The sequence below is a fragment of the Corynebacterium sp. MSK004 genome, from assembly GCF_030232515.1.
In the GTDB taxonomy this organism is placed as follows: domain Bacteria; phylum Actinomycetota; class Actinomycetes; order Mycobacteriales; family Mycobacteriaceae; genus Corynebacterium; species Corynebacterium hesseae.
Window position 1 is genome coordinate 1 of sequence record NZ_JASPKB010000007.1, and the last position, 192,953, is coordinate 192,953.

Genomic DNA, 192,953 nt, shown 5'->3' on the forward strand with positions numbered 1-192,953 from the left:
TGGTCCTCGATGACTTCCTGACCACACCTGTGGATGCCGCGACCGCGCACCAACTTCTCAACATCCTCGCCGGGCGAGAAGGCAAAGTCTCAACGATAGTGACCTCACAATTCACCCCACTGGAGTGGTACAAGTCCATCCCCGACGCCGTGATCTCCGAGTCAATCCTCAACCGACTCGTCTCCGGCGCCGAGATCATCACACTCGAAGGACCAAACATGCGCCTGAACACCAACACATAACCACCAACAACGCCTGAGTAAGACACCGCTACCGGATACTCACTCAGGCGCTACCAGATACTCACCACACCGCTACCATTTCAGTCTTCTGAACAGCTAGCCCCTTCCAGAAGGAATCCTTTGCCTAGCTTTGACATAGCCACAGCTTTAGCCCTCTTACAGTCGAAGTAGCAGTTGGATCCAAGCGAACAAAACGCAAAAAGGGCCCTTCCTCTTTGATAAGAGGAAGGGCCCACAGCACTTTTGCAAGTGTGGATTAAGCAGTTGCTTCTGCAGCAGCCTCTTCGGCCGGAACAATGTTGACCAGACGACGTCCACGCTTGACGCCGAACTCAACAGAGCCTGCCGCGAGAGCGAACAGGGTATCGTCGCCGCCGCGACCAACGTTCTCACCCGGGTGGAACTTGGTGCCGCGCTGACGCACGATGATCTCGCCGGCCTTAACCTGCTGACCACCGAAGCGCTTGACGCCGAGGCGCTTGGACTCGGAATCGCGACCGTTGCTGGAGCTGGAAGCACCCTTCTTGTGTGCCATGTGGTTTCCCCTCCTTCAGGGATGAATTGGAGCCGGTTAAGGCTTACTTGATACCGGTAATCTTCAGCGTGGTCACCGGCTGACGGTGACCAAGGCGACGCTTGTAACCAGTCTTGTTCTTGTACTTGAGGATGTCGATCTTCGGGCCCTTGCCCTGCTCGACAATTTCAGCGGAGACGGAGACCTTCTCCAGGTCTGCAGCCTTCGACTTGACGGTTGCGCCATCGACGAGCAGAACCGGGGTGAGAGCAACGGAGGAACCCGGCTCACCCTCGATCTTCTCGACCTTGACGAGGTCACCTTCAGCAACCTTGTACTGCTTTCCGCCGGTCTTGACGATCGCGTACATAGAGGGCTACCCCTTATCTAAACTCGGCTCGCTAGCAGCTGGGTGGTGCAGCTAGCGAATGGACATTGGACATTGGCGTTTAGAACCACATCCGCGAGAGACGTGCGGGAACCGCAGCGCGTCCCATCGAGCGCATTCATGGTCTAAACAGCGACTGTCAAAGACTACCCCGTGAGGGGGCGAAAAGGCAAAACGCCTTTTCTAGCGCGACCTGCGCCGTGCTACTCGACGCCTCCCGCGCCCGCCCTTTCGCGCCTTCGACGCTGTGGTCTGTGCGGAAGACTCTCGCCGCTGCGCCTCGCTCCCCTGTCCGCGTTCATTCGGCCTCTGGGTGGCTTGGCTCTGCGCCATCTTGCGCACCACTCGGCGGCGGCCGCGGCTGCGGGTCGCGCGCACGCTCGTGTTCTCGCCCGGCTCCGCGCCCTTGCGCTCAGCCTTGACCTCCTTTTTAGAGGTGGCTAGCTGAGCGTCCTTGGCCGGGGCCTCGTCCTGCGCGAAGTCTTCACGCTTCGGGCGAATATCCGAGCGGGAGTTTCCGCGCGTGCGGCGCTTGCGGCGCGGTGACTTTTCAAAGGCTTCGACAGCCTCGTCATAGGTCTGCTCCGAGCGCTGCGTGGATGCCTTTTCCGCACCGGCGTGCTCATCGCGCTTGCCGTGCTTCGCGCGCGAGCCCTCACTCGTCTCCTCGCGTTGTGGCTCCCGGAAGGTACGCGTTGCCCGGCGCGGCTTGCGCGAGCGCTTCGCCTTCGCCTTCGAGCGCTTCGCGTCCAGGCTTTCCGCTACGGCATAGCCAATGGAGGCGCTATCCGGGGTATCCGGCTCGTCCTCGTCGACGACGACCACGTTGGCCACGAGCTCCTCCAAGGAGGACTCGTCGTCGCGCGAAGCTTCCTTTTCTGTGGCAGTTTCGTGCTCGGCGGCGGCTTCCTCGTCGTCGCGGTGCATGCGCACGGCAGCCGGGTGCTGCTTCGGATCGCGCTGCGGTGTGCGGCGCTCCTTGCGGCTACGGCGCTGCGGCTTCGAGTTCTCCTCCTCGGCATCCTCATCAACCGGGTACTCGTGAATGATGATGCCCCGGCCATGGCAGGCCTCGCACTCGGTGGAGAAAGTCTCGATGAGGCCTGTGCCCACGCGCTTTCGCGTCATCTGCACCAAGCCCAGTGAGGTGACCTCAGAAACCTGGTGGCGCGTCCGGTCACGTCCCAGCGCCTCCTTGAGGCGGCGCAGCACAAGGTCCTGGTTTTCCGGCAGCACCATATCGATGAAGTCCACGACGATCATGCCGCCGATATCGCGCAGGCGCATTTGACGCACGATCTCCTCGGCCGCCTCAAGGTTATTGCGGGTCACCGTCTCCTCGAGGTTGCCGCCGGAACCGGTGAACTTGCCCGTGTTGACGTCAATGACCGTCATGGCCTCAGTGCGGTCGATGACGAGGGTGCCGCCAGACGGCAGCCACACCTTGCGGCCCAAGGCCTTCTGCAGCTGCTCATCAATGCGGTAGGCGCTGAAGGCATCCTCGCCATCGTGGTCGCGGGCGTCGTAGCGCACAACGCGGTCCGCCAAGTCGTGCGCCATGGAGTCCACGTAGGCGCTGACCGTGTTGTAGGAACGCTTGCCGTCCACAACCAAGGTACTGAAGTCCTCGTTGAAAAGGTCGCGCACCACCTTGATGAGCAGGTCCGGCTCTTCGTACAGGGTGACCGGCTTGGCGCCCTTCGTTGCCTTCTCGTGCGCGGCGCGGGCGCTAATGTCCTCCCACAGGGAGTGCAGGCGGTTGACGTCGGACGCGATGTCCTCCTCCGACACGTTCTCCGCTGCGGTACGAATGATGGCGCCGCCATCCCCCGGGATGACGCGCTCCAAAATCCCCTTAAGGCGCTTGCGCTCCGGCGCCGGCAGCTTGCGAGAAATCCCCGCGCTGCGCCCGCCCGGCACATACACCAGGAAGCGGCCGGCCAAAGAAATCTGGGTGGTCAGGCGCGCGCCCTTGTGGCCGATGGGATCCTTGGCAACCTGAACCAGGACCTGATCACCGGACTTCAAGGCGTTTTCCACCTTGCGGCCGCGTCCGCCAATACCCAATGCGCGCCAGTCGATGTCGCCCGCGTACAGCACACCGTTTCGGCCCTGTCCAATATCGACGAAGGCTGCCTCCATCGAGGGCAGCACGTTTTGCACGCGGCCCAAGTAGATATTGCCAATTTGGGAGGGGCGCGTCTCCGTCGTGACGAAGTGCTCGACCAGGAGATCATCCTCCAGCACACCGACCTGGGTGATGATGCCCGCACCGTCGGTGCGCTGCTTATCGCGCACCACCATGGTGCGCTCTACAGATTCGCGGCGCGCAAGAAACTCCGCTTGGGAGACGATGTGCTGGCGCTCGCGGCCCTTCTCCCGCAGCTCCGCACGGCGGCGGCGCTGCGCCTCGATGCGGGTTGAGCCCTTGATGGCCTTCGGCTCTTCAATGTGCTCGACTTCCTCGCGGGCTGGCCCGCGGCTTTCCGCCCCGCGGCCACGGGAAGTTCCGCGGCTGCCGCGACGGCGACCACGCGGTTGGTTCGACGGCGCCGAATCTTCCTCGGTTTCTTCCACGCGCTTTTCTGGCTTCTGGCGCTTGGCCAGCGGAGTGATCTTCGGCGCCATGAAGACCGGCGCGAAGTCGTACACGTCCGGGTCTTCCTCAGCCATCGGGGTGATCAGCGGGGTGAGGTCCTCGTCCTCGTCGCTATCACCGGCCTCGGCGAGCGCCTCGTGCAGCATTTCGGCATCGACCTTGTCGACGATCTGCGAAATCTCGTTGTCAACGTTCTTGCGCACGCGCTCGCGCAGCTTTTCTTCTTCCTCGCTCAGTTGTTCCGGCTGCTCCAGTTGCGCAGCAGGCTCTTCCGGTACGGGTTCCTCTGCCTGCTCCTTCGGCTCAGCCTTCTTGCCTGCCTTGCTCACGCGCTTCGCCGCACGCTTGGCGCGCTTCTTCTTCACAGTCTTCTCCGGCTTTTCTTCAGCCGGGGCTTCAGTAGTTTCTTCGACAGGTTCTTCGGGGGTCTGCGCAGCATCGGCCGTGGCTGCAGCCTGGTCGGCGTCCTCGGTGGCGGCCTGGTCGGTGCCCTCGGGGGCGGGCACGAGGGCGTCGATAAGCTGGCCCACCTCTTCCGGCGTAAGCGTGGACTGTGCGGACTTCTTGATTCCCATCTCCGCGAACTGGACCACCAATTCCTTGGAAGCCACGCCCACCTGCTTGGCCAAGGCATAAAGGCGAGTCTTGGGGGCGAGTGCCTCGCAGTCAATCCCCGCTACAGCCGCGGCCAACGTCGATTCAATACGTTCTTCTTTTGTTTTCTTCTTGGATGCCATCAGTGGCTAATCTCCTGAGGTTGTGCTCACCCCGGGCGCAGGTTGCCGCCACACGGTGGTGAGTCTTTGAAAAATTCTCATCATCTTTATTAAGTTGTCAGCGCCTTCTATTCTGGCACAGAGCTCGATTAAGGCTCACATGTTAGTATCGCCGCTATGTCCGACGGCGCGCCCACAAACACACCTGCAGAGCGGAAAATACCTGTACACGCCCCACGCACTGTGGCGCAGGCGCGCGCCCGCAACGAGATCGCGCTGCGGGATATTGTGACCGTAGCCGCGCCCGCGGGCATCGCTTCAGGCCTTCGCGTCGTTGACTTCCCTTATCCCTACGCGGTCCCGGTCTATGCGGTGCTTTGGATCGCCATGGCCTACGGCGCCATCCGCATCATTCGCAGCAAGCCAAAGTTCGTCCAAGCTGCTCAAGAAGAGTACCGGGCGGGCGATTACCCTCTTCTCGCCTACTTTCTGCCGGTGCTTGCCATCTTCTCCCCTCTCATCACTGAGGGAATTCAGTCCACCGGGGTTCTCAGCGATATCTCACCCAACCCCATCCTTATCGCCGCTGGACTTACTGCCTTCTCCATCCCCGCGTTCATCTTCGGCGGCCGCGCTTTCGGTACCACCTCCTACCGAGTGGGCAAGCGACGCATCAAGGCCATCACCGAACAAGGAAGCCTCGAAGGCGTCACTCAAGAGAGCATCACCGCGGTAGAAGCTCACCCGGAAGTCCTCAGCGGGCTGGTCGCCGCCGGTGCAGTCACTGGCAATACCACCACCATCCCTGCACTGGGGCAGCTGCTCGGCTACGAGGAGGGACTCGAAGAAGAACTCCGTGAGCTCGAGAAGGCCGGCGTGGTGAAGCTACCTGGCCTCATCCAGTGGAATGGTGAGCGGACTTTCAACATCACGCTGACCGAAGCCGGGGTGCGCAGCATGGACGCTGCACGCACGCGCTAGTGCGGAAGAGTGTCATCTCCTGGGAAGAGTTTCGGGCCAATCCACAGCATGAAATAGACCAGACCAACGAGGACCGGAATCTCAACAAGGGGACCAATCGTTCCGGCAAGGGCTTGAGCAGACATCGCTCCGAAGGTGCCGATAGATACTGCAATAGCAAGCTCAAAGTTATTTCCTGCTGCAGTAAACGCCACGCTGGCAGACTGCGCGTAATTCATGCCAACGGCCTTTGCCACGCCCAGTGACAGCACGAACATGCCCACAAAGTAGATAACCAGCGGCACGGCCACGCGCACTACCGTTGCTGGCTGCTCCACAATGTGCTCGCCCTGCAGGGAAAAGAGCAACACAATTGTGTACAGCAGACCAATCATGGCCAGGGGCGATACGGCTGGGAGGAAGCGGTTCTCAAACCATTCCCGTCCTTTTGCCTTTTCGCCCCACACGCGAGACAGCGCACCCAACAGGAACGGTATGCCCAAGAAGACAAGTACGGACTTAACAATGGCCCAGAAGGAAAAGTCAGCGCTCGTCGTGTCCAGGCCCAGCCATCCGGGGAGGACGCGAAGGTAGAACCAGCCCAGAACACCAAACATAGCGACCTGGAAGATGGAGTTCAGGGCGACAAGCACAGCCGTTGCCTCGCGGTCAGCGCACGAGAGGTCCGACCACACAAGTACCATGGCAATACAGCGCGCAAGGCCCACAATGATGAGGCCGGTGCGCAGCTCCGGCTGGTCCGCCAAGAACAGCCACGCCAGGGTAAACATAAACGCCGGCCCCACCAGCCAGTTGAGGACGAGCGATACCGCCATGAGGCGGCCATCCGTGGCAATTTCCTTGGTCTTCTCGTAGCGAACCTTGGCCAAGGGTGGGTACATCATGACGAGGAGACCAATGGCGATCGGGATGGAAATCCCGCCGACTTCAACGGCGCCCAAGGCTTGGCCAATCCCGGGAATGAAGTGGCCAATAAGCAATCCGGCGGCCATCGCCAGAATGATCCACACGGGTAAAAATCGGTCAAGAAAAGACAACCTCGGGCGTTGCGGCACGGCCATGTCTCTCCCTCCTTCAACGTTGAATAGAGCACGATACGAACATGCAATGTACAGCACGTATTGATAAGCGTCAATATAACGTGGGGCGCAAGGATAACCCCTATACTGATCGCATGGCTTCCTCTTCCACGCCCGAGACCAGCGCACCCGGCACTGAGTGTTGCTCCTTAAGCACGGGCCCGCTTAGCGACGCCGAGGCGAGGCATTTTTCGCAGCAATTCAAAGTACTGGCAGACCCAGCCCGCCTGCGTCTTTTGTCCATCCTGTGCGATGAAGGCTGTGGGCCCATGAGCGTCACGGAACTCACCGAGCTCACTGCGCTGAGTCAGCCCACGGTCTCCCATCACCTAGCACGCTTGCGAGAGGCCGGCTTGCTATCCAGACAGCAACGCGGCCGCACCGTCACCCATCAGGTGCACAAAGACGCCTTTATGGCATTGCGCACATTGCTCTCGTTCGACTAAACCGCGCCCGGGCTACCTGCGCTCGAGCACACAGGACGGGTTCGGGTTAAGGGTCAGAAACGACAAAAGCCCGAGCGCTATGCTCGGGCCTTATTGCGCGCTAGGCGCGGTGAACTTCTTTAGAGGTTCGGGAACCAGATGGAGATCTCGCGCTCTGCGGACTCCGGGGAGTCGGAACCATGAACAACGTTCTCGCCAACGGTCAGGGCGAAGTCACCGCGGATGGTACCCGGGGTGGCCTTCTCCACCGGGTGGGTGCCACCGGCGAGCTGACGCCATGCGGCGATAGCGGACTCGCCCTCGATGATGCCAGCAACCAGCGGTGCGGAGGTGATGAAGTCAACGAGCTCGCCGAAGAAAGGCTTGTCCTCGTGCTCGGCGTAGTGCTTCTTTGCGGTCTCCTCGTCGGCGACGCGCAGATCCATGGCGACGAGCTTCAGGCCCTTGCGCTCGATGCGGGAGATGATCTCGCCCACGTGGCCGTTCTTCACGCCGTCCGGCTTGATGAGAATGAGTGTACGTTCAGTCATAGGGCACATAGTACAGAACAGGTGCTCCCGCGTCCCGACAGTGGGCCAATTATTAAGCGCTACGTGAGGCGGCGCACGATTTCCTCCGCGCGCTCATGGCTCGTGCCACGAAACCACATCTGTACTTGACGCACGGCCGTGCCGTATTGGCCGCTCTCCAGCAGGCCTTTCAGCTCCTCGCGGTGCCATTCTTCCAAATCCGCAAACTCCACCGGGCGCTCGTCGCGCTGCTGTTTGAGCACGCCGACGACGAGGAAGACGAAGGCCGGAATCAACAGCGCCAGTGGCAGCGCAAAACCGCCAAAATACAGCTTGGCCACGAGAGCAGCGATGCACAGCAGGGCGGACAGGCCGTAGAGAAGAAAGAGCATGCCGGCTAGTCTAGCGCGTTCAGCGTCGACTGCAGCCAGACGCGAGAGTTCATGAGCAGGCGCTTCGCCTCCGCGGTATGGGGAGCCCACAACTCGAAGGCGTGGACGCCGCCATCCACAACCTCGCACTGCGTGGGCACGCCTGCGGACTTCAGGCGCTCGGCGTAATCCACAATCTCGCCGTAGAAGAGCTCGCTGCTGCCCGCATACAGCCACGCCGGCGGTAGGCCAGACAGTTCCGCGCGGCGGCCGGGCACGGCATAGGGCGCGTCCGGCTTGCCGTTGGTGTAGTAGCGCCAGGCCTGCGCGTTGGAATCTGCATCCCAGATGGGGTTGCGGTCGGTGGACGCTGCGCGGTCATCCAGCATCGGACAAAATAGCCACTGCCCCGCCGGCTGGATTCCGCCTTCATCATAGAGGCGCTGGCACAAGGCGGCGGCGAGCCCTCCCCCGGCGCTTTGGCCGCCGATGACAATCCGATCCGGACTAATTCCCAGCTCCTCCGCGTGCGTGAGGAGCCAGTGGTGGGCCGAGTGGACGTCGTCAAGCGCGGCCGGATAGGGGTTTTCCGGGGCATAGCGATAGCGCGGCGCGATGACGGTGACGCCGACTTCCGCGGCGGTCTCTTTGAGGTGTTTGACGTCCTGGCGCGGATGGCCCATGAGCAGCCCTCCGCCGTGGATCCACAACACGGCGCCGCGTGGGTTCTCCGGGCTATAGATGGTCGCGCGGATTTCGGCGTTTCTCACCCGCCGCGTGCGCACGCCCTGGATATAGGGGGCGGGCCACAGCGCTGGAACTACACGCCCGGCGCGGCGGATCAGCGGGTTGGTCGGATCCCACAAAGACATGAATGCTGCGCCCGCGCGCAGCTCCGGCCGGATATACACCGCGGCGGTCTACTTCTCAGTCAGGTGCTGCGTAGTGAGGTAGCCGCGGTCCATGCGGGCAACGAGCACCGAGCGCATATACGCCGCCAGAGCCCAGAGAAGGGCGAAGATGATGAAGATCGTGGCCACGGACCAGTGGACCATGAAACCAAGAACAATGCCGATGACGTGGAACACGATCAATACCCCGACGACCCAGGACTTGTTCATGAACGGGAAGGACGCTAACAACAGCACCATAAATCCGATGACCACGCCATAGTTGAACGGGGTCCACAGGGCGCCGTCATACAGCTTGTACAGCATCGGCAGCGCCAAAACCAAGGTGATGAGTTCCAGCGTGAGGGAACTGGCCACCACCATGCCACCGAATTGCTTGAGGGGATCCTTGGCCGGCGCTTGGCCTAGTCCGAGCGGGCCGATCTCCTCCTCGGGGACGGGTTTGCGGGGGCTCATGCGGGCTCCTTTCCAAAGAGTGCGCGGGCGTCACCTGCCGTGACTACCGAGCCGGTGATCACGATGCCAGATCCGGACTGCACGTCGGCCTCCTCCGCCAATTCCACGGCTTGGGTATAGGCGCTGGGCAGCTCGGGTTCGACATACACGCGCTCCTCACCGAAGATGTCGCGGGCGAGCTCCGCTAGCTCGTAGGCATCGCGGGCGCGCGGCGAGGTGTTCTGCGTGATGACGACTTCCGTGAGAACGGATTCCAGGGCCGTGAGGATGCCGGCGGCGTCCTTGTCGGCGAAGATGGACACCACGCCGATGAGGCGGGCGAAGTCGAAGTCGCGGTCGAGCGCTGCGGCTAGGGCCTTAGCGCCGTGCGGGTTGTGGCAGGCGTCCAAGAAGGTCGTGGGGCTGGTGCGCACGCGCTCCAAGCGTCCGGGGGAAACGGCCTTGGCAAAGCCGGTGCGCACGGAGGCGATATCGAGCTGATTGCCTGACGACGCCCCGAAGAAAGCCTCCACCGCCGCCAAGGCGACGGCCGCGTTCTTGGCTTGGTGCTCGCCGTGCAGCGGCAGGAAGATGTCCTCATAGAGGCCGCCGAGACCTTGGATGGTGAGCTGCTGGCCGCCGACGGCAATGCGGGATTCCAGCGCGGCGAACTCGGAGCCCGCGCGCGCTACGCCGGCGCCGACGTCGACGGTGCGCTGCAGCAGCACACGCATGGCCTCCGGCTCCTGCTCGGCGATGATGGCGATGTTCTCCCCCGGCGTGAGCACGTCGTCGGCGTCGTGCTCACGGGCTTTGATGATGCCGGCCTTTTCACCGGCGATCTCGGTGATGGTGTCACCGAGGTAATCGGTGTGGTCGAGACCCACCGGCATGACCACGGCTACCTCCGCGTTGACCACGTTCGTGGCATCCCACGTGCCGCCGAGGCCGACCTCGACCACGGCGACGTCGATGGGTGCATCGGCGAAGGCCGCGTAGGAAATACCCACGAGCACCTCGAAGGTGGACATGGGGATGTCGGAGCGGGAATCCACCATTTCCACATAAGGCTTGATTTCACGCCAGATGCGCACGAAGTCGCGCGGATGGATGGGGTGGCCGTCGATGCCGATGCGCTCGGTCACCAGCTGTAGGTGGGGGCTGGTGACGAGGCCTACCCGCCGATGGAAGGAGCGCAGCAGCGAATCGATCATGCGCGCGGTCGAGGACTTGCCGTTGGTGCCTGCAACCTGGATGACGTGGAAGGAACGCTCCGGATTGCCCAAGAGATCCATGAGCATCTCGATGCGCTCGAGGCTGGGCTCAATGATGGTCTCCGGGGCACGCGCGTTGAGCTCCGCGGTCACCTGAGCCAGCTCCGCGAGCTCCTCCGGCGTGGCCTGCTCGGGCGCTGCCTCCTCGTAGTCATCCTCGCCGCCGAGGTTGAGTGTTAGGCCGGAGTCGGTGATTTCGACCGGCCCGCCATCGGTGCCCTCCGCGAGGGCATCAACGACCTCAAATTCCTCGCGGTTCTTCTCCTCCGCCACTACTTGAGCCCCTCCAGACGTGCGGTGATGCGCTCGACCTCCTCCTGGGCCACCTGCTGACGCACGCGGATCTTCTCCACGACTGCCTCCGGCGCCTTGGACAGGAAGGCCTCGTTCCCCAACTTCTTGCCGGTCTGGTCCAGTTCCTTCTGGGCCTTGGCCAGATCCTTCTCCAAGCGCTTGCGCTCAGCGACGACGTCGACGGCACCGGAGGTATCCAAGGTGACCTCAACGGTGGCCTGGGACAGACGCACCTCGATGGAAGCAGACGCGGTGAAGTCCTCGCCCGGCTCCGTGGTATTGGCCAGGTTGCGGATGAGTCCCTCCTGCTCCTGCAGGTCAGCCGCGGCGAAGTCGAGGCGTCCCGGGACCTTCTGGGAAGGCTTGACGCCCTGATCGGAGCGGAAGCGGCGCAGCTCGGTGATGAGCTTGTCGGCATCCTGAATGCGGCGGGCAGCCACCTCATCCTTCTCCGCGCCACCGTTGGTGTGCTCCTGGGTAGGCCACTGCGCTGTGACGATGGTCTCCCCGCCAGTCAGAGCCTTCCACAGGACCTCGGTGACGAAAGGCATGGTCGGGTGCAGCAAACGCAGAACCAGGTCAAGCACGCGGCCCAAAACGATCTGGGTCGTGCGTCCGGTGGCCTGCTCCTCGGCGCTCGCCGCATCGAAGTCGCGCGGGATCTGGGTCTTGGCAATCTCCAGGTACCAGTCACATAGCTCATCCCACACGAAGTGGTAGAGCAGCTCATTGGCCTTGGCGAACTGGTAGTCATCCAGGTAGGCGTCGACCTTGGCGCGGACCTCCTCGGAACGGTCGAGGATCCAGCGGTCGGCGTCGGTCAGCGCGTCGCGTGCCGGCAGCTCCGCCACGCCCGCGCCGTTCATGAGCGCGAACTTGGTGGCGTTAAAGAGCTTGGTGGCGAAGTTACGTCCGGCGGCGGCAGCGTCGACTGCCAGCGGCAGGTCCACGCCCGGGTTGGCACCGCGGGCCAGGGTGAAACGCAGCGCGTCCGCACCATAGTCGCGCACCCAATCCATCGGGTCGATGCCGTTGCCCAGGGACTTCGACATCTTGCGGCCCTGCTCATCGCGCACGAGACCATGGAGGTAAATATCCGTGAACGGCACCTGCGGGCGGCCATCCTTGCCTTCGCCGAGCAGCTCCGGGGTGTGCGCGCCGGCAAAGGTGCCGAACATCATCATGCGTGCGACCCAGAAGAAGAGGATGTCATAGGCGGTAACCAGCACGTTCGTGGGGAAGAACTTCTCCAGATCGGCGGTCTTTTCCGGCCAGCCCATCGTGGAGAAAGGCCACAGCGCAGAGGAGAACCAGGTGTCCAGAACGTCCGGGTCCTGGACGTAGCCTTCCGGCGCTTCCTCGTCGGGACCAAGGCAGATGATGTCGCGCTGGCCGTCCTCGCCCTCTGGCCCGTACCAAATGGGGATGCGGTGACCCCACCACAGCTGGCGGGAGATGCACCAATCGTGCATGTCATCGACCCACTCGAAGTAGCGCGGCTCCAGGGACTTCGGGTGGATGGTGGTATCGCCCTCGCGGACGGCGTCGCCGGACATCTTCGCCATCTTCTCCACGGCCACAAACCACTGCAGGCTCAGGCGCGGCTCAATCGGCTCGCCGGAGCGCTCCGAGTGGCCCACGGAGTGGACGTAGGGGCGGATCTCCTTGACAATGCGGCCCTGTTCGCGCAGCGCCTCACGGATCTCTACGCGGGCCTCTTCGCGGGTCAGGCCGTCAAACTTCGTGCCGGTATTCGCGATGTGTCCGGTGGTGTCCATGATGGTGGGCATGTCCAGGTCATGGCGCAGGCCCATGGCATAGTCATTCGGATCGTGTGCCGGCGTGATCTTCACTGCACCAGTACCGAATTCCATGTCCACGTAGTCATCGGCAATGATCTTCAGGCTCAGGTCATCGCGGAAGGGGTGTGGCAGTTCCTGGCCCACCAGGTGGGCGTAGCGCTCGTCCTCGGGGTGGACGGCAATGGCGACGTCGCCCAGCATCGTCTCCACACGGGTGGTGGCCACAATGAGGTGGGGTTCATCGTCGTTCAGCGAGCCATAGCGAATGGAGACAAGCTCACCCTCGACGTCCTTGTAGACAACCTCGATATCGGAGACGGCGGTCTCCAGCACCGGGGACCAGTTAACCAGACGGTTGGCCTGGTAGATCATGCCCTCGTCGTAGAGGGTCTTGAAGATGGTCTGCACGGCGCGGGAGAGGCCATCATCCAGGGTGAAGCGCTCGCGGGACCAGTCCACCGAGTCACCGATGGCGCGCATCTGGTTCTGGATGGTGCCGCCGAATTCTTCCTTCCACTCCCAGACCTTGTTGATGAATTCCTCGCGCTCATAGTCCCAGCGCTTCTTTCCCTCCTGCTCGCGCAGGCGGGCCTCCACCTTGGTCTGGGTAGCAATACCGGCGTGGTCAGCACCCGGCAGCCACAGGGTGGCATAACCCTGCATGCGCTTGCGGCGAATGATGGAGTCGATCAGAGTGTGGTCCAGGGCGTGGCCCATGTGCAGCTGGCCGGTGACGTTCGGCGGCGGCAGCACGATGGAATAAGGCTCCGCCTCCGAGGAAGCATCCGGGGTGAAGTAACCGGCGCTTACCCAGCCTTCGTAGAGGTCTTTCTCTACTGCCTGCGGCTCCCAGGACTTGGGAAGCTGGTCCGCGCGGTTGGTGCCAACGAGTTGCTCTTTATTCTGATCAGTCACCTGGCCAACTCTACCCTGTGCGTCAACTGGCACCAGCGCCGTGTCTAGAGTAAGGGCATGTCTCACAACCCTGGCCACCGCGCCCGTCTCCGCACCCGCCATTTCGCCCGCTCTAAAGAAAACTCTCAGGCCTTCGCGTGCCTGACGAGCTATGACTGCATGACCGCCGAAATCTTCGATGAAGCCGGGGTAGATCTCCTGCTCGTCGGCGATTCCCTGGCCAATGTGGTCCTGGGCCGCGAAACCACGCTCTCGCTCACCTTGGATGAGATGATCCCCCTTGCCCGCGCGGTGGTTGCATCGACCTCCCGTGCCTTCGTGGTGGTGGACCTTCCCTTTGGCTCCTATGAGGACGGCCCCTCCCAGGCACTCGAGACCGCGGTGCGCGTCATGAAGGAAACCGGCGCGCAGGCCGTGAAACTGGAGGGTGGTGCGGAGCGCGCACCGATAGTTGCCGCGCTTGTCGCCGCCGGCATCCCGGTCTGCGCCCACATTGGTTTCACACCCCAGCAGGTCCACGCCTTGGGCGGCTTCGTGATCCAAGGCCGGGGTGCCGGTGCGGAGAAGCTTCACGACGACGCCCGCGCCCTCGCCGAGGCCGGCGCCTTCGCCGTGGTGCTGGAGATGGTCCCGGCAGCCCTTGCTGAGCAGGTGACCAAGGAGCTGCCCATCCCCACCATCGGCATCGGCGCCGGCGCGCAGACCGACGGTCAGATTCTGGTGTGGACCGATGCTTTCGGCCTGGGTGGTCCCAAGGCGCCGCGTTTTGTGCGCCGCTACGCGAATCTGCGCGGCGCGCTGCTGGAGGGCGCGAAGGAATACGTGTCCGATGTGAACGAACGCTCCTTCCCCAACGCCGAGGAGTCCTTCGAGGACTAAGGTCTTAAGCCATGCAGATCCTCACAACTAAATCCGAACTCCGTGCCTTCCGCGCGGCAGCGTCCGGCTCCGTGGGCTTGGTGCCCACGATGGGCGCGCTTCACGACGGTCACGCTTCCCTCATTCGCCGCGCCCGCGAAGAGAACGACACCGTGGTGTGCTCGGTCTTTGTCAATCCCCTCCAGTTCACCGACCTCGGCGACTGCGAAGACTACCGCGCCTACCCGCGCACCCTCGACGCGGATGCCGCGCTGCTGGACTCATTGGGAGTCGATGCGGTCTTCGCCCCCAGCGTGGAGGAAATGTACCCGGGTGGTACCCCGCGGGTGTGGGTGCGCACGGGTGAGATGGGCTCGGTCTTGGAAGGCGCCTCGCGCCCCGGCCACTTCGACGGCGTGGCTACCGTGGTGAGCAAGCTGTTTCACCTTGTCGCGCCAGACCGCGCTTATTTTGGGCAAAAGGATGCGCAGCAAGTAGCCATCATCCGCCGCCTGGTGGCGGACCTCGATGTGCCGCTGGACATCATCAGCGTGCCCATCGTGCGCGCAACGGATGGCGTGGCCGAGTCCAGCCGCAATGCGCGCCTCAGTGCCGCCGAGCGTGAGCAGGCGGTCGCCCTATCCCAGGCGCTCTTCGCGCTGCAGGATGGCGCCTCGCTCGAAGAAGCCGAGTCCCAGCTCACCTCCTCCCCCGGCGTGACGGTGGATTACCTCACCGTGGTGGACCCCGCCACGCTCGAGCCCGTAGATGCACAACACCGGCCCGCCTTGGCGCTGGTTGCAGCGCAAGTGGGGCCGGTGCGGCTCATCGATAACTTGGTGCTGAAGGCTTAGCCCTTCAGCAGGTGGGCTACGGCCTCTCGCTCCTCACGCAGCTCCTGCACGGAGGCCTCGATGCGCTCCTTCTGGAAATCGCTGAGCTCCAGACCTTGGACGATTTCCCACTTGCCGTCGCGGGAGACGGTGGGGAAACCTGCGACGAGGCCCTCGTCCACGCCATAGGAGCCATCCGAAACGATGGCGGCGGTGCGCCAATCCTCGGTGCCATGGATCCAATCGTGCATGTGATCCACCGCGGCGGATGCTGCGGAGGCTGCCGAGGAGCGGCCGCGCACGGCGATGATCTCGGCGCCGCGCTTGGCCACCTTCGGAATCATCTCCTCCTTGTACCAGGTCTCATCTACCTCGGCGTTGGAGTAGGTCAGGTCCGGGAACTGGGAGGCGGAGTGGTTGCCCCAGACAGCGACCTTGGTCAGCTCCGCGGTGGGCACGCCCGTCTTGAGAGACACCTGGCTCAGGGTGCGGTTGTGGTCCAGGCGCATGAGCGCGCTGAACTGGCTCGGGTCCAGGTCCGGAGCGCTGTTCGCGGCGATGTAGGCGTTGGTGTTGGCCGGGTTGCCCACGACGAGGACGCGGACGTCGCGCGCAGCGACGTCATTCAGCGCCTTGCCCTGCACGGTGAAGATGGCGCCGTTGGCCTCCAGCAGGTCAGCGCGCTCCATACCCTTGGTGCGCGGGCGGGATCCCACGAGGAAAGCGGCCTTGGTGTCCTTGAAGGCCACCTCCGGATCATCGGTGACGGTAATGCCGCGAAGGAGCGGGAAGGCGGAGTCATTAAGTTCCATGGCCACGCCCTCAGCGGCGCCAACGGCGTCCGGGATTTCCAGCAATGCGAGTTCAACTGGAGTGTCCTTGCCATAGACATCGCCGGCAGCGATGCGCCACAGCAGGGAGTACGCGATGTTGCCGGCTGCGCCGGTCACGGTGATCTTGACGGGTTGAGAAGCAGTCATGTGTGAATCCTTTCGGCTGGGTACTCACTTCCCCACCCTAGTCCCGTTTTTCGCCCCCATGGGGTGTGATTTTACCCCCGAAAGATGCGAGTTCTTTGCACTTGAACTCCATGGCCGGCTTTTTTCGGCATAGTGGACAACTGTACGCATATTCATCGACTAGACGGGACTTTCCATGAGCACTGAGACTGCAACGGTCGACTCCGGCTCTGTTGAGCACGTGATCGATGTTGCGATAACGCAGTTTTCTGAGCACGGTTATGCCGATACCAAGCTCGAAACCGTGTCGAAGCTGTCTGGAATGTCCAAGCGCATGATCCATTACTACTTCGGGGATAAAAAGGGTCTCTACCAGCAAGCATTGGCTGCAGCTGCCCAACGGCTCAACCCTCCGGAGGGCAGCTTGGAAATCAATTCCGCGGTCCCGGTAGAGGGCGTGCGCACTTTGGTGGACTGGATGTTCCGCCAGCACGTGGACAACCCGGAGGCCATCCGGATGCTGACGATGGAGTCCTCCCACAGTGTGCTGGAGTCCTCGCACGCGCTTGTCGACGTTTCAGCGATCTCCCTCCACCTCGACAGGCTGCTTATGCTGGGCCAAGATTCCGGTGCCTTCCGCCCGGGCATTTCTGCGAACGATATCTTCACTCTGATTTCGGCGTTGACGATGTACCGGGTGACAAACCACGCGATGATGAGCAATCTGCTCGACATCGATATGCACACCCACAACAACACCGAGGGTCTGCACCGCATGGCCGTCGATGCCGTACTGGCCTTCCTCACGGCGAACATCCCCGACATTGGCTTTGAGTCCTATCTCAAGCAGAACGAGACCGAGCTCGAAGCCGAGTCCGCGCCCTTGGACGTCTACTCCGCCGAGGACGAAGGCGACGTATCCCGGGACCTCTACGAGTAGACCCCTCTTCCCAGCGCCGGACAACCAATGAAACCACAGTAAAGGAACCATCTACCCGCCGGCCCGTGCATAATCCCAGGTCACGATCTCGCGCCATAGCTAAATGGTCCCACTCATCTGGTTCCTTTGCCCCCAGCACAAAGATGGCATCTGACAGACGGCGTTTTTAGGCCTGAAAACGCCTTTTAGACAGCGCAAAAGGCATCTTCAGCCGTGAAGATGCCTTTTATAAGGTGCCGTTTAGGCGGATTCCTTCGCCTCATCCGAGTACACGAACTCCGGCTCGCCGCCGTCAGTCACGCAGTCCTGCGTGATGTGGACGCTGGCAATGTCCTCGCGGTCCGGAAGGTCATACATGATGGGAACGAGCAGCTCCTCCATGATGGCGCGCAGGCCGCGGGCACCGGTCTTGCGCTCGAGTGCTAGCTCGGCGATTGCCTCCAGCGCCGCATCCTCGAAGTGCAGCTCCGCACCATCCATGCTGAACAGGCGCTGGTACTGCTTGACCAGGGAGTTCTTCGGTTCCACCAATACCTTAACCAGCGATTCGCGGTCCAGGTTGTCCACCGTGGCAACAACCGGCAGGCGGCCAATGAATTCCGGGATGAGGCCGAACTTCACCAAGTCCTCTGGGCGCACCTGGGAGAAGAAGTCGACAGATTCCTTCTCGTCCTTGGTCTCCAGCTTGGCGCCGAAGCCCACGCCCTTCTTGCCCACGCGCTCCGAAATCACCTTGTCCAAGCCCGCGAAAGCACCGGCCACGATAAAGAGGATGTTCGTGGTATCCAGCTGGATGAACTCCTGGTTCGGATGCTTGCGCCCGCCCTGCGGCGGGATGGCTGCCACGGTTCCCTCGAGGATCTTCAGCAGCGCCTGCTGCACGCCCTCACCGGACACATCGCGGGTAATCGAGGGGTTCTCCGACTTGCGGGAGATCTTGTCCACCTCATCGACGTAAATGATGCCGTGCTGCGCGCGCTCCACATCAAAGTCCGCAGCCTGCAGCAGCTTGAGCAGGATGTTCTCAACATCCTCGCCCACGTAACCGGCCTCGGTCAGGCTCGTGGCATCCGCGATGGCAAAGGGCACATCGAGCAAACGCGCAAGCGTCTGCGCCAGGTAGGTCTTGCCGGAACCCGTCGGGCCCAGCATCAGGATGTTGGATTTGGCAATCTCCACTTCTTCATCCTGGGTCTTCTTCCGACGGCCCTCCAGGCCCGCGGCTTCCTCAGCCTTGATGCGCTTGTAGTGGTTGTACACAGCCACCGACAACACGCGCTTGGCCTGGTCTTGGCCGATGACATACTTATCCAGAAAAGCCGAAATCTCCGAAGGACGCGGAAGACGCATTTCCTTCTCTTCGTCCGCCTCAGCCTGAGCCGCGCCGAGCTCCTCCTCGATGATTTCGTTGCAGAGCTCGATGCACTCGTCACAGATGTAGACGCCGCCGCCGGCGATAAGCTTCTTCACCTGCTTCTGGCTCTTTCCGCAGAAGGAACACTTGAGCAGGTCAGCGCTTTCTTGCATACGTGCCATGAAGGCCTTTCAACTCTTTTCTCTGGGGTTGGGTGGAGCGATTTTACCGCAGTCTATTCCACTCTAGTAAACCACCCAGACCCGAGCGCTATTCCTCGCGCGGCGGCGCGCCACTGAATTTAAAACGGCAGTTAATGGACATAGACAGAGCGGTTCACTAACTTACATCGAAACCTCTCCATCAGCAGAAAGACTTTCATGGATATCCGCGAACTCATCGACCGCTCCCCCATGGGCGCGCGCCAGTGGCTCATCATCGCCATCCTCCTCTTCCTCAACGCTCTCGACGGCTACGACATGGTGGCCATGGCCTTCGGCGCCGGACCTGTCAGCGAAGAGTTCGCCTTGTCCGATTCCTCCCTAGGCTGGCTCCTCTCCGCCGCGCTCATCGGTATCGGCCTCGGCTCCTTCTTCCTCGCGCCGCTAGCTGACCGCCTCGGGCGCACCACGCTGATTACCGTCTCACTCATCATCGACCTCGTCGGCCTCGTTCTCACCGCCCTCGCGCCAACGTTCAGCCTTCTCCTCATCTTCCGCCTCATCACCGGCATTGGCGTCGGCGGCGTCCTCGTCTGCGTCACCGTCCTCGTCAGCGAGTATTCCAACCTGCGCTTCCGCGGACTGGCCGTCGCCATTTATGCCTCCGGCTACGGCCTTGGCGCCTCCTTCTGCGGTGTTATCGCATCAACCTTCGATAGCTGGCAACCCATCTTCTGGGTCGGCGCAACGCTCACCGTCGTGGCCCTCGCTCTCACGGTTGCTGTCGTCCCCGAGTCCGCCGACTTCCTCGCCGCCCGCGGGCGCATGGACGCCGTGCGCACCATCACCTCCAAGCTCGGCCTCAAGGGCGAGGTCAGCGTCCGCCCCCGCACCACCCACACGGCGTCCTACAAGGACCTCATCTCCCCACAGTTCCTGCGCACCTCCATCAAGCTATGGCTGGCATTCAGCTTCATCATGTTTGCCTACAACTTCACCTCACAGTGGACCCCGAAGCTACTTACCGCCGAGGGCCTGACTGCTCAACAAGGCATCATCGGCGGCATCATGCTCTCCTTCGGCGGGGCTATCGGCGCCATCCTCTTCGGCCTATTCACCACGCGCATCGACGCCCGCCCGCTGCTCATCGCCTTCTGTCTTGTCTCCTCCGTCGTCCTCGTCGGCTTCATCAACTCCACCGCCGTGCCCACCCTCATGTTCGCCCTCGGTGTCGGCGTAGGCCTTAGCCTCAACGCCTGTATTTCCGGCCTCTATACCGTCACCCCGGAGGCCTATCCTTCCGCACTGCGCACCACGGGCACGGGCGCCGCCATCGGCATTGCTCGCGTCGGCGCCACCCTCGCGCCCATCCTGGCCGGCTACCTCCTCGAAACAGGCTGGACCCCGACGGGCCTCTACCCCCTCGCTGGTGTTACCGCGGTGCTGGCCGCGCTCTCCCTCATCGGCGTGCGCGCCTACACGGCGACCACGAAGCACAGCACGCCACAACCGGTAGCGGCCTAGGCTGGGGCTCAGAGCCACCCTCAACCGCAAAGGAGCTTCACATGTTCGATCTTCAGGACCAGGTTGCCATCGTCACAGGAGGTGCCGCCGGCATCGGCCGCGGTATCGTCAGCGCCCTGCGCGAGGCCGGCGCAACCGTCGTCATCGCTGACCTCAACGAGGAGGCCGCACACAAAACCGCCGAAGAACTCGGCGCGGACGCCCTGCTTGTCGACGTCACCTCGCGCGACTCCGTCCGCACCCTTTATGGGGACGTCGTCAAGCGCTATGGCCGCATCGACATTGTCTGTTCCAACGCCGGCGTCTTCCCTAACTGCCCGCTCGAGGACATGAGCGACGAGCAGTGGGACGCCATGTTCGCCATCAACACGCACGGTACGTTCACCGTGGTGCAGGAAGCGCTGCCTTACATGAAGAAGGCGGGCTACGGGCGCATCGTCATCACGACGTCTATCACCGGCTCGCACACCGGTTACCCAGGCTGGGCGCACTACGGCGCTTCGAAGGCCGCGCAGCAGGGCTTCATGCGTTCTGCGGCACTGGAGGTGGCGCGCGATGGCATCACCATCAATGGAGTGCTGCCAGGCAATATCCTCACCGAAGGCCTTGAAGGCCAGGGCCAGGAGTACCTCGACCAGATGGCGCGCTCCGTCCCCATGCACCGCTTAGGTTCCCCGCGCGATATCGGCAACGCGGCGGCCTTCCTCGCTTCCCGCGAGGCAGGCTACATCACGGGACAGACCCTCATCATTGACGGCGGCCAGATCCTTCCCGAGTCCCCCGAAGCCATCCTGCCGCCCTACGAGGCCTAAGCGCGACTAAAGCCCCGCTTCCTTTCGGATAGCGGGGCTTTAATTCTGCTCAGTTAAGCGTTGAGCTTGCGGTAATCAAAGACGGTATCGATGAGACCGTATTCGACGGCTTCCTGCGCGGTAAGGATCTTGTCGCGGTCGGTATCGATGCGCACCTGCTCTGCGGTGCGGCCGGTGTGCTCGGCCAAGGTCTCCTCCATGAGGCGGCGCATGCGCTCGATCTCGTTGGCCTCGATCTCAAGGTCAGAGACCTGGCCCTGCGTGCCCTGCGTACGCGGCTGGTGAATCAGCACGCGAGAGTTCGGCAGAGCGGCGCGCTTGCCCGGGGCACCGGCGGCCAGCAGAACAGCCGCAGCGGAAGCAGCCTGGCCCAGGCAGACGGTCTGCACGTCCGGACGCACATAGCGCATGGTGTCGTAGATGGCCATCAGCGCGGTGAAGGAGCCACCCGGGGAGTTGATATACATCGTGATGTCGCGGTCCGGATCCTGGGACTCCAGGACCAGCAGCTGCGCCATGATGTCGTTGGCGGAGGTGTCATCGACCTGGGTGCCCAGGAAGATGATGCGCTCTTCGAAGAGCTTGGAATACGGGTTGGTGGTCTTGGATCCCTGTGCGTTCTGCTCAATGAACTCCGGCAGAACGTAGCGGGAAGAAGGCATCTGAAGGTTAGACATGGTGATAAAGCTCCTTGTTCCCTAGTTGGTGATAGGACCGTTAACGGACTCAATGACGTGGTCGACGATGCCGTATTCCTTGGCCTGCTGGGCGGTGAACCAGCGGTCGCGGTCCGAATCCTTGGTGATTTGCTCGAAGGTCTGGCCAGTGTGCTCAGCAATCAGCTCAGCCATCTCACGCTTGGTCTGCGCGAACTGCTCGGCCTGGATGGCGATGTCTGCGGCGGTACCGCCCACGCCAGCGGAAGGCTGGTGCATCATGATGCGTGCGTGCGGCAGGGCGTAGCGCTTGCCCTTGGTGCCACCAGAGAGGAGGAACTGGCCCATCGAGGCAGCCAGGCCCATGCCGTATGTGGCCACATCGCACGGCGAGTACTTCATCGTGTCGTAGATAGCCATGCCCGCGGTGACGGAGCCACCCGGGGAGTTGATGTAGAGCGAAATGTCGCGCGTGGGGTCCTCTGCGGACAGCAGGAGGATCTGGGCACACAGCTTGTTGGCAATCTCATCATCCACCTGGGTGCCCAGGAAGATGATGCGCTCACGAAGTAGGCGCTCATAGACGCTATCGCTCAGATTCATACCCGTAGACGACGAGTTCATTGAAATCTTCTCAGACATTAGTGGTTCTCCTTCAAGTGAAGAATGCTTTAACTGGCCCCACCTTACCGGCATTCCTCTCAAACTTGGCCTCTGTTCGCTATGAGCGTTGGGGCGCAGCGCCAAAGGCGCATACGGAAGCTGGGTTAACATTTACTCATGTCTGTTTCCGAGCTGTCCACCAGTACCCAGAACTATTTGAAAGCTATCTGGGGGCTAAAGGAATGGTCATCCGAGCCCGTTACCGCCACACTTATTGCGGCACAGCTGGGACTCAAGCTCTCCTCGGTTTCCGATGCAGTGCGCAAAATGTCGAAGCAAGGACTCGTGTCACACACGCCCTATGGCTCTGTGGAGTTAACCGAACTTGGCAGGCAGTACGCATTGGTCATGGTGCGCCGCCACCGATTGCTTGAGTCTTTTTTGGTTCAAGCGTTGGACTACACGTGGGACGAAGTCCATAATGAAGCCGAAAATCTCGAACACGCGGTGTCCGACATGCTCATAGAACGTGTAGATAAGTTCCTTGATTACCCCGCTAGGGATCCGCACGGCGATCCTATCCCTACGGTTGATGGACAGATCACAATCCCCAATGCGCACCGTCTCACCGACAGCGGTGCACAACCGCAAGTGACCGTGGAACGCATTTCTGATTCCGACCCACAACTGCTGAAGTTCCTTGAAGAGCGCGGCATTGTCACAGGGGCTGTTCTTAGCACGCGCGAGGGAGCGCCCTTTTCAGATTCTCTCGAAATACAGGTGGCCGACAGCACTCAGTGGGTAGTGCTTGGACGCCCAGCTACCGACGCAGTGTTTGTAGCACACCACAGCCGTTAGACCTTCCCCTTTGCATTAATCCTGCTCTCACCTGCCCTTTTCAAAACTACGTTAGGCCGTAGTTGCAACTACGACATTGCGTAGTTAGTCTTTTCGAATATCACCTATCCCACTTATGGCTAAGGCCAGGATGAGCAGGATTGCTATGTCAGACTCACCAGATTTGGTGTATTTTTCTAGCGTTTCAGAAAACACAAAAAGATTCGTCGAACGCTTAGATAGACCCGCGGTGCGCATTCCACTGCGCCCCAAGAAAACCGGGATGATCCAGGTATCACACCCGTACGTACTCATCGTTCCCACCTACGGCGGCGGCTCGCTCAAACGCGCAGTCCCCAAACAGGTCATCGACTTCCTCAATGACCCAATCAACCGCTCCTTTATCCGGGGCGTTATTACCTCAGGGAATACCAACTTCGGAAGTGCTTACTGCGTCGCCGGACGCATCATTTCCGCCAAGTGCCACGTACCGGAGCTGTATCACTTCGAACTTCTCGGCACCCAGAAAGACATTGCCGCCGTAAAGCAGGGCCTTCAGAAGTTTTGGGAGCAGCAAAAGCAGCTAACGATGACACCCCATTAATCCCCCACAAGATGAAGAACACATCCGCATCACACAGATTGGAAAACACAATGTGGCCTCTCGATGCCACCCCCACACAGACTAATGGCGCTACGCCCCGCACCGCTTCAGCAGACAATGCCGGCGGTGTCGGCAAGCGCAAGAGCTACCACGCACTCAACGCGCAGCTGAACTTGTTCGACGCTTCTGGAAAAATCCAGTTTGACAAGGACATTCAGGCAGCACAAGACTATGTCACGCACCATGTCGCTCCCCGCATGCATCAGTTCGATTCCACCAAGCAACGCTTGGAATGGTTGGTTGATAACGAGTACTACGAGCGGGATTTCCTTGAGCTTTATGATGACGCCTTTCTGTGCGCCATGTATGACAGAGCTCATCGAGCTAAGCACCAATTCCGCACCTTCCTCGGCGCATTTAAATTCTTTACTTCATATGCACTGAAAACCTTTGATGGCTCCCGATTCCTAGAAGGCTACGAAGAACGCGTCGCCACCACAGCTTTATACCTTGCACAGGGCGACGAAGAGCTCGCAGAAAAGCTGGTGGATGACATCATGACCGGACGATTCCAGCCCGCCACCCCTACTTTTCTCAACGCAGGCAAAGCCCAGCGCGGCGAAATGGTCTCCTGCTTCCTCCTGCGAATCGAAGACAATTTGGAGAGCATTGGCCGCAGCGTGAACTCTGCACTGCAACTATCAAAGCGCGGTGGTGGAGTGGCCTTGTTGCTGAGCAATCTGCGCGAATCCGGAGCCCCGATCAAAAAGATAGAGAACCAGGCTTCCGGCGTAGTCCCAGTCATGAAGATTCTCGAAGATAGCTTCAGCTATGCCAACCAATTGGGCGCCCGGCAGGGCGCTGGAGCCGTCTACCTGCATGCGCACCATCCAGATATTCTTCGCTTCCTGGATACCAAGCGGGAAAATGCCGATGAGAAAGTCCGCATCAAGACTCTTTCGCTGGGGGTTGTTATTCCAGATATAACCTTCCGGCTGGCCAAAGAGAACAAGGATATGCATCTTTTTAGCCCGTATGACATCGCTCGCGAGTACGGCGTAGCCATGTCTGACATGTCCATCACCGAGTACTACGACGAGTTGGTTGCCAATCCGCGAATTTCTCACACGACCATTAAAGCCCGCGAGTTTTTCACCACGCTGGCTGAGCTTCAGTTTGAATCCGGATACCCCTACATCCTCTTTGAGGATACGGTCAACCGCGCTAATCCCCTCAAAGGACATATCAATATGTCCAATCTGTGTAGTGAAATCCTCCAGGTCAACACGCCCTCGACCTACGGAGCTTCGGGTGACTACACCACCGTCGGCCAGGATATTTCCTGCAATCTAGGTTCCCTCAACATAGCGAAGGCTTTTGAATCACCGAACTTCGGGGAGACCGTCGAAACCGCGGTGCGTGCCCTCACGAAGGTTTCAGACCTGACGAATATCGAAGCTGTTCCTTCCATCGCTCACGGAAATGCTTCCATGCATGCCATTGGTCTGGGCCAAATGAATCTCCACGGCTTCCTTGCTTCACAGCGTATTCCTTATGGCTGCGCCGAGGCACTGGACTTTACAAATATCTATTTCCTCACGGTGACCTACCATGCGCTCCGCGCATCCCATGCACTCGCGGTTGAAAAAGGTCAACGATTCACAGGCTTCGAAGAATCCACCTATGCCACTGGCGCCTACTTTGACAAATACATCGACCAAGACTGGGCGCCAGCCACTGAACACGTAAAACAGCTCTTCCATGAAGCAGGCGTGCAGATTCCTCAACGCGAGGATTGGCTACGGCTCAAGAAACAAGTGATGCAAGACGGCATCTACAACGCCTACTTGCAGGCAGTTCCACCCACTGGATCAATTTCCTACATCAATGACTCCACCGCGTCCATCCACCCGATTGCCTCCAAAATTGAAATACGCAAGGAAGGCCGCTTGGGGCGCGTGTACTACCCCGCGCCGGAAATGACCAACGACAACCTGGAGTATTTCGATGACTCCTACGCCGTGGGATACAAAAAAATCATCGACACCTACGCCATGGCCACCCAACACGTGGACCAAGGACTTTCCCTGACCTTGTTCTTTACCGCTGATACGACCACGCGAGACATCAACAAGGCACAAATCTATGCCTGGAAAGCCGGAATCAAGACCCTCTACTACATCCGTTTACGCCAATCCGCGCTCCAAGGAACCGAGGTCGAAGGCTGCGTCTCCTGTGCTTTGTAGGAGCACGGTCCTCCCCTTGTCTACAACCATTCACTCAGAAAGAAGGAAGCTATGTCTTCAACATCGAACAGTGCTGAACTAACCAGCATTTCAGTTACCCCGCCGAGCTACCGGCATGATCCTTCAGCCCGCATCCGCGCCATCAATTGGAACCGGGTGAGCGATGACAAGGATCTTGAAGTGTGGAACCGTCTCACCGCCAATTTTTGGTTGCCAGAGAAGGTCCCGCTTTCTAATGATCTCCCGGCGTGGCAGAAGATGACGCCCGAGGAACGCAACCTCACCATGCGGGTGTTCACGGGACTCACCACCCTGGATACTGTCCAGGCCACTGTGGGAGAAATCTGTCAGATTCAAGATGCCCGCACCGAACACGAGGAGGCCGTGTATACCAACATCGCCTTCATGCAGTCAGTCCATGCCCGTTCTTACTCTTCAGTGTTTTCTACCCTGAGCAGTACAAAGGAAATTGATGAAGCATACCGCTGGGCGGTGAATAATGACCTTCTCCAGGCACGCGCCAAGAAAGTGCTCGCGCACTATTTTGGGCCGGATCCACTCAAACGCAAGGTGTCATCGACGCTGCTTTCCTCGCTGCTTCTCTACGCGGGTTTCTATCTTCCCTTGCACTTTTCTGTCCACGCCACCCTGACAAATACGGCAGACATGATTCGCCTCATTCTGCGTGACAAGGCAGTGCACGGCTACTACTCGGGTTACAAGTATCAGCGCGGTCTGGAATCCACGACCCCGCTACGGCAGAAGGAAATGCATGATTTCACCATTTCTTTGCTCGAAGAGCTTTATGCACTAGAGCTGGACTATTCCGGCGAGCTATATGAGCCTTTGGGACTCATGGATGACGTAGCCGTGTTCGTTCGCTATAACGCCAACAAGGCACTCATGAATTTGGGCTACCCGGATTATTTCCCGCCCGAAGAAACGGAAGTGAACCCAGAAATCCTCGCCGCCCTAGCCCCCGGAGCAGATGAGAACCATGACTTCTTCTCTGGATCTGGTTCCTCCTATGTCATTGGTACTGCTGAAGAAACGAGTGATGATGACTGGGATTTCTAAACCTTTTCCGCGACCGGACCAAGGAAGCTGGCTTGAGACCATCGCGCTGTTTGAAGCCATCCGCGAAGGAAACCAACCCGCAGCCATGCGGCTTTTGAATACATCCGCCGCACGAGAGGCCGTCCTCGGGGGTCTTCTAGGGCTCATCGAACTGTACTTCCGCCATGAAGAAGGAGACAAAGTAGATGGCTTCCTCACCGCCGCCCACGCTGCCGGCCCACCACCGGCCTTTGGCTGCAAGCCTTTTCTCCCTTGACCACGTCTCCCTACACCCAACTAAGAAAGAAGGTTTACCATGACCACCCCACGTATCAGCGTTATCGTCGGCAGCCTGCGCCGAGAGTCATTTGCACGCAAGATTGCACACGAGGTGCTCACGATGATCCCTGAAGACTACGAGGCAAACATCGTGGAAATCCGTGACTTGCCGCTCTATGACTTCGACTACGATGACCCCGCCGTCACGGACAAGCCCACTCCGGCTGAGTACACCACCTTTCGCGAGACCATCAAGAACTCGAGCGGGATCCTCTTCATTACGCCAGAGAACAACCGCACTATCCCTGCCTGCCTCAAGAACGCAGTGGACATCGGCTCTAAGCCCAACTCAGATGTGGCGTGGAAGAACCTTCCCGCAGGTATCATTAGCCACTCTGTAGGCCGCATGGGCGGCTACAGTTCACAGAAGAACCTTCGCCTCGCCCTGTCCTACTTCGATATGCCGCTCCCTGGTCAGCCCGAAGTATTTCTGGGCCAATCCCCCACCCTTTTCGAAGAGTCCGGACATCTCAATCAACGCACCGCAGACTTTGTCAAGGATTACGTTATGCGCTTCCTGCAGCTAACCGACAAGGCCTTTAGAGCCACGAACGGCTAGCGGTATCCCCAGCCAACACCCATCACGCCCTCTACGAAGTACTCAAAGACTCCTAGAGGGCGTTCACAATGACACAAACCCCGGATTCAGGCTCATCCTTGAGTTACCTGAATCCGGGGTTTCACGCGCGCTCGCCACCACACATGTGGCAGCGGCGTTTTACAAGCGGGAGATTACTTCTCCTCGGAAGCCTCAGCCTCGTCCTCATCGATCTCACCGAAGTACTGGTCAACATCAACCTTGTTGCCAGCCTCGTCGGTGACCTCGGCGCGGCAGATAGCCATAGCCAGGGCCTTGCCGCGGCGCACGTCAGAGAACAGGTTGCCCAGCTGGTTGCTGGACTGCAGCTGCTGGATGAACTGGTTCGGGTCCATGCCGTAGGACTGGGCGGTGAACAGGATGTGGTCGGTCAGCTCCTGCTGGGACACCTCCGGCTCCTCAACCTCAGCGAGTGCGTCCAAGAAGAGCTGGGTGCGCACGGATTCCTCAGCGGACTTGCGAGCGTCAGCGTCGAACTCCTCGCGGGTGGTGCCCTGCGCCTCAAGCAGCTGTGCCAGTGCCTTCTCGTCGTGAGCCAGCTGACCCATGACCTGGTGCAGCTGAGCGTGGACCTGCTCGTCCACCACGGAGGCGGGGAGCTCAAAGTCAACGTCGGCAAGCGCGGCCTTGAGGACCTCATCGCGGATGGCGGCAGCCTGCTCGGACTTCTTGGACTCCTCGACGCGGGTCTTGGTGTCCTCGCGCAGCTCGTCAATGGTGTCGAACTCGGAGGCCATCTGTGCGAACTCGTCGTCGAGATCCGGCAGCTTGCGCTCCTTGGTCTGCTGGACGTGGACCTTCACGGTGGCCTCGTCGCCCTCGTGCTCACCGGACTGGATGGTGGTGGTGAACTCGTTGTCCTCGTCGGTCTTCATGCCGCGCAGAGCGGTGTCGAGGCCCTTGATCAGGTTGTCGTCGCCGATGCGGTAGGTCATGCCCTCGTGGGAAGCCTCATCCAGCTTGGTGCCGTCAACCTCGGTGGTGATGTCGATGATGGCGTAGTCACCAGTCTTCATCTTGCGCTTGGTGTCCTTGAGCTCACCGAAGCGGGAAGCCAGGTCCTCGAGCGCCTTGTCGACGTCCTCCTCGGAGGTCTCCAGCGCCGGCACCTTAACGGAAATCTTGGAGAAGTCCGGCACCTCGAACTCGGGGCGGATATCTACCTCAGCGGTGAACTCGACGAAGTCGTTGTCCTCCAGCTTGGCAATGTCGATCTCCGGCTGACCAATAACCTTGAGATCGTTTTCGGTAACGGCCTGCTCGTAGCGGGACGGCAGCATGTCGTTGACTACCTGCTCGAGGATGGGGCCACGACCAAAGCGGGCGTCGATAAGCTGGCGCGGAGCCTTGCCCTTACGGAAGCCCGGGATGGAAACCTGCTGCGCGATCGCCGCGTAGGCCTGAGCGATTTCCTTGTCCAGCTCAGCGAACGGAACGTTGACGGTGAGCTTGACGCGGGTATCGCTCAGCTTGTCTACGGTGGTCTTCACGAGAAACTCTCCTGATTGTGATCGTCTAAAAATGTAATGAAGGGGCCTGGATGCGTGTCCAGGCCCCCATACGTCGGGGCGACAGGATTTGAACCTGCGACCCCCTGCTCCCAAAGCAGGTGCGCTACCAAGCTGCGCCACGCCCCGTATGGAAAGCCTCTGCGCCCGGAAGTTCCGCACGCAGCTGCGCTTCATACTGGGGCTAGTGTACCGATAGCTGCTTGACTATCCCAACACCGGCCCCAATTAAACTTTGTTTCCCCACGTCAGGGGCAGCTTTAGCGCTAGAAGTCGAAGTCGAAATCAAACATTCCGCCATCGCCCCCGTCGCCGCCAAAGAGGCCGTCGAAGAAGCCGCCTTCCTCGCCTCCCCCGGCATCGCCAGCACCCATGTCTCCGGCACCATCCATGGCACCGGGGTCCATGCCGTCGGCGCCGCCCATGTCTCCGCCCCAGTCACCGTTTTCTGCGGCTGCGGCGGAGTAGCCAACGCCGGACATACCCGCGAACATCGCATTGAACATCATGGAGTAGCCCACCATCCACACACCGGTGGTCAGCGCATCAGCCCACCACGGGCGTGAGTACCAACCGGCCGGGACCGGGCGCCCTGCCACGACACCACCCGGGTAGTAGTTCGGGGTTTGTGCCGATGCGCTTGGCGACGCCGTCAGCGTCTCCCCGTTTGCTTCTACCGTGCGGGTCTCCGTGACCTTGCCGGCCTGGCGCTGGCCTTCCAGCGGCGGCAGCTCTGGACCCGGATCCATGCCCATAATCTCGCGCGCGGCCGCCACATAATAGAGCCCCTCCAGAGCGGACTCGCGCGCTAGGTGCGCTTGCTTGACGGTTGTGGCGCGGGAAATCGCCGAATTGGCCGCGGTAAAACGCTCAGAGGCATCCGCCATAGCCTGCTGGGAGGCGGTATCCGTACCGCTCAAGTTCATCACCTGGCCACCCAAACGCTCAGTCCAGCGGCGCGCATCCGCCATCGCGTCCTCAAAACGCTGGGATTCTCGCAGCTCTTGCTGCTTCTTCCCGTTGCGCGAAGAAAGGAACCAAGCGCCGCCACCGACGACGAGGATAAGGAGCAATAACGAGCTCACGAAAGCACCACTTTCACTAAAGAGTCGAATTGTGTGTTGTTGGGATTATGTACCTATCCAAAATAACGTCCTTTACCCCTTTCTAGTTCCCATTTTCCTTTCAGCGCCCGCGTGCGCTAAAGTAGTCGGCACGCCGATTCAACGGCTTTCAACGTTGAGACTTTCAAAGTCAAGACCTTGAAAGTTGAAGATTGCCGGTTGTGGGAATGTCGTATAGTGGCTAATACCTCAGCCTTCCAAGCTGAAGACGCGGGTTCGATTCCCGTCATTCCCTCCACACAAAATAGCCCCACCACCTGCACAAACAGGGAGTGGGGCTATTTTTGTACCGGCCTGTACCAATAGCCGTGGTAGCTGACAATGTAGCTAGCCGCTCACCTTACCCAGCGCTGCACCGTCGATGGGGTACGCCCGCACATTTTCGCTACTTGGTAGGCGCTCACATCGTATGACATGGCATCCTGCACCCACTCAGAGCGAGCATCTTTCAGCTCTGCGGTAATCGTCTCTAGCTCGCGGATTTGGTCATCTGCCCATTTGATTTGGGCCATGTACACGGCTTCGTTGTACCCATCTTTCCCGGCTCGCGCCATTTCAAGCGGCTTCGCAAACAGGGTTTCCACCCAGGCGCGCTGGTCAGGAGCAAGCTCTCCCATGGCCTTTTCGTAGTCATCTTCCGACGCGGCCAAGCCCTTACGGGCGGATTCGAGAGCAACCCGGTTCCCGGTCGTGCGCTCGGCTCTGACGGTCTTGGTGGCCATGCCGATGAGGATGATTTTCATACCGATGTGGTTGAGGGTGTCGGGGCTAATGATTTGCATGATTCGGGGTCCTTTCTAGTTGTCGCCTTTGAGGGCGGAGATGTAGGTGGATGCGTCACGGCGGGTCATGCGGGCAACTTCTTCGAGGGTGGTCGGGCCTTGGCTGAACCAGGTTGTGTTCTGGCCACCGTGCTGGGAGAGAAGGCTCATGATGTAGTCAACCTGACGGTCGGTGGCAAGTGGGCCGCGTGCTTCAGCTTCGTTGCGCTCTGCCGTCTCTTTTACTTCTTGCTTGGCTTCGGTTTCGCGCTTGGTGGCGAGTTCGGCGCGCAGCTTTTCGAGTTCGACCTGTCGCTTGTCGCAGAGCGTGATGGCTTTCTCGACGGATTCAACGTTGCGGAATTCTTCACGTCCGGTGTTGCGGCTGACCACTGCGATTTCGTAGACGCGCTTACCATTAACGAATCCGGTTTGGGTGACTACGCGGTAGTCGTTGGTGGTGTAGTGGACTTCGCGGGTGCGCATCTGGCGTGCCATGGTGGGTTCCTTTGTTTGTGGCGTTTCTTGCTTACATACCCATTATGACGCACCGCGTAATAATATGCAATGCGTACTAATATCGGGGGTAATAAACGGGGGTAGCACAGGCGACGGGGCGTCAGCAGTCTGCCGTTGCGCAGTGGAAGAAGATGCTTTAGGCTCAGTGGTGTTCCCCGCATTAGCGGGGGTGAGCCGTTGCTGATGCTCAAGCGTTATGCAGATTGCTCTTATTCCCCGCGTCAGCGGGGATTTTTTAATGCCTTAAAACGCAGAAAAGGACCCCCACCCCGCTGTGGGGTGAGGGTCAAACTTCAAAGGCTTTCACAAGGCTAGTCGGTGTCCGGGTAGGTCGATATTTTCCACTCGGGGTACGTCATCATCGGTGGCGGCGGCAATGTGATGTCTTTCTCCACCGCCCAAAATTGCAACTTTCTCCAGTATGCGGCCACATACAGCTGATACTCATGGTGGATCTTGTCCTTCTCGCGAAGCTCCCCCACCTCCCCGTCCAGGCGTTGAATCGTCTCCTCTAGCCGGTCAAGACGCCGAGCATCACTAGCCTCATCGGCGGCGATAGCTTCCCGCTTATGCCGCTCCAGGGCGCGGGATACGGTGCCGAAAATACCACCGTAGTCAGCAGCCGCCTTGGAGAAAAGGCCCGACACCATGGCGAGGACGAGGACGAGGGCTAGGGCGAAGCCCCATGGTGATTTCGTGGAGGCAAGGTAGTCCAGTATTTGCTCCTCACCCATCATTCTCCTTCCTGTTGGCGACCACCGCCATGCGCACCGTCAGGGAAAACGCGACGGTTGACCACACGCCACACAGGGCCAGGTAGCTGGTGAAAAACCTCCAGTCATCCAGCGGGTCGAGGTTAATGTCTCCTGCGACCATGAAGGCGAACACCAGGTAGATAGCTGAGGTAAGTACCGCACCGTCACGCGTGATGCGGTTCCGGCCCGTTGCAAGGCCAATAGCAATCATGAGGGAGGCGAAGATACAGACCGCGCCCCATACGATTGGCGGGTTCAGGGACTCGACCTGAAACACCCCGGTACCCCGACTGGGGTTTCCGGTCACATAGTCGAGGCCTCTAGCAAAAAGTTGGAAGGCCAGCAGCGCGGTGATGAGGCGTAGCGTGCGCGTCATCATGTCACTCCCCTGCTGTGGTTGGCCCGGTGTAGACCGGCAGGGTTGCGGGCGTGGACTCAGCTTCCGCTGCTTGGGCTTGCTCTGCCAAGCGGCCCGCCATGCTCGGGGTGACACCATCAATCGTGAGGCGGTTGACAAGAGTGGTGAGGACGAAGCCGATACCACCGGTCACGGCAATGAACCACGCCGGGGCGTCAGCCAGATAGACGGGCAGGATACCCGCCAGCCACGCTAGGGCCTGCAAGACGAGCATGATGGTGCCTTTGAAGCGTAGCCACCACGGCTGAGCCACCAGCTCAGCGGCAACGGCCTCCGCAACCTGCTCCCCCACCGTGGTGAGAATTGGATTCTTGTGGTGCTTTCCCATTTACTTCTTCCTCCGCTTCAATTCGTTTACGTCCGCTTGAATCTGTGTGAGCTGCTGGCGAATCGCGGCCACAGCATCAACGAGGGTGAGATTCTGGCCCTTGTCATTGATCCCTAATTGTTCCCAGCCCTTACCCTTCGGGCCGCGTAGCTGCGTCCAGACGTCCTGTAGGGCGTCAATCTGCGGGGACAGATACCCCGTGATGAAAGCCCGCGTGTGGGCGTTTACCTGGTCTACTGCCTTCATGGTGGCTCCCTTGCTCTCCTTCTTAACCGGCTTCGCCGGGACAGTCTTACCGGCCTTTAGTTCGTCGTAGAATCGCTGCGCCTCGTCCATCCACTGCTGGTGATACTTGCCAGCACGACCGCCGAACCCGTTACCGGTGCGAGGCCCAGAAAGATGCACAGGGCACCCCGTTGCTGTGAACTCGAAGTGGTCTCGAATGTTCTTTCCGTACACGGGCCTGCCCAGGTTGAAATACAGGCAGTATGCGGCGGCGACACGAGCGCCGCTAATGATTGTTTCTTCGCTGATATTCCACGAATCAGGGTGAAAATCGCTGCCGTGGGCACGCCCGGTGTTGTTGGAGTGCTCAATGGCGATAGTGCGCTGATTCGCCCACTGGGAGGCGTTAGCCCACGCGGTATCGCGGTCGTAGACGGTTTGCACCCACCTACCGGTGGGGCCGATGACGTGGTGGGCGGAGGCGGGCCGATGGTTCCAGATTCCGTCAACGACGGCTTCGCCTTCACCTATGTACATGAGGTGGTGCCGGGTTATGAATTGGATTTTTTGGCCCGCTCTTCCCGGCGTGTAGTGCTTGCCAACCCGGTATATTTTATCGGGCTGTAGCGTGTAATAATCGCGTGACATGATTACCCTCCTTTAGATATAAGAAAAGCCGCCCGAAGGCGGCGGTCAGCGGGGGTGTGGTTAGAGCTTTGTCCAGTAGTCGGTGGCGGTGTCCGGCCGTCGGTCGTCGCGTGTGGTGTGGAGGCGTTGGCAGACGTACAAGGCACCGTTGTAGAGGCGTGTGGTTCCCTTGGTGATGAGTTCGCCTTCCCGCCATTCTGGGACTGTGGGGGCTGGCTCAACCGGCTCGTCTGGGGTGTCCGGCTCAGCTGGGGTATCCGGTTCCGTAATCAACCCAGGCGCATCCTCACCCTCAGTATTAATCGGCTCGTCACGCAGGAAATCACGGGTCACATCCTGCCAGCCGGAGAAAATTTCGCCCGGCGTTTTCGCATTCTGCCCAAGGCGGCGGTTCCGCCACAGCTTCCCGTCGTGGGAGACGAGCGCTGCTGGCGGGTAGGCGGTGGCCCGGCTGGTGGGCTTGGCCCAGGCGGCGACCTTCGCAACGAGCTGGTCGATGCTGGTTTCCGGTTCTACCTCGGTAGCAAACTGGGGCTTCAGCTCAGGGTGGGTTTCCCAGAGTTCCTTAGCGTCCTCAGCGCGGGCCTTCTCCACAGCCGGGGCGGCCTTACGGCGGTCGTATTCGTCACCGCACACCCAGCCGAAAAGGTCGAAGAAGTCTTCTTCGTTGAGTGCTGTGATGGTTTGCTTGAGGTCTTGAATGGTCATAGTATTTCTCCTTTAGAGTGGTTTGAGGTATGTAGCGGAGTAGTGGATTGTGGTTTCTGGTTTCTCCCCATTGACCTGCATGAAGAACCTATCGCCAGTGTTGATGCGGAGGGTGGCGGTCAGCGTCGGGGCCTGCAGGGACGTCACGGGCGCGGATTCCAAGAAGAAGGCGTTGACAGAGGGGCTAGCGGCCCTGCGGTAGTACAGGCGTATCGCGTTGCAGTCCACACCAGTCACCGTCACCGTGTACACCCCGGGAGGGAGAGTCTGATACACATTCCCCTCAAACGTCACGGTCTGCCAACCGGCCGAGGTCACACCACCAACAGCCTTGTCGTACTCCCTGACAATGGGGCCTGGTTTGACGAGCTTCAGTGCCATTAGCGCCCACCCCCTACGGGGGTTAGACGGTGTAGGTGATAATTCCGTACCCTTTTCCGGTGTATCCCTGCGGGGTAAGGACTCCGCCTGGATTGATCCCTACGCGGGGTGTGTAGGAGGTGGTGGTCGATTGAGCGGACACTGGCGCGTAGGTCATGCTTGTAGGGGCGTACTGGGCGGGAAAGGTCTGCTGCGCATCCAATCCATCGATTCGTAGTTCCACCACATTCCCGGTCTTTTTCACCGACCAACCCGTACCCGAGGCGGTTTCTGTAACGGGGGCAATTTTCCTCAGCGCCATTTCGCCACCGCCTTAGCCACGCGGCGGCAGATTCTACGAAGAGAGAGAGAGAGAGAGAGAGGAATCCAGTTGATAACGATTTCCGCTTTATCGGTTGGGTTCAGCACACGCACCACAGCGGAACGCTGGCTTAAATCGAGCACACCCGAAACCGAATGCGCAGTACCCGGCAAGCCAGATTCCAGAAACCGATCCTTCCCCCACTCAATCACCCGCAGGCCCGCCACATTCCACGCCGTCACAGTCATAAGACAATAACCGGAATACCCAAACCAATACGGATTACTACTGTTGTTCGGGTCGGCACCCGTCACATTCACCCAACCCGACCCGGGCGACACCACACCCCGCCGTGTCACCGGGCCAGACCGTATAAGCTTCAAAGCCATTTGTTTCTCCTTCGTTATTCCCACCAGTTGCCGGTGGTTGGTACTACCACAACAGCCTGATATCCCTTGGCTCTGATTGCGGTGTCGGCCTGTTCTGCGGTTTTGTCGTCTGGTGCTGCGAGCACGAGCTTCAGCCCGGTGGGGGCCAGGGCGACAATGGCGGCGGCTATAGCCGCTTCCATCTGCGCGGTAGACACGTCACCCGGCTCGCCCTTCGGCCCGGTCAAGGGTGGGCTCAACTTTCCCGACACACCCAACCGGTCACCCACCCAGAGGATCCCGTTCTCCGTAAAGTCGTCCCTCCACCGCTCCAGAGCCTTGACCGTCTCGGCCCCAGCCTTCGTAGCCGACTTCGCTGCGGCAGACGCCGACGAGGACGCACTACTCGCAGACTTCCCGGCCTTACCCTCTGATACGGCCGCTGCCGAAGCGTACTTCTTAGCCGCCTCGGCCTGGTTAGTAGCTGAGCTAAAAAGGCCGTCTATCTGCTCCTTGTACCCATCCGGGATGGGCAGGTGCAGCATATTGAAGCCGTCCAGCTCCAGCATGGCCCGCCCCGTGCGGACAACGTCATCATCGTCTACGAATCGGCCGGTGAGTTTAGCTGTAAATTCTTCCTGCACACCGTCACCTCCCCTAGCTCCTTTGTGTCCATAGTGGGGAGTATGGGGGAAGGTGGGGCGCGGTCATCCGCGCAGCTCACGGCAGGTTTTCACCCGAACTCTGAGGGCGATTTTTAAGGCGGTCAGCGGACTTAAGCAGATAGACGGCGCACCGATAATTCGTGATACATCTCGCCATACCTGGTCTGCGACAGCAAAGCACTACCGCGCCCGGTCTGCGAGTACACCTTCACCACGAGCTGGCAGTTATCCACCGGCACATAGCTGGACATGGTGACCTGGTACGTCTGGTCCCAACCCTGATCCCGGTTGATGAAGATCGCCTCATCAATCACGTCTCCGCTCGGGTTACGAAGCTCCAGCTTAAGCTGCGCCTCGGAGGAGGTAATCAGCGTGTCAATAAACGTCGCGGGAGGCATATGGAATCGGCAGTGAAACTGCCAATCACCAGCACTATCGAGACGAATATAGCTATTGTCAGTGTTGGTGTAGTTTAGCTGCCTACAGCCCGAAATCTTGCCCTTATTGGTGGAAAACGGGAGAGTAATCCACTTGCCGCCCGGGATGCTCACCTTCGACGATAACGTCCACTGGCCATGATGCCCCAAGGCCTCCATAGCAATAGCCCGCTGGTTGGACTTGGCGATTTGCTCCGCTGCCTCGGCCTTCTCCTTGGCCGAGTATGCCGCCTCAGTAGCGGACATGGCCGCCTGGGTTGCCGACGTTGCTGCCTTCACCGCATTGGTGACAGCCTCGCGCCTGCTCCCCTCGGCATCGCTACGCGCATTCTCCGCCCGCTCGCGGGCCTTCTCCGCATTATTCCGCTCAAGCTCCGCCTTGCTGCGCTCCGACTCCGCCAAAGACCTAGCCTTCTCAGCCGACGATCTAGCGGTCTCGGCCTTGCTGCGCTCAGACTCGGCACCGGCACGCGCCGTTTCGGCACGGTTGCGCTCCGACTCGGCCTGCGCCCTTGCTGTCTCGGCGCCAGACCTGGCGTTCTCCGCCAACCGGCGCGCCTCCTCGGCCTGCGCCCGCCACTTCTCCGCGTCCTCAGCGGACGCCCCAGCCGCATCGGAGAACGACTTGGCTCTCAGCGAGAGCGCGTTAGCGTCACTGGAGTGACCCCGCGCCTGCCGGGAGAACTCCTGGGACTGCGTGGAGTACACCGAGGACTGCTGTGACGCCGCCAGCGCCGCATCAGAGTGCCGTTTAGCGTCCTGGCTGTGCCCCAAGGACTTCTTGGAATACTCCAGCGAGGCCTCGCTAAACTCCCGCGACTTATCCGAATAGCGGTAGGAAGCCTGAGAGTGCTCTGACGCCTGCGCGGAATACTTTTGCGACTGGATCGAGAACTGAGACGACTTGTTCATGTAGTTCCAAGACTTCTGGAGATCCGCCGCAATGTCCTTACGCCACTGGGATGAGGTGTCCCCAAAGCGGGCATCTGCCACCTTCTCCAGCGTCTCCTTCGGAACCTTCCTAGGTGGGGCTAGCAGCGCCTTGCGCCCGGTCTTCTCCGACGCCTCCACCATCGACTTGACGTTCGCCATGATGCCGTTGTCGCGCCTGCCGAGAATTGGCTCCACCGTCAGCTCCGCAGTCGCTGACGCCTTCAACGTGTAGCCCATAATCACCTCGGAGACACGGGTGGTGCCGTCCACAAAGCTGATACGGTCGCCCGGCTTCCAGCCCGGCACTACACGCCCATCAGGGCGCCGCACATCGTCACCAAACACCACGGTTTGGTGGTGCCCTGGGGTGAGGCTCATGCTGGTTGTGCCTTGGGAGGCGGCCCACTCGCGGGCAATCTCCGAGGTTGGGTTGGTGCCGCCCGTGGAGGAAAGGCTCATGTATTTTTCCCGCAGGAAGAAGGGGCCTGCCGCCTCGATATTCACCCGGCCCCCGGCCTTGCTGAAAGACACCTCAGTGCCGTCAATCGTGGCATGAGGCTGCACGTCAACATCCAGGCGCTCCACAGCCCCCGGCATCTTTGTGGAGGAGGGTAGAAGCGCCTCCGCCGACTCCGCACTAGCAGATGTGACAGTCCCCTTGGGCTTGAGTAGGCCGGACTCGAGGGCGGCAATGGTTTGGGCGTCCAGCTGGCCGCCACCAATGAGCATCGCCCCATCCGGCGCGGTCTCCGTAGTGGCCCAGCGCTTCAACCCGCCACCCGGTGCGGAGGAGAATACCACGCCACGCCTATCCCGGCCTGCGTGCTGCCACACCAGCACACCGGGGGTCTGCTTCTGTGCTGAGCCTGTAGCCGCGTAGCGCTTATTATCCACGAGGAACTCGGACGGGGTGGCGATAACCCACTCCACGCCCTCCTTCCAGGCGTACACCGCACCGTCCTCCACCCAGCTTTTAACCATTCCAATGCCAGACATGCGCAGCCCGTTGATGGTGCGCACCAACCCGGCGCCCAAAGCGCGCTGCAAGGCTGGGGTGACCGTGAACTTGCCTGCCTCCCAGTAGGTGACAAAGTGCGGGCGGCCTGCCTTGGCGCCAGGCCCGTCCTTAATTTTGGTGCGCTCAATGACATGCACCTTGGCGGGATCAATCTCCGTGTAGTAGCCCAGGGGGCGCTCCACCACCGTCTCGAACGGTATCCAGCAGATACCCTCCATAGGCTCAGCCAGAAGCGCACCGTCCTTTACCTGGCCCCTACCAGCCCATGAGTTATCCGGCATGGGCGGAGCATCAGTGAGCACCGTGGAGCCGTAGATACGGGGGCTGGTAGTGGCGTTAGGCCACACACCTTTAGCAAGCTGAGCGTTCTCCCATTGGCGTTCCATTGCCCCCTCGTAGTGCAGGGCGCGGCCCGTGCCGGGGATAGGCTGGCCCGGTAGTAGCTTCCTGACTTGCACAAACGAGCTTGATCCCGCCAGTGGCTCCTCCAACAGTCCCGCCACGTAGTCCTCGGTGCGTACTTCCACCTGTACCGGGTCGCCCTGGTGGTCAATCAGTACGTAGGTGGGTAGGCCGGTGCGAACCGCTCCACGGGCCACCAGCCGGTGCGTCACCGCTCCCAAGGAGCCTTCCTCAATTTCGGAGGAGCCATCCGCCGCCGACGCCACCGGGCCGCGCCCCAGCATGCGGTGAAAGTGCTTCGTCTCCGACTGGACAGTCACCCTCAAGTACCGTGTGCCGTCCGTCTCCTGCCCTGTCTCGGTGGACTCCACGTAGCCGTCCCAGCGCACCCCGTTCACCTCAAAGGTGACTGGTACTGGCACATGGCGGGCGGCACGAAGCCTAGACGCCCTCGGGTGGTCTTCCGCAAGACGAATCTCGCCGGTGTCCACACCCCAATCCTCACGCCACTGGAGGCTAATCTCCTCCCAAGGGGCAAGGCTCCACCACCGGGACATCGCTACATCCCACACGCGGGCATCAATGACTTCATGGCGGGGGGTGTGCTTGACTACCATGCTCGGCTAAACTCCGGTATCCACTCGACGGTGCACTTGAAGCCGCTGGTAGGGTTCGTCACATCTATCTGCACCTCCCCCCGCTCGTTCATCACGTGGACTGGCTCGGGCCAGAACGGGACGATGACGCTGAAATCGGGGTTGCCGTACAGGTCTGTGACGTGACGCCGCTCGGGATGCGAGTCGATTACCCAGCCTGCGGCACGATACGGCAATTCTTGCCACTCGTCTTTAGCGGTCAGCCGAACCTTCGCGCTGGTGTACTTGCCTTCGAATCGGAAGCGGGGCCAAATATCTGTGTCCCCATCCACCCTAAGCGTCACAGTGCCGAAAGTGTCTGTAGGGCCAAGTACCAATCTTTCGGTGAACCTTCGGGTTGTATCACCCGAAAACTCCAGGATCACACTCAGCTTCGCCACCTTCGACCCGCCCGGCGACTGGAACCACTCCACCTTTGACACGTCCTGAACCCGCGCCCGGTACCACCTGTAGCCCCACTCCGCCGACGTGATAGACACACCGACAGGCCGCCCCCCCATCACCAAGCTTGGCCAGTAGCGTGTTCACCTCACGCCGCACATCCCGCGACTTCACCACAAGGTCAAGACGGATAGTGTTCTGGGTGACGCTGGTACCCCGCCACGCACCGGAGGCCTCATCCCATAGATGCTTCTTAGCCATGCCGGAAAGCCCGTCTGGTACATCTTCCAGGAAGATGCCCTCGCGCTTCTTACGCGGACGGCTAAGCGCCATAGGCTCACCATCCACACCCCACAGGGTGATACGAAACTTTTTATCCCAAGGAATGCTCACAGCCTGTCTCCTACCTGTTCTTCACCATCGAGGACAGGCCGCTAAGCACCTTGTCCTCAAGCTTGGCGTTCACGGTCACCGCGCCCGTGAACTGCGTATCAATACGGGTCGTGTCGCCCGCCCCGCCAATCTGGGTGAGGACGGCCTGTGCCGCATCCTCATAGGCGCGACGGCGGGTTGCCTCCAGCCCGGCCCGGGCTGAGCGCTGGGCGGCCTGCTGCGCTCCCTCCACAACACTGTCCGCAAGCTGGCGGGCGTACCGCCCACCCACCACAGTCTCCGGCAGGCCCTCGATGAGACCATTGGCGGCGGCAGCATCAGCGGCAGTGTCCTTCGGCGCCAGGGTTGGCTCGACCAAGGCGCGCATCTTGTCCAGGTTGCGCCAGCCCTGCTCAACGTTGAGGGATGACCACTCGCCCACCTCGTCGCGGGTCACGCCACCAAACCCGCCTGCCGAGGCGGCGGCGCGCAGACCGGCCTCAAGGTCTTGGCCCCAGCCGGAGCCGCCCACCGTCATAAGCACAGAGCGGTTCTTGTCGTCCAAAAGGCTGTTGTTGGTGTCCAGTCTGGTGTTAACCCCGGAGAGCTGGGAGTTCTCCTGCTGGAGCTCCGCCAGTTGCTGCTTCAAGGTTTGTGTCATCTCCGCCAGCTCATTCTTGCGCGGATTGATAGTGTTCACCCTGTCGAGGTCGCGGCGGGCCTTGTCAAGCTCCAGCTTCTTCTGGCGGCGGTTGATATCTGCCTCCGCCTTCGCCGCCAGTAGTTCGGCGGCCTCGGCGCCATACTTGGCTTCCATCTGCTTCTTATACAAAGGCAAGTTGAAGATTCCGCTGGTGGCGTCAAACATTCCGGCCACATCATCACCGGAGCCACCGGCAGCGCCCACAAGGGCGCCGGTAAGCACACCGGCCACAAGGCCGCCACGGGCCGTATCAACCCGTCGTTTATCGTCCTTCGATAGGGAATCGTATTCCTTCTTGGCTTGCTCCTTGTAGGCCTTCTCCTGGGCGCGGCCCTCAGCAATGCTGGTTCCGCCCTCAACAGCGGACTTAAGGCCAGAAACACCCAACGCCAGGGCGGCAGGCAGTGCTGCGCCACCCGTGGCAATAGTCATCACGGCGGCGGCACCAATCTGGGCAATGCCGCCAAGGATGCCAGCCGCACCCTTCGCCTTCTTCTGTTTGCCTTCCTGCTCCTTAGCCAAAGCACTAGCAGAGTTGCCCATCACACCGGCGGCTTCCGCCGCCGACCGGGCGAGCTTCATCGTGGCGGCCTCCAGTCGCTCAGAAGTCAGCTTTGCTATCTCCTGCGCATAATTCAGGTCGGCGGTGGCATCTTCCACAGCAACCTTGCGGTTGAACTCGGCCTCCGCCGAAGAAGCGCGGATAGCATCAAGGTTCATCTCCGCAACCTCCACATTGGAGGCAGAGAGGATAGCCACCCGGTCAGCATCGGTAGCCTTCTGAACCGTGTCAAAGATGCCCTTTTGGCGAAGCTCCGCCAAATTAACCTCGGCACTCCCGGCGTTCTGGGCGTGCTCATTGCGGGCCATAGCAAGGTCGTACTCGGCCTGCTGCTGCGCCAGCACATCATCATGGCGGGCCTGCTGATTCTGCCGCTCCAGCTCACGCAACGCCTGCGCCGCATCCACAGAGCCACGCTTGGCCTGAACATCCGCCAGTTCGGCCTCAAGGCGCTCATCGGCCACCTTGTTAGCCCGATCCATGTTCTCAGCCATAAGGCCCATGGTTTCCGCCACGCGGCCCATGCCCTCAGCGAGGGTATCCGCCAGGGAGGCGGCGGCCTTAATCGGCGCCACAGTCAGGACAGCGTTGTACCGAATCTGGGCATCATTGACCTCCGCGATGGCTTCCTTCTCGGCCTCACGCGCCTCAACAAGATCCTGCTCGGCCTCGGCGATACGCTGCGCCGACTTCACATCATTCTCGTCGGCCTTCTCCTTGAGGTCACGGATCTTCTTCTCCGCCTTCTCAATATCGTCGGCGCGCTTGTCCGCCGTGTAGGACTTGGTAAGCTTCTTGCTCTTGGCCTTCTCCAGGTTCTTGTAGGCCTCCGCAAGCTTCTCGGTAGAGTCCTTATCCGACTTGGTGGCGTTCTTACGAAGCTCCGCCAGCTTCTCCTCCGCCTCGGTAATCTCCATGGAGGCGTTCTTACGGTTGGTCTGCGCCTCACCCAGCTCATTGAAGGCGGCCAGAGTGTCCTCATTCACCCTCAGCCACACATCCCAATTGGGGGTTGTGGCGTTCAGGGCGGCCTCAACCTGGGCGGCGATACCACCCTTGCCCAAAGCGCCCTCCAGCTGCTTGGCGACACTGAGAATCTGCTTGGTGGCAGGCTCACCAAGCTCCTCGCGGAACGTGTGGTTCCCCAGGAACGGGTTGGCGAAGGCGAAAGCATCATCCACCATGCCCTGTGGCACACCGTACTGGTCTGCGTACTGTCGGACCTGCGCCCTATTAGCAGCCCCCAGAGAGCCGCCAACGGTGCCGTTGACGCGGTTGGAAGCCAAGCCGGGGGCGTGGAAAGTCTTGCCAGCCGTGGGGGCCGAAACGTCCTTCCAGGAGGCCCGGGCGCGGGCACCGCCACCGGCAACATCGGGAATATCCCCAATGTCGGTGCCGAACCCGTCGGTCTCCCCAAGGTCACCAGCCAGCACACCGCCGCCCTTGTCCTCATCGGAGCCAGGCAGGTACATGAAGTTGGTGAAGCCGCGCCCATCCAGAGGCCCGGCAGCACCACCAATCGTCATACCCTGCCCCGTGTTGCCGCCGGACTCGATAAACGTTCCGTCTGGCAGCATCATGGCGGTGTGGCCGTTGGCGCCGCCGCCGTAGTCGTACCAGCCCACCACAAGCTCGTTGCCGTTGCCGCGACCGGACTTGAAGCCCTTGGCCGCCAGCCATGCGCCCTCGTTGACGGTGGACATGCGGGAATCAAACGGGTCAAGCCCAAGGTAGGTGTTCACGCCTGCGGACACAGCGCCCGAGCAGTCGAATGATGCAGGTGAGAATCCGCCCATGACGTACGGCCCGTTGTTGTATGGGGCGAGGGCTTCCTTCACATCATCCGATTTGGTGCGCCCACCCGTCTCAAGGGCGGGGAGTTCATGCGCCAGGTTGGCCATAATGCCACGGGGGTCGTTGGCGTTAATCGCCGCGAGGGTGCCGTTGAACTGTTCGCTGGACTTGTCGTTAATCACCCACTCGTTGCGGTTGACGCGGGCAATGGGGAACCCGTCATCGGTGACGCCCATGAAGCCATCCACAATGTTGGTACCGGGCCCAGTACCGGGCAGCCTGTAGCCCGAGTTGCCACCAATCGCCAGGGCGGGTATCTGCCCGCCCTCGTAGAAGTTGGGGATACGCCCACCGTGCTCACGGCTCAGCCACTGGCCAACCTTCCTACCCACAAACGTGACCGTGGTGGTCATCGGGCGGGTGAGCATACCAATCATGTCCATCATGGCGCGAGCCTTCGCCATGAATGAGGAGTTATTCATGTCGGCGATAGGGTTGGGGCGCTGCTGGTCAAGGTTTGCGGTCTTCACCAAAGCATCCGACACCCCAGCATCCAACAGGGACTTCTCCAGGTCGGCGGTAGGCACCGCCTTCTCATTGCTCAGGGTCTGCAGCTCACCAATAGAGATGTCTTTGCCCTGTAGGAGCTTCTCGATAATCAGGTCAGCCTCGGGCGACACGTCCAGCCCGTCCAGCTCCTCACCAATAGCGCGGGCCTGCTCAGCATTCAACCCAAACTCGGTGGTGTCCAGCTCGGCTGTAGCACTAGCCCTCAGACCGTCAATCACGTTAACGCGGGCCTGAAGCTCATCCAGCTCCTCAATGTTCACATCCGCCGTGGAAGTGATCTCAACATTGCCGTTCGGAAGGTGCTCAATCTTGTAGCCCATATCCTCGAGCGCGAGCACCACAGCCGGGTCCGGTGGGGCGATCTCCACAGAGTTGCCTTCCTTAAGACCAGCCAGACCGGTCTCCAGCTTGGCGATTTGCTGCTCAACCGTGTCCGCGCCCTTCATCTCCATCGGCAGGGCAAGCGCCTCGCGGGTGATGCCGTAGGCCTGCATCAGGTTCTGGAACTGGTCTTCCGTCAGGCCGAGGGCGTTGCGTAGCCCTTCCATGTTGTCGGCCTGCTGGTTGAAGATTTCATCCACATCAACACCAGCCACAGCGGCCTCGGCCATGCTATCCCGAAGTTCGGAAAGCATGGTCACTGCCTGGGCGCCGGAGCTTGTGGTGGCGTCAATAGTGCCGTCGGGGTCAAGCTCAATCGGCCCAACCTCGGCCACCGCCTGGGCAAGGGTTTCAATCTGCTCGGCCTGCTTCTCAACGTCCCCCACCAAAGCGGCCTCGGCCTGATCCTTGCTCATGGCGTTGCCGGACATTTCGTCCATGATGCGCTTAAGCGCGGAGAGTTTATCCTCGGCGGATGACGCCTCATCCGCCAGCACACCCATGGACTCACCAATCGCTTGGAAGGCGGGGTCTGCGCTGCGGGCAGCATCGATGGCCATTTCGTATTCGTGGCGGGCGGACTCGAGGTCATTGACGGCCTGCTTGGCGGCTTCGCCCTCGTCGTTCCACCAATGACCATCAATGCTGTTTAGCTGCGCGATAATGTCGTTGTATTCCTTGCCGCCCCTCGCGACAATCTCGCCCAGGTCTTCCCAATCCTTGCCCTGCGCCTTCAAAGCATCACCGGTGAGGAGGCTGGCCTCGCCCACAATTTCGGCGTGCTTCAAGCTCTCCTTCATGGCGTTGCTCTGGCTACCAGCCAGGAGTTCCGTTACATCCACAGCCTGCAGCACTTCGCCACGCCAGCCGGACAGGATCTCACCGTTAGCCTTAATGCTGGCGGTGTAGCCCTCGGCCACCAGCTTGGCGTCCTCGAACTGCTCCTTGGTGAATGGGGCGTGGGTGCCAGCAAGGGCACTATTGAGGCGTTCCTGAGCCTCAGCCGCATCCTTGGTGGCGGTCTTGTAGTCCTCCTGGGCCTGTGACGCCCGCTGATTGAATGCCACAAGGTCGGTGATGACTGCGGTGGCGGCTGCCAAGGCGATGCCCCACGGCCCTCCGAACATATCCATCACGCCCATGCCTGCGGCCTTGAGCTTGGACATGCCAGCGGCGGCTACACCGCCCTGCCCACCAAGCACGCGCATGGCGGCACCGGCGCGGCTCATCTCGGGGTTGGCTTGCCGCATGTAGCCGTAGGCCTCCGACATGGAGGAGCCAAACAGTTTGAGGCTGGTCTTAGTGTTAGCGAAGGACTCAGCCAGCTTGGTTACCGCGTTGGCGCCGCGCTCAGTGCGGAGCAGTTTCATCGCCACGTTGACGGCGCCAAGCGCCACGGCGGCTTCCTTTACCGGGCCGGGCAGCTTCCCCCACAGCTCCACCGCCTTGCCCAAGCCGTCCATCGACGTACCGGCAAGGCCCGCCATGCTGGAGGCGAAGGCCTCAATCTTGGGGGCGGCGGCATCAAGGGCATCCACGGCGCCGTTGCCCATGCGTACCAGCTGGTCATCAATCTTGTCGAACACGCCGAGGGAAAGATCCTCCATGGTGTTCTGAACTCGCTCCCACACACCCGGCAGGCCTTGTGTCTGCGCGGCAGCTACCTCAGCTGCCTGCCCCTGCCTAACAACGGCTTCCTTGAGGGTGTCGAAGCCCTCAGAGCCTTGCACCGCCGCTACACCGGCCAGGCGCATAGCGTCTGAGCCAAACAGCACGGCGGTTGCCGCCTGGTATTGCTCCTCGGTCATGGATGCGGAGGCGTCTTTGAGCTGGCCGAGGAGGGAGGACATGCCCACAAACTTGCCGTTGGCGTCGTACACCGTAAGGCCCAGCTCTTCAATCGCGGCCTGTGCCGGTTTGCCTTGGTCTGTCAGCGCCAGCATCGCGGACTTGAGGAGGGTACCGGCGTCGGAGCCTTGAATACCGGCGTTGGCCAGCATTGCCAGGGCGGTGGCGGTGTCATCAATCGACAGGCCGAACTGGTTGGCGACGGTACCGGCCTGCTGCATACCCTGCGCAATACCGGTCATCTCGGCGGAGGAGGCGTTAGCGGCACCAGCCAAAATATCGGCAACACGGCCCGCGTCCTCAGCCCCAAGGTTGAACGCCTGCAACGCCTGCGACTGGATAGTTGCCGCTTCAGCTGCCTCAACCTGCGCCGCCGCAGCAAGCTGCAACGTTCCCTTAGCCGCCGTCATCGACTGCTCAACCGAGAAGCCGCCCTTAGCCAGCTCAGTCATTGCACCTGCCGCATCAGAGGCGGAGGTAGCCGTCAGAGACGCGTCAGTACCAAGCTCGCGGGCCTTATTACCCACCGCCTCCAGCTGTGCACCAGTCGCCCCAGAAACAGCGGACAAGGTATTCATCTGGGACTGGAAGTCCATACCGGCAGCAGCCACAGCCTTCGCCGCCGTGGCAATAGAACCAAGGCTTACGGCTGCGCCTACAAACTTTGCGATACCGCCAGCCGCGCCGGAGAACACGGAGCCGGTTTCACCGGCGTGGGAGTTCAGCTCCCCCATGCTCCCAGCGGCCTCAGCCGCCGCTGTCTTGACCTGCCCCAGCCCGCCGGTCTCCACACTGGGGGCCACACGCTTGCTGCCTACCTGGTCGAGTGCACCGGCAGCGTCCCTAGCCGAGGACTGGAGCTTGTCTAGCTGCCCGCCGTCGGCCTTGACTGAAAGCTTCTTTTTACCGGTGTTGTCGAGCTGCTTGTCTACCTTCCTGGCGGCCTGCTCAACACGGCCCATAGCACGGTCAAACTCGCCGGTCTCAACCGTGATTTTGAAACCAAGATCGCCAAGGTCCAGGGCGGCCATACGCTACTCCTTCAAGCTGGGTGTTTTGCGTAATCCGAGACCACGGGCGATGGCTGTATCCTCGCCCAGTAGCCTGATTAGCCGTATTCTGAACCACCGCCAGCGGCGGTCAGCCAGTACGCCGCCACCAAGGTCTACCTGGTAGAAGTGATGAAAGTCGGTTTCTATGTCATCCCAGCGGGAGAGCATGGAGGGCCATGTCAGTTTAGACATATCCACGTCGGGCCGGTCTTGAATCTTCTCCGCCCACCACTCACGTACGTACTCGCCGTATGTCTCAAGTATGAAGAGGTCTGGCGGCCCACCTCCCGGATCGTTCTCCGAGTATGCCCCCGCGTAGGGGTCGTACCAGAGGTCACTGTCCGGGGCGTAGGCCCACCCATCGGGGTCACGTCTTAGTCGTCCCCACTGGTCTCGCCACTCGTCTGGCCCGTCTCCTGGTTCTCCTGGGAGTCGTTGTTCAACTTCTCGAGTGCTTTTTTTACCGACCCTGTTTCAAAGTACGCCTTAGCCAGGTCGTCGCCGCTCGTGTACTTGATGTGAATGGTTTCCACGATGTGGTTGAGTTGTGGGAAGGTGGCGCCGTCCTTCATCAGCTGGCCAAGAAGGCCCCCGGTAATCTTGCCGGTCTCGGTATCGAACTTTGACCCCACGAGGTGTGCGACGCGCTCGAAGGTGGCAATCCCCTGCCCCGATACTGTTTTCTCGGTGCTCGAGTTCAGGCGAACGTGAAACTTGAGTACGTCCTGCGCGGTGGGGTCCACCGTGTACTCCTTGCCGTTGAGCGTGAACTTTACGTCGTTGGAGTCGAGGTGCTCGTGTAGTTGCCCAAAGTTGGTCATCGCGTGTCCTTTCCTATGCGCTTGTGTTTCAACACCCCGGATTATGAACGGCCTGCATACGCGGTCAGCTAGAGCATGACGGAACCCCCGCGCAGGAAAGGACTAAAGCAACGCGGGGGTTCGCTCACCCGCCACTGGGGCGGGGAGAATTGGGGTTTAGGCTGCCGCTCTGGCTACTGGTCGGTAGCACCCGGGGTGCCGCCCGGGTTGCCAGCATCGGCTTCCCGTTCAGCCGCTGCGCCGCCCTTCGGGCGAATGATCTTCAGCAGCTCGTCTTCATCAATCGGGGTAGATTCCTTCTTCTCCTCGCCCTTCTTCACAGAGTGAATACGGGTCGGCTCACAAGAAGACTTGAGGTCTGCCGTGAAGGTACGAAGGTCATTCGCACCACCGGTGCCGGAGGAGAACGCGTTGGTTGCGGTGCCCTCCCAGCCCTCGTCAATGTCGGTGCGCCATACGCGGAAGTCAACCTTGCCGTTAGCACCCAGCTCCTCGCCGGTCACCTTCAGAAGCTGCTGGTCTTCGGTGAGGAGGTCAAGGTCACCCTTGCGGGCAAACTGGCCCTCGATGGACACGGACAGGCTGCGGGAGGTCTTCTCCTCGGAGGCCCAGCCGTTGGAGTCGATGTCGGAGGCGTCAACGGTGTTGGTCTCAATGTTGACGCCGAGGCTGGTGACGCCTCGAACGAACCTGTATTCTGCTGCGCCCGCGCCGGTTGGCTTAACCTGCACCGCCCAGTTGCGGTTGAGCTGCTTATTCAGCTCGCAGGAGTTAGGGGCGGTCGCAAACTTAGCGATTGCCATGATGGTCTCCTAGGGAGTCGATGGGACTGCCAGCACTGCCTCGTAGGTGTCGATGCTGTGCCAGCGAATGTTTGAATCCGGCACTTGTGGATCATTTAAGACCCGTCGGCAGACTAGGACGCCCTGCTGCGCGGTCAGCTGAATATCGGTGAGGTCATGCAGGGCATTCATGGCGCGGGCGGCGTCCCTAGCTGGGGTGAGTTGGTCCTCAGGTGCGCCACGGAACGCGAGACTGAACCGGGCTGTCGGGTTGCTGTCCGACCATGTGTTCTCGATGCTGACGTTGAAGATGCAGAGGGCGCGGTCCGGTTGGTCTAGCATCCTCCCAATGAACACAGCCGGGGTGTCCCCGCCGTCCTGATTGCCTGTAGGGTCCGCACACACGCCCTGGGCGTGGAGGTAGGCGGCGAGGTGGTCGACGAAGTCCTCATGAGTGGCGGGGCGTGGTTCGCTCTGCGTGTTGTACTCGGGCATCTACATCATCCCCTTAATGTGGTTTCGCACAATCTGCGCGACTCTCTCGGCGTTCTGGGCCCGCGCCGTCTCCAAGTATTTAGCTTGTCCTGCCCGTGGGTGATTCCAGGTGGTCTCCTCATGCTGGCGGCGGATGTAGGGCAGGCCGTCGTAGCGAACAACGCCCTCAACCTTGCCGCCTGTATCCGTGCCGGGTACTGCCTGGGCGGACTGGCGCAAGTTACCCGTTTCGCCCAGCGGGGTGAGGTCGACGGAGGTGGCCTCAACGACACGCGCCGCCTCCGACACGCCCTGTACCGCGCCCTGCTTCACCCGCTGCTTGACCTGCTCGGTGTTGAGTCGAAGGCTCATAGGATAGTCACCTCCACGTGGTCCGGTGTGAGCCCGGTGCCGGTGTAGGCTCTGCGGGCGGTGACGACCTTCCGCTGTGGTTTCGCCCCGAACTCCTCCGGTATCGTCACCGTGGAGCCGATAGCCGGTAGCGGCCCCTCCACACCCCAGTTCAGTGTTCCCGCCACGGTGACCTCCTCCCCGTGCCCTACGCCTGATTGCACCACGCGGGACTGCATGTTGATAGACGCCATGACAGTTCGCTCTGGGCCGTATGTCACGCCCCTAGCGGTTCGTATCTCCTCGCCCTGTAGCTTCACCTCATGCCTAAACCAAAGGCGCGCCAGGGTTTCGCTCGTGTTGCTACGCATCGCCACTACACCCGAATCCATGGCTGGACACCAACAAGCCCGGCGTCCTCCAGGATGAGGAGCGCCCCCTCGGACGGCTCACCGGCGAGAAGACGAGTACGGGCTGCGGTTGACACACTGTTATCGAAAGACACCGACGAGCCGTTGTTAGATGAGGAGGCCACGGATGCCTCCACATTGGCGCCGCCAGTCGACAACTCCCCCACAACCCCGGCCTCAACCCAGGCAAGAACCTGGGCGCTCGTAGCGTCACGGAATGCCGCCCGAATACGCTCACTTGTAGGCATCCCGTACTCGTCTACCGCGTAGACAGCGGATTTGGTGTAGCGGCGCATCAGCATCGACGCCCGGGTAATGAGACTGTCTAGCTGAGCATCGTCTAAACCGTCGTAGGTACCGGGAATAGCGTCTGAGATTAGCTCGGTCCGGTCAATGTAGTTCATTTCAAGATTCACTGATCCCCACCTCCAGAGGGGGAAACATCATCGTGCTGTGGGTATGAAAAAGGGCGGGCTACCCAACGACCCCCTAGCACCTATCTAGAGGATGGGTAGACCGCCCTATGTAGCGCCCGCCCTAGGCTGCCGTGCCGGTGGCAACCGTAGGTAGGGCACTAGCTGCTAGGCCGCCTCAGCGGGTGCAGCGGAGCCGAGGGTGCCCTGAGCCACGTCGGCCTCGACGTAGACCAAGCCCTTCGGGTTGACGACCTTCGCGCCGAAGACCTGAAGGCCACGGATAATATCGCCGAAGCGATCCGGGTCACGGAACGCCTCCAGCTCACGGAGCTGGGTAGCGAACGCAAGGGCACCAGGAACGCCCGCCACAATGCCCTCACGGCCTGCGGTGACCGGGGCATTGTTGGACTGGTACACGTTCAGCCCAAGCTGCGGGATAGACGAGATGAGGCCATTACGGGCCACAATGTCGGTACCCGCTGCATGAGCCTGGGTGACGCGACGGTCCGCGAGAAGGGCGGAGCCGAAGTTAGGACCGACCACGATCCAGCGCTGGGAGGTGGGCGCGGACACCTTGTTCAGCTCGGTGGCGAGCTTGCGAACAACATCCCACGCGGTGATCTGGCCAGACCCCGGGCGGTAGAAGTCGGAGCCGTCAAACACCGCCTGGTTCTTCAGCTTGTTACCCGCACCCTCCTTCAGGGCCTCCGCGACGGCCTTATCAATCTCGTCAGCCATCTCCGAGCCGTGCTGATTGGTAGCGGCGGAAGCGAAGTCACCGGCCGCCTGTACACGGTCAACGTCGGAGACGCGGAAACCGTAGTACTTCTCCTGGTCCATCACCAGCTTCACAGAGGTGGTGGTCAGGTCATCGTACTCAAGGTCCTTGGTACGGTCATGGTTCTTGATCGTGGCGTTACCAATGGAGTTGATCTCCACGGTGTCGCCACTGTTCTGAAGCATCGGCTGGTACTTGGTGTCAGCGATGCCCGGCTGGGTGTAGATGCTGGACTTCTTGAACGGAACAATCAGTTCCGGGGCCCACAGCTTAGGGATAAAGGATGCGACAGACATGCGCTATCTCCTTAGAATAGGTGGTTTAGCTTCCCGGCCTTACGCGCCTCGTAGATTTCCTCAGGCGTCATGCCGTCGAGGTCTTCTACGGTGAGCTTGCGGGAGCCACTGTTTTCGGATGGTGTCGGCGCGTTACCGGAAGATGCGGGCGCCACCTGGGCGCGCAGCTTCGGGGTTGCTGCCACCGTCTCCGCGACGAGTTCAGCCACCTGGGCTTCGTAGTCATCGGCGGACGGGTCAAGGGCGTTGAATGCTTCGCCGCCCTTAATGAAGGGGACAGTCAGATCCGGGTCGGCCTTGGCCTTCTGTACCGCTTCGGTGAGCGCTACCCGCTGCCTCAGCTGGTTGTAGCGCTCGTCTGCGGCCTTAGCCTGCTCCTGGTACTTCTTGCCAAGGTCCTCGACGTCTTCCTCCTCCGCGAGGCCCATGACCTTAGCCAGGTTCTGCTTGTAGGACTCGAACTGCTGCTCGATCTCCTGCTGGCGTTTCTCGAACTCGGCGGTCGCCTTTTCCTGCTCGCGGAACTTTGTACGCCACTTCGCGGCCTCAGCGTTGAGTTGGGAGATACGGTCATCCCCCTCCTCGTTGTGCTGCGGGCTGGTTGGCTCCTGGCCTTCCTCCTGCCCCGGCTGCTGGGTGGTGTTCTCAGTGTTCTGCTCGTCGGTGACGGAGGCGGTGGTGTCTGACATATGGGTGTCCCTTCATTGTCTTGCTTTGTGGTAACTCCTGGTCTGCCACTGCCACAGATGATGCGGGCATTGTGTGTGCGGTCAGCTGCGCGGTTGTTCGCGGTGTGACCACCGGGTGAGGTGCTCGTGGTTGTTGACGTGCTCCCGGATCCGCCGGTTCCACTCTTTTGTTTTTGCGCGGGCAGTGTCCCGGTCAATCGGGGAGAGAGCTACGGCCTCGCGGCGTTTCCAGCGGCGTAGTTGCCGCTCCATGTACCGCTGCTTCTGGGACGCCTTGTACTTGCGTTTGTTCTCAGCCGGGCTATCCATCGGCACTCGTGGTGTCGGGTCGCCGGGCGTGTAGGCGGTATCGCGGTGCCGACAGTTGACATGGTGGTACCCCTTGCTGATAGCGCCCCTCAGCGTGTCCTTGACGTGCACCGTCACCTGCTCCCCCGTTGACGGGTCTGTCATGGTGCGCGGGCCCGCCCCACCGCTAATGGCTAGTAGCTGGTTCTGAAATGGGTAGCACTGCGGCGCCGAGGCGGTGTGCCACGAGGCGCGCACCAGCTCCACACCGGCCTGCTCATAACCGGACAGGTGGCCCTCCTGAGTTGCCTGATTCCGCATCGTCCTCACGGACATGTCTACGTAGGAGTCAAGCGCCCATTTACGCCCGGCCCTATCAACAAATGCGGTGATGCCCCGGTCGGCGTACCGGTTGAGGGCGTGCCTCATGGCCGCCCGGTGGTCAACCCCGGCAACAATCGCGGATTGCACTGTCTGCGCGGTGATACTGCGGTACACGTCGGAGACCTCACGGACGACCCTGAGGTGTGTGGAGCCTATGGCCTGCGAAGCCCCGGTGGCCGCGACCTGTACGGCGGATAGGGCGGCCACGGTGGGTATCGCCTCGGCACTGTTTCCCACATCTTCCAGGACGCCGAGCATCGCGTCCTTAAACTCCTCCACAGCTAACTCCTCCACCATGCTGGTGGTCTTCGCCCCAGCGGCGGTGAGGATACGGCGGGAGCGCTCTAGGAGCTTCCGAACCTCAGCGTCGCGGTAGAGGAGCCGGTTAACATCCTCATAGGTGCCGTGCTTAATAGCTGCCGAGAGCTCTCGAAGGATCAGCACCTCTGCGTCCTCGTAGAGGCGCACGAGGCGGGCGGCCTGCCTATCTTTACCATCCGCCATGGGCTACTCACTATCGGATAGTGGGGCCATATCCTCACCTAGGCCAAGGAGCGGGTCTTGCGGCATGGCGGCGGCCTGGTCCTGCTTGATTCTTAACTCCTCGGCCTCGACCTCCTCCGGCGTCCACTCAGGGTGGAGCTTTGTGAGGGCGGCGCGGATAGACATGAGGCCGCTGGTGTACACGGTGGTGACACTGCCGGTTAGTTCCTGCTCGGAGACCTCTATCTGGTCGGGGAGGGACACCACCACGGGCTTGGTTGGCGGCGTGTAGCCGTTCAGTAGGGCATCCATGTGAAGGTAGGCGGTGAGGATGTGGGAGAGGTGTGCGCGCTCGTGGCGGCCCTTGGTGTCGGCGGTGGCGCGGGTGCGGCGGGTGCGGGCCCGGGTCTCCGTTGCCGTCATCTCGCCGGTTGCCTGCGCGTCCATATCAACCGTGAAGGGCGACAAGCCCAGCGCGGATACCGCCTTGCGGATACCGGAATCAATCAGGGTCAGGTATTGCTCGACACGCATGTCAAACTGGATCTGCTCGAAGGTTGGTTTCGCCTCGACACTCGGGGACATTGACGCCTTGTAGACGTCTCGGAACCAGTCGAGATACGAGCCCTGGCCGGGGCCGTCACTCTCTAAGAGCTCCTCGGAGACGAAGAGGCGGCCACGTGCTGCCTCCACCTCGTGTTGGAGCTGTGACCAGTTGTGGTCGATGTTCTCGAAGATTCCAGCGGCCCGCGCCACATCCGACGTGTGGTAGTAGCGCAGTAGTTTCTTCTGTCGCCAAGCATGACGGGGCCGGTAGTTGTCCAGCATGTCGGCTGTAATCAGCTCCGAGCCGGTTGGCAGGACGGTGCCGTCCTGTAGGCCCTCCAGCTCCATGAGGTAGGAGGCTTCCGGTATCTCGTCATAGGGAACCGGGTGGCCGAGGCTACTATCCGAGCCCTTGAATAGCTGGTATTCAATCTGGCCGGGTGTGTGGCGCTGGAGGAGGCGGAAATAGTCATCGTCGTGCTGGTACGTGTCCCAGAATAGGATTGCTGTCTGGCGACCGTTCTCGAACTCGGCCATGCCGTTATCCGCGTCAACCCACTCAATCCACGGGTGCGGGTCAACCGACTGATTCCACACCACGCGGCCGTACACCCAGCCGTGCGACCCGGCCCTGTATACCGCGCCCCACCAGTCGGCGGCGAAGCGGTCTGAGGATACGAGACGGTCTAGGGCCTCGGCAGCCTCCGTGTTGTCCTCATCCTCGGCGGAGAGTTTCGCCTGCGGGGGCTTACCGGCCATGTAGTCAGCCAGGGCGGTTGTGAGCTCGTCGGCAATGGGCAAATGATGAGTCACAAGGTGAGACGAGTCAGGGTTGTTGCGCTGCGGCTTGCCGAGGAAAGCCCGAGATGCCGCACCAACCACACCGCCGTTGAACTGGGTGCGGTGGGTGTATGGCCTGCCGTTCTGCCTAGCCCGACGCTCATTAATGACGTCTGTGTCGCCGGAGATGAGCGCATCGTCACGGCGGATTGCCTCAAGTGCCGGGGCGTATTCCTCGGGTGGCCACGGCGTGTTTGGGGCGGGCATTGGCATGGGTGTTCCTCCTTGGCTACGTCTGCCGGGGTGGTGCAAGGGCGCAGCCCCCGTCAACCGCCGAAGTTGGCGACGGAGCGCGCAGCCGGGCCGTTGGGGAACGAGTGCGGGTAGTGGCCTATCCGCCCCTATATCGGCCTGTGTGGTTGGCTGGCGCGGGGTGGCTTACGTGCCCGAGAATGCGAACGACACAACGCCCCTGCACGGCTATGACTATGCGGCGTTCGGGGTGGCGGTCAGCTGGGCCCTCAGCTTCTCAACGTGACGCCCCCACAAGTGGCGGGACGAGTACACGGCGTACCGCATGGCGTCACAATTGTGGGTGACCAAGCCCTCAGCGAGGTAAGTGTGTGCCCCGGCAACGGTGAGGTTATACACCGGCTCGGTTCTTTCTTCTGCGGTAACCTCCAGCACACGCACGGGAACAGCACGCAGCTCGGGAATACTTACTGGTTGTGAACTCTTCACCGCAGTACGCGCAGGTTCGTTGCTCATTATCGACACCGGATGCGCGTCGCCAAGCGGACTTGCAAGAGTTGCTACAGAATCGGGCGATTCTATTAGTCGCTGTGACCGTGAAGCGGGTACCGCATTGTTCACACGTGTATTGGCGCTCAACGAGACACTCGCCGAGTGATTTAGCCCAGTGTCGGGAGTGCCACTCGTGCCCTTCGCTGCTGGCGTGCCATTCCTTTGTAAGTTCACGGATACGGGCAAGATGCTGCTGGTTACTGCCCGCCCACCCCGGGTCAGACTGGTTGACGCCCATATGGTAGCGGGAGTGTTCCGAAGCGCTAACGAGTTGAAGATTCTCAGGCCGGTTGTCCAAGGTGTCATGGTTGATGTGGTGGACGTGATAGCCTTCTGGGATTTCTTCGCGGTTGTGGTGGTCGCGCCAGATTTCGCGGTGAAGGTAGTCAACTCCGCGTTGTTTGTCCCCAACGCCGGGCACGAAGTATTTGCGGTGTGCGGGTACCGGTGAATCTGGGTAGCGGCGGAATCGGATTCCTTTGTAAGTGATGGTTTCGGAGCGTGCCATGAGGTTAGTGTTTGTCCTTTCTGAATGTCCCCAAGTTGCATCCACTGGCCGTTAACGAGCAGGGGGTGGTTCGGGGTGCCGGTGATGCTTCTGCCGTCTGATAGGTGAAGCGTGATGGTGTGTGCGGCTGGGTTGGTCATCTCGTGCGCAACAATTGGGAACGCGCCCAGGGGCGTGGTCACGAGGTCACCGACGTTGAGGGCGTCTAAGCGCTGTAGGCCGGTTGGGGTGGCGATCATTGTGCTGCCGACCAGGCAGTGGTCGTCTAGCTCCTTTACCGGGGCGTCCTTGCCGCGTTCTGCCGCTGAGGCATCCCACCTGTAGCCGGGTATCTCCTCAATCAGTCTCTTGCAGTCCTGGGCGATGGTGAGCGCCCCGCTGGTGAGTAGCGAGTCAACCTGGCGGATACCGTCAACAACGCTGTTATCGGCTTTAGTAGTCCTGACTTTTCGGCGCCGTAGCTCCTCATGGAAGGAGGCGGCGGCTGGGTCAATGTATAGGCCCTTAGGCTGGTTCGGTAGGGTGGCTAGCCATTCCTGTAGGGAGTCCGCTAGTTCACTGTCTGTGAGGCGTGTACGGCCCCCTAGGCCCGTTGTTTGTGGCGACCATTCGTGTGTTATCTGTAGCCCGTCCTCGGTTACTGTGAGCGCGTACCCGGCCGAGGGGTGGTTGGTGCCGTAGTCAATCCCGACAGCCAGGACAGTCCCTACGGCCCGGCCCTTCACCATCATGTCCGGGTCCCAAGACTCGTACACCGCGCCCTCGGCGGCCGCCCACTCGCCCCGAATCATGCGGCGGTAGAAGATGCCCGTATAGGACGCCTTCATGCGTTCCTTGTAGTCCTCGGTGAGGCCGGGGTTATCGTCCATTGTGAACAGGCGGGCGTAGGTGTCGGTCTCGCCCGGCTTGTCGATAAAGTTCTGTTTGAGGTAGTGGGCTGGGGTGGCTGGGTTGGTGGTGGCAAACACCCGAGGGGGATTAGCGTTTCCGGTCGCACGCATACGGGACCACAGCATCTCCCAAACATTTTCCGGGCATAGTGTGAGCTCGTCGTAGAAGAGGAGTTGGTAGGTGCCGCCACGAATCCGGCCCTCAGCCCCCTGGTCGTTTACGCCGATGACCTGAACCTCGCGGCCGAAGATAGTGGCCGTCGGGTTACGCCTCACGTAGTGGATGAAGGGGGCGGCAGTCGCAAAGATAGGCTCCGTCAGTAGCGGCATGAACACGTTCTGGTAGATCGCGTCAAGTGATTTACCGCAGATGACGATACTTCCAGACTTACCGGCCTGCTTAATCTCCCCCAGCATCATGAATAGCCAGGCGAGTGTCTTACCGGATGACACGGAGCCATACCAGATATTGAGGGCGTGGGTTGAGCGTGCAATAGCGGTGACCTGCCCCCGCGAGAAGCGGAACCCTGGGTTACTCATCGTCTAGTGTCGCGCCCATAGCCTCGATACTGGCCCTGAAGTTTGTGATAGCCGAGGCGAACTCATCACCACCCGTCACCTCAATGTCGAGCTTCACCGCGCCCTCCAGCCCCCACAGTTGGGCGAGCTGCTTATTAATGTCGAGGACAAGCCGGGCCGCTTTAATATCCCCGTCCAGTGCCTTCTTCCAGTAGGCGGCGTGTAGACGGTTGAGGCGTCTGGTGAGTTTAGCGAAGACGTGCCGGGCATTGTCCGGGCGGGCGTCCTCCATGGCGCGCTCGTAGTCGTTCCGGGCCTGCGTGTAGCTAATTCCGAGCTGTTTTGCGATGGCCTCAAAGGTGGCTCCGCCGTCGTGGAGTGTGACTACTTTAGCGGCGCGTTCGGCGCGTTTGGGGGTCATGCCTCGTCTAGCCATTGGTGTCTCCTATTTAGCTCAATTATCAGTAGTTCATGGGGTCAGATGATGCTTGGGGCGCTAGTGGTTCTTGTGGGCTCCTTTCCAGACGCGTTGTATCCCGCCGTGTCGTGGCCCGTGGGCCGACTGCCTGTAGCCAATGGGGGTGATGGTCCCGTTAGCCCTCCAGGCGGAGAAGAGGCCGCCCCAAGCGTTGTTGTGTGCCGGGGTGAGCCCGTCGGGTATGAGGGCGCGTACATCGTCGGCGGTGAAGGGCTGGCCGGTGGCAGCTAGGTGTTTGATTGCTTTGTCGGCGTGGTGTGCCCAGTCTCCGAGGATGTGGCATTCCCGCATGTACGGGGCTTGTATGAGTTGCAGCTGTTCCATCATGGGCGAGTGTGCCGGGCGGGGTGGCGCGGTCGGTTTAGCCTTCCTTCTCCCCGCTGTAGTGCATGGCGGTGTAGGTGGTTTCGCGGCGGACGATGCGGACGTCTGGGGTGCCGCTCATCGCGTGGATGGGTGCGGTTCCTCTGGCCTGTCCGAGGGTTGGGTGTTCGGAGAGTATGACCATGTTCTTCGGGTTGAAGCGGTCGCCTATCTTGCTGACGCATAGCCAGGTGGTGTCGGTGTGGCTCATGGGGCGTCTCGGTAGTCGATGGTCTTCCACACGCCGGGGGCGTAGGTACGGCTGGTGTCACCGTCCCTCTCTAAGATGTTGAGCTCCCCCGTCTCCCCTACTGTGGCGGCGAGGGTGTCCTTGTGCTCCTCGTAGTGGATGACTCCGGCGATGACGTAGGTGACGATGATGTTCATTGGCCTGCCTCCTGCCCGTTGTGGTCGAGGAGGTACTCGAGTGCTTCCTCATCACTGTCGAAAGCCGTGGTGTGTGTGAGCCATTGCTGTGCGAGGTGCGGGGGGAGTTGTAGGCGTACGGTGATGAAGTCCTCGTAGGGGCTCGTCACGTCCTCCTGGGGTGGTTCCTCTGTGGGGTTGAGGGAATCCTCTAGGGCGGTGAGGTCGTCCTGTGTGTATCCGGTGGCGTCGAGGTCTGGTAGCCAGTCGAGGAGGTCGAGGAGGGCCTCGTCGTTGTAGGTGGCCTCGTCAGACGTTTTGTTGTCCACGAGGACGATCTCTGCTGCCTGGGTGGCGTCAACGTCGATGATGTAGCAGGGCACCATGAGGTGCGGCTGGTCTAGGCCCGCCTCCTGGGCTTCAGCGTTCAGCTCACGCATCGCGGCGAGCGTATGGTTCCCAGCGAGCACGGCCCACTCCTCCCCGGTTTGCGCTCCGGTGTTCACAAGGAGAGGTTTAAACTGGCCGTGGTTCTTGAGGCTGTTTTTAATCGCCGGGATGTTCCCCTTACGGGGGTTCCGGCTGTAGGTGCGGAGCTGCTCGATGGGGAGATGTTCGAGGTGCCCCGTGGTGTCCTTTGCTTCCATGGTGCTGAGTGTCGGACACTACAGGGAGCGGTCAGTCTTCCTGCACCTGCGCGCCCTCTGTAGGTACGTCCGCTACCTCAATATCGCGTAGGCGTTTCGCGGCGGTTTTCCTATCGCCTTTCACGAAGATCATAATGTCTTGATGCACGCGGCCTAAGGATCGTCCACCGGTAAAGATTCTGCCTGCCCGTGTCGCAGCTGCGCCGACGGCGTTGAGTAGCACAGCGTCGTTGGCTAGATGCCATCCGGCGGGCGCGGCGTTGACCATACAAGATTTCATGTCGCGAAGGTCGCCTCTCCGATCGCGTGCTGAGCCGACAACGAACGCTGCGAACCTGTCCGGTTTTAGGCACCGGTCTACTTCCTTTAGTGTGGCAGTCATTGCGTCGTTGAAATCTTCGGTTGAAAGGTTGGACATGTCCGCCTCGTCGCCGGAGTACGTCTCTAGGTCATAGTAGGGCGGGCATCCTAATACGAAGTCGAAGCGCTCCGGCTGGTTTTCCTGCATGGCGACTGCGGAGTCCCCCTCTATCCATACTGGGGGGGTGGTGCCAGCAGCTAGGGGCACTATCCCTGCGATTAGGTTTTGCTGTTTGCGGTTCTCTTCGCATTGTTCTGGCCTGAGTTCGTGGCCTTGGTAGCTGCGGCCGAGTATGCTGCCGACTATCCCTCGTACGCTTCCACCTGCCCAGGGGTCGAGGGTGCGGTCGCCGGGGTTACTGAACCACGTATAGAGGAGTTCGCATAGCACGGGGTCGAATACGCTGGTTCCGCTTCCTGTGCTGTAGGGTTTCAGCTCGTCGGCGTATTTTTCAACGATTTCGTTTGTGGTGATGTCGGGATTTTTGGCGCAGGCTTTGTTTTTCACCTCGTACCAGTTAATAAACACGTTTACTGGATCGTTGTAAATCAAGTTATGGTCGCGCCCTTCATTTGACGCAATACCCAAATCCAACCACGCCTTTTTACGCTCTCGCCAGTCCCCACGACGGGTATCAATGACCGTCAAGGGTGGTACAAGAAACCGCTCCGCCAACGTAGCCGCCGCCTCCTCACTACGGCGCGTATCATCACTACCCGGCGACTCACCGACTGTAGATAACTCCTCAAGGTCGTCGTAGTCGTAGCCTGTGCCGTCCAGGTCATAGTCCACGGTGTCAAGAAGGCCGAGCAGTTCTTCCTCGTCGTAGCTGCCGAGGTCACTGGTCCTGTTGTCGGAGAGGAGGATCTTTGTTGCCCTCTCCTCGTCCACATCGACTACCCACACATCAACTGTTTGCCAGCGCGGATCATCCGGGTGCTCCTCGGCCAGGCGGCGCATTGCCTTAAGCCTGTGGTTACCTGCCAAGACCTCATTAGGGCGGCCGGTGTAGGTTCCACGATTTACGGTAAGTGGGTTGTAGACGCCATTGGCCACCATGCTGCCCATGATGGCATCTACGTCGCCTCGTCTCGGGTTTTTGTGGTGGAGGTTGAGCTCGGTGAGCGGTACGCGCTCTGGTTTGCCTATGTTGGCGGTGTCCTTTGCCGTCATGAGTATGCAGGCTAGGGAGGCTCCCCCGGCGGTCAGCGGCACCCCGTTATAGCCTCTCGGCCCACACAGAATCCCCTTCGGACATAAGCCGCCAGCCGTAACTCTTAAACAGCCACCTCAGCTCCCACGTGCGTAAGGTATGCCAATCCCCCGGGCTAGACGGACTATCTACGAAACAACCAGCGGGGATATAGAACCAGTCCGCCGTCTTTATCGTGTCGCCTCTGAGTACTCTAATCTCGGCGACCGCTGGCTGATTGAAGTTGAACCAGACGTCGTACCTCACGCCGCATCGTCCTTAGCCTCGGCGTTGTTGAAGTACTCGACAATCATGTCCGCAGTCAGCTGAGAGATCGTTATCCCCCGGGCGTCGGCAAGCCAGCGCATGTGATCAATCGCCGGTGACGGTAAACGGAAGTTTGTTTGTACAGCGGTTCGCTTGTTCGCCACCATGCGGTTCCTCGGTATGTACTGAGTGTCGGAGGAGAGGTAGCTGAGGACAATTTCGACGAGCATCCCGTTTCGCGCTATCCCCCACTCGTCGGCCGCATCGCACACCCGACGCTTCAAGTGCGGGGGCAGATGAAGCGTGCAGATTTCCAACTTCATATGCTCAGCCGAGCGCAGGTAATTAAGCGTCTCATGGTCCGCGAGTAGTCCCCTGAACTCCTCACGTGAGTGCCAGAAGGGTGATTTTTTGATAGCCATTAGCAGCCCCCGAGTATGGCGTCGTACTGGTCGCCGTTGACCTTTAGGCATCCCCCGCCAATTGGGTTTCCCTCGTGGTAGAAGACGCCGATTAGTACGCCGGTCGGGTGTTTGCTGGTGGGAGTGAAGCTTAAACCGTCTCCGAGGCGGTACACCTGTACCTCTTCGTTGAGGCGCTGCCCGATGCTCATAGTGGTGGTTCCTTTCTGCGTGGTGGTGTGCGCCGCTTGCAGGTGGCGCTAGTGCCCGTCAAGGACTCGAACCTTGGTGTCTGCCAGTCGGGCTGTTGTGGTGGCCTATGCCGAGAGCTTCCGCACGATCTCCTTGACCTGGCCCGTAATCTTCAGGGCTACGTCCGCCGCGATGCTGATTTGGACGGCGTAGTCATTTGCTTCATCTACGGTCATGGTGGAGAGGAGCCTAGGGGTGACCTTGGCCTGGTCGTCTTCCCAGGTGATGTTCGCGGCAATGTCGTCGCGCTGCTCGATGTTGACGAAGTGCATGTTTTTGTTGCCGGTGACGGTGACGGTCCAACCGTTTACGGTGAAGGTGGTGGTCTGGGGGTTCATTGTGATTCCTTTCTGTGGGCTCTTGCAGGAGCTTTTCTTGCTTACATCCATAAGCTTACACCACGGTTTACACAATGTAAATTTAGCCCTCTATGCAGCACTATCGGTGGAACCAATACCGGCAGAACCACGCTCACTGACGGCAAGCTGCGGGACTTGGTTGAGTCGAACCTCTGGGATGGGGAGGACGACCAACTGAGCGATGTAGTGGCCTTCGGGGATGGTTTGCATGTGCCTGCCGGTGTTGTGCAGGGATAGCATGATTTCCCCCGTGTAGCCGCTATCGATGATGCCGGTGCCGTTGCTCAACACGAGGTGTTTCTTAATCCCCGTTGAGCTGCGTACAAACACCATGCCGACATGGCCGCGTGGGATTGTTACATGCACCCCTGTGTGGCAGAGGCGGTGCTGCCCTGCTGGAATAATCGCCGGATGATTCAGCGCCAGGTCAGTGCCAGCATCATCCGTATAAGCACGACGCGGCGGGTAAGCGTCATGGTCGAGTGAATAGTTAACGTTCATGGGTTCCTATCTGTGAGTTTTGCGGGCGCGGATTGCGCGTTGTGATTCCCTGTTGCAGGTTCCGCATCTACGGGTGAGGTTTCCTTTTCTGTCGCGCACCCATTGGGTATTGGAGTGGGTGTATTCGTGGCCTTTCGCGCAGTGCGTCTTTCGCCGCCTGCGGCCTCCGCTACGTGGTGGTGGGGTCTCAAAGTCGAACCACAAGCGGCGGGCTTTTTCGGCAGCACGGCGCGCAGCGACCCGCGTAGTTGATTCCGGCCACCCCAGCGCGGCTGCGGCAGCCCTCAGAGTTGGGTACTCGGACATGTGGAGGAGGATTTCCCTGTCAGCGTCCGGGAGCTTCGCCATGACCTGCACGAGAGCAATAGGTGTAAGCGCGTCGGGCTGGTATGCCCGCGCTTTGGGTTCCCAGTACATGGTGAAGCGTGGCCCATACCCGTGTGCTTGTACGTCTTTGTCGTATGCCTTGCCCAGGTAGCTAATGGCGGCGGTGTAGCAGTCTTTCTCCACGCTTTCGGGGTGCTCCGCGAGGTGGAGGGCTGCGCCTTCCCACGCCTCCATGAGGGCATCCTCTATGGGGAGGTTGCGGCGGTATTGGGTGCTTGCGGCGGCGCGTGCTACATCCCAGAGCCTTCGTGGGTTAAGCCCCATATTTCATCTCCTAGGGTGAAAGTGTCGAGGTTGTGGACGATGCTGTGGCGTGCTTCGCGCCCGGTTTCTTGTTGGTAGACGGCGCGTAGGTTTTTGTCCGCTATGGTGCAGGCTTCGGGGTCGATTTCCACCATGAGCATTCGATGGTGGTAAAGGTCATCCAGCTGGTCGGGGCTGAGCCCTGCAAGCTGCATGAGGCGGGCAAGGTAGATCCCTGTACCGCCGAATGGGTCAGTAATGCGTACCTCTGGGTCTGCGAGGGTGTAGCCCTGGGCTGCGAGCTGGTGGATGACTGCGCGTACTTGAAAGTCCACAATTTCGACTGGCGTGACCACTACCCCGTCGCGCTGGCCCCGCATAGTGTCGGTGTCCCGCTGGTAGTCGTTGGCTATGCGCTGCTGTACTGCGGCGCGGGGGTCGTCAGTCATCTCCTTGTGTCTCCTAGGATTCGGGGTCAAGGACGATGCGGCAAACCCTGAATCGGGGGAGGTCTGCCGCCGTCATCTCCTGGTAGGGCATCAGTACTCGCCTCGCCTAATGAGGGTGATGACGTGTGCGGCTGCTTTGGCTAGGTCTGCTGCCCCGAGGTCTTTCAATTCTGCGGGGGTTGGATCGGTGTTGCTGTAGTGCTTCATGTGGTCGATGTCGTAGACGTAGGCGAGGAGTCTGCCCTCTAGCTCCTTCAGCTTTTCTTGGTAGTAGGCGGCATCCATGCCCGTCATACCAGTACCTTCAGTACCCAGAGGAGCATGTACACGGGGTGATTAGGGTCAGCGATTCCACCATCCGGGGTGTAGGCGGTGGAGAGAATATCAATGATTTTGCTCACAAGATCTCCTTAGATACGGGTAATAGTTTTCAAACTTGGTTCTCGTCCCACTCGGTTCAGATCGCCTCCTCGAGCTCTGGAAGCTGACCGGTGGCAGCGATGTATTGAAGCTCTTTCACTAAAGCTCCTCGCTTGCCCCCGTGGTTCGCAGGGCCGCCACACATCCAGCCGGTGGTCCATAGCCCTGCGCGAACAAGACCAAAAGAATCACGTTTCAGGACGTCCTCGGCGCACTCTGCAATAACGGGGCAACCCTCGCAGAGTCTGCGCGCCATGGATCGTTTAGCCTCAAGGGGCCTTTTATCGCCCTGAAGGTCGAAGATGTCCGGGGGTAGGGATCTACACTTGGCGTCCTCGGCCCAGTGGTAGGCGTCGACCCGCATTAGTAGCTCACCTCGTCAAATAGGAGTCTCATTTCCGGTTTCGTCCACGCCTCAATACCGGCCTCGGAGAGGATGCGAACACGGAAGTTCGCGGCCCATTTAGACCGGTAGGAACCAACCTCCCGGACGTCGTCACCGACGGTGCAGAATACCGTTGTCTTACCCGTCGGCTGGCGGAACACGGTAGACCACCTCCTGTTCGTGATGTTCAACGACTCTGAACCACTCGTTAGGGAACAGTGCCCCCATCCGGTGCATTTCCTCTACGGCCTCGTCTGGGACGATGAACACAACGCCTAACCATGCCCAGACGTCGCACGCCCGGCTCCAGTGCTGCACCCTGTACGTGATTCTGTGGGTCACTTCCCCGCACCGCCCTTCGCCCCGGGGCGGTGCTCGGCGATGAGCTCTCGGGCGTGACGTGGGCTGGATACGTTATGCGGCCAGTGGCGGCCCCTGCGCTTGAACATTCTGTGATTCCTTTCTGCGGTGATTGTGACGCGCTTGCAGGCGCGGTTAGGGGGAGGATTACACGCCCTGGGCGCAGGCGTTGATGTACTTCTGGTATGACTTGGCGGCGCCCCCAGCGATCGTCTCGTTCATTTGGTCGATGATGCCGTAGCCGATAGCCCTCTCCATGAGTTCCGCGAGGCTGTGATCCGGATCTTCGCGGAGGGCTGCACGGATGTAGAGCCGCTTACTGCTCACGTTCTGAGTGTGGAACGCCGCTAGGCATAGGGCGTTAGCGGTGGCGTGTGGGGTCTTGGTGAATTCGGATGCCCTAACCCAGGCGAGTTCTTCCTCGGGGTTCGCGCCGCGATTGAAGTACGTGTCCCTAAGGAGTGGAGATTCGAGGCTATCGGCAAGCAGTTGGATGACGGTTTTCTCGTCGTCTTGGGTGGCCTCTCCGCGGATGATGCGGTCTAGGTAGGCGTCGCATTCCGGTTTAGCGGCTAGCAGATCTTTGAGCATTTTCGATTCCTTTCTTGGCACTCTTGCAGGAGTGTGAGCGTGATTCGTGGAATGCGCTCCCCTCCCTTTTGCTAGTTAGCGGACCCGTTCGATCATGTCGCCTGCGATAAAGAACTTGACGATGTTTCCCTGTCGCTTAATTGGGGTTCCCATGACGGTGGAGAACACGTAGGTTCCTGCGGCGGCATTGCCTGTGCTCGTGAGGTTGCGGCCCGCCCAGTACTTGGATTCATCTTTCGGGCTGCGAAGCGTGTAGCAGGGTCTCTGTTCGCCGTTGTCGTAGATGAAAACGTCCCGGTAGAGGTCATAGGTTCGGGTGGTAACGGTGACACTTGTGATGTATTCGTGGGTGACTTCAAGGAGGTCCATTGTGATTCCTTTCTGCTTGCCCTTGCAGGGGCTTTCTTGCTTACATGTCTAAGTATAGATCAGTGTTTACAAAAAGTAAAATTGAGTTCTCTAACCTGCCTTAACGTAAGGTTCAGGAGCACTCTCACACACCCACAAATCCATCCACATACGCCCGCGCAACCCCTTAACAGCAGGCCAAATAACCGGCTCCGGCTTACCCATAAACCTCGGCAAATCATCCGGCACCAACCCAAGCCCGGGAATCTGCTTCGACCCCCTAGAGAGCGCGTCATAAATCGGCTTCCCAGACGCCGCCACATTATCCGTATCCCGGCCCCTATTATCGCGAGGCCTGTAGTGCAGCTGCACAATCAGATAGCTCATACCCTCGGGCATCCGCACGTTGCGGGCGAGAAGGTGAACGGCCTGCTGGATCTCCTTCTTCTTTGCGGCCCGGCCCCACACGGCGCCCTTCGATGCCGGGGCGGAATCGTTCAGACTAAGGGGCGGCTTCTCCCACGGGAGCTCGATAGTCGCGAGGTGCTGCGGGCTGTCCGGGTAGGACATGAGGAATGGCTCTTTCATGCTGGAATCTCAAATAAGGTCGGTTGGATAGTTACGGCCCCTCGCTTGCGGGGCGGGGCGGAGTGACGCTTGCGGTCTATCGGCTTCCTCAACCCACGCTGCTCAGTCGGGTTCTCTTTCTTCCACTGGGCGTAGGCGGATCGGCAGGCCGTGCAGAAGCCTCGGGCATAGTGCATCTGGTAGCCTTCCGGCTGCTCCTCATGCCGGTTCCACTTGATCATTGGGCGGCTGCAGTTTCGGCACCTGTCGGGGCGGCGGGCGCCGATATTGTCGCGGCGCGTCGTCTCAATGAGGTAGGCGGGGACTTCAACCTGGGCGATGGCGGCGAGCTTATAGGCAGTGTCAAGGTCACCGTGACAGACAACGCCCGCCTGGATGACGTCGGCGGCGGGTGCCCTCAAGTCCTCGCTTAGGCTGGTGCCTGAGGTGAGGGCATCGGAGGCGCAGCGCTTGAGGAGTGGGCAGGCGTGGCACATTTTGAGCGCCGCCTCGATACTGTTGTGCGGTGCTCTGGCTGGGTTTATGAATGCTCGGTTCTTGGTGTTGGTGCAGGCTGGCTTCACGACGTTCCCTAGTGGTGCTGGTGGGATTCCTGTGTCGTGGGCTATTGTTCACCGTCCGATCTTGTGTGCCAATCCCCCGCATCTCGCGGGACGCAATAAGACACCATAAGACTAGACGGGGGCGGCGGAAAGATACCCCCGATGAGCCCACAAACCTCGCGCCAGCACCTCCGCCTGCTCGACACTCAAATCAACCTGAACACCCGCAACTTCCAGCGACACAGCGGAATACTCGTCACCTGGCGTCGTGTCAGTAAACGACTCCACACGGACAGTGCCACTAGCGGACTCAATAACGGTAGGCGGCATGGCGTCTCCTCACTCTCGGCGGCTAACGAAGGCAATGTTAGAACATAGGGGCGACACGCACCCCCGCTATGGATGTATTCGCAGGCCACCTATCAGAACGGCGGCTCTGAACCCCCACTGCTGAAGCCGCCCTGCGGGGCGCTATTCCACGGGTCCTGCTGCTGCGCCTGCTGCCCGCCTCCCTGCTGGGCCTTCGACATGCTGCCCACCATCCACATCAACGACGGGCCAAGTGCCCCCTTGCCCGGGTTGACAGTCACCTCCAGCGAGGTACGCTCCGCGCCCTCCCTCGTCGTGTAGTTGCGGGCCGTGAACTTGCCCTTGACGATAACCTCCATGCCCTTAGCGAGCGTTTCGGCGGCGTGCTCCCCTAGCTGCTTCCACGCGCTCACGCGGTAGAACGTGGCGTCCCCGTCCTCCCACTGGTTCGTCTCACGGTTGAACCGGCGCTCATTTACCGCGACACTGAACTGGGCCACTGGGGTGCCCTGAGGGGTGTATCGGAGCTCTACGTCGGTGCTGATATTTCCGACGATCGTGACGTCTTGAATGGTCATGGGTGTATCCTTTCTGATTTTTTGGGGCGGTCAGCCCCGCGACGGTTGCAGCCGCCGCTTTAGGAGAAGTTTCTAGAATCCTGCTTTTTCGTAGCCCGTGAGGGACGCCCCCGCCGAGGCACAAGCCGTCGGCGCTGATACCCCGGCGCAGGAGATGTACCAGTGATCGCCGTAGATTAAGGCCGTATTATCAACCTGCTCGGCGGCCCCAACCATTGCCTCCACAAGATTGCCGGTCGGGTCGGTGTTCACAATGTACGAGACGCCAGACGTCTCACAGGTCAACCCCTGCTCGATGCTGTCGGTATTCGCGCATGTCACATTCTGGCCCTGTAGGTAATTGAGCACCTGGATAGCCGATTCGAATGTCTCCGGGTCCGTCTTGCCCGGGGCTGCCTCGGTAGTCGTGGGCAGCTCACTGCTGGGCGTCGGGGTGTCCTCGGCCCCACCGCCGCATCCCGATAGGAGTAGCGGGGCGGCGCAGGCCGCGAGTAGAATTTTACGCATTGTTTTGTCCTTTCCTTTCATCGTTCGCCCTTAGCAATAAGGGACAGCATCGGCTTAGAAACACCGAGAAGTTCAGCCATCTTCCCCATTGGCACACCAGCGGCGCTTGCCCGGCGGACAGCGTTAGACCTCTCGGTCTTAGCGGCGCGCATGGCGTCCTTCAAGTCCTCGACCTCCCGGTGCGCTTTTTTCGCATTCTGTAGGTGCCGCTCTTGAAGTGCGGCGAGTTCATCATCGGTCAGCATGTCTCTATCGTATCTAGGGGCAGCTATGCCACACTCATCCTTCCTCTACTAAGTCGGCGACGTCGAATAGGAAGAGAGCTAGCGGTTTCCATTCGTGCGGCATGAGGTTAAAGGTGTCGTCACCTGCTTTGAGATAGATATACTCGCGGCGGGCGGTGGCGGTGAGGTCACAGACCGCGCCGCTAGGGTCTTGGATAGTGATTGTGTTCGGGGTTGGTTGGGTTTCGCGGTCTGCGTACTCCATGGCCTCAGCCCAGGCGATGAAGGCTTTATAGCGCTTCCATCCGTATTCGGCTGCGTACCATAGGCCGTACGCTTTAGTGACTCTCCAGCGTCTCATTCTTCCTCCCATCGCCAGCTAAAGCCGGTGGTTTTGTCTTGGTGGTAGCCCTGGTGCCCCTTCTTGCGGAGGCACAGGTGCGTGTCGTGCTCTGGGTGCGCGCCGGTGGTGATGAAATCACAGCATTTGGTGGCGCACATACGGGCTTCAAGACGTTGGTTCTCTTCCTCGAAGCGCTCCCGTGCGGTGGCCGCGTACCGCTTGGCCTGTAGTACGTAGGCCGGGATTACACGGCTCATGCCTCCTCCCATTCCCCTACCCAGCGGCGGTGTGTGGGGTCGCCGTCGAAGTAGTACACATCGGTCATGCCTTTGTGGTCTCCGAGGTATTCGGCGTGCTCCCACTGGCCTGTTGGTGGTGTTCCGTCGGGTGCCCAGGCGCGAGGCAAATCGGGGCGTGGGGTGACTTCACTCGTTCTTGCCCATTCGCGCACGGGTCGCCCGTCAATAAAGCGAATGACCTCCACATTTACGCCGCGAAATTGCACGCCGTCAGTGATTGAAATGAGCACTTGGCCCCAAAATGTATGGTTGCCCCACATACCGACACATTCGGCACGCTCTGTGGGGGTCATGTCTGCGAGGGGCTTAGTCATAGCGTGAAGGCTCCTGTCCATAGAATGGCCGCTAATGCGGTATAGGTGAGAGCGGGGATGAGGTCAGGCTTCTGCCGCCACTTTGCCCGCCTGGCGATTTGAATAGCTCCTAGGGTGGTGGCGCTAAATGTGGCCGCGCACGCCCCAGCGATAATGATCACTTTCATGCTGGCTCCCAGTCCCCTACCCAGCGGCGGGCTTTGCCCTCACCCTCACCAAACTTATCTAGCTTCACCTCAATACCGTTAGGCGGAGCATCGTAGTAGCTCATGCCACCCTCTGACAGTCCCTCGATGCTTACCGCGTTCTTGAGAATCCCGGGGTCTAGATCATCGTAGGAAACAACCACATGACCGTCCTCCCACTCTCCGGGAACCGGCTGGCCGTCTGGTGCCCAGGCGCGGGGCAGGTCGGGGCGTGGGGTGAGGTTCTCGGGAATGGTGAGAGTCCCCAGCTGACCTTCATGGATTAGCTCACAGAATCCCCGGTTTATGGGGCTGTCGCCTACGTAGATTGCGAGGTTGGTGCGCTCGTCGGGGTCGGGGAAGTCACACCACATTCCTCGGCAATGAGAGCGTTCCTGTGGGGTCATGTCTGCCAGTGTTCTCATGCTTGTTCCTTGATTTGGTCGTAGATGGGTGTGTCTTCTGGTGTGTGGTGATTGTCGCCGTCAAGTTGAATACTGTCGGCGTAGATGGTGAGGTGAACACGGTGAATACCGTGTCTAAGCACCTTGATAGTTATGTCTTCGTCACTGTGTAGGAGTGGGATACCGTCGAGGGCGATGCTGCGCGGTGTGATGTTTATTTTGTGAAGTCTCATGCTTCCTCCCATGGGCCGACTAGGCGCTTGGCGCGGGCCACGTGGTCACCTAGGTCTGGGCCTTTCTCAGTGGTTTCGTCCAGGGTGTAAAAGCGCGGCGGTTGATAGTCCGCCTCTTGGTAGTCCATGCGGGCGAGAACATGGAGAGCTTCAATCCCCGCGTAGTGCAGCGCCATGTCTACCTTCGCGTACTGGGGTCTAAGCTCGCGCAGTAGTTCCCTGTTGGCTTCTTCCGGGGTCATTCTTCCTCCTTGTGGTTAGCGGCTGAGTATTGGGCTGCTGCGAGTACGGCGAGGGCGAAGAAGCGGGCTTCCGCTGGGGTGAGGTCGCCGGGTTCGACGCGCTGCACCATGATTCTGCCGCCGGGTGCTGTCCATACGCTTGGGCCGGTGAGGCCGCAGGGTAGCCATCCTTTGCCGTCTGGTACGAAAATGCTTGGGTCGTTCGCCTCCGGCAGGTCTGGTGCGAGGAGTCCCGCCTCGGCGAGGGCGTTGGCGAGGCGCTCTGCTTCGCCCGCCGCTGTGAGGATTTCCCCGCGCTGCCACGTTTGGTAGACCTCGTCGTAAATGACCTGCCCGGCCTTGTCGATGTTGCTCATTCTTCCTCCCTGTGGTTGGCTGCTGCGAGTAGTGTGTGGGCAATGACTTCCGTCTCTTCTTCGGTGAGCACTAGGCGGAATGATTGCTCGTTGTAGTCATGCCCGAAGGCGACGATGTGCTCTCTCATGCGGCGAATATCGCCGATGTGGTAGGGCAGGTACCACGTTGCTCCGCGAGGTGTGCCCCAGTCAGGCTCCGGCAGGTCTGGTGCGATAAGCCCGTAGTCGGCTAGGTGCTTTGCGATGCGTGCGGGGCTGTCGCCGTTTTTCATGCCGTGGGCGATGATGTTCGCGGCTTGGGCCATTTTGTCGGCTCCAGCGGCGATGTGCGCTAGGGAGCGGTGAAGCTTGTCTTTATCCATCGTGGTCTCCTAGGATTTCCAAGATTCGGTTGTAGATGGTCTTGTGGGTGGTGATGATTCCTGCTCCGCCTGCTTCCGGTGCTTGCTTCACTAGGGCGTTGTGTGCTTGCGCTTCGTCGTTAGCCCAGTCGATAAGCTCTTCTCGTAGCCGGAGCGTTTCTTGGGCTATCTCAGGCGCGGCGGCTGCGAGGGCAGCGTGTGGTCTGTGGACTATGCCTAAATACTTTTCGTCAGCGCTGAATATCTGGCATGACGTGTCGGGGCGAGGTTCGCCGTCCATGTAGTATCCCCGCGCCTCCCACGGGCCGGGTGCGGCTTCAGCGAGTAGGCGTTTCAGGTTGGGGGTACTCAAGTCGTTCATTTGTGGTCTCCTAGGTATCGGTTGAGTTTGTCGCGGAGTGCGGTGGCCTCAGCGCGGCTCATGGTTAGGGTTTTCATCCGGTCGGGGTGCTCCTCAAATCGGATGGTCACCTCGTAATCACGCCATGCCCCGATGGTGTCCCCTACCTCTACGTAGCGCGGCTCAGTCATCGTGCACCTCTGTGAGGGTGTAGCGGCGACCAGTCGGGGTGAAATACTCGGGCCGTGCCACCGCCTTCATTAATGGCGTATAGGGCTTCTTGATGAATTCGATGAAGCCGCTGTCCATTTTCCGAAGCATCACGACTTTTCCCAGTTCAGGCGTATCCGCTTCTGCGAGGTAATGCACGCTGTCAAGCCATTCAATATCCGCCATGGTGGGGAACGGCTTAGGTGGGAGGGCTTCGAGGATTGCTCGCTCGTATTCGTCTGGGCGGTATCCGGCGCGTCTTTCTACAAGCTCGCACATGCCGGTAAGTGCCGTGTACGCCCGCAGGATTTGGTCACGAGTTGGGTTAGTCATCTTGTACCTCCGCGAGTTCGTAGCGGCGACCGGTAAGGGTGAGGCTTCCGGGATACGCCGCGTCATACCTAGATGCACACGCTTCAGGAATGAAAAATTCGATTAGTCCTTCCTCGTCCGGCCCCAGCATTATCACCTTCCCGCAGGACTTATGTTCTGCTTCCGCGAGGTAGTGCTCATCGTCGTCCCACTCAATTTCCGCCATGGTGGGTTGTGGTCGCGGAGGAAGGGCGGCGAGGATGAGGTTCCTGTACACGTTAGCGGAGAAGCCGCGTAGCTCGGTTACGAGGTCGCAGACGGCATCTAGTGCGTCATGCGCCCTGATGATGTCTTCTCGGGTTGGGTTGGTCATCTTTTGCTCTCCTTGATGTGGTTGAGTAGTCGGTTCCAGTCGGGGTCGTCGATTTGGGTGAGGGTTGTGCGCTGGGGGTAGGTGTCGCGCCTGTGGGCGCATTCTTCCCGCACGTCGCGGGCGATGACACGGCGAGTGTTGTCGCTGAGGTCATCCCAGTGAGCTATCACCCAGTCCACGGTTTCCTTGACGGTGTAGGTGGCGCGGCCCCTGGCGTAGCGCACCGCGCCGATGACCAGGAACTCGTCACGCGGGCCGAGGCTGATCCCGGGCATTGCCCTAGCCTGCCTTCCGCATAGCCAGGGTGAGGGCCGAGGGGCGGTAGATTCGGTCAAACTCGGGTGTGGTGCCGTCCCAAATATCGAGGTCTACAAGCTCCTCGGCGGTGCGCATTGCTTGGGCGAACTCTTTGAAGTTGACCGGCTCGTAGTCCTCGTTGTCCCACGCCTCAAGGAGGTCAGGGCGCTCGTCGTAGACGGGGGCGTTCATGATGAGGCCGTGGCGGGTAGTGGTGCCGTCGGGGTGGGAGAGGACGGCGACGGCTTCAACTTCGGTGTAGTCGTCGTGGGGCTCGCCGTAGCGCGGGTATGGGAGGCTCATTCTTCACACCCCCAGTCCTGCCCCGGCAGAGACGCCGGGGAGGTGGCAAAGCGGTACCAGAGTGCGACGGCGATAGTCGAAAGAAGGACGGCCACGGCGGTGCCGATAGACCAGTGGAAACTCCGCCCGGCTTGAACCCCGGCCACTACCGGGGCCCACACGATGGTGATGAATAAAGCAAGGTCAATGAAGATTAAATCTAGGGTGCGCGATGACATGCGCTGATTCCTTTCTGCGGGCCGCTTGCAGGCGGCATTATTTCCAATTAGGGGAGGTGGTCGGTGGCGTGAACGTCATCCCCATCACGCTCACGCCCCGGGCCTTACCCAGCGTTCAGGATTTCCCGGAACTCAGTAACCATCTCCACTCCGAGCTGAACATCCTCAACATATGAACGGAGGTTCAGAGAGTCATGGGCGATACGCGGACGAAACTCCACCTTCACATCCCAAACTTCCTTAACGCCGTTCCAGTAGGCGGATAGGCTGAACTGTGCGGCTTTATCATCCCCGAGGTACTCGATCTCGACGTCTTTATCTTGCGGGCGCTTTCCGGTCTCAGTGACTCGCATTTCGTAGGCAAGCCCGTTATGGCTATATACGGAGCTCGTTGTGACGCTCATTGTGATTCCTTTCTGCTTGCCCTTGCAGGGGCTTTCTTGCTTTCGTATCTAAGTATAGATCACAGTTTACACAAAGTAAAATTGAGCGCTATGAACTGCCCGTTCCACCTCGTAACCCGCGCTTTATACGCTCCACAATACCCGCCGTATCAACCTCCCCAGCGTGACCAACCTCCAACGGCTTATAGCCCCGAAGCTCACCGAAAGTCCCCGCCGCCAACTGCGCGTCACGCTCCTCGCGCAACCGCTCACGGTGAGCATCCAGCTGACGCTTCCGCACCGGATCGGACTCCCACCGGTCACGCACCGCGAACGCCGCCTGCTTAAGGTCACGCGGCGTCACCATACGTGGCCCGGCAAGCTCCAGCGCCCACAGCCTCACCGCATCCGGCCACACCTGCGGCGGTAGAGACACCGTAGCGAGTACATCGCCCCACGCGTCCACCACCTCAGCCGACGGCTGCGGAAACCGATCCGGGGCCAGGCGCTTCCCATACTCGAGGACGTAGGCAGCTAACTCGCGCTGCTGTGGTGTGCTCATTCTAGGTACTCCTCAAATAGTGCCTGCGGCCCCGTAGGCGGCTCAAGGCCGGGCGGCAGGGGGGAATGGGTAGAGCCGGGCAGTTCGCCGCTATACGGGGCGTCAAAGGACGGATTACGGGGTGTAGAGCTGGACGGGGCGAAGTCCAAAAAGCTCGGTGCCCGCTGACTCCCGCCCCTCGCCGGGAGCGGATCATCATCCCACCTCTCAGCATTCAGCCATGATGAGGGATGCGCGGTGAACTCATCCTCGCGGTTCGGGTCATCCCGGTACCGGCGCATCCCCTCAATGATGACCTGAGGGTCAGCCTTCTTCACCGCTTTCTTCCACGCCTTGCGTGCCGCCCCCTTGCCGACCTTTCTTGGAACCGTGTCCCAGAACTCGTCGAAGCGATCATCCGCAGGATGATCAAGTTCTTTGAGTTCAGGTTTGGGTTCAGGGTTTGGGTTCTCTTTGGGTTTGTGTAAACACGTCTTTACCCCGTCGGTTAACACGTCTTTACCCCGTGCGTTAAACACGTCTTTACCCCGTTGAGTTAATACGTCTTTACCCCGTTCATCATGCGGGGTAAACACGCCTTCATGCCGTTCAAGCACCTCGGCTACACCGTTATCGGTCTCACGGACGCCCTCCTCGGGCTTCACCAAATCAAGGTTCAAAGTCCACACAGTCGGCCTCCTATCCGGCCTCAAGTGAGACACCCAGTGCGGGTTACCACGGGCAATAAGACCAGCCTCCTCAAGGGAACGGATAGCCTTATGCACCGTCGGCACAGACACACCAATCTCCTCTGAGAGGGTCTTAATCGACGGCCAACACACGCCCGTATCATCGTTATATCGGTCCGCCAGAGCTATGAGCACCAGCCGGTTGCGGCACTGGGCCGCATCCCGCTTAATCGGCGCTTTAGACATAGCCCACTTCATTGCTTGCAAGCTCACCTTATAAGCCCACTTTCTTGTAGCCGCCGCCCTCAGTAAGGAGCACCCACTCGCGGCCTATCCGCATCGCCACCTCGCCGGGGTTGGGGTGATGCGAGTGCACAATCAGACCACGCTCACGCCCCACCTGAGGCGACACATGGGTGATGTGGTGGTGGCAGGCGTGGCACAAAGCGGCCCCATTACTCACGGTGTCGTTGTGGCGTTGGCGGCGCTGGCGGTGATGCCACTCCTCCGCCCTGCCGGTGCATACGCCAGGGAGTCGGGCCTCGCACCTGCCCCGGCTGCGCATCATCACCGCCTCGTACACCTCAGTCGGCATTGCCCCACCACGGCGGGGGCGGCGCTTCATTGGGGATCGCTTCATCCCAAAGATTCCTTTCTGCTACTCCCCCACACCGCTCACGGTTGCAGCCGTATACAGGCGGGGTACATGGATTATTTTAGGGCGGCCCTTGTATGGCCCGGGCCGCAGGGCACGAAAAGATAGCTAGGCCGGTGGCGCAGGCACCCGCCAGGGGTCTGCAATCCCACCGGCCTAGGGTCGTGAGGAATGTAGCTAGGCGGCGTCGGCGGTCGGCTCGACCACCTCACCATTCAGTACGTTCCCAACGGTCTCCTGAGCTTTCGCCATGCGCTGAGCTTTCTCTAGGCGGTCTAGTGTGTCGCGGGCCATGCCAACGAGCTCACGATCTGACCTTGATTCGTAGTAGCGCAGCGCCCGACGAAGGGTATCCACGTCCCCGGAGGACTCCGCCTGGAGTAGCCCCTGAGTCTGCTTAGAGACGTATGCCTTCCGCTCCTCCGCCCGCTCCTCGGCAGCCTTCGCGGCCTGCTTCTCCTCACTGAACTCCCCATCGGGGCGGGTCTCAACGAACGTAGACGGGGCGGCATCCGCACCAATTCCCATGCCGTCCAGCAGCTTCGCAACCGAGAAGTCATTGAACGTCATCTCGGTGCCGGGTTGGAGCTGAAGCTCGGGGACGGTGGTGGCGATCTTCGTCATCGTCCACTGGCGCGGAGCCCTCGCCTGAACCACGACCTGGCAGTGGAACGGCAGATTCTTCTCCGCCTGCACTTTCCAGAATTTATCCCGCGTCGGGTTTCCCTTCTCATCCATCGCCGTCACAAGTTCGAGCCGGGAGGTCATTAGTACCGGGCCGGGGAACTGGCGGCACTGCTGCAAGATGCCGTTCCATGTGGACTTAATCTGATTCCACAGGTCCATGCTGAGCCGCACGCCCTCCTCGGGGACCTTGCGGCCCTTGCTGCGGGCACGGCGGTTCGCCTCCTCCTGGCCGTTGTCCTGAAGGAGCTGCCAGATTTCGGTCATCGAGTCGATGATGAGAAGGTTGTGCTTGCCCTCGGCCGGGGCCTGCTGCGAGGCCCATTGAATGGCCCCACGAATCTGCCCGACGGTTCCGTCGTGCTCAACTATCAGAAAATCAGCACCAGGGACTGCGCCATAAGCATCCGCCTGAGACTCTCCAACTTCAATAAAAAATGCCTTGTCAACTGCGCTCATTGATGTGGACTCGACAGCTGCCCACGTCTTACCGGCGCCCTCGACACCGGCGAGAAGCACCAACGGGAATGAAGCCTTGCAAGATGGTCGGCGGGTTGTGAACTCCATGATTATTTCCTTTCCATGATTGTGTTGAAGTAGCTATCTGAAAGTTCTTGCGCTGTATCTGCAAGTCCCGGATGATTAATCAGATAAGCGCGAGTACGAGAGCACGCCAGGCAGTCCCTGTAGCCTTTCTTGGCTATTGACGGAACCAGGTTTGGCGCGGTAAGCAGATGCCCTCTTTTGCACGTTGTTTTCTTGCTCTGGAAGTGCGTGCCATGACGAATAATGTCGCGGATGTTTTCAGCGTGGGTGTCATAGCGTAGGTTCTCTACGCGGTTATTCGCTGGGTTGCCGTCGTTGTGGCATACCTCCATGCCTGCAGAACGTGGTCCTATAAATGCCTCGGCAACGATTACGTGAACGCGCTTAGTTCGGGGATGCGAGTCTTTTAGCAGATTCACATAAAGGTGCCCACTCTTACGCACGCCAGGCTTCAGAATGCGCTCGCGTACTGTGATGGTTCCGCTGGACTTATGCGGTACTTTGCGCCGCAGACTCTTTATTTTTCCGTGGCTAGAGACTTCATAAAGTCCCTCAAATCCGATTACTGGTTTCCAGATTTCCTCACCCATGATTTACTTCTCTCCTGCTTCGAGTGCGAGGACAGTGCCCGCCTCTTTTACAAGATGATCAATTGCTGCACGCGCCGCGTTAGAACGCTTGGAATTGATAGCGACCCGTGGCGATGAGGCTTCCTTGATTTCCCAACCGGTAGGAAGTTGTCCGCTGATTTGCCAGTCTTCGAGAACTTTCGCGGCGATTTCGTCCGCATCCTCCTTCACGACAGCGGACTCAAGTAGGTCTGTGCGCCCGAGCTCCATGAGGAGGCGAATAATTTCCTCATGGCGGGGATCGGATGGAGCGGGCAGGCCGTCAACAATTTCACGGCCCTGCTCCTCAGCCATAGCGAGAAGCACAGCACTGTCGGTACAGACCGCTTTCATTCCGGGCGCCGACTTCGACACGCTGCCCAGCTCAAGGCCCTGGGCGTTCTTCACAGTGCGCTTATCACCGGGCTCCATGTCACGGGTGATACTGTCCTTAAACTCTTTATGGATGCCGTTGAGCTTCCTTAGCACTACGGCCTGGAGTAGGACCTTCTCGTATGGGTCGCGCTCTGCGGTTTCGAGCGCCGGTGTCGTGGTGTTATCATGTGTGTGCATCGTGTTTAGATTCCTTTCTGCCGATGCGGCCCCTCACTTATGGAGTTGCAGCTCCGAGGGGTCTTTTTACGTTTTAGGCCGCGTTGAGTAGTTCCTGCATCTCAATGCAGCGGTCTAGGTCGGCCTTCTTGAAAAAGACTCGCCAGCCTAGTTTGGTCTCCGCGAGTAGGCCATCTCGCCGAAGTAGATAAAGCGTGTTCCGTGAGATGCCTCCCAGGTATTGGCAGGCCTCCTTCTGGTTGTATAGCCCATCGTTTTTGTAGGCCATATGGTGATTCCTTTCTGCCTTGCAGGGCTGTACCGTCCGGTACTAGGTGGGCCCTTTTTGAACCCATACCCAGTATTATAATGTACTAGACCGTACCGTGCAAGATTAGGATCGCCACCGCTGATAACCTCATAGCCATGACCACACCCCAGCAGTGGCCTGCTGGCCAACTACTCCAACACGCCCGCGAACGCGAGGGCCTATCCAAGGCCGAAGCCGCCCGACGATCCCGCCTATCAGAATCCTGGTGGCGCCGACTCGAGACCGGAATCAACATCCGAGACGGCAAGAAGATACCCATCACCCCCACCCCGGAAGCGCTGGCGAAAGCCGCCCAGGCCGTCAACCTCCCCGTGAACCAGGTACTCGAGGCGGCGGGTCTCGCCCCGGAACGGGAGAACCCGGAAGACCTACAAGACGAAGCGGCGCAGCTACTCAAGGCCCTACCCATTCCACTGCAGCGAGAAGCCGTCGCCTACCTGAGAGGGCTGACCGTAGGAAGTCGGCAGGGCTAGCCTCTCCGCGTACTGGGCTAGCGCGGCCTGCGCCTGCGCCCGCCCCACATGCACATATCCCAACGTTGTATCCACAGTGGACTGACCAAGGATGACCCCAATCACCTGAGGCGGTACCCCGCACTCGGCCAGTAGAGATGCCGCCGTATGTCTAGCGGTATGGAGGTCCACTATAGGAAGTCCCGCCGACTTTAAGGCGGCCTTCCACCTGGCAAGCGCAACTTTCGGGCGTAGCGGATACCCGCGCTCGGACACCCACATGAGCCCCCACCGGTTCGACGGCGTCACCTGAACGTGCTGCCAGAGCATCGCATCCAGCGGGGCGGGTACGTGCACTAGACGTACTGAGGATGAGGTTTTCGGAGGGGCTAAAATCAGGTTCCCCCACAGGGGCTCGTAGTCGTACCCAGGGGGTAGCGCAAAGCCACGCTCGGGGCACTTGCTCGGCCTCACATCCTCGTTACAACGGCACCCCTCGCCATGTGCCCAGGACACCTCGACCAGTGCCCTATCTAGCTCCGCCGTGCACCCGGCTGGCGAAAAGCCCACTTTGGAGCGTCGCAGCCCTAGCAGCTCGCCTTTACGGGGACCAAGGAATAGAAACGCCGCCCACAGGGTTGCGAACGGGTCCCCCACCTGAGCTGAGTGGACTATAAGATGCCGCGCTTCATCCGCCGTGAGCGACGTCCGCTTCTTCGATACCGCCCTTGGGCGCGGCACCTGAGCACACGGGTTCCGCTCGATGAGTCCGCGCTTCACCGCGTCCTCCATACAGACAGACAGTGACGACCTCACCATCTGCACCGTCCGGCTAGATACATGAGCATCTCGCACCGCCTTATCGAGCTCGCGCACCTCGTCAGCCCCAACGTCACTCAGCTTGTATTGGCCGAGCGTTGGGATGATGTACTTGCTCGCGTAGGACCTGTGATTACGCAAGTTGTTCGGGGAGAAGGTTTCGGCTGCTGTAGTTTCGAGCCACCGGGCGACGTGGGTTTCGACGGTGATTTCTTCGGGCGTGGAGCGTCCTTTTTTGAGCTTGATGAATAGCTCGTTCCTACGCCTGACGCATTCCGGTTTCGTCTTGGCGGAGACGGTGCGGCGCACCTGTCGTCCTTTGCCGTCATAGCCAACGGTGATAGCGGCTCGATACCGCCCGTCCTTGGTCTGGTATATGGAGCCCATGGTGAGGTCTCGTACTGGTCGCATTCGAACATCCTGAGTCGGTTGGTAGCTAGGTTTGGTAGCTAATTTTGTAGCTACTCTCCGATACAGGCTAGTACACGCTAGTACGAGTGCGGTAGATCGACGTAGCTGGAGCTAAACCAGAAACACGCCCTGTACTGGTACAGGAAAAACCCGACACTCAGACTTCCAAGCTGAAGACGCGGGTTCGATTCCCGTCATTCCCTCCAAGGAAAAGCCGCGCTAACCACCTAATTTAGGTCGTTGGTGCGGTTTTAATCGTTTTCTGCACGGATGAACAAGCTCTGCGTAGAGTGGGCCGCATGACTGTACCTAATATCAAATTGCACGATGGAAACTCCATCCCGCAGCTCGGCTTCGGCGTCTTCAAGGTTGACCCCGACAAGACCGAAGAGCTGGTCCTCGAGGCCCTCAAGGTGGGCTACCGCCACATCGATACCGCTGCCATCTACGGCAACGAGGAAGGCGTGGGCCGCGCGATCGCCAAGTCTGGCATCCCGCGCGAGGAGCTGTTCATCACCACGAAGCTGTGGAATGACCGCCAAACTGACGCAGCCGCAGCCCTCGATGAATCTTTGGAGAAACTGGGGCTCGACTACGTTGACCTCTACCTCATCCACTGGCCCTGTCCGGACAACGGCCACTACGTCGAGGCATGGAAGCAGCTCATCGAGCTGAAGAAGGCCGGCAAGGCAAAGTCCATCGGTGTCTCCAACTTCGAACTTGAGCACTTGGACCAGCTGGAAACCCAGACTGATGAAACCCCCGTGGTCAACCAGGTAGAGCTGCACCCCTACCTGCAGCGCTGGCGCGAGCTCGATGCCTTCCGCGCCCACCAGGTGCATATCGAAGCCTGGGGCCCACTAGGCCAGGGCAAGACGGATCTCTTCGAGCAGCCGGAAATCACCGAGCCCGCCGAGAAATACGGCGTCTCCCCCGCTCAGGTGATCATCCGCTGGCACCTACAAAATGGCGTCATCGTGTTCCCGAAGTCCGAAAACCCGGAGCGCATCGCGCAGAACTTCGATGTATTCGGCTTTGAGCTTGATGATTCCGAGATGGCCGCCATCACCGTTCTCGACCTTGGGGAAGAGGGCCGCGGCGGCACTCACCCCAAGGACATGAACTAAGCCTCCGGAAGCTCCGGCGGAATGTTGGTGCGCTCGTACTCGGCAAGAATGTCGATGCGGCGCTGGTGGCGCTCAGCACGGGACCATTCCTGATCAAGGAAAGCGTCCACGATGGCGAGTGCCTCCTCCTCAGAGTGCATGCGGCCACCGATGCCGATGAGCTGGGCATTGTTGTGCTCGCGGGCCAGGCGTGCGGTCTCCGGCGACCACGCCAGGGCGCAGCGCGCGCCCTTCACCTTGTTAGCGGCGATCTGCTCGCCGTTGCCGGAACCACCCAGCACGATGCCGAGCGAGCCCGGATCGTTGACGGTCCGCAGCGCGGCCTCAATGCAAAAAGCCGGGTAATCATCCTCGGCGTCGTACTCATGGGCACCGCAGTCAATGACGTCGTGGCCCTGTTTCTTCAGGTGTTCGGCGATGACGTTCTTCGTCTCGAACCCTGCGTGGTCTGCTCCTAAATAAACGCGCATGGCCCACATCTTAGCGGTCAGCGGGCACGCCCGCCGACCCGTTTTAGCAATAACTCAAAATTGATATGGTGGGGCACGTCTACTCCCCTAGGAAGGACCCCGCTATGCCCATGACCACACGCGTCTGCTTTCTTTACGTCGGCGCAATCCTTGTCGGCGCAGGTTTATTCGCCGCCGGTTTCTTCACCGACAACGTCTTCATCCTGCCACTTCTCTTGGCAGCAGTGATGACGCTGGCCCACCTCGGCGTGGGTCTGTGGTGGCTCCTGCATAAGCCACGCACCGCCGGCGGAATCACCGCCGGCGTCCTAGCGATACTTGCGGGCGCTTCGTGGGCCACGTGGCTAGCCGCCGAGTGGGAGGAATACCAGGCGCAGAGCTATCTGCCCATCATTAACATCGCGGGACTTCCCGCTTTCGTGCTCACCCCTATCGTCCTGGTCTGCGTCATCGTGGCGGCAATGCGCAACCGCACGCGTTAAACCTGGGGTTCTTCGGTGCGGGAGCGCTTGAGCTCGAAGAAGTACGGGAACTGGGCGAGGCGCACGGAGGCATCGAAAAGCTCGCCAGCTTCCTCGCCGGTGGGAACGCGGGTAATGACAGGGCCGAAGAAGGCGGTATCGCCGAACTTCACCACCGGGGTGCCGACCTCATCGCCGACCTCAGAAATGCCGCGGTTGTGGAACTCGGTGAGCTTGTCATCCATCTCTTCGGTGTTGGCCACGGAGGCGAAGGTGGCGGGGAGGGAGGCGTCGCCAAGCGCCTGCTTGATGATGTCGTCGTAGGCTCCGTAACCCTTCTTGCCGCCCTGCCCCTCCGTGTGGATGCGGGTGCCCATGGCGGTGTAGAAGGCGTCGACCTTGTCCGGGGCCTCCACGGCAATCTTGGCTGCTACGCGGGCAGGACCCCAGTTGGCCTCCATCATCTTCATGTACTCCGGGTCCAAATCGCGGCCCTTGTTGAGCACGGACAGGGACATCGGCTGGAAGGTCACCTCGATATCGCGGACCTTCTCCACTTCCTTAATCCAGCGCGAGGTCAACCACGCGAAGGGGCAGGAGCAGTCGAACCAGAACGTGACTTGTTGAGCCATAGCAAATCTCCTTTGCTTGTGTAGTCTGTGGCACCCCACCCTAGGCGTGTGACTACGCTGGTGCAGAGACTTAATCACCGACGAAGAGGAGTAACCTACATGACCTCGATTAACCTCACCCGCGAGGAAGCCCAGCAGCGCTCCGGCATGCTGGAGGTAAGCCACTACGACGTCGCCCTCGACCTCACCGGGGAGGAGTTCTTTACTTCCACGACCGTGGTGACATTCCGGGTGAAGGAAGCTGGCTCCACATTTATTGACTTGCGCGGTGACGAGCTTCTCGAGGTCCGCCTCAACGGCGCTCCCCTGCCCACCAGTGCTTATGACCCGACGTACGGTATCCCGCTGTCGGGTCTGCAGGTGGCGGAGTATGAGCTGAAGGTCGTGGCGAAAATCCGCTATTCACGCACGGGCGAGGGCCTGCACCGCTTCGTCGACCCGGTCGACGGCGAGGCCTACCTCTACACACAGTTCGAGACTGCCGACGCCAAGCGCGTCTTCGCCTGCTTTGACCAGCCGGATCTGAAGGCGACGTACTCGCTGGCTTTTGAGGTTCCGGAGCACTGGACCGTGATTACGAACTCCCCCATCACGCGTTCGGGCAATACCGTGCGCGCGGCGGTGGATTACCCGCTGTCGACCTACCTGGTTGCCTTGTGCGCGGGCCCGTATGTGGGCGTGACGGATACGTGGACAGGCACCTTGGCGGAGCACCCAGAGGGCTCACCGGCTAAGTCCGTTGAGGTCCCGCTGGGGATTTACTGCCGCCCCTCCCTGCTGGAATCGCTCGACGCCGAGCGCCTGTTCACGGAGACCAAGCAGGGCTTCGATTTCTACCACCGCAACTTCGGCTTTGCCTACCCCTTTGGCAAGTACGACCAGATTTTCGTGCCGGAGTTCAACGCCGGTGCAATGGAGAACGCCGGATGCGTGACCATTCGCGATGAGTACGTCTTTACGTCGCAAGCCTCGCACTACAAGTATGAGCGCCGAGCGGACACCGTCCTGCACGAGCTGGCACACATGTGGTTCGGTGACTTGGTGACCATGCAGTGGTGGGATGACCTGTGGCTCAACGAGTCCTTCGCCACCTGGTCGGCGGCGATTTCCCAGGCGGAGGAGACCCAGTACGACACCGCGTGGGTGACCTTTGCCAACGTGGAGAAGGCCTGGGCCTACCAGCAGGATCAGCTGCCCACGACGCACCCGATTTCCACGGATGCTTCTGATATTGAGACCGTGGAGCAGAACTTCGACGGCATCACCTACGCCAAGGGGGCGTCGGTGCTGAAGCAGCTGCAGGCCTACGTGGGCCGCGAGAACTTCTTCGCCGGGGTACGCCGCCACTTCCAGGAGCACCAGTGGTCGAACGCCACCTTCGGGGATCTGCTGCGCCACTTGGAGGAGGCCTCAGGGCGCGACCTATCCTTCTGGGCGCAGCAGTGGTTGAAGACTTCAGGAGTCAACACGCTGGGTGTGGCGCTGGAGACGGACGAGTCCGGCACCATCACCCAGGCCTTCCTCACCCAGCGCGGCGATACTTTGCGTACGCACCGCGTCGCCGTCGGCGTCTACGCCCTGCAAGGTGAGAAGGTAGTGCGCACCGAGCGCATCGAGATGGATATCGATGGCGCCTCCACCGAGATTCCGGAACTTATCGGCCGGAAGCAGACGGAAATCGACTTCGTGCTGCCTAACGACGATGACCTGACCTACTGCCTCATCGAGCTGGACGCGGGTTCCCTTGAGTTCCTGGTAGAGAATGTCGACAAGTTCGAAGACCCGATGGCCCGCACTTTGTGCTGGTCCACCGCGTGGGAGATGACCCGCGCGGGCTCGATGCGCGCCCGCGATTTCGTGGCGCTTGTCGCCCGCGGTGCGGCGGCGGAGACCGAGCTCGCCGTGCTGGAGCGCATCCTCTCCCAGGCTACAACGGCCCAGTCCACCTACGCCGACCCGGAGTGGGCAAAGGAGGATACGCAGCTTGCCGACGCCCTCCTTGAAGGCGCCCGCTCCGATGACACCGCGCGCTCCATCGTCTTCACCCAGGCGCTGGCCGGCATCAAGCTTCACGACGCCTCCCGCACCTTCTTCCAGGAGCTCCTCAAGACCTCCTCGGATGCGGGCCTGCGTTGGAAGGCGCTCACCGCGCTCATCGCCGATGGCTCGCTTGCCGACGTCACCGGCCCCGAGGCCGCCGGCGCCGCCATGACGGCGGTGGCTGAGGAACTCAAGCGCGATAACACCGCGACAGGCTACCAGGCCTCGCTTAAGGCGTTGGCCGCGGTTAATACCGAGGACAACAAGCGCGCGGTGTGGGACGAGATTGTCGCGGGTGAACTGGGCAACCGCGACTTGGAGTCGAAGCTCGCGGGCCTGACGTTCGTAGGCGCCGACGAGCTCCTGCCAAGTGCTGAGTTCTTCGACGTGGCGGAAAAGATTTGGTCCGCGCAGTCCAACGAGATTGCTCTGACCACGGTGACCGGGTTGTTCCCGCGCTGGGATGTCAGCCAGGAAACCCTCGACCGCGCCGACGAATTCCTCTCTCGCGACCTAGCCGGTGGCCTGCGCCGCACGGTGACCGAGCAGCGTGACCGCCTCGCCCGCGCCCTGCGCAACCGCGCCGTCGACCGCGGTTAACACCGCGTCTAGCCCCTCCTGTTGAGGGGCTTTTCTCATCCCAACTCCACGCCCACAGCCACCTTCCCCACCCATGGTGCTCATTCCTCCATTTTCGGGTTGGCCTTTCCCACACCACCTGAGCTGGGTGTTTCTTCGCTCCGGTTGCGGGGCCCACGGTGCTGTTTTAGTCTCTGTGCCCATGGGGGATATCGAAACCTACATCCGCCTACGCAACTCGGGGATTGCGCTGGTGGAAAACATTCCTGGCTCACCCGATGAGCTTCGCGCGCTCGGCGCTTCTGCTTCCGATGCTGCCGAACTAGCACGCCTTAACCAGGTTTATTTCGGGCCCACCCGATTTAGCGGCAAACAACGCAAAGCCCGCCAAGCAGCCCTCACCCAACGCCACAGCCTCGGCACCCTCACACTCATCGAGTCCTACACCGCAAAAGTCAAGAAAACCCTCGACGCCTGGAACCTGCGAGTCAAACTCGCAGGAACACCCGCACACCGCATCCCCACCGTCGCCGCCACACGACTGAAAGAACTACGCTCCAAACGCATAGCCAAACCAGGCGTACGTATCACCTACCGGGAACAAGGCCCCAACACACTCTCCATAACCGACGATGCCACCACGATTGCCAACATGCGCGGCGTCCTCGAATCAACCAACACCGACCTGCTTCAAGCCGCCAACGACATCTTCTTCAACAAAGAAACAGGCGGTTCCAAACCCGCGGTGCGCACCCAAGTCATCGTCACCCTCAACGAGCTCGACCAAATCATCAACGGCGACTGCGACGAAATAGAGCTCAACCTGACTAACGGTGGGCGCATGACCGGGGCAGAATTCCTCACCCACAAGTTTGCCGAAATAGGCTATGCCACCATCGTGCACCCCATTGAAGGACCCATCGACACCTGGCGACTAGAGCGTGGAGCAAACTTCAAACAGCGGCTTACCCTGCATGCTGAATTCCACACCTGTTCAAGACCAGGCTGTAACAAGCCGGCAGACTACTGCCAAGTCCATCACCTCATCCCCTGGCAGGCGGGAGGCTACACCAACATCAAGAACCTGACCTTCCTGTGCGCCTACCACAACGGGATTAACGACGATGACCCACAAAGGCCTACCGGGCGCGGCTACATGTACCGGCTCAACACCGGGGTGGCCTTCATCCCACCCTGGGGCACACCAATCACCGCAATGCCCGAATACCAAGAAGCACTAGCCAGACTCAACGCCGAACAAGCAGGACAGCCACCAGAGGAACCACCCGACAGTAGTTAACACCCACAGCCACCACACGCAGCAACGGCAGAAAGGAAACAGCTAACCACCAGTGACAACACTGCCACCCGCGGACCACATCAAGGCACGCGGGCATATCGGCGATCCTTGAGCACGATTCACGCGCTTCCCGCTGAGGGTTAAGCCCTTAAAGAACGAAACCCGCCAACCCAATGATGGTTGGCGGGTTTCCTGGAGAGCGAACTCGCATTCCCAGCGAGGCCGAACTCATGGCGCTGTCCTGGCTGAGATTTCTAGTCGAGGGTCGGCATGGGGTCCTCGCCGATGACAACTTCCACCGTGACCGCATCGGGGCGCAGGGTCTCTTCCAACTGGGCAGCCACGACGCCGCCCTCTGCCTTGACGGTTCGCGTAATGCGCAAGACCGGTTGGTTCCGACCCACTCCAAGGGCTTTCTGTTCCTCCGTGCGCGCGGTGGCGGCCACGAGGGAGTCCCGCTTAAACACGGGCACTAGGTCAAGCTCCGTCAACAGCTCGGTCAGCGGCTTTTGAACGTCCTCTTCCGTGAGGTCCGAGGCCAAGGCCTGCGGGATAAAAAGGGTGGAGGCCATGATGGGCGAGCCCTCGGTCAACTGCACCGCGCGGCATTCCCACACGGAATCGCCTTCCTCAATCCCGAAGGAGGAAGCGAGATGCCCAGGCACCTCAATCAGCGTCAGCGACAACACCCGCACCTCAACATCGAGGCCATGCTCACGCAGCTGGTCAAGCGCGCTGCGTCCGCTCGTCAGGCTCAGCGTCGGCGGGGTGGCACGCACGAAGGTGCCACCGGTGCGCCCGCGCTTGCGGTCAATGAGACCTTCGATCTGGACGATGTCCAGCGCGTGACGCACCGTCATGCGCGCCACCTTGTATTCCTGGACTAATTCCCGCTCCGTGGGAAAGCGGTCACCCGGCTTCAGTTCGCCGGATTCAATCTTGCTCCGCAGCGAATCCGCGATCACCAAATAGGCGGGGCGGCGACGTTGAGAGGTGGACACGCCTCATCACTGTACCGTGCGCTGCGTTTTTCGCATCTTGAGAGAAAATGCGGCTCCTACTTGCGCTGATTCAACTCAATGCGCGGGCGTACGCGAATCTCCGTAAGCTGCGTCGTCGGGCCAGCATCAACGGTGGCGCGGATGGCCTTCGCCACCTCCACAGGAGCGATGACATGCTCTGGGTTGTAATCCTGCAGGCCCTGCAGCATCGGGGTATCCGTCGGGCCCGGCGCGACGGTGGACACGCGGATGCCGAGTTCGCCGAGGCGGAGGCCGTCGGCAAGCGCGTACAAAGCATGCTTCGTGGCGGCGTAAATGACGTTGTCACCATAGGAGTGAATGCCGGCACCGGAGTTAATGAACACCGCAAGCCCCTCCTCCGCGCGCAGCGCGGGCAGAAGCAGGCGGGTCAGCTCGGCTGGCACGTGAACGTTGAGGTCCATCTGCGCGCGCCAATCCTCCGGCCGAGCGCTTTCCACCGAGCGCTTATCCGCCCGAGCCGCCGCGTGTACAAGCACATCGACGCGCTCCAGCGAAGCCAGTTCGGCGGGAAGCGGTGAGCCGTCGAGAAGCGACAGCAAATCGATTGCCACCGGCACGATGTTCTCCGCCTCCGGCAGCTCCCCGGCGCGCCGCCCCAAGGCATACACGCGGTGGTCCCGGGCAAGGTCCTTGATGATCTCCGCGCCCATTCCACCCGTCGCACCAGTTACAACGGCAGTTTTCACCATGGTTGTTCCTCCTTCTCGTTAGCGGAAACGCTTCGGCACATCCGGCTCCCCCAGCGTCAGCATCAGGCGGTTAGCCCAGTTGAAGAACGCGGTGGAGTTGATGACATCGATGATGGCTAGGGTATCGAATCCCACGGACTCGAGGCGTTCAACGTGGGAGGCGTCGAAGGCAAAGGGTGACTCGGTCAGGGCCAGGGCGGCATCGCGAATGGCGGACCACTGCGCCGAGCCCAGGTCAGCGGAAACGCCTTCCTCGAGCAGGCGGTCAATCGCCGCGGCGTCACCGCCCTCTTCCTTTGCGCGCTGCTGGTGCACCGACGCGCAGTACTCGCAGCCATTCAGGCGCGAGACCACCGTGGCGGCCAACTCTCGCTCGGCGCGGCCGAGTCCGCCGTCGGTGTTGTAGAAGATGTCCAGGTCCGTGAGCGTGCGCGCCTTGAGCGCTGCCGGGTCACGGGCGAGAAGGCGGAAGTACTCCATATCGATGCGCTCGGGCTTAATGAGCGCATCGCGCTGCGCGTCTGTGAACTCCTCCTTCGGCTGCGGCGGCACCCACGGCTTCCAGCCCAGCGAGTGCGCTACAAAGCCCTGCGGCTTGGCGACGTCCGGCACCAGCGTCCCCTCCCCCGGCACCCAATCCGGGGTCTGGGTGGGACACGGCGCCTCAGTCACGGGCGCGGGCTGGGCAGTACCGGCAAGCACGGAGAGGCCGTGCGCCACGCGCAGTTGAAAAGACAGGAAGCTGACCAGCTGCGCCAGCGTCACGATGTCATCGTCGGACCAGCCGGCCGCCTGCAGGTGACCGATCGCTGCCGGGGAGGCGTCCTTGGGGTGGAAGACCAGAAGGTGCGCGAAGTCGAGGGCGGCGGCGAGCCGCGGAGAGCCGTCGAAGAGCGTGAAGCCGCCGCCGGAGTACGGGCCGATGGTGATACCGCGCTCGACCGCGCGGGCTATCTCCGCGGCGAGCTCCTCTGATTCCTCCGCCAACAGATCAGAGTAAAAGGCGACGGCAGACGTCGCCTGGTAGATGCCAGCAACAAAGGTCGCGATGGCGTAGCGCTCCGCATAGCTGAACGTACCGGGCTCTGAAGGTTCGAGGAGCGCGGCGAAGGAGGCCTGTGCGTTCTCCTTGGCTTCGGGCCGGCGCTCGCGCAGCTTGGCGACGTCCCCCTCAACACCCGCCAACAGGTTAATGATGTCTGCCATGAATTAATCCTTTCGTTTTCGCCCAGGCTACAGGCCCAGGTTGAGGTCGCCGGCGCGGTAGCGCGAGCCGGGGATGGCCTCGATGAGCTTCCGGGTAAACGGTGATTGTGGGTTACTAAAGACCTCGGCGGTGGGCCCGCATTCCACCTGCTGGCCCTTTGAGAGCACCGAAACGGTATCGGAAATCTGGTTGACCACTGCGAGGTCGTGCGAGATGAAAATGTAGGTCAGGCCGAGTTCCTCCTGCAGCCGGGCCAGTAGGCGCAGGATCTGGGCCTGCACGGTGACGTCGAGAGCGGAGACGGCCTCGTCGAGGATGACCAGCTCCGGTTCCACGATCATGGCGCGCGCGATGGCCACGCGCTGGCGCTGGCCGCCGGAGAGCTCGCGCGGACGGCGGTCGTAAAAGTCCGGGTTGAGAGCTACCAGGTCCAAGAACTCCTTGGCCTTTTCCTTGGCCGCGCTGGCACGCACCGCCTTCAAGTTCCGCAGCGGCTCCGCCACCGTCTGGCCGATGGACTGCTTGGGGTCCAGCGAGCCATAAGGGTTCTGGTAGACCAGCTGGATGTTGTTTCGCTCTTCGCGCAAGGCCTTGCCGCGAAGGCCTACGATGTCGCGCCTGCCGACGGTGATGCTGCCCGCAGTCGGGGTATTGAACATGGCGATGCTGCGCCCCGTCGTGGTCTTGCCGGAACCGGATTCGCCCACGATGGCATGGGTGGATCCCTTGGCCACGGTGAAGGATATGTCATCGACGGCGGTGAAATCACCGAAGCGCTGGGTCAGGCCTTCCACCCGCACCAAGGGCTCGCCCGCGGCACCATCAGTGGTTGTGTCGGTCTTGGAGGCGGCGTTGCGCGAAGTAGCTGCTCGGCCGGCGTCGGCGACGGTGAGAGAGGGGGCGTCGGCAAGCAGGCGTTTGGTGTAGTCGTGGCGCGGGTTCGTCAGCACCGTGGCGGCCAGGCCCTCCTCGCGCAGCTGACCGGACTCCATAACCACGACGCGGTCGGCGCGGTCACCGGCCACGGCGAGGTCGTGGGTAATGAAGAGGATGCCCATGCCGAGCTCCGCGCGCATGTCATCGAGGAGATCGAGGATGATCTTCTGCACGGTGACGTCGAGGGCGGAGGTCGGCTCGTCGGCGATGATGAGGTCGGGCTCCAGCGCCACGGCGGCGGCGATGAGCACGCGCTGTTTCATGCCACCGGACAGCTCGTGCGGATACTGGTGATAGCGGCGCGCAGGGTCATCGATGCCGACGCGCTCCAGCAACTCCAACGCCTTTGCCTTGCGCTCAGCGGCGGTGCCCACCTTGTGGATGCGCATGCCCTCCTCCACCGAGGCGCCGATGGTCTGGACGGGGTTGAGGGAGTTGTTCGGGTCCTGCGGGATCAGCCCGATGCGTCGCCCGCGCAACTCACGCCACTGACGGCGACGCAGCGAGGTGATATCGCGGCCGTCGAAGGTGATGGTGCCGGCATCGATCGTGGCGTTGGAGGGCAGCAAGCCGATGGCGGCCATAGCGGAGGTGGTCTTGCCGGAGCCGGACTCGCCCACGATGGCGGTCATCTGCCCCGGGCGAACCTCGAGGTTGACGCCCTGCACGGCGGAAACGTCACCACCTGCGGTGGAATAGGACACGTTAAGGTCCCGCACGCGCAGCAGGGGCTGCGCTGCATTCTTTGAAACAGACATGTTAGGCCTCCACGGGGAAGTTTTGGGACAGGCGGTTGGCGGACATCACCACGGCGACCAGCGCGATGCCGGGCAGGATGATGAGCCACCAGGCGGTGGCCATGAAGTCGCGGCCTTCGGCGATGATAAGCCCCCACTCCGGGGTCGGCGGCGGGGCGCCGTAGCCCAGGAAGCCGAGGATGGACAACTGCAGGATCGCGGTGCCGAACTGCAGGGTGGCCAGGGCGATGACGGGCGTGAGTGAGTTGGGAAGGATGTGGCGCAAGAGCACCGTGGCGTGGGTGGCACCGGCGCCGTATGCGGCCTCGATGTAGTCCGAGCTGGCCACGGTGATCACCTGGGAGCGGGCCAGGCGCGCGAAGGTCGCCACGGACGTCGCACCGACGGCCACCGCCGCCTGCACGGAGCCAAAGCCCAGCACGATGATGATGGACAGCGACAACAGGATGCCGGGGATAGACAGCAGCACGTCGACCACGCGCATAAGGACGGTGTCCACCGCACCCCGCAGGGCGCCGGCGAGCAAACCGATGAGCGTGCCGACGACTAGGCCGACGGCCACGGCGATCAGCGCGCCGAGCAGCGACTGGCGGGCACCGTAAACGATGCGCGCATAGAGGTCGCGCCCCACCGCATCCGTGCCCATGAGGTGGCCGGACTCCCCCGGCGGCAACAGGGCCACATCGGTGCCCGCATAAGGGTCGGCCGAGGTGAACAAACTTGGGAAGAGCGCGGCCAGGAAAGCGATCACGAGGACCACGATGGCGATGATGGAACCCGGCGCGAGCCACGGGTTGGAGGTGTGGCGGCGCGGCGCCCGTGTAAAACGCAGCGGTTTGGTGTGCGTCACGCTCATGAGCGCACCGTCCTTTCCGAAATAGCGGCCGAGGTGGTGGCGGAATCTGTGCTGCGGCGGGCAGCTCGCTCAGGGGTGCTGGCGCGCAGGCGCGGATCCAGCACCGGGTAGAGCAGATCCACCACGAGGTTGATGATGATGTAGGAAGTGGCCGCGATGAGAACCACGGCCAGTAGCACCGGGGTATCGCGGTTCGCCACGGCCTGCGCCACCATGTAGCCCAAGCCGGTGCGGCCAAAGACGGTCTCGGTCACCACCGCGCCGCCGACGAGCTCGCCGAAGAGCAGGCCCGCCATGGTCAAGGTGGGCAGCAGCGAATTGCGCAGAACGGTGCGCCAGAAGATCCACGACTCCGAGGCACCGCGTGCGCGCACCGCCTGAACAAAAGGCCGCGACTGCGTCTCATCGATGGAGCGGATCAATACCTGAATGAGCGGTGCGGCCATAGGAACCGAGAGCGTCACGGTAGGCAGGATTAGGCCCTCCACGCTGCCGGGTTCAATGACGCGCACCCAGCCCAGCTGGAAGGAAAAGAACTGGATGAGCAGGATGGCAATCCAGAAGCCGGGCAGCGAGACCATGAAGGAAGGCAGTCCCCGGAAGAAAGAACCGATGGCGCCAAGCCCCGGCAGCGTGGCCACAAAGGCCACGAGCACGGCCACGATGAGTGCGAGAACGATGGCACTGGCGGCAAGGATGAGGGTGTGGGGAAGGGCGTCGGCAAGCAGCGTGGCTACCGGAGCGCCCGACTGCGTGGAGTTGCCGAAGTGCCCGGTGAGGAAGCCACCCAGGGAGGTGAAGTACTGCACCACGAGCGGCTTGTCGACGCCCATCTCCTCCCTGATAGCGTCAATCTCCGCCTGGGACAGGCCCAGGGCAGGGTCGCCGAAGCGCGACTGGACGGCATCCGATGGCAGCGCCGACAGGAGCACAAAGGCCACGGTGTAGGTAATGAGCAGCACGAGGAGGGCCTGCCCAATGCGGCTGAAGAGTTGGCGGGTTGTCATTTATTTCTCCTCCTCATCCGATGCCGCGGCGTCGATGGACACCTCGTAGAACCACGGGCGCGCCACCGATTCCGGGCTAAAGCCCGAAATGCCTGGACGGACGGCGTAGACCACAGGTTCCTCAAAGAGCGGCAGCGCATAGGCCTGCTCGGTGATGTAGTCCTGGACTTCTTCCGTGGCCTCGATGCGGCCTTCCTTGTCGGGGGTGTCGAGGACGGCGTCGAGAAGCTCCTGCAGGTGCGCGTCGATTGGGGTGCCCTCCGCGTCCTGGTTGAGGAAGGCGTCGCGGTTGTTGATGCCGTAGAGCGAGGTGATGACGTCATAGTCGGCGCGGCCCACCATCGAGTGGTAGATCTGCACCTTGTCAACGTCCTTGGCATCGGCGTTCTGCGTGGCCTGGTCGCCGGCGTTGACTTGGATGCCGATGCCCAGCTCACCCAGCTGGTCCTGCACCATGGTCATGACTTCCTTAGAACGCGGCTGCGGCAAGGCGGTGTTGGTGCGCAGGACAAGGCGCTGGCCGTCTTTGACGCGGATGCCGTCCGGCCCGGGTTCCCAACCGGCCTCGTCGAGAAGCCGCTTGGATTCCTCGGGATCGAAGCCGTAGGCGGCGGACTGGTCCTTATAGGCCAGGCCGGTCTTGGCCACCGTGGAGGTGGCCAGCGGGTAGGACTCGGAGAAGAGCACGCGGAGGATTTCCTCGCGGTCCACGCCGTGGATGATGGCCTCGCGCACGCGCTTGTCCTGCAGCAACGGGTGGTCGAAGCGGAAGGCGAACTGGTTGTTCATGGAGTTCGTGCCACGCGAGATGATGCCAACACCCCGGTCCTTGAGCAGCGACTCCTGCGGTGCGGAGATCTGGCGGGCGATATCGGCCTGGCCGGAGAGGATGGCGCCGGTGCGCACGGATTCTTCGGCGGCGAGGATGTAGTGGACGCCGTCGATCTCCGCGCGCCCTTGGTGCTTAACCGCTGGCGGGGCCCAGTCGTAGTCCTCGCGGGTCTTGAGCTTAAGGTCGGTGCCGATTTCTTCCGATTCCACCACGAAGGGGCCCGAGCCAATGACGTTGACCGCGTTGCCGGGGCCGAAGCCCTCGTTGTCCAAGGCCAGCGTGGAATCGGAGAGCAGGCCGGCGTTATAAGCAGAGGTGGCTTGGAGGAAGCCCGGGGAAGGCTGGGTGAAGTAGAACTTCACGGTGTCCTCGTCCACGACCTCGCCGTGGTCATAGTTGGCGATCTGCTCTGAGCTGGTCAGCGTGCGGGACTTATCGCCGCGGCCGAAGAGGTCGAAATTGGCCACGACGTTTTCGGCGGTCAGCGGGGAGCCATCGGAGTAGGTGACGTCGGTGCGAATGTTGAACGTGTACTCCGTGGCATCGGCGTTGACCTTGGGCATCTCCGTGGCAATCCACGGCGAGAGCTCGAGGGTCTCGGGGTCTTGGTACAGGAGGCGATCGGTCAGCTGGTTGACCACGCCGCCGTTGGGATAAAAGCCGGCGGCCGGCGGGTAGAGCGTGCGGAAGAACTGCGGCTCTAGGTAGGTGAGGACGTTGTCCTCCCCGTCCGGCCGTTCCGCGGCGGAGCAGCCGGCTAAGGCGAGGGCTGCTGCCAGGGTGGCGGCGAGTGCGCGTAGGGTTTTCACGGTATTGCTTTCAGAGAGTAGATAGTCGGTTTGAATTGTGTCTACGGATTTAACACAACGCATACTGACCGGTATTATTCCACTAGACAGAACAGTCTAAAAGTTTGAGGTTGATTTTTATGCCCTCCATCGCCATCGTCGGGGCCGGCCCGCGCGGCATCTCGCTGGTCGAGCGCCTCGCGGCCCACCTGCGCGCGACCCCCCTTAAGTCACCCCTGCGCCTCCACATCATCGACGATGCCCCGCTAGGTTCCGGCCGCATTTGGGACACCGAGCAGACCCGCACGTTGTGCATGAACACGCTGGCCGGCGCGGTCACTCTGTTCACCGAGCCCAGCTCCACCACCACCGCGCCGGTCCTCGAGGGCCCCATCCTCTACGAGTGGATCCAGCTCCTGCGCGGCGAGCGCCCCGGCATCGCGCCTGCCAAGCTGGAGCTTTATGATTCCCACCCGCCGCGCGAGGAGCTAGCTGCTTCCTTTGCCGAGGAACTCGCGCGAACCCGCCCGGAGTCCAACCCTTCCCGCGCGCTTTACGGCGCCTACCTGGAGTGGGGCTTCGAGGTTGCGCTGACTCAGCTGCCGGAGACCGTGGACGTCGTCCAGCACCGCGCCCGCGCGCTGTCCGTGGAGGAGCGCGGTGAGCAGGACGCCATTACACTTTCCGACGGCTCCACCGTCACCGCCGACGCCACCGTCCTGGCCTACGGCTGGCAGGTACCGGCGCTCAGCGAATCCGAACGCGCACTGGCGGAGGCTGCGCACTCGGATCTGCATTGGGTGCGGCCAGATAACCCCGTCGAGCAGCCAGTGTCTGAGGTCCCCGCGGGCGAGAAGGTCCTGATCCGCGGCCTGGGCATGGGCTTCTTCGACATCATGGCGCTGCTCACCATCGACCGCGGTGGTGAATTTGTGGAGGATCCCTCCACGCGCTCCGGGCTGCGCTACGAGCCCAGCGGCGAGGAGCCGCACTTCATCGTCTCCTCCGGCCGCGGCTACCCTTATATCCCAAAGTCGGAATATCACGCGCTGCCGCCGAAGGCCGCGCTGACCCGTTTCCGCGCCGCGGTGGCCGCACTGGACCCGGAGATGGAGCTGGACTTCGGCACGCAGTTGCTGCCGCACATTCTGCGCGATGCCTACGCCGAGTACTACGAGAACCAGGCGCGGGTCGCGCCCAATACACTGCAGCGCCCCCTCGCGGATATCATCGCCACCATCGATACCACTGTGGTGGATGCCAACGACCTAGCAGGCATGGCAGACCAGCTCACCGCAGCCCTCGAGGGCTCCTCCGCGCAGCCTTTGGATCTTGCGCATTGGGCGAACCCGCTCGACGGTTTCACCGGCGGTGAGATCACCGAGTACATCGCCGAAGGCTTAGCGCGCGACATCATCGAGGCCGTCGCCGCCGCCGATTCCCCGCTGAAGTCCGCGCTCTGGGCCATCTCGGCCGCGCGCAAGCCCTCCTCGATTGCGGGTTCAGAAGGCCGGATGACATGGGAGTCCCGCACCAGCACGTACAAGGAGTTCATGGCCTTCGGACAGATGGTGGGCTCCGGCCCGCCGCTCTTCCGCACGCGCCAGCTGCTCGCGCTTGTCGACGCCGGCCTCGTCACCTTCCTCGGCGAACGCCCCCAGCTAGAGATCGGCGAGAAGTTCACGCTGCACACCGCGCACGGTGAGGCTTCCTCCACCTGGCTTATCGACGCCTGGATGCACTCCCCCGACGTCCGCCGCGCCGGCGACCCACTTGCGATATCCCTCAACGGGCGTGTTCGCGCGTTCGTCGACCATGGTCAGGCCACCGGCTCGCCGGAGACGACGTGGAACCGCCGCGTGGTCAACCCCGGTGGCACCGAGGACCCGCGCCTGCACATCGTGGGCATCCCCACCTATTCGCAGTGGCCGGACACCACCATCTCCCCCATGCCCGGCACGGACCCACTCATGCTGCAGGAAACCGACCGCACGGCCGGCTCCCTGCTCAATTCCCTCTAATCACACACAGCGAAAGCGCCGAGGCTCAAAACCTTGGCGCTTCGGCGGTTTTAGTGAAGGGCGTCGAGGGCCTGCTCCAGGTCCGCGAGCAAGTCATCGATGGACTCGATGCCCACCGAGATGCGCACGAGGTCTGCCGGTGGAACGAGTTCGGAGCCTTCGGCGGAAATGTGCGTCATGTTCTGTGGGTGCTCAATGAGAGACTCGACACCGCCGAGGGACTCAGCCAGCGAGATGAGCTTGGTGTTGAGACAAATCTGGCGGGCGTGCTCCTCGCTGTGGAAGCGCACGGACATCATCCCGCCGAAGCCACGCATCTGCTTCTTGGCCAGCTCGTGGCCCGGATGCGAGGGCAGGCCCGGGTAGAGAACCTGCTTGACCTCCGGGCGGGATTCCAAGAACTCGGCCACGGCCTGCGCATTGGAACAGTGGCGGTCCATGCGGACTTCAAGGGTTTTGATGCCGCGGGCGGTGAGGTAGGCGTCAAAAGGCGAGGACACCGCCCCGACGTTGCCCTGGAAATACAGCAGGCGCTCATCCATCTCCGCGGAGTTGGTCACGACCGCGCCACCCAGCACATCCGAGTGGCCGCCCAGGTACTTCGTGGTGGAGTGCAGGACGTGATCCGCACCCAGCTCCAAAGGATTCTGCAGGTAGGGCGTGGCAAAGGTGTTGTCGACGACGACTTGGGCGTCGCCAGTCGCCTTAACAACCTCAGAGACTGCGGCGATATCCGTGATCGTCGTCGCTGGGTTGGTTGGGGTCTCCAACCAAATGAGCTTGGTGTTCTCTTTCAACGCCGCCTCCACCGCCGCGGAATCGGCGGTATTGACGATGGACAGCTCGATACCCCACTCGCCGTAGTCATGATGCAGGAGGCGATACATGCCGCCGTAGGCATCGTTGCCGAGGATGACGTGGTCACCTGGACGAACAAGAATCCGAATGAGGGTATCGACGGCCGCCATGCCCGTGGCGAAACAGCGGGCATACTCGGCATTCTCCAGCGCCGCGAGGGTCTTCTCCAGAGAATGAACGGTGGGATTGGCCACGCGCCCGTACTCATAGCCGCCGCGCAGCTGCGCGAGACCATCCTGCTGGTACGTGGTGGAGGCATAGATCGGTACGTTGATGGATCCCATGTAGGGATCCGGCTGGTAACCGGCATGGATGGAACGGGAGGAAAAGCCAAGGGGGCGGTTGTCAGTCATGAGGCACAAGTCTAGACCAAGCTGTTCAGTCGCGGGAAAGACAAGCTTTTTATATTCAGCTCTCTTCCCTACCATCGGTAGGTGTCAGTCGTGAGCGATAGCAGAAAGGACACACGTGACCAGACCAACCGCATACCTAAGCGCTTCCTCCGAGCCAACCGACGGGGCTGTCGACGCGGTCACCCGCTGGTGGCAAACAGAAAACATGCAGTCCTGGCTCATCGACAAACCCATCGGCATCGCGCTCATCCTCATCGTCGCCATCATCGGCAGCTGGCTGCTGCGCCGGCTCATCACCAAGCTGGCTGATAACAGCATCAAGAAGGGCAAGCTCAGCTCGCCGCTCTCCCCGCGCAAAGCGCACAAAACAACCGACAAGGTCCTCGAGCAAACACAGGAGGCTCGGCGCACCTCCCGCATCCAGACCCTCGCCGGCGTCGGACGCTCCGCGGTTGCCATATTCGTCTGGGTCTGGGCAGCGCTCGCCATCTTGGACAAGCTCGGAGTCAACGTCGCCCCGCTCGTGGCCTCAGCCGGCGTGGTTGGTGTCGCCCTTGGTTTCGGCGCCCAGGCGCTGGTCAAGGACTTCCTGTCCGGCATCTTCATGCTCATGGAGGACCAGTACGGCATCGGTGACACCATCGACCTCGGAAACGGGGTCTTCGGCGACGTGGAGTCAATTTCCCTACGTATTACCACGGTCCGCGATATCGATGGCGCGCTATGGTACGTCCGTAACGGCGAAATCTTGCAGGTGGCCAACCATTCCGACCGCTACTCCGTCGCCCGCGTCCAGGTCCCCATCGCACTGAGCAACGACCCCACCCGCGCAGTCGATGTCATCACCTCCGCAGCAGAGGACGCCGCCCGCGACCCCGAAATCAAGGGCTTCATCCTGGCCAAACCTACGGTCAATGGCATGTCCGGTTTGGAAGTTGACCACATGTCCTACCGCGTTTCCGTCAAGACGCTACCGGGCAAACAATGGGATGTGCAGCGCGCGATGCAGGCGAAAATCCTCACCGCCATGCATACGGAAGGAATTACCACGCCCTACCCGCGGGGGATGGCTATCTTTGATTTGGAAGAACCCAGCCTGACGCGAAAGGAAGATTAGGCGTGCAACCAACGAGCGTGTACGAAGCCGTCGGCGGAATGGAGACCTTTGAGAAACTCGTCGGTGGTTTCTACGCCCAGGTGCGCGAGGATGATCTCATCGGACCGATGTACCCGCAGCAGGATTGGGAAGGCGCGGAAAAACGCCTGACCTGGTTCCTCGTGCAGTACTGGGGCGGACCCCAGCTCTTCTCAGAGAATCGCGGTCACCCGCGCCTGCGCATGCGCCACGCGCCCTACCCCATCGACATAGCTGCCCATGATCGCTGGCTCGAGCTCATGGGCAACTCCTTAGCGCAGATCGACGAGGAGACCATCCCGCCGGCCTACCGTGCGGTGATTTGGGACCACATGGAGCGAGTAGCGGCGATGCTCATCAACCGCACACCCTAAGTAGGGCTATAGCAAAATTGAATATAGCTCTGGGGCCTCCGGGCGAGCTCTGATACTGTTCGCCTAATAGAAATTAGCTCCGACACAAAGTTCTACGATGACCAATCTCTCACTCTCCCCAGGACTATCCGCCCCTTCGCTGCCACGAAGGACACGCAATATTCGCTACACCGGCGTCTTCCTAGGAATTGTGCTGGCAGCCTTGTCCTACTTCGCGATGCCGCAATCTGCCGGTTTCGATGCCCGCGTCACCGCTGCGATCGTCGTCCTCATGGGCACATGGTGGATAACCGAAGCCCTCCCCCTCGCCGTCACCGCGATGGTCCCACTGGTCGCCTTCCCCGCCCTAGGCACAGCCGACATGAAAGATGTTGCCGCATCTTATTCTGCGCAAATCATCTTCTTGTTCCTTGGCGGGTTCCTCCTCGCCCTCGGCATCCAACGCTGGAATCTACACCGGCGAATAGCGCTCTTCATTGTTCTCCTTGTGGGAACAAAACCAGATCGCCTCATCCTCGGTATGATGCTCGCCACCGCAGCTTTAGGTATGTGGGTGTCCAACACCGCAACGGCGCTCATGATGATTCCGCTGGGCGCGTCCCTCGTAACATTAATTAAAGAGCGAAGCGGCACGACGAACGTCTCGAATTTCAGCGCCGGTCTCCTTCTTGGCATCGCCTTTGCAGCAACCATCTCCGCTTTCGGAACGATAATTGCCTCTCCCGGAAATGCCTTTGTGGTCGGCTACCTCAACGACGCCATCGGAACAACCATCACGTTCCCGCAATGGATGGTTTTCGGAACACCCCTAGCGCTTGGTTTTACGCTTGTGGGCTGGTTCATCATCACGAAAGTGGTGTGGAAACCCGAAATCGAGAACATCCCGGGTGGCCGGGAGCTGTTCCAGAAAGAGCTCGCCGCCCTGGGGAAGATGAGCTTCGGAGAGTGCCTTGTCGCCATTGTCTTTGGCATTACCGCGCTCGCGTGGATGTTCGTATCGCTCATCTTCAAAGACACCTGGGCTACCGACGCCGTCATCGCAATGATTGCCGGCATGTCCCTCTTCATCCTGCCCGGCCGACCGCAAGACGGGGTCATGCTCATGGATTGGGAAACCGCGCGCGATGTCCCGTGGGGCACGCTTCTTCTCTTCGGCGGCGGCCTGGCGCTGTCCGGACAGATCACCAGCAGCGGACTCGATAAATGGATCGGTGAGGCCTTCTCCGGTCTAACCGCCCTCCCTTTCTGGGTAGCGCTTGCGCTAATCGTCCTCATCGTTATTCTGACGACAGAGATCACGAGTTCTATGGCGACGATTGCAACGTTCGTGCCTATTGTCGTCGGGCTTTCCCAGGCCTTGGGTTACGACCCGCTTCTCATGGCCATCGTTGTCACTCAGGCCTGCCAGTGCGCATTTATGCTGCCTGTCGCCTCTGCCCCGAACGCCATTGCATTCGGAACCGGAGCAGTCAACATCCGCCAGATGGTCATCACCGGAATTTGGTTCAATGCCATCGGCTTCGTGTTGGTTTACGCTGTGGCCTTCACGTTGCTGCCAATGGCGCTCAACCTTTAAAGCCCGAAGGCCTCCTTCACGGGCTTGGACACCAGCTCTCCCCCGCGGGTCATCAGACCATTGGCCAAGCCCGGGAAGCGCTCGACTGCACCGTCGAAGCCGCCGGCAGCCAGGGCGCGCATGTACGGCAAGGTCGCCGAGCCGAGTGCGCGCGCGGAGGTGTTCGCCACCGCGCCCGGCATGTTGGCAACACAGTAGAAGAGGGTGTCGTGCACCTTGAAGGTTGGCTCATCGTGCGAGGTCTTGTGGGAGTTCTCGAAGCAGCCGCCTTGGTCAATGGCAACGTCGACAAGCACGGCGCCCTTCTTCATGCGCTTAACCACATCCTCCCGAACCAACTTCGGGGCGGCAGCACCGGGTACGAGGACGGCGCCGATGACGAGGTCGGCGGCGAGAAGCTCCGCTTCCAGCGTGGCAGGGTCCGACACCAGGGTGCGCACGCCGCCCTGGTACTGCTCATCGAAGCGCTGCAGGACGTGCGGGTCAAGGTCGAGCACCGTGACTTCCGCGCGCAGGCCATGCGCCATAGCCACCGCGGACGCGCCAACCTGGCCGCCGCCGATGACCACCACTCGTGCCGGTTGGGTGCCCGGCACGCCGGAGACCAGCAAGCCACGCCCACCCTGCGTGGACAACAGATGGTGCGTTCCCTCAATGACGGCGAGGCGCCCGGCCACCTGGGACATCGGTGTCAAAAGCGGCAGAGTGCCGCGGGCATCGGTAACCGTCTCATAGGCCACGGCGGTGGTTCCGGCCTCAACCAGGGCGTCCGTCAGCGGACGGTCCGCCGCCAGGTGGAGGTAAGTGAAGAGCAGCAGATCCTCGCGCAGGTAGCCATACTCGGCCTCGAGCGGTTCTTTGACTTTGACCACCATGTCCGCCGCCCAGGCCTCCTTAGCGGTGGCGACGATAGTCGCACCCACGGCTTGGTACTCGGAGTCCGGGAAAGAAGCGCCTTCTCCGGCCCCAGTTTCCACTAGAACCTCATGGCCGTCTTTGATGAGTGCGTGCGCAGCGCTCGGGGTAAGAGCGACGCGGTTCTCGTTGTTCATGATTTCTTTGGGTGCCGCAATACGCATCGTGCGAGCTATCTCCTTTTATTGAAGAAACTGAATTCGACCCCTTAATAGTAACGCAAATCACGCTGCGTTGCGGGCGTAGAAACCACACAGTTTTCCCGCGGTGCTGTGCCCCGCCGCGGACTCTGCGGCGGCGAGGCTGGAGACGTCTTAGAACAAAGACAGCCGCGTGGAGTGATAAACACTGCCATAGGGCGCGTCGAGGCGCACCCACCGCCCCTTGCCCGCCACGCGCAGGTGGCGGGGGATATTGAGTGACGCAGCAAAGCCCGGGATGAGGCCCAAACTCGTGCAGGCGAAGATCATCCGCATAGGAATCTCTACTTGGGTCTCCGCGCTCTCCACGGTGAGCACGGTTTGATTCAACAGGCTTTTCGGAGGTCCCATCGGACCAGAGAATTGCCGAGCTAGCTGCCGGCCTTTATCCGCTAATTCACGGACGACGTCGACAGGCAATGAATCAATCTCTCGAAACCCCGTTGCCGGCGGCAAGGCCCCCGGCCATGAGGGATCGCGCGCGGGGCCTAGGTCAAGCACCTCCGCCCCGTCCTCCTCAAGGAGGTGTTCGGGGGTGGTGCGGAGGGCGTCGAGAAGCGCCTGCGCCGACACCACTGCCCCATCGCGGCCAACGACGCCCTCGCAGCGCCGCGCTACGACGACGTCGAAGGGGGTCGTGACAAAAACCTCAACGTGGGTGGCGTCGTACTGACGCAAGCGCACCGTCGCTGAGGCATCCAGCCCCGTCGCACGAGCGAGGAGGGCGTGCAGCCCCACCCCGCCGTTGTGCAATGCCAGGGATTCACTCTCCATAATTGCGCTGGCCGCCTACTGCTCGTCCAACTCGACGACAGCATTGTCCAGGATGATGGTGCGCTCCTGCTCAGAAACCTCCCGCGGCATCTGCGTATCTGGATCAATTGTGACCTGTACGCAGTCAATAACGCAGGCAACCTGGCCCTGCGCGTCCTTGATCTTCTGGCGAGTGGTAAACGACGTGGTTCCAAGGCGCACCACCGTGGTCTCCACCGTCACCGTGCCATGCCGTCCATCCCACTTGATGGGGCGAACATAGTCCGCGTCGATGTGGCGAACAAAAGCCACCATGTTTAGGCCACGTGAATAGAAGTGGTGCATGGCAAAGGCCAAGCGCGCCTCCTGCGCCAGCTCGATAAAGTTGGCGTTCATCATGTGGCCGTACATGTCGAAGTCCGACCAACGCACTCCCACGGTGAGCTCGTGGACGTTGTCCTTAGTCTCCTCCGACACAACATTCTGAGCGGACATTCCAGAATCCTTCCGAAGATTTCCTTTGAGCGTTAGGGCTGAGCGGCCCTAGCGGCTGAGCTTGCGGTGGGTAACGCGAGACGGACGGGCAGCGTCCTCGCCGAGGCGCTCGACCTTGTTCTTCTCGTAATCGCCGAAGTTACCCTCGAACCAGAACCACTGGCCTTCCGCGACGTTGCCTTCCCAGGCCAGGATGTGAGTACAGGTGCGGTCGAGGAACCAGCGATCGTGGGAGATAACCACGGCACAGCCGGGGAACTTTTCCAGCGCGTTTTCCAGGGAGCCCAGGGTTTCCACGTCCAAGTCGTTGGTCGGCTCATCGAGGAGGATCAAGTTGCCGCCCTCTTTGAGGGTCAGGGCCAGGTTCAGGCGGTTGCGCTCACCACCGGAAAGAACCTTAGACGGCTTCTGCTGGTCCGGGCCCTTAAAACCGAATGCGGAGAGGTAGGCGCGGGACGGCATCTCGTTCTGGCCAACGTGGATGTAGTCCAGCCCATCGGAGACGACCTCCCACACGGTGGCCTCTGGATCAATGTTTTCGCGTCCCTGGTCAACGTAGGAAAGCTTGACGGTCTCGCCGACGGTGACAGAACCGGAATCCGGCTCCTCCAGGCCCACGATGGTCTTGAACAGGGTGGACTTACCCACACCGTTCGGGCCGATAACACCGACGATGCCGTTGCGCGGCAGGGTGAAGGACAGGTCCTTAATAAGGACGCGACCATCGAAGCCCTTGGTCAGGTCCTTGACCTCCACAACCTTGTTGCCCAGGCGCGGCGGGGTCGGAATCTGAATCTCCTCGAAGTCGAGCTTCTTGTACTGCTCGGCTTCTGCAGCCATCTCCTCGTAGCGCTGGAGACGGGCCTTGTTCTTGGCCTGGCGCGCCTTCGCACCGGAACGAACCCACGCGAGTTCTTCCTTGAGGCGCTTCTGCAGCTTCTTGTCCTTAGCACCAGCAACTTCGAGGCGCTCAGCCTTCTTCTCCAGGTAAGTGGAGTAGTTGCCCTCGTAGGGGTAGAGCTTGCCGCGATCAACCTCACAGATCCAGCCCGCAACGTGGTCGAGGAAGTAGCGGTCGTGGGTGACGGCCAGGACGGCGCCCGGGTAGGACTCGAGATGCTTCTCCAGCCACTGGACGGACTCGGCGTCGAGGTGGTTAGTGGGCTCGTCGAGCAGCAGGAGGTCCGGCTCACTCAGCAGCAGCTTGGCCAGCGCGACGCGGCGGCGCTCACCACCGGACAGGTTAGTCACTGGGTCATCAGACGGCGGGCAGCGCAGTGCCTCCATGGCCTGCTCAATCTTGGAGTCAACCTCCCACGCATCCGCGTGGTCGAGCTCCTCCTGCAGCTTGCCCATTTCTTCCATGAGCTCGTCGGAGTAATTGGTGGCCATCTCTTCCGCGATCTCCTCGAAGCGCTGCTTCTTCTGGAAAATCTCCCCGAGGCCTTCTTCGACGTTCTCGCGGACCGTCTTCTCCTCGTTGAGCGGCGGCTCCTGGAGGAGGATGCCAACCGTCTTGCCCGGGTCAATGAAAGCCTCGCCGTTGGAAGGCTGATCGAGGCCGGCCATAATTTTCAGGATCGAGGACTTACCTGCACCGTTGGGGCCCACGACGCCAATCTTGGCGCCCGGGTAGAAAGCCATAGTGACATTGTCCAAAATAACCTTGTCACCGATGGCCTTACGCACGTTTTTCATCGTGTAGATGAATTCGCCCATGTTTCACCCTTTACTTCTGTCAGGATTGGTCAATAACAGTACAAAGAGTACATCACATGGGCGGTGGTAGTCCCCCGTCCTTAGGCCATAGCTTCTTCTGGTGCCGGTTCGCGGTGAGCTTCGGCCGCGCTCTGCGCTTGCTGACGATCCGCCGCAGTATCCTGCGGGGTATCTCCCGACTGCAGAGCAGCCGGCAATGCCTCACCCTCCGCAGTACTCGGCGGTGCCGTGTAATCCACATCCGGTACTGGCGGATTCTCCCCCAGCCAGAGGGCTTCGCTGCCCTCCTCACCATAGGAGGTACCAATCTTGGTGGAGGTAATACAGAAGCGGTTGAGGTCAAGGCCCACGTGGGCGATCTTGATATAGGTCCTAGAGCGCTTTGCCCCGTTCTTATCCTCCCACCGGTCCGTGACAATGGAGCCCATAACAAAGACCGGCATGCCCTTAAACAGGGACTTCTTGACGTTGATGGCGCACTGGCCCCACACCTCACCGTCGATATAGTTAAGGTCCAGCTCCCGCCAGACAGTCTTGCCCTCGTCATCCTTTTCCGGAACGCTGCGCGAGGAAGCAAAGCGGAGGCGGGCCTTGTACATGGTTTCGCTGATTTTGGTCAGGTGGGGGTCGTGAGTCAGGCGCCCCGTGAGTGAAATTGGGTATTGAGACATTGCGTGATTCCTTTGCTATTTGTGGCTGGTGCTCTTTTCAATGCGAGGAAGCGATGCGCCTCCCGTACCTCGCATCATCGCCACCGATCAGCGCGCCCGCAATGGCCTCACTGCCAACCTGTGGATAACTTGTTGAAGGTATCAACAAAAAATCCGTTTCGCCCGGTAAGGACTCCTTTTCACGCACCCAGGGTGGGCACTCCCGCTAGTGCTGGCGGAAGGTGGAATCATCCCCTTCGCTCATCTGCTTGAGCATGGCGTTATAGCTTTCCAAATCAGCATCGCCGTCAATATCCGCCTTAGCATCATGGCGCCGAGCGGTGGCACGATCCTCCCGCAGCCAGTCAAGGAATAGCGAACCAAACACAATCACCAGCGGGAATTGGCCGAAGCCCCAGGAAATACCACCGCCGGTTCGTTGGTCCGTGACAAAGTCCGGGTGCCACGGCAAGCTCAAGGACTCATAGAAGTCCAAGCCCAGAATGACTTGCATCTGCATGAGGTAGACGCCGGCAAAAAGGTGCAGGGGCATCGACACGAAGAGGATGAGCAGGCGAATGCCCGTCGGCGCGCGCCACGGCAACGGGTCCGGGCCAATAACTTCCCAGTAGTAGATGTAGCCAGAGATCAAGAAGACCCAGTTCATAATCACGTGCCCAGCGTGTTCCGAAATGGCGAGCTCATAAAAGTTCGGGAAAAGGTAGAGCACGTAGAGGAAAGCCAGGAACTGCACAACGTTGACCGCTGGATGCGTAAGAATGCGCAAGGTACGGGCTTTGGTGAGGGCGACGGCAGCGTCGTGAAGCGTGGGCTTGCCCGGCTCCCCAGGCTCAAAAGCTTCCATCACTAAGGTCACCGGAGCGCCGAGCACAAGGCACAGTGGGACGGCCATGGACAAAATCATGTGCACCAACATGTGCATGGAGTACAGCGCCGGCATATACAAGCCGATACCGTTGCTCATGATCAGCGTCATGCCCAGCGCTCCCACGAGGAACCACGCAGTGCGTCCTGCCGACCACGTCAGCCCGCGGCGCTTGAGGCGCCACAGCGCGTACAGGTAGAAGCCGGCCAGCACGATCCCCAGCGAGCCAAACATGAGATCAAAGCGGAACATGGTCCACACGTTGGTGGCGGTGGGGGCGTCGAAAAGCTCATAGCCCAGCAGGATCTGCATGGCATTGAGATTCGGGTCCCGCGGCGGCGGGGGCGGCGTACGGCCCATCGAGATGGCCACGCCAACGGTCGCCGCCATGATGAGAACCTCAACCACAGCCACCCTGATAAACAGGCGCGGCGAACTCTTCAAGTGAGGGATGGTGACCCGTCGGTGCACGAAGCCGATGGCCGCCAACACCACGGTGAGCACCGCTTTGCTCAGCACCAACAGGCCGTATCGAGTAGTGAACAGATCCCCGAACTCAACGCGAATCAGCGCATTAACTACGCCTGTAGCTGCCAGCCCCACGATGGAGAACAAAGCGACCGTGGAATAGCGACGCACCGCCACACCCATATCTGGGCCAAGGCGGCGGCCATGGGCGATGAGCCCCATGAGTCCACCGACCCAGAGCATGATGAAGAACAGGTGCAGCAGCAGCGAGTTCGTACCGTAGTCATGATCGCCGCCGGAAGCCGAGTGGCCCTCCATCCCGAGAGGCACCGTCAGCAACAATGACAAGAAAAACGTTCCGACCTGGCCCGCCCACGTGCGTGCGACAAAACCAGATACGGCAACAACCACTGCGATAGCTGCGGTGAGCAGCCAGACTTGCGACGCCGCGATCTGCCCCACTGCCATGCCCATCAGCTCTGGGTTGAGAACCTTGGCCAACGGGGTGCCGGTGAGATCCGACATGACGAGAGGGACCTCTAATAAAGACACCACCGCGGCGCCCACCGCCGCCCATGCGCCGGTCCGCGCTGCGATGTGCCCATCGACGGTGAGCGTGGCCTTGATGAGACGCTCGTTGTCCTTATCCGGTACCGCCGGGTAGATAAAGAAGGCGCTCGACATAAAGGAGCCGATAGAAAGCGCCATGAGCATCCACGCGATAGCGCGGAAGAAGGGCAGGCCGAACGTTGTCATACGCCCTGGGTCGGGGATGCCTAGGGCGGCGAGCGAGTCCGCAAGAAAGAACAGAGAAATGATTCCGCCCACGAGGCCCGCGAAGACGACGAAAGAAAGATTCAACAAGCGGGAAGGCTGCGCTCCCGACGTCGAGCGCGCCGCCCCCCGAAAGCGCTGTGAGCTGGGAGTTTCTTTCTCAGTGTGCATGGTGGGCAGTCTACCGTCACGGAGGTTCTCTTACCTAAAAAGTAGTTTTTTCTAAGCTTTCGGGTAGTCTGCTCTTATGGACTCTCGCCAGCTTCACCATTTTCGGTCCGTTGTGGACCACGGTTCATTCACGCAAGCTGCGGAAGCACTGCAGCTCACGCAACCTTCTTTAAGCCTGACCGTGCGCAAACTTGAAAAGGATCTCAACGTGAAGCTGCTCTCCCGCGGGCGCGGTGGAGTCCGAACCACAGAGGCCGGAGATTACCTCTATGGCGTCGCTACCTCGATAGATTCCCTTCTTACCACCGCCACCACGCGCCTTGCCGAAATTGCATCCGGCAGCGCGGGCTCTGTGACGTTATGCTCCGCCCCCGAGTTCAACTGGCTTTATATGCCAGAGATTCTGTGCCGCATGCGCCAGCGCGCACCGGAGGTAAGTGTTTCCTTAAAGGACTTAGAACCAACCGCCACGTTGAGAGAGGTCCTGGATGGCTCAGCGGAGTTGGGAATCCTCCTCACCACTAACCCACAGCGCTTCCACCAAGACTACGGCGCGCAGCTCACCATTGACTGCGCCGCAGAAATGGAGGTGCACGTCGCGCTCCCCGAGAGGCTTAAAGGCTTGCCCGACCCCGTGCGGTTGACCGACCTGAGCGCTGAGACCTGGCTCTTGCCGCCGCGCTGGCCGGAACTCAGCGGTTTGCCGGAAGCAATGGATCAGGTGTGGGCTAAGGCAGCATTAAGCAAGCCCGTTACAGTCCAAGAAGTTCCCACGTTGCAAACGGGGTTGCCACTCGTGGCGGGCGACTACGGCATCAGCCTCCTGCCGCACACCGCGCAGGCTTTGGGCCAGCAGGGAGTCCACTTCCGGCGAATCGCGGAAGCCCTCCCGACCGTGCAGGCGCTCGTCATCCACCGCGCGGACCGTGCGCTGAGCCCCGCGGCGCGCACGCTTAACGACGTCCTCCTCAACGCCTACGCCGAGCCAACGCCAGCGGTAGCCCGATAATCGGACTACACGCCCCAGTGCGTTATGATGGCGCGGTACGCCTCCATAGCTCAGTGGATTAGAGCAGTGGGTTTCTACCCCATGTGTCGCGGGTTCGAATCCTGCTGGGGGCACGCAGGTCAGGGCCACTTTTTGGGGTTTTATTAAGCCTCGGAAAGTGGCCTTTGGGCACAATTTGGACACACTTTTATGGACATCACCCTCGCGACTTTTGACCACGCTCCACAATCCGCGCTGCGCGGAATGCGCTTCAGCAATGCCTGGGGGACGTCACCAAGCTATGCGGAGTCACGCCGCGGAGTGCTCACCGGGCAGTACCCGCAGCGCGGAGCCACAACGCGCATCACGGACATTTTTGCGGCAGCTGGCTTCGAGGTTCGGGAGGATACCCGCCCCGCATCGTCACGGGTCTTTCGGCTTCTTGAGCAACCAGACCCCCACGTGTTGGATGATCTCGATGGCGTCGTAGCGGTGTGTTCCCTGCAGGAGGATAAGGCCGCGATGTCTCTCCTGTGGCCCGGGGTTGCAGAGTCCGGGGAGTGCACTGAGCTTGTCTCCCCGCTCGACCTAGCTCCTACCCTCGCGGCGATCGCGGGGCTTGATGTGCGCCCCAACGCGCCCTTGTCATTCGACGGGCTCAATTTGGTGCCGGTCCTCCGCTATGGCGCTTCCGGGCACGGGGCTCTCTTCTTCGACTACGGCGTACGCATGCAGGACGCCACGCTTGTCGACGGCACCGCAACCCCACCCAGCGCCCTGCCGCGTCTGCGTGATGAGTGGGAAACGTGGAAGCGCTTCATGGCGATGGGCCCGCTGCAGTAATTTGTAGAAACTAAACTACCGATTACTCCACTGGAATGACGACCCAGAGGATGAGGTAGAGCAGAATTCCTGAGAAGCCCAGCAGCGTGGCAACAACGAAGAGGATTCGCACCAAGGTCGGGTCGAGGTTGTAGGTCTGTGCGATGCCGCCGCACACGCCTCCGAGCATCGTGTCAGTTGTGGAACGGGTCAAACGTTGGTTGTTCATGATGTCTCCTTTCACTGTCCATTATCCAGAGTTGGGCCGAAGGGTTCATCGGTGTTTACCCTGATTTAGACCCTGATTGCTCTACGCTGGGTGGAAACTTCCCACCCTGAGAGAAAGGACGCCGTTTCATGGCTCACTCCCCCGGGCTGCCCGCCCCTACCCGCTCCTCGTATGCGCTGCTGACCGGCGCTAGCCAGGGCATTGGCGCTGCGATGGCCAAGGACCTAGCCGCCCGTGGCTACAACGTCATTCTCGTTGCCCGCCGCGAAGACGTCCTTGAATCCATCGCCGCGGACCTGCGCTCGCGCCACGAGGTGGACGCCATCGCGCTGGCAGCGGACCTCTCCGAGGCCGCAGACGTGAACCGCGTCATCGAGTTCATGGCGGGCAAGGAAATCTCCATCATCGTCAACTCGGCGGGCATCGCCAGCTTTGGCAAGTTCATGGAGCAGGACTGGGATTATGAAACCCGGCAGTTCGACCTCAATGCAAAGGCCGTTCACCGCCTGACGCGCGCCGCCCTTGAGCAGATGCTGCCGCGACGCAGCGGCGCTATCTGCAACGTGGGATCGGCCGCGGGCAACGTCTCCATCCCGAACAACGCCACCTACGTGTTCACCAAGGCAGGTGTTAACGCGTTCACGGAGGCCCTGCACTACGAGCTCAAGGGCTCCGGCGTAACCTGCACGCTGCTTGCCCCCGGCCCGGTGCGCGATGCCGTCATCCCCGAAGAAGAGCAATCCATCGTGGACAAGGTAGTCCCGGATTTCTTGTGGACCACCTATGAGTCCTGCTCCGAAGAGACCCTGGAGGCCATGGCCCGCAACCAGCGCCGCGTGGTTCCTGGGCCGCTATCAAAAGCAATGAACGCGTTGGGCAAGATTGTGCCCACCCCAATTGCTGCACCGCTTATCGGCAGCTTCTATTCCAAGATGGCCTAGGACATAAAAATGCCCGCTCTCCCCCGTGGAGAGCGGGCATTGCTTTACTTGCCTTGGAGCGGCGATTGCTCCGCGATAGCCTTCTGAGCGGCCTCCTCCCGGGCGAGCTTGCGCTCTACCCAGAACTCGGCGTTCTTGATGCCCAACGCTTCTGGGTCAAATTGCGGGTCCTTGCCAGCTGCCTTCTGTGCGCTGTAATCCTTGAGGCACTTGAGGGCCGGGACCTGGAGGAAGAGGATGGCGATGATGTTGAGCCACGCGGTCGCGCCAACGCCGATATCGCCCAGCGCCCAGGCAGCACCCGGAGTCGTCGTTGCGCCAACAACCACGGACACCACGAGGAGAATGCGCAGGAGCCACACCAACGCGCGGCGGGCGGTCTTGTTGCTAATCCAGCGGTTGAAATAGGTCAGGTTGACCTCCGCCATGTAGTAGTACGCCAGAACGGTGGTAAAGGCGAAGAAGGCAATAGCGATGGCAATGAAGCTCGGGCCGAAACCTGCCAACAGGGTGTCCAGACCGTGCTGGACAAAGCCCGGACCGACCTCGACCCCATCCGGGATTGCACCGGCGTAGCGCACTGGGCCATCCTCCGACTCGCCTTCGAAGACCTTGTACATGTCGGTAGAGATGATGATGAATGCGGTAGCAGAGCACACGAAGAGGGTGTCAATGTAGACCGCGAAGGCCTGCACGAAGCCCTGCTTGGCTGGGTGGGATACCTCCGCAGCTGCGGCAGATTGTGGGCCGGTACCTTGGCCTGCCTCGTTGGAGTAGATACCGCGCTTCACGCCCCACATGATGGCCGAGCCCAATAGGCCGGAGAAAGCCTGCTCCGCGCCGAAAGCGGACTTAAAGATCATGCCGAAGACCTCGGGGATCTGGTTGAAGTTCATGATCAGGATGATGATGGCAAAAAGGATATAGGCGCCGGCCATGAACGGGACCACGAGGGAGGCGAAGTTAGCGATGCGCTTCACGCCACCAATAATGATGATGGCGAGAATTCCGCCCAGAATCACGGCAGACCAACCGACCTCAACACCCCAAGCGTTCTGTACGGCCGCAGCCACGCCGTTAGCCTGAATGCCGGGCAGGAAGTAGCTGGTGGCAAGGATCATCGCAATAGCGAAGACGATTCCATAGACCACCATGAAAGGACCGGCCTTGGTGTGCTTATAGGCCTTCTCGATGTAATAAGCCGGACCACCGCGGTATTCGTCGGTGTCTTGGTCCTTCTCCTTATAAACCTGCGCCAAGGTACATTCCACGAAAGAGGTTGCGGAACCCAGCAGAGCCACCGCCCACATCCAGAACACGGCACCTGGGCCGCCGAAAGCGATGGCGGTTGCAACGCCCGAAATGTTTCCCACGCCAACGCGGCCCGCCAGGGAAATCATCAGTGATTGGAAGGACGAGACACCTGAATCGGAGCTTTCGCCGTCCTTCAGCTGCTTAATCATGTCCGGAATGCAGCGCACCTGTAAGAACTTGGTGGCCAGGGTGAAATAAATTCCCGCGCCGAGGCACAGGAAGACTAATGCTGGTGACCAAATTAATGAGTTGAGAGTGTCAAGAAAGGCTGACATCGGTAGGTTTCCGTCCTTCGATATATGTGAGTGCCATCACTTTAAAGGCTGACCTAATAATGTCCCATCTCCCAAGGGTTTGGTGAGAGAAATCATGAAAAAGTTCAAGAAGCCCTCGACACTGCCCCTCAATGTCAACCAGAAAACCCCAGCACACCTCGAATAAAAAGGCACCTCCCACAACGAGACCTCTCCTCACCCCCATCTACCCCCATCTCAGCCGACTAGGGCACCTCCCAAACCATGACCGAAGAGAAACTATGGTGGAAGCCATGAGTGATATCCCCGCCAAAAATGACCGCCTCGTCTGGATCGACTTGGAGATGACCGGACTTGAACCGCAGCGCCACGTAATCGTGGAAGTCGCCGCCGTCATCACGGACGCCGAATTAAACATCCTCGACGAGGGCCTCGACCTCGTCGTGCACGCTACAGAGGAAGAACTGGCGGAGATGGATGACTTCGTCACCGAGATGCATGCGAAGTCCGGTCTCGACAAGGAAATCCGGGAATCCACGATCACAATCGAAGAGGCAGAGGAGGCGGTACTGAAGCTCGTCGAGAAGCACTGCGACACCAACCACCCTGCTCCCCTTGCAGGCAATTCCATCGCCACGGACCGCACCTTCATTCGCGAATACATGCCGCGCCTGGACGCCGCGCTGCACTACCGAATGATTGACGTTTCCACGATTAAGGAACTAGCACGCCGCTGGCACCCGCGGGCATACTACAACCAGCCACAAAAGGGCATGGCACACCGAGCCCTGCAAGACATTATTGAGTCCATTCGAGAGCTCGACTTCTACCGCCGCAGCGTTTTCCGCACGGACGACGGCCCCTCCACCGCGGAAGCGGAGGATCTTAAGGCTACCACTACCGATGACTACCAGGCGTTTTTGTAAATTCAACGAGGTGAGTTAACCTGTATCTCGTTGCTTTCAGGCAACGATGGTGGCTGTAGTTCAGCTGGTAGAGCACCAGGTTGTGATCCTGGGTGTCGCGGGTTCGAGCCCCGTCAGCCACCCCGAATGTGCCCCGCGTCCTGTTCCGGCAGGACGCGGGGTAATTTTTTATGCCCACCAACCTTAAGCATGTTAGCCTTACCCAAACTTAGGGCATGTGGGCTTCTGTCCTCACAGAAGATCTAAGCTCATGAAGAGATAGCAAGGATAGTGATAACAATGGCTGACCAGGGCAAAGAGGCAGCGCCGAAGCGCAAACCCCGCAAGGCACATGAAGCGACCGTAACTGGCCGCCGCCAAGTATCTCCAGACCTGGTTCGGTTACACATGAACTCTCCAGCATTCATAGGCAAAGAGCTGGAGTTTACAGATCACTACATCAAGCTGTTGTTCGTGCCAGAGGGCGCCGATTACTCTTGGCCTTTTGATATTCAGCAGATTCGCGCAGAGCAACCGCGCGATAAGCAGCCGATTCTCCGCACCTACACCCTGATCAACGTGAACTCAGAAACCGGGGATTTTGACATCGATTTTGTGTCCCACGGTGATTCCGGCCTGGCTGGCCCCTGGGCACGCAGAGCCGAGGTTGGAGAGAAGCTCGGTTTCCTCGGCCCTGGTGGCGCGTGGGGACCAACCGAAGACTATGAGCACTTTGTGTTCGCCGGCGACGAGTCTGCAGCACCGGCCATCAGCGCTGGCTTGAAGCGGCTTCCCGACGGCGCGACTGCGACTGCATATATCGAGATCGAAGCCGAAGACCGCACGTTTGAACTGCCCACCCGCGATGGCGTGGAAATCACCTGGGTAGTCCGCAATGGCGCTACCCACGGTACTGAGCTATCCCGTGTGGTCCGCGCGGCTGGTATCCCCCAGGAGAAGAAAACCGGATGGTTCATCCACGGAGTCGCCGAAATGATCAAAGAGCTTCGTCGCTTCCTTTTCGTTGAATCAGGGATTCCCAAGGAAGACGTTTCTATCTCTGGCTACTGGCGTATCGGAATGACTGAGGACCAGTGGCAATCCTCCAAGCGTAATTTCAACGCAGAGATTGAGGCCGAGGAAGAACGAGCTAAGGCCTAACGTTTGTTTTCACGTTAGACTGCGGCAATGATCGATTTCACCGACACCGCCGACGTCGTTGCTCCCCAGCTTCTGGGCACGGTGCTCACGCACAACGGCGTTTCGGTGCGCATCACGGAGGTCGAGGCTTACCTCGGCGCAGACGATGAGGCCTCTCACACCTTCAACGGCCGCACCCCGCGCAACGCCGCCATGTTCGGCCCACCCGGCCGCCTCTACGTCTACATGTCCTACGGCATCCACCGGAACGGCAACATCGTCTGCGCGCCCGAAGGAACCGGTCAGGGTTGCTTGCTCCGCGGCGGGGAAGTCATCGACGGAGTAGACCTTGCCTACCAACGCCGGGGCGACACGGAATTTCATAACCTCGCCCGCGGACCGGGAAATTTAGGCAAGGCCTTAGGTTTCCGCCTCGAGGACAACGGCACGCCCATTCGCCTTAAACAACGCGATAAGGAACCTGAGTGGGTCCGCGGGCCGCGCATCGGCATCTCAAAGAACCAGGACGCCGCCCTGCGGTTTTGGATCCCCTTCGACAAGACAGTGTCTCGACGTCGCGGGCTCCCCCGCTAACCCCTACCGATGTATGAGTCTCAGGACTCATACACCGCATGTGGGCTCATGCACCGTATCTTTAAGCCAAGGCTGCCCGCACCAGCTCCGCTGCCTGCGAGGGGGTCTTGCCCACCTTCACACCGGCCGCTTCCAGCGCCGCCTTCTTGCCTTCTGCCGTACCAGAACCACCAGACACGATGGCGCCAGCATGCCCCATCGTCTTGCCCTCCGGCGCGGTAAAGCCTGCGATATACGCAATGACCGGCTTTGTGACGTGGTCCTTGATATAGGCAGCGGCATGCTCCTCTGCATCACCGCCGATTTCACCGATCATGATGATCGCCTCGGTATCGGGATCATTCTGGAAGGCCTCAATCGCTGAAATGTGCGTGGTCCCGATAATCGGATCACCGCCAATTCCTACGCACGTACTAAAGCCAATATCGGATAGCTCGTACATCATCTGATACGTCAAGGTGCCCGACTTCGACACCAAACCAATCTTTCCTGGGTTCGGCGCAGTCTCTGCCGGAATAATGCCCGCATTGGATTCACCCGGTGTGTAGAGCCCCGGACAGTTCGGCCCAATGATGCGTGTTTTGGACTCTCGCCCCAGCGCATAGAGCTCAGCGGTGTCCTTCACCGGAATTCCCTCCGTGATGATGACCACGAGTTCAATACCGGCACGGATGGCTTCTTCCGCGGCGTCCTTAGTGAATTTTGCCGGCACAAAAATCACGGTGACGTTGGCCTCTGTCGCCTGCATGGCCTCACGCACGCTGCCGAAGACGGGAATCTCGCGCCCGTTAATATCGACGCGCTCACCTGCCTTGCGCGGGTTGACCCCACCCACAATGTTGGAGCCGGATTCCAGCATGCGGCGCGTGTGCTTCATGCCTTCGGATCCCGTCATGCCCTGCACGATGATCCGCGAGTCTTTGTTGAGAAAAATCGACATGTCTACTCCTAGTTCGCCAGCTCCGCAGCCCTGCGGGCGGCAGCATCCATGGTTTCTACCTGCTCCAGTTTGAGCAGGTGTGCGTCGTTAAGAATCGTGCGTCCAAGTTCCGCGTTGTTGCCGTCGAGGCGCACCACGAGAGGCTTGGGCTCAATCCCCTCCGAGTCCAAGATCTTGTAGGCCTGCACGATGCCCTTGGCCACTTCATCACAGGCGGTAATACCGCCAAAGACGTTGACAAAGACCGCTTTCACCTGCGGATCACTAAGAATCACTTCGAGCCCGTTGGCCATCACTTCAGCGTTAGCGCCACCACCGATGTCTAGGAAGTTCGCGGGCTTCGGTTGCGAAGAAAGATCCTCGCCGGCATAGGCCACAACGTCGAGCGTGGACATCACAAGGCCAGCACCATTGCCGATAATCCCCACGGAACCATCGAGCTTCACGTAGTTCAGCCCCATCTTTTGCGCCTTGAGCTCCAGTGGATCGGTCGCGCCATGGTCTTGGAGGTCGCGGTGCTCTGAGTGACGGAACTGCGCGTTATCATCCAGCGTAATTTTCCCATCGAGCGCAATGATCTCACCGCTCGATGTCTTGACCAGAGGATTAACTTCCACCAGCGTGGCATCTTCCTCGGTATAGACCGTGTAGAGCTTCTTGAACACGGGCACGAGCTTGGCGACGTCCTCCTCATCAAACCCGGCCTCATACGCCATGTCCCGCGCCAGCGTGTCCGTCATACCGTCGAGTGGGGAGAAGCTGCGCTTAATCAGGGCATCCGGGCGCTCTTCGGCGAGCTTTTCAATCTCTACGCCGCCCTCCTTGGAGAGCATGGCTAGGTAGCGCCGCTTGGTGCGGTCGAGGAGGATCGAGAAGTAATACTCCGCCGCAATGTCCGCGCCTTCGGCCACCATGACCTTGCGCACGGTGTGGCCTTTGATCTTCAGACCCAAAATCTCGTTGGCCTTTTCCGCAGCTTCCGCGGGGCTATGCGCGAGCTTGACTCCCCCGGCCTTGCCGCGTCCGCCAGTTTTAATTTGTGCTTTGACCACGACCACCGGTGTCCCCAACTTCGCGGCTGCTTCTTCAGCCTGCACAGCTGAGGTCGCAACGATGCCTTTGAGGGTGGGAACGCCATGAGCTTCAAAGAGGTCTCGAGCTTGGTACTCGTAGAGATCCACTTCTGCCTCCATCTTTGCAGTGAAAACTAGTTCTCCACAAGATTCACCAAAACAAAGACGTGATGCAAACCACTTTACAGAAGTTAAAGCGTCACACTTCACACACTTTGCACTCCGTGCGCATGCGCCGCAACGCTGCCCGTTACAGCCGTTTGAACCACCGGCAAAGAATTAGCTGATTTAGCTTTCGGGGGCACCCTGGTCGGCGACGTCGATAAGCGCCGCCGCCCCAGGAGAGCTACTGATTAGCGGTAGCGTTGCCCGCAGACCAGGTGGCCCAATCCATGTTCCAGTCCCCCAGGCCGTCGAGCGCGCTCAGCACGCCACCGCCGGTATTGGAGACCCTCACAATATCGCCGCGCTTGACCGTGTTTTGGAACCACTGAGCAGCCTCAGTAGTCACGTTGATGCAGCCGTGAGACTGGTTGTAGCTACCCATCGCACCGACAGCCCAAGGCGCTGCGTGGACATAGATTCCGGAGTAGGACATCTGGGTTGCCCACTGAACGTCAGTCCTGTAGCCGCCGGCGTCGAGAGCCAGGCCGAAGGTAGTGGAGTCCATAACGAGGGACGGGTACTCGTCACCGATGACATAGGTTCCGTTCGGGGTATCCCACTGGCCATCCCTACCCATCGAGACAGGCAAACGGCGCAGCACTTCACCGTTTTTGAACACCGACATCATCTTCGTGTTGTTGTCGATCAGCGCGATGACGCGGTCACCAATGGTGAAGTTAGTGGAAGCATCCTCGCCGCCGTAGATGCCGCCGCCGAGGTTGCGGCCGTACAGGTCGACATCGACGGTCACTTTCGTGCCGGGTTCCCAGTAGTTTTCCGGGCGCCACCGCACTTCCTGGTTGTTGACCCAGTAGAAAGCACCTTCAACGGCAGGCTCGGTCTTGACTGTGATTGCCTCTTCGGCCGCCTTGCGGTCGGTGACGTAGTTTCCGAATCGCACGCCGATGACCTGGCCAACCCCCACCTCAGAATCCGGTATCGGACTCAAGGCCACTTCGGACACGCCTGCTGCCTGCGGGGTGGTGAAGGTGATGGTTTTATGGGTGCCGTCCTTGTCCGTGGCGTCGATGGTGTAGGTGCGGTTATACCCCAGCACTTCGGCGCTCTTCCACGTCTTCGAATCAGATGACAGCTCATCGTCCACTTCGATGCCGGCTTCGTTGGTCATTGTCACCGACTTAAGCCCGGCCGGGGACGTAACCTCAACCGGCTTGGAGGGATCTACGTCGCTCGCACCATCCTTGACGGAAAACTTCAGCTGCTTCGCCTTGGCGGCTGCCGACGCCGATGCTTCCGCCGAAGCGCTCGCTTTGACGTCAGCCTCCGATTGGGCAGTGGCCGGACCGGAATCCGCGGCACCACCAATGGTGCAGGCGGTTAAGAGTGAAGCGGTCGCAACGATACTCGAGAGAAGCATTGCGGGACGTGCGGAAGGGAATAGAGAATGCACACAAACCCCTAGCTCATAGAAAGACACAGACAATAATAAGAGTGCACATAGACTAACCGCACACGCACCCTACGAACCAGTTAGCGCCACCGCTCTTAACCGTTTCGTTACCCACCCGTCAGACTTCCACACCCGCGACTCTTTGAGAGAAGCATTTAGCCATGGCATTAATCGCGGAAAACACCCATTTACCTGGCGATTTTACCTTTTTACGAAGAGGGTGTTAAAGTTACATCTCGTTGCACGGCAGGCACTGAGGAAATCAGAGCCGGTCAGAGACACCAAGCGCCATTAGCTCAATTGGCAGAGCAACTGACTCTTAATCAGTGGGTTCGGGGTTCAAGTCCCTGATGGCGCACAGTTTAAGCCCCTCACCCCCGTGGTGAGGGGCTTTTCCGATCCTAGCCCAAGACCTCGAGCTGCTGCGTTTTGGGGCGCCACCACGCGGCCTGCGCCGCCGTGAATTCCTTGTGCTCAAAGGTCGAGATTTCATCGAGCGCCCGCATATACTCCGGCACCATCGCTCGCGGCAGCCGCAGCCCCATCGTCAGGTGCGGGGTCCACCGCGGGCCCCTCCCCTCCGGGTTCGAGGCACTGAGGCGGCGCGCGGCGGATTCCAGCTCATCCGTGGTTTCTAAAAGCCACGCCACGGTCTGTTTACTCTTCGTCCCAAAGACCACCGTGCCCACGCGGCGAAAGGCCGCGGGCAGAAGCGGCGGGAGCAGGTTGCGGGCCTCGTCGACGACTGCGGTCTCGAGCGCCGGCGCGAACGTCACCGTAATGTGCGGGCGCTGGTGCTGCACCGGAAAGCCACGCTGAGCCAGGGCAGCATAGACGTCCCGGATGGTGTTTTCATCCTCCGGGGTGAGGTATAACAGGAGGTTCTCGGGCGAATTTCGGCTCACACGGCCCGAGTCTAACTAACCTCCCGCAGCGCCACGACGGGTTGCCCGCGGTGGTCCAGCACATCCGTCTCTACGCCGTAGACCTCGCGCAAGAGTTCCTCCGTGAGCACCTCCCCCGGCGCGCCATGGGCGCGGGCCTTGCCACCGTGGAGCACGACGAGCTGGTCGCACATCCGAGCCGCCAGGTTGATGTCATGAATCGCCACCAACGCGAGGCTTCCTTCCTCCCGAGCTTTTGCCCGCACGCGGCCCAAGACGAAGAGCTGCCGGTTGAGGTCGAGGGCGGAGGTGGGTTCGTCGAGAAGCATGAGCCCAGGGGTCCCCACCAGCATCTGCGCCACGGCGACGAGCTGGCGTTGGCCGCCGGAGAGCTCGTTGAGGTAGCGCTGCGCAATGTCGTCGAGCCCCATGGAGTGCAGGACCGCGGCGGTGCGGGTGATTGGGTCCTCGCACGCTTCGCGCCGCGCCGCAATCAGCACCGCCTCAAACGCGCGCAGCGCCGCGGTGTGCGGCAGGCCCTGCGGCACATAGCCAATGAGCTGGCGGCGCCGCTGCCCGCGCGGGCTCTGGCCGTCGACGCGAAAGTCCACCGTGCCGCCCCGCGCGCGATGCACGCCAGCGAGCGTCTTGATGGTGGTGGTCTTGCCGGACGCATTCGGCCCCAGCAGCCCCACGACCTGCCCGCCGCGCAGGGTGGGAAGGCTCAGCCCGTCTACCACCGTGCGCGAACCATAACCGGCGGTCAGATCGGAGATGGTGAGTTCTACGTCCACAATGCCCTCCTCCGGGTCATGACGATGGCGATGAAGAATGGCACGCCTAATAGAGAGGTGACGATGCCGATGGGGATGGCCAGCCCGGGCTTAATCAGGAGGCTGAGCGCGTGGGCGGCGCACATCACCGCCGCGCCCGCGGCCATGGAGGCCGGTACGAAATAGCGCTGGTCCTCACCCACCAACATGCGCGCGATGTGCGGGCCCACCAGGCCGATAAAACCGATGATGCCGGCGAAAGCCACGGTGGTGGCCGCGACGAGCGAGACCACGACGAGAACAATCACGCGTAGGCGGGAGGTGTTGATACCGAGGGCGGTGGCGCGGGCGTCACCAAGCCGCAGCGCCGTTAGCCGCCACGACAGCGCTCCCAGGATGGGCAACGCCACCGCAAGCACGCCGGCCAGCACGGCGTTGGCCTGCCAGCTAGCGCGGGTGAGCGAACCCATGGACCAGAAAACGATCTGTTGGAGAGCCTCGCTGGAAGAGCGGTATTGAATGAGCGCCAGCATGGCCTGGAAAAAGAAGACGAGGCCGATGCCGAGCAGCACCATCGTCTCGGACTTCGCACCGCGAATAACGGCGGCAACGACGATGATGGCCGTGGCCAGCGCCGCCGACAGCCACGCGATGAGTGCGAGGTTGAACTGCGGTTGGGCCAGAAGCTGCCAACGCAACACGATGGCGCTGGCTCCGCCGAAGGCAGCCGCCGCGGAGATGCCGAGGGTAAAGGGCTCCGCCAGCGGATTATCCAGGATGGTCTGCATCTGCGCGCCAGCCAGTGACAGGCTGGCGCCGATAAGCAGCGCCATGACGGCCATAGGCAGGCGCAGGCTCCACAGGACTGTACGCGTTTGCTTGTCGACGCCTCCCGGATCCACCATCCCCCGCAGCACCTGCCCCGGGGTGAGGTCGATGGCGCCAACGATCACGCTAAGAACGAATGCGGCGAGCGCTACGACGATAAGCCCAGCGACGATGGCGATGCGGCGGCGGGTCACGCGGGAGTGCTCGCGTGCGAGGGCCTCCACGGGAAGCACCGCGGTTTCTGCGCGCGTGGTCCGTTCAGGGCTTGCCGAGCGCGCGGTTGAGGTGAGAATGCTCATGACTAGTTGGTACTGAAGAAGGTTCCGTCGCCGGGGACGGGCGAGTATTTCTCTTGGGCTTCGGCCCATTCTTGCTGAACGTCGACGTCTGCGTAGTCCTCTGGGTGGAGCCACACGGCGATCTGAAGGAGCGCCAGGTAGTTGAAGGGCGAGTTGTAGAACTGGTGCCACAGGCCGTGGAGGTTGTGCTCCTTGACGGCGGAGAGGTCCTCAAAACCAGGTTGAACGCCGGCCAGCGAAGCGGCGCTGTCATGGGCGTCCTTTTCGCTGATGCCATAGCCGGCGGCAGCGAAGCCGGTGTGGCCCTTTGCGTTATCGACCTTGGCGGACCAGTCGCCGCCGGTGGCGATGATCATGTCGGGATTGGCGTCGATGACCTTCTCCGGGGTCAGCGCGCCGGACTCACCCTCGATGATGCCGTCTGCCACGTTCTTTCCACCGGCGACGTTGACCAGCTCAGAAATGTTGGAGTCATTCCACGAGCCGCAGCAATCGGAGACACCCGCTGCGCGCCACACGAAGGTGGAGGGCTTGTCCTGCGCTTTCGTGGCGCGCTCGGTTACCAGATCCACGTTCTTTTGCCAGTCCGCGATGAACTCCTCCGCGCGGTCCTCGTGGCCGAAGATATCGGCGAAGATTTCCATGGTGGGAATGGTGTTCTCCAAGGGCTTGGCGCGGAAGTCCGTGACGGCATAGGTCAGGCCGGCCTGATCCAGCTTGTCGGTGAGCCCAGCGGTCTGGGAGGCCTCGTACTGATCCTTGGAGAGCACGATGAGGTCCGGGTCGAGGCTGATGAGCTCCTCCACAGTGACATCGCCCTTGGTGAAGCCGCCGATTTCCGGCAGCTCGTTGACTTTGGGCGTGGTCTTTTCCAACTCGCGGTAGTAGTCGGGCACATTCTGCTTCAGGTCCGATCCGATGGCCACGACCTTGTCCAGCGGGTCTTCCTTGTTGAGGATGCCGGTGGCAAAGACGCTGCGGCCTTCTCCCAGGATGACGCGTTCCGGCGCGTGGTCCAGCTCCACCTGGCGGCCGGCAAGGTCTGTGAAACTCACAGCGGCAGTCCCCTGCGCTCCCGTGGCCTGCTCGCTGCCGGCATCGGCATTGTCGGAGGCACAGCCCGCCAGCGCGCTGGCCAGCGCCGCCACCATGGCGCACGCCCCTACTACTCGCCCGGCGCGCGGACGGGATGCCTGGCCTGCAGGCGTCGATACATGAAGCACGATTTCTCCTTCAAACTTTGGTCTTATGGTCTGTTCGGAGGTTCATACTACACAGACAGGTAAGGCTACCCAAAGCCTGCATAGGGTAGGCAATGCTTCCAGTAACGCATACGGAGCACAAAAATGCCCCACCCCGGGGTATTTCCCAAGGCAGGGCCTCTAGGTATGCAGTCGCGCCCAACGGCGCTAACCGGCTCTAGCGACGCTCAGCGAGCAGGCGCTGCAGTTCCTTGATATCGGACTTGCGGCGCTTGGAGCGGAAAACGGAGAAAGCGATAAGGCCTACGACGGCTGCACCAACGCCGGCGAGCGCCATCTGCACATTGCGCTCCTGCAGCTTCTGGGTTGCCGCGCCCTTAGCGTCCTCGACGAAGTTCTGCGGCTTGCTGCGATCAGCCAGCTCATCCAAGGTGCTAGCCAGCTGACGGCGGGTGCGCTCGATGTCGCGCTGGATATCATCAATGTTGCGTGCCACGTGAATCTCCTGAATTTGGCTTCGTTCGGTGTTGCTGCGGTTAGTGTCTTTCTAACCGTTGTGGTTCTAACGTCGACATTCTACATTGACCGCCAGCTCCCCTGCAGAGTTGGCCAACGTTTGTTTCACCCTCGGTGGCGTAGATACGCCAGATAGCCTCCCCGTAGGGCACGGTAAGGTAGACAGCATGACTGAAGCACAACGACTGTCCGTAGGAGACAAGGCTCCCGCTTTTTCCTTGAGCGATGATGCCGGCAACACCGTAAGTCTGAGTGACTATGCTGGCCAGCGCGTCGTGGTTTACTTCTACCCGCGCGCCAACACCCCTGGCTGCACGAAGGAAGCCTGCGACTTCCGCGACAGTCTGGAGCAGCTCAATGACATGAACATCGCCGTGGTGGGAATCTCCCCTGACAAGCCCGAGGCACTAGCAAAGTTCCGCGAGGACCATGAGCTCAACTTCCCGTTGCTGTCTGACCCCGACAAGGAAGTCATGACGGCTTATGCCGCTTTCGGCGAGAAGAAGAACTACGGCAAGATCGTCCAAGGCGTTATCCGCTCTACCTTCCTTGTAGAAGAGGACGGCACGATCGGCCAAGCCATGTACAACGTCAAGGCCACCGGCCACGTCGCCCGCGTGCTTAAGGGGCTCAACTAAACCGTGGAATCCAGCTCGAAGTCACCGGAGATTCTGGTCCCAAGGCGTCGCCCAGCGCAGGCGCGCAGCCGGGCCAAGTATGACCGGATCTTGTCCTGCGCGCGGGAGACGCTCGTGGACTATGGCTTCGAGTCCTTTACTTTCGACGAAGTCTCGCGCCGCGCGGAAGTGCCGATTGGCACGCTCTACCAGTACTTCGCCAACAAGTACGTGCTGATCTGCGAGCTCGACCGCCAAGACACCGCGGAGATGTTGGCTGAGGTTGAGCGCTTTTCCCAGCGCGTTCCAGCCCTGCAATGGCCGGACTTCCTCGAAGAATTCATCGACCGCATGGCTCGTGTTTGGCGCAACGACCCCTCGCGCCGAGCGGTGTGGCATGCCGTGCAGTCCACACCCGCGACCCGCGCCACGGCCGCCGACACGGAGCTCAGCCTGCTCAAGCCCATCGCGGAAATCATCGAGCCTCTTGCCCAGGGCATGGACGCCGACGCCCGCGTGGAGATCGCCGCCTTCCTCGTCCACACCGTGGTCTCCCTGCTCAACTACAGCACCATGCGCTCCGAGGAAAGCTTTGATGGCGTGGTGGAAGAGATTAAGCGCATGCTCATCGCCTACCTCTTCGCCATTGCCACGAGCGCCTAGCCACACCCAGCGAAGCCAGGTGCACCCAGGCGTGTTTAGCGCGAAAGGTACACAATGGCGGTGGCGTAATCACCATCGTGGCTAATCGACAGCGCCGTGGAAAACTCCCCCAAGGACTCCCGCGTGAGGCGGGCAATCTCACCACGCAACTCGAGTGCTACTCGCCCCCACGCATCCGGGCGGACCTCAATCTCCGCCCAGTCCACGGCTTCCTCTGCGATGACCGGCGGGTGCGCGTAGAGCGCTTGCGACCACGCCTTGATGAAGGCCTCCTTCGCCGCCCAGCGCCCCGCCAGGTGCTGCGCGCGGGCAGCACCGCTCAGCCCCCGGGCCTGCGTCACGCGCAGTTCGGAAGCGCTGAAAACCTGCGCGAAGCGCGTGCCGGGAAGCTCCAGCTGCTGGGCAAAGGACGGGATGTGCACCAGGTCGGTGCCCACGCTCACGCCACTTTTTGTCATGCGGGCAAGCTTAGCGTGCCAGCTCCTGTTTGAGCTCCTCCAGCTCGTCGCCGCCCGCCATCCACTGGGTCAGCTCCGGCAACGTGACCTCCTTCTTAGAAGCGTCCAGCGACATCTGCCCCACCGTGAGCACGATGAAGTGATCGCCCACGAGGTAGGCATGCTGCGGGTTGTGCGTAATGAAGACCACGCCCATGCCGCGTTCGCGGGCGGCGTCGATAAAGCGCAGCACCATGCCCGACTGCTTCACGCCGAGTGCTGCGGTGGGCTCGTCCAGGATGATGTAGCGCGCGCCGAAGTAGATGGCGCGGGCAATCGCCACCACCTGGCGCTGACCGCCGGAGAGCGCGGAGAGTTCCACGGAGACGTCGCCAAGCTCAATGCCCATCTCGGACAGCTGCTCGTGCGTAATGCGCTTCATCTCTTCCTCACGCAAGCTCCCCAGCGCCCCGGTGAGTTCCTGGCCCAAGAAGAAATTGCGCCACACCGACAGCGAGGGAACCAGCGCCAAATCCTGGTACACGGTGGCGATACCGGCGTCGAGAGAATCGCGGGGGCTGGCGAAGCTCACCTCTTCCCCATCGACGGTGATGGTGCCACCGGTGGGCTGGTTAAGTCCGGCCAGAATCTTGATCAGCGTGGACTTGCCCGCGCCGTTATCACCCAGCACGCAGGTCACTGCGCCTTCCTTGACGCTGAGGTTGATACCGCGCAGGGCGTGGAAGTTGCCGAAGGTTTGGGAAATATCGTGCAGCTCAATCATGGTTATCGCTTCCTCGTGAAGTTGGCCACCGAGGTGTTCGTGAGCACGGCGAAGAGCAGCATGGCGCCGAGGAAGAACTTGAACCAGTCGGGGTTCCAGCCGGCGTACACGATGCCCTGGTTGGTCATGCCGAAGATGAGCGCGCCGATGGCTGTGCCCACCGCGGTGCCGCGCCCGCCGGTCATGGAACAGCCGCCAATGACCGCGGCGATGATGTAGAGGAACTCGTTACCGATGCCCTGGCCGGCCTGGATGGAGTCGAAGGCAAAGAGGGTGTGCATGCCCACGAACCACGCCGCGAAGCCGACGAGCATGAACAGCGCCACCTTGACCCGGCGCACGGGGACGCCGACGGCGCGGGCGGCTTCATCGTCGCCACCAACGGCGAAGATCCAGTTACCCCAGCGAGTCTTGTACAGTACCCACGAGGCGATGGCGACGAAGAGGATCCACCAAATGACGGTGGCGCGGATGCTCAGGCTGCCGATGTGGATGGTGCCGGCAAAAATGACGCGAGCAGAACCAAAACCTTCCATGTCCGAGATAGTCGGAGTAGCTACCTGGCCGGTCACCAGCTTGGTAATCGCCAGGTTGAGGCCCTGCAGCATGAGGAAAGCCGCCAGCGTAATAAGGAAGGAGTCGATCTTGGTGCGCACCACAAGGAAGCCGTTGAGCGCGCCGATGGCCAGGGCGGTCAGCAGGGATAGGCCCACACCCACCCACGAGTTGAGGTGGAAGTTGTAGTTGAGCATGGTGGCCACGAGCGCCGCGGACGTCACCGCCACACCGGAGGACAGATCAAACTCATTACCAATCATGAGCAGGCCCACCGCCAACGCCACGATGCCCAGCGTGGAGCTGGCATAAAGCACCGTAGAGAAGGCCTCCACCGAGCGGAAGGCGGGCGCCACGATCATGAAGAGGACGAAGATGACCACCGCGCCGAGCAGGCTGGCCAGCTCCGGGCGGCGGATGAGGCGCGCGAAACCGCTGCGGCGGGTCAGGCGGGTATCGGCGGGGTGTGATTGCACCTCGTCTGATGCAGTCGTGGTTTCGCTCATCGCAGACCTTCCTTAGCGGATTCGGAGATGATGTCCACGTTGGTGGAATCCACGAAGGAGGGGCCGGTATAGACCGGGCGGCCGCCGCCCATGGTGGAGCCGTTGCGGTGTGCCAGCCACAGCGAATCGACGGCGAGGTAGCCCTGCATATAGGGCTGCTGGTCGACGGCCCACTGGATACGCTGATCCGCGATGGCGCCGACAAGCTCGGCGTTGGTGTCGAAAGTGGAGACCTTGGCCTTGGAGGAGGCATCGGCAACCGCGTCGGCGGAGCGCATAGCCACGGAGGCCTGCAGCGCCATGACCCAGTCGATGGAAGGATCCTGGCTCAGCTTCGCGTTAATGGTGGACTGCGCGGCGGTCAGATCCTTGCCGTTGACGTACAGGAGCTCAACCTTGCCGTTGTCCAGCCCTTTCTTCACGCCGGCGCAGCGCGACTCCTGCGAGGAGTTGCCTTGCTCGTGGATAACGCACAAGACGTGCTTGGCGCCCTCATCCTTGAGGCGCTCGCCGGCCTTGGTGCCGGCCACTTTTTCCTCTTGGCCGAAGAAGGCGCTCATGCCGTACTTCTGGTAATCATCCATGCCGGCGTTAAGCCCCACGGTGGGGATGCCGGCATCGGAAGCCTTCTTGGCCACAGGCCCAATCGCACCAGAGTTGGGCATGGTCACGGCGATGCCATCCACGCCGGAGTCGATGGCGGACTGCACCAGGTTTGCCTGGTTGGGTGCTTCCGGGTCGGAGGAATAGCGCAGCTCGATATTGTCCTTGCGGGCGGCGTCCTCCGCGCCCTTGCGCACGAGGTCCCAGTAGGTATCCCCCGGCGCGCCGTGGGAGATCATGGCGACGACAAGGCGCTCGGTGTCGACGCCACCGGCTAGCTCGCCGTCAGCGTCGGGGCGGGGCGCGCCACCGGTGGCCGAACATGCTGTAAGCACGGCGACGGCAGCGACCGAGATGATACCTAGCAGTGGTTTCTTAGCATTTTTCACCCTTGCATGGTGCCCCAGATATCAGGACTTCTCCAACCCGTCTGACCTGCTTCTTTATCGTTCCAGAGGGTACAAGCTGGGGATACTCCACGGTTTGCTACCCCCGTTGAGCCGTGCTTCCTCCCTCCGGATCCAAGGTGCCTCCGCGCAGGCGCGCGGACTCGCTTAGCAGCACTGCGGCCTCGCGTTCAGCTACCTCGGCGGCTGTGCCCGCCCCCAGGTTGCGGTTCACCGGCCGCTCATACAAGGCGGGCCCGCCGCGCATGGCCTTTTCCAGGCACCGCAAGCCACACCGCTCCCGCTCGGCGGCGGCTGAGCGCCATGCTTCGGCCTCGGCCTCACCCCGCTCGCGCACCAGCGCGGCATGAAACGCACCGGGGTGCACGAGCGCGATGAGGGCGGAGACATGTCCGAAGCCCAGGGAGGTCACCAAGCCGGCTTTCGGCGGGGTGCGGCGCAGGTCCAACGGTTGGCACAGCCACACCAGGTGCGGGTGGCGGCGCAGCACGGGGTCGACGCAATCAAGCGAACGGTTCGGCGGGAGGACTCCACTACGCAACGCCTGAGTCAGGCCGACGAGTTGGAAGGCGGCGGCACCGCCCTTGGCGTGCCCGGTCAGGCTCTTCTGCGAAACCACATACAGCGGGTTGCCGGGGCTGCGGCCGAGGGCTGCTGCGATGCGCTCGTGCAGGTCCGATTCGTTGGGGTCGTTGGCGTTGGTGGAGGTATCGTGCTTCGACACCACCGCAATATCGTCCGCGCCCACGCCGAGGGCCTTCAGCGAGCGGGCCAGGCGGGAGTCCTGCCCACCCCGCGCCGCCGAGAGCGCGCCCATGCCCGGCGCGGGGATGGAGGTGTGCGCGCCGTCGGCGAAGGACTCGGCAAAGCCCACCACGCCAAGCACCGGCAACCCCATCTCGGCCGCGAAGGATCCACGGGCGAGCAGGATGGTTCCGCCGCCTTCGGATTCCACGAAGCCGCCGCGGCGGCGGTCGTTAGCGCGGGAGAAGAAGCGATGCTCAATCCCCTTCGCCGCCATCTCCGCGCTATCGGCCGTGGCCGCCATGTCACCGAACCCGGTGATTCCCTCAATCGACAGGGCATCGATGCCGCCGGCCACGACGAAGTCGGCTTTGTGCAGGCGCAGCTTGTCGACGCCCTCCTCCACCGACACCGCCGCCGTGGCACAGGCGGCCACGGGGTGCACCATCTGGCCATAGCCGCCGACATAGGACTGCATCACGTGCGCAGCAATGACGTTGGGCAGCGCTTCCTGGAGGACGTCATTGGGCCGCGGCTGGGCCAAGAGCTTATCGACGTACAGCGAGCGCAGCGCCTCCTGGCCTGCCATGCCGGTTCCCTGGGTGGAGCTCACGCGCGCCGGGTGGACGTGGGCCAAGAGCTCGGCTGGGCTAAAGCCTGCGGAGAGGAAGGCATCCACGGTGCACACCAGGTTCCACAGGGCGAGGCGGTCGAGGTTATCCACCATGTCCGCGGGGATGCCGTAGACCTGCGGGTCGAAGCCCTCCGGAATCTGGCCACCCACAAAGCGGGTCATGGCCACGCGCCGCGGAACCCGCACCGCGGAGCCCGCGGGTCGGGCGACCTGCCATTCATCCTCACCGGTCGCATCAGTGACGCGGCGCAGCGTAGCGCCTTCGCAGCTGTCGACGAAGCTGCGTGCTGTCTCTTCGTCCTGCACGGTGAAGCTCAGCGGCTTCTCCAAGTAGATGGTGGTCAGCTCGGGCGCGAGGTTATCCACCATGGGCAGGTGCGGGCCGAAGTCATCGTGGAAGCGGCGCACACCAATCCCGGCGAGAACCTCGTCGTGGAAGCGCGCGTAGACGTCTTCCTCGGCTACCTCCTCTCCTTCGGCCGTCAGCCATCCGGCTGTGCGCTCATCCCAGCTGATGAGCCCGCGGCTCCACGCCAGCTCCAGCACTCCAGCAGCAGACAGGTCCCCGCCGACCTCCGCCTCAAAGCGAGTACGCGATGAACCCAGCGGGCCGAGCTCGCCGGCCCCGACGATGACCACCATGTCCTCGAGGGACTGCGTCACGCCATTGAAGTCTGGGCTGGTGCACTCGGCAGGCCTGAGCACGTTCGGCAGGGCTTTTACCGTTCGCGGCGCCTTCCCTTCGCACAAACTACCGGCTACGCGCGATGCGTCGCTGTTCTCGGACTGCGCCGCGCTGGCAAGTGCAGCAAGGTCCAGCTCAGCCTCGGCCAGCCCGCCGGTGAGGTCCACGCTCAGCGGCGCCTGTGCTGCTTCGGCGCGGATGCGAGGGGAGGCGGTGGCGTCGATAAGCTGCACCGCCATTTCCTTCGCCGAGAAGGTTCGCACGCCGCGGGCCTCCACCTGTGTAACCAGCGGATCGTTGCCGCCCATCAGGCCGGTGCCGCGCACCCACCCGATCTGGGCGTGCACCAACGAGGTGCGCGCACCCCAACTGGATTGCTCGGAAGACCAGCGGTTAACCAGGGCGTCGAGGGCCGCCTTGGCCTCGCCGTAGGCGCCATCGCCGCCAAAGCGCCCGCGGTTGGGTGAGCCCGGAAGCACCACGTGTAGCCGGTGGCCAACATGTGTATCCGCACCCACGGCGGACAGCGACGCGATGAGCTTCTCCACCGACCACAGCAGCAGACGCATCTGGGACTCCGCCCCTGCCCCGGCATCCGCAAGAGTGCCGGCGACACGCGGCGCGGCGAAGGGGAAGAGCAGATCCGGCACGTAAGCAGGCTTGAGCTGCACAGACTTTCCACCGACGGTGGCGGTGCGCTCCGCCGCAATCCATTCCGCAAGCGCGTCCACGTCCGCGAAGGAATTAAGGTTCGCCGGAACAACCCATAGTGCTGCCGCGCCGACGGCACGGCTGCGATAGAGCTCCTTATAGAACTCGAGGCGCTCGTGGCTTAGTTGGGAAGTCGTCGCAATCACGGTCGCGCCTTCCGCGAGCAGCTCACCGATGAGCTCTGCGGCAATCGAACCCGGCGAGCCACCCGTCACCACGGCCACCTGCCCGGCGAAGAGCAATCCATTCGCCGGGGTGCGGGCATCGCGGGCTAGGTCCTCATAGCCGAAGTGCTCAGCCAGGAGCGCCACCTCCTCGCCGGCGCCCAGCACGTCCAGCTCGGGCTCTGCTTCCCCGGCGGCGGCCGCGCGGGCGATGTCCTCGCGGGCGGTGGCCCAGAGGTCGTCGAGAAGCACTGCCTTGCGCGCATCGAAAGCGGGGGCGACCTGGCGCTGCCAGTCCGGGCCGAGCTCCGCTGCAACGAGCTGCTCCAGCTCCGTGTGCGAAGCGCTGTCCCCCTGCTCAGTCGCGGTCTCCTCGCGCCCCAAGGCGGCGAGTGCGGCGCGGGCGGAGTCCTCCAGCGCCGCTTCAAGGCGCTCGGTATAAGTGCGCACCGCCTCCGGGTCCACGGTCTCGTGTGGCGTTAGAGCAACGGCCTTCTGCAGCGAGACTCCTTCGCGCTCGCCGGCGGCGCGCACGGAGGCGTCGATCAGCGCATCGAGCTCAGCAACCGATGCCGCACCGGTCATGGGCAAGCTGGCCAGCTCCCCGCCGCGCAGTGACGAGCCCTCGCGCGTGCCCAGGACCAGCTGTGCAATAGCGCGATCGGCCCAGCCCGGGCCCAATCCCCAGGTAGTGCTCACGCGCTCGGCCACGTAGCTCGGCTTCTTGCCCGCGGGCCCGGTCAGCCGGGTGAGCGCCTGCGCGACGTGCTCCGCGAGGACCTCCCCAAACGTTGCATAGCCCGGCGCGCGCTGCGCCACGCTCTCCGCCAGCTGGGGAATAGGTTCGTCCGCGGCATTCTCGATGGCGCTGATGCCGAACTCCACGCCGAGGTCAACAAGCAACTGGTTGCGGCGGGAGGATACGCCTTCCACGAGGGTTTCGATGGAATCAGTCGCCGCCATCTGATCGGGGCGGACCTTCGTCCACAACGCAATAAGCATCTCAAGAGCCTGGTGCACGCTGAGCGGGCGATCCTCGACGGCGGCTGGGGCCTCCTCGCGCGGGGCGTGCACCGTTTCTTGCTGGTGTGCGCTCTCGGATGGCTGCCTCGACTCAGGCTCACCCTTCTGCGCTTCGACGGCGTCCGCAGAATCCTGCGCTGCTGACTCGGGTGCCGTCTCGGCGTCTTCGGCAAAGACCCGCCCACGGTCGCGCTCATAGTTGAGCACCTCGATGCCTGTGCTGCCCGCATACTGGGGCAGCCGCAGGGTTTGGCCCAGCATGTTGGTCAGCGTGGGCGCGGTGCCAACGCCAACCTCGATGAAACGCTCCACGCCGAGCCCACCAAGGAGCAGGTCCTGGGTCTCAATCCAGCGCACCGGGGAGGCAAACTGCCAGGCCAAAAGCTCGATGAGCAGGGTGCGGCCCAAGCGCGCCGGGCTCGTCACGGCACCATCGAAATCCGCCAGGATCTCCTCGATAGGCTCCGAGTCCACCACTTCTGCGATGGACTCCACGAACTCACGGCTCAGCGCAAAGGGCCGCGCCACGAGGTTTGGAATATAGCGCCCCACCAGCACGTCGAGGTTGATTTCTGCAGGGATGAGTGCATCGAGGTGCGCGCGGAAATCCGCCACACCGCCCACGAGGCGGGAGGAGTGGAAAGGCACGTCAATCCCCGGGATGGGGATAACGGCGCGTTGCCCAAGGGCGCGACGCTCGGCGTCGCGGGCCAGTGCATCCAGGCCCGCCTTCGTGCCGGCCACTGCATATTGGCGCCCAGCAATATTGTGGTTGACCACCTCGAGGAACTCGCCCGTCTCCGCGGCCACACGAGCGACATGGTCAAAGGCTTCGGTCGCGCTCATCCCCATCTTGTTCGGGCGCAGCGCCGCCAAACCGTAGAGAGACTGCCCAGCGGAATCGCGCTCGACCAGACGGTGCATGGTCAGCCCGCGAACATAAACAATGTCCAGGACCGCCTCCAGCGACAGGACCTCGGCATAAGCGGCCAAGGCGTTGTATTCACCGACCGAGTGTCCAGCGAAGAAGGCACCGCTGTCGAAGACTCCGGATTCCTTCAGCGCCGCAATCTGCGCGCAGCCGAGCGTCGCCATGGCCACCTGCGTAAATTGCGTCAGGTAAAGCACACCGTCCGGGTGCGTGAAGGTCTCACCATCCACGACCACCGTGTCCGGGTTGTGACGGACGATTTCCAAGATGGAGAAACTCAAGCTCTGCCGCGTGTACTTATCCGCGCGCTCCCACACCGCGCGTGCCGCTGCGGATTCTGCATAGTCTTTCATCCCCATCCCCGGGGATTGGATTCCTTGGCCGGGGAATGCATAGAAGGTGGTGGGGCTGCTCATCGTTGCCTGGGCCTGCAGCACCGGCACGCCCTGACTGGTGGCAGTCACGCTGCGGACCTCGCCGTAGCCGCCGCGCTTGTCGACGCCCACCCGTTCCACCACAAACTCCACCTCACTGCCCGGCAGCACTGGTGCAAGCCAGGTAGCGGACCAGTCGAGGACGCGGGCGCCGTCGAAGCCCGCGGCCGCCTGCGCGAGCGCCGAGGTCCACATGCCGTGGACGATGGGGCCTTCACGATGTCCCGCCAATGCCGCCGCGTTCGATGACAAGTGGATGGGGTTCCTATCCCCCGTGACCACGGCGAAGGGCAGCAAGGACTCCGGTGCCACCACGCTGGTGCGGTGACGGAAGGAGCGCGGTGTCTCACGGACCGATGACTCTACTGTCTCCGCCCCGCTTTCTTGTGCACCATAAGTTGCGGCGCCCACGGTCTCGAGCGCGGCGTCACCGCGGCGCCCGGTGATAAGGAAGCGCTCGTGCATCTGCGCGAATTCATGTTCTTCTCCGCGCACGGCTGCAGTCACGCCGACAGAAACGTCGACTACGCGCCCCAACGGCGTATCGCGTACCTCCTCCAACTCAGCGGTGTAGCGCAGGCCCAAAGGCTCGGAGCCCGGCGCGGCGCTGGCGCGAAGCAGCTCCCAGGTCTCTGGCTTGAGGCTCAGCGCGTGCTCGAGGTGTACCAGGTCGAGAAAGCCCTCCACTACCGGCTCCCCTGACGCCGTATGGGCACCGGCCAGCACGGCGAAGGTGGCCGGCCAGGCGGGGCCGACGAGGACATCGGGCGAGACAGTAGCGCTCGTCTCCCCGCTCGTCACCGCGCTGTAGTGGGCGATGTCGGTGGCGCTGAGGCGAGCGCTGACCGTCGCCGCAGTACCAGAGCCTGCGTTTGGTAGGTCACCGCCGACGGCCTGGCGCAGCAGCTCCCGCATGGCGGTCTCGGCATCCTCGACCTTAACGAGTGGTGAGGCACCCGGAATGCTCGGCGGGGTGATGCGAACACGCATCGACGCATCGGAGTGGAAAGGAACGGTCAACCACATGGCCTCCTCGCCCGCAGCTTCCAGCTCGGCGCCATCAAGCCCAAGGCGCAGGGGGTTGGGCTGCTCGCGCCCGGCCCAATTCAGGCTCGGGGCGCGTCGGATGAGCTCTTCGTCGCTCATGTTGAGCTCGCCCGCAAGGCCCTCGTCGAGCTCTGCGTCGGAGGAGTCGAGAAGCGCAAGCACCGCCTGCTCGAAGCGGCCGAGAATCTGCGCCACCGGCTCGTTGGCCTGCGCGATTCCCTCAACTGCTGCCGTGCCGGGGATGATGCAGACTTCATCGGCGGAATAATACTCATCGTGGGCCTGCCACAAGGTATCGCGGCGCCAGCGGCGGCGTACTTCGGAGTCAATGACCGGCACAAAGTTCGCGGGTTTGCCAGGGCCATCCACGAGCTGAATGAACCACGCGGCGTCGGTCGGGTGCAGCGCCGCGTCACCGTAGAGTTCGGTTAGCTGGGCAACTGCCTCAGCCGGGTTCTCGCGGTCAACCTCAACGCGCAGCTCGATCTCGCCGTGATCGGTCAGGTGAAGGCGGGCTTCGGCGCGAGCCACCATGCGGGTAAACCGACTCAACCAGGATTCATCAACCCAGCCGTCCAGGTAGGACAGCTCAAGGTAGCGCTGCAGCCACTCGGAATAGGACATCTCATCGAGTTCGCCGAAGTAGGGCTTGCACGTGCGCCCGATGGCTTGAATGATTTCCGCGCGGCGGGTCTCCACGGCCGCGGCGTCACCGGCCACCTCATCCAGAAGGCGCCCGGCGCGAGCGAAAGAGTTATCCAGCTCATGGATGTCCGCGCCCAGGTCCGAGCGGCCCGACACAACGTCACTGCTGCGCGCTGCCACAAGCGCCTGCTTCACCGACTCGGATGCGGTGGATTCCTTCGCCGCCATGGCAGCGGTGCCCACCATGATGGCGTCGACTGGCGCCGCGGGCAGACCGAAGCGTTGCGCCCACGTACCCAGCAGGTACTCCGCGCCACGCGCCGGGGTGCCGATTCCCCCGCCAACGGCGAGGAGGACATTGTCACGCTCACGGATCCGCGCGTAGGTGGCAGCCAGAACATCATCGAGGCCCTCTAGGGAGTGGTGGCCACCGGCCGCGCTACCTTCCAGCTGCATGATGACGGTGGTCTCGGGGAGAGCATCGGCGATACGGAGCACCTCCTCTACCTGCGCCGAAGTTCCTGGCTTGAAGGCGACCCAAGGGATGTTTGCCCCGTGGAGCTTCTCCCCCAGCTCCACGGCCTCCTCCACAGGAGGAATGCCGGCGGAAATCACCACGCCATTGATGGGTGCTCCTCCTGCACGCGCTCGCAGAATCGAATTCGGCCCCTCAACCTGGCGGCGCCACTGGGAAGCCGCGAGGTACAGCGCGTTGAACTGGGCATTGACCCCGGACTGCAGCAGTCTGCGCAGTACGCGCAGGCTCTCCTGCAAGATGGCGTCGGTGTGCTGGCCCCCGCCGGCCAGCTCCGCCCAGTGCCCGGCATTGGCGGCTGCGGCGACGATGGCCGGATCCACCGTGGTGGGGGTCATCCCGGGGAGCATGATCGGCGAGTAACCGGTGGCCTGCGTAAAGGCAGTCATCAGACGCCCGTCTGCCACTCGCGGTGCCCACTTGGACCACGCGCGGGGCAGGGCCGGTGCGCGGCCCGGCTCCACCAGCTGGGCCAACCCTTCCGGTGCAGCGACGGCCAGCGTGCCCACTCCGTGCCCGGCGACGATATCCCGAGTCAGCGGCTCCACCCCGCGGACAGGCCCGATTTCCAGAATCCAACGCGCCCCGGCCTGAAGCGCTGTGTCAACGCGCTCGGGCCAATCCACGTAATCGGTCAATACCGCCCGCGCGAGCTGCGCGGTGGGCTCAGGATCCAGTCCGATCCGGTCCGCCCAGATTTCCACCTGTTCCACCGCACACTGCATGGTGGGATGGTGGAAAGCAGCTGAAACGTCAAGGTCGGAAACGGTAACTGCGGCGGGCTTCCCTTCCCGCTCTTCTTTAAGGGCCGAGCTCTCCTGCAGCGCGGCCTTCACCCGGGAAAGCTCAGCCGGTGTTCCGACGATGACGAAGCGCCCCCGCCCGTTATCGAGTCCGATGTGGGCGCCGGTGTCGAGCAGTTGCTGCTTCGTCGCGCCGGTCACCGCCGCCATGGGCGCGCCCTGCTCGGTGCGGACCAGCCCAGCACTGCGTGCGGTTGTCTCCAGAGCTGCACCGATAAGGCGTGCCAGCGCCAGAGCCTCGGCTGGGCTCATGCGTCCCTCAACGACCGCCGCGGCAAGCACGCCCTGGGAGTGGCCAATGCTGATGACGGCATCCTCGAGTTCTATTCCCTGCGCACGCAGTGATTCGAGGACAGCCAACTGCGCGGTGAGGATGCCGGGGGTGGAAAGCGAGGCGTCGGCAAGCGCGTGCGCCCACGCCGGCTCCTCGTCTGCCCAGGCCAAAGGCGCAAACCCGTGCGGAGCAGCAGCCAGAAGCTCCTCCTCCAGCGGGGCAAGGAGTTCCTCGGCCGCGCCGAGGTACTCCGCTATGTGTGGCCGCGCACCGGTAGCAAGGGCATTGCGCAACGTCGGCAGCCAGGCATAGCCCTGACCGGAGAAAGACAGCGCAAAGGGCTCGGAGCCCAAGCGCGCGGACAAAGGCGACAAAGGCGCAGAGACGTGAAAATCAGACACCTGCACTACTCCCCCAAGGTGTGGGCGACGAGTTGAACCGCCTCTTCGAGGGAAGACTGGGTCTTCGGCTCAGGCGCATCACAAAAGACCTGGCAGGCGTGGTCTGGGACAACCTCGGCCGAGCGCGTCAGACCGCGTTCAGCGAGGTACTCGTCAAAGAACATATCGATACTCATACCGTGTGCCGATTCTACCCACTAGGATCAATGCGTCATGGCCTCTCGTACCCCGTTCTTCATCGCCGCGCTACTCAACGCCGTGGTGGCTGTGCTCGTGGCGGTCGGCCTGCTCCTTCCCGCCCCGGCCGCGCCTCCAGTGGCGTCGCCAAGCGCGGCACCAACACCACCCACCGCGCAGGAGAGCCCAACAGAAGAACCCTCCGACGTAACCACGCACACACCAGACATTGCGCCAAACATTGCCGAGGCGCTCGCCGCCTTAGAATCCCTGGAGGTCAAGGGACGTGCGCCCATGACCGGCTATGAGCGTGAAGAGTTTGGCCAGGCGTGGTCCGATGACGTCACGGTGGAGTTCGGCCACAACGGCTGCGATACCCGCAATGACATCCTCCGCAGGGATTTGGATCCGGAGAGCCTCGTTCTCAAGGAAGGCACCCACGACTGCGTGGCGCTTTCCGGCACCTTGCACGATCCCTATTCGGGCCAGGACATTGAGTTCCAGCGCGGGGCGCAGACATCACGTGCGGTACAGATCGATCACGTTGTGCCGCTTGCCGACGCCTGGCAGAAAGGCGCCCAGCAATGGTCACCAGAAAAACGCCGCGACTTTGCTAATGATCCCCGCAACCTCCTCGCCGTTGATGGTCCCCTCAACCAGCAAAAAGGCGCTGGCGATGCCGCCACGTGGTTGCCGCCCAACAAAGGATTTCGCTGCGAATATGCGCGCCGCATCGTAGAGGTGAAGGCGGCCTATGAAATCTGGGTCACGGCAGCGGAGAAGGATGCACTCCGTCAGCTACTGAATGCTTGCTGAGTATCTTTACCCCTTTTAGATGCCCTGATACCCCTCCCGCTACCCCCGAAATTATGCGCATAATATTCACTCACCCCTAAACGGTTATGCAGGGTTTTCGGCGGCGGGAACCTTGGTGCGCACTGCGCCAACATTCCTCCCACCCGGAGATTTCTATAGGCCTATTAATATGTAATTAATGCAAACTGAGCTCACATAAGGGACACCCCCTCAAGAATCTAAAACGATAAATCTTTCCCTCCTGCCTCACATTTCTTTTAATATGTGACACAGCACCTAGCCTGAGGTCTAGGTCACATGGACGCCGTAAGCTCTCGCTGGCCGCCATCACTCCCAATCCTGCCGAGACGACCCCTGCGAAGGAATAGTGATGTTCAAGTACATCATCAAGAAGACCGCCAGCTGGCTGGTAGTCATCTTCCTCGCGACTAATATCGCGTACCTCCTGGCCGCAACCTTCCTTGATCCCCGATCAAATTATGTCGGCCGCAACCCACCGCTCGGGCCGGAAGAAATCGGTCGCATCCTCACGCCACTCGGCCTCAACCCGGAGACCCCGCTCCTTGAGCGTTGGTGGGGATGGCTGTCCAACATCATCTTCCACTGGGACTGGGGTACCTCCCCTCTCGGTGACCCGGTCAGCGCACAAATCGGGCACCGCGCGCTCGTCTCGGCGCAGCTGCTGCTCGTGGCCACGATTCTCTCCGTCGTCATCGGCGTCGCCCTCGGCGTCTACACCGCCTCCCGACAGTACAAGGCGGCCGACCGCTTCTGGCAGGGCGTCTCCATCATCACGATGAACACGCACGTCGTCGTGGCCTCCATCTTGGTCGTCGCCGGTGGTCTGTGGATCAACCGCGTGACCGGCCACCGCGTGGTCTACGTGACGGGCGCTTCCAGCCTCGGCGTCGAAGGCTTCTTCCCCAAGCTGCTGGATATGGCGCAACACCTCATCTTGCCGTCCATCTCGCTCATCATCATCAGCTACGCCGGCTACCACATGATGCAGCGCACCTTGCTGCTGGATAACTTGAACGCCGACTACGTGCGCACCGCCCGGGCCAAGGGCCTGACGCGCTCCCAGGCCATCCGCAAGCACGCCCTGCGCACCTCCATCATTCCGGTCGCAACCTCCGTGGCCTTCTCCGTTCCCGGTATTTTTACCGGCGCCATCATGACGGAAACCATCTTCGCGTGGAAGGGAATGGGCCAGTACTTCATCGAAACCATCAGCCGCAACGACGTCAACGGCACCACCGCCGTCGCCGCCTTCGGTGCCGTCATGATTGCCTTCTCCGCAATCCTGGCTGACCTCGTCGTCGTCGCCCTCGATCCGCGAGTAAGGGTGAGCTAAATGTCTCCAGAAAAGAAATCTACGTCGCCACGCTCCGAAGCGCGCCACACCGAGCGCCACCGCCGCAACGACCTCGCTATCGATACGGCAGCTGATAACCTCGGCGTGCGCCCGCATGCCGCCACTGCGGACTTTTCACCGCAGACCGAACCCAGCGCACAGTCCGCGCTCGGCTCCGGCGTCGACGTCGATGACGCGCAGCGCAAGCAATTCTCCAGCGGCGATTTCCGCGGCACCTCCAAGCTCAAGCTGTACGTTCGCCGCTTCTTCCGCAACAAGGCAGCTGCCGTCGGCCTCGTTATCTTCCTACTGCTTACCCTGCTCTCCATTTTCGGCAGCTACCTCACCCCGTGGTCCTTCGACGAGCCGGACTTCTTCAACCTCTCCACCGGGCCTTCCCCGGAGCACTGGTTCGGAACCACGGACTCTGGAAACGATCTCTTTGCGCAGACCGTCCACGGCTTGGGCCGCTCGCTGATCATTGCGCTCATCGTCTCGCTGGCTTCTACCCTGATCTCCGCCTTCATCGGCGCGGCCGCGGCCATGTACGGCGGTGCGGTGGAAAAGGTCATCCTGGCAGTCATTCACTTCCTGCTGGCTATCCCGACCTTCCTGCTCATCGCCTTGGTGGTTTCTGATTCCGGCGGCGACTGGAAGCTGCTCATCGTGGTGCTCATCGCCTTCGGCTGGATGTACCCGGCGCGCGTCATCTGGGCCATGGCGCTCAGCGTGCGCGAGAACGACTATGTCCGTGCCGCAGACTACATGGGTGTCTCGCGCCTGCGCACCATCTTCCGCCACGTAGTTCCCAATATCGGCTCGCTGCTCATCATCCAGGCGGCCCTGGGCGTGGTGTCCACCATCATGTCGGAGACCGCGCTGTCCTTCCTGGGCTTGGGTGTGAAGCTTCCCGACGTCTCCCTGGGCACCCTCCTGGCCGGCGGCGCCAACGCCGTCGAGGCCTCGCCCTGGCTCTTCTACTTCCCCGCAGGCATCCTCACGCTGCTGACCGTCTCCATGGCGTTCATCGCCGACGGCCTGCGCGATGCCATTGACCCCAACTCGAACTCCGGAGGCCGAGCATGACCCCGCAGAATACTGCACACACCGCCAACGCCGACCCGGCCAGCCGCGCCACCGACCCCGCTGCATCCACCGATCCGGTGCTGTCCGTGCGCAACCTCACCGTCACCTTCCCCTCGGAGGCCGGCTCCGTCCACGCAGTGCGCGGCGTCGACTTCGACCTCATGCCGGGCCGCACCCTGGCGATTGTGGGCGAGTCCGGCTCCGGTAAGTCCGTGACCTCTTTGGCCGTCATGGGCCTGTTGCCCGACTACGCCAAGGTGGAAGGCTCCGTGGTCTATGCCGGCACCGAGCTCATTGGCAAGTCCGACAAGGAGATGTCGAAGATCCGCGGCAAGGATATCGCCATGATCTTCCAGGATCCTCTCTCCTCCCTGACCCCGGTGTTCTCCATCGGTGACCAGCTCATCGAGGCCATCCAAACCCACCGCGATGTCTCCAAGAAGGAAGCGGAAAAGGAAGCCATTCGCCTGCTCGAGCTCGTCGGCATCCCGGAGGCGGAGAAGCGCGTGAAGTCATTCCCGCACGAATTCTCCGGCGGTATGCGCCAGCGCGTGGTCATCGCCATCGCCATGGCCAACAACCCGCGCGTCATCATCGCCGACGAGCCCACCACCGCGCTCGACGTCACCATCCAGGCCCAGATCCTGGAGGTCCTCAAGGTGGCACAGCGCGAAACTGGCGCCGCGGTCATCATGATTACCCACGACATGGGCGTGGTGGCCGGCACGGCCGACGACGTCCTGGTCATGTACGCCGGCCGACCGGTGGAGCTGGGTGATGTCGACACCATCTTCAACAACCCCAAGATGCCCTATACCGTGGGCCTTCTCGGGTCGACGCCGCGCGTGGACAAGGCCACCGACGAACCACTGACCCCCATCGTGGGTACCCCGCCGCAGCTTATCGATGTCGCCACCGAATGCCCCTTCGCGGACCGCTGCCCAGTGGTGAAGGATGAGTGCCGAACCTTGGAACCGGAGCTGCGCGCGCTTGACGACGTCCCCGGACACTTCGCCTCCTGCCTGCGTTCCGACGAGATCAAGGACGGCACCATCGGCGGCGAGCGCATGTACCCGTTGCCGAAGATTTCCGCCGATACCTTGGGCGATACTCCCTACGAGCAGCGGCCGGTCACCTTGGAGGTCAAGAACCTGGTCAAGGACTTCCCTCTTATCAAGGGAGCGATTCTCAAGCGCCGCGTCGGCACAGTACACGCGGTCAAGAACGTCAGCTTCGATGTGCACCAAGGCGAGTGCTTCGCCATCGTGGGCGAGTCCGGCTCCGGCAAGACCACCACCCTGCTGGAAATCATGGACCTCAACCCGCCAGAGGGTTCCACCATCGTGGTCAACGGCACCAACACCTCCGGTTTGAGCGCGTCCGCGCGCCGGAAGCTGCGCAAGGACATCCAAATCGTCTTCCAGGACCCGATGAGTTCGCTCAACCCGCGCATGACCATTCGTGAGATCATCGCCGAGCCGCTGGAATCGCTGGGGTACGAGGGGGACGTCGGCCAGCGCGTGGCTGAGCTGATGCAGCTCGTCGGCCTGGAATCCCACCAGGTGGATCGCTTCCCCGGACACTTCTCCGGCGGACAGCGCCAGCGCATCGGCCTGGCCCGTGCTCTGGCCACCAACCCCTCCATCGTGGTGCTCGACGAGCCTGTCTCCGCCCTCGACGTCTCCATCCAGGCCGGCATCATCAACCTGCTGCACGACCTGAAGAACCGCCTGGGCATCTCCCTGGTCTTCGTGGCCCACGACCTCTCCGTGGTGCGCCACCTTTCCGACAAGGTCGCCGTGATGTACAAGGGCGACTTCGTGGAATACGGCCCCACGGACGAGGTCTTTGACAACCCGCAACACGCCTATACCCGCGCGCTGCTCTCCGCCATCCCGGTGCCGGATCCAGCCGTGGAGCGTGACCGGGTGCGCGAGATTTACCAGCCCGCCGAAACCCCGGCTTAGCAAGACTTATAACTAAATACTCACCTTTGTCTCCATGTTTCCTCTCGAAAGGACACACATATGAATATGAAGCTCCGCAGGACCGCCCTCGCAGTGGTCACCGCCTCTGCCCTCATCCTCACCGGCTGCGCCTCCGATGGCGGCTCCGGCTCCGATGGATCAGGCAATTCCGCCTCCGGCGAGAAGCTCGACGTCAAGCTGGACGGCTCCTACAACCCCAAGGACCGCTCCGAGCTCAAGGAGGGTGGCGAGCTGCGCTTGGCTATCGACGAGATCTCCCAGCAGCAGAACACCTTCCAGGCCGACGCCACCTCATACACCCTGAGCCTGTGGAAGTACTACAACCCGCAAATTGGCCTCTTCGATGGCGCGGGTGAGTTCCACGTCAACAATGACTACATCACCGACGTCAAAGACGAAGAAAAGGACGGTAAGACCGTCGTCACCTTCACCATCCACGAGAAGGCGCAGTACAACGACGGCACCCCGATTGACTGGAAGGCCTTCGAGAACACGTGGAAGTTCAACAACGGTGAGAACAAGGACGTCAACGTTAGCGCCACCGACGGCTACGAGCTCATCGAGTCCGTCAAGCCGGGTGAGAACGACAAGCAGGCCGTCATCACCTTTAAACAGGCCTATCCGTGGTGGCAGGGTCTGTTCAACGTCCTGCTCCCGCCACAGGTTGACTCCGCGGAGAAGTTCAACGAGGCCTACCTGGGCAAGGTCCACCCGGAGTGGGGTGCGGGCCCGTACAAGGTCGAAAGCGTCGACTTCAAGAACGGCAGCGCTACCTTCGTTCCGAACGAGAAGTGGTGGGGTGATAAGCCATTCCTAGACAAGGTGACCTACCGCCAGATGGAGGACCAGGCCTCAATCAACGCGTTCAAGGCCGGCGAAATTGACGCCACCGGCGTGGCCAACAAGGAACGCCTGGCGGCCGTAAAGGACATGCCAGACGTTGAAATTCGCACCGCCATGACCCCAGGCAAGAACCTGTACACGCTCAACTCCAAGAACGAGATCCTCTCTGATATCAAGGTGCGCGAAGCCATCATGACTGGCATCGACCGCGCCACGCTCTCCGGCATCCGCTTCAACGGACTCAACGGCTACACCGAGGACCTGCCAGGTTCCTTCAACCTCTACCAAACCCAGAAGGGCTACGAGGACAACGTCGGCGCAGTCATTTCTTTCGCTCCAGAGAAGGCCAAGTCGCTCCTCAATGAGGCCGGCTGGAAGGAAGGCGGCGACGGCATCCGCGAGAAGGACGGCAAGAAGCTGTCCATGCGCTACACGCTGCTGGGAGATTCTTCCATCAGCAAGGCCATGGCCACCGCCACCCAAAAGATGATGAAGGATATCGGCGTGGACCTGAAGGTGGAGGAACGCCCAGTCTCTGACTTCTCCGAGATCACCTCCAAGTACGACTTCGATATTCTGCCTATGGGTTTCTCCTCCGGCGATCCCTTCGGTGTCGCTTACTTCGGCCAGACCTATCGCACCGGCTCCCAGCTCAACCGCTCCGGCACGGGCACACCAGAACTGGACAAGAAGATCGACGAGCTATCCCAGATCGCTGACCCAGATGAGCAGATCAAAAAATCCAATGAGCTGGAGAAAGAGGCCCTTGCCCAGTACGGCATCATTCCTATCTTCAACGGCCCGACCATGGTTGCGACCCACCCCGATATCGCAAACTTCGGCGCCAACTCCTTCGCCGTCATCGAGGTGGAGAACATCGGCTACACCAAGTAAGTAACGGCCGCCTAGCACCACCCAAGGCAGCGAAAGAGGGCCTTCCCCAAGCGGGAAGGCCCTCTTTTTATGTGCTGAGCTTAGTCTTAAGCGCTGTGCTTAGTTATTGCCCTTGTTGAGCTGGTTGCGCAGCTGGTCAAAATAGTCGCGCGCGCTCTGCGGCTGGTTATTGCCCTGCGGCGGGGAAGGGAAGCTCGGAATCTGGCTAAAGCCCTGGCCCTGCTGCGGCGCGTTCTGCACCTGCTGCTGTGCTTGTTGCTGTGCGCGCTGCGCCTGCTCCATCATCTCAGCTTCGCGGCGGGCGCGCTCGTCGCGCTCACGGCGCTCCTGCTCCTCGCGGCGGCGACGTGCAGCACCGGAATCCTCGCGGCTGTGCTTGTTGTCGGACAGGGAAACCGACGGCTTCGGCGCTTCATTAATAGCGTTGGTGGACAGCAGTGCGTCGCGCATACCGCCGAAGAGATCCTGCATGCCACCCGGGTTAGACGGCATGTAGAGCACATTGGTGTGGGCGCGGTCGGCCACGTCTACCATGGCGTCGAGGTACTGGGAGACCAGCATGAGGGTCTCGGGGTTCTCTTGCACGCCGGCAGCACGCAGCAGCTCATACTGCTGAGCAATACCTTCGACGATCTCCTTACGCTGGTCAGCCACACCGCGGCCCTGCAGCTTCTTGGCCTCGGCCGCACCTTCGGCCTCCTTGACCACGCGGATCTTCTCGGCCTCTGCCTGGGCAACGGCTGCCTCGCGCTCACGCTGTGCGGCGTTAATGGAGTTCATGGACTCGCGCACGCGGGCATCCGGGCGGATATCGGTGACCAGGGTATTGACAAAGTTCCAGCCGTAGGCGGCCATGTTATCGCGCAGGGACATCGCCACGTTGCGGGCGATGGTGTCCTTGGAGGAGAAGGAATCATCCAAGTCCATGTTGGCAACCGAAGAACGGACATTGTCCTGAACATAAGCCACGATCTGCTGCTCGTGGTTAGACAGGGTGTAGAAGGCCTGACGCTCTGCTCCCTGCACTACCTCGTACTGCACGGCGACTGGGATCTGAACGAAGACGTTGTCCTTGGTCTTGGTTTCCACCATGACATCGAGCTGACGGATCTGCAGGCTGATCTTGGCGCGCACGCGGTCAACGTAGGGCACCTTGAAGTGCAAGCCCGCGTGAGCAACGTTCACGAACTTACCCATCCGCTCAATGATGGCGGCCTCCTTCGTCCGGACGATGTAGAAACCGTCGAAGGCGGTGGCAATAATAATTAGAAGAATCACGCCGATGACGATGAGTCCGCCCATAGGCTTATCCTTTCTGCTTCGGTTGGATTTTCCTAACCAGTTTGCCACACGGTGACCACCACCACATCTTGGGGGAGATTGCTCCCCGAACGCACTCGACGCACGTTAACGCTCGTCAGCCGCCCGGAAGAGCTCGCCCAAAATCCCCGCGCCGTCTTCGCTAATACCGTTGTGCTGGAAGCGGTTGGTCACCACCGGGCGCAAATCGCGGTAGGTCTCCCCCGTGGCCAGGGAATTTTCGAAGGGCACGAAGATATCGTCAAGGTAGATGGCGGCGGAGGCGATAACGGGGGCGTCGGCAAGCGCGGCAGCATCGTACGGCGAACTTGCCCACTCGTGGACGGCGAGCTCCTCGGCGGCCTGCTTGAAGGGGCGCAGCGCCGGGTCCTCGTCGAACTGCCAAGGGAAAATGTGCTCGCCGGTCAGATAGGTGCCTTCCTCGGCGAACTCGGGGAATTCCTCGCGCACACGGTGCGCCGCCCAGCCTGTGACGGCCTGGCCGCCCACGCCACCGTAAATGGACTCATGGATGGCCGCGTAGAGAGGCCCAGCCTGGAAGCTCACGCGGCTACCGACGTTGTTGAGGAAGTCCGAACGCAAGCGCTTCTCGCCGTTCACGGTGCGGAAAGGCTCCTCCAGCAGGTAGCCCAGAGAATCGAATCCGGTACCGCGGCCCAGTTCGATGCCGATAGTGCGGAAGCGGCGCGAGGACAGGCGCTCCCCTGTCGGCAGCAGCTCTTCCGAGTTGTCCAGGTGGTGGATGAGCTCCTCGATGCGTGCTTGAGCCCACGGGAACTGGGCATAAAAGCGCTCGTGGCGGACCTTGAGCTTGGCAAAGGTCGTGCGGTAGAGAGCATCCGCGCCCTTGGTCAGGGTGGGCAGGCCGCCGGTGAGAAAGGCACGGCCGATGGAATCGGGGAACATCGAAACATAGGCGGTAATGATGAAGCCGCCGAAGGATTGGCCGTAGAGATCCCAGGAGTCCTCGCCGAGGTGCTCGCGCAGGCGCTCGGCATCGCGCACGATATTCTCCTGCCGCAGCTGTGCCAAGCGCTGCGCCGTGCGATCCTCAGCCGGGCTGAGCTCATCGATGCGGTGGCTGCGCCCGGTGCCGCGCTGGTCCATGAGGATCCAGCGGTAGCGCTCCAGGCCCTTGCCGATGAGCCCGGTGGCACCCGTCGGCCGCGGCGCCGGGAAACCCGGCCCGCCCTGGTTATAGAGCAGCGCCGGGTACTTCTCACCGCCCGGCGGGATGATTTCCCGGGCGTAGAGCTCGAACTCCCCCGCGGCTGGATTGTCATAGTCCCAGGGGACGGTGATGATGTGTTCTTTGATGGTGTGGCCGAAGCGTTTCATGCTTCTAGTAGACCACGAAACCTTCCTTGCGGAACACCTCGCGAATCTTCTCCACGTCTTCCGGCTTCGGCGGCTTTGTATCCTCCAGGGTGTACGGGTAGCCCAGCTCGTGCCACTTGTCCGCGCCCATGTTGTGGAAGGGCAGCACCTCGACGCGCTCAACGTTGCTCTTCCAGCGGGAGACAATTTTGGCCACGTTGGCGACATTCTCGGGGCTGTCGGTAAGCCCCGGCACCACCACGAAGCGGATCCAGACCGGCTTGCCTATGGCGTTGAGGCGATCCCCAAAGTCGATCGTCGGCTGCAGCTCGCGGCGGGTGACCTTTTTATAGGTCTCCTCGTCACCAGACTTGACGTCGAGCAGCACCAGGTCGATGTTGTCTAGATCCTCATCGCGCAGGCGCGCGCCGAGGTAACCCGAGGTGTCGATCGTGGTGTGGATGCCTGCATCGTGGACTTCCTTGAGCACACGCCGTGCGAAGGCGATCTGGAAGAGCGGCTCACCGCCCGAGATGGTCAGGCCGCCCCCGGAAGCCTTGAAGATGGGCTTATAGCGTTTAATGCGCTTGACCACATCCTCGATGCGCTCCAACGTTCCGACCTTCATCTCCATGGTGTCGGGGTTATGGCAATACTGGCAGCGCAACGGGCAACCCGACATGAACATGGTCATGCGGGTTCCGGGTCCATCCACGGCCGTCACCAGCTCCCAGGAGTGCACGAGCGCGACATCGCCAGAGCGGCGGGCCTGCATCAACTCCGGGCGGGTGTAGCCCTCGAGGTCATTATCCGTTCCTAAACCGGCGGCGGCGCCGCGCACCTTCTCCCCTTCTTCAGGGTTGAGGTGCACGACGCCGGTAATGCCATCTGCCATTTAGGAGCCCTGGTGGAAGGTACGGGAGATGACGTCGAGCTGCTGCTCGCGGGTGAGCTTCACGAAGTTCACCGCGTAGCCGGAAACGCGGACCGTGAGGTTCGGGTACTTCTCCGGGTGCTCAACGGCGTCCTCCAGGGTGGACTTGTCCAGGACGTTGATGTTGGCGTGGTAGAGGCCCGAGTTCATGTTGTTGGCGGTGCGGCTGGCCTTCATGGAAGCGAGGCGCTCGTCGAAAGTTTTGGTTGCCATGTTGTGTTCTCCTTAGGAAGTGGTGTGGATGTGGTCTATTCGGAATCCATGATGAAGCCGGCGTCGAGGACGCCCACCAGGTTGGTGATGCGCTCCTCCGGGGTGCGGCCCAATCCGGACGGGGTGATGGTGTTGGTCAGCGAGATGCCGTCGAGTGCATCCTTGTAGTCCAGCTTGCCTACCGACAGCATGGAGGCAACCATGCCGTGGCTATCCGCGCCGTTCTCCGGGTTGGCACCCGGCGCGAACGGGGTGCCCGCCTCGTGGCCGGACGGGAAGGCACCGGTGGCCTTGCCGTAGACCACGTTGGAGGTAATGGTCAGCACCGACTGGGTGGGGATGGCGTTGCGGTACATCGGGATGGCCTTAATCTTCTCCATCACGGTGTGAACGATGGTGGCGGCGATGTCATCGGCGCGGTCGTCATCGTTTCCGTAGAAGGGGAAGTCACCTTCCGTCTTGTAGTCCACGATCAGCCCGGAATCATCGCGCACCGGGTAGACCTTGGCGTACTTGATGGCGGAAAGCGAGTCAGCCACGATGGACAGGCCCGCGATACCGCAGCCCATGGAGCGCACGATATCGGAATCATGCAGCGCCATCTCGATGGCCTCGTAGGCGTACTTGTCGTGGCAATAGTGGATGATGTTGAGGGCCTCAACGTAGGTGCCCACAACCCAGTCCAGCATCTCCTCGTACTTCTGCCAGACCTCGTCGAAGTCGAGCGGTCCATCGCCCTTAATGGGCTCGTAACCGTCGACGACCTGCTTGCCACTGACCTCGTCGCGGCCGCCGTTGATGGCGTAGAGCAGGGCCTTCGCAGCGTTGACGCGGGCGCCGAAGAACTGCATTTGCTTGCCGACGGCCATCGGGGACACGCAGCACGCAATTGCGGCGTCGTCGCCCCACTGCTCACGAATCTGCTTATCGGACTCGTACTGGATCGAGGAGGTCTCAATCGAGATGTGGGCGCAGAATTCCTTGTAGCCCGCCGGCAGCTGCGGATCCCAGAAGATGGTGATGTTCGGCTCCGGGGACGGGCCCAGGTTGATCAGTGTCTGCAGCAGACGGAAGGAAGTCTTGGTCACCATGTGGCGGCCATCGTCGCCAAAGCCAGCATCGGACCAGGTTGCCCAGTACGGGTCACCGGAGAAGATCTGGTCATAGTCCTCGGTGCGCAGGAAGCGGACGATGCGCAGCTTGAGCACCAGCTGGTCGATGATTTCTTGGGCGTCTTCCTCGGTGATGATGCCAGCGGCAAGGTCGCGCTCGAAGTAGCAGTCGAAGAATGCGGAGAGGCGGCCGATGGACATGGCGGCGCCGTCCTGGGACTTAATGGAGGCGAGGTAGCCAAAGTAGGTCCACTGCACTGCCTCGTGGGCGGTCTTCGCGGGCTTCGAGATATCGAAGCCATAGGACTCAGCCATGACCTTGAGCTTCTTCAGAGCCTTGATTTGCTCTGCGTGCTCCTCGCGGTAGCGTGCCCAGTGCTCGGAGAATCCGATATCACCGACTGCGTGCTTGGATGCCTCCTTCTCAGCGATGAGATAATCCACGCCGTAGAGGGCCACGCGGCGGTAGTCACCAATGATGCGGCCGCGGCCATAGGCATCCGGCAGGCCGGTGATGATGTGAGAGGAACGCGCTGCGCGGATGCGCGGGGTGTAGATATCGAAGACCGCGTCATTGTGGGTCTTGCGGTAGCGGGTGAAGATCTTTTCTACGTCTGGGTCAACTTCCTTGCCGGCCTCAAAGATAGCCTGCTTGACCATGCGCCAGCCGCCGTTGGGCATCATGGCGCGCTTCAGCGGAGAATCCGTCTGCAGGCCCACAATGACGTTGTCGTCCTCACAGATGTAGCCGGCCGGGAAAGCATCGATATCGCTCGGGGTGTGGGTGTCCACGTCGAAGATGCGCTTCTGGCGCTCGATGGACAGGTAGTTCTCCTCCAGGTGATTCCACACATTCTTGGTCTTCTCGGTGGGTCCAGCAAGGAAGGAGGAATCCCCGTCATAAGGGGTGTAGTTGCGCTGGATAAAATCACGAACGTCAATGTTCTCAGTCCACGGGCCGGGCTCGAAGCCCTTCCATGCCTCGAACTGCACGGACTGTTCAGTTGCGGTGGTCACTATATTGACTCCCTTCGTAGTTCACACGACGCGTAATGCTTAGTCGCAGAAGGGCTTTAGGTGACTTCAATTCACGGGCAATTCGGTCAACCCGTTTCGTCACCGAACCCCTCTCTGTAGCCCATAGTAGGGGTAAAGACGCACAAGCTCATATCGGCAAATGCGGGCCGCGCACCACCAAGGGTGCCAGTGTGAGCACTGCACAGGTCAGCTCCGTCATAGGTAACGGCCGTACGGTTGGATGCGGGGGTAAAGTACCCCCTGACGTGGCCTTTCCCACACTTTTTGGGGCGAGCTCTTGGTGCGTGTCCTTGCCGCGCTCTATTGTTATGCGCAGTATCCTCGTCTCGCTTTTTAGCAAGGAGCCTCCCCGCGTGTCCGACATCGCAACCGCCCCTCAGCCCACACACCCGGTCGACGCCGTCCCACCAGCCCCGAAGTTGGCAGCGCTCGGACTCCAGCACGTCCTCGCATTTTATGCTGGCGCGGTCATCGTCCCGCTGCTTATCGCGGGCTCGCTGGGGCTGGATGAGGCCACAACGATCCACCTCATCAACGCCGACCTGTTGACCTGTGGTCTGGCGACGTTGATCCAGGCGGTGGGCGTCGGCAAGCACATCGGCGTTCGCCTGCCCATCATCCAGGGTGTGACCACCACGGCGGTCAGCCCCATCATTGCTATCGGACTCAGCGCGGGTGACCAGCCGCTGCCTACGATTTATGGCGCAATTATTGCCGCCGGTATTTTTACGTTTTTCGCCGCGCCGGTCTTTGGACGAGTGCTCAAATACTTCCCGCCGATTGTCACCGGCACCGTGCTCTTGGTCATGGGTACATCGCTGCTGGCGGTATCTGCAAATGACTTTGTCAATTACGCCGACGGGGTTCCGGCCGCGCGCGATCTGCTGTATGGCTTCGGCACGCTGGCCATCATCATCGTGGTTCAGCGCTTCTTCCGCGGTTTCCTTGGAACGCTGTCGGTACTGCTTGGTTTGATCATCGGCACCGCTTTGGCACTCGTATTGGGTGATACGTCCTTCGACGGCGTGCGTGAGGCCGACGCCATCGGCATGACCACGCCTTTCTATTTCGGCATGCCGCGCTTCGACATCATGGCGATTCTCTCCCTCATCATCGTCATGATCATCACCATGGTGGAGACCACCGGCGATGTTTTCGCCACCGGTGAGATTGTGAAGAAACGTATCAAGCGTGATGACGTCGTGCGCGCCATCCGCGCCGATGGCCTCTCCACCACCCTGGGCGGCGTGATGAACTCCTTCCCCTACACCTGCTTCGCACAGAACGTCGGCTTGGTTCGCCTGACCGGCGTGAAGTCGCGCTGGGTGGCGGCATCGGCAGCCGGTTTCATGATCATCCTGGGACTACTGCCCAAGGCCGCCGCCGTGGTGGCGGCTATCCCCTCCCCGGTGCTCGGCGGTGCCTCGTTGGCGCTCTTCGCCAACGTTGCGTGGGCCGGCCTGCAGACCATTGCGAAAGAAGACATCACCGACGGCCGCAACGCCGCCATCGTCACGACCGCGCTGGGCTTGGCCATGCTGGTCACCTTCAAGCCGGATGTCGCTACTGCTTTCCCGGAATGGGCACAGATCTTTGTCTCCTCCGGAATGTCCATCGGCGCAATTACGGCGATTCTCCTCAACTTGCTGTTCTTCCACGTCGGTGCGCAGTCGGGTGATGATGTCAGCCGCCTCGACGGCGCCGGCGTCTCGCTTAAGGAGCTCAACGAGATGGAGCGCGACAGCTTCGTCAGCGCCCTGCGCCCGCTCTTTAACAACGAGACCTGGCCGCTTGAGGCCGCCTGGGAGCTTCGTCCCTTCCAGGACGTCAGCCAGCTGCGGGAAGCAATCCAGGTTGCGGTGCTCACCGCCCCGAGTGAGAAGCACCGTGCACTGATCCACGACTACCCGGCGATGGATGAGCTGCTGCTTGTCGACGCTGACTCGGCCGCCACCATCTCCGCCGACCGCGGTTCCCTGGCCCTGGATGACCTCGATGATGTACAGACGCAGCAGCTTATCGACGTTTCAACGGCCTACCGCGAGCGCTTCGACATGCCCTTTGTGGCATACCTGGACACCAACGACTCGGCCGACCGCGTTATCGATGCGGGCGTGCGCCGCTTGTCCAACTCGGATGAGCTGGAACAGCGCGTGGTCTTGAGCGAAATCATCGAGATTGCCAACGACCGCTTCGACATCCTCCTCGCGGACGCCAACCCGGTACGCGCTTATTGGGACCGCAAGTTCACGGAGGTGGAATGAACATAGTTCATTCCACGTACAAGGCCACTCGACGTTAATAGGTTCATTCCACGTACAAGGCCACTCGACGTTAATAGGTTCATTCCGCCTTCAAGGTCACTTGGCGGGCGAAGGTTTGTGGAACTCCATGGTGACCTGGGCTTCGGAGTCCACTCCGCGAATGATGCCTTCATAAAAGCTGCGGGCCTGGTCTTGGAGGAGCTCGCGATTGTCGTTGATGTCCTTGCGCTTCTTATCGGCGCTGAGAACGTCCGACACCGTGGAGGCAGCGTCGAGCGGCTGCGTGGTCCAGCTCAACACGCCGTTGTTCTCCACGGCGGTCTTGAACTCCTCGTCGGTGTGCCCGATGAAGATAAAATCCGGGATGTGGACCGTATAAGCATGCTCGCCAGTTTCGGTGACACGGACTTCCTTGCCCTCAATACCGAGCTTGGCTTTGTAGGAATACTGCACAAACTGGGTGCGGCCGGTCCACGGAACCCTCACGCCAAATACCTGCCCGGCGGAGGACTTCTCCGTGAGTCCTTGGATACCGAGGCTAAGCAAGACGACTTGCTCCTCGCGCTCGACTGCGTTGATTACCTGCGAAGTGGTTGACTCTACCGGCGCGGTGTACACCTCATGTGGTTGGCGCACGGCATACACACCTAAACCGGCACAGGCGAGTGAAAGAAGCACCACCAACGCGATGAGCGTGGTGCTGAGTTTGCGAGGAGACATGAGGCTTAGCCCTTCGTACGTAGTAGAGATAGCTACGCTCCAGATTAGTCTCCGCAGATTTAGTACACGTCACCTGCAGTCACCGAGACGAGAGCCTGCTGCTCAGCGAAAGCAGCAAAAGCCATTAACAGGGTGTCGATATGCGTGCGCAGGTGACGATCCATGACCACCGAGCCCGACTTCCGAAGGCGCTCTTCGGCGACCCCGTTGACGTCGCCAAGCACCAGCACAACCTGGCCGGGAAGAATACCAGCGAATTCTGTGGCGTCGACAATCACGCCGTCGCACGCACGCGCTTCCGCTTCGCTACCGATCCACCGGACAGAGACTCCTTGCGGCGCATAAGCGGCGATGTCATCAGCGAGCCGTTTGCTCATCATAAGCCCAAAGGTTATGGTCTTGCGCATTTCAATCATCTTCCTTAATCGTGCATGACGTGGCTTTTTACCTTGACAAGCTACAGATTAAAGATTGAAGCGTTCACCGACCATGGTCATTTCATGCCGATACAATCAAGCCCATGGACAAGGAAGAACGCCAGCGCAGAATCATTTGGGCCGTTGACTCAGGAAGCAAAACGGTCAGCCAATTACAAGAACTCACCGGAGCTTCCGCTATTACCATCCGCCGCGACCTCACGGCGCTGGAAGAAGTAGGGGCCCTCGAACGATTTCACGGAGGAGCACGCCCCGCGGTTCGAAGGGGCGCCCGCTATCCCCTGGAGGTACGCAGAAAAGAGGATCCCGCCGGCAAACGGGCGATTGCTGCGGAGGCTGCCCGCCTCGTTGAACCAGGCTCCTGCGTACTCGTTGACTCAGGGACAACACCAACTGCCGTTGCCCGCAATCTCGCCGGCATGGACATCACAGCACTAGCGATGTCCCTGTACGCGGGCGCAGCATTAGCCAAGACGCCGGGCAGTGACGTCATCATTCCCGGCGGAACCGTCAACAGCGACGATCTTGCGGTGTACGGGGCGGAAGCGGTTGAAACAGTCCTGTCCATGCGCTTCGACCTCGCGATTGTCGGAATCTGCGCGTGCACTCCGTCGGTAGGCCTTATGTCCCCGAACCTCACCGAGGCGACCATTAAGCGGGCCTATTTCCAAGCCGCCCGACGAGTCATCGTTGTCACCACACCAGAGAAATTCACGCGCATGTCAGCCCACCGCGTGGCCACATTTGATCAAGTAGACACGGTCATCACAACGACTGACCTATCCCAGGATCTAGCCCAGGATGTGGTCGATGCCGGCGCCAACCTCACGATGGTGCCGGTGGAAGGCGCCTAAAGCTGGAACTTTTCGACGATTTCAGTGCGACGCTTGTGCTCCATCCAGAAGGACAGGAACGGGACAACACCGGCAAGCGCCGTGGTGAACAACTTGCTCACCGGCCACATGACGCGCGGCCCAAGAACCAGGATGGAGACGAGGTAGACCATATAGGCCACGCCGTGGGCTTGGGCAATGAGCGTGGCCCACGACGGCATTTCCATGCCTACGCCGTACTGCAGGATCATGCGCACAACCAAAATAAGAAGGAAGATACCGGTAACCGTGGCGGCGATGGAAAAGAACTTCAGCGGACCACGAATGCGGGCCTGGCGGTCTGGGTGGACGGCGTTGCTCATTGATTCTCCTCTTCGGTGCCGCGACGGCGGCGCTGTTTGTTCATGGCGTTGAAGGTTTCCACATCAACCTGCGGCCGAGGTGGCAGGAAATCCTCGTCGATCTTGGTCACGGCTTGTTCCTTGGTTGACCTCACGCTCTTTGCTTCATACTGAGCTGGTTCTTCTCCCCGCTCGAGGGCTTCGTTCTCTGCATCGATACGCTCATTCTCGTAGCGCATAGCGGTGCGGTATGCGTAGACCACGAACACCGCGAAGAGCGGCCACTGGAAGGCGTATCCCAGATTTTGGAAGGTTCCCGAACCGGAGCGGAACCGAGTCCACTGCCAATAGGCAAGGAACAAAAAGAGCACGACAAAGAACACGATGAGGACGATGTGCCACCATCGAACCTTCATCCGCTTTTTCGGTGCTGGGTTGGTGCTCACCCACAACAGCCTACCCACCACGCCGTGAAAAGTGGATTTCCTTCCGCGGCCTGCTGCCCTGTAGGCTAGTGGACGTTGCGCAGAGAAGGTAGTACTCCGCAGCAACAAAACCAGCGCCCGTGGCGGAATTGGCAGACGCGCTAGATTTAGGTTCTAGTGTCTTATGACGTGTGAGTTCAAGTCTCACCGGGCGCACAATTTCAAACCCCGCTCGGCAAATTTCGAGCGGGGCTTTTGTTATTCCCAGTTCCGCGCGCTTAGGCTTGCCCGGCGAGGGCCGCCAAAGGTTCGCGCAGCTGCGCCAGTGCGCGGCCACGGTGCGACACCGCGTTCTTTTCCTCCGGGGACATCTCCGCGGCGGAACGGGATTCGCCCTCGGGCTGGAAGAGGGGATCGTAGCCGAAGCCATTCTCGCCCTGCGGCGCAGTGAGCAAGGAGCCTGGCCACCGGCCCTCCACCACGTGCTCCTGGCCATCCGGGGTCACCAGGGCGCAGACCGACACGAATGCCGCCGCGCGACGCTCCGCGGGCACGTGGGACATCTGCCCCAACAGCAAACGATTATTCGCTTCATCGTCGCCGTGTCCGCCCGACCACCGGGCCGAGAGCACACCAGGCATGCCGTTGAGTTCTTCCACCGCGAGGCCGGAATCATCTGCAATCGTTGCCAAGCCGGTGTGCTGCACCCCGGCGCGCGCCTTAATCAACGCGTTGTCGGCAAAGGTGCGGCCGTCCTCCACGGGCTCCGGGTAAGCCTCCACCGCGGACAGTGGGAGCAGCTCGATGCCCGCGATGCCGGCGTCGGCGAGGATCTTCTCTAGTTCCTTGAGCTTCTTGGCATTATTCGAAGCGACGAGGAGCTTTACCATCCGAGGGCCGCCTTTTGAGCGTCGATAAGCTGGGCGCAACCAGCCTGCGCCACGTCCAACATGTCGTTGAGCTCCGCGCGGCCGAACAAACCGTGCTCGCCGGTGCCCTGAATCTCGACGAAGTCTCCGCCTTCCTGCATCACCACGTTGAGATCGACCTCCGCGCGGGAGTCCTCTTCATAGGGCAGGTCGAGGCACACGTGGCCGTCGATGATGCCGACGGAAACCGCAGCGATGGGATCCAGAAGTGGCTCGCCCGGGACGACGCCTTCCTCCTTGAGGTAGGCAATCGCATCAGCAAGCGCCACATACGCGCCGGTGATCGACGCCGTGCGGGTACCGCCGTCTGCCTGCAGCACGTCGCAATCCAGTTGGATGGTGTTCTCCCCCAGCTCAGACAGGTCCACCGCTGCGCGCAGGCTGCGCCCCACCAGACGGGAAATCTCGTGGGTACGGCCCTTGACCTTGCCCTTCATCGACTCGCGCGGCATGCGCTCGTGGGTTGCAGAGGGCAGCATGGCGTACTCAGCAGTCAGCCAGCCCTCGCCGGAATCCTTCTTAAAACGCGGCACCCCGAATTCCACGGAAGCCGTACACATGACTCGGGTGTTACCGAACTCCACCAGCACCGACCCAGCCGGATTGGTGGTGAAATTACGGGTAATGCGAACGCTACGGAGTTGGTCGAGCGCGCGACCATCAGCACGAGTGAAATCAGTCATGCCCACTACCCTACCGCGCGTGTTAGAACTCGAGCTCCATCCCAGCGGCGCCGACGACGATCTCTCCGTCGAACTCGCGGGCAGCGGCGGCATATGTTGCGGCGACATCGCCCCACGGCTGTAGGTGAACAAGCACGAGCTTCTTTACCCCTGCCTCACGCGCTAGGCGCCCAGCTTCTGCTCCCGACATGTGCATGTCTGGAGCCTTATCCTCCGAAGTCTCGCCCCAAGCAGCCTCACAGAGGAAAGCATCCACGCCTTGGGCAGCCTCAACGAGCGCGGGGGTATAAGCAGAATCCGCCGAATAACACACAGTTGCGCCGGTCTTCGTGTGCTCGACCCGCAGGGCATACGTTTCTACCGGGTGCACGGTACGGAAAGGCGTGATGTAGACATCGTCGACAAGCTGGCGCTCACGGTCCACCCACGGACTAAACGCAAAGGAATCACTCATATCATCCACCCCATCCGGGGCATCCGATGACAACCGGCCCAAGTGGGTTTCAGTCGCCGCCGGGCCGAGGCAAAAATTGCGAGAAGCTGCCGGGGCCGTGGGGTGGAAACGGCGCCAGACCATCAGCGACGGGAAGTCTAGGCAGTGGTCAGCGTGGAGATGCGTTAATGCCACGTGGGCATCGCAAGGATCCTGGAGTTCCTGCAGGCGAGCAAGCGTACCCGGGCCGAGGTCCATGATGATGGACGGAGCCGAGGGGAATGACAGGAGGTAGCCAGAGGCCGGATTACCCACAGTGGGCACCGACCCGGAACAGCCTAGGATGGTCAGCTTCATGCGTTCAATAGTTCCACGAAACAATGGGGGATGCGAGATTTGGCTCGATTGTACATCTTTGCCGGTGCTAAATCTTGGGTCCCAGGAATCGCGTAGCCAAACGCTCGAACGCCGCGTGGTCACCAGTGCACTCAAAACTGCGGGTTGGCACTTGCCCCGCCGGGGCAAGCATGTCCGTCTTGGTGAGGATGCGCAAAACGTCCTTCGTGGTCTCCTCGGCGGAAGACACCAAGGTGACGTTGTCACCGATAGCGAGCTGGATGACGCCTGTGAGCAGCGGGTAGTGCGTGCAGCCGAGGACGAGTGTGTCGACCCCTGCCGATTGCAGCGGAGCGAGGTAGCCTTCCGCCACACCGAGGATCTGGCGCCCAGCGGTAATGCCGCGCTCGACAAAGTTCACAAAGTCCGGGCAAGCAACTGCCTCGCACTCGACGTTCGGGTTGACCGCAAAAAGATCTTGATAAGCACCTGAATTAATGGTGCCCTCCGTGCCGATCACGCCGATCTTGCCGTTGCGGGTGGTGGCAATGGCACGGCGCACGGCCGGGCGAATCACCTCGACGACCGGAATGTCGTAGCGCTCGCGGGCATCGTGGAGGAAGGCTGCGGTGGCGGTGTTGCACGCAATCACCAGCATCTTGCAGCCACGCTCCACGAGTTCATCAGCAATCGCGGTGGACAGCTCACGGACTTGGGCAATGGGCCGTGGACCATAAGGGGCGTGGGCGGTATCGCCGATGTAGACGATGGATTCGTCGGGAAGCTGCTCAATGATTGTGCGCGCTACGGTGAGTCCGCCTACGCCTGAATCAAAAATCCCAATGGGAGAGGTTGCATCAGGCATTAGTTCATCACTCCTCGAGGCGCAGGCTTAACCTTTCTCATCGGGTCATCAGAGGTGATCACCATGCCCGCGACGATGCCGCCAATGGCACCGAAAAGGTGGCCCTGCCAGCTCACTCCCTCATAGATGGGCAGCACGCCCCAGATCAGGCCGGAGTAGGCAAAACCAAGGCCTAAGCCAACGAGGAACTGGCTCAACGAGCGGTTAAAGATACCCCGCACGATAAGGTATGCCAACCAGCCATACACCACGCCCGAGGCTCCAATATGCGAGGTTCCCGGCCCGCCCAGCAGCCACGTGCCAACACCAGCGATGAGTACCACGATGATGGTGACCTCCCACCACGCCTTACGCCCGGATAGGCCAATCAGGAAACAAAACACCGCACCTGGCAGCGAGTTACCGATGAGGTGCTCAAAGTTTGCGTGGAGCAGCGGCGCGGTGAAGATCCCCCAGATACCGTTGAAATCCAACGGGTGAATGCCGTACTGCCCCAGCTCGCTTCCAAAGAACAGGAAGTTGATGATGTGGATGATCCACTCGACGGCCAGGAAGCCCACCGTTAAAGACGCAGCCGTTTTTAAACGTCCGGTCCGGGTGTAGTTCTTCGAGTCCCCCTTGTTGAGTATGGGTTGGTGCCCCGTTCCCGGTCCTGCCGGGCGGGGTTGGAAAGGGTTGGGCTCATGCGATTGCTGCTGGCCAAAGGGTCCACTCGTGGTCATAATGCCTCCAACTTTAGCAAGCGTGAGGCAAGGACTACGTCTCCAATCCCGGCCTGCGCTTCTGCTAGTCCATGATGACGTTGAGCAACGAATCCTGGCAGAAGGCCAGCCATTCCACGAGCGCATCGCGGTCTGCCCCGGGGGTATCCTGCGGCACGTCGCCAGCAGCGATGTAGAGGCGCAGGTCATTGAGGCCGGCGAGGAAAGCATGTGCTTCTTCCTCACTGATAGCCACCTCTACCCCGCCGGTAGGGCCAAGGGCGGTGTTAATCACCTGGAGATTCTCCAGCTTGGCGCGCGCGATGTCATTCTCGTGCAGCGAGCGCAGCAGCGAATTATCACCATCGAACTCCTCATCCCCTGGCTTCTGGAAGTCTGGAAAGAGACGGGCCAGTGACGGATCCTCCGGCGCTTCGGTGTGCCCAGTGGGCATGTCGAGCATGTCCGCCAATTCATCCTTCGGCGCTGACTGCGCGCGGGCGATGATGGCCTCGGAGACCGTCGCGGTGAGATCACCGAGGACTTCACGCTCCATGGGCTCGAATACGGTGGTGTACTTCGCACCACGCATGAAGGACTTTTTCTTCTTCCACGTCTGCATACTCTTATCCTGCCTGCTGCATCGTGGCCCACAGGCCGGCGACCTGTAGTTTCTTCACGTCAGCTTCAACCTTGTCGCGTTCGCCCGAGGACACCGCCGCCTTACCTTCGGTATGGACTTGCATCATCAGCTCGTTAGCTCGCTTCTTGTCATAACCCAAAACGGTCTGGAACACGTAGGAAACGTAGCTCATTAGGTTGACTGGGTCATCCCAGACAATGCACATCCACGGCAGGTTTTCGCTCGTGGCGACGTCGACGTCAATCGCCTCATCCAGCTCCGGGGTGGCCATGGGCGAACTCATCACCACGACTGCGGACGTTTCGTTGTGCGCTTTCATGTCCTCTACACTAGCCAAATTTTTTCATCTCGCGAACAGTTATACTGTCTTCGACCTTTAACCTGATTGTCGTTTGCAGGTGGCATCGATGAATTCTTTCTCCCTTCCCCCAGCCGTTACTGACATTCTCGCGGGACGCCAACCCTCAAGAGAGGACCTTGTGCCTCTCGTGCAGCGCATCCTTACCGTATTGGTCCTCGGTGGCACGCTCGTGACCGCCGTGCTCAGCTTGACCAACCCCTCCGATAACGGCAGCTCACAGGATTCTGAGCCTCCCGCACCGGCGACGTGCGATTACGAGCTTCCCGACGTCCCCGTCCAACGCCAGCTCGCCACCATTCAAGAGGATCTACTCACGGCACTCAACGAGTGGCGCAGGAAGGACGGTCAGGCCCCGCTGGTGCCCGGGATCGATCGCCAGACCGCTGCGCGCGAAAAGGCAGAATGCAACGCAGTAACACACGAGGAAGGGCCATCTGAAGAAAACGTGCAGATGGTCCAGCACCACCTTCCTTTGGACACGGCGAGTGGATATGAGTTTGTCGAAGCCTTCCGAGCTTCCCCCTCCCACGTGGCCGCCTTGCGCGATCCCCGCATGACCACCGCTGCGGTGGGCACGGCTTACAGCGACGGCGAAGTCTACGTTGTCATTCAGCTCGAAGCATAGAACTGCTGATTTTTCGGTACGCGCTGAGTAGCATCTTCGATGTGACTACTACCTCAGACAACGTCCAGGATTCTGGGCTCGGGCCCAGCGATCGTTCTACGGCCCTGCTTACCGATAAGTATGAGCTGACCATGCTGCAGGCTGCGCTGCGCGATGGCTCCGCACACCGCCAGGTGGCCTGCGAAGTGTTTGCCCGCCGCCTCCCCAACGAGCGGCGCTACGGTGTTGTCGCCGGCACCGAGCGTGTCCTTCGCGCAGTCCGAGACTTCCGCTTCACCGCTCAGCAGCTGGCGGAGATGGACTTCCTCGATGCAGAGACCAAGGACTACCTGGCTAATTACCGTTTCTCCGGGCACATCGATGGCTATCGCGAGGGCGAGCTGTACTTCCCCAACTCGCCGCTTCTGACCGTGCGCGGAACCTTTGGCGAATGCCTGATCCTGGAAACCGTAATCCTGTCCATCATGAATTCCGATTCCGCCGTGGCCTCTGCGGCCTCGCGCATGGTGGTGGCTGCGGATGGCCGCCCCATCATCGAGATGGGCTCGCGCCGCACGCACGAGTATGCCGCCGTCACCGCCGCCCGCGCTGCCTACCTAGCCGGTTTCCAGGCCACCTCCAACCTGGAGGCTGGCTACCGTTATGACATCCCGGTCTCCGGTACCGCGGCGCATGCATGGACGCTCGCGCACGTCAACGAAGACGGAACCCCGAACGAGGAGGCGGCCTTCCGCGGGCAGATCGAAACCCTCGGCGTGGGCACCACCCTGTTGGTGGATACCTACGACATCACCAAGGGCGTGGAAACCGCCGTGCGGGTGGCCGGCCCCGAGCTGGGTGGTGTTCGCATCGACTCCGGCGATTTGGCCGCTGTCACTCGCCGCGTGCGTAAGCAGCTCGATGACTTGGGCAACCACAACACGAAGATCGTTGTCTCTTCCGACCTGGACGAGTTCGCCATCGCTGGCCTGCGCGGAGATCCCGTCGACGTCTACGGCGTGGGTACCTCGGTGGTCACCGGCTCTGGCGCCCCAACCGCCAGCATGGTGTACAAGGTCGTCGAGGTTGATAGCCATCCCGTGGCCAAGCGTTCCTCCTCGAAGAAGTCGCAGGGTGGAGCAAAGCGCTCCCTGCGCACCTACCGCTCCTCCGGGGTGGCCGTCGAGGAGCTCGTGCTCCCCTTCTCCGCCGAAGATCCAGACACCGGAACACTGAGCACCCGCGACATGACGGTGCCGCTCATGCGCGACGGGGAGATCCTGGACAATCTGCCCACCCTCCACGAAGCCCGCGAGTACCTAGCCCACGCCATCACCACTCTGCCGTGGGAAGGTTTAGCTCTGACCCGCGACGAACCTGCGGTGCCGACCCGCTTCATCGGGTTCGGCTCATAGGATGCGTGCGGGAGGCAACCGACTAGACTGACTCAAATGCAGGACTCAACGGTTGACCTCCTCGACGCCGCCGTCTCCGCCCTCGGAGGTGCGCGGCGTGCCGGCCAGGTACGCATGGCGGAAGCCGTGACCACCGCGTTGGAAAAAGAGCGCCACCTCGCCGTGCAAGCTGGAACGGGTACGGGTAAATCACTGGCTTACCTCGTCCCTGCCTTTCGCCACGCGCAAGAGACCGGGCACACCGTGATTGTTTCCACGGCCACGCTGGCACTGCAACGCCAGCTGGTGGAACGAGATCTGCCGCGCCTCGCCGAGGCCCTCGAACCGCACCTGGAAAAGAAGCCGACCTTCGCCATCATGAAGGGGCGTTCCAACTACGTCTGCCTCAACAAGGTCTCCCGCGCCGCTGAGCTTGAAGACGAAGACGCCCTGCTTGACCAGGACGCCATCTCCAGCCTCGGGCGCCATGTCCAGCGCGTCTACGAGTGGGCGGAGGACACCGAGACGGGTGACCGCGAGGACCTCGAACCGGGAGTGCCCGATCTAGCCTGGCGGCAGGTCTCCGTCACCTCCAATGAGTGCCTTGGTGCTACCCGCTGCCCGCACGGCGAGGACTGCTTCGCGGAGCTCGCGCGGCGCCGCGCGGCGGACGTCGACATCGTCGTCACCAACCACGCGCTGCTCGCCATCGATGCGGTGGCAGACATCAACATCCTGCCGGAGCACGATGTCGTCATCATCGATGAGGCACACGAGCTAGATGGCCGCATCACCTCGGTCTCTACCGCCGAGATCACCGGGCGCGCCCTCAAAATGGCGGCCAACCGCGCCAAGTCCCTCGGCGCCAATGGCAAAGACCAGCGGCTGAGCGAACAAGCCAATGAGCTGAGCCAACTCCTCGGTGAATTCACGCCGGGCCGCTGGACCGATCTTCCGGAGGAAGCCAAGCAGCAACTCATGAGCCTCGCGGACACGTTAAGCGACTGCCGCGAGACCATCGCCCGCGCCCCCGAGGGCGAACAGGCCCAAGACCCAGAAAAATCTGCCGAGCGCCAAAACCTGGCCAATCACCTCGGCAGCCTCGTCGAAGCCATCGCCCGCATCCTCGACGTCTTCGCCACCGGTGACCCCGCAGCACACGCCGACGTGGTGTGGCTGGAACGCGATGAGCGCACGCTGAACGACACCCTGGCCGTTGCCCCGCTCTCCATCGCCGGCATGTTGCACGAAAAGCTCTTCGGCGAGCAGACCGTGGTGCTCACCTCCGCCACGCTTGCCTTGGGCGGGCGCTTCGACGCCATGGCCGCACAATGGGGCCTGCCCAAAGGTACATGGGACAGTCTCGACGTGGGCTATCCTTTCGACCCCGCGCGCAGCGGCATCCTCTATACCGCAGCGCACCTGCCGCAGCCGGGCCGCGACGGACTCAGCCCGCAGACCCTTAAGGAAATCCGCGAGCTCATCATGGCCGCGGGCGGGCGCACCCTCGGTCTCTTCTCCTCACGCCGGGCCGCACAACAAGCGGCCGAGGAGCTCAAGCCCACGCTCCCCTTCGACATTTACCTTCAAGGCGAGGACTCCATCGGCGCGCTCGTGGATAAATTCACGAAGAACGAGAACTCCTGTCTGTTCGGCACGCTCACTCTCTGGCAGGGTGTCGACGTCCCGGGACCTGCCTGTTCCCTCGTCCTCATCGACCGTATCCCCTTCCCCCGCCCGGATAATCCCCTGATGCAAGCGCGCACCGAGGCCGCGAAAGCGGCTGGGCGCAATGGTTTTATGGAGGTTTCCGCTACGCACGCGGCGCTGCTTATGGCCCAGGGCGCGGGCCGCCTGCTGCGCTCCACTGCGGACCGCGGGGTCGTCGCAGTCCTCGATAGCCGCTTGGAAACCAAGCGCTACGGCTCCTACCTGCGGGCCTCCATGCCGCAGATGTGGCCCACGAGCGACCCGCAGGTCGTGCGCGGCGCTCTCAAGCGCCTGGTTGAGGCCCACTAGGGGCGGCGCAGCGCGCACACCGTGGCTGAGTCTGGGGCGACCTCGGTGAAACCGGCGTCATGCACCACCACCGCTCCCTGACGCGTACAAGCCACGGCGAAGTCCGCATGAGGGATTTCGCGCACGGACAGCACAAAGTCCTGTGCCGCCCAGTCCTCCACTTCCTCGGCGCTCATCGCCGCGGCCAGTAGCATTGAGCCGTGCCCTACTTGTGCTGCGGCCTTTCCCGCGCTCATGGCGAGGGAGGCGTCGACGTAGATCACAGGGACGTCGTCAAGCGCGGGCCCTGGCTCATCCTTCGGCAGGTCGGTGTGGCCGATCTGCAGCTTCGCCACGAGTGGGTCCACGTCCTGCACCGCCGAGGGGAGGAAAACGCGCGCGCGATCATCCACGGTGACGCCGGGCAGGGACTGCACATCGCGCCAGGCCTTGTTGCGTGCGCGGCGCGCCACCTTGCGGATGCGGTGCCCGTACCACTGCCCTAGGGCCTCGGCGAAGGCCCCATCCTGGCCAGCCCTATCATCGAGGCAGAGCTTGACGACGCCTTTAGCTGCCGCCTCGAGCGCCTCGGTGCGCGCGGGCGGATCCTGCTTGGGCAGGTTGAGCGCGATCTGCATCGCCTGAATGGTCTCGGGTTTGTTCGGGTCCTCAGGGTCATCGCGCCAACTGCGCTCGCTACACGCAGCCGCAAGACGGCGATGGGCCTCGCGGAGATTACTCACTGGCAACTTCTTCCATCGGGATACCGAGGATCTGCAGGATCTCATCCATGTATGGGTGGTTGACGGAGGTATCCGCAACCTGGCGCAGCGCTGGCTTGGCGTTGAAGGCGATGCCCAAGCCGGCGGCGGAAATCATGTCGATATCGTTAGCGCCGTCGCCGACGGCAACGGTCTGCAGCATGCTCAGGCCCGAATCCGCGGCGAATTCGCGCAGGAACTTCTCCTTGGCCTTGCGGTCCACCACGTCACCGATGACGCGGCCGGTGAGCTTACCGTCCACGATTTCGAGGGTGTTGGCGCGCACGTAGTCGAGGTCGAGTTCCTGTGCCAGATCTTCGAGGACCTGGATAAAGCCACCAGAGACTACCGCAACGCGGTAGCCCATCCGCTTGAGGGTACGAATGGTGGTCCGCACGCCCGGGGTCAGGCAAATATCGGCGGCGGTTTCTGCGATGACGGACTCCGGCAAACCTTCCAGGGTGGCGACGCGCTCGCGTAGGGATTGCTCGAAGTCCAGCTCGCCGCGCATCGCGCGCTCGGTCACTGCGGCAACCTCGGCTTCCTTGCCGGCGTGGGCGGCCAGCATTTCGATAACCTCACCGGTGATAAGGGTGGAATCGCAGTCAAAGCAGATAAGCCGCTTCGAACGGCGCTGCAGGCCGGAGCGCTCGATGGCGATGTCGACACCTTGCTCGGTAGCTAGGCGGGCCAGCATGGCGCGGACGGGATCGGCAGCACCATCGATCGTGATATACAGCTCCAAGCCATTGAGCGGGTAGGTGGAGAGCCCGCGGATACGGTCGATGTTGACGTTGAGGTTAGCCAGTTCCTTAGCAATGGCCGACATCTGGCTGGCGTTGAGCTGGCGTCCCAGAACCACGACGACGTGCGTGGAGCGCGGCCGTGAGGTTGCCTCCTCTTCCCGAAGATCCACGTTGATGGATTGGGCATAAATGCTCAACGTGTTGCGCAGGCCCTGCTCGAGCGCTTCGAGGCGGGAGGCCTGCACCCGGATATACGCGGAGAGGGAAATACGGCCGGAGAAGATGGCTTGCTCGGCGTCGACGAGCTCGACATTGTGGGAGCTCAGTACGCGGAAGAAGGCCGCCGACACACCGGGCTTATCGGGGCCGGAGGCGGTAACAACGGCGAAGACTTGTTCACTTTGATTATCCACGGGGCTTATTATCTCACACCGCGTTGGTGACCTTTTCACCTACGGCAAACGCCGCCTCCCCATCGCAGTGATGGGGAGGCGGCGTTTTCAGGAGTACTCAGCTAGTGAGTGCTTAGTGGCCGACGTGTGCTTCCTCGCGAATGCGCTTAACCATGTGCGGGTAGTGCAGCTCGAAGGCCGGGCGCTCGGAACGAATGCGCGGCAGCGACACGAAGTTGTGGCGCGGCGGCGGGCAGGAGGTGGCCCACTCGAGGGAGTTGCCATAGCCCCACGGATCGTCCACGGTGACGATCTCACCGTAGCGCCAGGACTTGAAGACGTTCCAAATCAGCGGGATAACCGAGGCGCCGAGGACGAAGGAGAAGATGGTGGAAATCTGGTTGAAGACCGTGAAGCCATCAGACTCCAGGTAGTCGGCGTAACGACGCGGCATACCCATGTTGCCCACCCAGTGCTGGATAAGGAAGGTGCCGTGGAAGCCGATGAAGGTCAGCCAGAAGTGAATCTTGCCCAGGCGCTCATCGAGCATGCGGCCGGTCATCTTCGGGAACCAGAAGTACAGGCCAGCGAAGGCGGAGAACACCACGGTGCCGAAGAGGGTGTAGTGGAAGTGAGCAATCAAGAAGTAGGACTCAGCAAGGTGGAAGTCCAGTGCCGGGGAGGCCAGCATAATACCGGTCATGCCGCCGAAGAGGAAGGTTGCCAGGAAGCCCATGGCGAAGATCATCGGGGTATCCCAGGTGATGTGGCCCTTCCACATGGTGCCGACCCAGTTGAAGAACTTCACGCCGGTCGGAACCGCAATGAGGAAGGTCATGAAGGAGAAGAACGGCAGCAGAATAGCACCGGTCACGAACATGTGGTGAGCCCACACGGCCATGGACAGCGCACCGATTGCCAGCAGGGCGAAGACCAGACCGATGTAGCCGAAGACCGGCTTGCGAGCGAAGACCGGGACAACCTCAGAGATGATGCCGAAGAACGGGAGTGCCAGGACGTAGACCTCCGGGTGGCCGAAGAACCAGAAGAGGTGCTGCCACAGGATGCCGCCGCCGTTGGCGGAGTCGAAGATGTGGCCGCCCAGCTTGCGGTCATAAAGAACACCCAGCGCCGCAGCGGTCAGCAGCGGGAAGATCATCAGAACGATGACAGATGCGGTAAACACTGCCCAGGTGAAGACCGGCAGACGGAACATGGTCATGCCCGGTGCACGCAGGGTGAGGACCGTGGTGATCATGTTGATGGCGGAAGCAATGGTACCGACACCGGTAGCGCCCACGCCGACGATCCACATGTCGGCGCCGATACCCGGGGTGTGAACCGAGTCAGACAGCGGGACGTACATGGTCCAGCCGAAGTCAGCAGCGCCGCCCGGGGTCAAGAAGCCCGCGAGCATCACGACGCCGCCGGTCAGGGTAATCCAGAAACCGAAAGCGTTCAGACGCGGGAAGGCCACATCCGGTGCGCCAATCTGCAGGGGCAGAACATAGTTACCGAATGCCCACACCACTGGTGTTGCAAACAGCAGCAGCATGACGGTGCCGTGCATGGTGAAGAGCTGGTTGAACTGCTCGTTGGACAGGAACTGCAATCCTGGGGTGAAAAGCTCAGCGCGAAGCAGCAGAGCCATGAAGCCACCGAGGAAGAAGAAGCTGAAGGCCATGATCATGTACATGATGCCCAGCTGCTTGTGGTCGGTGGTGGTTAGCAACATCCACGCCTTGGAACCGGTCTTTGCGTTACCAGTCGGCTCCGGACGTGTAGGCGCGACGTAATCGTCGAGCCGTGGCGCCACAGCGGTCATAAAATCCTCCTGAAGAACAAGCGTCTAACCACATCGGTATCACGCGTTTTATCGCGCCACACGCCCAGTGATTAAACACCTAGGTTTACTCGCCTTATATTAGGGCACCTCAGGGCCAAATTTCCAGCGCTCTGATATTCCCCATAGCCCTTGTTAGCCCCGTTTTATCCGGATAACCCCTTGTACGTGGCAGACCTGCCACGCCATGCCCCACCAGGCGGTGATCTAGAACACAGATGGTCGGGTGTGTCGGCCCCTAAAACCCGAAAACGCACCCCCTGAAAGAATCAAACTTTCGGTTGATCGTTCTAGGAGGTGCGGCGTGGCAGTGGATGCTACTTAGAAGTCCCAGTCCTCGTCGGTGGTTTCCTCCGCCTTGCCAATCACGTAGGAGGAACCGGAGCCAGAGAAAAAGTCATGGTTCTCATCCGCGTTCGGAGACAAGGAGGACAGGATGGCCGGGGACACGCGGGTTTCATCAGCCGGGAAAAGCCCCTCGAAGCCTAGGTTATTGAGCGCCTTGTTGGCGTTGTAGCGAAGGAAGCGCTTTACATCCTCGGTCCAGCCCAACTCATCGTAGAGATCCTCGGTGTAATCGATCTCGTTCTCGTAGAGTTCATAGAGCAGGTCGAAGGCGTAGCCCTTCATCTCTTCCTGCTCCGACTCCGAGAGCTTCTTGTAGCCCTGCTGGAACTTGTAGCCGATGTAATAGCCGTGGACGGCCTCATCGCGGATGATGAGGCGGATGATATCGGCCGTGTTCGTCAGCTTTGCGCGCGACGAGAAGTACATCGGCAGGAAGAAGCCTGAGTAGAAGAGGAAGGATTCCAGCAAGGTGGACGCAACCTTCTTCTTCAGCGGGTCATCGCCCTGATAGTAGGACATAACGATTTTTGCCTTGCGCTGGAGGTTTTCATTCTCCTCGGACCAGCGGAAGGCGTCGTTGATCATAGGAGTCGACGCCAACGTCATGAAGATATTGGAGTAGGACTTCGCGTGAACGGACTCCATGAAGGCGATGTTGGTATAGACCGCCTCTTCGTGGAGAGTGGTGGCGTCGGGAAGCAGCGATACCGCACCGACGGTGCCCTGGATGGTATCGAGCAGAGTGAGACCAGCGAAGACACGCATGGTGGTCTCCTGCTCCTTCTCAGTCAGAGTTTTCCAGCTCTGGATATCGTTAGACACCGGCACCTTTTCCGGAAGCCAGAAGTTACCGGTGAGGCGATCCCACACCTCGAGATCCTTCTCATCTGGAATCGTGTTCCAGTTAATCGCCTTCACCGGAGCCTCGTGGCTAGCGATGTAATCGTCGTACTCGTGAGACACGCACGTCACCTCGTCTTACTAGTTATTGTGAGTCTGGTGCCATGGTACCCGGTAAAACTAGGGGCCAAAATTCCTGCGTGTTTTATACTTAAGCCCTGTTCACACGCCCCCGAATGTCGATGGAGGTACCGGCTCCCCGTGACTGAGCCCTCCGCTCCCCTACTCAGCACCGTTCTAGACACCATGGGCGCCGACATCGTCAGCGGCACCCTTGCCGCCGGTGAGCGTTTTACACTCACCGATCTCTGCGCGCGTTTCGGAGTTTCCCGAACCGTAGCCCGCGAGGCAATGCGCGCACTAGAGCACTTAGGCATGGTCTCTTCTTCACGCCGCGTAGGTATCACGGTGCTCCCCATCAGCGAGTGGGCGGTCTATGATCCCGCCATCATTTCGTGGCGCCTGAGCTCAGAGAAATCCCGCGACAGGCAGCGCTCCTCACTCAACGAACTGCGCCTTGCCATCGAGCCCGTCGCCGCCGGCCTCGCTGCGCTGCATGCGTCCCAAGAAGATAAGGAAGAGATCTTAGAGCTGGCCCAACGCCTCCAAGACACGCCAACGCGGCGCGTCGGTGAGCACCTCGCTACCGACCTGCGTTTTCATGCCATGGTTCTCCACGCCTCGGGCAATGAGATGTTTTCAGCTCTCAGCCCCTATCTGCTGTCCATGGTGCGCGGCCGTTCCCTCTTTGGCTCCCGCAAACGCAACCCCACGGCCGGCACCGAACAGCGCCACCTGGATCTAGCGGAGGCAATCCACCGCGGCGACTCCCCCGAGGCAGAAAAAATCGCACGCGCCATCCTAATTGAGGCGCGTGCGAACAAGGACTAACAAGAACTAGAGCATGCAGGAAACGCAGCCCTCAACCTCGGTTCCCTCCAGAGCCATCTGGCGCAGGCGAATGTAGTAGAGGGTCTTAATACCCTTGCGCCATGCGTAGATCTGGGCGCGGTTGATATCGCGGGTAGTGGCGGTGTCCTTGAAGAACAGCGTCAGCGACAGGCCTTGGTCAACGTACTTCGTAGCCTCGGCGTAGGTGTCGATGATCTTCTCGTAGCCGATCTCATAGGAGTCCTTGAAGTACTCCAGGTTGTCGTTGTCCATGTGCGGCGCCGGATAGTAGACGCGGCCAATCTTGCCTTCCTTGCGGATTTCAATCTTGGAGGCGATCGGGTGAATCGAGGACGTCGAGTTGTTGATGTACGAAATCGATCCGGTCGGCGGCACCGCCTGCAGGTTGCGGTTGTAGATGCCGTGCTTGGCGACGTCCGCCTTCAGCGCAGCCCACTCCTCCGCCGACGGGGTGTGAATCGAGGACTTAGCGAAGAGCTCCTTGACCTTTTCCGTGCGCGGAGCAAAGTCCGCCGGATCATAACGGTCGAAAAACTCACCGCTGGCATAGTCAGACTCGGGGAACTCGGTGAAGTACTCGCCACGCTCGCGGGCAAGCTTGTTGGATGCGCGCAGCGCTGCGTACATGATGGCGGCAAAGTAGGCGTTGGTGAAGTCCAAGCCTTCCTCGGAGCCGTATTCAATGTGCTCGCGGCCAAGGTAGCCGTGCAGGTTCATCTGCCCCAGGCCAATCGCGTGGGAATCATCGTTGCCCTTGCGCACGGAGGGAACGGAGTCGATGGAGGTCTTGTCCGCCACAGCCGTCAAGCCACGGATAGCGGTTTCCACTGTCAAGGCGAAGTCCGGGGAATCCATGGTAGCCGCGATATTGAGGGAGCCAAGGTTGCAGGAAATATCGCTGCCCAAAGTCTTGTAGGTGAGGTCGTCGTTAAGCTCTGACGGGGCGTTCACCTGCAGAATCTCGGAGCACAGGTTCGACATGTTGATGCGCCCAGTCTTGACCGGGTTGGCGCGGTTCACGGTGTCCTCGAACATGATGTAGGGGTAACCGGACTCGAACTGCAGCTCCGCGACGGTCTGGAAGAAGTGGCGAGCGTTGATCTTCTTCTTGCGGATACGCGGATCCTCGACCATCTCTTCGTAGTGCTCGGTGATGGAAATATCGCCGAAGGCCTTGCCGTAGACGCGCTCGACATCGTACGGGCTGAACAGGTACATGTCATCGTTACGCTTTGCCAGCTCGAAGGTGATGTCGGGGATTACGATGCCAAGCGAAAGGGTCTTGATACGGATCTTCTCGTCCGCATTCTCACGCTTGGTGTCAAGGAAGCTCATGATGTCCGGGTGGTGCGCGTTGAGGTACACCGCACCAGCGCCCTGGCGAGCGCCCAGCTGGTTGGCATAGGAGAAGGAATCCTCCAGCAGCTTCATCACGGGGATGACGCCGGAAGACTGGTTCTCGATGTGCTTGATGGGCGCACCGGATTCGCGGATGTTGGACAGCAACAGGGCAACGCCGCCGCCGCGCTTGGACAGTTGCAGGGCGGAGTTAATAGAGCGCCCAATCGACTCCATGTTGTCCTCGATGCGCAACAGGAAGCAGGACACCAGCTCGCCACGCTGAGCCTTGCCGGCGTTGAGGAAGGTCGGGGTAGCCGGCTGGAAGCGGCCGGTCATGATTTCATCCACGAGGTGCTCAGCCACCTCCGTGTCACCATCAGCCAAGAAGAGTGCGGTCATGGACACGCGGTCTTCGAAGCGCTCGAGGTAGCGGCGGCCGTCGAAGGTCTTCAGGGTGTACGACGTGTAGTACTTGTAGGCGCCAAGGAAGGTCTTAAAACGGAACTTAAAGGCATAGGCGCGCTTGAACAGGGACTTGATGAAATCGAAGTCGTACTGCTCGATCAGCTCCGGCTCGTAGTACTTGTTTTCCACCAGGTAGCGCATCTTCTCTTCCAAGTCGTGGAAGTAGACAGTGTTCTGGTTGACGTGCTGGAGGAAGAATTGGTTCGCGGCCTCGCGGTCCTTGTCGAACTGAATCTTGCCGTTCTCGTCATACAAGTTCAGCAGCGCGTTAAGTGCATGATAATCCAGTTGCTCGGCCGGCTTCACAGGTTCGGCGACGGTCTTACCCAGTTGCGTGGTCACGACGTTCACGGGCCTTTCTTTGCTATGGCGAAATGGAGAGACGAAATAGTACGGATGAGGCTTTAGGCAGCCAAACCTAAAGCGGCCGCGTTGGCCAGGAGGCCTTCACGGCAAATTGTGACATCTTCCTCGGTTCCGAGAAGCTCGAAGCGATACACATAAGGAACCTTACACTTGGCGGCGATGACGTCACCCGCCTTGCCAAAGTCACTGCCGAAGTTACTGTTTCCTCCGGCTACAACGGCGCGAATGAAGCTGCGGTTGTGTTCATCATTCAGGAAACGAATGACTTGTTTGGGTACAGGCCGCGTGTTCTGCCCGCTTACCGACGCCCCTCCCCCGTATGTCGGGCACACCAAGACATAAGGTTCATTCACGGTGAGGGGCTCGTCATTAAGGCGCAGCGGGATGCGGGCGCTGGGAAGGCCGAGCTTCTCGACGAAGCGGTGGGTGTTTTCCGTAGCGGAAGAGAAATACACGACCAACATGGCGTTAACCTAGGCGCTCGCCACCATCGCAGTGAGGGCCTTGATGCGATCCGGGCGGAAGCCGGACCAGTGCTCGCCGTGCGCTTCCACGACCGGCGCTTGGACGTATCCGAGGGCCATGACGTAGTCGCGGGCATCATCATCGAGGGAGATATCCACCAACTCGTACTCGAGACCAGCACGGTCGAGAGCCTTCTTGGTGGCGTTGCACTGGACGCAAGCGGGCTTAGTGTAGACAGTGATGCTCATGTGACGTTCCTTTGGCTTCCTTCGGCGCTACACGCGGAGTGACTGTTGAATTCGATACTGGCAGAGCGTTCAACGGCTCTGCCTACAGGCTCTGAACAGCGATATCGGACCGCCGTTCAAGCAACATCAACGACACTATACTTTGTGCCCGCACCCCGCAACTAGCACTACATGTAGTAGTTACATGCCTGGTATTCCCAGGATGTAACTTGGCCCGACCCCACATGTTGACACCCCATCACTCCGCCCGTCCCCACGGCGGTAACTACACCGTTGATATTCCCTGCACGTTTACCGAAGATTCACTTAGTTTGTGACAAAGTCCACAAAAGGGCACGGCTCTAGGCCACGCCCTCGATACCGGCCCCTCTATTGCCAATGAAATCTAATCAAGCATTGGCTCGACACAGGTTCCAGAATCAGCCCCTTGCCCCGCCTCGCGGGTCAGACCAAAGAGCACCTGGCTCATCGTCATGGGATCCCGCGGCAGGTCCAGATGCAGCGGCTCCGCTCCGCACAGCTCCCCTAGATCGATGTTGACCACGTCGGCGCCGTCGACAGGTGTAAGCATGGAGGAAGAGTTCGGGGTCACCGTGACGTCGGCAGGCGAATAGATCGATGTATAGAGCGGCCCCGGCGCCGTATCAGGCAGCGCATTGAGGTTCTCCATGAACTCGGAGCCGACAACCTGCTGGATGCCTGCAGAGCTCGCCAAGAACCGAGCAAAGTGTGGCATCGCCGCAATCATCTTGGCCAGAACCTCGCCCATCCCGTTGAGGGTTGTGCCATGGAGGTTGCCACCAATGGCCACAGCGTGGGAAACGTACTCAGCCGAACCGTACATCTGCGTGTAGGTCTTGATGTGCAGCCCGCCCTGCGAGTGGCCCACCAGATTAACCTTGTCGCTTCCGGTCACCTCGCGCACGTAATCAATCTGCCCTGCAATTTCGCGCGCAGACTCATCCAAGTCCGCAATCGCCTTGGCACGAGGATTCGCGTTCTGCAGCGTCACGTCGTCCGCGCCGTAGTCAAAGGCCCACACGCACATCCCCTCCTCCTGCAGGACCGGGATCAGTTCGTTCCACGTCGAGGAATTGTCCGACGTGCCGTGGAGAAGCACCACCGGCTCACGCACCTCGCCGCTCGGCTCGCACGAGGGATCATTGATTCCCAGCGAGGAATCCGCCAAGCTTTCAAACTCAAAGTCCGCAGCATGAGCTACCGGGACAGTGAACCCAACTGCAGCAGCACACACCGCCGCCGCGAGACGCTTCTTCATTATTCTTCTTTCTTTCAACTATCTTTCGGACCCCTGCTGAAGTCCGCCCGATAATTATATTCATTAAATCGCATCTGTCCAGGCACGTGGGCATAAAAAATCCGCCCTCCCCACAAAGCGGGGAGGGCGGAGACGAGGAAACTCGTTTCTTAGCCCTGGCGAGCCTTGAAGCGCGGATCCTTCTTGTTGATCACGAAGACCTTACCGTGGCGGCGAATAACCTGGGCGCCCGGCTTCTTCTTCAGCGACCGAAGCGACTTGCGAACCTTCATCGGGCGCTCCTTTCGTTATGCGCAATCTTGATGCGATTGATTAGTTCAAAGCACAGCTGGGAAGACACCCAGCAATGACACGAGGAAAAATGTTACCCCACGCGCGCGTCATAACCAAAACACTCAGCTTTCGGAGTAGCGGGCGCGAAGCTGCTCGGCAACATCCTCGAGGCTCTCCCTCGCCGTTTCCGGAACGAGTGCGCGGGTATATCCCACCGCGACGAGACCTAAGACCGCGAAGATTCCGAAGGCCAGCGAACCTCCGAGCCACTCGACCACCGGCAAGAAGAACTGCGCCACCGCCCAGTTACTCACCCACAGTGCCAGCCCAGCAATTCCCATGCCCACGCCGCGGACCTCTGGCGGCACGATTTCTGACATGAGCAACCACGTGGCCGGGGAGACTGCCGCCTGCTGAAAGGCAATGAACGCCGCCATGCACGCCAACGACAGCATGGCCAGCGGAATGGAGTCATGGGCGAAGTGATAGGCCACCGCGAGGACCACGAGTGAGACCACGTTGCCGCCTAGGCCCGCCAACAGCAGCCGGCGGCGTCCCAGCCGGTCAATCACGCGCATGCCCACGAGGCACGCTACGACGGATACCGCACCGATCACCATCGACGTATATACCGAGTTAGTAGTGGAGATACCCACCTGGTTCATCATCGTGGGCGCGAAGTACACAATGGCGTTCACACCCGTAATCTGCTGAGTCACCCCCATGAGCATGGCAAGCGCGATGGCCCAGCGCATCCAACGGTGGCGTCGCAAAGCTCGCCATTCACCCGTGCTCGGACGTGGACTAAGCTCCAACTCCGCTCCCTGCGCGCCGACCCGAGCGCTGACCGCGGCAGCTTCACGCGGTCGCCCTTGTGCCGCGAGCCATGCCGGGGTATCGGGCAGGAAGACCATGCCGAGCGCCAGCGCCGCGCCCGGGACCGCGGCCAGCCCCAGCATCCAATGCCAGCTGCCGCTTGCAGCCAATAGCGAGTTCACGCCATACGCCAGCAGCTGCCCCACGACGATCATGAGCGTATTGAGGGAGACCATCCGGCCCCGCACAGCCGCCGGGGTGATTTCGGAGATATACATCGGGGAGACGATCGACACCGCGCCCACTGCCACGCCGAGGAATGTGCGGGCGGCAGCGAGTTCATCGGCCGAGCTTGAAAGCGCGCACCACACGGAACCAGCCACGAAGATGAGCCCACCGGCGATGAGGGTGCGACGCCGCCCGATCATGCTCGCCACACGCCCAGCGACCAGCGCGCCAACTGCCGCGCCGACCAAGAGCATCGAGGTCACCAGCCCCTCCTCATGGGCAGACATGCCGAATTCCGGTCCCACGAAGAGGAGGGCTCCGGACATCACTCCGGTGTCATATCCAAAGAGCAGGCCACCCAGGGCGGCGACGCCTGCGACCATCATGACGTACGTATCTTTGTTCACGGGTTCCTATTGTCGCAGGCGGCTACCATTGGCGTCATGTCACATGAATCCATAGACCTCCAGCACGACATCATCAAGGCCCTCGGCGTAAAACCCCGCATCGATTCAGAAGAAGAGGTTGAGCGCCGCGTCGCCTTTTTGGTGGACTACCTACGCGCAACCGGCGCGAAGGGCTTTGTCCTGGGCATCTCTGGCGGCCAGGACTCCACCCTGGCTGGGCGCTTGGCTCAGCTGGCGGTGGCCCGCGTCGACGGCGCGGACTTCTGGGCCGTGCGCCTTCCCCACGGCGTACAGGCCGACGAGGATGACGCACAGATCGCCCTCGACTTTATCGAGCCCGACCACTGCCTCACCGTCAACATCGCCGAGGCCACCGCGGCTCTCGACGGCGCCGTGGCCAACGCCCTACACCAGGACTCCCTGGGGGACTTCAATCGAGGCAACCTCAAGGCCCGCCTGCGCATGGCCGCGCAGTACGCGCTGGCCGGCGAAGTCGGCGCGCTGGTCATCGGTACAGACCACGCCGCCGAAAACGTCACCGCCTTCTTTACCAAGTGGGGCGACGGCGCTGCCGACGTCCTGCCCCTCGCCGGGCTTAACAAGCGCCAGGGTGCTCAGCTTCTGAAGCATCTCGGCGCACCAGAATCTACGTGGAAGAAGGTTCCCACCGCAGATCTAGAGGATGACCGCCCCCTACTCTCTGACGAAGAAGCGCTCGGCGTCACCTACTCCCACATCGATGACTACCTCGAGGGCAAGGACGTGCCTGCCGCCGCCCAATCGCGCATCGAGACCCTGTGGCGCCGCGGCGCCCACAAGCGCACCATGCCGCCGGGCCCTACCAGCGCCTAAGGTTCCAAGCCCCCTCCTCGCGGGGCCTTTCCTGTTCCGTTTCCGCACCCACCACGTGCGCCCGAGGCCAGCGTTTCCCCGCACGCCAGTGGCATTCTCTTCCAGGAGGTCAACTTCTCCCTTCCCATAACGCGAGTCCGTGCGCCCCAACACCTGTAGCGCACATAGTCCCACACCCATGATTGACTCTTCACTCCACCCCTGAGCTGGGCATTTCTTCGCTCCGGTTGCGGGGCCCACGGTGCTGTTTTAGTCTCTGTGCTCATGGGGGATATCGAAACCTACATCCGCCTACGCAACTCGGGGATTGCGCTGGTGGAAAACATTCCTGGCTCACCCGATGAGCTCCGCACGCTCGGTGCTTCCGCTTCCGATGCTGCCGAACTAGCACGCCTTAACCAGGTTTATTTCGGGCCCACCCGCTTTAGCGGCAAACAACGCAAAGCCCGTCAAGCAGCACTTCAACAACGCCACAGCCTCGGCACCCTCACACTGATTGAAACCTACACCGCAAAAGTCAAGAAAACCCTCGACGCCTGGAACCTCAGAATCAAACTCGCAGGAACACCCGCACACCGCATCCCCACCGTTGCTACCACACGACTGAAAGAACTCCGCTCTAAACGCATAGCCAAACCAGGCGTGCGCATCACCTACCGGGAACAAGGCCCCAACACACTCTCCATCACTGACGACGCCACCACGATCGCCAACATGCGCGGCGTCCTCGAATCAACCAACACCACCGACCTGCTTCAAGCCGCCAACGACATCTTCTTCAAAGAGGGCACCGGCTCTAAACCAGCGGTGCGTACCCAAGTCATCGTCACCCTGAACGAGTTGGACCAGATCATCAACGGCGACGGGGACGAAATAGAGCTCAACCTCACCAATGGTGGGCGCATGACCGGGGCAGAATTCCTAACCCACAAGTTTGCCGAAATAGGCTATGCCACCATCGTGCACCCCATTGAAGGACCCATCGACACCTTCCGGCTAGAGCGTGGAGCAAACTTCAAACAACGCCTTACCCTGCATGCTGAATTCCACACCTGTTCTAGACCAGGCTGCAATAAGCCGGCAGACTACTGCCAAGTCCATCATTTGGTGCCCTGGCAGGCAGGCGGCTACACCAACATTAAAAACCTGACGTTTTTGTGCGCCTACCACAACGGAATAAATGATGATGACCCACAAAGACCTACCGGACGCGGCTACATGTACCGGCTCAACACCGGGGTCAGCTTCATCCCACCCTGGGGCACACCGATAACAGCAATGCCCGAATACCAAGAAGCACTAGCCAGACTCACCGCCGAACAAGCAGGACAACCACCAGAGGAACCACCCGACAGTAGTTAACACCCACAGCCACCAAACACAACACAAGCAGAAAGGAAAACGACCCACCACCAGCGACAACACCGCCAACCGAGGGAAGGTTCGCGGGCATATCGACGATCCTTCAGACAGCAGCACCCGCGAACCACAACAAGGTACGCGGGAAACTCAGTAATCCCGGACTACGGTTCACACGCCACCGGATGCAGCGGGAGTACCGGAACTCTTAAGCCTTAAAGAACGAAACCCGCCCAGCAGATGCGGGGAAGTGACAGCAAGGTCCGCGCGCCCTTAAAGGGCGGAGCACAAAAGCGCACCCAGAGCTCCTCTCCTTCAAATCCGCCAGAACCTTCGAGCGGTCACGCACTCATCGCAATGCCTCAAGGGTGGAACGCGCAGCCTGCTCAAGCGGAGCGTAGTAGGCCGGACCATGCGTCATCGCGTGAACTGCAAGTGGGTGCAATTGATGCATAGGCACCCACTTCTCGTATTCCTTGGGCGCCCCGTACCCGCGGAGGATTTCCTCGTAGAACGGCGTGCCAAAGAGCTCGAGCATGGCTAGGTCCGTCCACGGGTGCCCGCCGTGCGCGGCAGGGTCGATCATCACGGCCGAATCGGCAGTAAAAAGCACGTTGCCTGCCCACAGGTCGCCATGAATTCGCGCCGGTTTCACGTCCCAGTCAGCAGTTTTTATGGCCTCGCATGCTTGCCGAACAATCCCCTGCAGCCCCTGAGGCAGTCCTCCCACGAAAGGCAGCACTCGCTGCTCAACGTAGAACTCGCCCCAGGCTTCACACGGTTCGCAGGGTTGCTCCACGCGCCCAATGAAGTTCGCACCCTCCCAGCCCGCTGGCGGGGCGCCGAAGGCGGGCGCTCCCGCTTCATGGACCGTGCGCAGCGCAGCGCCAAAGGCGCGGGCAGCAGGGACGCTCGGCCGCGCCTGCTCCACCCGCCGCGTGCTAAGAGAAGTAGAGGTGACTTCGGTGACGTCCACGACGACGGCGGCAAGCGCCTGCGCCAGCCATCTCAACCCAGCAGCCTCGGCGCCAGCTTGATCAGAACGGGACACGGTCTTGGTGAATACATCCATGGCCCCAGCATAGAAAAAGGCCGCCCCCATTCAAGGAGACGGCCGAAAGTGGAGCTAACGGGATTCGAACCCGTGACCCCCACACTGCCAGTGTGGTGCGCTACCAACTGCGCCATAGCCCCAAAGCTGTATTGAATTATGAAGTGGAGCTAACGGGATTCGAACCCGTGACCCCCACACTGCCAGTGTGGTGCGCTACCAACTGCGCCATAGCCCCTCACACGAGGTGCAACCTTTGTGATTGCAACTCGTATCAATATATCGCCTCCGTTTTCACTCACCAAATCGCGAGTTTAGGTGCGGTATTTGCACGCCCCTACTTAGCTGCGACGAGGTCGACCCACTCCATGATGGAGGTCTTGTCATCCTCCGGAATGTCCTTGCCGTCCTTGATGATGCGCGGCGAGGACACGCTGCCGGTGTCGGCTTCCAGCTTCTCGTAGTTCGCGGTTACTAGGGCGTTGCCCTTGCCCACCGGTGCATCCTCGATGGCCTTGACGGTATCCTTATCCGCACCCAAAGACTCAGCGGCCTGCGCAAAGTCCTTCATCTCCCACTTGTTGTACACCTTGGACTGCTCATCCATGAGGTACGTGCGCAGGTTCCAGTAGAGCTGTACGTCACCGGACTTGGCCACCTGCTCCATCGCAGCCGCGGCCTTGGAGGAGTGCCCCTCGTTGGACTTGATGCTCTCGATGCCATTCGGGCTGCCATCCAGGAAGTTGAGGGTGCGCACCTTAACAATGAGCTTGCCCTGCTCAATCTTTTCCTTCATCTGATCATCGGTCTGCTTGGCCAGATCAGAGCAGTGAGGGCAAGAGTAGTCCTCGTACAGCTCGACCTCCGGCGCATCCTTGACGTCGGCAGCCTTGAGGGTCACGGCGTTATCAGCAAAGGACATCTCCATATTGACGTCCTGCTTGGTGTAGCCTTCCAAGCCCTCAACGCTGGCACCACGGTTTTGGTAGAAGATAAAGCCGAGCACGACGGCAATAATCACCAGCAGAACACCGATGCCCCACAGGAATCCGCTGTTGTTATTGGCGGTGGGGTCTTTAACTGTACTCATTGAGAAACCTTGTCTTGTATGACGTAAATGGAACGAACCGAAATCCTACACACCGCTGTTAAGGGTGCAATGCAAACTTGGTGAAGGGACGCTTGATTGTCCACACCATTAACACAGAATAGAAGACATCACGCAGCAGTGTCATCATGTAGTTCATCACCTGCGCGTCTTCATCAGGGCTAACGGAGAAACAACCGCAGTCAATCCCGAGCCCTCGCATCCACGCTTGCGCAATGCCAATCATGAATAGAACGAGGACAATCTGTCCCACCCATGCCGATTGGCGCAGGAACAGCCCCAGCAGCAACAACAGGCCGCCGCACACTTCCAGCGGGCCAATCAGGTAGGACAAATACTGAGACCACTCTGGTGTAAAGATCTCATAGGCCTTGATGCTTTGGGACACTGCGAGCTGATCCGACAGCTTCGACGCTCCCGCTTTGATCCACACATAGGCCATATAAAAGCGCGCGAATGCACTAATGACGTCAAGCACAAGGGCGGCGCTGATTTTGTCTTTAATCACGAGCACAGCCTAACAAGTTAAGGGTGGAGAGCGTAACGGCGATACGGGCGCCAAATTGTCCAAAGGGTGAGGACCAAAAAGGTTGCATCACGTAGCAGCGTCAGCGCGTAGTTCATGCCTTGGCTCACGTCGGCGGGGTCATAGCCGAAACAACCGCAGTCAATGACCAGCCCACGCGCCCATGCCTGGGAGATTCCCACCATGAAGAGGACTAAGACCACCGCCGCGACTGCCGACGCCTCCCTCAAGAACAGCCCCAGCAGCAACAGCACCCCACCCATGAGTTCCAAAGGGCCGATGAGGTAGGCCAAGTATCCGGACCATTCCGGGGTGAAGATGCCGTAGGCCTCGATGGCCTGGGTCATCTCCATCCTGGCGTCCAGCTTCTGAATGCCGGCGATAATCCACACGGCAGCCATTCCAAAACGCACCAGCGCGCTCATCAGATCGGCGGCCGACATGGATTTTGCGGATGTCATAATTCATTAGCCTAGTCTCGGGCCCAGACTTCAGCCCTGGCCTTCAGTCCTAGCCTTCGAGAACCTGCGACACCAGCGCCTGCGCCTCTTCCTGCACCTGTTTGAGGTGTTCTTCGCCACGGAAGCTCTCGGCATAGATCTTGTACTTGTCCTCCGTGCCGGAAGGGCGGGCAGCGAACCACGCGTTCTCCGTCGCCACCTTCAGGCCGCCAATCGCTGCGCCGTTGCCGGGGGCCTCGGTGAGTTTGGCCACGATCTTCTCCCCAGCCAGCTCAGTCGCCGTCACCTGCTCCGGGGAGAGCTTCTTCAGGATGGCCTTCTGCTCGCGGGTAGCTGGGGCGTCGGTCCGCGCATAAGCTGGCGCACCGTATTCTTCGGCCAGCTCCGCATAGCGTTGAGACGGGGTCTTGCCCGTGACCGCCAGGATCTCGGCAGCCAAGAGATCCATGATGATGCCATCCTTATCGGTGGACCACACGGTCCCATCGAAGCGCAGGAAGGAAGCACCAGCAGATTCCTCACCGCCGAAGCCCAGGGTGCCGCCGACAAGCCCCGACACAAACCACTTGAAGCCCACCGGGACCTCCACGAGCTCACGGCCCAGGCTGGCCACGACGCGATCGATCATGGAGGAAGACACCAAGGTCTTGCCTACCCCGGCTTCACCCCACTCGGGGCGGTGGCTAAACAGGTACTCGATGGCCACCGCTAGGTAGTGGTTCGGGTTCATCAGACCCGCATCCGGGGTGACGATGCCGTGGCGATCGGAATCCGCGTCGTTGCCCGTGGCCAAGTCGTACTTGGAACGGTTCTGAACCAACGAAGCCATGGCGTCCGGGGAGGAGCAGTCCATGCGGATCTTGCCGTCAGTATCCAGAGTCATGAAGCGGAAGGTGCCGTCTACCTCTGGGTTCACCACCGTCATGTTGAGCCCGTAGTGCTCGGCGATGGCCGCCCAGTAGTCCACCGAGGCGCCGCCCATCGGGTCCGCGCCGATGCGCACACCGGCCTCTTTAATGGCCGCCATGTCCACAACGTTGGCTAGGTCAGCCACGTAGGAGTCGAGGTAGTTGTGCTTCACGCAGCGCTCATCGAGCACGCCGTCAACCGCCACGCGCTTGACGCCATCGAGCCCGGCGCGCAGATAGTCGTTGGCCTTGGCTGCAATCCAGTCGGTGGCATCCGTGTCTGCTGGGCCGCCCGTCGGCGGGTTGTACTTGAAGCCGCCATCGCGCGGCGGATTGTGGGAGGGAGTGATCACGATGCCATCGGTGCCCGGGTTGGTCAGGATGGCGTGGGAGACGGCCGGGGTCGGGGTGTAGCGTCCGCGGTCATCCACGCGAACCTCCAGCCCATTGGCAAGGAGAACCTCAAGGGCGGAGACCATGGCGGGCTCGGACAAAGCGTGGGTATCGCGGCCGATGAAAATGGCGCCCGTGGTCCCCTGCTCAGCGCGGTAGTCCACGATGGCCTGGGTAATCGCCAAGATGTGAGCCTCGTTGAAGGCGGTGTCCAAGGCGGAGCCGCGGTGCCCTGAGGTGCCGAAGGCGACCTGCTGGTCGGGGTTATCTGCATCGGGGGTGCGGGTGTAATACGCGGTGACTAGTTCTGCGATATCGATGAGATCGGAAGGCTGGGCTAGCTGGCCGGCGCGCTCGTGTGCCATGGTGGGTTCCTCCTTGGAGACGTGGATACACCCTAAGCTTGCCTGCTTCACGCTGGTTTCGCATCCCAATTAGGATGGTGCCTATGCCACAGATCCTTCTTGTGGGCTGCGGGACCGCGCTCGGGGCGCTGACTCGTTTCGGCCTTACTTCACTTCTCGGGGGTGGCGCGCTGCCGCTGCTACTCATCAACGTTCTTGGCAGTGCTGTCATGGGCTATGCCAAGCCACCAGCGTTCTGGGGCACGGGTTTCTTAGGCGGCTTCACTAGCTTTGCCGCTTTCGCCTTCCTCACCTCCGGCTTCGGCCCAGCGCAGGCGGGGGCGTACGTCGTTGCGACAGTCGCCGGTTGTACTGCCGCTTATCTCATGGGTGACCGTCTCCAGGATCGGGGCCGCGCATGATCCTCTCCATCTTGGCGGTCCTCGCCGGCGGCTTTGTTGGCGGCTGCGGGCGCTACTTGCTCACCCGTGTGCTCCCCTCCCCCACGTGTACCTTTGCCGCCAACCTCGTCGGCGCGGCGGTGGCCGGTGTGGCCTATGGCTATGCCACGCATGCACACGCCCCCGAGTATTTCCTACCCCTGCTGGCGGCCGGACTCGCCGGCGGGCTATCCACGTGGTCCACGATGGCCAAGGAACTCGGTGAAATGATAAAGGCCAAGCGTTGGTGGCGCTTGGCACGTTATCTCTTCTGGACCATCGGCCTAGGAATCATCGTGGCCTGGCGCGGGGCGTGGGTCGGCTCGCTGCTGGCCTAACCCGCCTCCCACGCCCCTTGTGCAGCCACAGGCTGTGTTAGTCGGCGATAGCGTCCAACGGCGGGGTCTTCGCCGCGCGCTGCGCCGGCCACAGGGCCGCCAGCACACCGACGATTCCCGAGCCCACGAACATGACCGCGAGCATCATCCACGGCACCGTCGCGGAATCGAGGCCTTCGTCGGAAAGCACGGAGATGAAGGACCACCCCATCCCCAATCCCATGAGGATGCCCATGAGCGCGCCGAAGAGGGCGATCTGTACCGATTCCACCGTGATCATTGTGCGAATCTGGCGGCGTTGAGTACCCACCGCGCGCAGCATACCGATCTCTTGACGGCGTTCGATCACGCCGAGGGTGAGGGTATTGACAATGCCCAGGACAGCGATGACCACAGCCAAAGCCAGCAGCGCGTAGAGAATCGTGAGCATCTGGTCAATCATTCCGGCGGCCTCGCCGGCGTATTCCTCGCTGGTGCGCACCTGTACCACAACGAGGTCCTTGACGGACTTCTCCAGGTTGGCGCGCAGCTTCTCCTTGTCATAGCCTTCTTCCGCGTTCACGGAAACCACCGTGACGTCGAGGCTGCTGGGGTCGATGACCTCTTCTGCCGCGGATTGGGATACGGCCAGGCCCGGAAGCATCTGGAAAGGTTCATAGATGCCGAGGAGTTTTACCTGCGCGGTACGCGAGGGATCGGGCCCCGCCAGCTCATAGCTCTGGCCGACCTCCCAACCTTGCTTCTCAGCCAGGGCAGAGTCGGCGATGAAGCCCGGTTCCTCACCCGTATTCAGGGCACCATCTACCAAGGTCAGGTTGAGCATGTCATCGGCGTTGCCATCGATGATCTGGCTGATCATCATTTCCGGGCCATAATTCATCGAAGCCTGACCATCCACCTGCAGGGGTGCTGTGCTCATCGCCACGAGCTGTCCGACGCCCTCGGTATCGCGGGCGCGCTGCACCGTCTCGTTCGGCGTCGGGAAGTTTCCAGACGTCGGCCCGGACAACAAGAAGTCCGCGCGGGCGTCCTGCTCGACGGCGTCGGCCACCGAGGCCTTCATCGTCGCACCCAACATGCCGATCGATGTCACCAGCGCCACGCCCAGCATGAGAGCGAAAGCAGTCGCCGCGGTACGGCGCGGATTGCGCGCCGAGTTCGTCGATGCCAGCTTGCCGACCGCGCCAAAGGGCGCGCCAACCACGCGGCCGATCGCCGGAACGATAGGCAAGGAGATGGCCGGTCCCGCAAGGAAGAAGCCGAGGATGAGGTTGAGCGAGCCGAGGCCCACGAGTGTGGCGCGGATGCCCGTGGAGGCGTCGACAAGCACGCCCACGAGCGCGAAGATAATGCCGACGACGAGCAGCAGCCCGCCCAGCACGCTGCGCACCAGCAGCGAAGCGCCCGCCGCGGACTCGGTAGTGCGCATGGCTTCCACGGGCTTGACCGCGCCTGCCCGGCGCGCCGGTGCCCACGCGGAAACGATGGTGACCAATGCGCCCAGAATCAACGGCACAAGCACAGCGCTCAAGCTCAGGCCCAGGCCGCCGCCCATGGGCATGCCCTTGGCTTCGAAGACGGCCTTAATGATCGCCACCAGGCCCATGCCTGCTACCACGCCCACGGCAGAGCCCACGAGGCCCACGATGAAGGCCTCCGTCACCACCGAGCGCGTAATCTGGCCGCGGGATGCGCCGAGTGCGCGCAGCAGCGCGAACTCCTTGGTGCGCTGAGCCACGATCATGGAGAACGTGTTCGCGATGATGAACGTGCCCACCAGCAGCGCGATGAGGCCGAAGGCGATGAGGAAGTAGTTGACAAATTTCAGGGCAGAGGAAATCTGATCCGAAATCTCATCGGCCAGCTTCTGGCCAGATTCCGCCTTAACCTCGAAGGTCTCGTTGAGGTGATCCACGAGCGCATCGGCGCTCACTCCCTCGGCCGCGGCGACCTTCAGCTGTTCGGAATTGCCGTACCGCTCGACGAAGGCCTCGTGGTCCATGAGCAGCGTCAGGCTGGGGCCTTGGTCCACCACAGGCTTGACGACGCCCACGACCTTCACCTCATCACGCTGGTCCGGGTGGACTACGAGGAGGCTGTCGCCGATCTTGATATCGAATTTTTCCGCGGCCGAGTCGTTGATGAGAACCTCGCCGGTCCCGTGAGGCGCGGAGCCGTCGACAAGCGTGGCGGGCTCACCGACGGATTGATCCTCCGGGTAGTAGGGCTGCACGCTGGAGGTGCCGCCGCCGGTTTGAAAGGCCTCGGCATCCTTGTTGGCAACCACGACGGTCTGGCTGCTTTGCATGTTGACCGCGCGCACGTCGGGGTCGGCGGCGATGTCATCGCGCATCTTCTGGTCGAGGATTGGGCCGCCTTCCTTCTGGCTTACGGCCGCATCCACACCGGTAAATGCGGTAGACACCGCAGAGTCGAAGGTGTTCGACAAAGATTTGGTGAACATGAAGGAACCCGAGATGAAGGCGGTGCCGAGCACCACCGCCAGCAGGGTCAGGGCAAGGCGCAGCTTATGCGCGAGAATATTGCGCACGGACACCGTGCGCATGGTGTTCTTTGTGGCCATGCTTTAGCCCTCGATTTCTGCCATCACGGCGTGGATGGACTCCATGGTCGGGTTGTTCAGCTCGTTGACCAGGCGGCCATCGGCAAGGAAGACCACGCGGTCAGCATAGGATGCGGCTTTCGCATCGTGCGTCACGATGACGACGGTCTGGCCGTCCTGATCCACTGCGGTGCGCAAAATATCGAGCACCTCGGCGGAAGAGTTGGAGTCCAGGTTGCCGGTCGGCTCATCGCCGAAGATGATCTCGGGGCGCGAAACCAGGGCGCGCGCGCAGGCCACGCGCTGCTGCTGGCCGCCGGAGAGCTCTGATGGGCGGTGGTTCAAGCGGTTGGACAGGCCCAGACGGGAAGTAACCTCATCGAACCATTCCTTATCTACCTTGTTGCCAGCGATATCGGTGGGCAGCGTGATGTTTTCTGCCGCGGTCAGCGTGGGCACCAGGTTGAAGGACTGGAAGATGAAGCCCAAGCGGTCGCGGCGCAGGGCGGTAATATCCTTGTCGCTGAGCTGCGACATGTCGGTGTCACCGATGAAGGCCGAGCCGGACGTCGCCGAATCGAGACCTGCCATCGTGTGCATGAGCGTGGACTTGCCGGAGCCCGAAGGGCCCATGATGGCGGTAAAAGTGTTGCGCGCGAACTCAACGTCGACGTGGTCCAACGCGGTAACTGCGGTATCTCCCTGACCGTATTGTTTGAACAGGTCGACGGCACGAGCCGCAGCAGTCATCGTTGGGGTTGTCATGGACGTGTTCTCCTTATAGATGGGGAAAGTAACGTCCCTACCCTATCTTGCCCTGGGTAAGTTATGTGACGCGTGTGGTCTAAAATATGCTCCATGCGCGCATCTCTTTCCGCTCTGGAACATTACGACCGCTGTGCCGAAGCAGCCGCGGCTCAAATCATGCGCCACTACTCCACCAGTTTTTCCCTGGCCACACGGCTTCTCTCCCCCAGGGTCCGGGTGGACATCCGCAATTTATACGCCATGGTGCGCACCGCCGATGAAATCGTCGACGCCGGGCTCGATCCCCAGGACGCCGCCGTGCTTCTCGACGCCTACGAGGCCACCGTCCGCGCCGCCCCGTCCCAGCGTTTTCACGCTGATCCGATCGTGCATGCCTTTGCGCTTTCCGCGCGGCGTTGCGGGTTCAGCGATGAGCACGTTGCACAGTTCTTTTCCTCCATGCGTTGCGATCTGACGCACCGCACGCACACCCACGACTCCTTCGAGGATTACGTGTGCGGCTCCGCGGAGGTCATTGGGCTCTTGTGCCTGGATGCCTTCTACGCCGGCGGGCCCCGCCCGTCCGGAATCGAGGAAGGCGCGCGGCGCCTGGGCGCGGCCTTTCAGAAGATCAATTTCTTGCGCGACCTGCGCGAGGATTCCGCAGAGCTGGGCCGCTCCTATTTCCCGGACCTGCCGGACCCGGCCAGCTTGGATGAGGAGCGGAAAACGGCAATCATCGCTGATATTCGGCGCGACCTGGCTGTAGCGCGCGGCGCGATGGAGAAGTTGCCGCGTGGTTCGCGGGTGGGCGTGGCGGCTGCGACGGCCCTGTTTACCGAGCTCACCGACCAGCTCGCGGCCACCCCCGCCGCCGATATTCTCACGACACGAGTCTCCGTCTCGCCGGCACGCAAGGCATTCTTGGTGAGCCGGGCAGCGGCATCGGCGGTGAAGTAGCTATGGGCAAGCGTGTTGTCGTCATCGGCGCGGGCATCGCTGGCCTGGCCAGCGCGGCGCTGTTGCTGCGTGAGGGTTGGGACGTGGTGGTCGTCGAGAAGCAGCACAGCGTCGGCGGGCGCGCAGGCGAACTGGAGGTCGACGGTTTCCGCTTCGATACGGGCCCGTCCTGGTACCTCATGCCGGAAGCCTTCGACGAGTTTTTCCGTGCCTGCGGGACGAGCACCGCGCGCGAGCTGGACTTGGTTGACCTCTCCCCCGCGTATCGCGTCTACAACGACGACGGCGCCTTCCTCGACATTCACAGCGGCGTGGACAACGTTGTTCGGCTTTTTGAGTCCATCGAGCCGGGCGCAGGCGAGCGCGTGCGCGCCTACTTAGCGCGTTCCTCTGATATCTATGCCGTGGCGCTAAGCAGCTTTTTGTACACCACGTTTTCCCACCCCACGCAGCTTTTAACCCGGGACGTGCTCACGCGGCTGGGTACGCTGGCGCTACTTCTCACGCGGTCCTTGGACCGGCTGGTGGCAGCACAGTTTCAGGACTACCGCCTGCGCCAGGTGCTAACCTACCCGGCGGTGTTTTTGTCCACGGAGCCAACAGCTGCACCGGCGCTGTACTCCTTGATGAGCCACACCGATTTGGTCGAAGGCGTGCGCTACCCGCAAGGTGGTTTCGCCGCGGTGGTCGCGGCGATTGCGCGCCAGGCACAAGGCGCAACCTTCCTCATGGATACGGCGGTGACGGCGATTGAGTGCGCAGAAGGTCGTGCGACTGGCGTGCGGCTGGACGACGGCCGCTTCATCTCCGCCGAGGCCGTCGTGTCCGCGGCGGACCTGCGCCATACTGAGACTTCTCTGCTGCCTCAGTCGGCGCGGACATATCCCGAGAGCTATTTCGCGCGACGCGACCCGGGCCTCGGCACGGTGTTGGTCTTCCTCGGCGTGCGGGGCGCGCTGCCGGAGCTGGCCCACCACACCCTTCTTTTCAGCAAGGATTGGGAGCCCGATTTCCGGGCGGTGTATCACGCTCCGGAGGCTTCGCGCCCGCTGGGGGCGTCGGAGTCCATCTACGTGTCGAAGACCTCCGCGACGGATCCTGCCGTGGCGCCGGAGGGCTGCGAGAATCTCTTTGTGCTGGTCCCCGTGCCGGCGGAGGAAAACTTCGGCGCGGGTAACGCCTATGGCGAAGAAGAATCGCCCCGCGTTGGCGCAATTGCCGATGCCGCGATTCACCAACTCGGCACGTGGCTTGGCATTCCCGACTTTGCTGAGCGCATCGTGGTGCGCCGGACGGTCGGCCCCTCTGATTTTGCGCGGCGCTACAACTCCTGGGCTGGTGGCGCGGTGGGACCCGCGCATACGTTGCGGCAATCCGCCTTCTTCCGCGGGCGCAATGCCTCGCGAAAACTCAAGAACCTGTACTACGCGGGCGGTACGACGGTACCGGGTGTTGGTGTACCGATGTGCCTCATTTCCGCGCACAATGTCATCACGCGGATGCGCGAACAGCACTAAGCGTCGAGCTCAAGGGCTGCGGGTGCACCGCTGCGTTTAGTCTTCACCGTCACGGCGTGCCCACCAAAAAGATAGCCATCATCGAATTCCACGCTGAGGTGTCCGCGTTGGGGGACTTCAACGGCAACGGGCGTGAGTTTGGCGTATACGTCGCCGGCCGTGAGCTCAGGTGCCGGGACGTTTGCGCCCTCGGACAGGGCGACGTCATGGCGCCAGCGGTTCGCAGCTCGAAGAGCTTTTTTGGCGGCAAAGCGCCGGGCCTCATCGATGAACTCAGCACTGAGGACCTTATTGATAACGGTGAGGGGTGCCTTGAATTTTCGCCTCAGGTTCGCGCTCTCCGCGAGGAGAAGCTCCTCCCCTTCGTACCAGATGCTGAAATCAACTCCGAGCTCTTCTGCCCTACCGTCGAACGTGTTCGTACTGCGATCGAGCACCAACGGACCGAACTTGGAATCAAGCTCTACCGGAACGGCAATCCGAGCGAGGAGTTGCTCCATGTCTGTGTCATCCACGTCTGGGAGGATCTCCCAGATATCGACATAGTGTGCTTTGCTCCTCTCGTGGAAGTGGTGGCTACCCCGAGCATGAATCACCGTGAAAGGCTCAAGCTCTGCAACTTCGCGCGGATCCCACAGCGTCTTTCCTGCGGCGGTCTGGAAGAGCTGCGGATAGCGCACGCTGACGTCACCAGTGATCAGCTCGCCCCCGGGCAGCAACTTTAAGGCGACTCCGGGCATGTTCATGAGCTGAATATGCGTCTTGTCCTCAGCGTAGGGATCATCACTCACCCACTTCTTCGGCACATCTGCCACAACGAAGAGGAACTCTGTTTCCTCGTAGCCCAGAATAGAGCTGACGACGTCATTGTCCGAGAATTCACGGTAGAGGGAAAGCATGCCGCAATAGTACATACGTGAAAAGGCTACGCAGCGCTCCATGGCGTAGTCTGAGGAGGTTGACGTCGAGTAGAAGGGCGAAAGGCCGATGGCAGAAACGATTGAGCAGGCCGCCGAAATTGTTGAGGAGTGGCTCAAGCAAGAAGACGCCATCGACCCCCAAAAGGCTCCTCGGCTCCAAGAGCTCTTAGCTCGCGTTCCACGTCAAGAGCTCATCGCGATTGTGGAGCGCCAGAATGCTCTCCGCGCCGCATTGGCGTTAAGGCTGCTGCCGCGTCAAAAATCCATCGCGGTCTTCGATGCACTTGATGCCAAACACCAAGCGGACATCATTGACGAGTTGGGCAACGCCGATGTCTACGAATTCTTCGACGAGCTGGATCCCGAAGACCGCGTGGCGCTGTTGGACGAGCTTCCTGCGGAAATTGCGGATCGCCTCCTCCGTTCGCTGACTCAGACTCAGCGCGATGTGACTGGAGTGATTCTTGGTTACACGAAGGGCTCCGTCGGCCGCCGTATGTCGCCGGAGGTCCCCAATATCCACCCGGAAATGAGCATGGAAGATGCCCTGCGCACCCTCCGCGACAACGCCGATGAGCTAGAAACCATCTATACCGTTCCTGTAACACGGAAGGACCGGCGTCTGGTGGGTGTCGTCAGCCTGCGCGAGCTCTTCACGGCTGAACGCGGCATTCTCATTGAGGACATCATGAACGAGCCGGTGTATGCATACGCGACTGCCGACGCCGAAGAGACCGTCCGCTGGTTCTTGCCCCTCGACATGCTGGCGCTGCCGATTGTAGATGATTCACACCGACTCGTTGGCCTTCTTACCTGGGACGATGCAACCGACATTATGGAGGAAGCGGACAGCGAGGACTCAGCTCGTTCCGGTGGTACGGAAGCTCTCCAGCAGCCGTACTTGTCGACGCCCCTTCTCAAGCTCGTCCGCTCCCGTATTCTCTGGCTGCTCGTTCTCGCCGTATCGGCTCTGTTGACCGTGCGGGTGCTCGATTCTTTCGAAGACACACTGGCCAAAGCAGTTGTACTGTCTCTGTTCATCCCTCTGCTCACCGGCACGGGCGGCAATACAGGAAACCAGGCAGCTACTACTGTGACCCGCGCGCTCGCGCTTGGCGACGTCCGCACGCGCGACCTCTTGGCAGTCATGTGGCGCGAGCTGCGCGTCGGAATGTTGCTCGGCGCCGTACTGGGGCTGGCCGGTCTTGTCTTGGCGACGGTCATCTGGACCTGACCCCTGTTTGGTAGACACCTGATATCCAGCCCAGTTGGGTTGGGAAGAAAGGTAATCTACCACCATGCCTAGGTACTCCGAACAGTTCAAACGTGATGCTGTGGCCCTCTACGAAAACAATGAGGACCTCTCACTTCACGCGGCTTCAGCAGAGCTTGGAGTCAATCGTTCCTCACTTTATTCCTGGCTTAAGCAGTACGGCACCGGCAAGCGTGCCCGCACGAAGACCATGCGTGACAAGGCCCAGGCGACGACTGATTCTGAACGGATCCGCCAGCTAGAAAAAGAAGTCTCGAAGCTTCGTGAAGAACGCGACATCCTGCGCAAGGCCGCGAAATATTTTGCCGAAGAGACACGCTGGTAATCCGCTTCCAGTTTGTCGATGACCATCGAACCGAATACTCGGTCAAGCGGATGTGCCACGTGTTAAAGCTCAATCGCTCCTCGTTCTACAAATGGGCCAACACCCGCGAAAAACGCAGGTTAAAGACGTGTTCCGATGCCCTTATTGGTGCGAGAATCAAGACCATCTTCGATGATGAGCACGGGCTTTATGGTGCTAAACGCATCGCTGCAAGTCTCAACGACGATACGGACTTTCCTCCGATCAACCACAAGAAGGTCGCACGCATCATGAAATCCATGGGGCTGAAAGGCTTTACTAAACGCCGTCGATGCATCACCACCAGACGAAAGTTTGGCCACCGAGTCATGCCAGACTTAGTAGGCCGCAGATTCACAGCTGATAGGCCGAACCACGTCTACGTAGGCGATATCACCTACCTGCCGTGTAAGGGCGGCAAGAACATGTACCTAGCCACGGTCATCGACGCCTACTCGCGCAAACTTGTCGGCCATGCACTCGCTGACCACATGCGCGTATCGCTGGTTATCGAAGCTTTATCTCATGCCAGAAAAGTCCGCGGAAGCCTGAAAGGGGCAATTTTCCATTCTGA

At 61.1% G+C, this 192,953-nt stretch carries 206 protein-coding genes, 8 tRNA genes and 1 pseudogene; 56 read left to right on the forward strand and 159 right to left on the reverse strand.

Translation table 11 applies throughout. From position 1 onward, the window contains the following. Positions 1 to 242 (forward strand): ATP-binding protein (locus QP999_RS09005; RefSeq protein ID WP_284848113.1); only part of this gene is annotated, 242 nt, incomplete at its 5' end. A 256-nt stretch (positions 243 to 498) separates the two neighbouring features. Here the strand turns inward: QP999_RS09005 and rpmA are convergent. From rpmA to QP999_RS09020, 3 genes are all read right to left on the reverse strand, one after another. Next, positions 499 to 777, reverse strand: coding sequence for a 50S ribosomal protein L27 (gene rpmA / locus QP999_RS09010; protein WP_010190882.1), 279 nt, complete (start codon positions 775 to 777; stop codon positions 499 to 501). 43 nt (positions 778 to 820) lie between these two features. Beyond that, positions 821 to 1,126, reverse strand: a complete 306-nt coding sequence (gene rplU / locus QP999_RS09015; RefSeq protein ID WP_010190885.1) for a 50S ribosomal protein L21 — start codon at positions 1,124 to 1,126, stop codon at positions 821 to 823. A 201-nt stretch (positions 1,127 to 1,327) separates the two neighbouring features. Next, complete coding sequence (locus QP999_RS09020) at positions 1,328 to 4,480, reverse strand: translation initiation factor IF-2 N-terminal domain-containing protein (protein WP_284848114.1); 3,153 nt, start codon at positions 4,478 to 4,480, stop codon at positions 1,328 to 1,330. A gap of 156 nt (positions 4,481 to 4,636) precedes the next feature. Between QP999_RS09020 and QP999_RS09025 the strand changes: the two genes are divergently transcribed. Continuing rightward, on the forward strand, positions 4,637 to 5,440 hold the full coding sequence (locus QP999_RS09025; protein ID WP_227486236.1) for a hypothetical protein: 804 nt from the start codon (positions 4,637 to 4,639) through the stop codon (positions 5,438 to 5,440). Here the strand turns inward: QP999_RS09025 and arsB are convergent. After that, positions 5,437 to 6,501 carry an ACR3 family arsenite efflux transporter gene (gene arsB / locus QP999_RS09030; protein ID WP_070754956.1) on the reverse strand — a complete coding sequence of 355 codons (1,065 nt, stop codon included), beginning with the start codon at positions 6,499 to 6,501 and terminating at the stop codon, positions 5,437 to 5,439. The genes QP999_RS09025 and arsB overlap by 4 nt on opposite strands. Positions 6,502 to 6,614: 113 nt before the next feature. Here arsB and QP999_RS09035 point away from each other — a divergent pair, with 113 nt between their 5' ends. Further along, on the forward strand, positions 6,615 to 6,965 hold the full coding sequence (locus QP999_RS09035) for an ArsR/SmtB family transcription factor (RefSeq protein WP_144268625.1): 351 nt from the start codon (positions 6,615 to 6,617) through the stop codon (positions 6,963 to 6,965). Between the two features lie 119 nt (positions 6,966 to 7,084). On the opposite strand, the gene ndk is transcribed toward QP999_RS09035, so the two are convergent. From ndk to QP999_RS09065, 6 genes are read right to left on the reverse strand one after another with little or no spacing between them, the layout of a single operon-like run. Next, positions 7,085 to 7,495, reverse strand: coding sequence for a nucleoside-diphosphate kinase (gene ndk, locus QP999_RS09040; protein ID WP_010190892.1), 411 nt, complete (start codon positions 7,493 to 7,495; stop codon positions 7,085 to 7,087). A gap of 59 nt (positions 7,496 to 7,554) precedes the next feature. After that, a complete protein-coding gene (locus tag QP999_RS09045; protein ID WP_070519479.1) occupies positions 7,555 to 7,866 on the reverse strand; it encodes a hypothetical protein in 312 nt (103 codons plus the stop codon). Between the two features lie 5 nt (positions 7,867 to 7,871). Further along, positions 7,872 to 8,717, reverse strand: a complete 846-nt coding sequence (locus tag QP999_RS09050; RefSeq protein WP_070624526.1) for an alpha/beta hydrolase — start codon at positions 8,715 to 8,717, stop codon at positions 7,872 to 7,874. Positions 8,718 to 8,765: 48 nt separating this feature from the next. After that, on the reverse strand, positions 8,766 to 9,212 hold the full coding sequence (locus QP999_RS09055; protein WP_284848115.1) for a DUF4233 domain-containing protein: 447 nt from the start codon (positions 9,210 to 9,212) through the stop codon (positions 8,766 to 8,768). Next, positions 9,209 to 10,738 carry a bifunctional tetrahydrofolate synthase/dihydrofolate synthase gene (gene folC / locus QP999_RS09060; RefSeq protein ID WP_284848116.1) on the reverse strand — a complete coding sequence of 510 codons (1,530 nt, stop codon included), beginning with the start codon at positions 10,736 to 10,738 and terminating at the stop codon, positions 9,209 to 9,211. Before folC ends, QP999_RS09055 begins: the two co-directional genes overlap by 4 nt. Next, entirely contained in the window at positions 10,738 to 13,476 is a 2,739-nt protein-coding gene (locus tag QP999_RS09065; RefSeq protein WP_284848117.1) for a valine--tRNA ligase, read from the reverse strand. The genes folC and QP999_RS09065 overlap by 1 nt, the downstream gene beginning before the upstream one ends. Positions 13,477 to 13,533: 57 nt before the next feature. Here QP999_RS09065 and panB point away from each other — a divergent pair, with 57 nt between their 5' ends. Both panB and panC read left to right on the forward strand, forming a co-directional pair. Continuing rightward, on the forward strand, positions 13,534 to 14,355 hold the full coding sequence (gene panB, locus QP999_RS09070) for a 3-methyl-2-oxobutanoate hydroxymethyltransferase (protein ID WP_284848118.1): 822 nt from the start codon (positions 13,534 to 13,536) through the stop codon (positions 14,353 to 14,355). Positions 14,356 to 14,366: 11 nt separating this feature from the next. Continuing rightward, a complete protein-coding gene (panC, locus tag QP999_RS09075; protein ID WP_284848119.1) occupies positions 14,367 to 15,188 on the forward strand; it encodes a pantoate--beta-alanine ligase in 822 nt (273 codons plus the stop codon). Here panC and QP999_RS09080 read toward each other — a convergent pair. After that, positions 15,185 to 16,147: a malate dehydrogenase gene (locus QP999_RS09080; protein WP_070519467.1), complete on the reverse strand. Its 963-nt coding sequence runs from the start codon at positions 16,145 to 16,147 to the stop codon at positions 15,185 to 15,187. The two genes, panC and QP999_RS09080, sit on opposite strands and share 4 nt — an antisense overlap. A 175-nt stretch (positions 16,148 to 16,322) precedes the next feature. Here QP999_RS09080 and QP999_RS09085 point away from each other — a divergent pair, with 175 nt between their 5' ends. Further along, on the forward strand, positions 16,323 to 17,066 hold the full coding sequence (locus QP999_RS09085; protein WP_284848120.1) for a TetR/AcrR family transcriptional regulator: 744 nt from the start codon (positions 16,323 to 16,325) through the stop codon (positions 17,064 to 17,066). Between the two features lie 240 nt (positions 17,067 to 17,306). On the opposite strand, the gene clpX is transcribed toward QP999_RS09085, so the two are convergent. Then, positions 17,307 to 18,602: an ATP-dependent Clp protease ATP-binding subunit ClpX gene (clpX, locus tag QP999_RS09090; protein ID WP_070565117.1), complete on the reverse strand. Its 1,296-nt coding sequence runs from the start codon at positions 18,600 to 18,602 to the stop codon at positions 17,307 to 17,309. Positions 18,603 to 18,800: 198 nt separating this feature from the next. On the opposite strand from clpX, the gene QP999_RS09095 reads away from it, so the two are divergent. After that, the gene (locus QP999_RS09095) at positions 18,801 to 20,105 is read left to right on the forward strand and encodes an MFS transporter (protein ID WP_284848121.1); all 1,305 of its coding nucleotides are present in this window, start codon (positions 18,801 to 18,803) and stop codon (positions 20,103 to 20,105) included. A gap of 41 nt (positions 20,106 to 20,146) precedes the next feature. Beyond that, positions 20,147 to 20,917, forward strand: coding sequence for a 3-oxoacyl-ACP reductase FabG (fabG, locus tag QP999_RS09100; RefSeq protein ID WP_070684265.1), 771 nt, complete (start codon positions 20,147 to 20,149; stop codon positions 20,915 to 20,917). A 53-nt stretch (positions 20,918 to 20,970) separates the two neighbouring features. On the opposite strand, the gene QP999_RS09105 is transcribed toward fabG, so the two are convergent. Next, entirely contained in the window at positions 20,971 to 21,594 is a 624-nt protein-coding gene (locus QP999_RS09105; protein ID WP_070447792.1) for an ATP-dependent Clp protease proteolytic subunit, read from the reverse strand. 21 nt (positions 21,595 to 21,615) lie between these two features. Continuing rightward, positions 21,616 to 22,215 carry an ATP-dependent Clp protease proteolytic subunit gene (locus tag QP999_RS09110; protein ID WP_010190917.1) on the reverse strand — a complete coding sequence of 200 codons (600 nt, stop codon included), beginning with the start codon at positions 22,213 to 22,215 and terminating at the stop codon, positions 21,616 to 21,618. 138 nt (positions 22,216 to 22,353) lie between these two features. Here QP999_RS09110 and QP999_RS09115 point away from each other — a divergent pair, with 138 nt between their 5' ends. From QP999_RS09115 to QP999_RS09140, 6 genes are all read left to right on the forward strand, one after another. Next, complete coding sequence (locus QP999_RS09115) at positions 22,354 to 23,034, forward strand: metal-dependent transcriptional regulator (RefSeq protein WP_284848122.1); 681 nt, start codon at positions 22,354 to 22,356, stop codon at positions 23,032 to 23,034. A 115-nt stretch (positions 23,035 to 23,149) separates the two neighbouring features. Further along, positions 23,150 to 23,617: a class Ib ribonucleoside-diphosphate reductase assembly flavoprotein NrdI gene (nrdI, locus tag QP999_RS09120; protein ID WP_005324049.1), complete on the forward strand. Its 468-nt coding sequence runs from the start codon at positions 23,150 to 23,152 to the stop codon at positions 23,615 to 23,617. 50 nt (positions 23,618 to 23,667) lie between these two features. Then, positions 23,668 to 25,863, forward strand: coding sequence for a class 1b ribonucleoside-diphosphate reductase subunit alpha (nrdE, locus tag QP999_RS09125; RefSeq protein ID WP_284848123.1), 2,196 nt, complete (start codon positions 23,668 to 23,670; stop codon positions 25,861 to 25,863). Between the two features lie 51 nt (positions 25,864 to 25,914). After that, positions 25,915 to 26,940 carry a class 1b ribonucleoside-diphosphate reductase subunit beta gene (gene nrdF, locus QP999_RS09130; RefSeq protein ID WP_023020918.1) on the forward strand — a complete coding sequence of 342 codons (1,026 nt, stop codon included), beginning with the start codon at positions 25,915 to 25,917 and terminating at the stop codon, positions 26,938 to 26,940. Continuing rightward, complete coding sequence (locus QP999_RS09135; protein ID WP_034655492.1) at positions 26,924 to 27,196, forward strand: hypothetical protein; 273 nt, start codon at positions 26,924 to 26,926, stop codon at positions 27,194 to 27,196. The genes nrdF (QP999_RS09130) and QP999_RS09135 overlap by 17 nt, the downstream gene beginning before the upstream one ends. 39 nt (positions 27,197 to 27,235) lie before the next feature. After that, the gene (locus QP999_RS09140) at positions 27,236 to 27,817 is read left to right on the forward strand and encodes an NADPH-dependent FMN reductase (RefSeq protein WP_284848124.1); all 582 of its coding nucleotides are present in this window, start codon (positions 27,236 to 27,238) and stop codon (positions 27,815 to 27,817) included. Between the two features lie 173 nt (positions 27,818 to 27,990). Here the strand turns inward: QP999_RS09140 and tig are convergent, their stop codons facing one another. The 3 genes from tig to QP999_RS09155 form a co-directional block, all read right to left on the reverse strand. After that, on the reverse strand, positions 27,991 to 29,346 hold the full coding sequence (tig, locus tag QP999_RS09145) for a trigger factor (protein WP_070524649.1): 1,356 nt from the start codon (positions 29,344 to 29,346) through the stop codon (positions 27,991 to 27,993). A 73-nt stretch (positions 29,347 to 29,419) separates the two neighbouring features. Beyond that, positions 29,420 to 29,493 (reverse strand) — tRNA-Pro (locus tag QP999_RS09150). Positions 29,494 to 29,630: 137 nt separating this feature from the next. Beyond that, positions 29,631 to 30,449: a DUF1542 domain-containing protein gene (locus tag QP999_RS09155; protein ID WP_284848125.1), complete on the reverse strand. Its 819-nt coding sequence runs from the start codon at positions 30,447 to 30,449 to the stop codon at positions 29,631 to 29,633. A gap of 202 nt (positions 30,450 to 30,651) precedes the next feature. Here QP999_RS09155 and QP999_RS09160 point away from each other — a divergent pair. Next, positions 30,652 to 30,726, forward strand: a tRNA-Gly gene (locus QP999_RS09160). A 97-nt stretch (positions 30,727 to 30,823) separates the two neighbouring features. Here the strand turns inward: QP999_RS09160 and QP999_RS09165 are convergent. The 73 genes and pseudogenes from QP999_RS09165 to QP999_RS09510 form a co-directional block, all read right to left on the reverse strand. Further along, positions 30,824 to 31,270 (reverse strand): hypothetical protein, encoded by a 447-nt coding sequence (locus tag QP999_RS09165; protein WP_284848126.1) that lies wholly within the window; start codon positions 31,268 to 31,270, stop codon positions 30,824 to 30,826. A 15-nt stretch (positions 31,271 to 31,285) separates the two neighbouring features. Continuing rightward, positions 31,286 to 31,747: a hypothetical protein gene (locus QP999_RS09170; protein WP_284848127.1), complete on the reverse strand. Its 462-nt coding sequence runs from the start codon at positions 31,745 to 31,747 to the stop codon at positions 31,286 to 31,288. A 332-nt stretch (positions 31,748 to 32,079) separates the two neighbouring features. Continuing rightward, positions 32,080 to 32,502, reverse strand: a complete 423-nt coding sequence (locus tag QP999_RS09175; protein ID WP_284848128.1) for a hypothetical protein — start codon at positions 32,500 to 32,502, stop codon at positions 32,080 to 32,082. Next, positions 32,495 to 32,902, reverse strand: a complete 408-nt coding sequence (locus tag QP999_RS09180; protein WP_284848129.1) for a hypothetical protein — start codon at positions 32,900 to 32,902, stop codon at positions 32,495 to 32,497. The genes QP999_RS09175 and QP999_RS09180 overlap by 8 nt, the downstream gene beginning before the upstream one ends. Position 32,903: 1 nt before the next feature. Continuing rightward, positions 32,904 to 33,269, reverse strand: coding sequence for a hypothetical protein (locus tag QP999_RS09185; RefSeq protein WP_284848130.1), 366 nt, complete (start codon positions 33,267 to 33,269; stop codon positions 32,904 to 32,906). Then, a complete protein-coding gene (locus QP999_RS09190; RefSeq protein WP_284848131.1) occupies positions 33,270 to 34,142 on the reverse strand; it encodes a peptidoglycan recognition protein family protein in 873 nt (290 codons plus the stop codon). Between the two features lie 60 nt (positions 34,143 to 34,202). After that, positions 34,203 to 34,850 (reverse strand): hypothetical protein, encoded by a 648-nt coding sequence (locus tag QP999_RS09195; RefSeq protein WP_284848132.1) that lies wholly within the window; start codon positions 34,848 to 34,850, stop codon positions 34,203 to 34,205. A 12-nt stretch (positions 34,851 to 34,862) separates the two neighbouring features. Beyond that, positions 34,863 to 35,231: a hypothetical protein gene (locus QP999_RS09200; RefSeq protein ID WP_284848133.1), complete on the reverse strand. Its 369-nt coding sequence runs from the start codon at positions 35,229 to 35,231 to the stop codon at positions 34,863 to 34,865. Between the two features lie 22 nt (positions 35,232 to 35,253). After that, a complete protein-coding gene (locus QP999_RS09205; protein ID WP_158396242.1) occupies positions 35,254 to 35,532 on the reverse strand; it encodes a hypothetical protein in 279 nt (92 codons plus the stop codon). Further along, the gene (locus QP999_RS09210) at positions 35,523 to 35,921 is read right to left on the reverse strand and encodes a hypothetical protein (protein WP_284848134.1); all 399 of its coding nucleotides are present in this window, start codon (positions 35,919 to 35,921) and stop codon (positions 35,523 to 35,525) included. The genes QP999_RS09205 and QP999_RS09210 overlap by 10 nt, the downstream gene beginning before the upstream one ends. Before the next feature lie 14 nt (positions 35,922 to 35,935). Beyond that, the gene (locus tag QP999_RS09215; protein ID WP_284848135.1) at positions 35,936 to 36,544 is read right to left on the reverse strand and encodes a hypothetical protein; all 609 of its coding nucleotides are present in this window, start codon (positions 36,542 to 36,544) and stop codon (positions 35,936 to 35,938) included. A 131-nt stretch (positions 36,545 to 36,675) separates the two neighbouring features. Further along, a complete protein-coding gene (locus tag QP999_RS09220) occupies positions 36,676 to 39,972 on the reverse strand; it encodes a hypothetical protein (RefSeq protein ID WP_284848136.1) in 3,297 nt (1,098 codons plus the stop codon). Next, positions 39,966 to 40,490, reverse strand: a complete 525-nt coding sequence (locus QP999_RS09225) for a hypothetical protein (RefSeq protein WP_284848137.1) — start codon at positions 40,488 to 40,490, stop codon at positions 39,966 to 39,968. The genes QP999_RS09220 and QP999_RS09225 overlap by 7 nt, the downstream gene beginning before the upstream one ends. 305 nt (positions 40,491 to 40,795) lie before the next feature. Continuing rightward, the gene (locus QP999_RS09230) at positions 40,796 to 47,653 is read right to left on the reverse strand and encodes a phage tail tape measure protein (protein WP_284848138.1); all 6,858 of its coding nucleotides are present in this window, start codon (positions 47,651 to 47,653) and stop codon (positions 40,796 to 40,798) included. Positions 47,654 to 48,048: 395 nt separating this feature from the next. Continuing rightward, positions 48,049 to 48,495 carry a DUF7426 family protein gene (locus QP999_RS09235; protein ID WP_284848139.1) on the reverse strand — a complete coding sequence of 149 codons (447 nt, stop codon included), beginning with the start codon at positions 48,493 to 48,495 and terminating at the stop codon, positions 48,049 to 48,051. Positions 48,496 to 48,668: 173 nt separating this feature from the next. Then, complete coding sequence (locus QP999_RS09240) at positions 48,669 to 49,298, reverse strand: phage tail tube protein (protein WP_284848140.1); 630 nt, start codon at positions 49,296 to 49,298, stop codon at positions 48,669 to 48,671. A 9-nt stretch (positions 49,299 to 49,307) separates the two neighbouring features. Continuing rightward, the gene (locus QP999_RS09245; protein ID WP_284848141.1) at positions 49,308 to 49,772 is read right to left on the reverse strand and encodes a phage tail terminator protein; all 465 of its coding nucleotides are present in this window, start codon (positions 49,770 to 49,772) and stop codon (positions 49,308 to 49,310) included. Next, positions 49,773 to 50,123 (reverse strand): hypothetical protein, encoded by a 351-nt coding sequence (locus tag QP999_RS09250; protein ID WP_284848142.1) that lies wholly within the window; start codon positions 50,121 to 50,123, stop codon positions 49,773 to 49,775. Next, the gene (locus QP999_RS09255; RefSeq protein ID WP_284848143.1) at positions 50,120 to 50,356 is read right to left on the reverse strand and encodes a hypothetical protein; all 237 of its coding nucleotides are present in this window, start codon (positions 50,354 to 50,356) and stop codon (positions 50,120 to 50,122) included. The genes QP999_RS09250 and QP999_RS09255 overlap by 4 nt, the downstream gene beginning before the upstream one ends. A gap of 122 nt (positions 50,357 to 50,478) precedes the next feature. Then, on the reverse strand, positions 50,479 to 50,928 hold the full coding sequence (locus tag QP999_RS09260; protein ID WP_284848144.1) for a hypothetical protein: 450 nt from the start codon (positions 50,926 to 50,928) through the stop codon (positions 50,479 to 50,481). A 165-nt stretch (positions 50,929 to 51,093) separates the two neighbouring features. Beyond that, entirely contained in the window at positions 51,094 to 52,002 is a 909-nt protein-coding gene (locus tag QP999_RS09265; protein WP_284848145.1) for a phage major capsid protein, read from the reverse strand. Between the two features lie 11 nt (positions 52,003 to 52,013). Next, a complete protein-coding gene (locus tag QP999_RS09270) occupies positions 52,014 to 52,691 on the reverse strand; it encodes a hypothetical protein (RefSeq protein WP_284848146.1) in 678 nt (225 codons plus the stop codon). An 81-nt stretch (positions 52,692 to 52,772) separates the two neighbouring features. Beyond that, positions 52,773 to 53,867, reverse strand: a complete 1,095-nt coding sequence (locus QP999_RS09275) for a phage minor capsid protein (protein ID WP_284848147.1) — start codon at positions 53,865 to 53,867, stop codon at positions 52,773 to 52,775. 3 nt (positions 53,868 to 53,870) lie between these two features. Next, complete coding sequence (locus tag QP999_RS09280; protein WP_284848148.1) at positions 53,871 to 55,445, reverse strand: phage portal protein; 1,575 nt, start codon at positions 55,443 to 55,445, stop codon at positions 53,871 to 53,873. Positions 55,446 to 55,658: 213 nt separating this feature from the next. Then, the gene (locus QP999_RS13450; protein WP_502870660.1) at positions 55,659 to 55,913 is read right to left on the reverse strand and encodes a hypothetical protein; all 255 of its coding nucleotides are present in this window, start codon (positions 55,911 to 55,913) and stop codon (positions 55,659 to 55,661) included. Next, a complete protein-coding gene (locus QP999_RS13455) occupies positions 55,816 to 56,484 on the reverse strand; it encodes an HNH endonuclease signature motif containing protein (RefSeq protein ID WP_502870661.1) in 669 nt (222 codons plus the stop codon). The genes QP999_RS13450 and QP999_RS13455 overlap by 98 nt, the downstream gene beginning before the upstream one ends. Positions 56,485 to 56,750: 266 nt before the next feature. Next, positions 56,751 to 57,914 (reverse strand): annotated as a pseudogene (locus tag QP999_RS13460) (PBSX family phage terminase large subunit); the annotation flags it as partial. After that, entirely contained in the window at positions 57,907 to 58,329 is a 423-nt protein-coding gene (locus tag QP999_RS09290) for a hypothetical protein (protein ID WP_284848150.1), read from the reverse strand. The gene QP999_RS09290 and the pseudogene QP999_RS13460, both read right to left, overlap by 8 nt. A gap of 60 nt (positions 58,330 to 58,389) precedes the next feature. Then, positions 58,390 to 58,695 carry a hypothetical protein gene (locus tag QP999_RS09295; protein ID WP_284848151.1) on the reverse strand — a complete coding sequence of 102 codons (306 nt, stop codon included), beginning with the start codon at positions 58,693 to 58,695 and terminating at the stop codon, positions 58,390 to 58,392. Between the two features lie 37 nt (positions 58,696 to 58,732). After that, entirely contained in the window at positions 58,733 to 58,945 is a 213-nt protein-coding gene (locus QP999_RS09300) for a hypothetical protein (RefSeq protein ID WP_284848152.1), read from the reverse strand. Then, the gene (locus QP999_RS09305; RefSeq protein WP_284848153.1) at positions 58,942 to 59,121 is read right to left on the reverse strand and encodes a hypothetical protein; all 180 of its coding nucleotides are present in this window, start codon (positions 59,119 to 59,121) and stop codon (positions 58,942 to 58,944) included. Before QP999_RS09305 ends, QP999_RS09300 begins: the two co-directional genes overlap by 4 nt. Continuing rightward, positions 59,118 to 59,747 carry a ParB/RepB/Spo0J family partition protein gene (locus QP999_RS09310; protein WP_284848154.1) on the reverse strand — a complete coding sequence of 210 codons (630 nt, stop codon included), beginning with the start codon at positions 59,745 to 59,747 and terminating at the stop codon, positions 59,118 to 59,120. The genes QP999_RS09305 and QP999_RS09310 overlap by 4 nt, the downstream gene beginning before the upstream one ends. Positions 59,748 to 59,778: 31 nt before the next feature. Then, complete coding sequence (locus QP999_RS09315) at positions 59,779 to 61,281, reverse strand: ParB N-terminal domain-containing protein (protein WP_284848155.1); 1,503 nt, start codon at positions 61,279 to 61,281, stop codon at positions 59,779 to 59,781. Positions 61,282 to 61,563: 282 nt separating this feature from the next. Beyond that, positions 61,564 to 61,989 carry a hypothetical protein gene (locus QP999_RS09320; protein ID WP_284848156.1) on the reverse strand — a complete coding sequence of 142 codons (426 nt, stop codon included), beginning with the start codon at positions 61,987 to 61,989 and terminating at the stop codon, positions 61,564 to 61,566. After that, entirely contained in the window at positions 61,989 to 62,180 is a 192-nt protein-coding gene (locus QP999_RS09325) for a hypothetical protein (RefSeq protein WP_284848157.1), read from the reverse strand. The genes QP999_RS09320 and QP999_RS09325 overlap by 1 nt, the downstream gene beginning before the upstream one ends. A 105-nt stretch (positions 62,181 to 62,285) precedes the next feature. Continuing rightward, positions 62,286 to 62,558 (reverse strand): hypothetical protein, encoded by a 273-nt coding sequence (locus tag QP999_RS09330; protein WP_284848158.1) that lies wholly within the window; start codon positions 62,556 to 62,558, stop codon positions 62,286 to 62,288. A 90-nt stretch (positions 62,559 to 62,648) separates the two neighbouring features. Then, positions 62,649 to 63,080: a dUTP diphosphatase gene (gene dut, locus QP999_RS09335; protein ID WP_284848159.1), complete on the reverse strand. Its 432-nt coding sequence runs from the start codon at positions 63,078 to 63,080 to the stop codon at positions 62,649 to 62,651. Positions 63,081 to 63,086: 6 nt separating this feature from the next. Then, positions 63,087 to 63,731, reverse strand: a complete 645-nt coding sequence (locus QP999_RS09340; RefSeq protein WP_284848160.1) for a hypothetical protein — start codon at positions 63,729 to 63,731, stop codon at positions 63,087 to 63,089. Continuing rightward, positions 63,698 to 64,159, reverse strand: a complete 462-nt coding sequence (locus QP999_RS09345) for a hypothetical protein (RefSeq protein WP_284848161.1) — start codon at positions 64,157 to 64,159, stop codon at positions 63,698 to 63,700. The genes QP999_RS09340 and QP999_RS09345 overlap by 34 nt, the downstream gene beginning before the upstream one ends. Before the next feature lie 90 nt (positions 64,160 to 64,249). Then, positions 64,250 to 64,453, reverse strand: a complete 204-nt coding sequence (locus QP999_RS09350) for a hypothetical protein (RefSeq protein ID WP_284848162.1) — start codon at positions 64,451 to 64,453, stop codon at positions 64,250 to 64,252. Between the two features lie 163 nt (positions 64,454 to 64,616). Beyond that, positions 64,617 to 64,943, reverse strand: coding sequence for a WhiB family transcriptional regulator (locus QP999_RS13420; RefSeq protein WP_350309533.1), 327 nt, complete (start codon positions 64,941 to 64,943; stop codon positions 64,617 to 64,619). Beyond that, entirely contained in the window at positions 64,943 to 65,125 is a 183-nt protein-coding gene (locus tag QP999_RS09355) for a hypothetical protein (RefSeq protein ID WP_284848163.1), read from the reverse strand. Before QP999_RS09355 ends, QP999_RS13420 begins: the two co-directional genes overlap by 1 nt. Positions 65,126 to 65,471: 346 nt before the next feature. Then, positions 65,472 to 65,915, reverse strand: a complete 444-nt coding sequence (locus QP999_RS09360) for a DUF4192 family protein (protein WP_284848164.1) — start codon at positions 65,913 to 65,915, stop codon at positions 65,472 to 65,474. Between the two features lie 75 nt (positions 65,916 to 65,990). Then, complete coding sequence (locus tag QP999_RS09365; protein ID WP_284848165.1) at positions 65,991 to 66,284, reverse strand: hypothetical protein; 294 nt, start codon at positions 66,282 to 66,284, stop codon at positions 65,991 to 65,993. A gap of 90 nt (positions 66,285 to 66,374) precedes the next feature. Next, positions 66,375 to 66,851: a RusA family crossover junction endodeoxyribonuclease gene (locus QP999_RS09370; protein ID WP_284848166.1), complete on the reverse strand. Its 477-nt coding sequence runs from the start codon at positions 66,849 to 66,851 to the stop codon at positions 66,375 to 66,377. Continuing rightward, a complete protein-coding gene (locus QP999_RS09375) occupies positions 66,848 to 67,414 on the reverse strand; it encodes a WhiB family transcriptional regulator (protein ID WP_284848167.1) in 567 nt (188 codons plus the stop codon). The genes QP999_RS09370 and QP999_RS09375 overlap by 4 nt, the downstream gene beginning before the upstream one ends. Before the next feature lie 111 nt (positions 67,415 to 67,525). Beyond that, complete coding sequence (locus QP999_RS09380) at positions 67,526 to 67,723, reverse strand: hypothetical protein (protein WP_284848168.1); 198 nt, start codon at positions 67,721 to 67,723, stop codon at positions 67,526 to 67,528. A 92-nt stretch (positions 67,724 to 67,815) separates the two neighbouring features. Continuing rightward, entirely contained in the window at positions 67,816 to 68,280 is a 465-nt protein-coding gene (gene ssb, locus QP999_RS09385) for a single-stranded DNA-binding protein (RefSeq protein WP_284848169.1), read from the reverse strand. 72 nt (positions 68,281 to 68,352) lie between these two features. Continuing rightward, positions 68,353 to 68,787, reverse strand: coding sequence for a hypothetical protein (locus QP999_RS09390; protein ID WP_284848170.1), 435 nt, complete (start codon positions 68,785 to 68,787; stop codon positions 68,353 to 68,355). Between the two features lie 17 nt (positions 68,788 to 68,804). After that, entirely contained in the window at positions 68,805 to 69,032 is a 228-nt protein-coding gene (locus QP999_RS09395) for a DUF6003 family protein (RefSeq protein ID WP_284848171.1), read from the reverse strand. Positions 69,033 to 69,066: 34 nt separating this feature from the next. Next, positions 69,067 to 69,372, reverse strand: coding sequence for a hypothetical protein (locus QP999_RS09400; protein WP_284848172.1), 306 nt, complete (start codon positions 69,370 to 69,372; stop codon positions 69,067 to 69,069). Continuing rightward, positions 69,369 to 69,611 (reverse strand): hypothetical protein, encoded by a 243-nt coding sequence (locus QP999_RS09405; RefSeq protein WP_284848173.1) that lies wholly within the window; start codon positions 69,609 to 69,611, stop codon positions 69,369 to 69,371. The genes QP999_RS09400 and QP999_RS09405 overlap by 4 nt, the downstream gene beginning before the upstream one ends. Continuing rightward, positions 69,608 to 69,967 (reverse strand): hypothetical protein, encoded by a 360-nt coding sequence (locus tag QP999_RS09410; RefSeq protein WP_284848174.1) that lies wholly within the window; start codon positions 69,965 to 69,967, stop codon positions 69,608 to 69,610. The genes QP999_RS09405 and QP999_RS09410 overlap by 4 nt, the downstream gene beginning before the upstream one ends. A gap of 163 nt (positions 69,968 to 70,130) precedes the next feature. Continuing rightward, positions 70,131 to 70,577: a hypothetical protein gene (locus QP999_RS09415; RefSeq protein ID WP_284848175.1), complete on the reverse strand. Its 447-nt coding sequence runs from the start codon at positions 70,575 to 70,577 to the stop codon at positions 70,131 to 70,133. Then, complete coding sequence (locus tag QP999_RS09420) at positions 70,574 to 70,789, reverse strand: hypothetical protein (RefSeq protein ID WP_284848176.1); 216 nt, start codon at positions 70,787 to 70,789, stop codon at positions 70,574 to 70,576. Before QP999_RS09420 ends, QP999_RS09415 begins: the two co-directional genes overlap by 4 nt. Beyond that, positions 70,786 to 71,031, reverse strand: coding sequence for a hypothetical protein (locus tag QP999_RS09425; RefSeq protein ID WP_284848177.1), 246 nt, complete (start codon positions 71,029 to 71,031; stop codon positions 70,786 to 70,788). The genes QP999_RS09420 and QP999_RS09425 overlap by 4 nt, the downstream gene beginning before the upstream one ends. Further along, positions 71,028 to 71,387 carry a hypothetical protein gene (locus tag QP999_RS09430; protein WP_284848178.1) on the reverse strand — a complete coding sequence of 120 codons (360 nt, stop codon included), beginning with the start codon at positions 71,385 to 71,387 and terminating at the stop codon, positions 71,028 to 71,030. The genes QP999_RS09425 and QP999_RS09430 overlap by 4 nt, the downstream gene beginning before the upstream one ends. Further along, entirely contained in the window at positions 71,384 to 71,749 is a 366-nt protein-coding gene (locus tag QP999_RS09435) for a hypothetical protein (RefSeq protein WP_284848179.1), read from the reverse strand. Before QP999_RS09435 ends, QP999_RS09430 begins: the two co-directional genes overlap by 4 nt. Then, entirely contained in the window at positions 71,742 to 72,110 is a 369-nt protein-coding gene (locus QP999_RS09440; RefSeq protein ID WP_284848180.1) for a hypothetical protein, read from the reverse strand. The genes QP999_RS09435 and QP999_RS09440 overlap by 8 nt, the downstream gene beginning before the upstream one ends. After that, the gene (locus QP999_RS09445; RefSeq protein WP_284848181.1) at positions 72,107 to 72,280 is read right to left on the reverse strand and encodes a hypothetical protein; all 174 of its coding nucleotides are present in this window, start codon (positions 72,278 to 72,280) and stop codon (positions 72,107 to 72,109) included. Before QP999_RS09445 ends, QP999_RS09440 begins: the two co-directional genes overlap by 4 nt. Then, a complete protein-coding gene (locus QP999_RS09450) occupies positions 72,273 to 72,632 on the reverse strand; it encodes a hypothetical protein (protein WP_284848182.1) in 360 nt (119 codons plus the stop codon). Before QP999_RS09450 ends, QP999_RS09445 begins: the two co-directional genes overlap by 8 nt. Beyond that, positions 72,625 to 72,984: a hypothetical protein gene (locus QP999_RS09455; protein ID WP_284848183.1), complete on the reverse strand. Its 360-nt coding sequence runs from the start codon at positions 72,982 to 72,984 to the stop codon at positions 72,625 to 72,627. Before QP999_RS09455 ends, QP999_RS09450 begins: the two co-directional genes overlap by 8 nt. After that, entirely contained in the window at positions 72,981 to 73,259 is a 279-nt protein-coding gene (locus QP999_RS09460) for a hypothetical protein (RefSeq protein WP_284848184.1), read from the reverse strand. Before QP999_RS09460 ends, QP999_RS09455 begins: the two co-directional genes overlap by 4 nt. Positions 73,260 to 73,263: 4 nt before the next feature. After that, positions 73,264 to 73,584 carry a hypothetical protein gene (locus QP999_RS09465; RefSeq protein ID WP_284848185.1) on the reverse strand — a complete coding sequence of 107 codons (321 nt, stop codon included), beginning with the start codon at positions 73,582 to 73,584 and terminating at the stop codon, positions 73,264 to 73,266. Beyond that, a complete protein-coding gene (locus QP999_RS09470) occupies positions 73,581 to 73,802 on the reverse strand; it encodes a hypothetical protein (protein WP_070564417.1) in 222 nt (73 codons plus the stop codon). The genes QP999_RS09465 and QP999_RS09470 overlap by 4 nt, the downstream gene beginning before the upstream one ends. Positions 73,803 to 73,906: 104 nt before the next feature. Next, positions 73,907 to 74,206, reverse strand: a complete 300-nt coding sequence (locus tag QP999_RS09475; protein ID WP_284848186.1) for a hypothetical protein — start codon at positions 74,204 to 74,206, stop codon at positions 73,907 to 73,909. 88 nt (positions 74,207 to 74,294) lie between these two features. Further along, positions 74,295 to 74,747, reverse strand: coding sequence for a hypothetical protein (locus tag QP999_RS09480; RefSeq protein WP_284848187.1), 453 nt, complete (start codon positions 74,745 to 74,747; stop codon positions 74,295 to 74,297). Beyond that, on the reverse strand, positions 74,744 to 75,673 hold the full coding sequence (locus QP999_RS09485; RefSeq protein WP_502870658.1) for an LvrA C-terminal domain-related protein: 930 nt from the start codon (positions 75,671 to 75,673) through the stop codon (positions 74,744 to 74,746). The genes QP999_RS09480 and QP999_RS09485 overlap by 4 nt, the downstream gene beginning before the upstream one ends. Before the next feature lie 16 nt (positions 75,674 to 75,689). Then, positions 75,690 to 76,055 carry an HNH endonuclease gene (locus tag QP999_RS09490; protein WP_284848189.1) on the reverse strand — a complete coding sequence of 122 codons (366 nt, stop codon included), beginning with the start codon at positions 76,053 to 76,055 and terminating at the stop codon, positions 75,690 to 75,692. Between the two features lie 192 nt (positions 76,056 to 76,247). Beyond that, the gene (locus QP999_RS09495; RefSeq protein WP_284848190.1) at positions 76,248 to 77,321 is read right to left on the reverse strand and encodes a hypothetical protein; all 1,074 of its coding nucleotides are present in this window, start codon (positions 77,319 to 77,321) and stop codon (positions 76,248 to 76,250) included. A 2-nt stretch (positions 77,322 to 77,323) separates the two neighbouring features. Then, a complete protein-coding gene (locus tag QP999_RS09500; protein ID WP_284848191.1) occupies positions 77,324 to 77,890 on the reverse strand; it encodes an NUMOD4 motif-containing HNH endonuclease in 567 nt (188 codons plus the stop codon). A gap of 3 nt (positions 77,891 to 77,893) precedes the next feature. Then, positions 77,894 to 78,481 carry a hypothetical protein gene (locus QP999_RS09505; protein WP_284848192.1) on the reverse strand — a complete coding sequence of 196 codons (588 nt, stop codon included), beginning with the start codon at positions 78,479 to 78,481 and terminating at the stop codon, positions 77,894 to 77,896. Positions 78,482 to 78,554: 73 nt separating this feature from the next. Beyond that, entirely contained in the window at positions 78,555 to 78,749 is a 195-nt protein-coding gene (locus QP999_RS09510; protein WP_010191031.1) for a helix-turn-helix domain-containing protein, read from the reverse strand. Between the two features lie 137 nt (positions 78,750 to 78,886). Here QP999_RS09510 and QP999_RS09515 point away from each other — a divergent pair, with 137 nt between their 5' ends. Further along, positions 78,887 to 79,264: a helix-turn-helix domain-containing protein gene (locus QP999_RS09515; RefSeq protein ID WP_010191032.1), complete on the forward strand. Its 378-nt coding sequence runs from the start codon at positions 78,887 to 78,889 to the stop codon at positions 79,262 to 79,264. Here the strand turns inward: QP999_RS09515 and QP999_RS13425 are convergent. After that, positions 79,193 to 80,473: a tyrosine-type recombinase/integrase gene (locus QP999_RS13425; protein WP_502870659.1), complete on the reverse strand. Its 1,281-nt coding sequence runs from the start codon at positions 80,471 to 80,473 to the stop codon at positions 79,193 to 79,195. The two genes, QP999_RS09515 and QP999_RS13425, sit on opposite strands and share 72 nt — an antisense overlap. 299 nt (positions 80,474 to 80,772) lie before the next feature. On the opposite strand from QP999_RS13425, the gene QP999_RS09530 reads away from it, so the two are divergent. Continuing rightward, complete coding sequence (locus QP999_RS09530; RefSeq protein ID WP_070597435.1) at positions 80,773 to 81,600, forward strand: aldo/keto reductase; 828 nt, start codon at positions 80,773 to 80,775, stop codon at positions 81,598 to 81,600. On the opposite strand, the gene QP999_RS09535 is transcribed toward QP999_RS09530, so the two are convergent. Further along, entirely contained in the window at positions 81,597 to 82,070 is a 474-nt protein-coding gene (locus QP999_RS09535; RefSeq protein ID WP_010191143.1) for a ribose-5-phosphate isomerase, read from the reverse strand. The genes QP999_RS09530 and QP999_RS09535 overlap by 4 nt on opposite strands. Positions 82,071 to 82,180: 110 nt before the next feature. Here QP999_RS09535 and QP999_RS09540 point away from each other — a divergent pair, with 110 nt between their 5' ends. Further along, complete coding sequence (locus QP999_RS09540; protein ID WP_070565211.1) at positions 82,181 to 82,552, forward strand: hypothetical protein; 372 nt, start codon at positions 82,181 to 82,183, stop codon at positions 82,550 to 82,552. Here QP999_RS09540 and QP999_RS09545 read toward each other — a convergent pair. Next, complete coding sequence (locus tag QP999_RS09545; RefSeq protein ID WP_284848193.1) at positions 82,549 to 83,163, reverse strand: mycothiol-dependent nitroreductase Rv2466c family protein; 615 nt, start codon at positions 83,161 to 83,163, stop codon at positions 82,549 to 82,551. The two genes, QP999_RS09540 and QP999_RS09545, sit on opposite strands and share 4 nt — an antisense overlap. A gap of 99 nt (positions 83,164 to 83,262) precedes the next feature. On the opposite strand from QP999_RS09545, the gene pepN reads away from it, so the two are divergent. Both pepN and QP999_RS09555 read left to right on the forward strand, forming a co-directional pair. Next, entirely contained in the window at positions 83,263 to 85,803 is a 2,541-nt protein-coding gene (gene pepN, locus QP999_RS09550) for an aminopeptidase N (RefSeq protein WP_284848194.1), read from the forward strand. A 181-nt stretch (positions 85,804 to 85,984) separates the two neighbouring features. Beyond that, the gene (locus tag QP999_RS09555; RefSeq protein WP_284848195.1) at positions 85,985 to 87,082 is read left to right on the forward strand and encodes an HNH endonuclease signature motif containing protein; all 1,098 of its coding nucleotides are present in this window, start codon (positions 85,985 to 85,987) and stop codon (positions 87,080 to 87,082) included. A 254-nt stretch (positions 87,083 to 87,336) separates the two neighbouring features. Here QP999_RS09555 and QP999_RS09560 read toward each other — a convergent pair whose 3' ends face one another. The 7 genes from QP999_RS09560 to QP999_RS09590 are packed head-to-tail and all read right to left on the reverse strand — an operon-like array spanning position 87,337 to position 95,282. Then, positions 87,337 to 88,083 (reverse strand): GntR family transcriptional regulator, encoded by a 747-nt coding sequence (locus QP999_RS09560; RefSeq protein WP_284848196.1) that lies wholly within the window; start codon positions 88,081 to 88,083, stop codon positions 87,337 to 87,339. Between the two features lie 56 nt (positions 88,084 to 88,139). Continuing rightward, entirely contained in the window at positions 88,140 to 88,814 is a 675-nt protein-coding gene (locus tag QP999_RS09565; protein WP_143334395.1) for an SDR family oxidoreductase, read from the reverse strand. Positions 88,815 to 88,832: 18 nt separating this feature from the next. Next, entirely contained in the window at positions 88,833 to 90,020 is a 1,188-nt protein-coding gene (locus QP999_RS09570; protein WP_284848197.1) for an alkylhydroperoxidase domain protein, read from the reverse strand. A 27-nt stretch (positions 90,021 to 90,047) separates the two neighbouring features. Beyond that, entirely contained in the window at positions 90,048 to 91,715 is a 1,668-nt protein-coding gene (locus QP999_RS09575) for a dipeptide ABC transporter ATP-binding protein (RefSeq protein WP_284848198.1), read from the reverse strand. 1 nt (position 91,716) lies between these two features. Continuing rightward, positions 91,717 to 92,571 carry an ABC transporter permease gene (locus QP999_RS09580; RefSeq protein WP_284848199.1) on the reverse strand — a complete coding sequence of 285 codons (855 nt, stop codon included), beginning with the start codon at positions 92,569 to 92,571 and terminating at the stop codon, positions 91,717 to 91,719. After that, positions 92,568 to 93,578, reverse strand: a complete 1,011-nt coding sequence (locus QP999_RS09585) for an ABC transporter permease (protein WP_284848200.1) — start codon at positions 93,576 to 93,578, stop codon at positions 92,568 to 92,570. Before QP999_RS09585 ends, QP999_RS09580 begins: the two co-directional genes overlap by 4 nt. Continuing rightward, positions 93,579 to 95,282: a TIGR04028 family ABC transporter substrate-binding protein gene (locus QP999_RS09590; protein ID WP_284848201.1), complete on the reverse strand. Its 1,704-nt coding sequence runs from the start codon at positions 95,280 to 95,282 to the stop codon at positions 93,579 to 93,581. Between the two features lie 56 nt (positions 95,283 to 95,338). Between QP999_RS09590 and QP999_RS09595 the strand changes: the two genes are divergently transcribed. Then, positions 95,339 to 97,219 carry an FAD/NAD(P)-binding protein gene (locus QP999_RS09595; protein ID WP_284848202.1) on the forward strand — a complete coding sequence of 627 codons (1,881 nt, stop codon included), beginning with the start codon at positions 95,339 to 95,341 and terminating at the stop codon, positions 97,217 to 97,219. Positions 97,220 to 97,269: 50 nt separating this feature from the next. Here the strand turns inward: QP999_RS09595 and QP999_RS09600 are convergent, their stop codons facing one another. Next, positions 97,270 to 98,430, reverse strand: a complete 1,161-nt coding sequence (locus QP999_RS09600; protein WP_284848203.1) for a cystathionine gamma-synthase — start codon at positions 98,428 to 98,430, stop codon at positions 97,270 to 97,272. A 115-nt stretch (positions 98,431 to 98,545) separates the two neighbouring features. On the opposite strand from QP999_RS09600, the gene QP999_RS09605 reads away from it, so the two are divergent. The 3 genes from QP999_RS09605 (at position 98,546) to QP999_RS09615 (ending at position 101,515) form a co-directional block, all read left to right on the forward strand. Next, complete coding sequence (locus tag QP999_RS09605; RefSeq protein WP_070531513.1) at positions 98,546 to 99,547, forward strand: mechanosensitive ion channel family protein; 1,002 nt, start codon at positions 98,546 to 98,548, stop codon at positions 99,545 to 99,547. Positions 99,548 to 99,549: 2 nt separating this feature from the next. Continuing rightward, on the forward strand, positions 99,550 to 99,939 hold the full coding sequence (locus QP999_RS09610) for a globin (protein WP_284848204.1): 390 nt from the start codon (positions 99,550 to 99,552) through the stop codon (positions 99,937 to 99,939). A 97-nt stretch (positions 99,940 to 100,036) separates the two neighbouring features. Next, positions 100,037 to 101,515, forward strand: coding sequence for an SLC13 family permease (locus QP999_RS09615; RefSeq protein WP_070624947.1), 1,479 nt, complete (start codon positions 100,037 to 100,039; stop codon positions 101,513 to 101,515). On the opposite strand, the gene ald is transcribed toward QP999_RS09615, so the two are convergent. The 6 genes from ald to QP999_RS09645 all read right to left on the reverse strand — a co-directional run bounded on the left by ald (position 101,512) and on the right by QP999_RS09645 (position 108,546). Further along, positions 101,512 to 102,594: an alanine dehydrogenase gene (gene ald / locus QP999_RS09620; protein ID WP_070531516.1), complete on the reverse strand. Its 1,083-nt coding sequence runs from the start codon at positions 102,592 to 102,594 to the stop codon at positions 101,512 to 101,514. The genes QP999_RS09615 and ald overlap by 4 nt on opposite strands. A gap of 150 nt (positions 102,595 to 102,744) precedes the next feature. Beyond that, a complete protein-coding gene (locus QP999_RS09625; RefSeq protein ID WP_284848205.1) occupies positions 102,745 to 103,404 on the reverse strand; it encodes a DUF8185 domain-containing protein in 660 nt (219 codons plus the stop codon). Between the two features lie 15 nt (positions 103,405 to 103,419). Next, positions 103,420 to 103,878 (reverse strand): acyl-CoA thioesterase, encoded by a 459-nt coding sequence (locus QP999_RS09630; RefSeq protein ID WP_284848206.1) that lies wholly within the window; start codon positions 103,876 to 103,878, stop codon positions 103,420 to 103,422. 48 nt (positions 103,879 to 103,926) lie between these two features. Next, positions 103,927 to 105,597 (reverse strand): energy-dependent translational throttle protein EttA, encoded by a 1,671-nt coding sequence (gene ettA, locus QP999_RS09635; RefSeq protein ID WP_070522290.1) that lies wholly within the window; start codon positions 105,595 to 105,597, stop codon positions 103,927 to 103,929. Between the two features lie 80 nt (positions 105,598 to 105,677). Beyond that, positions 105,678 to 106,268: a single-stranded DNA-binding protein gene (locus QP999_RS09640; RefSeq protein ID WP_144014887.1), complete on the reverse strand. Its 591-nt coding sequence runs from the start codon at positions 106,266 to 106,268 to the stop codon at positions 105,678 to 105,680. A 205-nt stretch (positions 106,269 to 106,473) separates the two neighbouring features. Next, on the reverse strand, positions 106,474 to 108,546 hold the full coding sequence (locus QP999_RS09645) for a bifunctional copper resistance protein CopD/cytochrome c oxidase assembly protein (RefSeq protein WP_070563726.1): 2,073 nt from the start codon (positions 108,544 to 108,546) through the stop codon (positions 106,474 to 106,476). Between the two features lie 76 nt (positions 108,547 to 108,622). Here QP999_RS09645 and QP999_RS09650 point away from each other — a divergent pair, with 76 nt between their 5' ends. From QP999_RS09650 to QP999_RS09660, 3 genes are all read left to right on the forward strand, one after another. After that, the gene (locus QP999_RS09650) at positions 108,623 to 109,555 is read left to right on the forward strand and encodes a LysR family transcriptional regulator (protein WP_070531529.1); all 933 of its coding nucleotides are present in this window, start codon (positions 108,623 to 108,625) and stop codon (positions 109,553 to 109,555) included. 39 nt (positions 109,556 to 109,594) lie between these two features. Next, a tRNA-Arg gene (locus QP999_RS09655) sits at positions 109,595 to 109,668 on the forward strand. A 76-nt stretch (positions 109,669 to 109,744) separates the two neighbouring features. Beyond that, complete coding sequence (locus QP999_RS09660) at positions 109,745 to 110,377, forward strand: hypothetical protein (protein ID WP_070531532.1); 633 nt, start codon at positions 109,745 to 109,747, stop codon at positions 110,375 to 110,377. Positions 110,378 to 110,399: 22 nt separating this feature from the next. Here QP999_RS09660 and QP999_RS09665 read toward each other — a convergent pair whose 3' ends face one another. Then, entirely contained in the window at positions 110,400 to 110,585 is a 186-nt protein-coding gene (locus QP999_RS09665) for a PspC domain-containing protein (RefSeq protein ID WP_010191177.1), read from the reverse strand. Positions 110,586 to 110,713: 128 nt separating this feature from the next. Here QP999_RS09665 and cmrA point away from each other — a divergent pair, with 128 nt between their 5' ends. Continuing rightward, a complete protein-coding gene (gene cmrA, locus QP999_RS09670) occupies positions 110,714 to 111,526 on the forward strand; it encodes a mycolate reductase (protein WP_070531534.1) in 813 nt (270 codons plus the stop codon). Between the two features lie 44 nt (positions 111,527 to 111,570). On the opposite strand, the gene QP999_RS09675 is transcribed toward cmrA, so the two are convergent. Then, positions 111,571 to 113,115: an alanine/glycine:cation symporter family protein gene (locus QP999_RS09675; protein WP_070561394.1), complete on the reverse strand. Its 1,545-nt coding sequence runs from the start codon at positions 113,113 to 113,115 to the stop codon at positions 111,571 to 111,573. 272 nt (positions 113,116 to 113,387) lie between these two features. Here QP999_RS09675 and orn point away from each other — a divergent pair, with 272 nt between their 5' ends. The 4 genes from orn to QP999_RS09695 all read left to right on the forward strand — a co-directional run bounded on the left by orn (position 113,388) and on the right by QP999_RS09695 (position 115,733). Next, positions 113,388 to 114,020: an oligoribonuclease gene (orn, locus tag QP999_RS09680; RefSeq protein ID WP_284848207.1), complete on the forward strand. Its 633-nt coding sequence runs from the start codon at positions 113,388 to 113,390 to the stop codon at positions 114,018 to 114,020. Between the two features lie 49 nt (positions 114,021 to 114,069). Next, a tRNA-His gene (locus QP999_RS09685) sits at positions 114,070 to 114,142 on the forward strand. Positions 114,143 to 114,299: 157 nt separating this feature from the next. Then, complete coding sequence (locus QP999_RS09690; RefSeq protein WP_070561396.1) at positions 114,300 to 115,160, forward strand: siderophore-interacting protein; 861 nt, start codon at positions 114,300 to 114,302, stop codon at positions 115,158 to 115,160. Positions 115,161 to 115,187: 27 nt separating this feature from the next. Further along, positions 115,188 to 115,733, forward strand: a complete 546-nt coding sequence (locus QP999_RS09695; RefSeq protein ID WP_070561398.1) for a DNA-3-methyladenine glycosylase — start codon at positions 115,188 to 115,190, stop codon at positions 115,731 to 115,733. Positions 115,734 to 115,794: 61 nt separating this feature from the next. Here QP999_RS09695 and sucD read toward each other — a convergent pair whose 3' ends face one another. From sucD to QP999_RS09710, 3 genes are all read right to left on the reverse strand, one after another. Beyond that, complete coding sequence (gene sucD, locus QP999_RS09700; protein ID WP_070522314.1) at positions 115,795 to 116,673, reverse strand: succinate--CoA ligase subunit alpha; 879 nt, start codon at positions 116,671 to 116,673, stop codon at positions 115,795 to 115,797. An 8-nt stretch (positions 116,674 to 116,681) separates the two neighbouring features. Continuing rightward, complete coding sequence (gene sucC, locus QP999_RS09705) at positions 116,682 to 117,854, reverse strand: ADP-forming succinate--CoA ligase subunit beta (protein WP_284848234.1); 1,173 nt, start codon at positions 117,852 to 117,854, stop codon at positions 116,682 to 116,684. Positions 117,855 to 118,092: 238 nt separating this feature from the next. Then, positions 118,093 to 119,289, reverse strand: coding sequence for a L,D-transpeptidase (locus QP999_RS09710; protein ID WP_502870662.1), 1,197 nt, complete (start codon positions 119,287 to 119,289; stop codon positions 118,093 to 118,095). 318 nt (positions 119,290 to 119,607) lie between these two features. Here QP999_RS09710 and QP999_RS09715 point away from each other — a divergent pair. Continuing rightward, positions 119,608 to 119,680 (forward strand) — tRNA-Lys (locus tag QP999_RS09715). Between the two features lie 43 nt (positions 119,681 to 119,723). Here the strand turns inward: QP999_RS09715 and QP999_RS09720 are convergent. From QP999_RS09720 to QP999_RS09740, 5 genes are all read right to left on the reverse strand, one after another. Next, positions 119,724 to 120,227 (reverse strand): 2'-5' RNA ligase, encoded by a 504-nt coding sequence (locus QP999_RS09720; RefSeq protein WP_070561406.1) that lies wholly within the window; start codon positions 120,225 to 120,227, stop codon positions 119,724 to 119,726. Between the two features lie 11 nt (positions 120,228 to 120,238). Then, positions 120,239 to 121,000, reverse strand: a complete 762-nt coding sequence (locus QP999_RS09725; protein ID WP_284848209.1) for an ABC transporter ATP-binding protein — start codon at positions 120,998 to 121,000, stop codon at positions 120,239 to 120,241. After that, positions 120,991 to 122,106: a FecCD family ABC transporter permease gene (locus tag QP999_RS09730; protein WP_209167932.1), complete on the reverse strand. Its 1,116-nt coding sequence runs from the start codon at positions 122,104 to 122,106 to the stop codon at positions 120,991 to 120,993. Before QP999_RS09730 ends, QP999_RS09725 begins: the two co-directional genes overlap by 10 nt. A 2-nt stretch (positions 122,107 to 122,108) precedes the next feature. Continuing rightward, the gene (locus QP999_RS09735; protein WP_070525343.1) at positions 122,109 to 123,257 is read right to left on the reverse strand and encodes an ABC transporter substrate-binding protein; all 1,149 of its coding nucleotides are present in this window, start codon (positions 123,255 to 123,257) and stop codon (positions 122,109 to 122,111) included. 268 nt (positions 123,258 to 123,525) lie between these two features. Then, positions 123,526 to 123,804, reverse strand: coding sequence for a DUF3618 domain-containing protein (locus tag QP999_RS09740; RefSeq protein ID WP_010191207.1), 279 nt, complete (start codon positions 123,802 to 123,804; stop codon positions 123,526 to 123,528). Between the two features lie 187 nt (positions 123,805 to 123,991). Between QP999_RS09740 and bcp the strand changes: the two genes are divergently transcribed. Continuing rightward, positions 123,992 to 124,462, forward strand: coding sequence for a thioredoxin-dependent thiol peroxidase (bcp, locus tag QP999_RS09745; RefSeq protein ID WP_070522333.1), 471 nt, complete (start codon positions 123,992 to 123,994; stop codon positions 124,460 to 124,462). 3 nt (positions 124,463 to 124,465) lie between these two features. After that, positions 124,466 to 125,104, forward strand: coding sequence for a TetR family transcriptional regulator (locus QP999_RS09750; RefSeq protein WP_070522336.1), 639 nt, complete (start codon positions 124,466 to 124,468; stop codon positions 125,102 to 125,104). Between the two features lie 35 nt (positions 125,105 to 125,139). Here QP999_RS09750 and acpS read toward each other — a convergent pair whose 3' ends face one another. From acpS to QP999_RS09780, 6 genes are all read right to left on the reverse strand, one after another. Beyond that, the gene (gene acpS / locus QP999_RS09755) at positions 125,140 to 125,562 is read right to left on the reverse strand and encodes a holo-ACP synthase AcpS (RefSeq protein WP_284848210.1); all 423 of its coding nucleotides are present in this window, start codon (positions 125,560 to 125,562) and stop codon (positions 125,140 to 125,142) included. Between the two features lie 10 nt (positions 125,563 to 125,572). After that, on the reverse strand, positions 125,573 to 126,325 hold the full coding sequence (locus tag QP999_RS09760) for an ATP-binding cassette domain-containing protein (RefSeq protein WP_284848211.1): 753 nt from the start codon (positions 126,323 to 126,325) through the stop codon (positions 125,573 to 125,575). A gap of 2 nt (positions 126,326 to 126,327) precedes the next feature. After that, the gene (locus tag QP999_RS09765; protein WP_284848212.1) at positions 126,328 to 127,386 is read right to left on the reverse strand and encodes an ABC transporter permease; all 1,059 of its coding nucleotides are present in this window, start codon (positions 127,384 to 127,386) and stop codon (positions 126,328 to 126,330) included. Further along, entirely contained in the window at positions 127,383 to 128,378 is a 996-nt protein-coding gene (locus QP999_RS09770) for a substrate-binding domain-containing protein (RefSeq protein ID WP_284848213.1), read from the reverse strand. The genes QP999_RS09765 and QP999_RS09770 overlap by 4 nt, the downstream gene beginning before the upstream one ends. 97 nt (positions 128,379 to 128,475) lie before the next feature. After that, positions 128,476 to 137,427 (reverse strand): type I polyketide synthase, encoded by an 8,952-nt coding sequence (locus tag QP999_RS09775; protein ID WP_284848214.1) that lies wholly within the window; start codon positions 137,425 to 137,427, stop codon positions 128,476 to 128,478. 5 nt (positions 137,428 to 137,432) lie between these two features. Then, positions 137,433 to 137,603, reverse strand: a complete 171-nt coding sequence (locus QP999_RS09780; protein WP_154762460.1) for a hypothetical protein — start codon at positions 137,601 to 137,603, stop codon at positions 137,433 to 137,435. A gap of 37 nt (positions 137,604 to 137,640) precedes the next feature. Here QP999_RS09780 and QP999_RS09785 point away from each other — a divergent pair, with 37 nt between their 5' ends. From QP999_RS09785 to QP999_RS09805, 5 genes are all read left to right on the forward strand, one after another. Further along, positions 137,641 to 138,420 carry an HNH endonuclease family protein gene (locus QP999_RS09785; RefSeq protein WP_284848215.1) on the forward strand — a complete coding sequence of 260 codons (780 nt, stop codon included), beginning with the start codon at positions 137,641 to 137,643 and terminating at the stop codon, positions 138,418 to 138,420. A gap of 370 nt (positions 138,421 to 138,790) precedes the next feature. Further along, the gene (locus QP999_RS09790; RefSeq protein WP_070522351.1) at positions 138,791 to 139,774 is read left to right on the forward strand and encodes an ABC transporter permease; all 984 of its coding nucleotides are present in this window, start codon (positions 138,791 to 138,793) and stop codon (positions 139,772 to 139,774) included. Beyond that, positions 139,775 to 140,860 carry an ABC transporter permease gene (locus QP999_RS09795; RefSeq protein WP_284848216.1) on the forward strand — a complete coding sequence of 362 codons (1,086 nt, stop codon included), beginning with the start codon at positions 139,775 to 139,777 and terminating at the stop codon, positions 140,858 to 140,860. After that, a complete protein-coding gene (locus QP999_RS09800) occupies positions 140,857 to 142,827 on the forward strand; it encodes an ABC transporter ATP-binding protein (RefSeq protein WP_284848217.1) in 1,971 nt (656 codons plus the stop codon). The genes QP999_RS09795 and QP999_RS09800 overlap by 4 nt, the downstream gene beginning before the upstream one ends. A gap of 60 nt (positions 142,828 to 142,887) precedes the next feature. After that, positions 142,888 to 144,585 (forward strand): ABC transporter family substrate-binding protein, encoded by a 1,698-nt coding sequence (locus QP999_RS09805; RefSeq protein ID WP_284848218.1) that lies wholly within the window; start codon positions 142,888 to 142,890, stop codon positions 144,583 to 144,585. 99 nt (positions 144,586 to 144,684) lie between these two features. Here the strand turns inward: QP999_RS09805 and QP999_RS09810 are convergent, their stop codons facing one another. The 5 genes from QP999_RS09810 to pflB form a co-directional block, all read right to left on the reverse strand. Continuing rightward, on the reverse strand, positions 144,685 to 145,887 hold the full coding sequence (locus QP999_RS09810) for an SPFH domain-containing protein (RefSeq protein ID WP_284848219.1): 1,203 nt from the start codon (positions 145,885 to 145,887) through the stop codon (positions 144,685 to 144,687). A gap of 105 nt (positions 145,888 to 145,992) precedes the next feature. Further along, positions 145,993 to 147,243, reverse strand: coding sequence for an alpha/beta fold hydrolase (locus tag QP999_RS09815; RefSeq protein WP_070561424.1), 1,251 nt, complete (start codon positions 147,241 to 147,243; stop codon positions 145,993 to 145,995). 4 nt (positions 147,244 to 147,247) lie between these two features. Beyond that, positions 147,248 to 148,117 (reverse strand): pyruvate formate-lyase-activating protein, encoded by an 870-nt coding sequence (gene pflA, locus QP999_RS09820; RefSeq protein WP_143335370.1) that lies wholly within the window; start codon positions 148,115 to 148,117, stop codon positions 147,248 to 147,250. Continuing rightward, a complete protein-coding gene (gene grcA2 / locus QP999_RS09825) occupies positions 148,118 to 148,369 on the reverse strand; it encodes an autonomous glycyl radical cofactor GrcA2 (protein ID WP_070525314.1) in 252 nt (83 codons plus the stop codon). Between the two features lie 35 nt (positions 148,370 to 148,404). Continuing rightward, complete coding sequence (gene pflB / locus QP999_RS09830; protein WP_070530034.1) at positions 148,405 to 150,498, reverse strand: formate C-acetyltransferase; 2,094 nt, start codon at positions 150,496 to 150,498, stop codon at positions 148,405 to 148,407. A gap of 374 nt (positions 150,499 to 150,872) precedes the next feature. Here pflB and QP999_RS09835 point away from each other — a divergent pair, with 374 nt between their 5' ends. Then, positions 150,873 to 152,783 (forward strand): solute carrier family 23 protein, encoded by a 1,911-nt coding sequence (locus QP999_RS09835; protein ID WP_070561427.1) that lies wholly within the window; start codon positions 150,873 to 150,875, stop codon positions 152,781 to 152,783. 96 nt (positions 152,784 to 152,879) lie between these two features. Here the strand turns inward: QP999_RS09835 and QP999_RS09840 are convergent, their stop codons facing one another. Together QP999_RS09840 and QP999_RS09845 are read right to left on the reverse strand one after the other, a co-directional pair. Continuing rightward, entirely contained in the window at positions 152,880 to 153,503 is a 624-nt protein-coding gene (locus QP999_RS09840; protein ID WP_284848220.1) for a hypothetical protein, read from the reverse strand. Between the two features lie 59 nt (positions 153,504 to 153,562). Further along, the gene (locus QP999_RS09845; protein WP_232755607.1) at positions 153,563 to 153,910 is read right to left on the reverse strand and encodes a hypothetical protein; all 348 of its coding nucleotides are present in this window, start codon (positions 153,908 to 153,910) and stop codon (positions 153,563 to 153,565) included. A gap of 113 nt (positions 153,911 to 154,023) precedes the next feature. Here QP999_RS09845 and QP999_RS09850 point away from each other — a divergent pair, with 113 nt between their 5' ends. Continuing rightward, the gene (locus QP999_RS09850; RefSeq protein WP_070561429.1) at positions 154,024 to 154,794 is read left to right on the forward strand and encodes a DeoR/GlpR family DNA-binding transcription regulator; all 771 of its coding nucleotides are present in this window, start codon (positions 154,024 to 154,026) and stop codon (positions 154,792 to 154,794) included. Here QP999_RS09850 and QP999_RS09855 read toward each other — a convergent pair. Together QP999_RS09855 and QP999_RS09860 are read right to left on the reverse strand one after the other, a co-directional pair. Continuing rightward, entirely contained in the window at positions 154,791 to 155,135 is a 345-nt protein-coding gene (locus QP999_RS09855) for a DUF3817 domain-containing protein (protein WP_070522386.1), read from the reverse strand. The two genes, QP999_RS09850 and QP999_RS09855, sit on opposite strands and share 4 nt — an antisense overlap. Then, on the reverse strand, positions 155,132 to 155,530 hold the full coding sequence (locus tag QP999_RS09860; RefSeq protein ID WP_070522389.1) for an SURF1 family protein: 399 nt from the start codon (positions 155,528 to 155,530) through the stop codon (positions 155,132 to 155,134). The genes QP999_RS09855 and QP999_RS09860 overlap by 4 nt, the downstream gene beginning before the upstream one ends. A 143-nt stretch (positions 155,531 to 155,673) precedes the next feature. Between QP999_RS09860 and QP999_RS09865 the strand changes: the two genes are divergently transcribed. Continuing rightward, a tRNA-Leu gene (locus QP999_RS09865) sits at positions 155,674 to 155,755 on the forward strand. A 62-nt stretch (positions 155,756 to 155,817) separates the two neighbouring features. Here the strand turns inward: QP999_RS09865 and rdgB are convergent. The 7 genes from rdgB to clpS all read right to left on the reverse strand — a co-directional run bounded on the left by rdgB (position 155,818) and on the right by clpS (position 160,448). After that, positions 155,818 to 156,429: an RdgB/HAM1 family non-canonical purine NTP pyrophosphatase gene (gene rdgB / locus QP999_RS09870; protein WP_070516103.1), complete on the reverse strand. Its 612-nt coding sequence runs from the start codon at positions 156,427 to 156,429 to the stop codon at positions 155,818 to 155,820. After that, positions 156,423 to 157,151 (reverse strand): ribonuclease PH, encoded by a 729-nt coding sequence (gene rph / locus QP999_RS09875; protein WP_010191250.1) that lies wholly within the window; start codon positions 157,149 to 157,151, stop codon positions 156,423 to 156,425. The genes rdgB and rph overlap by 7 nt, the downstream gene beginning before the upstream one ends. 22 nt (positions 157,152 to 157,173) lie before the next feature. Continuing rightward, entirely contained in the window at positions 157,174 to 157,941 is a 768-nt protein-coding gene (locus QP999_RS09880; protein ID WP_070561735.1) for an MBL fold metallo-hydrolase, read from the reverse strand. Between the two features lie 67 nt (positions 157,942 to 158,008). Further along, entirely contained in the window at positions 158,009 to 158,785 is a 777-nt protein-coding gene (gene murI / locus QP999_RS09885; protein WP_070561737.1) for a glutamate racemase, read from the reverse strand. Next, the gene (locus QP999_RS09890) at positions 158,785 to 159,507 is read right to left on the reverse strand and encodes a rhomboid family intramembrane serine protease (protein ID WP_070522400.1); all 723 of its coding nucleotides are present in this window, start codon (positions 159,505 to 159,507) and stop codon (positions 158,785 to 158,787) included. Before QP999_RS09890 ends, murI begins: the two co-directional genes overlap by 1 nt. 64 nt (positions 159,508 to 159,571) lie before the next feature. Beyond that, a complete protein-coding gene (locus tag QP999_RS09895; RefSeq protein ID WP_070522403.1) occupies positions 159,572 to 160,108 on the reverse strand; it encodes a DUF2017 domain-containing protein in 537 nt (178 codons plus the stop codon). Between the two features lie 4 nt (positions 160,109 to 160,112). Further along, on the reverse strand, positions 160,113 to 160,448 hold the full coding sequence (gene clpS / locus QP999_RS09900; protein WP_070522406.1) for an ATP-dependent Clp protease adapter ClpS: 336 nt from the start codon (positions 160,446 to 160,448) through the stop codon (positions 160,113 to 160,115). A gap of 88 nt (positions 160,449 to 160,536) precedes the next feature. Here clpS and QP999_RS09905 point away from each other — a divergent pair, with 88 nt between their 5' ends. From QP999_RS09905 to QP999_RS09915, 3 genes are read left to right on the forward strand one after another with little or no spacing between them, the layout of a single operon-like run. Next, positions 160,537 to 161,115: a CAP domain-containing protein gene (locus QP999_RS09905; RefSeq protein ID WP_070561741.1), complete on the forward strand. Its 579-nt coding sequence runs from the start codon at positions 160,537 to 160,539 to the stop codon at positions 161,113 to 161,115. 41 nt (positions 161,116 to 161,156) lie between these two features. Further along, positions 161,157 to 162,509 carry a nicotinate phosphoribosyltransferase gene (locus QP999_RS09910; RefSeq protein ID WP_070561743.1) on the forward strand — a complete coding sequence of 451 codons (1,353 nt, stop codon included), beginning with the start codon at positions 161,157 to 161,159 and terminating at the stop codon, positions 162,507 to 162,509. A 36-nt stretch (positions 162,510 to 162,545) separates the two neighbouring features. After that, positions 162,546 to 164,507 carry an ATP-dependent DNA helicase gene (locus tag QP999_RS09915; protein ID WP_070561745.1) on the forward strand — a complete coding sequence of 654 codons (1,962 nt, stop codon included), beginning with the start codon at positions 162,546 to 162,548 and terminating at the stop codon, positions 164,505 to 164,507. On the opposite strand, the gene QP999_RS09920 is transcribed toward QP999_RS09915, so the two are convergent. From QP999_RS09920 to nrdF (QP999_RS09935), 4 genes are all read right to left on the reverse strand, one after another. Next, positions 164,504 to 165,229 carry a peptidyl-tRNA hydrolase gene (locus tag QP999_RS09920; protein ID WP_070561747.1) on the reverse strand — a complete coding sequence of 242 codons (726 nt, stop codon included), beginning with the start codon at positions 165,227 to 165,229 and terminating at the stop codon, positions 164,504 to 164,506. The genes QP999_RS09915 and QP999_RS09920 overlap by 4 nt on opposite strands. Then, entirely contained in the window at positions 165,222 to 166,415 is a 1,194-nt protein-coding gene (serB, locus tag QP999_RS09925) for a phosphoserine phosphatase SerB (protein WP_070561778.1), read from the reverse strand. Before serB ends, QP999_RS09920 begins: the two co-directional genes overlap by 8 nt. 103 nt (positions 166,416 to 166,518) lie before the next feature. Next, a complete protein-coding gene (gene ctaD, locus QP999_RS09930; protein ID WP_284848221.1) occupies positions 166,519 to 168,210 on the reverse strand; it encodes an aa3-type cytochrome oxidase subunit I in 1,692 nt (563 codons plus the stop codon). A 339-nt stretch (positions 168,211 to 168,549) separates the two neighbouring features. Continuing rightward, the gene (gene nrdF / locus QP999_RS09935) at positions 168,550 to 169,539 is read right to left on the reverse strand and encodes a class 1b ribonucleoside-diphosphate reductase subunit beta (RefSeq protein WP_070522424.1); all 990 of its coding nucleotides are present in this window, start codon (positions 169,537 to 169,539) and stop codon (positions 168,550 to 168,552) included. Between the two features lie 183 nt (positions 169,540 to 169,722). Between nrdF (QP999_RS09935) and QP999_RS09940 the strand changes: the two genes are divergently transcribed. After that, complete coding sequence (locus QP999_RS09940; RefSeq protein WP_154762484.1) at positions 169,723 to 170,367, forward strand: FadR/GntR family transcriptional regulator; 645 nt, start codon at positions 169,723 to 169,725, stop codon at positions 170,365 to 170,367. Positions 170,368 to 170,373: 6 nt separating this feature from the next. Here the strand turns inward: QP999_RS09940 and nrdE (QP999_RS09945) are convergent, their stop codons facing one another. From nrdE (QP999_RS09945) to QP999_RS09970, 6 genes are all read right to left on the reverse strand, one after another. After that, positions 170,374 to 172,536 (reverse strand): class 1b ribonucleoside-diphosphate reductase subunit alpha, encoded by a 2,163-nt coding sequence (gene nrdE / locus QP999_RS09945; protein ID WP_144015063.1) that lies wholly within the window; start codon positions 172,534 to 172,536, stop codon positions 170,374 to 170,376. A gap of 62 nt (positions 172,537 to 172,598) precedes the next feature. Next, a complete protein-coding gene (gene nrdI / locus QP999_RS09950) occupies positions 172,599 to 173,024 on the reverse strand; it encodes a class Ib ribonucleoside-diphosphate reductase assembly flavoprotein NrdI (RefSeq protein WP_070522431.1) in 426 nt (141 codons plus the stop codon). A gap of 9 nt (positions 173,025 to 173,033) precedes the next feature. After that, on the reverse strand, positions 173,034 to 173,273 hold the full coding sequence (nrdH, locus tag QP999_RS09955; RefSeq protein WP_070522434.1) for a glutaredoxin-like protein NrdH: 240 nt from the start codon (positions 173,271 to 173,273) through the stop codon (positions 173,034 to 173,036). Between the two features lie 385 nt (positions 173,274 to 173,658). Beyond that, positions 173,659 to 174,552 carry an esterase/lipase family protein gene (locus QP999_RS09960; protein WP_284848222.1) on the reverse strand — a complete coding sequence of 298 codons (894 nt, stop codon included), beginning with the start codon at positions 174,550 to 174,552 and terminating at the stop codon, positions 173,659 to 173,661. A gap of 149 nt (positions 174,553 to 174,701) precedes the next feature. Next, positions 174,702 to 174,824 (reverse strand): type B 50S ribosomal protein L36, encoded by a 123-nt coding sequence (gene ykgO, locus QP999_RS09965; protein WP_003847162.1) that lies wholly within the window; start codon positions 174,822 to 174,824, stop codon positions 174,702 to 174,704. Between the two features lie 123 nt (positions 174,825 to 174,947). Beyond that, complete coding sequence (locus QP999_RS09970; RefSeq protein WP_284848223.1) at positions 174,948 to 176,276, reverse strand: sugar porter family MFS transporter; 1,329 nt, start codon at positions 176,274 to 176,276, stop codon at positions 174,948 to 174,950. Between the two features lie 36 nt (positions 176,277 to 176,312). Between QP999_RS09970 and nadE the strand changes: the two genes are divergently transcribed. Next, entirely contained in the window at positions 176,313 to 177,128 is an 816-nt protein-coding gene (gene nadE, locus QP999_RS09975) for an NAD(+) synthase (RefSeq protein WP_425248906.1), read from the forward strand. A gap of 264 nt (positions 177,129 to 177,392) precedes the next feature. Next, positions 177,393 to 178,490, forward strand: a complete 1,098-nt coding sequence (locus QP999_RS09980) for an HNH endonuclease signature motif containing protein (RefSeq protein ID WP_284848224.1) — start codon at positions 177,393 to 177,395, stop codon at positions 178,488 to 178,490. Positions 178,491 to 178,836: 346 nt separating this feature from the next. On the opposite strand, the gene QP999_RS09985 is transcribed toward QP999_RS09980, so the two are convergent. From QP999_RS09985 to pgm, 7 genes are all read right to left on the reverse strand, one after another. Next, a complete protein-coding gene (locus QP999_RS09985; protein WP_284848225.1) occupies positions 178,837 to 179,559 on the reverse strand; it encodes a fructosamine kinase family protein in 723 nt (240 codons plus the stop codon). 49 nt (positions 179,560 to 179,608) lie between these two features. Next, positions 179,609 to 179,681 (reverse strand) — tRNA-Ala (locus QP999_RS09990). Positions 179,682 to 179,703: 22 nt separating this feature from the next. Beyond that, positions 179,704 to 179,776: transfer RNA gene (locus QP999_RS09995), tRNA-Ala, on the reverse strand. A 99-nt stretch (positions 179,777 to 179,875) separates the two neighbouring features. Beyond that, positions 179,876 to 180,628: a DsbA family protein gene (locus tag QP999_RS10000; RefSeq protein WP_284848226.1), complete on the reverse strand. Its 753-nt coding sequence runs from the start codon at positions 180,626 to 180,628 to the stop codon at positions 179,876 to 179,878. A gap of 58 nt (positions 180,629 to 180,686) precedes the next feature. Continuing rightward, positions 180,687 to 181,154, reverse strand: a complete 468-nt coding sequence (locus tag QP999_RS10005) for a MauE/DoxX family redox-associated membrane protein (protein ID WP_070522450.1) — start codon at positions 181,152 to 181,154, stop codon at positions 180,687 to 180,689. Between the two features lie 17 nt (positions 181,155 to 181,171). After that, positions 181,172 to 181,633: a MauE/DoxX family redox-associated membrane protein gene (locus QP999_RS10010; RefSeq protein ID WP_070522452.1), complete on the reverse strand. Its 462-nt coding sequence runs from the start codon at positions 181,631 to 181,633 to the stop codon at positions 181,172 to 181,174. Between the two features lie 49 nt (positions 181,634 to 181,682). Then, a complete protein-coding gene (gene pgm, locus QP999_RS10015) occupies positions 181,683 to 183,299 on the reverse strand; it encodes a phosphoglucomutase (alpha-D-glucose-1,6-bisphosphate-dependent) (RefSeq protein ID WP_284848227.1) in 1,617 nt (538 codons plus the stop codon). Positions 183,300 to 183,382: 83 nt separating this feature from the next. Between pgm and QP999_RS10020 the strand changes: the two genes are divergently transcribed. Next, on the forward strand, positions 183,383 to 183,700 hold the full coding sequence (locus tag QP999_RS10020; protein ID WP_070522459.1) for a fluoride efflux transporter family protein: 318 nt from the start codon (positions 183,383 to 183,385) through the stop codon (positions 183,698 to 183,700). Further along, on the forward strand, positions 183,697 to 184,056 hold the full coding sequence (locus tag QP999_RS10025) for a fluoride efflux transporter FluC (protein WP_070522464.1): 360 nt from the start codon (positions 183,697 to 183,699) through the stop codon (positions 184,054 to 184,056). The genes QP999_RS10020 and QP999_RS10025 overlap by 4 nt, the downstream gene beginning before the upstream one ends. A 37-nt stretch (positions 184,057 to 184,093) precedes the next feature. On the opposite strand, the gene QP999_RS10030 is transcribed toward QP999_RS10025, so the two are convergent. Further along, positions 184,094 to 186,640: an ABC transporter permease gene (locus QP999_RS10030; protein ID WP_284848228.1), complete on the reverse strand. Its 2,547-nt coding sequence runs from the start codon at positions 186,638 to 186,640 to the stop codon at positions 184,094 to 184,096. Between the two features lie 3 nt (positions 186,641 to 186,643). Continuing rightward, positions 186,644 to 187,384 (reverse strand): ABC transporter ATP-binding protein, encoded by a 741-nt coding sequence (locus tag QP999_RS10035; protein ID WP_070530082.1) that lies wholly within the window; start codon positions 187,382 to 187,384, stop codon positions 186,644 to 186,646. Between the two features lie 93 nt (positions 187,385 to 187,477). Between QP999_RS10035 and QP999_RS10040 the strand changes: the two genes are divergently transcribed. Beyond that, positions 187,478 to 188,326: a phytoene/squalene synthase family protein gene (locus tag QP999_RS10040; RefSeq protein ID WP_070561768.1), complete on the forward strand. Its 849-nt coding sequence runs from the start codon at positions 187,478 to 187,480 to the stop codon at positions 188,324 to 188,326. A gap of 2 nt (positions 188,327 to 188,328) precedes the next feature. After that, positions 188,329 to 189,843: a phytoene desaturase family protein gene (gene crtI, locus QP999_RS10045; protein WP_284848229.1), complete on the forward strand. Its 1,515-nt coding sequence runs from the start codon at positions 188,329 to 188,331 to the stop codon at positions 189,841 to 189,843. Here the strand turns inward: crtI and QP999_RS10050 are convergent. Further along, the gene (locus QP999_RS10050) at positions 189,840 to 190,742 is read right to left on the reverse strand and encodes a DUF2262 domain-containing protein (protein WP_284848230.1); all 903 of its coding nucleotides are present in this window, start codon (positions 190,740 to 190,742) and stop codon (positions 189,840 to 189,842) included. The two genes, crtI and QP999_RS10050, sit on opposite strands and share 4 nt — an antisense overlap. An 88-nt stretch (positions 190,743 to 190,830) precedes the next feature. On the opposite strand from QP999_RS10050, the gene mgtE reads away from it, so the two are divergent. The 3 genes from mgtE to QP999_RS10065 form a co-directional block, all read left to right on the forward strand. Beyond that, the gene (mgtE, locus tag QP999_RS10055; protein WP_284848231.1) at positions 190,831 to 191,997 is read left to right on the forward strand and encodes a magnesium transporter; all 1,167 of its coding nucleotides are present in this window, start codon (positions 190,831 to 190,833) and stop codon (positions 191,995 to 191,997) included. A 64-nt stretch (positions 191,998 to 192,061) separates the two neighbouring features. Further along, positions 192,062 to 192,361, forward strand: a complete 300-nt coding sequence (locus QP999_RS10060; RefSeq protein WP_070565249.1) for an IS3 family transposase — start codon at positions 192,062 to 192,064, stop codon at positions 192,359 to 192,361. A gap of 50 nt (positions 192,362 to 192,411) precedes the next feature. Beyond that, positions 192,412 to 192,953 (forward strand): IS3 family transposase (locus QP999_RS10065; RefSeq protein ID WP_284848232.1); only part of this gene is annotated, 542 nt, incomplete at its 3' end.

Bases quoted from the DNA above. Each gene is read 5' to 3' on its own strand.
- QP999_RS09640 (WP_144014887.1), bottom strand. From the start codon at position 106,268: ATGTCTCAATACCCAATTTCACTCACGGGGCGCCTGACTCACGACCCC.
- QP999_RS09905 (WP_070561741.1), top strand. From the start codon at position 160,537: ATGAATTCTTTCTCCCTTCCCCCAGCCGTTACTGACATTCTCGCGGGA.
- QP999_RS09105 (WP_070447792.1), bottom strand. From the start codon at position 21,594: ATGTCTAACCTTCAGATGCCTTCTTCCCGCTACGTTCTGCCGGAGTTC.
- QP999_RS09570 (WP_284848197.1), bottom strand. From the start codon at position 90,020: ATGGCAGACATCATTAACCTGTTGGCGGGTGTTGAGGGGGACGTCGCC.
- QP999_RS09580 (WP_284848199.1), bottom strand. From the start codon at position 92,571: ATGAGCGTGACGCACACCAAACCGCTGCGTTTTACACGGGCGCCGCGC.
- QP999_RS09415 (WP_284848175.1), bottom strand. From the start codon at position 70,577: ATGAGAACACTGGCAGACATGACCCCACAGGAACGCTCTCATTGCCGA.
- QP999_RS10060 (WP_070565249.1), top strand. From the start codon at position 192,062: ATGCCTAGGTACTCCGAACAGTTCAAACGTGATGCTGTGGCCCTCTAC.
- panB (WP_284848118.1), top strand. From the start codon at position 13,534: ATGTCTCACAACCCTGGCCACCGCGCCCGTCTCCGCACCCGCCATTTC.
- QP999_RS09735 (WP_070525343.1), bottom strand. From the start codon at position 123,257: ATGGTGGCGGCGCTGGCCAGCGCGCTGGCGGGCTGTGCCTCCGACAAT.
- ykgO (WP_003847162.1), bottom strand. From the start codon at position 174,824: ATGAAGGTTCGCAAGTCGCTTCGGTCGCTGAAGAAGAAGCCGGGCGCC.
- QP999_RS09380 (WP_284848168.1), bottom strand. From the start codon at position 67,723: ATGCCGCCTACCGTTATTGAGTCCGCTAGTGGCACTGTCCGTGTGGAG.
- QP999_RS09085 (WP_284848120.1), top strand. From the start codon at position 16,323: ATGAGCACTGAGACTGCAACGGTCGACTCCGGCTCTGTTGAGCACGTG.
- QP999_RS09170 (WP_284848127.1), bottom strand. From the start codon at position 31,747: ATGGCACGCCAGATGCGCACCCGCGAAGTCCACTACACCACCAACGAC.
- QP999_RS09890 (WP_070522400.1), bottom strand. From the start codon at position 159,507: ATGACCACGAGTGGACCCTTTGGCCAGCAGCAATCGCATGAGCCCAAC.
- QP999_RS09255 (WP_284848143.1), bottom strand. From the start codon at position 50,356: ATGGCGTCTATCAACATGCAGTCCCGCGTGGTGCAATCAGGCGTAGGG.
- QP999_RS09175 (WP_284848128.1), bottom strand. From the start codon at position 32,502: ATGGGTGAGGAGCAAATACTGGACTACCTTGCCTCCACGAAATCACCA.
- QP999_RS09340 (WP_284848160.1), bottom strand. From the start codon at position 63,731: ATGGGGCTTAACCCACGAAGGCTCTGGGATGTAGCACGCGCCGCCGCA.
- QP999_RS09960 (WP_284848222.1), bottom strand. From the start codon at position 174,552: ATGAAGAAGCGTCTCGCGGCGGCGGTGTGTGCTGCTGCAGTTGGGTTC.
- QP999_RS09985 (WP_284848225.1), bottom strand. From the start codon at position 179,559: ATGGATGTATTCACCAAGACCGTGTCCCGTTCTGATCAAGCTGGCGCC.
- QP999_RS09390 (WP_284848170.1), bottom strand. From the start codon at position 68,787: ATGCGTAAAATTCTACTCGCGGCCTGCGCCGCCCCGCTACTCCTATCG.
- QP999_RS09800 (WP_284848217.1), top strand. From the start codon at position 140,857: ATGACCCCGCAGAATACTGCACACACCGCCAACGCCGACCCGGCCAGC.
- QP999_RS13455 (WP_502870661.1), bottom strand. From the start codon at position 56,484: ATGGCACGCTCCGAAACCATCACTTACAAAGGAATCCGATTCCGCCGC.
- QP999_RS09490 (WP_284848189.1), bottom strand. From the start codon at position 76,055: ATGAAGCGATCCCCAATGAAGCGCCGCCCCCGCCGTGGTGGGGCAATG.
- QP999_RS09445 (WP_284848181.1), bottom strand. From the start codon at position 72,280: ATGACTGAGCCGCGCTACGTAGAGGTAGGGGACACCATCGGGGCATGG.
- QP999_RS09350 (WP_284848162.1), bottom strand. From the start codon at position 64,453: ATGACGGGCATGGATGCCGCCTACTACCAAGAAAAGCTGAAGGAGCTA.
- QP999_RS09035 (WP_144268625.1), top strand. From the start codon at position 6,615: ATGGCTTCCTCTTCCACGCCCGAGACCAGCGCACCCGGCACTGAGTGT.
- QP999_RS09315 (WP_284848155.1), bottom strand. From the start codon at position 61,281: ATGACGGCAAAGGACACCGCCAACATAGGCAAACCAGAGCGCGTACCG.
- QP999_RS09480 (WP_284848187.1), bottom strand. From the start codon at position 74,747: ATGAGCACACCACAGCAGCGCGAGTTAGCTGCCTACGTCCTCGAGTAT.
- cmrA (WP_070531534.1), top strand. From the start codon at position 110,714: ATGGCTCACTCCCCCGGGCTGCCCGCCCCTACCCGCTCCTCGTATGCG.
- QP999_RS09420 (WP_284848176.1), bottom strand. From the start codon at position 70,789: ATGAGACTTCACAAAATAAACATCACACCGCGCAGCATCGCCCTCGAC.
- QP999_RS09295 (WP_284848151.1), bottom strand. From the start codon at position 58,695: ATGGAACAGCTGCAACTCATACAAGCCCCGTACATGCGGGAATGCCAC.
- QP999_RS13420 (WP_350309533.1), bottom strand. From the start codon at position 64,943: ATGCGGGTCGACGCCTACCACTGGGCCGAGGACGCCAAGTGTAGATCC.
- acpS (WP_284848210.1), bottom strand. From the start codon at position 125,562: ATGACAAAAAGTGGCGTGAGCGTGGGCACCGACCTGGTGCACATCCCG.
- QP999_RS09345 (WP_284848161.1), bottom strand. From the start codon at position 64,159: ATGACTGACGACCCCCGCGCCGCAGTACAGCAGCGCATAGCCAACGAC.
- QP999_RS10040 (WP_070561768.1), top strand. From the start codon at position 187,478: ATGCGCGCATCTCTTTCCGCTCTGGAACATTACGACCGCTGTGCCGAA.
- QP999_RS09510 (WP_010191031.1), bottom strand. From the start codon at position 78,749: ATGGCCTACAAAAACGATGGGCTATACAACCAGAAGGAGGCCTGCCAA.
- QP999_RS09585 (WP_284848200.1), bottom strand. From the start codon at position 93,578: ATGACAACCCGCCAACTCTTCAGCCGCATTGGGCAGGCCCTCCTCGTG.
- QP999_RS09275 (WP_284848147.1), bottom strand. From the start codon at position 53,867: ATGGCGGATGGTAAAGATAGGCAGGCCGCCCGCCTCGTGCGCCTCTAC.
- QP999_RS09535 (WP_010191143.1), bottom strand. From the start codon at position 82,070: ATGCGCGTTTATTTAGGAGCAGACCACGCAGGGTTCGAGACGAAGAAC.
- nadE (WP_425248906.1), top strand. From the start codon at position 176,313: ATGTCACATGAATCCATAGACCTCCAGCACGACATCATCAAGGCCCTC.
- QP999_RS09320 (WP_284848156.1), bottom strand. From the start codon at position 61,989: ATGGCTATCAAAAAATCACCCTTCTGGCACTCACGTGAGGAGTTCAGG.
- QP999_RS09305 (WP_284848153.1), bottom strand. From the start codon at position 59,121: ATGAACATCATCGTCACCTACGTCATCGCCGGAGTCATCCACTACGAG.
- QP999_RS09595 (WP_284848202.1), top strand. From the start codon at position 95,339: ATGCCCTCCATCGCCATCGTCGGGGCCGGCCCGCGCGGCATCTCGCTG.
- QP999_RS09785 (WP_284848215.1), top strand. From the start codon at position 137,641: ATGGCCTCTCGTACCCCGTTCTTCATCGCCGCGCTACTCAACGCCGTG.
- ndk (WP_010190892.1), bottom strand. From the start codon at position 7,495: ATGACTGAACGTACACTCATTCTCATCAAGCCGGACGGCGTGAAGAAC.
- QP999_RS10010 (WP_070522452.1), bottom strand. From the start codon at position 181,633: ATGACATCCGCAAAATCCATGTCGGCCGCCGATCTGATGAGCGCGCTG.
- ettA (WP_070522290.1), bottom strand. From the start codon at position 105,597: ATGGGCGAATTCATCTACACGATGAAAAACGTGCGTAAGGCCATCGGT.
- QP999_RS09530 (WP_070597435.1), top strand. From the start codon at position 80,773: ATGACTGTACCTAATATCAAATTGCACGATGGAAACTCCATCCCGCAG.
- QP999_RS09280 (WP_284848148.1), bottom strand. From the start codon at position 55,445: ATGCCAATGCCCGCCCCAAACACGCCGTGGCCACCCGAGGAATACGCC.
- QP999_RS09795 (WP_284848216.1), top strand. From the start codon at position 139,775: ATGTCTCCAGAAAAGAAATCTACGTCGCCACGCTCCGAAGCGCGCCAC.
- QP999_RS09325 (WP_284848157.1), bottom strand. From the start codon at position 62,180: ATGAGCATCGGGCAGCGCCTCAACGAAGAGGTACAGGTGTACCGCCTC.
- QP999_RS09360 (WP_284848164.1), bottom strand. From the start codon at position 65,915: ATGCTCAAAGATCTGCTAGCCGCTAAACCGGAATGCGACGCCTACCTA.
- QP999_RS09430 (WP_284848178.1), bottom strand. From the start codon at position 71,387: ATGAGCAACATCGACAAGGCCGGGCAGGTCATTTACGACGAGGTCTAC.
- QP999_RS09815 (WP_070561424.1), bottom strand. From the start codon at position 147,243: ATGAAACGCTTCGGCCACACCATCAAAGAACACATCATCACCGTCCCC.
- rph (WP_010191250.1), bottom strand. From the start codon at position 157,151: ATGACTGATTTCACTCGTGCTGATGGTCGCGCGCTCGACCAACTCCGT.
- murI (WP_070561737.1), bottom strand. From the start codon at position 158,785: ATGCCTGATGCAACCTCTCCCATTGGGATTTTTGATTCAGGCGTAGGC.
- QP999_RS09270 (WP_284848146.1), bottom strand. From the start codon at position 52,691: ATGTCAGACACCACCGCCTCCGTCACCGACGAGCAGAACACTGAGAAC.
- QP999_RS09330 (WP_284848158.1), bottom strand. From the start codon at position 62,558: ATGAACCCCCAGACCACCACCTTCACCGTAAACGGTTGGACCGTCACC.
- QP999_RS09080 (WP_070519467.1), bottom strand. From the start codon at position 16,147: ATGACTGCTTCTCAACCCGTCAAGATCACCGTGACCGGCGCAGCCGGC.
- QP999_RS09140 (WP_284848124.1), top strand. From the start codon at position 27,236: ATGACCACCCCACGTATCAGCGTTATCGTCGGCAGCCTGCGCCGAGAG.
- QP999_RS09115 (WP_284848122.1), top strand. From the start codon at position 22,354: ATGTCTGTTTCCGAGCTGTCCACCAGTACCCAGAACTATTTGAAAGCT.
- panC (WP_284848119.1), top strand. From the start codon at position 14,367: ATGCAGATCCTCACAACTAAATCCGAACTCCGTGCCTTCCGCGCGGCA.
- QP999_RS09240 (WP_284848140.1), bottom strand. From the start codon at position 49,298: ATGGCAATCGCTAAGTTTGCGACCGCCCCTAACTCCTGCGAGCTGAAT.
- QP999_RS09940 (WP_154762484.1), top strand. From the start codon at position 169,723: ATGGGCGCCGACATCGTCAGCGGCACCCTTGCCGCCGGTGAGCGTTTT.
- QP999_RS09760 (WP_284848211.1), bottom strand. From the start codon at position 126,325: ATGATTGAGCTGCACGATATTTCCCAAACCTTCGGCAACTTCCACGCC.
- QP999_RS09475 (WP_284848186.1), bottom strand. From the start codon at position 74,206: ATGAGCGTCACAACGAGCTCCGTATATAGCCATAACGGGCTTGCCTAC.
- dut (WP_284848159.1), bottom strand. From the start codon at position 63,080: ATGAACGTTAACTATTCACTCGACCATGACGCTTACCCGCCGCGTCGT.
- QP999_RS09230 (WP_284848138.1), bottom strand. From the start codon at position 47,653: ATGGCCGCCCTGGACCTTGGCGATCTTGGTTTCAAAATCACGGTTGAG.
- QP999_RS09565 (WP_143334395.1), bottom strand. From the start codon at position 88,814: ATGGTGAAAACTGCCGTTGTAACTGGTGCGACGGGTGGAATGGGCGCG.
- QP999_RS10050 (WP_284848230.1), bottom strand. From the start codon at position 190,742: ATGCTTTCCCTCTACCGTGAATTCTCGGACAATGACGTCGTCAGCTCT.
- QP999_RS09515 (WP_010191032.1), top strand. From the start codon at position 78,887: ATGACCACACCCCAGCAGTGGCCTGCTGGCCAACTACTCCAACACGCC.
- QP999_RS09590 (WP_284848201.1), bottom strand. From the start codon at position 95,282: ATGCGTTGTGTTAAATCCGTAGACACAATTCAAACCGACTATCTACTC.
- ctaD (WP_284848221.1), bottom strand. From the start codon at position 168,210: ATGACCGCTGTGGCGCCACGGCTCGACGATTACGTCGCGCCTACACGT.
- QP999_RS09300 (WP_284848152.1), bottom strand. From the start codon at position 58,945: ATGAGCCACACCGACACCACCTGGCTATGCGTCAGCAAGATAGGCGAC.
- QP999_RS09405 (WP_284848173.1), bottom strand. From the start codon at position 69,611: ATGAGCCGTGTAATCCCGGCCTACGTACTACAGGCCAAGCGGTACGCG.
- sucD (WP_070522314.1), bottom strand. From the start codon at position 116,673: ATGTCGATTTTTCTCAACAAAGACTCGCGGATCATCGTGCAGGGCATG.
- QP999_RS09860 (WP_070522389.1), bottom strand. From the start codon at position 155,530: ATGAAGGTTCGATGGTGGCACATCGTCCTCATCGTGTTCTTTGTCGTG.
- QP999_RS09840 (WP_284848220.1), bottom strand. From the start codon at position 153,503: ATGTCTCCTCGCAAACTCAGCACCACGCTCATCGCGTTGGTGGTGCTT.
- QP999_RS09980 (WP_284848224.1), top strand. From the start codon at position 177,393: ATGGGGGATATCGAAACCTACATCCGCCTACGCAACTCGGGGATTGCG.
- QP999_RS09790 (WP_070522351.1), top strand. From the start codon at position 138,791: ATGTTCAAGTACATCATCAAGAAGACCGCCAGCTGGCTGGTAGTCATC.
- QP999_RS09455 (WP_284848183.1), bottom strand. From the start codon at position 72,984: ATGACCAACCCAACCCGAGAAGACATCATCAGGGCGCATGACGCACTA.
- QP999_RS09290 (WP_284848150.1), bottom strand. From the start codon at position 58,329: ATGGCTAGACGAGGCATGACCCCCAAACGCGCCGAACGCGCCGCTAAA.
- pgm (WP_284848227.1), bottom strand. From the start codon at position 183,299: ATGGCACACGAGCGCGCCGGCCAGCTAGCCCAGCCTTCCGATCTCATC.
- QP999_RS09020 (WP_284848114.1), bottom strand. From the start codon at position 4,480: ATGGCATCCAAGAAGAAAACAAAAGAAGAACGTATTGAATCGACGTTG.
- clpX (WP_070565117.1), bottom strand. From the start codon at position 18,602: ATGGCACGTATGCAAGAAAGCGCTGACCTGCTCAAGTGTTCCTTCTGC.
- nrdH (WP_070522434.1), bottom strand. From the start codon at position 173,273: ATGAGCATCACTGTCTACACTAAGCCCGCTTGCGTCCAGTGCAACGCC.
- QP999_RS09220 (WP_284848136.1), bottom strand. From the start codon at position 39,972: ATGGTAGTCAAGCACACCCCCCGCCATGAAGTCATTGATGCCCGCGTG.
- QP999_RS09575 (WP_284848198.1), bottom strand. From the start codon at position 91,715: ATGTCTGTTTCAAAGAATGCAGCGCAGCCCCTGCTGCGCGTGCGGGAC.
- QP999_RS09545 (WP_284848193.1), bottom strand. From the start codon at position 83,163: ATGGCTCAACAAGTCACGTTCTGGTTCGACTGCTCCTGCCCCTTCGCG.
- QP999_RS09880 (WP_070561735.1), bottom strand. From the start codon at position 157,941: ATGAAGCTGACCATCCTAGGCTGTTCCGGGTCGGTGCCCACTGTGGGT.
- QP999_RS09265 (WP_284848145.1), bottom strand. From the start codon at position 52,002: ATGTCTGTCGCATCCTTTATCCCTAAGCTGTGGGCCCCGGAACTGATT.
- QP999_RS09195 (WP_284848132.1), bottom strand. From the start codon at position 34,850: ATGACCATTCAAGACCTCAAGCAAACCATCACAGCACTCAACGAAGAA.
- mgtE (WP_284848231.1), top strand. From the start codon at position 190,831: ATGGCAGAAACGATTGAGCAGGCCGCCGAAATTGTTGAGGAGTGGCTC.
- QP999_RS09185 (WP_284848130.1), bottom strand. From the start codon at position 33,269: ATGGGAAAGCACCACAAGAATCCAATTCTCACCACGGTGGGGGAGCAG.
- QP999_RS09410 (WP_284848174.1), bottom strand. From the start codon at position 69,967: ATGACTAAGCCCCTCGCAGACATGACCCCCACAGAGCGTGCCGAATGT.
- QP999_RS09440 (WP_284848180.1), bottom strand. From the start codon at position 72,110: ATGAACGACTTGAGTACCCCCAACCTGAAACGCCTACTCGCTGAAGCC.
- QP999_RS09465 (WP_284848185.1), bottom strand. From the start codon at position 73,584: ATGAGCCTCCCATACCCGCGCTACGGCGAGCCCCACGACGACTACACC.
- QP999_RS09450 (WP_284848182.1), bottom strand. From the start codon at position 72,632: ATGACTAACCCAACTCGTGACCAAATCCTGCGGGCGTACACGGCACTT.
- QP999_RS09710 (WP_502870662.1), bottom strand. From the start codon at position 119,289: ATGCTTCTCTCGAGTATCGTTGCGACCGCTTCACTCTTAACCGCCTGC.
- QP999_RS09425 (WP_284848177.1), bottom strand. From the start codon at position 71,031: ATGACCCCGGAAGAAGCCAACAGGGAACTACTGCGCGAGCTTAGACCC.
- crtI (WP_284848229.1), top strand. From the start codon at position 188,329: ATGGGCAAGCGTGTTGTCGTCATCGGCGCGGGCATCGCTGGCCTGGCC.
- QP999_RS09645 (WP_070563726.1), bottom strand. From the start codon at position 108,546: ATGCACACTGAGAAAGAAACTCCCAGCTCACAGCGCTTTCGGGGGGCG.
- QP999_RS09025 (WP_227486236.1), top strand. From the start codon at position 4,637: ATGTCCGACGGCGCGCCCACAAACACACCTGCAGAGCGGAAAATACCT.
- QP999_RS09370 (WP_284848166.1), bottom strand. From the start codon at position 66,851: ATGAAAGAGCCATTCCTCATGTCCTACCCGGACAGCCCGCAGCACCTC.
- QP999_RS10035 (WP_070530082.1), bottom strand. From the start codon at position 187,384: ATGACAACCCCAACGATGACTGCTGCGGCTCGTGCCGTCGACCTGTTC.
- QP999_RS09660 (WP_070531532.1), top strand. From the start codon at position 109,745: ATGGACATCACCCTCGCGACTTTTGACCACGCTCCACAATCCGCGCTG.
- QP999_RS09915 (WP_070561745.1), top strand. From the start codon at position 162,546: ATGCAGGACTCAACGGTTGACCTCCTCGACGCCGCCGTCTCCGCCCTC.
- arsB (WP_070754956.1), bottom strand. From the start codon at position 6,501: ATGGCCGTGCCGCAACGCCCGAGGTTGTCTTTTCTTGACCGATTTTTA.
- QP999_RS09470 (WP_070564417.1), bottom strand. From the start codon at position 73,802: ATGTCATCGCGCACCCTAGATTTAATCTTCATTGACCTTGCTTTATTC.
- QP999_RS09625 (WP_284848205.1), bottom strand. From the start codon at position 103,404: ATGGAGAGTGAATCCCTGGCATTGCACAACGGCGGGGTGGGGCTGCAC.
- QP999_RS09845 (WP_232755607.1), bottom strand. From the start codon at position 153,910: ATGCGCAAGACCATAACCTTTGGGCTTATGATGAGCAAACGGCTCGCT.
- nrdI (WP_005324049.1), top strand. From the start codon at position 23,150: ATGGCTAAGGCCAGGATGAGCAGGATTGCTATGTCAGACTCACCAGAT.
- QP999_RS09805 (WP_284848218.1), top strand. From the start codon at position 142,888: ATGAATATGAAGCTCCGCAGGACCGCCCTCGCAGTGGTCACCGCCTCT.
- QP999_RS09675 (WP_070561394.1), bottom strand. From the start codon at position 113,115: ATGTCAGCCTTTCTTGACACTCTCAACTCATTAATTTGGTCACCAGCA.
- QP999_RS09630 (WP_284848206.1), bottom strand. From the start codon at position 103,878: ATGTCCGCTCAGAATGTTGTGTCGGAGGAGACTAAGGACAACGTCCAC.
- ssb (WP_284848169.1), bottom strand. From the start codon at position 68,280: ATGACCATTCAAGACGTCACGATCGTCGGAAATATCAGCACCGACGTA.
- QP999_RS10020 (WP_070522459.1), top strand. From the start codon at position 183,383: ATGCCACAGATCCTTCTTGTGGGCTGCGGGACCGCGCTCGGGGCGCTG.
- QP999_RS09095 (WP_284848121.1), top strand. From the start codon at position 18,801: ATGGATATCCGCGAACTCATCGACCGCTCCCCCATGGGCGCGCGCCAG.
- QP999_RS09650 (WP_070531529.1), top strand. From the start codon at position 108,623: ATGGACTCTCGCCAGCTTCACCATTTTCGGTCCGTTGTGGACCACGGT.
- QP999_RS09600 (WP_284848203.1), bottom strand. From the start codon at position 98,430: ATGACTGACAACCGCCCCCTTGGCTTTTCCTCCCGTTCCATCCATGCC.
- rplU (WP_010190885.1), bottom strand. From the start codon at position 1,126: ATGTACGCGATCGTCAAGACCGGCGGAAAGCAGTACAAGGTTGCTGAA.
- QP999_RS09615 (WP_070624947.1), top strand. From the start codon at position 100,037: ATGACCAATCTCTCACTCTCCCCAGGACTATCCGCCCCTTCGCTGCCA.
- QP999_RS10030 (WP_284848228.1), bottom strand. From the start codon at position 186,640: ATGGCCACAAAGAACACCATGCGCACGGTGTCCGTGCGCAATATTCTC.
- nrdE (WP_284848123.1), top strand. From the start codon at position 23,668: ATGTGGCCTCTCGATGCCACCCCCACACAGACTAATGGCGCTACGCCC.
- nrdF (WP_023020918.1), top strand. From the start codon at position 25,915: ATGTCTTCAACATCGAACAGTGCTGAACTAACCAGCATTTCAGTTACC.
- QP999_RS09500 (WP_284848191.1), bottom strand. From the start codon at position 77,890: ATGGGTGAGGAAATCTGGAAACCAGTAATCGGATTTGAGGGACTTTAT.
- QP999_RS09205 (WP_158396242.1), bottom strand. From the start codon at position 35,532: ATGGCGCTGAGGAAAATTGCCCCCGTTACAGAAACCGCCTCGGGTACG.
- QP999_RS09460 (WP_284848184.1), bottom strand. From the start codon at position 73,259: ATGCCCGGGATCAGCCTCGGCCCGCGTGACGAGTTCCTGGTCATCGGC.
- QP999_RS09895 (WP_070522403.1), bottom strand. From the start codon at position 160,108: ATGCAGACGTGGAAGAAGAAAAAGTCCTTCATGCGTGGTGCGAAGTAC.
- QP999_RS09200 (WP_284848133.1), bottom strand. From the start codon at position 35,231: ATGGCACTGAAGCTCGTCAAACCAGGCCCCATTGTCAGGGAGTACGAC.
- QP999_RS09045 (WP_070519479.1), bottom strand. From the start codon at position 7,866: ATGCTCTTTCTTCTCTACGGCCTGTCCGCCCTGCTGTGCATCGCTGCT.
- QP999_RS09165 (WP_284848126.1), bottom strand. From the start codon at position 31,270: ATGCAAATCATTAGCCCCGACACCCTCAACCACATCGGTATGAAAATC.
- QP999_RS09850 (WP_070561429.1), top strand. From the start codon at position 154,024: ATGGACAAGGAAGAACGCCAGCGCAGAATCATTTGGGCCGTTGACTCA.
- fabG (WP_070684265.1), top strand. From the start codon at position 20,147: ATGTTCGATCTTCAGGACCAGGTTGCCATCGTCACAGGAGGTGCCGCC.
- QP999_RS09555 (WP_284848195.1), top strand. From the start codon at position 85,985: ATGGGGGATATCGAAACCTACATCCGCCTACGCAACTCGGGGATTGCG.
- QP999_RS09505 (WP_284848192.1), bottom strand. From the start codon at position 78,481: ATGCACACACATGATAACACCACGACACCGGCGCTCGAAACCGCAGAG.
- clpS (WP_070522406.1), bottom strand. From the start codon at position 160,448: ATGAAAGCGCACAACGAAACGTCCGCAGTCGTGGTGATGAGTTCGCCC.
- nrdI (WP_070522431.1), bottom strand. From the start codon at position 173,024: ATGTTGGTCGTGTATTTCTCTTCCGCTACGGAAAACACCCACCGCTTC.
- bcp (WP_070522333.1), top strand. From the start codon at position 123,992: ATGACTGAAGCACAACGACTGTCCGTAGGAGACAAGGCTCCCGCTTTT.
- QP999_RS09180 (WP_284848129.1), bottom strand. From the start codon at position 32,902: ATGATGACGCGCACGCTACGCCTCATCACCGCGCTGCTGGCCTTCCAA.
- QP999_RS09495 (WP_284848190.1), bottom strand. From the start codon at position 77,321: ATGGAGTTCACAACCCGCCGACCATCTTGCAAGGCTTCATTCCCGTTG.
- ald (WP_070531516.1), bottom strand. From the start codon at position 102,594: ATGCGTATTGCGGCACCCAAAGAAATCATGAACAACGAGAACCGCGTC.
- QP999_RS09855 (WP_070522386.1), bottom strand. From the start codon at position 155,135: ATGAGCAACGCCGTCCACCCAGACCGCCAGGCCCGCATTCGTGGTCCG.
- QP999_RS09400 (WP_284848172.1), bottom strand. From the start codon at position 69,372: ATGAGACGCTGGAGAGTCACTAAAGCGTACGGCCTATGGTACGCAGCC.
- QP999_RS09245 (WP_284848141.1), bottom strand. From the start codon at position 49,772: ATGCCCGAGTACAACACGCAGAGCGAACCACGCCCCGCCACTCATGAG.
- QP999_RS09780 (WP_154762460.1), bottom strand. From the start codon at position 137,603: ATGAGTATCGATATGTTCTTTGACGAGTACCTCGCTGAACGCGGTCTG.
- QP999_RS09250 (WP_284848142.1), bottom strand. From the start codon at position 50,123: ATGAGCCTTCGACTCAACACCGAGCAGGTCAAGCAGCGGGTGAAGCAG.
- QP999_RS09665 (WP_010191177.1), bottom strand. From the start codon at position 110,585: ATGAACAACCAACGTTTGACCCGTTCCACAACTGACACGATGCTCGGA.
- pflA (WP_143335370.1), bottom strand. From the start codon at position 148,117: ATGGCAGATGGCATTACCGGCGTCGTGCACCTCAACCCTGAAGAAGGG.
- QP999_RS09540 (WP_070565211.1), top strand. From the start codon at position 82,181: ATGACCACACGCGTCTGCTTTCTTTACGTCGGCGCAATCCTTGTCGGC.
- orn (WP_284848207.1), top strand. From the start codon at position 113,388: ATGAGTGATATCCCCGCCAAAAATGACCGCCTCGTCTGGATCGACTTG.
- QP999_RS09135 (WP_034655492.1), top strand. From the start codon at position 26,924: ATGACTGGGATTTCTAAACCTTTTCCGCGACCGGACCAAGGAAGCTGG.
- QP999_RS10025 (WP_070522464.1), top strand. From the start codon at position 183,697: ATGATCCTCTCCATCTTGGCGGTCCTCGCCGGCGGCTTTGTTGGCGGC.
- QP999_RS09190 (WP_284848131.1), bottom strand. From the start codon at position 34,142: ATGTCACGCGATTATTACACGCTACAGCCCGATAAAATATACCGGGTT.
- QP999_RS09235 (WP_284848139.1), bottom strand. From the start codon at position 48,495: ATGACCAACTTTGGGCAACTACACGAGCACCTCGACTCCAACGACGTA.
- QP999_RS09055 (WP_284848115.1), bottom strand. From the start codon at position 9,212: ATGAGCCCCCGCAAACCCGTCCCCGAGGAGGAGATCGGCCCGCTCGGA.
- QP999_RS09765 (WP_284848212.1), bottom strand. From the start codon at position 127,386: ATGAGCGAAACCACGACTGCATCAGACGAGGTGCAATCACACCCCGCC.
- QP999_RS09310 (WP_284848154.1), bottom strand. From the start codon at position 59,747: ATGGAAGCAAAGGACACCACGGGGCACCTCGAACATCTCCCCATCGAG.
- QP999_RS09690 (WP_070561396.1), top strand. From the start codon at position 114,300: ATGGCTGACCAGGGCAAAGAGGCAGCGCCGAAGCGCAAACCCCGCAAG.
- grcA2 (WP_070525314.1), bottom strand. From the start codon at position 148,369: ATGGCAACCAAAACTTTCGACGAGCGCCTCGCTTCCATGAAGGCCAGC.
- QP999_RS09730 (WP_209167932.1), bottom strand. From the start codon at position 122,106: ATGAGCATTCTCACCTCAACCGCGCGCTCGGCAAGCCCTGAACGGACC.
- QP999_RS09110 (WP_010190917.1), bottom strand. From the start codon at position 22,215: ATGTCTGAGAAGATTTCAATGAACTCGTCGTCTACGGGTATGAATCTG.
- QP999_RS09435 (WP_284848179.1), bottom strand. From the start codon at position 71,749: ATGGATAAAGACAAGCTTCACCGCTCCCTAGCGCACATCGCCGCTGGA.
- QP999_RS09810 (WP_284848219.1), bottom strand. From the start codon at position 145,887: ATGGGCGGACTCATCGTCATCGGCGTGATTCTTCTAATTATTATTGCC.
- QP999_RS09050 (WP_070624526.1), bottom strand. From the start codon at position 8,717: ATGTCTTTGTGGGATCCGACCAACCCGCTGATCCGCCGCGCCGGGCGT.
- pepN (WP_284848194.1), top strand. From the start codon at position 83,263: ATGACCTCGATTAACCTCACCCGCGAGGAAGCCCAGCAGCGCTCCGGC.
- QP999_RS10000 (WP_284848226.1), bottom strand. From the start codon at position 180,628: ATGAGTACAGTTAAAGACCCCACCGCCAATAACAACAGCGGATTCCTG.
- rdgB (WP_070516103.1), bottom strand. From the start codon at position 156,429: ATGGTAAAGCTCCTCGTCGCTTCGAATAATGCCAAGAAGCTCAAGGAA.
- QP999_RS09485 (WP_502870658.1), bottom strand. From the start codon at position 75,673: ATGAAGTGGGCTATGTCTAAAGCGCCGATTAAGCGGGATGCGGCCCAG.
- QP999_RS09365 (WP_284848165.1), bottom strand. From the start codon at position 66,284: ATGGACCTCCTTGAAGTCACCCACGAATACATCACAAGTGTCACCGTT.
- QP999_RS09695 (WP_070561398.1), top strand. From the start codon at position 115,188: ATGATCGATTTCACCGACACCGCCGACGTCGTTGCTCCCCAGCTTCTG.
- QP999_RS09395 (WP_284848171.1), bottom strand. From the start codon at position 69,032: ATGCTGACCGATGATGAACTCGCCGCACTTCAAGAGCGGCACCTACAG.
- QP999_RS13425 (WP_502870659.1), bottom strand. From the start codon at position 80,473: ATGCGACCAGTACGAGACCTCACCATGGGCTCCATATACCAGACCAAG.
- QP999_RS09210 (WP_284848134.1), bottom strand. From the start codon at position 35,921: ATGGCTTTGAAGCTTATACGGTCTGGCCCGGTGACACGGCGGGGTGTG.
- rpmA (WP_010190882.1), bottom strand. From the start codon at position 777: ATGGCACACAAGAAGGGTGCTTCCAGCTCCAGCAACGGTCGCGATTCC.